Source organism: Gardnerella sp. DNF01195 (assembly GCF_049244175.1).
Taxonomy (GTDB): Bacteria; Actinomycetota; Actinomycetes; order Actinomycetales; family Bifidobacteriaceae; genus Bifidobacterium; species Bifidobacterium leopoldii.
Genome location: NZ_CP058383.1, coordinates 634,387 through 865,072, shown reverse-complemented (window position 1 = coordinate 865,072; position 230,686 = coordinate 634,387). Strand labels below are relative to the sequence as shown.

At 39.4% G+C, this 230,686-nt stretch carries 183 protein-coding genes, 7 tRNA genes, 1 other RNA gene, 1 CRISPR repeat array and 3 riboswitches (2 of these 195 running past the window's edge); of the genes, 108 read left to right on the top strand and 83 right to left on the bottom strand.

Annotation, left to right across the window (positions count from 1 at the left end; all coding sequences use genetic code 11):
• Together HXT43_RS03235 and HXT43_RS03230 are read left to right on the top strand one after the other, a co-directional pair.
• Positions 1 to 169, top strand: the final stretch of a protein-coding gene (locus tag HXT43_RS03235; RefSeq protein ID WP_004106942.1) for a PTS ascorbate transporter subunit IIC. The gene continues 1,220 nt to the left of window position 1, outside the view; 169 of the gene's 1,389 nt are visible here — the last part of the coding sequence; its start codon lies off the left edge, out of view; it ends in the stop codon at positions 167 to 169.
• A 210-nt stretch (positions 170 to 379) separates the two neighbouring features.
• Complete coding sequence (locus tag HXT43_RS03230) at positions 380 to 1,111, top strand: GntR family transcriptional regulator (protein ID WP_004106937.1); 732 nt, start codon at positions 380 to 382, stop codon at positions 1,109 to 1,111.
• A gap of 100 nt (positions 1,112 to 1,211) precedes the next feature.
• On the opposite strand, the gene HXT43_RS03225 is transcribed toward HXT43_RS03230, so the two are convergent.
• The 5 genes from HXT43_RS03225 to HXT43_RS03205 form a co-directional block, all read right to left on the bottom strand.
• Positions 1,212 to 1,299: transfer RNA gene (locus HXT43_RS03225), tRNA-Leu, on the bottom strand.
• Positions 1,300 to 1,413: 114 nt separating this feature from the next.
• A complete protein-coding gene (locus HXT43_RS03220; RefSeq protein WP_415707266.1) occupies positions 1,414 to 3,369 on the bottom strand; it encodes an FAD-binding protein in 1,956 nt (651 codons plus the stop codon).
• 40 nt (positions 3,370 to 3,409) lie between these two features.
• On the bottom strand, positions 3,410 to 4,954 hold the full coding sequence (dprA, locus tag HXT43_RS03215) for a DNA-processing protein DprA (RefSeq protein ID WP_415707267.1): 1,545 nt from the start codon (positions 4,952 to 4,954) through the stop codon (positions 3,410 to 3,412).
• Entirely contained in the window at positions 4,951 to 6,594 is a 1,644-nt protein-coding gene (locus HXT43_RS03210) for a YifB family Mg chelatase-like AAA ATPase (RefSeq protein ID WP_415707268.1), read from the bottom strand. Before HXT43_RS03210 ends, dprA begins: the two co-directional genes overlap by 4 nt.
• The gene (locus HXT43_RS03205) at positions 6,594 to 7,142 is read right to left on the bottom strand and encodes a YraN family protein (protein ID WP_101886002.1); all 549 of its coding nucleotides are present in this window, start codon (positions 7,140 to 7,142) and stop codon (positions 6,594 to 6,596) included. The genes HXT43_RS03210 and HXT43_RS03205 overlap by 1 nt, the downstream gene beginning before the upstream one ends.
• A 320-nt stretch (positions 7,143 to 7,462) precedes the next feature.
• Here HXT43_RS03205 and HXT43_RS03200 point away from each other — a divergent pair, with 320 nt between their 5' ends.
• From HXT43_RS03200 to HXT43_RS03185, 4 genes are all read left to right on the top strand, one after another.
• Complete coding sequence (locus tag HXT43_RS03200) at positions 7,463 to 8,785, top strand: O-acetylhomoserine aminocarboxypropyltransferase/cysteine synthase family protein (protein ID WP_101886003.1); 1,323 nt, start codon at positions 7,463 to 7,465, stop codon at positions 8,783 to 8,785.
• Between the two features lie 270 nt (positions 8,786 to 9,055).
• Positions 9,056 to 9,895 (top strand): ABC transporter ATP-binding protein, encoded by an 840-nt coding sequence (locus HXT43_RS03195; RefSeq protein WP_004106907.1) that lies wholly within the window; start codon positions 9,056 to 9,058, stop codon positions 9,893 to 9,895.
• 17 nt (positions 9,896 to 9,912) lie between these two features.
• Positions 9,913 to 12,606, top strand: coding sequence for an FtsX-like permease family protein (locus HXT43_RS03190; protein WP_116442686.1), 2,694 nt, complete (start codon positions 9,913 to 9,915; stop codon positions 12,604 to 12,606).
• Positions 12,607 to 12,989: 383 nt separating this feature from the next.
• Positions 12,990 to 15,035, top strand: coding sequence for a chromosome partitioning protein ParA (locus tag HXT43_RS03185; protein ID WP_410299617.1), 2,046 nt, complete (start codon positions 12,990 to 12,992; stop codon positions 15,033 to 15,035).
• Positions 15,036 to 15,115: 80 nt separating this feature from the next.
• Here the strand turns inward: HXT43_RS03185 and HXT43_RS03180 are convergent, their stop codons facing one another.
• Together HXT43_RS03180 and HXT43_RS03175 are read right to left on the bottom strand one after the other, a co-directional pair.
• Positions 15,116 to 15,898, bottom strand: a complete 783-nt coding sequence (locus tag HXT43_RS03180) for a response regulator (RefSeq protein ID WP_004106900.1) — start codon at positions 15,896 to 15,898, stop codon at positions 15,116 to 15,118.
• Positions 15,899 to 15,916: 18 nt separating this feature from the next.
• A complete protein-coding gene (locus HXT43_RS03175) occupies positions 15,917 to 18,445 on the bottom strand; it encodes a sensor histidine kinase (protein WP_410299618.1) in 2,529 nt (842 codons plus the stop codon).
• Positions 18,446 to 18,561: 116 nt separating this feature from the next.
• Here HXT43_RS03175 and HXT43_RS03170 point away from each other — a divergent pair, with 116 nt between their 5' ends.
• The 4 genes from HXT43_RS03170 to HXT43_RS03155 all read left to right on the top strand — a co-directional run bounded on the left by HXT43_RS03170 (position 18,562) and on the right by HXT43_RS03155 (position 22,940).
• A complete protein-coding gene (locus tag HXT43_RS03170) occupies positions 18,562 to 19,944 on the top strand; it encodes an alpha/beta fold hydrolase (protein WP_116442687.1) in 1,383 nt (460 codons plus the stop codon).
• Between the two features lie 126 nt (positions 19,945 to 20,070).
• Complete coding sequence (gene proC / locus HXT43_RS03165; RefSeq protein ID WP_004106891.1) at positions 20,071 to 20,874, top strand: pyrroline-5-carboxylate reductase; 804 nt, start codon at positions 20,071 to 20,073, stop codon at positions 20,872 to 20,874.
• 54 nt (positions 20,875 to 20,928) lie between these two features.
• Positions 20,929 to 22,017, top strand: coding sequence for a redox-regulated ATPase YchF (gene ychF / locus HXT43_RS03160; protein ID WP_004106888.1), 1,089 nt, complete (start codon positions 20,929 to 20,931; stop codon positions 22,015 to 22,017).
• A gap of 158 nt (positions 22,018 to 22,175) precedes the next feature.
• Positions 22,176 to 22,940, top strand: coding sequence for a L,D-transpeptidase (locus HXT43_RS03155; protein ID WP_004106885.1), 765 nt, complete (start codon positions 22,176 to 22,178; stop codon positions 22,938 to 22,940).
• Between the two features lie 102 nt (positions 22,941 to 23,042).
• Here HXT43_RS03155 and HXT43_RS03150 read toward each other — a convergent pair whose 3' ends face one another.
• A complete protein-coding gene (locus tag HXT43_RS03150; protein WP_032842515.1) occupies positions 23,043 to 24,104 on the bottom strand; it encodes a YeiH family protein in 1,062 nt (353 codons plus the stop codon).
• Between the two features lie 220 nt (positions 24,105 to 24,324).
• Between HXT43_RS03150 and HXT43_RS03145 the strand changes: the two genes are divergently transcribed.
• The 3 genes from HXT43_RS03145 (at position 24,325) to HXT43_RS03135 (ending at position 29,981) form a co-directional block, all read left to right on the top strand.
• The gene (locus tag HXT43_RS03145) at positions 24,325 to 24,690 is read left to right on the top strand and encodes a DUF488 domain-containing protein (RefSeq protein ID WP_101892149.1); all 366 of its coding nucleotides are present in this window, start codon (positions 24,325 to 24,327) and stop codon (positions 24,688 to 24,690) included.
• A 337-nt stretch (positions 24,691 to 25,027) separates the two neighbouring features.
• Positions 25,028 to 26,317 (top strand): uracil-xanthine permease family protein, encoded by a 1,290-nt coding sequence (locus HXT43_RS03140; protein WP_004119362.1) that lies wholly within the window; start codon positions 25,028 to 25,030, stop codon positions 26,315 to 26,317.
• Between the two features lie 133 nt (positions 26,318 to 26,450).
• Entirely contained in the window at positions 26,451 to 29,981 is a 3,531-nt protein-coding gene (locus tag HXT43_RS03135; RefSeq protein WP_116442688.1) for a UPF0182 family protein, read from the top strand.
• 100 nt (positions 29,982 to 30,081) lie between these two features.
• On the opposite strand, the gene HXT43_RS03130 is transcribed toward HXT43_RS03135, so the two are convergent.
• Positions 30,082 to 30,873 (bottom strand): ABC transporter permease, encoded by a 792-nt coding sequence (locus HXT43_RS03130; RefSeq protein ID WP_101886008.1) that lies wholly within the window; start codon positions 30,871 to 30,873, stop codon positions 30,082 to 30,084.
• Between the two features lie 309 nt (positions 30,874 to 31,182).
• On the opposite strand from HXT43_RS03130, the gene HXT43_RS03125 reads away from it, so the two are divergent.
• From HXT43_RS03125 to mfd, 3 genes are all read left to right on the top strand, one after another.
• Positions 31,183 to 32,235 carry an ABC transporter substrate-binding protein gene (locus tag HXT43_RS03125; RefSeq protein ID WP_004106862.1) on the top strand — a complete coding sequence of 351 codons (1,053 nt, stop codon included), beginning with the start codon at positions 31,183 to 31,185 and terminating at the stop codon, positions 32,233 to 32,235.
• A gap of 139 nt (positions 32,236 to 32,374) precedes the next feature.
• Positions 32,375 to 32,974, top strand: coding sequence for an aminoacyl-tRNA hydrolase (pth, locus tag HXT43_RS03120; RefSeq protein ID WP_064340215.1), 600 nt, complete (start codon positions 32,375 to 32,377; stop codon positions 32,972 to 32,974).
• A complete protein-coding gene (gene mfd / locus HXT43_RS03115) occupies positions 32,964 to 36,572 on the top strand; it encodes a transcription-repair coupling factor (protein WP_101886009.1) in 3,609 nt (1,202 codons plus the stop codon). Before pth ends, mfd begins: the two co-directional genes overlap by 11 nt.
• A gap of 80 nt (positions 36,573 to 36,652) precedes the next feature.
• On the opposite strand, the gene HXT43_RS03110 is transcribed toward mfd, so the two are convergent.
• The 3 genes from HXT43_RS03110 to HXT43_RS03100 form a co-directional block, all read right to left on the bottom strand.
• Complete coding sequence (locus tag HXT43_RS03110; RefSeq protein ID WP_064340217.1) at positions 36,653 to 37,390, bottom strand: ABC transporter ATP-binding protein; 738 nt, start codon at positions 37,388 to 37,390, stop codon at positions 36,653 to 36,655.
• 175 nt (positions 37,391 to 37,565) lie between these two features.
• The gene (locus HXT43_RS03105) at positions 37,566 to 38,564 is read right to left on the bottom strand and encodes an ABC transporter substrate-binding protein (RefSeq protein WP_101886010.1); all 999 of its coding nucleotides are present in this window, start codon (positions 38,562 to 38,564) and stop codon (positions 37,566 to 37,568) included.
• Positions 38,565 to 38,719: 155 nt separating this feature from the next.
• A complete protein-coding gene (locus HXT43_RS03100; RefSeq protein WP_064340336.1) occupies positions 38,720 to 39,535 on the bottom strand; it encodes an ABC transporter permease in 816 nt (271 codons plus the stop codon).
• A riboswitch (TPP riboswitch) is annotated at positions 39,525 to 39,649 on the bottom strand. (Overlaps the previous gene by 11 nt.)
• A 210-nt stretch (positions 39,650 to 39,859) precedes the next feature.
• Between HXT43_RS03100 and eno the strand changes: the two genes are divergently transcribed.
• The 10 genes from eno to cas2 all read left to right on the top strand — a co-directional run bounded on the left by eno (position 39,860) and on the right by cas2 (position 51,922).
• Positions 39,860 to 41,155, top strand: a complete 1,296-nt coding sequence (gene eno, locus HXT43_RS03095) for a phosphopyruvate hydratase (RefSeq protein WP_004106847.1) — start codon at positions 39,860 to 39,862, stop codon at positions 41,153 to 41,155.
• A 197-nt stretch (positions 41,156 to 41,352) separates the two neighbouring features.
• Positions 41,353 to 42,267, top strand: a complete 915-nt coding sequence (locus HXT43_RS03090; RefSeq protein WP_004106846.1) for an L-lactate dehydrogenase — start codon at positions 41,353 to 41,355, stop codon at positions 42,265 to 42,267.
• A 258-nt stretch (positions 42,268 to 42,525) separates the two neighbouring features.
• Positions 42,526 to 43,026: a 2-amino-4-hydroxy-6-hydroxymethyldihydropteridine diphosphokinase gene (folK, locus tag HXT43_RS03085; protein WP_101886011.1), complete on the top strand. Its 501-nt coding sequence runs from the start codon at positions 42,526 to 42,528 to the stop codon at positions 43,024 to 43,026.
• A 54-nt stretch (positions 43,027 to 43,080) separates the two neighbouring features.
• A complete protein-coding gene (gene folP / locus HXT43_RS03080; protein ID WP_101886012.1) occupies positions 43,081 to 44,220 on the top strand; it encodes a dihydropteroate synthase in 1,140 nt (379 codons plus the stop codon).
• A 175-nt stretch (positions 44,221 to 44,395) separates the two neighbouring features.
• Positions 44,396 to 44,872, top strand: coding sequence for an FtsB family cell division protein (locus HXT43_RS03075; RefSeq protein WP_004106839.1), 477 nt, complete (start codon positions 44,396 to 44,398; stop codon positions 44,870 to 44,872).
• A gap of 111 nt (positions 44,873 to 44,983) precedes the next feature.
• Entirely contained in the window at positions 44,984 to 46,651 is a 1,668-nt protein-coding gene (locus HXT43_RS03070; RefSeq protein WP_174191646.1) for a DUF501 domain-containing protein, read from the top strand.
• 140 nt (positions 46,652 to 46,791) lie between these two features.
• A tRNA-Leu gene (locus HXT43_RS03065) sits at positions 46,792 to 46,875 on the top strand.
• A gap of 279 nt (positions 46,876 to 47,154) precedes the next feature.
• Positions 47,155 to 50,670: a type II CRISPR RNA-guided endonuclease Cas9 gene (cas9, locus tag HXT43_RS03060; RefSeq protein WP_101886014.1), complete on the top strand. Its 3,516-nt coding sequence runs from the start codon at positions 47,155 to 47,157 to the stop codon at positions 50,668 to 50,670.
• Between the two features lie 17 nt (positions 50,671 to 50,687).
• Positions 50,688 to 51,593: a type II CRISPR-associated endonuclease Cas1 gene (gene cas1 / locus HXT43_RS03055; protein WP_101886015.1), complete on the top strand. Its 906-nt coding sequence runs from the start codon at positions 50,688 to 50,690 to the stop codon at positions 51,591 to 51,593.
• Positions 51,590 to 51,922, top strand: coding sequence for a CRISPR-associated endonuclease Cas2 (cas2, locus tag HXT43_RS03050; RefSeq protein WP_101886016.1), 333 nt, complete (start codon positions 51,590 to 51,592; stop codon positions 51,920 to 51,922). Before cas1 ends, cas2 begins: the two co-directional genes overlap by 4 nt.
• Before the next feature lie 50 nt (positions 51,923 to 51,972).
• Positions 51,973 to 52,389: a CRISPR direct-repeat array (repeat unit 32 nt; unit sequence CAAGTATATCAAGAGGGGTAAGAGCTAATTCT).
• A 28-nt stretch (positions 52,390 to 52,417) separates the two neighbouring features.
• On the opposite strand, the gene HXT43_RS03045 is transcribed toward cas2, so the two are convergent.
• The 3 genes from HXT43_RS03045 to HXT43_RS03035 all read right to left on the bottom strand — a co-directional run bounded on the left by HXT43_RS03045 (position 52,418) and on the right by HXT43_RS03035 (position 54,465).
• The gene (locus HXT43_RS03045; protein WP_257957786.1) at positions 52,418 to 52,552 is read right to left on the bottom strand and encodes a hypothetical protein; all 135 of its coding nucleotides are present in this window, start codon (positions 52,550 to 52,552) and stop codon (positions 52,418 to 52,420) included.
• Positions 52,533 to 52,706 carry a hypothetical protein gene (locus HXT43_RS03040; RefSeq protein ID WP_101886017.1) on the bottom strand — a complete coding sequence of 58 codons (174 nt, stop codon included), beginning with the start codon at positions 52,704 to 52,706 and terminating at the stop codon, positions 52,533 to 52,535. The genes HXT43_RS03045 and HXT43_RS03040 overlap by 20 nt, the downstream gene beginning before the upstream one ends.
• 1,531 nt (positions 52,707 to 54,237) lie before the next feature.
• Positions 54,238 to 54,465 carry a hypothetical protein gene (locus HXT43_RS03035; protein WP_101886018.1) on the bottom strand — a complete coding sequence of 76 codons (228 nt, stop codon included), beginning with the start codon at positions 54,463 to 54,465 and terminating at the stop codon, positions 54,238 to 54,240.
• A 368-nt stretch (positions 54,466 to 54,833) separates the two neighbouring features.
• Between HXT43_RS03035 and HXT43_RS03030 the strand changes: the two genes are divergently transcribed.
• The 15 genes from HXT43_RS03030 to HXT43_RS02960 all read left to right on the top strand — a co-directional run bounded on the left by HXT43_RS03030 (position 54,834) and on the right by HXT43_RS02960 (position 74,159).
• Positions 54,834 to 55,469 (top strand): zinc ribbon domain-containing protein, encoded by a 636-nt coding sequence (locus tag HXT43_RS03030; RefSeq protein WP_004119400.1) that lies wholly within the window; start codon positions 54,834 to 54,836, stop codon positions 55,467 to 55,469.
• Positions 55,470 to 55,658: 189 nt separating this feature from the next.
• Positions 55,659 to 56,690 (top strand): cation diffusion facilitator family transporter, encoded by a 1,032-nt coding sequence (locus HXT43_RS03025; RefSeq protein ID WP_101886019.1) that lies wholly within the window; start codon positions 55,659 to 55,661, stop codon positions 56,688 to 56,690.
• 112 nt (positions 56,691 to 56,802) lie between these two features.
• A complete protein-coding gene (locus HXT43_RS03020) occupies positions 56,803 to 57,711 on the top strand; it encodes a TrmH family RNA methyltransferase (RefSeq protein ID WP_101886020.1) in 909 nt (302 codons plus the stop codon).
• Between the two features lie 70 nt (positions 57,712 to 57,781).
• On the top strand, positions 57,782 to 58,849 hold the full coding sequence (pheS, locus tag HXT43_RS03015) for a phenylalanine--tRNA ligase subunit alpha (RefSeq protein WP_032842538.1): 1,068 nt from the start codon (positions 57,782 to 57,784) through the stop codon (positions 58,847 to 58,849).
• A 5-nt stretch (positions 58,850 to 58,854) separates the two neighbouring features.
• Positions 58,855 to 61,476 (top strand): phenylalanine--tRNA ligase subunit beta, encoded by a 2,622-nt coding sequence (gene pheT, locus HXT43_RS03010; protein WP_101886021.1) that lies wholly within the window; start codon positions 58,855 to 58,857, stop codon positions 61,474 to 61,476.
• 257 nt (positions 61,477 to 61,733) lie between these two features.
• Positions 61,734 to 62,273 carry an arginine repressor gene (locus HXT43_RS03005; RefSeq protein WP_032842537.1) on the top strand — a complete coding sequence of 180 codons (540 nt, stop codon included), beginning with the start codon at positions 61,734 to 61,736 and terminating at the stop codon, positions 62,271 to 62,273.
• A gap of 276 nt (positions 62,274 to 62,549) precedes the next feature.
• The gene (locus tag HXT43_RS03000) at positions 62,550 to 63,764 is read left to right on the top strand and encodes an argininosuccinate synthase (protein WP_004106825.1); all 1,215 of its coding nucleotides are present in this window, start codon (positions 62,550 to 62,552) and stop codon (positions 63,762 to 63,764) included.
• A gap of 37 nt (positions 63,765 to 63,801) precedes the next feature.
• Positions 63,802 to 65,319 carry an argininosuccinate lyase gene (argH, locus tag HXT43_RS02995; RefSeq protein WP_004119410.1) on the top strand — a complete coding sequence of 506 codons (1,518 nt, stop codon included), beginning with the start codon at positions 63,802 to 63,804 and terminating at the stop codon, positions 65,317 to 65,319.
• A gap of 165 nt (positions 65,320 to 65,484) precedes the next feature.
• Positions 65,485 to 66,804 (top strand): tyrosine--tRNA ligase, encoded by a 1,320-nt coding sequence (tyrS, locus tag HXT43_RS02990; RefSeq protein WP_004106818.1) that lies wholly within the window; start codon positions 65,485 to 65,487, stop codon positions 66,802 to 66,804.
• Between the two features lie 153 nt (positions 66,805 to 66,957).
• Positions 66,958 to 68,580 (top strand): hypothetical protein, encoded by a 1,623-nt coding sequence (locus HXT43_RS02985; RefSeq protein WP_101892146.1) that lies wholly within the window; start codon positions 66,958 to 66,960, stop codon positions 68,578 to 68,580.
• 145 nt (positions 68,581 to 68,725) lie between these two features.
• Positions 68,726 to 69,826, top strand: a complete 1,101-nt coding sequence (locus tag HXT43_RS02980) for an HAD-IIA family hydrolase (RefSeq protein WP_415707270.1) — start codon at positions 68,726 to 68,728, stop codon at positions 69,824 to 69,826.
• Positions 69,823 to 70,626, top strand: a complete 804-nt coding sequence (locus tag HXT43_RS02975) for a TlyA family RNA methyltransferase (protein WP_004106808.1) — start codon at positions 69,823 to 69,825, stop codon at positions 70,624 to 70,626. The genes HXT43_RS02980 and HXT43_RS02975 overlap by 4 nt, the downstream gene beginning before the upstream one ends.
• 97 nt (positions 70,627 to 70,723) lie before the next feature.
• Positions 70,724 to 71,647, top strand: a complete 924-nt coding sequence (locus tag HXT43_RS02970) for an NAD kinase (RefSeq protein ID WP_112928631.1) — start codon at positions 70,724 to 70,726, stop codon at positions 71,645 to 71,647.
• 54 nt (positions 71,648 to 71,701) lie between these two features.
• The gene (gene recN, locus HXT43_RS02965) at positions 71,702 to 73,495 is read left to right on the top strand and encodes a DNA repair protein RecN (protein WP_112928633.1); all 1,794 of its coding nucleotides are present in this window, start codon (positions 71,702 to 71,704) and stop codon (positions 73,493 to 73,495) included.
• A complete protein-coding gene (locus HXT43_RS02960; RefSeq protein WP_101886023.1) occupies positions 73,479 to 74,159 on the top strand; it encodes an HAD family hydrolase in 681 nt (226 codons plus the stop codon). The genes recN and HXT43_RS02960 overlap by 17 nt, the downstream gene beginning before the upstream one ends.
• A 20-nt stretch (positions 74,160 to 74,179) precedes the next feature.
• Here HXT43_RS02960 and rnpB read toward each other — a convergent pair.
• Positions 74,180 to 74,553, bottom strand: an RNA gene (rnpB, locus tag HXT43_RS02955) — RNase P RNA component class A.
• A gap of 211 nt (positions 74,554 to 74,764) precedes the next feature.
• Here rnpB and hpf point away from each other — a divergent pair.
• Both hpf and secA read left to right on the top strand, forming a co-directional pair.
• Positions 74,765 to 75,436: a ribosome hibernation-promoting factor, HPF/YfiA family gene (hpf, locus tag HXT43_RS02950; protein WP_004106803.1), complete on the top strand. Its 672-nt coding sequence runs from the start codon at positions 74,765 to 74,767 to the stop codon at positions 75,434 to 75,436.
• Between the two features lie 188 nt (positions 75,437 to 75,624).
• The gene (gene secA, locus HXT43_RS02945; protein ID WP_004106800.1) at positions 75,625 to 78,420 is read left to right on the top strand and encodes a preprotein translocase subunit SecA; all 2,796 of its coding nucleotides are present in this window, start codon (positions 75,625 to 75,627) and stop codon (positions 78,418 to 78,420) included.
• 86 nt (positions 78,421 to 78,506) lie between these two features.
• Here the strand turns inward: secA and HXT43_RS02940 are convergent, their stop codons facing one another.
• Positions 78,507 to 79,175 (bottom strand): hypothetical protein, encoded by a 669-nt coding sequence (locus tag HXT43_RS02940; RefSeq protein ID WP_101886024.1) that lies wholly within the window; start codon positions 79,173 to 79,175, stop codon positions 78,507 to 78,509.
• 75 nt (positions 79,176 to 79,250) lie between these two features.
• On the opposite strand from HXT43_RS02940, the gene HXT43_RS02935 reads away from it, so the two are divergent.
• A complete protein-coding gene (locus HXT43_RS02935; RefSeq protein ID WP_032842512.1) occupies positions 79,251 to 79,958 on the top strand; it encodes a lysophospholipid acyltransferase family protein in 708 nt (235 codons plus the stop codon).
• A gap of 125 nt (positions 79,959 to 80,083) precedes the next feature.
• On the opposite strand, the gene HXT43_RS02930 is transcribed toward HXT43_RS02935, so the two are convergent.
• Both HXT43_RS02930 and HXT43_RS02925 read right to left on the bottom strand, forming a co-directional pair.
• A complete protein-coding gene (locus tag HXT43_RS02930; RefSeq protein WP_101886025.1) occupies positions 80,084 to 82,474 on the bottom strand; it encodes a Stk1 family PASTA domain-containing Ser/Thr kinase in 2,391 nt (796 codons plus the stop codon).
• A gap of 97 nt (positions 82,475 to 82,571) precedes the next feature.
• Positions 82,572 to 83,678, bottom strand: coding sequence for a polyprenyl synthetase family protein (locus HXT43_RS02925; protein WP_064340567.1), 1,107 nt, complete (start codon positions 83,676 to 83,678; stop codon positions 82,572 to 82,574).
• Positions 83,679 to 83,873: 195 nt separating this feature from the next.
• On the opposite strand from HXT43_RS02925, the gene HXT43_RS02920 reads away from it, so the two are divergent.
• The 4 genes from HXT43_RS02920 (at position 83,874) to HXT43_RS02905 (ending at position 90,119) form a co-directional block, all read left to right on the top strand.
• Positions 83,874 to 84,740 (top strand): hypothetical protein, encoded by an 867-nt coding sequence (locus HXT43_RS02920; protein ID WP_064340566.1) that lies wholly within the window; start codon positions 83,874 to 83,876, stop codon positions 84,738 to 84,740.
• Positions 84,741 to 84,870: 130 nt separating this feature from the next.
• A complete protein-coding gene (locus HXT43_RS02915) occupies positions 84,871 to 86,340 on the top strand; it encodes an RNA polymerase sigma factor (RefSeq protein ID WP_004106787.1) in 1,470 nt (489 codons plus the stop codon).
• Between the two features lie 106 nt (positions 86,341 to 86,446).
• Positions 86,447 to 88,828, top strand: coding sequence for a DNA gyrase/topoisomerase IV subunit B (locus HXT43_RS02910; protein WP_421780875.1), 2,382 nt, complete (start codon positions 86,447 to 86,449; stop codon positions 88,826 to 88,828).
• Positions 88,829 to 88,943: 115 nt separating this feature from the next.
• Entirely contained in the window at positions 88,944 to 90,119 is a 1,176-nt protein-coding gene (locus tag HXT43_RS02905; protein ID WP_101886186.1) for an MFS transporter, read from the top strand.
• Positions 90,120 to 90,251: 132 nt separating this feature from the next.
• Here HXT43_RS02905 and HXT43_RS02900 read toward each other — a convergent pair whose 3' ends face one another.
• Both HXT43_RS02900 and HXT43_RS02895 read right to left on the bottom strand, forming a co-directional pair.
• A complete protein-coding gene (locus HXT43_RS02900) occupies positions 90,252 to 91,976 on the bottom strand; it encodes a PASTA domain-containing protein (RefSeq protein WP_234025948.1) in 1,725 nt (574 codons plus the stop codon).
• A gap of 144 nt (positions 91,977 to 92,120) precedes the next feature.
• A complete protein-coding gene (locus tag HXT43_RS02895; RefSeq protein WP_101886027.1) occupies positions 92,121 to 94,784 on the bottom strand; it encodes a DNA gyrase/topoisomerase IV subunit A in 2,664 nt (887 codons plus the stop codon).
• Between the two features lie 161 nt (positions 94,785 to 94,945).
• Here HXT43_RS02895 and HXT43_RS02890 point away from each other — a divergent pair, with 161 nt between their 5' ends.
• Positions 94,946 to 96,205: an alkaline phosphatase family protein gene (locus HXT43_RS02890; RefSeq protein WP_415707271.1), complete on the top strand. Its 1,260-nt coding sequence runs from the start codon at positions 94,946 to 94,948 to the stop codon at positions 96,203 to 96,205.
• 137 nt (positions 96,206 to 96,342) lie between these two features.
• On the opposite strand, the gene sepH is transcribed toward HXT43_RS02890, so the two are convergent.
• Positions 96,343 to 97,551: a septation protein SepH gene (gene sepH, locus HXT43_RS02885; RefSeq protein ID WP_415707273.1), complete on the bottom strand. Its 1,209-nt coding sequence runs from the start codon at positions 97,549 to 97,551 to the stop codon at positions 96,343 to 96,345.
• 158 nt (positions 97,552 to 97,709) lie between these two features.
• On the opposite strand from sepH, the gene HXT43_RS02880 reads away from it, so the two are divergent.
• The 3 genes from HXT43_RS02880 (at position 97,710) to HXT43_RS02870 (ending at position 100,956) form a co-directional block, all read left to right on the top strand.
• The gene (locus HXT43_RS02880; protein WP_004106775.1) at positions 97,710 to 98,003 is read left to right on the top strand and encodes a DUF4193 domain-containing protein; all 294 of its coding nucleotides are present in this window, start codon (positions 97,710 to 97,712) and stop codon (positions 98,001 to 98,003) included.
• Positions 98,004 to 98,483, top strand: coding sequence for a dUTP diphosphatase (gene dut / locus HXT43_RS02875; RefSeq protein WP_415707274.1), 480 nt, complete (start codon positions 98,004 to 98,006; stop codon positions 98,481 to 98,483).
• A 121-nt stretch (positions 98,484 to 98,604) separates the two neighbouring features.
• Positions 98,605 to 100,956: a RelA/SpoT family protein gene (locus HXT43_RS02870; protein ID WP_421780872.1), complete on the top strand. Its 2,352-nt coding sequence runs from the start codon at positions 98,605 to 98,607 to the stop codon at positions 100,954 to 100,956.
• 89 nt (positions 100,957 to 101,045) lie between these two features.
• Here the strand turns inward: HXT43_RS02870 and HXT43_RS02865 are convergent, their stop codons facing one another.
• From HXT43_RS02865 to HXT43_RS02815, 11 genes are all read right to left on the bottom strand, one after another.
• Entirely contained in the window at positions 101,046 to 101,327 is a 282-nt protein-coding gene (locus tag HXT43_RS02865) for an HU family DNA-binding protein (RefSeq protein WP_004119480.1), read from the bottom strand.
• Positions 101,328 to 101,532: 205 nt separating this feature from the next.
• Entirely contained in the window at positions 101,533 to 103,968 is a 2,436-nt protein-coding gene (locus tag HXT43_RS02860) for a lysylphosphatidylglycerol synthase transmembrane domain-containing protein (protein WP_004119483.1), read from the bottom strand.
• 15 nt (positions 103,969 to 103,983) lie between these two features.
• On the bottom strand, positions 103,984 to 105,426 hold the full coding sequence (gene purB, locus HXT43_RS02855; RefSeq protein ID WP_004106765.1) for an adenylosuccinate lyase: 1,443 nt from the start codon (positions 105,424 to 105,426) through the stop codon (positions 103,984 to 103,986).
• 61 nt (positions 105,427 to 105,487) lie between these two features.
• Positions 105,488 to 107,095, bottom strand: coding sequence for an esterase/lipase family protein (locus HXT43_RS02850; RefSeq protein ID WP_064340177.1), 1,608 nt, complete (start codon positions 107,093 to 107,095; stop codon positions 105,488 to 105,490).
• Between the two features lie 300 nt (positions 107,096 to 107,395).
• Complete coding sequence (locus tag HXT43_RS02845; RefSeq protein ID WP_101886030.1) at positions 107,396 to 107,986, bottom strand: DUF6466 family protein; 591 nt, start codon at positions 107,984 to 107,986, stop codon at positions 107,396 to 107,398.
• Positions 107,983 to 109,098, bottom strand: coding sequence for a vWA domain-containing protein (locus HXT43_RS02840; protein WP_174164382.1), 1,116 nt, complete (start codon positions 109,096 to 109,098; stop codon positions 107,983 to 107,985). Before HXT43_RS02840 ends, HXT43_RS02845 begins: the two co-directional genes overlap by 4 nt.
• On the bottom strand, positions 109,095 to 110,231 hold the full coding sequence (locus tag HXT43_RS02835; RefSeq protein ID WP_116971392.1) for a vWA domain-containing protein: 1,137 nt from the start codon (positions 110,229 to 110,231) through the stop codon (positions 109,095 to 109,097). Before HXT43_RS02835 ends, HXT43_RS02840 begins: the two co-directional genes overlap by 4 nt.
• On the bottom strand, positions 110,231 to 110,758 hold the full coding sequence (locus tag HXT43_RS02830) for a hypothetical protein (protein ID WP_004106752.1): 528 nt from the start codon (positions 110,756 to 110,758) through the stop codon (positions 110,231 to 110,233). Before HXT43_RS02830 ends, HXT43_RS02835 begins: the two co-directional genes overlap by 1 nt.
• A gap of 1 nt (position 110,759) precedes the next feature.
• Entirely contained in the window at positions 110,760 to 111,701 is a 942-nt protein-coding gene (locus tag HXT43_RS02825; protein ID WP_415707276.1) for a DUF58 domain-containing protein, read from the bottom strand.
• Positions 111,698 to 112,822, bottom strand: coding sequence for an AAA family ATPase (locus tag HXT43_RS02820; protein WP_004119505.1), 1,125 nt, complete (start codon positions 112,820 to 112,822; stop codon positions 111,698 to 111,700). The genes HXT43_RS02825 and HXT43_RS02820 overlap by 4 nt, the downstream gene beginning before the upstream one ends.
• 90 nt (positions 112,823 to 112,912) lie before the next feature.
• Positions 112,913 to 113,629: a uracil-DNA glycosylase gene (locus HXT43_RS02815; RefSeq protein ID WP_004106746.1), complete on the bottom strand. Its 717-nt coding sequence runs from the start codon at positions 113,627 to 113,629 to the stop codon at positions 112,913 to 112,915.
• Positions 113,630 to 113,758: 129 nt separating this feature from the next.
• Between HXT43_RS02815 and HXT43_RS02810 the strand changes: the two genes are divergently transcribed.
• Both HXT43_RS02810 and groL read left to right on the top strand, forming a co-directional pair.
• Positions 113,759 to 114,433, top strand: a complete 675-nt coding sequence (locus HXT43_RS02810; protein WP_004106743.1) for a LytR C-terminal domain-containing protein — start codon at positions 113,759 to 113,761, stop codon at positions 114,431 to 114,433.
• 199 nt (positions 114,434 to 114,632) lie between these two features.
• Positions 114,633 to 116,258 (top strand): chaperonin GroEL, encoded by a 1,626-nt coding sequence (gene groL, locus HXT43_RS02805; protein WP_004119509.1) that lies wholly within the window; start codon positions 114,633 to 114,635, stop codon positions 116,256 to 116,258.
• 105 nt (positions 116,259 to 116,363) lie between these two features.
• On the opposite strand, the gene HXT43_RS02800 is transcribed toward groL, so the two are convergent.
• Complete coding sequence (locus tag HXT43_RS02800; RefSeq protein WP_004106739.1) at positions 116,364 to 116,657, bottom strand: WXG100 family type VII secretion target; 294 nt, start codon at positions 116,655 to 116,657, stop codon at positions 116,364 to 116,366.
• 53 nt (positions 116,658 to 116,710) lie between these two features.
• Between HXT43_RS02800 and HXT43_RS02795 the strand changes: the two genes are divergently transcribed.
• The 12 genes from HXT43_RS02795 to HXT43_RS02740 all read left to right on the top strand — a co-directional run bounded on the left by HXT43_RS02795 (position 116,711) and on the right by HXT43_RS02740 (position 129,805).
• Entirely contained in the window at positions 116,711 to 117,616 is a 906-nt protein-coding gene (locus tag HXT43_RS02795) for a hypothetical protein (RefSeq protein WP_415707277.1), read from the top strand.
• A 79-nt stretch (positions 117,617 to 117,695) separates the two neighbouring features.
• Positions 117,696 to 118,436, top strand: a complete 741-nt coding sequence (locus tag HXT43_RS02790) for a response regulator transcription factor (protein ID WP_004106736.1) — start codon at positions 117,696 to 117,698, stop codon at positions 118,434 to 118,436.
• A gap of 2 nt (positions 118,437 to 118,438) precedes the next feature.
• A complete protein-coding gene (locus HXT43_RS02785; protein WP_415707278.1) occupies positions 118,439 to 120,388 on the top strand; it encodes a sensor histidine kinase in 1,950 nt (649 codons plus the stop codon).
• 191 nt (positions 120,389 to 120,579) lie between these two features.
• The gene (locus HXT43_RS02780) at positions 120,580 to 120,969 is read left to right on the top strand and encodes a cold-shock protein (RefSeq protein WP_004106732.1); all 390 of its coding nucleotides are present in this window, start codon (positions 120,580 to 120,582) and stop codon (positions 120,967 to 120,969) included.
• Between the two features lie 17 nt (positions 120,970 to 120,986).
• On the top strand, positions 120,987 to 122,405 hold the full coding sequence (locus HXT43_RS02775; protein ID WP_410297079.1) for a DUF3027 domain-containing protein: 1,419 nt from the start codon (positions 120,987 to 120,989) through the stop codon (positions 122,403 to 122,405).
• Positions 122,406 to 122,556: 151 nt separating this feature from the next.
• On the top strand, positions 122,557 to 125,166 hold the full coding sequence (locus HXT43_RS02770; RefSeq protein WP_116442716.1) for an ATP-dependent Clp protease ATP-binding subunit: 2,610 nt from the start codon (positions 122,557 to 122,559) through the stop codon (positions 125,164 to 125,166).
• A gap of 505 nt (positions 125,167 to 125,671) precedes the next feature.
• Positions 125,672 to 125,812 carry a hypothetical protein gene (locus HXT43_RS02765; protein ID WP_004104915.1) on the top strand — a complete coding sequence of 47 codons (141 nt, stop codon included), beginning with the start codon at positions 125,672 to 125,674 and terminating at the stop codon, positions 125,810 to 125,812.
• A 247-nt stretch (positions 125,813 to 126,059) separates the two neighbouring features.
• Positions 126,060 to 126,494 (top strand): hypothetical protein, encoded by a 435-nt coding sequence (locus tag HXT43_RS02760; protein ID WP_415707280.1) that lies wholly within the window; start codon positions 126,060 to 126,062, stop codon positions 126,492 to 126,494.
• A 130-nt stretch (positions 126,495 to 126,624) separates the two neighbouring features.
• Positions 126,625 to 126,921, top strand: a complete 297-nt coding sequence (locus HXT43_RS02755) for a type II toxin-antitoxin system RelB/DinJ family antitoxin (RefSeq protein ID WP_415707281.1) — start codon at positions 126,625 to 126,627, stop codon at positions 126,919 to 126,921.
• 479 nt (positions 126,922 to 127,400) lie between these two features.
• Complete coding sequence (locus HXT43_RS02750) at positions 127,401 to 127,976, top strand: hypothetical protein (RefSeq protein WP_415707282.1); 576 nt, start codon at positions 127,401 to 127,403, stop codon at positions 127,974 to 127,976.
• A gap of 89 nt (positions 127,977 to 128,065) precedes the next feature.
• Entirely contained in the window at positions 128,066 to 128,992 is a 927-nt protein-coding gene (locus HXT43_RS02745; RefSeq protein WP_421781090.1) for a hypothetical protein, read from the top strand.
• Between the two features lie 567 nt (positions 128,993 to 129,559).
• A complete protein-coding gene (locus HXT43_RS02740) occupies positions 129,560 to 129,805 on the top strand; it encodes a hypothetical protein (RefSeq protein WP_415707288.1) in 246 nt (81 codons plus the stop codon).
• Positions 129,806 to 129,913: 108 nt separating this feature from the next.
• Here the strand turns inward: HXT43_RS02740 and HXT43_RS02735 are convergent, their stop codons facing one another.
• Positions 129,914 to 130,066, bottom strand: coding sequence for an IS3 family transposase (locus tag HXT43_RS02735; RefSeq protein WP_116971428.1), 153 nt, complete (start codon positions 130,064 to 130,066; stop codon positions 129,914 to 129,916).
• Positions 130,067 to 130,986: 920 nt separating this feature from the next.
• Between HXT43_RS02735 and HXT43_RS02730 the strand changes: the two genes are divergently transcribed.
• The 7 genes from HXT43_RS02730 to HXT43_RS02700 all read left to right on the top strand — a co-directional run bounded on the left by HXT43_RS02730 (position 130,987) and on the right by HXT43_RS02700 (position 135,721).
• Entirely contained in the window at positions 130,987 to 132,681 is a 1,695-nt protein-coding gene (locus HXT43_RS02730) for an AIPR family protein (RefSeq protein ID WP_415707180.1), read from the top strand.
• A 110-nt stretch (positions 132,682 to 132,791) separates the two neighbouring features.
• On the top strand, positions 132,792 to 133,115 hold the full coding sequence (locus HXT43_RS02725; protein WP_415707179.1) for a restriction endonuclease: 324 nt from the start codon (positions 132,792 to 132,794) through the stop codon (positions 133,113 to 133,115).
• Between the two features lie 196 nt (positions 133,116 to 133,311).
• Positions 133,312 to 133,608, top strand: coding sequence for a type II toxin-antitoxin system RelB/DinJ family antitoxin (locus HXT43_RS02720; protein WP_004574886.1), 297 nt, complete (start codon positions 133,312 to 133,314; stop codon positions 133,606 to 133,608).
• 969 nt (positions 133,609 to 134,577) lie between these two features.
• Positions 134,578 to 134,700, top strand: coding sequence for a hypothetical protein (locus tag HXT43_RS02715; protein ID WP_415707177.1), 123 nt, complete (start codon positions 134,578 to 134,580; stop codon positions 134,698 to 134,700).
• Between the two features lie 30 nt (positions 134,701 to 134,730).
• Entirely contained in the window at positions 134,731 to 135,009 is a 279-nt protein-coding gene (locus HXT43_RS02710; RefSeq protein WP_421781100.1) for a recombinase family protein, read from the top strand.
• A 107-nt stretch (positions 135,010 to 135,116) separates the two neighbouring features.
• Positions 135,117 to 135,281 (top strand): hypothetical protein, encoded by a 165-nt coding sequence (locus tag HXT43_RS02705; protein ID WP_415707176.1) that lies wholly within the window; start codon positions 135,117 to 135,119, stop codon positions 135,279 to 135,281.
• Positions 135,282 to 135,529: 248 nt separating this feature from the next.
• The gene (locus HXT43_RS02700) at positions 135,530 to 135,721 is read left to right on the top strand and encodes a hypothetical protein (protein WP_421781086.1); all 192 of its coding nucleotides are present in this window, start codon (positions 135,530 to 135,532) and stop codon (positions 135,719 to 135,721) included.
• 727 nt (positions 135,722 to 136,448) lie between these two features.
• Here the strand turns inward: HXT43_RS02700 and HXT43_RS02695 are convergent.
• The 5 genes from HXT43_RS02695 to HXT43_RS02675 form a co-directional block, all read right to left on the bottom strand.
• Entirely contained in the window at positions 136,449 to 137,510 is a 1,062-nt protein-coding gene (locus HXT43_RS02695; protein WP_421781084.1) for a HaeII family restriction endonuclease, read from the bottom strand.
• Positions 137,503 to 138,459, bottom strand: coding sequence for a DNA cytosine methyltransferase (locus HXT43_RS02690; protein ID WP_415707173.1), 957 nt, complete (start codon positions 138,457 to 138,459; stop codon positions 137,503 to 137,505). The genes HXT43_RS02695 and HXT43_RS02690 overlap by 8 nt, the downstream gene beginning before the upstream one ends.
• Before the next feature lie 598 nt (positions 138,460 to 139,057).
• Positions 139,058 to 139,159 (bottom strand): helix-turn-helix domain-containing protein, encoded by a 102-nt coding sequence (locus tag HXT43_RS02685; RefSeq protein WP_421781081.1) that lies wholly within the window; start codon positions 139,157 to 139,159, stop codon positions 139,058 to 139,060.
• Entirely contained in the window at positions 139,144 to 139,254 is a 111-nt protein-coding gene (locus tag HXT43_RS02680; protein ID WP_421781079.1) for a hypothetical protein, read from the bottom strand. Before HXT43_RS02680 ends, HXT43_RS02685 begins: the two co-directional genes overlap by 16 nt.
• A gap of 51 nt (positions 139,255 to 139,305) precedes the next feature.
• The gene (locus tag HXT43_RS02675) at positions 139,306 to 139,554 is read right to left on the bottom strand and encodes a hypothetical protein (protein ID WP_415707171.1); all 249 of its coding nucleotides are present in this window, start codon (positions 139,552 to 139,554) and stop codon (positions 139,306 to 139,308) included.
• Between the two features lie 199 nt (positions 139,555 to 139,753).
• On the opposite strand from HXT43_RS02675, the gene HXT43_RS02670 reads away from it, so the two are divergent.
• The 17 genes from HXT43_RS02670 to HXT43_RS02590 all read left to right on the top strand — a co-directional run bounded on the left by HXT43_RS02670 (position 139,754) and on the right by HXT43_RS02590 (position 157,736).
• The gene (locus HXT43_RS02670) at positions 139,754 to 140,629 is read left to right on the top strand and encodes a DUF2971 domain-containing protein (protein ID WP_415707169.1); all 876 of its coding nucleotides are present in this window, start codon (positions 139,754 to 139,756) and stop codon (positions 140,627 to 140,629) included.
• 12 nt (positions 140,630 to 140,641) lie between these two features.
• Complete coding sequence (locus HXT43_RS02665; RefSeq protein ID WP_421781077.1) at positions 140,642 to 141,751, top strand: hypothetical protein; 1,110 nt, start codon at positions 140,642 to 140,644, stop codon at positions 141,749 to 141,751.
• Positions 141,752 to 142,445: 694 nt separating this feature from the next.
• Entirely contained in the window at positions 142,446 to 142,733 is a 288-nt protein-coding gene (locus tag HXT43_RS02660; RefSeq protein WP_415707167.1) for a hypothetical protein, read from the top strand.
• 411 nt (positions 142,734 to 143,144) lie between these two features.
• Positions 143,145 to 143,217 (top strand) — tRNA-Gly (locus HXT43_RS02655).
• 28 nt (positions 143,218 to 143,245) lie between these two features.
• Positions 143,246 to 143,316 (top strand) — tRNA-Cys (locus tag HXT43_RS02650).
• 30 nt (positions 143,317 to 143,346) lie between these two features.
• Positions 143,347 to 143,418: transfer RNA gene (locus HXT43_RS02645), tRNA-Val, on the top strand.
• 40 nt (positions 143,419 to 143,458) lie between these two features.
• Positions 143,459 to 143,531: transfer RNA gene (locus HXT43_RS02640), tRNA-Val, on the top strand.
• Between the two features lie 282 nt (positions 143,532 to 143,813).
• A riboswitch (TPP riboswitch) is annotated at positions 143,814 to 143,903 on the top strand.
• A 193-nt stretch (positions 143,904 to 144,096) separates the two neighbouring features.
• Complete coding sequence (locus tag HXT43_RS02635; protein WP_119522786.1) at positions 144,097 to 145,338, top strand: hydantoinase/carbamoylase family amidase; 1,242 nt, start codon at positions 144,097 to 144,099, stop codon at positions 145,336 to 145,338.
• 299 nt (positions 145,339 to 145,637) lie between these two features.
• Complete coding sequence (gene allW / locus HXT43_RS02630; RefSeq protein WP_004574240.1) at positions 145,638 to 147,122, top strand: allantoin permease; 1,485 nt, start codon at positions 145,638 to 145,640, stop codon at positions 147,120 to 147,122.
• 1 nt (position 147,123) lies between these two features.
• Positions 147,124 to 148,500: an allantoinase AllB gene (gene allB / locus HXT43_RS02625; RefSeq protein WP_415685196.1), complete on the top strand. Its 1,377-nt coding sequence runs from the start codon at positions 147,124 to 147,126 to the stop codon at positions 148,498 to 148,500.
• Between the two features lie 60 nt (positions 148,501 to 148,560).
• Positions 148,561 to 148,758 (top strand): sulfur carrier protein ThiS, encoded by a 198-nt coding sequence (gene thiS / locus HXT43_RS02620; RefSeq protein WP_004106666.1) that lies wholly within the window; start codon positions 148,561 to 148,563, stop codon positions 148,756 to 148,758.
• On the top strand, positions 148,759 to 149,382 hold the full coding sequence (thiF, locus tag HXT43_RS02615; protein WP_004106663.1) for a sulfur carrier protein ThiS adenylyltransferase ThiF: 624 nt from the start codon (positions 148,759 to 148,761) through the stop codon (positions 149,380 to 149,382).
• Positions 149,372 to 150,139: a thiazole synthase gene (locus HXT43_RS02610; protein ID WP_004108959.1), complete on the top strand. Its 768-nt coding sequence runs from the start codon at positions 149,372 to 149,374 to the stop codon at positions 150,137 to 150,139. Before thiF ends, HXT43_RS02610 begins: the two co-directional genes overlap by 11 nt.
• Before the next feature lie 143 nt (positions 150,140 to 150,282).
• Positions 150,283 to 150,358 (top strand) — tRNA-Gly (locus tag HXT43_RS02605).
• 174 nt (positions 150,359 to 150,532) lie between these two features.
• The gene (locus HXT43_RS02600) at positions 150,533 to 153,778 is read left to right on the top strand and encodes a tetratricopeptide repeat protein (RefSeq protein ID WP_415707165.1); all 3,246 of its coding nucleotides are present in this window, start codon (positions 150,533 to 150,535) and stop codon (positions 153,776 to 153,778) included.
• A 58-nt stretch (positions 153,779 to 153,836) separates the two neighbouring features.
• Positions 153,837 to 156,605: an NAD-dependent DNA ligase LigA gene (gene ligA / locus HXT43_RS02595; protein ID WP_421781098.1), complete on the top strand. Its 2,769-nt coding sequence runs from the start codon at positions 153,837 to 153,839 to the stop codon at positions 156,603 to 156,605.
• Positions 156,606 to 156,608: 3 nt separating this feature from the next.
• Positions 156,609 to 157,736 (top strand): Mrp/NBP35 family ATP-binding protein, encoded by a 1,128-nt coding sequence (locus HXT43_RS02590; RefSeq protein ID WP_064340392.1) that lies wholly within the window; start codon positions 156,609 to 156,611, stop codon positions 157,734 to 157,736.
• Between the two features lie 91 nt (positions 157,737 to 157,827).
• Here HXT43_RS02590 and HXT43_RS02585 read toward each other — a convergent pair whose 3' ends face one another.
• Positions 157,828 to 159,198: a DUF349 domain-containing protein gene (locus HXT43_RS02585; protein ID WP_004574246.1), complete on the bottom strand. Its 1,371-nt coding sequence runs from the start codon at positions 159,196 to 159,198 to the stop codon at positions 157,828 to 157,830.
• A gap of 96 nt (positions 159,199 to 159,294) precedes the next feature.
• Here HXT43_RS02585 and hisS point away from each other — a divergent pair, with 96 nt between their 5' ends.
• From hisS to HXT43_RS02525, 12 genes are all read left to right on the top strand, one after another.
• Positions 159,295 to 160,695, top strand: a complete 1,401-nt coding sequence (hisS, locus tag HXT43_RS02580) for a histidine--tRNA ligase (protein WP_064340395.1) — start codon at positions 159,295 to 159,297, stop codon at positions 160,693 to 160,695.
• Positions 160,696 to 160,786: 91 nt separating this feature from the next.
• The gene (gene aspS, locus HXT43_RS02575; RefSeq protein WP_064340391.1) at positions 160,787 to 162,583 is read left to right on the top strand and encodes an aspartate--tRNA ligase; all 1,797 of its coding nucleotides are present in this window, start codon (positions 160,787 to 160,789) and stop codon (positions 162,581 to 162,583) included.
• A 146-nt stretch (positions 162,584 to 162,729) separates the two neighbouring features.
• Entirely contained in the window at positions 162,730 to 163,542 is an 813-nt protein-coding gene (locus HXT43_RS02570) for an amino acid ABC transporter ATP-binding protein (RefSeq protein ID WP_004106646.1), read from the top strand.
• 68 nt (positions 163,543 to 163,610) lie between these two features.
• Positions 163,611 to 164,444, top strand: coding sequence for a glutamate ABC transporter substrate-binding protein (locus HXT43_RS02565; RefSeq protein ID WP_004574249.1), 834 nt, complete (start codon positions 163,611 to 163,613; stop codon positions 164,442 to 164,444).
• A 1-nt stretch (position 164,445) separates the two neighbouring features.
• Positions 164,446 to 165,123 carry an ABC transporter permease subunit gene (locus HXT43_RS02560; protein WP_004574250.1) on the top strand — a complete coding sequence of 226 codons (678 nt, stop codon included), beginning with the start codon at positions 164,446 to 164,448 and terminating at the stop codon, positions 165,121 to 165,123.
• Between the two features lie 5 nt (positions 165,124 to 165,128).
• The gene (locus HXT43_RS02555) at positions 165,129 to 166,214 is read left to right on the top strand and encodes an amino acid ABC transporter permease (protein WP_004106637.1); all 1,086 of its coding nucleotides are present in this window, start codon (positions 165,129 to 165,131) and stop codon (positions 166,212 to 166,214) included.
• Between the two features lie 208 nt (positions 166,215 to 166,422).
• A complete protein-coding gene (locus tag HXT43_RS02550; protein ID WP_004106635.1) occupies positions 166,423 to 167,862 on the top strand; it encodes a UTP--glucose-1-phosphate uridylyltransferase in 1,440 nt (479 codons plus the stop codon).
• A 292-nt stretch (positions 167,863 to 168,154) separates the two neighbouring features.
• Positions 168,155 to 170,074 carry a helix-turn-helix transcriptional regulator gene (locus HXT43_RS02545; protein WP_004106631.1) on the top strand — a complete coding sequence of 640 codons (1,920 nt, stop codon included), beginning with the start codon at positions 168,155 to 168,157 and terminating at the stop codon, positions 170,072 to 170,074.
• A 2-nt stretch (positions 170,075 to 170,076) separates the two neighbouring features.
• On the top strand, positions 170,077 to 170,418 hold the full coding sequence (locus tag HXT43_RS02540) for a hypothetical protein (RefSeq protein WP_032842489.1): 342 nt from the start codon (positions 170,077 to 170,079) through the stop codon (positions 170,416 to 170,418).
• A gap of 27 nt (positions 170,419 to 170,445) precedes the next feature.
• On the top strand, positions 170,446 to 173,079 hold the full coding sequence (locus HXT43_RS02535) for a DEAD/DEAH box helicase (RefSeq protein WP_004106627.1): 2,634 nt from the start codon (positions 170,446 to 170,448) through the stop codon (positions 173,077 to 173,079).
• Positions 173,080 to 173,188: 109 nt separating this feature from the next.
• Positions 173,189 to 173,536 carry an RNA polymerase-binding protein RbpA gene (locus HXT43_RS02530; RefSeq protein WP_004106625.1) on the top strand — a complete coding sequence of 116 codons (348 nt, stop codon included), beginning with the start codon at positions 173,189 to 173,191 and terminating at the stop codon, positions 173,534 to 173,536.
• The gene (locus tag HXT43_RS02525) at positions 173,529 to 174,263 is read left to right on the top strand and encodes an HAD hydrolase-like protein (protein WP_050397231.1); all 735 of its coding nucleotides are present in this window, start codon (positions 173,529 to 173,531) and stop codon (positions 174,261 to 174,263) included. Before HXT43_RS02530 ends, HXT43_RS02525 begins: the two co-directional genes overlap by 8 nt.
• A gap of 256 nt (positions 174,264 to 174,519) precedes the next feature.
• Here HXT43_RS02525 and HXT43_RS02520 read toward each other — a convergent pair whose 3' ends face one another.
• The 20 genes from HXT43_RS02520 to uvrA form a co-directional block, all read right to left on the bottom strand.
• The gene (locus HXT43_RS02520; protein ID WP_234025950.1) at positions 174,520 to 174,789 is read right to left on the bottom strand and encodes a hypothetical protein; all 270 of its coding nucleotides are present in this window, start codon (positions 174,787 to 174,789) and stop codon (positions 174,520 to 174,522) included.
• Positions 174,790 to 174,907: 118 nt separating this feature from the next.
• Positions 174,908 to 175,513: a MerR family transcriptional regulator gene (locus HXT43_RS02515; protein WP_004106620.1), complete on the bottom strand. Its 606-nt coding sequence runs from the start codon at positions 175,511 to 175,513 to the stop codon at positions 174,908 to 174,910.
• Positions 175,491 to 175,931, bottom strand: coding sequence for an FHA domain-containing protein (locus HXT43_RS02510; protein WP_004106618.1), 441 nt, complete (start codon positions 175,929 to 175,931; stop codon positions 175,491 to 175,493). The genes HXT43_RS02515 and HXT43_RS02510 overlap by 23 nt, the downstream gene beginning before the upstream one ends.
• A gap of 18 nt (positions 175,932 to 175,949) precedes the next feature.
• Entirely contained in the window at positions 175,950 to 176,786 is an 837-nt protein-coding gene (locus HXT43_RS02505; RefSeq protein ID WP_004106616.1) for a DUF881 domain-containing protein, read from the bottom strand.
• Between the two features lie 3 nt (positions 176,787 to 176,789).
• Positions 176,790 to 177,122 (bottom strand): small basic family protein, encoded by a 333-nt coding sequence (locus tag HXT43_RS02500; protein ID WP_004106615.1) that lies wholly within the window; start codon positions 177,120 to 177,122, stop codon positions 176,790 to 176,792.
• Positions 177,123 to 177,124: 2 nt separating this feature from the next.
• On the bottom strand, positions 177,125 to 178,174 hold the full coding sequence (locus HXT43_RS02495; RefSeq protein ID WP_004106613.1) for a DUF881 domain-containing protein: 1,050 nt from the start codon (positions 178,172 to 178,174) through the stop codon (positions 177,125 to 177,127).
• A 19-nt stretch (positions 178,175 to 178,193) separates the two neighbouring features.
• Complete coding sequence (locus HXT43_RS02490) at positions 178,194 to 178,799, bottom strand: CDP-alcohol phosphatidyltransferase family protein (RefSeq protein WP_004574267.1); 606 nt, start codon at positions 178,797 to 178,799, stop codon at positions 178,194 to 178,196.
• 123 nt (positions 178,800 to 178,922) lie between these two features.
• A complete protein-coding gene (gene rpe, locus HXT43_RS02485) occupies positions 178,923 to 179,588 on the bottom strand; it encodes a ribulose-phosphate 3-epimerase (protein WP_004106609.1) in 666 nt (221 codons plus the stop codon).
• Between the two features lie 79 nt (positions 179,589 to 179,667).
• The gene (lgt, locus tag HXT43_RS02480; protein WP_004106607.1) at positions 179,668 to 180,585 is read right to left on the bottom strand and encodes a prolipoprotein diacylglyceryl transferase; all 918 of its coding nucleotides are present in this window, start codon (positions 180,583 to 180,585) and stop codon (positions 179,668 to 179,670) included.
• Positions 180,586 to 180,627: 42 nt separating this feature from the next.
• Positions 180,628 to 181,659 (bottom strand): phosphatidate cytidylyltransferase, encoded by a 1,032-nt coding sequence (locus HXT43_RS02475; RefSeq protein ID WP_004106605.1) that lies wholly within the window; start codon positions 181,657 to 181,659, stop codon positions 180,628 to 180,630.
• A gap of 33 nt (positions 181,660 to 181,692) precedes the next feature.
• The gene (gene frr, locus HXT43_RS02470) at positions 181,693 to 182,247 is read right to left on the bottom strand and encodes a ribosome recycling factor (RefSeq protein ID WP_004106603.1); all 555 of its coding nucleotides are present in this window, start codon (positions 182,245 to 182,247) and stop codon (positions 181,693 to 181,695) included.
• A 19-nt stretch (positions 182,248 to 182,266) separates the two neighbouring features.
• The gene (gene pyrH, locus HXT43_RS02465; protein WP_004106602.1) at positions 182,267 to 183,016 is read right to left on the bottom strand and encodes a UMP kinase; all 750 of its coding nucleotides are present in this window, start codon (positions 183,014 to 183,016) and stop codon (positions 182,267 to 182,269) included.
• Between the two features lie 175 nt (positions 183,017 to 183,191).
• A complete protein-coding gene (gene tsf / locus HXT43_RS02460; protein WP_004106601.1) occupies positions 183,192 to 184,043 on the bottom strand; it encodes a translation elongation factor Ts in 852 nt (283 codons plus the stop codon).
• 100 nt (positions 184,044 to 184,143) lie between these two features.
• The gene (gene rpsB, locus HXT43_RS02455) at positions 184,144 to 184,962 is read right to left on the bottom strand and encodes a 30S ribosomal protein S2 (protein WP_004574276.1); all 819 of its coding nucleotides are present in this window, start codon (positions 184,960 to 184,962) and stop codon (positions 184,144 to 184,146) included.
• Positions 184,963 to 185,271: 309 nt separating this feature from the next.
• A complete protein-coding gene (locus HXT43_RS02450) occupies positions 185,272 to 185,760 on the bottom strand; it encodes a peptide deformylase (protein WP_004106598.1) in 489 nt (162 codons plus the stop codon).
• Positions 185,761 to 185,824: 64 nt separating this feature from the next.
• Positions 185,825 to 187,864, bottom strand: a complete 2,040-nt coding sequence (locus HXT43_RS02445) for an AMP-dependent synthetase/ligase (protein ID WP_421781072.1) — start codon at positions 187,862 to 187,864, stop codon at positions 185,825 to 185,827.
• Positions 187,865 to 188,151: 287 nt separating this feature from the next.
• The gene (locus tag HXT43_RS02440; protein ID WP_004106594.1) at positions 188,152 to 188,742 is read right to left on the bottom strand and encodes a hypothetical protein; all 591 of its coding nucleotides are present in this window, start codon (positions 188,740 to 188,742) and stop codon (positions 188,152 to 188,154) included.
• A gap of 365 nt (positions 188,743 to 189,107) precedes the next feature.
• Positions 189,108 to 190,238 (bottom strand): GuaB3 family IMP dehydrogenase-related protein, encoded by a 1,131-nt coding sequence (locus HXT43_RS02435; protein WP_004106592.1) that lies wholly within the window; start codon positions 190,236 to 190,238, stop codon positions 189,108 to 189,110.
• 67 nt (positions 190,239 to 190,305) lie between these two features.
• Complete coding sequence (gene uvrC, locus HXT43_RS02430; RefSeq protein ID WP_174191563.1) at positions 190,306 to 192,648, bottom strand: excinuclease ABC subunit UvrC; 2,343 nt, start codon at positions 192,646 to 192,648, stop codon at positions 190,306 to 190,308.
• A gap of 101 nt (positions 192,649 to 192,749) precedes the next feature.
• Positions 192,750 to 195,641 (bottom strand): excinuclease ABC subunit UvrA, encoded by a 2,892-nt coding sequence (gene uvrA / locus HXT43_RS02425; RefSeq protein ID WP_254597021.1) that lies wholly within the window; start codon positions 195,639 to 195,641, stop codon positions 192,750 to 192,752.
• Between the two features lie 284 nt (positions 195,642 to 195,925).
• Between uvrA and HXT43_RS02420 the strand changes: the two genes are divergently transcribed.
• Both HXT43_RS02420 and HXT43_RS02415 read left to right on the top strand, forming a co-directional pair.
• Positions 195,926 to 197,527: an ABC-F family ATP-binding cassette domain-containing protein gene (locus HXT43_RS02420; protein ID WP_012914200.1), complete on the top strand. Its 1,602-nt coding sequence runs from the start codon at positions 195,926 to 195,928 to the stop codon at positions 197,525 to 197,527.
• A gap of 46 nt (positions 197,528 to 197,573) precedes the next feature.
• Positions 197,574 to 199,790: a beta-carotene 15,15'-monooxygenase gene (locus HXT43_RS02415; protein WP_421781070.1), complete on the top strand. Its 2,217-nt coding sequence runs from the start codon at positions 197,574 to 197,576 to the stop codon at positions 199,788 to 199,790.
• A gap of 19 nt (positions 199,791 to 199,809) precedes the next feature.
• Here the strand turns inward: HXT43_RS02415 and HXT43_RS02410 are convergent, their stop codons facing one another.
• The 3 genes from HXT43_RS02410 to HXT43_RS02400 all read right to left on the bottom strand — a co-directional run bounded on the left by HXT43_RS02410 (position 199,810) and on the right by HXT43_RS02400 (position 202,992).
• Complete coding sequence (locus HXT43_RS02410) at positions 199,810 to 200,997, bottom strand: pyridoxal phosphate-dependent aminotransferase (protein ID WP_415688495.1); 1,188 nt, start codon at positions 200,995 to 200,997, stop codon at positions 199,810 to 199,812.
• 93 nt (positions 200,998 to 201,090) lie between these two features.
• Positions 201,091 to 201,864: a polyphosphate--glucose phosphotransferase gene (gene ppgK, locus HXT43_RS02405; RefSeq protein WP_004574289.1), complete on the bottom strand. Its 774-nt coding sequence runs from the start codon at positions 201,862 to 201,864 to the stop codon at positions 201,091 to 201,093.
• Positions 201,865 to 201,957: 93 nt separating this feature from the next.
• Complete coding sequence (locus HXT43_RS02400; RefSeq protein ID WP_004106577.1) at positions 201,958 to 202,992, bottom strand: glycosyltransferase family 2 protein; 1,035 nt, start codon at positions 202,990 to 202,992, stop codon at positions 201,958 to 201,960.
• 72 nt (positions 202,993 to 203,064) lie between these two features.
• Positions 203,065 to 203,211, top strand: a riboswitch (FMN riboswitch).
• Positions 203,212 to 203,217: 6 nt separating this feature from the next.
• Here HXT43_RS02400 and HXT43_RS02395 point away from each other — a divergent pair.
• The 3 genes from HXT43_RS02395 to HXT43_RS02385 all read left to right on the top strand — a co-directional run bounded on the left by HXT43_RS02395 (position 203,218) and on the right by HXT43_RS02385 (position 206,640).
• Complete coding sequence (locus HXT43_RS02395) at positions 203,218 to 203,787, top strand: ECF transporter S component (protein ID WP_004574293.1); 570 nt, start codon at positions 203,218 to 203,220, stop codon at positions 203,785 to 203,787.
• Positions 203,788 to 203,834: 47 nt separating this feature from the next.
• Complete coding sequence (locus HXT43_RS02390; protein ID WP_174143406.1) at positions 203,835 to 206,162, top strand: energy-coupling factor transporter ATPase; 2,328 nt, start codon at positions 203,835 to 203,837, stop codon at positions 206,160 to 206,162.
• A 172-nt stretch (positions 206,163 to 206,334) separates the two neighbouring features.
• Positions 206,335 to 206,640: a YhbY family RNA-binding protein gene (locus tag HXT43_RS02385; protein ID WP_004106568.1), complete on the top strand. Its 306-nt coding sequence runs from the start codon at positions 206,335 to 206,337 to the stop codon at positions 206,638 to 206,640.
• Positions 206,641 to 206,755: 115 nt separating this feature from the next.
• On the opposite strand, the gene HXT43_RS02380 is transcribed toward HXT43_RS02385, so the two are convergent.
• The 6 genes from HXT43_RS02380 to HXT43_RS02355 form a co-directional block, all read right to left on the bottom strand.
• The gene (locus tag HXT43_RS02380) at positions 206,756 to 207,934 is read right to left on the bottom strand and encodes a hypothetical protein (RefSeq protein WP_254596662.1); all 1,179 of its coding nucleotides are present in this window, start codon (positions 207,932 to 207,934) and stop codon (positions 206,756 to 206,758) included.
• 26 nt (positions 207,935 to 207,960) lie between these two features.
• Positions 207,961 to 209,673, bottom strand: coding sequence for a PASTA domain-containing protein (locus HXT43_RS02375; RefSeq protein WP_004574297.1), 1,713 nt, complete (start codon positions 209,671 to 209,673; stop codon positions 207,961 to 207,963).
• Between the two features lie 135 nt (positions 209,674 to 209,808).
• Positions 209,809 to 211,176, bottom strand: a complete 1,368-nt coding sequence (locus HXT43_RS02370; protein ID WP_004574299.1) for a replication-associated recombination protein A — start codon at positions 211,174 to 211,176, stop codon at positions 209,809 to 209,811.
• An 87-nt stretch (positions 211,177 to 211,263) separates the two neighbouring features.
• Positions 211,264 to 213,792, bottom strand: a complete 2,529-nt coding sequence (locus HXT43_RS02365) for a DUF3516 domain-containing protein (protein WP_174143341.1) — start codon at positions 213,790 to 213,792, stop codon at positions 211,264 to 211,266.
• 60 nt (positions 213,793 to 213,852) lie between these two features.
• Positions 213,853 to 216,057 carry a bifunctional cytidylate kinase/GTPase Der gene (der, locus tag HXT43_RS02360; RefSeq protein ID WP_421781066.1) on the bottom strand — a complete coding sequence of 735 codons (2,205 nt, stop codon included), beginning with the start codon at positions 216,055 to 216,057 and terminating at the stop codon, positions 213,853 to 213,855.
• Positions 216,054 to 216,827 (bottom strand): pseudouridine synthase, encoded by a 774-nt coding sequence (locus HXT43_RS02355; RefSeq protein ID WP_101886054.1) that lies wholly within the window; start codon positions 216,825 to 216,827, stop codon positions 216,054 to 216,056. The genes der and HXT43_RS02355 overlap by 4 nt, the downstream gene beginning before the upstream one ends.
• 245 nt (positions 216,828 to 217,072) lie before the next feature.
• Between HXT43_RS02355 and HXT43_RS02350 the strand changes: the two genes are divergently transcribed.
• On the top strand, positions 217,073 to 218,044 hold the full coding sequence (locus tag HXT43_RS02350; RefSeq protein ID WP_117008758.1) for an MIP/aquaporin family protein: 972 nt from the start codon (positions 217,073 to 217,075) through the stop codon (positions 218,042 to 218,044).
• Between the two features lie 8 nt (positions 218,045 to 218,052).
• On the opposite strand, the gene HXT43_RS02345 is transcribed toward HXT43_RS02350, so the two are convergent.
• From HXT43_RS02345 to HXT43_RS02285, 13 genes are all read right to left on the bottom strand, one after another.
• Entirely contained in the window at positions 218,053 to 218,370 is a 318-nt protein-coding gene (locus HXT43_RS02345; protein ID WP_004574306.1) for a hypothetical protein, read from the bottom strand.
• A 141-nt stretch (positions 218,371 to 218,511) separates the two neighbouring features.
• Positions 218,512 to 220,182 carry a bifunctional phosphoribosylaminoimidazolecarboxamide formyltransferase/IMP cyclohydrolase gene (gene purH, locus HXT43_RS02340; protein WP_174191565.1) on the bottom strand — a complete coding sequence of 557 codons (1,671 nt, stop codon included), beginning with the start codon at positions 220,180 to 220,182 and terminating at the stop codon, positions 218,512 to 218,514.
• 33 nt (positions 220,183 to 220,215) lie between these two features.
• Complete coding sequence (locus HXT43_RS02335; RefSeq protein WP_117008755.1) at positions 220,216 to 221,589, bottom strand: DUF6350 family protein; 1,374 nt, start codon at positions 221,587 to 221,589, stop codon at positions 220,216 to 220,218.
• Between the two features lie 89 nt (positions 221,590 to 221,678).
• Positions 221,679 to 222,260, bottom strand: a complete 582-nt coding sequence (locus tag HXT43_RS02330; protein ID WP_004574311.1) for an adenine phosphoribosyltransferase — start codon at positions 222,258 to 222,260, stop codon at positions 221,679 to 221,681.
• 140 nt (positions 222,261 to 222,400) lie between these two features.
• Positions 222,401 to 222,799, bottom strand: coding sequence for a preprotein translocase subunit YajC (gene yajC, locus HXT43_RS02325; protein WP_004574313.1), 399 nt, complete (start codon positions 222,797 to 222,799; stop codon positions 222,401 to 222,403).
• A 59-nt stretch (positions 222,800 to 222,858) separates the two neighbouring features.
• Positions 222,859 to 223,863, bottom strand: coding sequence for a Holliday junction branch migration DNA helicase RuvB (gene ruvB, locus HXT43_RS02320; protein WP_217428681.1), 1,005 nt, complete (start codon positions 223,861 to 223,863; stop codon positions 222,859 to 222,861).
• A 94-nt stretch (positions 223,864 to 223,957) separates the two neighbouring features.
• Positions 223,958 to 224,587 carry a Holliday junction branch migration protein RuvA gene (ruvA, locus tag HXT43_RS02315; RefSeq protein WP_004106548.1) on the bottom strand — a complete coding sequence of 210 codons (630 nt, stop codon included), beginning with the start codon at positions 224,585 to 224,587 and terminating at the stop codon, positions 223,958 to 223,960.
• 87 nt (positions 224,588 to 224,674) lie between these two features.
• The gene (gene ruvC / locus HXT43_RS02310) at positions 224,675 to 225,256 is read right to left on the bottom strand and encodes a crossover junction endodeoxyribonuclease RuvC (RefSeq protein ID WP_004106546.1); all 582 of its coding nucleotides are present in this window, start codon (positions 225,254 to 225,256) and stop codon (positions 224,675 to 224,677) included.
• A 6-nt stretch (positions 225,257 to 225,262) separates the two neighbouring features.
• Positions 225,263 to 226,021 (bottom strand): YebC/PmpR family DNA-binding transcriptional regulator, encoded by a 759-nt coding sequence (locus tag HXT43_RS02305; protein WP_004106544.1) that lies wholly within the window; start codon positions 226,019 to 226,021, stop codon positions 225,263 to 225,265.
• Positions 226,022 to 226,083: 62 nt separating this feature from the next.
• Entirely contained in the window at positions 226,084 to 226,740 is a 657-nt protein-coding gene (locus tag HXT43_RS02300; RefSeq protein WP_004574317.1) for a CDP-alcohol phosphatidyltransferase family protein, read from the bottom strand.
• Between the two features lie 215 nt (positions 226,741 to 226,955).
• Positions 226,956 to 228,986 carry a threonine--tRNA ligase gene (gene thrS, locus HXT43_RS02295; protein ID WP_004574318.1) on the bottom strand — a complete coding sequence of 677 codons (2,031 nt, stop codon included), beginning with the start codon at positions 228,984 to 228,986 and terminating at the stop codon, positions 226,956 to 226,958.
• Between the two features lie 183 nt (positions 228,987 to 229,169).
• A complete protein-coding gene (locus tag HXT43_RS02290; RefSeq protein WP_004574320.1) occupies positions 229,170 to 230,063 on the bottom strand; it encodes a metal ABC transporter permease in 894 nt (297 codons plus the stop codon).
• A protein-coding gene (locus tag HXT43_RS02285) for a metal ABC transporter permease (RefSeq protein WP_004574321.1) crosses the window boundary here: on the bottom strand, positions 230,064 to 230,686 show its 3' portion. Its footprint extends 334 nt past the window's final position; only the last 623 of its 957 coding nucleotides appear in the window; its start codon lies beyond the right edge, outside the window; its stop codon occupies positions 230,064 to 230,066.

Sequence of the window (230,686 nt, the reverse complement as noted above, 5' to 3'; positions counted from 1 at the left end):
TGCAGATTATGGCGTATTTGGTGTAATACTTGGTCACGTAAATATTGTCGGTGGTCGTACTGTTCTAATTTCTGTAATACTTATTGCACTAATATTGTTCTATTCTGTTTCGATATTGATGAATAAACGCGATTCTAATAATTTTGAAAAAGTTGAAGAAATAAAATAAGTAAAGAAAATAAAAATACAATTAAATAATTGTGTAGACATAGATTAAATTCTTTTTACTCATTTTCCTATTTGTTTGTACATTTTATGTTAGGGCTGATAGGATAACAGAGTTATTAGTTTTGCATGAGCCGTTGTTACTATGCTGTGTTTTACACAAACTAGTATCAGCGGCTTTTTCATGCTAGCGCTTAGTTAGGGGAGAGTGATAATGGTCGACGGTGTGCCTAAATATATTGCTGTGCGAGATAATCTACGCGCTCGTATTGATTCTATGGAAGCTAACGAACAATTACCTCCTGAAATTGAATTGTGCAAACAGTACAATGTGAGTCGTATCACTTTGAGGCATGCAGTTGATAATCTTATTACTGAAGGATTACTTGTTCGTGAGCAGGGTAGGGGAACATTTCGAGCTTCTTCAATTATTCATACTTATAATCAGGAAGTGATTTCTGATCGCGCGCAAGGATTTTATGAGCAGGCTTATTCTAATGATGCAAAAGTTAGAATAAAAGTTATTGAAAAAGATGTTATTCACGATGAAGATGCTGCTGCTCGTTTAGGTCTTGATCCAGAAGATGAGTTGATATGTTTGAAACGCTTGCGCTATGTTGACGATGTTTTATCGCGTTATAGTGTGATTTATTTGTCTGCTTCGCGTTTTCCTAAAATTTTGACGCATGATTTTTCAGATGATTCGTTAGCTGATTTTTTGTTCAAAGCGTACGCTGTTCAGCTTGTAGAAAATGAGGTGTCTGTGCATGTAGAAGAGCTGTGTGACCGGCTTGCGGCAGTACTGAATGTTGAAGTTGGAACTTCTGTAATTGCAGCTTATTCTACTGTAAAAGATAAGTTTGGCACGATTATTGCTTTTGGTGCAGCTGTTTATACGCCAAATTCTGGCGAGATTCGTTTCCATTTGCATTCAAATGCTGCTTAATTAAATTTTTTAGGGCTAGCTAAGATGATCTTCTTAGCTAACACCTTTTTTGCGTTAGAAAACAATAAAACCTTGCTGGCTTTCCAGCAAGGTTTTTTCGTGTCCGGAGCGGGAGTTGAACCCGCACGCCTGTAACAAATAGGCACTAGCACCTCAAGCTAGCGCGTCTACCATTCCGCCACCCGGACAGGTGTTTTAGACAACAGATAAGACTATAACATCTTTTTTTCTTCTTCGCTTCGGCGTGTTGAAAAAATTACGAATTTTCAAAATATTTATATATGAAAATAGTAATAATAGTTTTAAATTATGCTATTTTCAGTATAAAAATCTCCTTTACTATCTTGTTTAAAATCAATAACATTCACTGGCTTTTTTGCCAAGTTTCCATCAAAGTCAATGAACGAGTGTTGTGGCAATGAAGAAATATCATGTTTTGGATAGTCTCTTCTAAAGAAAGCACCTCTAGATTCATGTCTAGCAAGTGAAGATTGTAATACTGCTTTTGCAAGTAGTGACATGTTCTTTATTTCCCATATTGCAGTAATTTCTTGGTTAAAAACTAAATTATCGCTATGAATGTGTAATGACTGAATTTTAGGATCTATAAATTCTTGTATGTCATTGAGTGCTTTCTTAATTGATTGTTCGTCGCATGATATTGCAACAGCGTTTTCCATGATTTTTCCTAAATCTGCAAATAATTTATAAGGATTATCTTCTTCTATTTGTGAAGATTCGTCGTTATAACTGTTGTCTGTAAAATCTGTAACTTGCTTCGCACTCGTTTCCATAAGCTGATTAAGTTCATTATTTCTTTGTTTATATAAGACTTGTAGTGCAACATTACTTGAGATAGTTTTATTGGTTTCGTTCGTTTCGTTCGTTTCATTGATTTCGTTACTGTTAGTTTCATCATCCTTGTTTAAGTTTTTCAATTCTTTTGCTATTGTTGCTCCTGCGCGATTTCCAAAAAGGCATGCGTCAAGCAAGGAGTTTCCTCCTAATCGATTAGCTCCGTGCACTCCTACACATGAGCATTCTCCGGCAGCGTATAAACCATAAACAATATTTTGGTTGTTATTTTGCCATCTATATACTTTTCCATTCAAAGTTATCGGTATTCCGCCCATTGTGTAGTGAGCTGTAGGGCGAATTGGGACTAAATCGCAAGTTGGGTCAAGATGAGCATATTTTTCAATAGTTTCTGTAACTTGTGGCAAGTATTCTAACATATTTTCTCGGCTGATATGTGTCATATCTAGCCAAACACAATCGTTATGCGAATTGCTTTGTTGCGTAGTTGTTGAATCGTTTACACCTCTTCCTTCGCGAATTTCTTTGGCAATTGCACGAGAAACAACATCTCTTGGAGCTAAATCTGCATGTACTTCATCGTATTTTTTCATAAAAGCTTCGCCATTTGAGTTCCTAAGCACGCCGCCTTCAGCTCTTGCTGCTTCTGAAAGCAGAATGCCAGTATGAGCTAGTCCAGTAGGGTGGAATTGAATGAACTCGCAGTCTTCAAGTTGTAATCCTGCTTTTAGAGCTAAAGCCATGCCATCGCCTGTTAAATCCCACGAATTAGATGTTGTTGCAAATAATCTTCCCGATCCGCCTGTAGCTAAAAGTAAGAATCTAGACCTTATTGCTCGCAAGTTTCCTGCAGATAAATCAAATGCAACAATTCCTTCAACGCTCATAGTTTGATCGTTTATAGCAACATCTGTTACGTAACAATCTTCAGCAAATACAATATTCTCGGAAACACATTGTTGCCATAAGCTATGCAAAATTTGGTGACCAATACGATCTGCAGCAAAAGCCGCACGTTCAATTGGATTCTTTCCAAAATTAGCAGTATGCCCACCAAAACGGCGTTGATTAATATACCCATTTTGCGTTCGAGAAAATGCTACGCCATAATGTTCAAGCTGAATAACTGTTTTCGGCGCTTCTTTTGCAAGTAGCTTTGCTGCATCTTGATCGCTTAGCCAATCTCCGCCATGAACTGTGTCATAATAATGCCATTGCCATTTGTCTTGTTCAACATTTCCAAGGCTTGCTGCTATACCTCCTTCAGCAGAACCCGTGTGTGAACGCAATGCTGGCACTTTAGAAATCACTAAAATTGATGGTGTTTTTCCTCCTTTTCTCATACATGCGTATTCTTCGGATTTAATTAATCCTAGTGCTGCAGATAATCCTGCAGCTCCAGTGCCAACAATAATAACATCGTAGTATTCGCTTGATTGCATACTTTTATTTTCTCACATATCTTGTATTGGGCGCGTTATTTTACGCTACTTTTTGCTGTGATAATGTTAAATTTTCTTTATTTTGTACAATAATTCCTTCCAATTCTAGCAATGCAATTTTCCCAGAAATTTCAGCAATAGATGGTATGTAATCTAATTGTTTTTCTGTGTAAGAAGCTTTTATTATTTCGTATATTCTGTCAACATTTGCAAGTTCACGTTTGCGTTTGCATGTTGTAATTGCGTCGATAATTAGTTTTTGTGTATTGTCATAATTTTTATAGTCTATACTTAATTTTTCTGGTTTAGGTTGAGAATAAGCAAAGTAATGATGAGATTGAGGAAACAGAATATCTATATCTTGAGTTGAACACAATATTATAGCTTGTGAATCGTGTATTAGCTTGTTGCATCCTGCGTTATTAGGCTGATTGATATCTCCTGGTATAGCGTATAGTTCGCGATTTAAATCAGTTGCCCATGTTGCAGTATTTAGCGCTCCGGATTGTAATCTTGCTTGAGCAACTATAATTTTTGATGCTAGAGCTGCAATAATTCTATTTCGTAATAAAAATCTGTGGCCTACAGGTGTTGTATCTGGGCATAGTTCGCTAATACACGCTCCGCCTTTTGCAATAATTTGTTCAAAAAGCTGATAATTGCATCTGGGTCCCATATGATTTAATCCTCCAGCAAATACAGCAATGGTTTTTCCTGTAGGCTTATTTTCATCTACATCTTGTGCATCTAATGCGCCCCAATGTGCTGCTGCATCAATTCCGTACGCTCCACCAGAAATAACAGTATGGCCTTTCGAAGCGCAATCATAAGCAAATTGATATGCAAGTTCTCTTCCGTAGTCTGTGCAAGAGCGTGAGCCAACAATAGCAAGTGGATTATGACATTGTGTTAATGCTTGTGGATTCCCTACACCCCACAAGCATAAAGGTGGTGAGAAATGACTCTGAAAAGCCAAATCTTGTAATTGTTTCGGCCAATATTTGCTGTGTGGTGCAATAATCCATTGCTTTCCGCCAGAAGTGAACCATTGACATAGTGATTCATTATTCCATGTTGGTAAATGCAATAATCGAACGCACCATTTTGAAATAGAATTGTGTAACACTTCTAAAGACTTAGGCGCATTATTGTTGTGATAACCCCACGCTGTTAAGCCCTTCTTGAAATAATTTTCTAAGAGTGTAAGTTCTTTATGGTTTTTTATGAAACTTAACATTGTAGATACTAATTCTTGATTTTTGTTACGTTTTCTTGAACTAAAAGTTTTAGAATTGGCATCGTTTTCTTGATCTGCTACTTCACTAATAATTGGAAGTTGCATTTGTTGAGCTGAGCCTGTTGATTGTTGTTTCGTATAATTTTTCACAATTGTTTTTAATATTGAAACAATTTCTTTAGCGCTTTTAGATCCCAATAGTAGCGTGTACATAATTGCATCCGCTCCTTCAAGGCAGAATGTAAGTATTGCACGAGATATTGTTTCTTCGTCTGGTGAAGAAAAATCGCTAGGTGAACTAATGGTTTCTTCATTGTTATCCGTGTTGTTTATGTTCTTAGTATTCATATTCGTGTCCTTAAACTGATTGCTTGTGCAATGTCTGTCATGTCTGGTGAAGTGTGTCCAGAAAGATCAGCAAGCGTCCACGCGAGTCGCAATGCTCTATCTGCTCCTCGCAAACTCAATTGATGCTTTTCTAATGCACGGTTGATAAGTCCTACAGCTTGCTGTGAAGTGTATTTTCTAAGCCATGTTCCAGATGCTTGTGCGTTGCAATCCCAGCCTTGTTTTATAAAACGGTCGCGAGCAATTTTACGAGCTTCTATTACGTTATCTCGCATTGTTTTGCTATTCAGATACGTGTTTTTAACTGAGTTTTGTGCATTGTCTTGATGATGGTTTGAAATAATAATTCGTTCTACCGGAGGCACATCCATTTGAATATCAATACGGTCAAGAATTGGACCTGAAAGGCGTGAAAAATATCGTGCTCTTTCGCGCTCTTTGCAAGTACATCGTTCTCCATTTCCGTATGCGTATCCGCAAGGACAAGGATTTGCAGCAATAACAAGCTGGAATTTAGCTGGATAAAGAGTTGTCCCTTTTGAACGAGAAATAGCAATATGCCCTGATTCCAATGGTTCTCTTAGGATTTGCAATACTCTAGGAGAAAACTCTGGAGCTTCATCCATAAACAGCACTCCGCAATGTGCTCTAGTAATAATCCCAGGTTTTGCAACTCCTGTTCCTCCTCCGATAAGAGAAGCTGCTGAAGCAGTATGGTGAGGTGCTTCAAATGGTGGAATATTGCTAATTCCGTAATAGGGTAGTGTTCCACAAAGTGAACGAATTGAAGCAACCTCAAGCTGTTCTTGTTCGTTAAGTGGACACATAATGCTTGGTATTCGTGAAGCTAGCATGGTTTTCCCAGATCCTGGAGGCCCAATCATCATTACGTGATGCCCTCCAGCTGCAGCAACTTGTAGAGCCCATTTTGTATGTTCTTGCCCTATTACTTCAGACATATCTCCAATTTCATATTTTGGTTCAATTTGTAGTGGAGAAGTGCTTTCTTCGTGAATTGACGAATTATAATCTTCTTCTCCATTGTTATAATTTCCATTTCGTTCAAGGACTTGCATATGTTTATACGCAGGGTCTTCTTCAATAAGCTTGAGTGATTCTTCGCTCAAACTGCCATGCAATTGCGTCACTAAATCTAAAATATGGTGTATTCCAATAGATTCAATTCCATCTACAAGTTGCGCTTCGGCAAGATTTTCTTGCGGAATAAGCATTCGTTTAAAATGCATCTTTTTTGCGTAAAGTGCAATAGGAAGAATGCCTTGAATAGGTAATACTGTCCCGTCAAGATTTAGTTCTCCTAAAATAACTGTATTTTCTAATTCTGTAAGTGGAATATACTTTTCTGCGCTTAGTATGCTTGCCGCGATAGCTAAATCGTATGATGCTCCGCTTTTTGGCATTGAAGCAGGTGATAAGTTTACTGTTACCCTTCCTTCAGGCCATTTACAATGCAACGCAAAATGAGCTGATTTAACGCGCTCTCTTGCTTCGCTTAATGAAGTGTCAGGTAAGCCGATAATAGAAAAGTTTGGCATATTTCCAGATATAAAAGCTTGCAGATGAATAGTAAAAGCTTTAAGACCAATAAGTCCTATTGATGTTGCGTTTCCAATATGCATTAGAATGCTCCTTGAACATGCTTGAATTGGATTGATGAATTATCTTCAATTTCTTCCAAAGATTGCAATTCATATGCAGAATCTGGATAAGTGTATTTGTTAATAATAAGAATTGATACAGCGTCAAATTGAATACGGTAATGAGGTATGTCGCTTCCGAATTCTTCCAGCCATTTCATACCAGTTGTACGTAATTTGCTACATTTTTCTTGAGTAATTGCTTCAAGTGGAGTGCCACAACGTACGCTTCTTCGAGTTTTTACTTCAACGAATACCAATTTTTGTTCTGGAGTAATCATCACCAAATCTAGCTCTCCATTACGGCAATGCCAGTTTCGGTCAATAATGTGCCACCCTTTTTGTATGAGTCGCAAAGCTGCGTATGTTTCTCCCAGTTTTCCCAACTCTTTACTTTCAAGAGAATCATCTTGAAGCTCGTTGGACACTTGTTCAAGTTTTTCTTGCAAAAATACTTGAGCAGTCTCAGCGTCGTCAATCTCGTCAAGCGAGATAATTTCATCGTCAATAATGTGTTTTTGTGTAATCATGCTGCTATTTTCTGTGCTTATTGAGCAGTAATCCAGATTTTTTAAGCATTGTGGATAAAAGCTGCATACGGCGTGTTGTATTAGAAATTCAGTATATTTTCTGTATTTTTCTAAAACAGATTTCGCTATTTTTTGCAAACTGTTAATTCGTTATAGCTAATTTTGATAACCTCAGGTATGTACGAATGAACCATAGTGGCATATTGTCGTTATCACTTAAATAAATATGTAAACAGAAAACGGAAAAGTAAGCGGATGCGCAAAGTAAGCTGAAGCAAGCTAATCTACTGTTTAAAAAGTCGCAAAACTGGAGGGGTATTATGAGCGATATTGAAGAAACGCAAGGAAAGTATCATTTTGAAACCTTGCAGTTGCATGTTGGTCAAGAGCAGGCGGATCCGGCAACTGATTCTCGTGCAGTTCCTATTTATCAAACAACAAGCTACGTGTTCCACGATTTTGATCATGCCGCTGCTCGTTTTGATTTGCGTGACGCTGGAAATATTTATGGCCGTTTGACGAATTCTACTCAAGATGTTTTTGAGCGTAGAATTGCAGCTCTTGAAGGTGGAACTGCAGCTTTGGCTGTTGCTTCTGGTGCGGCAGCTGTAGACTATGCTATTCGTAACATCACTCAGCAGGGCGATCACATTGTGTCTTCAAAGAATGTGTATGGTGGAACTTATAACCTTCTTCGTCATACTCTTCCTCGAGATGGTGTAACAACTACTTTTGTGGATCCTAAGAATCCTCAGAACTTCGAGGATGCAATTCAGCCGAATACGAAGCTCGTGTACTTTGAAACTTTTGGTAATCCTAATGCTGATTTGCCTGATTTTGAGGCTATTTCCGAGATTGCGCATCGCCACAATCTTCCTGTTTTTGTTGACAACACTTTTGCAACTGCGTACCTGTTCCGCCCTCTTGAGCATGGTGCAGATATTGTAGTTGAGTCTGCTACGAAGTTTATTGGCGGCCATGGCACAACTCTTGGTGGCATTATTGTTGAAGGCGGCAATTTTGATTGGGCTAAAGTCCCTGGAAAATTCCCAACTCTTACTGAAGCTGACCCTAGCTATCATGGTTTGAACTTCTATGATGCTTTAGGATCTGTGGCTTTTGTGACTCGTATTCGTGCGATTATTTTGCGCGATACTGGCGCTTGCATTAGCCCGTTTGCAGCGTTCTTGCTTTTGCAAGGCACGGAAACTTTGAGTTTGCGTGTTGAGCGTCACGTTGAGAATGCGTTGAAGGTTGTTCAATATTTGCAAACTGTGCCAGAGGTTGAATCTGTAAGTCATCCTTCTATTGAAGGTCGTTCTGATCACGAGCTTTATAAGCGCTACTTCCCGAATGGTGGAGGCTCTATTTTTACGTTTGATATTAAAGGTGGAAGGGATGCAGCTCGCGTATTTATTGACAATTTACAGCTTTTCTCGCTTCTTGCAAACGTTGCTGACGTAAAGTCATTGGTTATTCACCCTGCATCTACTACGCACTCTCAGGAAACTCCTGAAGAATTGGAAGATCAGGGCATTCATGAAGGCACTATTCGTTTGTCTATTGGAACTGAACATATTGACGATATTCTTGCCGATTTGCAGCGCGGATTTGACGCTGTTCGTAAAGCAGGACTTGCTTAAATAGAAAAGAGAAAGCAAAGTAAAAAATTATTAATTAAAAATATTCCTGAAGATCCATTACCATTTTATTCGGAGCGCATTCGTATTTGTATGTGCTCCGATTTTTTATACATTATGTAAATTTACGCATCATACTTTAGGATGAGATGCTAATTTTTTCTCAATAATTTCCGCCTTACGCACGATAGTAACCAGCAGTCTTTTCACGTAAATTTAAGTATTAGCAGTAGATAACTATGCGATTACTACTTTTTAAGAAAAGGAGCAGTTATGAACAGTCCGTACGAAACAAGCTCATACGAGCAAGAAAATGCTTTAGATTTTAGAGCAGATTTTAACCAAAACTTGATTGGTGAGACGGCAGTTGCAGCTTTGCATGTTGTTAAAGATTTTGGCAAGGGTGCAGGCATTGTTCACGCTTTGCGAGACGTTAGTGTTAGCTTTGAGCGCGGCAAGTTCACTGCGATTATGGGCCCGTCTGGCTCTGGAAAGTCAACTTTAATGCATTCTTTGGCTGGTCTTGACAGCGTTAATTCTGGAAAAGTTTTGGTAGATGGCCTAGATATTACAGGAATGAGCGATAAACAGCTTACGCTTATGCGACGCGAAATGGTTGGGTTCATTTTCCAAAGTTTTAATCTTCTTCCAATGTTTAGTGCTGAGCAAAATATTCTTATGCCTCTTACTTTGGCAGGCAAAAAGCCAGATAAGCAATGGTTTAATACTTTGGTTTTAACTCTTGGCTTGCAAGATCGCTTAAAGCATAGGCCTGCTGAGCTTTCTGGCGGTCAGCGACAACGCGTTGCAATTGCTCGAGCTTTAATCTCTAAGCCTTCCGTAGTTTTTGCGGATGAGCCTACCGGTAATCTTGACTCTGCTTCCAGCTCAGAAGTTTTGCATTTTTTGAAGAAGTCTGTAACGGAACTTGGTCAAACTGTGATTATGGTTACTCACGACGCTGTTGCAGCGTCTTATGCGGATCGAGCAATCGTGTTTGCAGATGGTCAAATCGTTGAAGACGTGCAAAATCCTACTGCAGAAGGAATGAGCAAGATGCTTATGGAACGCAGCGAGGCTGGCGTTAATAATCAGCCTGCTCAATTGCAATAAAAGGTGGTGAAGTTAGAATGTGGAAAATCGCACTAAAACTTATGCGTAAAAGCGTGCGCATGCTAATCGCCTCTGGAATTGCAATTCTTATAGGCAGCATGTTTATGAGCGCTACTTTGCTTTTTGCAAACAGCGTTGATGACTTGATGGTTCGTAACGCAACAAATGAATTCGGTAGCGCAAATTATGCAATCTCATTTAAAAATCCTAACAGCTCTCCGAGTAGTGAAATTCATTACAAAGACCTTCATTTAGACAAAATATCGAAGATGCCTGGTATCAACGGTATTCGTAGTGACGATGCGACTGCGCTTGTAAGAGTGGAAAAAGGTGATAAATCAGTTACAAGTATTGCTTGGTCTAGTGGTTTGTATGGAAATCTTCCTGTTTATAAATCAACAGAAGGTAGAGATCCGCAAAAAATAGGCGAAATTACGCTTATTAAAAGTATTGCAAAATCAATACATGCAAACATTGGCGATACTATAACTTTGGTTAAAGTAGATGACACTGGCGGAGATAAAGAAAAATCGTACGATGTTCGTGTGGTTGGTCTTGTAGACGATGGAGAACATTCTCAAATACCAGTTTCAAATCGCGGCACGTATCTTGGTGGAGTAACGAATGATTTTTGTGCAAAACTCAACAATCTTAAGAATTTTGACAATGAAGTTGTGCAAAGCAAAGTGTACATGAGTATTGATGAATCTAAAATAAACGATTTATCTCCTAAGATTAACTCTTTGCTTCCTTCGAGATTCTCTCTTATGTCTAGGCATGAAGTTGGCGTAAGAGCTGTTCGAAATGTGTCTAACGGCACTAATTTTGTAACCATGTTCTTGCTATCTTTTGGTATCCTAGCGTTGCTTATTTCTTCGCTTGTTATAGCAAACACATTCCAAGTATTAGTTGCACAGCGTAGACGAACTCTTGCGCTTTTGCGCGTAATCGGCGCACAGTCACACCAGCTTTATGCGGCAGTTTTGCTTGAAGCTGCAATACTTGGAGTTATTTCTGCAGGTGTTGGTGTGCTTTGCGCAATCGGATTTATGGGCGCAATTAGTAATGTGAATATTAATTCTGGACCGTTATCTAAGATTCCTTTGATTGTTTCACTTCCGGCAATTGTGTGGCCAATAGCAATTGGCACGATTGTAACAGTTCTTGCATCTATGAGTGCTGCTCGATCTGCTACAAAAGTAACGCCTATGGAAGCGCTGCGACCAATGGATTTGATTAAAGATAAGCGTGCAAGCATTATTCGCGCTGTTTTTGGCGTTCTGTTTATTGTTGTAGGTATTTTAGCTACGGCTTTAAGTGCTACTTCTTTGGCAAGCATGATTGCGGGTAAGTCGCCTACTGCTGGTTCTGACTCTTGGATGACTTTGCTTGGAGCAATGTTTGGTTGTGCGCTTGTTTTTATTGGCATTATTATTACAGCAACATTCTGGATGCCGTTTGCTATGAAGGCAACTGGAGCAATTATGGCGCTTTGTGGGCCCGCGTCTAAAGTTGCTAATGCAAACGTGCAAAGAAATCCTAGAAGAGTTGCAGCAACTGGAACAGCTTTGCTTATTGGAGTAACGCTTGTTTCTACAGTAGTAACGGGCGCAATTTGTGGTAAAGCAACTCTTAAAGGTGTTGTTGATGACCATTACAGTGTTGACATTATTATTCAAGGCAAGAATGTTGATGAATCTTTAGCTGCCGACATTTCAAAGATTAGTGGAATAAAGCATACTGAGTTGCTTCCTGCAGTTCCTATGACTTTTAAGAACGCTAAGGGCAAAACTGAGTATGCTATGGCAGCTGGAGTTGATAATGTAAATCAACTTAAAAATGTAATGCACACTGATCTTGATGGCGTTAATATAAACAAAGATTCTGTGCTTTTGCCTAAGTTTAACGAAGAAGGGGGAGAACCCTTTGAACTTAAAAAAGGAAACCTTAATCTACAAGCTTATGTAGAAAAGTACAGTTCTGGTGAAACAGACAGTGATGATATTACGCCATTTACCGGAATGAATACAGACCCGAGTAATAACGATAAGAGCATTACTGTAAAGCAAGTTCAGTTTAAGAAGTATAGGAATGTCAATATATATTCAAGGAATACTGCTTTTGTGAGCAAATCTTACTTCAATAACTACCTTAAGCCTACAACGCATATTCTGCTTATTTCGGTAGACTCTAGCAAAGCTAATCTTGTAGATATTGTTAAGAATATTAGAAATATTACATCTAGCTATGCGGAGGTTATGGCTGGTGGAAGCGTGTTCCAGCGAGCGCAGTGGGAAAGTGCTATCGACGTAATGATGATGTTGCTTGTTGGCTTAATAGCAGTAGCTGTTGTGATTGCTTTAATAGGTGTTGCAAACACATTAAGCTTGTCTGTTATTGAGCGAACCAAAGAATCTGCAACTTTGCGAGCAATCGGCATGACAAGAGGACAGGTTAGAAGATCTCTTGCGTTGGAAGCAACGTTGATTTCCTTAACAAGCACCGTTTCTGGCTTGATTGTTGGAACAGCGTTTGGGTGGATTGGATCCTACATGGTGTTTAGCGCAATTGGCAAAGTTCCGTTTGTAATTGATTGGACTATTTACGCGGTTCTTGCTCTAATCGCTTTGCTTGCAGCGCTTCTTTCCAGCGTTCTTCCAGCTCGTAGAGCAGTAAAGTCTTCGCCAGTAGTTGCGCTCGCGGAGGACTAAATTTCGTAAGAACATATGTGAAAAGATAGTCTGTAGAAGTTAAGTTGCAGAAAAAATAGAGATAATGCCGGTATGTAAATTTTACTTATCGGCATTATCTTTTTCTTAGGCTTTTTCGACACTCTGAAAAAATTTGTAATATTGTTATTATTTTTTAAAAATTATTGTGTATAACTATTCGAATTATATAATATTATGTGCATAATTGGCATTTTTTATTAATGGTCTTCAAAAATAATACGATTATTATTCATTATGACAAGTTTTATCGGAAATATTCCGAATAAATAGCGTTGAAAATGTATTTATTCCTTTGTTATGCTCAAGGATGACTGCTGACATAAGTTAGACATGAAGGCCGCTACGAGCAAGGAGTAACAAATATGGTAACGGTCAAGAAAAAATCTGCCGCAGCAATCGCAGGATTTGTTTTGTTCCTGCAAGGCCCAATGCCAGCATGGGCGCAAGAAGCTGTTGAGGATGTACAAAATACGCAAGCTCAAACAGAGGTGACTGCAAAAGCATCTACTGAAGAAGCAATTGAAAAAGCTGAAGAGCAGGTTCAGCAATTAGAAGCTCAAATTGAAGAGTATAAGAAAAAAGTTGCAGAATTTGACGATCTTTTAAGTAAAATCTCTGAAACTGAAAAAGGATTTGAAAACGTTGAGAAAGATAAGGAAAAGGAACTTTTAGAAGCTGAAAATGCATTGAAAATGGATTCCGAAGCCGCAAAAGTAAAAATTGCAGAATTTGAAAAATCCAAAGAAGAAAAGGATAACGAGCTTATTGGATTAAAAGCCGCATATGAACTTTTAAAAGAGCAATATGATCATGCAAAATTAGCTCTTGATGCTTTGCAAAGTGACGAAGAAGAAAAAAGTCAAACAAAAGAAAGAGCTGCAGCTAATATAAAACAATATGAATCACAGATTTCAGATCTTCACAAAGAAGTAGATAATCTTAATGAATCTATTGCAAGTGATTCTGCTCAAATTAAAGAGTATGATACAAAAATCGGTGAATTGGAATCCGCATTAGAAAAAGTTGATCCAAACGATGGTGATAATATTTATTCTATAGCGGAGCAGTTTAGAAAAGTCTCTAATGATCAAACTTCACTTAGCAAAAAAGTTGAAGAAAATAAGAAACTTGTTGCTGCTAAAGAAAAAACTGTGAAAGAATTAGAAGTTCTTTTCCAGAATGCAAAGCAAGAATTTGAAAAAGTAAGTGAAGATCTTCAAAAAATTAAAGATCAAATTGATGAGTCTAAAAAAGATGTAGCTAGTAAGCTTGAAGCTTCCAACAGTAAAGATTCTGAAGTAAAGAAAGCAGAGTCTGAAACAAAGCTTCTTAATAATATTATTGAGAACTATAAGTTAGTTGACGACAAAAAGAAACTAGATGAAAAAATTAAGTCATTAAGAAATGGCTTTGAAGGCGCTAAAACATTTAAGAACAATCAGATTCAGGAGAGAACTGCGAAAAGTGATTTAAAGAAGCAAGCTGAGGATTCTTTAAAGGACGCAGAAAAGAATCTTGAGGAAGCTAAAGCTAAAGTTACTATTCTTAAAGCTCAATTGAAGAAGGAAAAAGATCAAAAAGATCAGCAAAGTGGTAACAGTTCTGCTGGTAATAATGAGGCAAAAGAATCAGGAGAACAGACTGGTCCTACTGCTCCAGCACCTTCTGATTCTAAAAAAGATAATGAATCTCAAGAGCATGCTGCTCCAGTCCCTGCACCTCCAGTAGCATCTGCTCCGAAAGTAGCTGCTCCTGCCGAATCCGATACACAATCAAATGCTGCTTCTGAGGTTCCTAAAGCTAAGGTTCCAGTGCCATCTGTTAATTCTCCGGTTGTGCCGCCAGCTTCTGCGGCTCCAACAGTACCAGTTCCTACTGTTCCTACTGTTCCGTCGGCACCTGCTGCTCCTGCAACCCCTGCGGTTCCAGCAGTTCAAGTTGAAAATAATTCAACTCATGTTGTTCCTGCAGCTTCTGCGGTTCCAGCAGTGCCAAGCTCCAAGCCTTCTGATGCAAATACTCAGAAAGTAGTAGTTCCGGTTGTTGAAATAGTTAAAAAGGTTTCTTCTGCAGCCGAATCTCATGCTCCAGCTGCTGCTAATACTTCTTCTTCGCCTGTGACTCCGACAGACAATACTTCAAAAACAAACAAGTCAACCGAATCACAGGTTTCAGAAGAAAACTCTACGAAGCCTGAAAATAACAAGGGTGATGTTGAGGAAGTTGAAGAAAAGACTCCTGTTGAAAGCAATAAGCCACAAGCTCAAGCTAAAGTTGCAGGCGAAAACAAGTCTTCTGGTAATATGCTTAGCACTATAATGCTAGGCGTTTTGGGTGCATTAACTATTTCTGGAGCTGCTGCTGCCGGCGTGACTGTTATGCGTCACCGTCGCCTTCCAAGAGCATAAATTAAAAGGCTACTAGGTACGTTGATAATCTAAATTGCGGCTATTTGTGTCTATGCATAAACAGCCGCAATTTTATATTTTTACGGCTTAACTAAGCCATTTTCGTAAGCGAAAACTACAGCTTGAACGCGGTCTCTAGCATCGATTTTTCCTAAAATATGCGCAACATGCGTTTTTACTGTGGGCAAGCTAATAAATAGTTTGTCAGCAATTTCCTGATTTGAAAGTCCGTGAGCAATTTCAACAAGAACTTCGCGTTCTCTATCAGTAAGTTCTGGAATAGCAGAATTTTCGTATGTGCAGCTTTGTGTTTCTTGTACATCCGGATTTGTTTGCGCAGTCGAACTTGCTTGTACATCGTAACTTGCTTGTGCGGTATAATTCGCAGCACTGTTTTCTGTAGTATTTGTTGCTACTTTGCTTTGCTGAATCATAGTTTCAATCAAACGCTTCGTAGCAGTCGGAGCAATAATTGCGTTTCCTTGATACACTGTTCGTATTGAATTAAGCAAAGTTTCAGGTTCAGTATCTTTCAAAAGGAACCCGGAAGCACCAGCATGAATTGCAGCCATAACATATTCGTCTAAATCAAAAGTTGTCAGAATAATAATTTTAGTATTTTCGTTAGTTTTTTGCTGCAGAATCTTGCGAGTTGCTTCCAATCCGTCCATTACAGGCATGCGAACGTCCATAAGAATAATGTCTGGATGATCTCTTTCTGTAATCTCTACTATTTGTTTTCCATTCGCTGCTTGAGCAACAACTTGCATATCTTGCTGCGAGTTAATTACCATAGCAAATCCTGCACGAACAAGCTCCTGATCGTCTGCTATTGTAACGCGAATTACTCCATTGTTTTCCATATTTTCTATAGTATCAACTTATTCTTGCTTATTTAATGCACTGTGTTGAATTTGCTCATCGAGCGAAGGAGCAGGGCGAACTGCAATTTCAGTTACATTCGCACCATTATTTGCTGAATTAACGCTTGATCCTGTTTCTCGCAAAATTCCAAGCAATTTTCGCATATATTTTAGTGCTGAGCGACCTTCATCTCCAATATTTTTGAAAGCTTTACTAATTTCTTCACTTTGTCCCTGTGATTGCTCTGGGTCTGATGACTTTCGATTTTCTGTATTGTTATTTGCTTTTTCGTATTTATTTAGCATATCAATTCCGTTATTTGCGGCATCGATTACTTTATGCAGTGTAACAGCAACTTTTTGCTGAATATTTGAGCTAAGTCGCTGCCTTTCTGCGTTTGCTGCAAGTACTTCTAGCTGTTTTTGTTCTTGCTCGAGTTCTGTTCTGCGTGTTTTTAGAAGCAATAAATTATTGTCATCGTTTCTTCGGTAATAAGCAAACGCAATAACTGTAAAACAAATTAACGCAACTGCGAAACCAAAAACTAATCCTACGGATGCCATTTGCGTAATGATATAAAAATTAGTCGTGTCTATATTCGATGTAAAGAATTGTATTGGAGTTGCATTTTTTGGAATATTTCTTGATGCGATGCCAATTTTTAGTGCAAAAATAGCAGATTCTAAAAGTACTATTGCGCTAATCCATTGCCATGCGCGCTTTTTGCCGTATAGAACCGCAGCATAAATAATGCTTGGAATGAATAAGTTAGCAAACAAAATATTAGGTAAGAATATTAGCTGTATTGCAGAAAATATTGCGGCAACAATTGCGCATGTTGTTGGAGATTTTCTACGGAACATAAACGGCACCATGGTTGCAAGAGTAAATACTCTATAAAATATTTCTAACGAAAGTGAGTTGAAATATTGTGAAGACATTCCATCTCCAAGAATAAAATCATAAGTTGGCACAAAAAGCATCAGAACAATCCAAGGCGCTGCATAAATAATGTCTCCAATAAGCCAATGTTGTTCAAACCATTGTGATACTTTCTCGATCTTATTTTGTGAAGCATTTACTTCTGGAAAAACTTTTGATGAGGTTGGAACATTTGCATTTGCCGGTTTTGTTTGCGCTACTGATTGATTATTAATTTTTGCATTCTTATAAGTAACGTTAGGAATACTATTTAATACAGAAGCAGTAGTATTTGACGGGTCTGTGCTGTAAGAATATGGAATAAAAGCAACAATACTAAACGTTCCATCGTTTAGTTTCCCGTAATTAAGCGTTCCGTGAAGATTTTCAATGCGTTCTTTCATGCCAATTAAGCCATAACCGTTTTTATGCTGCGCATTGCTATTTTGCGTTTGGTTAACTTCGATTTTGTGTATTTCATTTGTAATTTTTAGTTTTAAACCTTGGTTGTTCCATTCTTCATGAATGTTTACTTTAACGCATTCGCCTGCATGCTTGCGAATATTAGTAAGTGCTTCTTGAATAATTCTATATGCTACAGTTTGTGCAGCTTTGTTGAGTTTATGAGAAGAATTTATGCCATCAACAGTATGCCAAAAAATATTATTTGGTGAAGCAATTCGCGCTTGCTCAATAAGTGATGGCACGTGATTCAAATTTGTGTCGTTAGAAGGTGCATCAGTTAAAGCTTCTAGCAGCCTACGCATGTCGTGAACGGCGCGCTCAGCTTCATTTTTAATAATATGCATTGTTTTTTTAGCGAGCGAAATATTTTGTGTTGCGGCATAACGGCCGCCATCTGCTTGCACAATAATAATAGAAAGCGTATGAGCAACAATATCGTGCATATCTCTAGCGATTCTTGCTCGCTCTGCAGTAACAGCAATGTGTTGAGCTTTTCGGCGGTACGCGCGAATAGCGTTATTGTGTTCTTGCAAAAGTTGAATAGTATGCACATGAGTGCGCTGCCAGTAGCCAATAATAACCGTAATAGTGGTAATAATAATCGCAAAAATTATGGAAGGAATCGCAAAATTAAGTATATTTGAAACGCAATTTTTTATATTACTGCTATTTATATTTCGTACACTGCAGGTATAACTAGATTTCGAATGATTATTGCCATATATTGGTCCCATTACAACATTCCACGATATTAATGCGCAAGATAATATGGTTGTTATGTAAGCTGTAATAACAAAAACTTTCGTATGCGTTGGGTTTCCGCGCGCAATAGCGTTAACAAGCAGCACGAAACCAAAGAAATCAGCGAAAAGTTGAGCTGGACCAAATATTACTTGCACAATGCAAATAACAATAAAAATAATAGCCGCCTGTTCAGGCCATATCTTTCTTACTGAAAGTAGTAGTGCAACAACGATATTTGTAAGCGCTACTGTAACCAGCGAACCCTGAGTCAGTAAACCGTCAACATAGCTTATACTATATCTATTGTTTGAAAGTATAAAAAGAATAAGTGGAATAATACCCCATAATATGTCGTTTAATGTGAGCTCTTTTCGTAAGGACTGTATAACACTTTGAAACATATTAGGTACTTTCATAATTACTAGGCTAGTGCATAGCACTTTATAGAACAATCGAACTTGAGTATGATTTATATAAGAATGTGTAATTGACATTGCATGTAGCATGCAAGAGTACAGAAAGGGAGTGCGAAATGGCGTTACTTACAAGCTATTATGTTCCGGGATTGCATATCGAAGAACGTGCAATTGACGTGCCGCTTGATTGGGAAGGAAACACTCCTGGTGGAGCTATTAAAGGCGAAACAATCCGATTGTTCTGTAGAGTAGTTTGTGCTCCTGAGCATGTACATGATAATTTGCCTTTATTAGTATTTTTGCAAGGAGGTCCTGGTGGGCAGTGTCCACGACCACTTTCGCCTTCTAGTGATGGCTGGATTCAAGAAGCTATTAAACATTTTCGCGTAGTCTTGCCGGATCAGCGTGGTGTTGGGCGTTCTTCAAGAGTAGACGCTTCAACTATGAAGCGCATGGCAGATGACGGTGTAAGTGTTGAGCGACAAGCCTGGTATTTAAAGCGTTTCTTGGCTGACTCTATTATTCGCGATTTTGAACATCTGCGACTTACTGAATTCGATGCTAAGCCATGGGTTTCACTTGGTCAAAGCTATGGTGGCTTCTTGACTCTTACATATCTATCACTATTCCCTCAAGGGTTAATTGCAAGCTTTACAACAGGAGGTATTCCTCACGTTCCAGCAAATGCGCGTGAAGTCTATGAGCATACTTTTCCTCGTATGGCGCGTAAAACTGAGCAATTCTATGAGCGCTATCCGCAAGATGTTGCTCGTGCTGCAGCTATTGCAGATCGTATTGCACAGGGTGATGTTGTGCTTCCGAACGGTGAAAAACTTACGGTTGAGCGATTCCAAATGTTGGGTTCTTCATTTGGAATGAAACCAAGTTTTGAACGAGTGCATTGGTTAATTGACTCTGCGTTTGCAGATGGTGATGGTTCCTTGAAAGCATTTAAGCACGGCGGAGGAGCTTCTGCAGGTAGTTTAAGTGACGAATTTGTGTATGGTGTCATGGATTCTACAGCTTCTAGTCCACTTTATTGGCCATTACAAGAATTTATTTATGCTGATGGTGAATTGGAACACCCAATTTTGTGGGCTGCTCAGCAGGTTCGAGAAACTATGCCAGAGTTTTCTGGTTCTGCTCGCCCTATTATGTTTACAGGTGAAGCAATGTTTCCTTGGATGTACGATCAAGAGAAAGCTTTGCAACCATTCCTTCCAGCTGTTGACTGCTTGATGAAAGATAAGCAGTTTGGCAAAATTTACGATCAAGATCAACTTGCTAATAACGAAGTTCCATTGCAATCAGCAGTGTATTTTGATGACATGTATGTCGATTCTGGTCTTCAGCTTGACACTCTTTCTCGTATTGCCAACTCCCACTATTGGACAACGAACGAGTTTGAGCATGATGGTTTGCATGGAGACATTGTTTTCCGTCATTTGTTTGATGAGGCGCTGAATCGTGGTGATTTAGAGGGAATTTATAAGAGATAAGCCATATATAAAGGTAATAATTTTAATATGCGCAATGATTATAGTGCACTCTTTGCTATGCTATACATCTGTTTGCTTAGTAATGAGTGCGCTATTGTTTTATCAATGCGCTAAAGGGGGTCGTGTATGAGTACTTGTGTATCTGAAACTGTTGGTTTTATAGGTTATGGCAACATGGCACAAGCAATCGCTAAAGGTGCACTGAATGCTGGCGTATTACAAGGTGAAAATATTGTTGCGTGCGCGCATAATTTTGAAAAACTCGAGCGTAATACTTCGCTGATTGGCGCTCGCGCTATGCACACTGCTCAAGAAGTATGTGAAGCAAGTGATGCGATTATTATTGCTGTAAAGCCATATCAGGTTGCTGAAGTACTTAAGCCAATTTGTGAAATTATTAATGAACGAGGTATTGCTGTTATTTCCGTTGCAGCCGGTTGGACGCTTGAGCGTTACATGGAACTACTTGGCAAGGAAGCTCATGTTCAGTGCATTATTCCTAATACTCCTATTTCTGTAGGCCAAGGTGTGACTTTAGCTGAAACTACTCATACGCTTACTGATAGTCAACTTTCAATGTTTAATGCTTTATTTGAGCCAATTTCTTTGGTAGAGCGAGTGACTAGTGATCATATGAATATTGCAATGTGTATTTCTAGCTGCGCTCCAGCTTTTACAGCAATGTACATGGAAGCATTGAGTGATGCTGGTGTGAAGTATGGTTTGCAACGTGATTGTGCTTACCGTTTGGCTGCAAAAATGATTGAAGGAGTAGGTGCGTTATACATGGATTCGCGCACGCATCCTGGTGCTATGAAAGATGCAGTGTGCTCTCCTGGAGGAACCACTATTCGTGGCGTTGCTGAGCTAGAATCTCGCGGATTTAGGGGAGATGTGATTGCTGCAGTTGATGCTATTGAAAATAAATAGTAAATAAAATCAAGTTGTGTCGGCTTTCCCGGCGCTGGTCTAAACTAGGTAAATATGTCTTTAACTATTGGAATCGTTGGATTGCCAAACGTTGGTAAGTCCACTATGTTTAATGCTTTAACCCGCAACAACGTTTTGGCGGAGAATTATCCGTTTGCAACTATTGAGCCTAATACTGGTATTGTTCCGCTTCCGGATCATCGTCTTCCAGTTTTAGCTAAATTAGTTAATACTGAAAAGATTGTTCCAGCAACAGTTACTTTCGTTGATATTGCAGGCATTGTTAAGGGTGCTTCCGAGGGTGAAGGTTTGGGCAATAAGTTCCTTGCTAATATTCGCGAAGCAGACGCTATTTGCGAAGTTGTGCGCGCATTTAATGATGATGATATTGTGCATGTTAACGGCAGAGTAGATCCTGCTGACGATATTGACACGATTAATACTGAGCTAATTCTCGCCGATATGCAAACTATTGACAATGCTCTTCCAAAGTTGGAAAAGGATTTGCGCGGTAAGAAAGTTACGCAGGAATACGTAGACGCTGTAAATAAAGCTAAGGAAATTCTTGAATCTGGAAAGACTATTGACCAGGCTCATAACGAAAAGCTTATTGATAAAAACGATGTGTATGATTTACACTTGCTCACTGCTAAGCCATTTATTTACGTGTTTAACGTGGATGATTCGGAGTTGGCTGATGAAGATTTGAAGTCTAAACTTTCTGCATCTGTCGCTCCTGCAAAAGCAATATTCCTTAATGCTCAGTTTGAGTCCGAGCTTACTGAACTTGACGAAGCTGATGCTCGTGAAATGCTTGAAGATGCTGGTTTGAAGGAATCTGGTTTGGATCAACTTGCGCGTGTGGGATTCGATATTTTAGGTCTTCAAACCTATTTGACTGCTGGTGTTAAGGAAGTTCACGCTTGGCAGATTCATAAAGGTTGGACTGCTCCACAAGCTGCTGGTGTGATTCACACTGATTTTGAGCGTGGATTTATTAAGGCAGAAATCGTATCTTATGATGATTTCGTTGCTGCTGACGGTTCTATGGCAAAAATTAAGGAAGAAGGAAAGCTTCGTCTTGAAGGTCGCGACTATGTGATGCAAGACGGTGATATTGTCGAATTCAAATTTAATGTATGATTATTTTCATGTTCGTTCAAAAAAATTTATGATTTTTATGTTACGAGTGATTTTAATATCATAATAAATAAAAGATTTATTTTTTTTTAAGCGTTGCTCTCCTCGGTTTGCTGTTAAACTAGGGGGAGCGACGTTTTTGCTTTTACAATGGAGATGTTATGCAATTTATTCGTAACTTTGTGAGCGATATACGCAAGTGTGTTCGCATTGTTGCAAGATTTTGCAAATGGTGGAAGCGTAGTTCTAATTTTGCTCGTTGTGTTGCATCAGCTTTATTGGCTACATTATTGATTCCGTTCTTCTGCTTTGTTGGTTTTGAAACTTCTAATGTTGTTTCTGCTTCTTTAAGGCATAGTGCTCAGTTAAAAAAAATTAATTTGAGTGAGCGTGAAAAAATTGATTGCAAAATAAGCAAACTGAACGGTAATGATAAATCTTTTATTAAAAAATATTGCAAAAATTATCTAGAAAATAAGTCTTTACTTAAACCTAATTTTTGGAAATATCCTACTGGTGGAGCCTATCCTAATCTTACAGGAATAAAGGTTTCGGATTTGCATGTGAATGTAAATTTGAAAAAACAGCGTGTTTATATTATTGCTCATGGGAAAACTGTGTATTCAATGGTTATGAGTTCTGGAATAAAAGACTCGACTCCTCATGGTAATTATCAAATTAATGGTCGTGGTGATCATTTCTTTAATCAAGATGAAAAAGTTGGAGCGGATTACTGGGTTGCTTTTATTGGATCGCAATATTTATTCCATTCTGTGCCGACGAATTATAATTTTGGAGAATATATTCCGTCAGAAGGCATGAAGCTTGGAAAGCCTGCATCGCATGGTTGTGTGCGTTTAAGCGTTGCGGATGCCAAATGGTTTTATAAAAATATTCCTGATGGAACGGCTGTGCATATTGGATAGATTTTTCAAGAATACACGAAAATAAATTATCGAGAATATAAAATGAGGATCTTCAAACGAAGACCCTCATTTGTTAAGCAAAACTATTTTGTAATGTTTTATTTAGAAGAACAGTACTGCAGCTGCATAAGCCAAAGCAACTAAAACAATAGAAGCTAGGAAGCTTGCTGCAAATGCTGCGCGACCTTGCTTAAAAATAGCTCGGAAGTTTACGTTAATTCCAAGTGCAGCCATAGCCATGCCAAGGAAAACGTATCCTGCTTCTACAAGAGTTGATGCGTGAGCTGTTATGAAAGGAACATAAGTTCCAATAACGGATGCTGCAATAAAGCCAAGCATAAACCATGGGAAGCTAATCTTATGCTTTCCGCCATTTTCAACTTTGCTATGACGAGCATTCCACCAAATTGCAATAAAGATGGAGGCTGGAACGAGCATAAGAACTCGTGAAAGCTTCATGATTGTTGCAACATCGATACTATCGAATGCTCCGCCAGCTGCAACGGCATGTGCGATTTCGTGAAGTGATGCACCTGCTGTAATGCCAAGCTGCTGCTTAGTCATGCCAAAGTTAGGCAGGATGAAGATTTCAGCAAGAGCGTAAATAGTGCCCATAATTGCAACTGTTGCAACAGCCATAACTTCGTTCTGTTCTTTCTCATCTTCCTCTTCTGGAAGAACTGGCATTGAGCCAGAAAGACCCATAACTGCAGCAGCTCCACAAATACTTGTGCCTCCTGCTGTAAGCATTGCAAGCTGAGGATTTACCTTCAAGAGTTTAGCAATGTTATAAGTTACGCAAACCATTATTGCAACTAACACAGCTGCAATAGGCAAGCATTTAATGCCCTTGGTAAACAAATCATGCAAATTCAGCTTAAATCCGAGGAGAATAATACCTAGGCGAAGAAGTTTGTTTGCAATCAAACCAGCAGCGCTTTTAACGCCTGCTCGCCTTGAATCATTATTCATTTTGTACACGTGCAATGGCAGCTGCAGAGCCATGCCAACAAGCAACGCAATAATAAGAGCACCAAGTAATTGGAAACCTGGGTACTGCTTAAGCCAGCTACCAATGAAGGAAGCTAGAAGTGTCAATACAGCAATAAGAGCCATATCGATGGTGCAGATTTTCTTTTTCCATGTATCAAAGAAATTAACCATTTAGCCAAGTATTCTCCCATAATCGGACAAAAACGAACATAAATTAAAAAATTAAGCAAATTTTATATAATTTTGCTGCAAATAAACGCGACACGCCGACATAAAATCACATAATCGAACATAATAACTCAATTTATATCGCATATATCTTTTGCTAGTAAATAATTCCTTGAAAAAATAAATAAAGCTGCGATTATAGTAAACGTATAAAGGAGATTTTATGAACAAGTGCACTGTGAAGATTAAGCGTGTGTATGAAACGGTTAGTGAAGATGATGGTGTGAGAGTCTTGGTTGATAGACTTTGGCCGCGTGGTATAAGCAAAGAATATGCTCATATTGATAAATGGCTTAAAGATATTGCTCCTACTTCGCAGTTACGCAAGTGGTTTAATCATGACCCGGAGCATTTTGAAGAATTTTCGCATCGTTATGTTGAAGAACTTGATTCAAATCATGAAGCTGTTGGTGTGATTATGGATTTGTTTAATAAGTATCAAACTATAACTTTGTTGTATGCTGCAAAAAATCCAAAAGTAAATCACGCATTAGTTTTGCAAGAATATTTACAAAAATTACTTGCTTGAATATGTGTTCACTAATTTTGCGATTGTTTAACTTTGCCTAACTTTAATTATTTTATAAACATAAGTTAGTAAGTATCAACTTTAGTTGGTGTTCATTGCATTCTTTTCAACACGCCGACTTTGCTTGATATTCCAACAAAAATAAAAAACAAAACTGTAATTTTTTTCTTATGCTCGACACTTTCGTTTTGCAACATTAGAATGTCCCTTTGGCATATGGGTCGGTGGTGCAATGGACCTCCCAGAAGCTGCCATCCCAGCGCTCAATGAGTGCTTGTTTTTTAGCGACACTTGTTTACACAACATTCTGCATAGCTTGTTTTTGCAAGGAGAAGAAATGAATTCATTATTCACGTGGCAGCTTCACGGTAATGGTAAAACGTTAAAGCCTGGTGAAGTTGTAGAGCCAGACGAGCGTTTGACTTGGACTCGTACTGCTGGAATTGGTGCTCAGCATGTTATTGCAATGTTTGGTGCTACGTTCTTGGTGCCTATTCTTACAGGCTTTGATCCATCAACAACATTGATGTTCACTGCTATTTCTACAGCACTGTTCTTACTTATTAACGCAAATAAGCTTCCTAGTTATCTGGGAAGCTCTTTTGGTCTTATAGCACCTGTTATGGCTGTAACAACAGCTCATAAAGGTATTGCAGTTGCAAGCTTTGGCATTATGTGCACAGGTTTACTTCTTGCTCTTATAGGTGTGCTTGTACATTTTGCAGGAGCTAAGTGGATTGACATTATTATGCCGCCTGTTGTAAACGGTGCAATCGTTGCAATTATTGGTTTTAATTTAGGACCTGCAGTTTGGACTAATTTCCAGAAAGCTCCAGATACGGCTCTTGTGACATTAGTTGCTGTAATGCTTATTGCTGTAGTATTTCGCGGTCTTCTTGGTCGTTTAAATATTCTTTTAGGTGTTCTTGTTGGTTACGCTTATGCATGCTTCCAAGGTCAAGTCGATTTTAAAAAGATTGAAGAAGCTTCTTGGATTGGTTTTCCTAAATTCCACACTCCACAAGTTGATTTCTCTGTTCTACTTATGTTCTTGCCGGTAGTACTTGTTCTTATTGCAGAAAATGTTGGTCACGTAAAGTCTGTAGCTCAAATGACTGGTCGCGACTATGACTCTAAGATTGGAACTGCATTATTTGCAGATGGTTTTGGTACAGCTATTGCTGGTTTATTCGGTGGCTGTGGTACTACTACGTACGGCGAAAATATCGGTGTTATGGCCGCAACAAAGGTCTATTCTACTGCAGCTTATTGGTGTGCTGCAGCTTTTGCATTCATCCTGAGCCTTTGCCCAAAGTTTGGTGCTGTTGTAAACTCAATTCCAGCTGGTGTTCTCGGTGGCGTGACCACTTTGCTTTACGGCATGATTGGCATGATTGGCGTAAGAATCTGGGTAGAAAACAAAGTGAACTTCGATAAGCCAGTGAATATTATGATTGCTGCAATCGTTATGATTATTGGTATTGCTAACTTCCAGTTTGCTATTTCTGGCATTCAGTTCAACGGTATTGCAATCGGAACCGTTGTGGTGTTGGTTGTATATCACTTATTGAAGGCTATTGGAAAGCTTACTGGTACGATCGCTAAAGATGATCCTGATGTTGCCTAGCTTAAATGCTCCAATTTGATTTAATTTAATCGCTTTAAGCGCGCTTGCATTAATTTGCGGGCGCGCTTTTTGTAATTAGTTTTGATTACATAATATGTAGAGTGGGAATAATTAATATAGTACTATTAACTTTATGTTGAAACTCATCATAGAAATAATTATTGGCGTTGCATGGGCTGCTTTTGGCGTGTATATGGCTAAAAAACCTAAAAATACTAAGACGCATAAGCGTGCCGATTATACAAGCGACGGAAAGAAAAAGCGCCAACAAGATAACGATTCTACTGATTCTATTGAGCAAGATGTAATTGTAGAAAGCATTGATGAAGATAATAAAAGTGATGATGTTGTTGCTAAAGACGATTCTAAAGAGGATGCTAAAGACGATTCTAATAGTGAAAACAAAGGTAAGACTTTTTCAAAGTTTACAAAAAAAATAGAAGATTGGGCAGACTATTATAGTGATGATGGTGACCTTGGTGACCTCTTTAGTGATTTATTAGAAGCTAAGAAAAAACTAGAGAACAAAGGCGATTTTCCAAAAAATAGCGAAAGTAATAATATCAATAAAAGCGATTATAAGAGCACTGAAAATAAGGAGCATAAGCGTTCTATGAGATTAGAGTTTAATGTAGGTAAATTTATTGGCGGCTCAAGAAGATGGCGGTGGATTCTTGCGATAGTAGTGTTAATCGTTGTGCTTGCTATAGCTGCAATATTTGCTCTCGCAAGGTTCATAACTGATTGCATGTGGTATTCACAGCTAGGCTTTGAAAGCGTTATTTGGATTCAACTTGCAGCAAAAGTAGGCGTTTGGGTGCTTTATGCAATATTAATGTCTGCTTTTGGCTACTTGTCTGCAGCTTTGGCAATAAAAGCGCGTCCAAGCAATGCAGATGGAACTTATATTCGAATTAAAGGCAATGTTATTGATTTAAAGCAGGGAATTAGTTCAAAGCTTGCTTTGCATGTTGCAGGAATTTTTTCATTGATTGTAGGCGCGGTATTTGGATTTAAATTCTACAATCATTGGGCGCAAATTTTGTTAATGTTTAACGCCCAACCTTTTGGCATTAAGGATCCGCAATTTGGAATTGACAATGGGTTTTATGTATTCGTACTACCAGGATTAAGGTTATTTATAAGTGCATTTGTGCTCTTATTGGTAATATCCCTTGTTTTCTCTATTATTACGCATCTTCTTATGGGAGCAATTCGTTTTAGTATGCCTATCGACGGTAAAAGCATATTAAGTATTACAAAACGAGCACGTAGACAAATTTCTGTATGGTTTATGCTTGTGATTTTGTCTTGGGCAGCTCAGCAAATTTTAGACATGTTTGCTGTTGTAACTCTTGACGGTCCTCGTATTACTGGCGGTTCATACACGGATATGAATGCTGGAGTTCCTGGAAGCATAGTTATGGCAGTAATTACAGTGTTAGTTGGTTCTGTTATTGCATTTTGGTTTATGAAATCTCACGCTTTATCTGTAGAAGCACCAATTTCAGTTCGTTTTAAAACTGCTGTAAAAGCTTGGAAAACTCCGACTATTGCTTTAGCTTTTATGATTGTTTGCTCAATTGTTATATCTTTTGCCTGGCCGGCACTTGTGCAGCGATTTAAAGTTGCTCCTAATGCTCAGGAATTGGAAGCTACTTATATTCAGCGTAATATCGATGCTACAAAGTTTGCTTACGGTCTAAATAATGTAAAGAAAGAATCGTATAACGCTACTTCTAAAGGTAAATCAGGTGCATTATCAAAAGAAGCAGAGTCAACTGCGCAAATTCGTTTGTTAGATCCACAAGTTACGTCTCCAACTTTCCGCCAATTGCAGCAATCGAAGCAATACTACACTTTCGCAGATACGCTTTCAGTTGATAAATACGATATTGACGGTGTAAGTCAAGATACAGTTATCGCTGCACGTGAACTCGATTTAGCTGGAAACGATAATCGAAACTGGGTTAATGATCATACAGTTTATACGCATGGCTACGGAATTGTTGCAGCCTACGGAAATAAAGTAACTACAGATGGTCAGCCGCAATTCATGGAGTACGGTATTCCTGCTCAAGGCAAACTTACTAAGTCGCAAAAGTATGAACCACGTATTTACTTCTCTCCGAATGCTCCTGAGTATTCTATCGTTGGATCTCCAAAAGGGACAGCTCCATGGGAGTTTGATTATCCGACTGGTTCTCAAGGTGCATTAACTACTTTTAATGGCAATGGTGGTCCAAGTTTAGGCAATTTCTTCTCTAAACTTTTGCATGCAATTAGGTTTGGGTCTGATCAGATTCTTTTCTCTGATCGTGTGACTTCTGAATCTCAAATTTTGTATGATCGTGATCCTAAGACACGCGTGTCTAAGGTTGCTCCTTACTTAACTTTGGATGGTCGAGTTTATCCTGCAGTAGTAGATGGTCGCGTTAAGTGGATTGTTGATGGCTATACTACTTCTGATTCTTACCCTTATTCTCAGATGACTGATTTTGGTAAGGTAACTCAAGATTCCACAACAACAACTTCTCATTCTATTAAAGGATTGACTAATCAACGCGCAAACTACATCCGTAATTCTGTGAAAGCTACAGTTGATGCTTATGATGGTTCTGTTGATTTGTATGTGTGGGATACGAAAGACCCTGTAATCAAAGCTTGGAGATCAATTTTCCCAGGTCACTATCATGACATTTCTAAGATTTCTGGTGATTTGATGAAGCATTTGCGTTACCCAGAAAGCTTGTTTAAAGTTCAACGTCACTTATTAGCAAAGTATCACGTCGATACCGCAAGTCAATTCTTCTCTGGAGAAGACTTCTGGCAGATTCCTGTTGATCCAACTGAATCTCAAAAAGCACAAAAAGAAGATATTTTGCAACCTCCATACTATTTGACTTTGCAAACTGGAGACGCAAAGAAACCAGTATTTTCGCTTGTCTCTACTTATATTCCAGCTGGTAAAAGTACGCGTGAAATATTGACTGGTTTCTTGTCTGTTGATTCAGATGCGGGGGATACTCCTGGAAAGATTGGTTCAAATTACGGTAAGATTCGTTTGCAAGAATTACCCAAGATATCTAATGTTCCAGGACCTGGCCAAGCTCAGAATAATTTCAACGCTAATGCAAATGTTTCTAAAGAATTGAATTTGCTTGAATCCGGTTCTACTAAAGTTAAACGTGGCAATTTGATTACATTACCTCTTGGTGGAGGACTGGTTTATGTAGAGCCTGTTTATGTGCAATCTAGCGGTTCTACTAGCTATCCTTTGCTTAAGAAGGTGTTAGTTGCGTTTGGAGATCAAGTTGGATTTGCAGATACGTTAGATGAAGCACTTAATCAAGTATTTGGCGGAAACTCGGGTGCTTTGGCTGGTGATGCTTCTAATAATTCTTCTTCAAACAATGCTGCTGAAAGTAATGAATCTAAGGATGCTGATTCTAAAGAAGGTAGCTCTAAGGAAAGTGAGTCTAAGAATTCAGAAAAATCTCATTCTATGAGCCAAAAAGCTAAAGAAGCACTTAAACGTGCAGCTCAAGCGTTAAAAGATTCTGATTCTGCTATGCGATCCGGAAACTGGGAAGCTTACGGAAAGGCGCAAAAAGAGCTGAGCGATGCTATTAATGAAGCAATGAAAGAAGAATCAGGTAAGTAGTAAGTTTTCATTAATATCTCAGTTTGTGAGTTACAAAAGTAGCGAATGTTGCGTTATTTTCGTCACTTTTGTAACTCACATGTGCTGTTTTAATGCAATTTCACAATTGGCTATCTGGGTCATCATCTTCGTCTGCTGAACCAATCATAATTCTTTCACAAACGTTAACAATGCACATAAGAAGCGCAGTAAGAATTATTATTACTATTGTTGCAGAAAAAATAAGTGGTGTTCTAAATGAGTTATAAGCGAATTGAAGCCAAATTCCTAGCCCATCTTTGGCTCCCAAATATTCTGCAGTTGAAGCAGTTCCAAAAACATAAGCTGCACTAATGCGTATGCCACCAAAAATTTGGCGAGCTGCAACCCTTAATTTAACATGCCACAAAGTCCAAGTTCTATTTGCTCCACAAGTTAAAGCAACATCTGTATAAAAACTTGGAACGGCGTCAAGACCTCGTATAGTTTGCACAGCAATAGGGAACATGCTGAAAACCATTACTATTACAATTTTCCCCGATATTTCAAAACCAAACCAAATCAAAAAAATTGGCGCAATAGAAATTAATGGCATAGTTTGCGCTGCGCATAAAAGAGGGAATAAAGCAGATTTAACAAGCTTACAAACATGGAAAATAACACCTAAAAGAATTCCAACTACTATTGCAATAGAAAAACCGATAACTGTTTCTTGTGTTGTAATTAATGCTGCAGGTAATAGAGTTGGCAAAGCGTCAGCTGTTGATTGAACAATTGAAGATGGTGTTGGAATCAAATTTTCCGAAATTTTATAATATTCGCATGCATACTGCCAAAAAACAAGTAAAACTATTACAGAAAATACAGTTGGCAGATATTTAATTAGCATACGTTTAAAACGCGATTGCGTCATGAAAACTCGATTCCTTTCTTTAAATGACTTCGATTGCTGCCCCAATCGAATTATTTAAAACTACAAATAGCACGTACATTCTATTAGAAGCGCACAACTTCTGTGAGTTTAATAGTGTACGAGATTTTTTATTTGTCTATTTAATCATGCATAATCTAAATGTTTCGTGAGTCAATGTGTGGCAAACTGTAGCAGATTGAATCTGCTCAGGGGCATTGAACGGCGCGGGCTAGGCCCTTTGTTACCGTTTTCTGCCGAGTTCGTGTCACTTTCCCAGAAGAACGGTACAAGAAACAAAGTAGGGAACTCATGAATATGCGTATTGTAAAGCGTACTCTTGCGTTTATTCTTTCTGCGTGTTGCGTATTTTCTTTCTCGGCATGTGGATCTGCAAGTAGTAGTAAGAATGCAAATCTTCGTAAAGTGTCGTTTATGCTATTTTGGGCACCGGATACTAATCATATTGGTATTTATGTTGCTAAGCATAAAGGATGGTTTAAAGATGCCGGATTAGATGTCAATATACTTGCTGTTGCTCAGACTGGTTCGGAACATGCAGTTGATAGTGGTGTTGCTGATTTTGCTCTTAGTACTTTGACAAATGCTGCTGATTTTTCAACAAAGGGAGCAAATCTTGAGCAAGTTATGCAAGTTCAGCAAAAGCCAAGTGCTATTTGGTGTTCACTTGCTTCGAACAATAAGATTCATTCTCCAAAAGATTTTGATGGTCGTACTTTTGCAACTTTTGGTTCAGCTGAAGGTGATGCTGTAATTCGTAGGATGATTCAACACGATGGCGGTCAAGGTAAGTTCGACAAAGTGACTGTTGGAACTTCAACTTTTAGAACTCTTGAATCTGGTAAAGCTGATTTTGGTGGCTTCTACGGCACTTGGGAAGGTGTACAGTCTGAAATGTTTGGACCAAAGCTTCGCTGCTTCATGGAGGGCGACTACGGTGTGCCAGGTCAGCCAGATACTATTGGAATAATTGCAAATAAGCGTACTGTAGCTAAAGACCCTAAGCTTGTTCGAGCATTTGTTAAAGCTGCAAAGCGCGGATATGAATATGCTTATGAACATCCTGATGAGGCTTCTGAAATTCTTGTGAAAGAAGCAAAAGATGCTAATCTCGACATAAAGTTTGTTAAGCGTAGCATGAAGATGATTGTTGACGGTCAATATTGGGGCAATCGCGCGGATATTAAAAGCGGAAAATTTGTGTTCGGAACCACTGATGTTAAAGGCGCTCAAGCTTACTTTAACTTCTTAAGTAAGGAAGGTGCTTACACTGATTCTAAAGGCAAAGTAACTCATAAAACTCCGCAAGCAAAAGAATTGTCTACTGACGAATTTTTGAAATAAATAACATAATGACTTGAGTCTTGATAGAATAGGCTGAAGTATATAAGGGCGTATCGAGTAGTTGTGATTTTACGTTCATCTACAATCGATGCGCCCGTTTTGTTGTTTTGCTAAATATTTGAATGGGGAGTGGTCTGCCATGACATCGGATTTTTGGCTTATTGCTGGCTTGGGAAATCCTGGTACAAAATATGAGGGTACTCGACACAACATGGGTTTTATGGTTGCAGACGTTTTGGCACAACGTTGGTCAGTATCTCTTTCGGATCACAAAGGTTTAGCTAAACTTGGCAAAGGTGTTATGAATCTTGATGGTCGCGTAGCAAAGTTTTTCCTTGCCAAACCGTTGACTTTTATGAATGATTCTGGTGCTGCAGTATCTTCTATAAGCTCCTATTATCAAATAGAACCAGATCATATTGTGATAATTCACGATGATATGGATTTAGATTTTGGGCGCATTAAAGTAAAAGCAGGAGGCTCTGCGGGAGGACATAACGGTATTCGTTCTATCGATCGCTCTCTTGGTACTCCTCAATATTCTCGAGTGAGAATGGGTGTTGGTCATGCGCAGCGTGGTGCTCACGCGCACGATAATACCGTCAATTGGGTTCTTGGAGGTTTTGCTGCAGCTCAAAAATCTGATCTTCCAAACTTTTTAGCAGATGGTGCTGATGCTGCAGAGAGTATTATTTTCCATGGATTAGCAGCAACGCAGGAGAAGTTTAATGGCCGCTGATAGCAGGTCTAATATCAAAAACAACAAGAATGATAAGACTGATGATATTTCAGTAATAAGCTTGAGAGATATTCTTAATGATTTATCAACTAAGGATTCACTTTTTAAAGCTTTATCTGAATATGATCTTGATGCGATATCTGATTATTGTTGCGAAAGTGCAAATAAAAATCGTAAAGATTTAGATTCAATAAGTGAAGATTTAACAATTTCTTCTCCTATTGGAATTCGTTCTGCTATTGTTGCTGCATTAGCTAAGAAAAAGCCAGTTGTTGTTATTGTTCCATCGAGTAGAGATGCTGAAGATTTTATTGCGTCTGTGCGTGATTGGTACGATGGTGATGCTCAAGACGTTGCTAAATTAGAAGCTTGGGAAACGTTACCTCATGAAAGGCTTTCGCCTAGGGCAGATACTGTTGCTAGCAGGATTGCAGTGTTTCGTAGGCTTTGTCATCCTGAAAATAACACATCACTTTTTGGTCCGATTCGCGTGTTGGTTATGCCTGTGCGATCGCTTATTCAGCCTGTAGTTGAAGGCATTGGTGATATAGATCCTCTGTTATTTGAGTGCGGAAAAGAATTAACTCTTGAATATGCTGTGAAACGTTTGGTAGAAAACGCATATACTCGTGTTGATTTGGTGATGGAACGTGGAGAGTTTGCTGTTCGTGGTGGAATTATTGACGTTTTTGCGCCAACAATGACGCATCCTGTGAGAATTGAATTTTTTGGTGATGAAATTGATACTATAAAGCAATTTCATGCTTCTGATCAGCGTACTTATGGCAATAATATTGCAAGTATTTGGGCTACGCCTTGTCGTGAGCTTCAGATTACAGAAAAAATTTGCAAGCGCGCGCGTTCTCTTATTGGTGCAATTCCAAATGCTGACGATATGCTTGAATCAATCGCAAATTCTATACCAGTAGAAGGTATGGAGTCTTTGTTGCCTGCACTAGTGGATCGCATGGAATCAGTGCAAAATATGCTTCCGAAGGAATCTGTTATTATTCTATCTGATCCTGAAAAATGCCGTAGAGCTGCAGATGACGTAACTGCTACAGCTAACGAATTCTTAGCGGCTAGTTGGCATGTTGCTGCTTCTGGACACGGTTCTGGAGCTCCAATAACATTCGATCAAGCTAATTTCTTGGATTTTGATGAAACGATTTCATCGTTAGAATTGTCTAATCATGATATATGGAAATTAACATCTTTTGGTGTTGACAATCAAATTTATGGAAATATTGCTTTGCCAGCATCGGCGCCACAAGAGTTTCGAGGAGATGAATCGAAAGTTTCTGTTGGTATCACTTCTCTTGTCGACAATGGTTTTGCTGTAACTATTGCATCTGCGGCTTCTGGTACTCTTGCACGCTTGAGACGCGCTATATATGCGACTGGTGTACATGAATTTACTACAGTGCGCTCAAGTATTTCGGATGGCTTTATCGATAATGTTGCGCGTATCGCGATTCTTACAGAGCGTGATCTGACAGGTAAATCTTCTGCATCAGCTCAACTAAAAACTCCAAAACGCAGGCGCAAAGCAATCGACCTAATGGAACTAAAGCCTGGTGATTTCGTTGTGCACGAGCAGCATGGTATTGGACGTTTTGTTGGTATGAAACAACGTAATATTGCTGTTTCGGGTGGTAGTGCAACTCGCGAATATTTAGTAATTGAATATGCTCCTAGCAAACGTAATGCTCCTAACGATAAGCTGTTTATTCCAACAGATCAGCTTGATTTAGTTAGTAAATATATTGGTGCAGAAATACCAAAGCTTAACAAGCTCGGCGGTTCCGACTGGGCTCAAACTAAAGCAAAAGCTAAAAAGCATGTTCATGAAATTGCTGAAAATCTTATTAAACTTTATTCAGCAAGGCAGCAATCTCGCGGATTCGCATTTAGTAAAGATACACCTTGGCAAAAAGAGTTGGAAGACGCATTTCCTTATCAAGAAACTGCTGATCAGCTTACAACTATTGACGAAGTAAAAGCAGATATGGAAAAGCCAATACCAATGGATCGCTTAATTTGTGGAGATGTTGGTTTTGGTAAAACTGAAATTGCGTTACGTGCAGCTTTCAAAGCTGTGCAAGATTCTAAGCAAGTTGTTGTTTTAGTTCCAACGACTTTGCTTGTTCAACAGCATTACGAGACTTTTACAAATCGATTTGAAGGCTTTCCTGTAAAAGTTGCTGCAATGAGTAGATTCCAAACTTCTAAAGAGATTGAAGAAACTTTAGCTGGATTGCAAGATGGAAGCATTGACGTTGTTATTGGAACGCATAAGCTTTTGAATCCTAGTATAAAGTTCAAAGATTTAGGTTTGGTTATTATTGACGAAGAGCAGCGTTTTGGTGTGGAACATAAGGAAACGCTCAAAGCTTTGCGCACAAACGTTGACGTATTAAGTCTTTCGGCAACGCCAATTCCTAGAACTCTTGAAATGGCTGTAACTGGTATCCGTGAAATGTCTACTCTCGCAACTCCTCCAGAAGATAGGCTTCCAGTGCTTACATACGTTGGTGCGTATGATAATTCTCAAGTTGCTGCGTGTATTAAGCGCGAATTGTTGCGTGGGGGTCAAGTTTTTTACGTCCATAATCGTGTTGAAGATATTAGTTCTGTTGCAAGTAAGATTCAGGAGCTTGTGCCAGATGTCCGTGTTGCTATTGCTCATGGAAAAATGGGCGAGAAGCAGCTCGATGCTGTTATTCGTGATTTTTGGCATAGAGATATTGATGTGCTTGTTTGTACAACGATTATTGAAACAGGTCTTGATATTTCTAATGCGAATACACTTATTGTCGACCACGCAGATAGATTCGGTTTAAGCCAGTTGCATCAGTTGCGCGGTCGAGTAGGTAGAGGTCATGAGCGTGCTTACGCTTACTTCTTGTATGATCCTTCAAAGCCTATGACGCAACAATCTCACGATAGACTCTCAACAATTGCTCAGCATACTGCACTTGGTTCTGGTTTTGATGTTGCGATGAAAGATTTGGAATTGCGCGGAACTGGAAATTTGCTTGGAGATGAGCAAAGTGGCCACATTGAGGGTGTTGGATTTGATTTGTATGTTCGTATGGTTTCTGAAGCTGTTGAAAAATATAAGGAACCTGAAAGAGTTGAGCCTGTTTGTGTAACTATTGATCTTCCTGTTGAGGCTTCTCTTCCAGTTGATTATATTGCTTCTGACAAGCTTCGTTTGGAAGCGTACCGGAAGCTTGCTGCTGCTAAGGATAATAGTGATTTGCGAGAACTTCACGATGAGCTTCTTGATCGCTTTGGTAATCCGCCTGAAGAGTTTGAGTCTTTGTGTGATGTTGCTCGTTTGCGTTTTAAAGCACGCGAGATTGGTATTACGCAAATCAGCTCTCAAGGAAAATCAGTGCGAGTTGTTGGCGTCGATCCAAAAGAGTCTGTGATGATGCGTTTGAAGCGTATTTATAGAGGATTGCAGTATCGTCCTCTTACTCATATGCTTATTGTTCCAGCTCCTTTTGAATCTTCACTCGGGTCTGGTTCAATGAATGAGCATGAAATACTCTCCTGGGTGCGTCAGCTTCTTGATGACGTCGCTTGGTAAATTTTCTTGTGTTTATTTTATAAATAAAGGCGGCCGCTATTTTGCAGTCGCCTTTATCAATTATTTTTTTTTTCGCGTTCTTACTGTAACGCTTCTCTAAGCTCGTCTTCTATTTCAACGTGATTATTTGGACGCTTTTGTGCATCAAGTTGGCTTCGATCAATATTCCAGTTTTTCTCAATGATTCCGTCTTTAATCATAAGAATTCTGTCAGAAAGTCTTACTGCTTCAGAAATATCATGCGTGACCATTATTGTGGTCCAGCCATGTTTCTGTCTTAGATTATCAAGCAAATCTTGCATGTCTAAACGAGTTAAAGCATCTAATGCGCCGAAAGGCTCGTCTAAAAGTAGTAATTCAGGATTATGAACTAAAGCTCTAGCTAATGAGACTCGTTGTGCTTGACCACCTGAAAGTTCTGATGGCCATTTTGACCCGCAATTATTAAGTTGCATATCGTTAAGAGCTTTTTCTGCAATAGATTTTAGTTCTGATTTGTTTCCTTGCATGCCGAAAACTACGTTCTTACTTACTGTTATCCATGGTATTAATCTTGCGTCTTGGAAACCTATTGCTTGATGTTGTGTGACGTTTATTGTTCCAGAATCAGGTTTGATTAATCCTGAAATAACTTTAAGAAGAGTGGTTTTTCCGCATCCTGAGCGTCCTATTAGAGATACGAATTCGCCTTTTTTAATATTTAGATTTATATCTCGTAATATTTTAGCGTTATTTTTAAAAGTCACACCAATATGTTCTAGAGTAACGCAGTAAGAGTTATCTTTAGTCTCATAGTTTTCTTCTATTTGAGTGTTCATATTTACTCCTACTGCGTTGCTCTAAATCATGTTTATATAATATTTATATAACTTTGTTATACAAGCATGTTATATAACTTTGTTTTAATTTTGATTAATCAGTTATATATTATTTTATTTTGATATTTAATTTTTTGTTTTTACTGATATGTGTTTTATAGATATATGGATTAATTTACTTCGTGCAATCCATTACAGAATCTTTCAAATTCTTTGGAGCTTGCTTAATTAAACCATATTTCACGTATTCCTTAGCTTGAGTTTCCATCATTTTCAAACCTTTTTCATCGATTGGACGAATAGTTGGATTGTCAAACTTTTCAATTTGCTTAATAATAGTTTCGCTTGCTCCAAGCTGCTTGTAAGCGTTTCCAATAACATTGTTTTCTTTATGAGACTTTTCTGCTTCGCGAACAAGTGCCTTGTACATCTTCTTAACAAGATCTGGATGCTTTTGGGCAAAGCTCTTAGAAACAATGTGAATAGTAACATTCATATTGCCGTACTTTTTAGCATTTACAAGCAATTTTGCGCCTGGAGTTGTCATTGCTGCAGCAAGATTCTGATCGAATGAGGAAATTGCATCAATCTGTCCAGAAGTAAATGCTGCCTGGAAGTTCTTAGGGCTCATCTCAACTTTGTTAACTTTAGAAACGTCTAAACCGCTTTTATCAAATGCGCGGTGAAGCATGTAGTCGCCAGTGTCACCGTTATGAATAATAGCAACTTTCTTTCCGTATAAGTCTTTTAGTGTTTTTACGCCGCTTTTTGCGGATGCAACGATTCCTTGAGAATCACCATTGTAATATTCGAGCGCAAAAGCTACCCATGGTTGTCCTTCAGCAATCAAATCAATGAAGCGTCCAGTTCCGGTAGTTGTAGCATCTGCATTTCCGCTCATAACAGCAGTAAGACCGTCAACTGGAGTGTAAGGACCAGTGTAAACTACTTTAGATTTGCCAAATTCGTCTTGAAGGAATTTCTCATTTTTCAAAGTAGTTAAATAATTTGCTGTTGAAAGATAAGCAACTCTCATAGTTCCAGCGTCTTCTTTTGAAGAAGCGCTTAATGATTTTTGTGAGCTTCCGCAAGCTGCGAGAGATACAGTTGTGCAAACAGCGCAGATTAATGCAATAATGCTCTTTTTAGAAAATCGCATTTTTAAATTAGCCATGATATATAGTTCCTTTTGTTTGTTGTTTTATTTATCTGTTGTTTGTTTGGTTGTTATTATTTGGTTGTTGATTCTAAATATTGACTAATTCTTAAAAAGCAATTTAATGCATTTTAAAAAGTAGTTAACTTTAGAAAAATGTTGATATTACTAGATTATTGGCGTGATTTTCTATCTAATCTGCGCTCAGGTATAAGAAGATACTCTAATATGTTTGCAGTAAGCTCAGATCCAAGACCTGCAATTGCGTACATAATAACGCATGCCATCATTTGATCTGGCCTAAAGAATTCTTGCGCTCTTGAAAGAATGTATCCAATTCCAATAGAAGAATTAACTGTTTCGCAAGTCACTAATGCAACCCATGCTACAGATATTGCAAATCGCAAACCTGTCATAAAACTTGGAAGTGTACCGCGAAGCAAAATAGATATAAAAATAGTAGATTTTTTAACGTGATAAACCTGCGCTAATTCGAGAAGTTTCGGATCAATATTACGCACTCCGTCGCGAATATTAACGTACATAGGTCCAAAAACGCCAACAGCTATAAGCGCTATTTTCATCGTTTCATCTATTCCGAGGAAAATTATTAATATTGGAGCTAAAGCCGGGAATGGAATTGACCTCAACATGTGGCTTGGTTTATCAACTACAATATTGCCAAGCTTACTGCCTCCCGCAAGTATGCCTGCAGGAACAGCAAAAATAATTCCTAACAAAAGTCCTAAAAGAACTCGTAAAATACTTATTCCTAAGGATTTTAACAATATGCCTTCGTTGTTTAAATCAATAAAAGCTTGTATTACTTCATATGGGGACGGCAAAGAACGGTCTTCGATTGGAGAAAGAGTTGTAAAAAACCACAAAACCAAAATGAGGATAGTTGAAATCCACACTTTGAAAGAAGATACCGCTTTAAATGCAATCTTCAATATGTTTTTCGCTTTATTAGGCGAACTGTAAGTCATGCGACAATCCCTTCGATAGTTTTAGCTATATCAGGTTCAACGAGTGTATTCTCAGCGCAACACTGTATGTATTGTTGTTTGGCACGATGTAGTTGCGCACCCCGTGTCTGTGGTCATTATCTCCCAAGGGTATGGACATGTATATTTGAAATCGATATTTATAAACGATATTGCTTAAAAATATACAATTGGCTCATATGACTCGAATTAAATCAAAATATTGTGAACGTTCACGGCATAAATACGCTGGTACTCAATATAACGTCCATAAAACGCACTAATCTTGGAAGAGTCATCACAACCCATAGGTATAAAGGAGTAGTTGTGGCAGCTATTGAAAGCGTATATGCACGCGAAATTTTGGATTCTCGTGGAAATCCTACTGTTCAGGTTTATTTGGAGACCGAAGATGGCGCTCAGGGTATTGGTTTAGTGCCTTCTGGTGCTTCTACTGGTGAGGCTGAAGCTTGGGAACGTCGCGATGGCGACAAGTCCCGTTATCAAGGCAAGGGCACGTTGGAAGCTGTTAAGGCTGTCAACGAGGTAATCGCACCTAAGGTTATTGGCATGGATGCCACCGATCAGCGCGCTCTTGATGAGACGATGATTGAGCTTGATGGCACGCCAAACAAGGGCAAGCTTGGTGCTAACGCAATTCTCGGCGTTTCCCTCGCTGCTCTCTACGCTGCTGCCGAGTCTGCTCAGCTTCCGTTGTACCGCTACATTGGCGGCACCAATGGTCACATTCTTCCAGTTCCAAACATGAACATCATGAACGGTGGTGCTCACGCTGATTTCGCAACCGATATTCAGGAGTACATGATTTCTCCTTACGGTTTCGCGACCTACAGCGATGCTTTGCGCGCTGGTGTTGAGGTTTATCACACCTTGAAGAATGTTTTGAAGAAGGAAGGCTTGGCTACTGGTCTTGGTGACGAAGGTGGCTTCGCTCCAAAGATGAAGTCCAACGAGGATTCCTTGAAGTACATCATGGATGCAATCGAAGCCGCTGGCTACGAGCCAGGCAAGCAGATTGGTATTTCTCTTGACGTTGCTTCTTCTGAGTTCTACAACAAGGAAACTGGTAAGTATCGTTTCGATGGCGAAGAGCGCGAATCTGCTTACATGCTCGATTACTACGAGAAGCTCATTAACGAGTATCCAATCGTTTCCATCGAAGATCCATTCCAGGAAGAAGGCTGGGATGATTGGGCAGAAATCACCAAGCGTCTTGGTGATCGTTTGCAGTTCGTTGGCGATGACTTGCTCGTCACCAATCCAAAGCGTTTGGCTAAGGGTATTGAGCTTGGTGCAGCTAACTCCTTGCTCGTGAAGTTGAACCAGATTGGTTCCGTTACCGAAACCCTCGACGCTATTGAGCTTGCAACTAAGAACGGCTTCACTTCTATGGTTTCCCATCGTTCTGGTGAAACCCCAGATACCACCATTTCTGATCTTGCTGTTGCTAAGAACACCGGCCAAATCAAGACTGGTGCTCCTGCTCGTGGCGAGCGTATTGCTAAGTACAACCGCTTGCTTGAGATTGAGGAAGAGCTTGGTTCTACCGCTCAGTATGCTGGTTACAGCGCATTCAAGGCTTGCAAGAAGTATATGAAGTAACTTTTAGTTTTAAGTAACTTAGTGGCTTCTTGAGTCTTTGAGTTTTAACGGTCAGTCGTGTTTACGGCTGACCGTTTTTTATTAAATATTTTTGAAAAAATCACAACACGCAAAAAATTTTTCTTAAATTTACTTTCATTCTCCGCATAATGGTGATATTTTTGTGAGAAAATCGAAACAGAAGGAGATGTTTCATTATGCGAAAAGTAGCAGTTATTGGTATGGGAAATGTTGGCGCAGCTGTTGCTCATCAGCTTGTTGTTGGTGGTTACGCCGACGAGCTGTACTTATATGACAAGAATGAGGCTAAGGTTAAGGCTGATGCATTGGATTTTGAGGATTCAATGGACAATTTGCCTTTTAATGTAAACATTACTGTCAATGATTACGATGCTTTGAAAGATGTTGAAGTTATCGTAAGCGCTATGGGCAATATTAAGCTTTTAGACGTCCCAAATCCTGATCGTTTCGCAGAACTTAAACATAATCGTGTTCAAGTTGAAGAAGTTGGCGCAAAGATTAAAGCTTCTGGCTTCCATGGTGTTCTAATCGATATTACGAATCCTTGCGACGCTATTTGCCAGCTTTATAAAGAAACAACTGGTCTCCCTTATGAAAAAGTTATTGGCACTGGAACATTGCTTGATTCTGCACGTCTTCATCGCGCTGTTGGTAAATTCTTCGGAGTGCATCCAAAAGCCGTGAAGGGCTATAGCTTGGGTGAACATGGTGATTCACAGTTCGTCGCATGGTCCACAGTTAAGGTTCTTGAACAGCCGATTGTTGAGTTTGCAAAAGAAAAGAACATTGATTTAGATGCTGTCGATGAAGAAACTCGTCAAGGCGGCTTCACTGTGTTCTACGGAAAGAAGTATACAAATTACGGTATTGCTGCTGCTGCAGTTCGTTTGGTCCATGCTGTTCTTTCGGATTCGAAGGAGCAAATGCCTGTTTCGAACTATCGAGAGGAATACCATTCTTATCTTTCTTACCCAGCAATCGTTGGTCGCGAAGGTATTGTGAAGCAGTGCCAACTTGACTTGACTGAAGAAGAGTTGCAAAAGTTGCAGCATTCTGCAGATACAATTTTGAGTAAAGCTCAAGCAAAATAGACAAGTCAAAAATAAAATAACTAAAAATACTACTTTTGAATCTAAAATATTTTTACAGATTTTAGACAAAAGCGTATTGAAAAATGTCGTTGTAGGTTTAATTGCTCATAAAGAGTGTTGAATTTACAGCGACATTTTTGTTATAAGAATTTTTGATATTAGCTTATTTATTATTTGAATTTATAAAGTTGGCTAGTCTTAACTGTTCATGATATATACTTTTAACTATAAATTGAATTATTTTTTGGGGGTGGAAATATGATTTCTAGTGCATACATAAGTGTTGGAAGCAATATAGGTGATAGATTACTTAATTTGCGCCAAGCTGTTTCGCTATTGAAGCAAAATTCGCATATAAGCAATATTATCGTTTCTTCAGTGTATGAAACTGAACCAGTTGGTGACGTAGTGCAAGACAGTTTTTATAACATTGCTTTACGCTTGGACACTGATTTAACAGCTTTTGAATTGCTTGATTTTATTCATGATATTGAACAGCGTCTTCACAGAAAGCGCATAGTTCGTTGGGGTCCTCGAACAATCGATTTAGACATTATTGATTTTGGTGGTCAAACTATAAAAAGTGAAAATCTTACGATTCCGCACAAAGAAAGAGATAATCGCAGATTTGTATTAGTTCCTTTGCTTGAAATAAGCGAAGACGATGCAAATTATCATGAGCTCATCCAAGATAAGCTTAATAAAACTAGCGACACTAATTGGATTAATATTATTGAAAGTAGCGAAGTTTTTAATTAGTTTGGAATATAAATTTACTTTTTAAATATGAGGTTTTAGAAAGAAAGAATACAAATGCGAATTATTGAAAGCAATTTGGAGAATGCATCTTCTAAAAATATTGCAGATATAGCGTTACTGCAGGATCTTTGTGTAAATCAAAAAATTTTATGCACGTGGGAAAATATTAGCGAAAACGATTTAAGCAAAGTAGCTGATTTTCTCGATCATTTTGATACAGCTATCAAAGTTTCCGAGTCTTCTATTGACTTCATTTTGCCGCTTATTGCTCTTAAACCTTTTATGCAAGAATGCGAAAAAGCATGGTACGAAGATCAAGAATTACTTTCAAGTTTGCGCTCGCTATTAAAGCAAAAAGCAATTGTGTGGAATGCAGGTCGATTCTGCTTTGATACACTTGACAAGCCTATAGTTTACGCGATTTTGAATATTACTCCTGACTCATTCTATGATGGCGGCAAGTACCAAAGTGAGGACGAAGTAAATAGCCATATTAAAGAAATAGTTGAAGCTGGTGCTGATGTTATAGAAGTAGGCGGTCAAACTACAAAACCTGGTGGTTATTTAGAAATTACTCCAGAAGAGGAAATAAGGCGCGTTATACCTGCTATTAAGTATATTCACAAAAATTATCCTCAAATTGCTGTAGCAGTAGATACTTACAAGTTACCTGTAATGGAGGCTGCAATTGAAGCTGGCGTAGATATTGTAAATGATGTTCGTGCGTTTGATTCTCCAGAAAAAGTAAAGCTTATGGCAGATTCTAACGTTGGATTAGTAACAATGCATAGCAATAGAGATACAGAATATGACAATTTAACAAAGGTTATGTGTCAATTCTTTAGCGATAATTTAAAAATGCTTGTTGATGGAGGAGTTGACTTAAATAGGATTATTCTTGATCAAGGAATTGGCTATGCAAAGGTTGCTGATGGTGAACAAGATTATGCAATGATGCGCAATATTAATCAATTGCATCGTTTTGGTCGACCAATATTGGTTGCGATTTCTAGAAAAGGTTTTGGTAAGAAGCTTTTTAATTTAGATAAAGAAGATCGTTTGCCAGTTACTTTAGTTGCAGAAACAGCGATGTTTATGGCTGGTGGACGTGTAATACGTGCTCATGATATTGCAGAAACAAAGCAATTAGTTGAAATGATTGATGTTATTAATAGAAATTACTGGTTTAAGTAGAAAAATTTGAATATTTTTTTGCAGTTTTGTTCGTCAGTTTTTTTTTAATTTTAATAACGAATAAATGTAGAGTGACTGTAAATGTGGTACAACAGCATTTTGCATCTAAAGCACGTAAGATATTAGCGGAATACATGATGTTTTCACGTCGAATACATCGAGTAATTTAGAGAGTATGGTTATGAAAAAGCGTCGTAAAACGGCATTAGGTGAGGATGTAGTATCACCATTGCAACAGCGTCGACTACTTTCAGGACCGCTCGTGTTTTTATTTATGGTTTTTGTAGTTACCGTTGGTTCAATTGAATGCATTTCAACAGTTAGAAATTATGCGTTAAGCTTGTCGGAGCTTCATGCACTTCAGCGTGAAGAAAGTGATTTACGTGAACAAAAGCGTACGTTGGATAATAATATTGACCGATGGAAAGACAAAGCATACGTTACCGCTCAAGCTAGAGATCGCCTCGGCTTTATTTTTCCTGGTGAGCAGGCTGTTCGTGTAGAGCATCCTGAGGCAGTAACTGGAAAAGTTCCGAATGAATTTGCTCAAGAAAATAGCGAAACTAAGACTCATTCAGTCTTGCCTTGGTATAGTGACTTAATGTATGCAATACATAAAGCAGACAAACCAGATACTGTGCCATCCTTATAACACATAAACTGATAAAATATATAAACTGATAAAGTAAAGAATTATTTATTTGTAAAACAGCTTTAACAGGAGTAGAAACGCATGGCTAACAGCCAAGAAAGTTCAGATAAAATGCAGAACAGTAATAAGAATTATATTCCAAAAGAAGCTGTAAAACGTTTATTTACTACACCTGCGAGTGATGCTGAGCGTGCAATTGTTGAAAAGCAACTTGGAAGATTCCCTAGAGGAATGGTAGCTGTTGGTGCTCGTTGCGTTTGTGGTAGACCTCTTGCTGTTATTACTAGACCATGCTTAGAAGATGGCACTCCATTCCCAACTACATGCTACCTTACCAGTCCTGAAGCTGTAAAAGCGGTGTCTCGCGTAGAAGCAGACGGTATTATGCGAGAATATAACGAGCTATTACAATCGGACGAAGATTTAAAGAAACAATATGAGCGTGCACATAAGTATTATTTGGAATTCCGTCATGAATTAGCTGTGTCTTTGGGGGATAGTGAAGAGCATATTAGTCAGATGAGCGCTGGTGGAATGCCAGTTCGTGTTAAATGCTTGCATGCTTTGCTTGCGCAAACATTGGTAATGGGCAAAGGTGTAAATCCGATTGGTGACATGGTGTTAGAGCGCATTAAAGATGAGTTTGATCCTAACGTGTGCCGCTGTACTACTCCGTGGAGCGATGATGCATATGCTACTGAAACGGAAGTTGTTGTGGAAGACGAAACGGCTAAAACTGCAGAGGGTGAAGCTGTAAAAAGTGAAACGACTACTTGCGCAGAAAAAACAGTACAGGTTGCTGCAATTGACTGCGGTACAAATTCTATTCGACTAAAAATTGCGCAAGTTTCTGAGCATGGAATGAAAGATATTGTGCCTCGTATGCTTCGCGTCGTTAGACTCGGTCAGGGAATTGACGAAACTCATCGTTTCGCAGATGACGCTTTGAAGCGAGTGAGGGAGGCTGCGCACGAATTTGCGCAAGTTTTGAAAGAACATCCAGTTGATGCGATTCGTTTTGTGGCAACCTCAGCTACACGAGATGCTGAAAATCGTGAGATTTTTGAACAAATGATGATTGATGAGCTTGGTGTTCGCCCTGAAGTTATTAGTGGTAACGAAGAAGCGGCTCTTAGCTTCCTTGGAGCAACAAGCGTTGTGTCTCGCGATGAGTTGCAGCCACCGTATCTCGTAGTTGATTTAGGTGGAGGCTCTACTGAGTTAGTGCTTGGAGGGGATGGTGACTGCTTGCCAGCGCACAAGGTTTCTGCAGCATACTCCATGAATGTTGGTTCCGTTAGAATGACGGAAAGGCATTTGCATACCGATCCTCCTACTGAAGAGGAAATTCAAGCTGCGATTGAAGATATTGACAAGCATATTGATGATGCTTTCAAAGTCGTTCCTGCAGGACGAGCTCGCACTATTATTGGCGTTTCTGGAACTGTGACAACTATGGCTGCTTTGACTATGGGATTGCAGCATTATGATCATACTGCTGTCGATGGTGTGCGTATTGGATTAGAGCAGGCTTATGCTGTTAATAATCGATTTTTGCGTATGCCTAAGGACTGCAGGCGTACGTACGCGACGATTCACCCAGGGCGTGTGGATGTTGTTGGCGGTGGAGCAGTGATTTGGAGCCGAGTGTTGGAGAGATTAGCAAAAGCTGCGTATGAGGATCACGGTGGGGTTTTAGATACGTTTGTTGCAAGTGAGCATGGTTTGCTTGACGGAATCACGATTGATTTGGGAAGAAAGTTACTCGCCACACGCTGAGTGCGTGTGTTTGCGGTTTCTGACGGTTGATGAGTGTGCGTGTTTGCAGTTTCTGACGGATACTGAGAATATGTGTTTGTGATTTCGCCACACGCTGAGCTTGTTCTTTGCTTAAATGTATGGCATAATAAGTGATTGCTGCCTCTGTGGCGGAATTGGCATACGCATCAGACTTAAAATCTGACGCCCTTACGGGCTTGTGGGTCCGAGTCCCACCGGAGGCACAAACGAGGCGCTGCACAGTTTTTAGCTGTGTGGTGCCTTTTGCTTTTCTGAGTTTTTGGGTAGTCTATGACAGTTCAGTAAGACTGATGGGTTAGTGTCAGCAAATGTGCATGAGATTAAAACGTATTATTCGATGAATTGTGTTGTGTTTGTAAAGCGGCTATATTGAGACAACCGTAGCGCAATACATACATAAGATTCTGTTTTTATAAATTGGTTTTTCTTCTGAGATTATGTAATTTTTATACGAGTATAGGATTTTGATGTAAAATTATTTCATGAAGAATGTAACTTATGCTATAGGTATTGATGTCGGTCTTAATTCAACTGGTTTGGCTGCAATACAATTGGACGATAATGGTTGTCCTATAAGAATTCTAAAAGCTTTAAGTTTCATACATGATTCTGGAATTGATCCGACAGGTAGAAAAACTTCGGATACTCGCAAGAAAGTTTCTGGTGTTGCAAGGCGTGCAAGACGTTTGAATAGAACTAGACGCAAGAGATTAAGTAAATTGGATTCTTTGTTAGAATCATTAGGCTATCCAATTGTAGATAATTCTTGTTTAGAGTCTAAAGATTCATTCGAACCTTGGTATATTCGAGGTGAACTTGCTGATGCGTATATAAGTGACGATAAAAAACGAAAGATAATGTTGAGTGTAGCTATTCGTCATATTGCCAGGCATAGAGGATGGCGTAATCCGTATCAATCTGTTAGATCAATGATGCAGGCCAAAGAATACTCCAAGTTTTATGATCAGTTTATAGATACTGTAAACCGTTTAGCTCCTGGTGTTGCTAATTACGGTTGTACCATAGGGCAGATAGTTTGTGATTACATAATGTCTAAAAAAGGCATGCCTTCTCCTAGGATTCGTGTTCGTATCAAAAAAGATAATAAAATTTATAATCCAATTCTACCCGGTAAGTTTATCCAAAGTGATTGTATGCTTGAACTGCGCAAGATTTTTGAGATGCAATCCGTTGATGATACAGATGCTACAAAATTATTAAATTGTGTATTTGAGTCCAAATCTCCTAAAGGCTCTGCTACTAAATTAGTAGGCAAAGATGCTATTACTAATATTGGTCGTCGTGCGTCGAAAGCGTCTCTAGCATTTCAGCGTTATAGAATTATTTCTTCTATTTCAAATCTTCGCATTCGTGAAAATTCTATTGAGAGAAAATTAACTTGCGAAGAAAAACAGCAAGTGTATAAATTGTTGACAACAACTTTTATATCTACTACTGAAAAGGAAGCATTTATTTCTAATGAGTATAGTTGGAATGACGTTTCAGAATTGCTGCATATAAAACGTAGTGATTTGCGAGGCATTGGTAAGCAGACAGGTGATGGTGAATCTATTACTCTTCAGCCGCCTAGATTAGATAGCGAAATTGCAATCTTCTCAGAAACTGGCAATTCTTCTAGGGATAAGTTTGTTAAGGAAAAATTGAAGCCTTGGTGGAATGAGCACACAGATGATTCAGATGAGCATGAGGCTTTTATTGATTTAATCAGTAACTCGTGTGATTTTGAATCAAAAAGTGATACAGCTGCTTCTGCGTTTATAGAAGATCTAGCAGATAATGAATTTGAAATATTAGATAATATAAGTTTGCCTAGTGGACGTGCTGCTTACAGTATTGATACTTTAAATAAGTTATCTCAGCAAATGCTAAATACTGATGATGACTTGTTTGAAGCTCGTAAGCATCTTTTTAATCTCAATGATAATTGGAGGCCTTCAGCTGAACCTATTTCTTCTCCTATAGGTAATCCTTCTGTAGATCGTGTTTTAAAAATTGTAAATCGTTTCATTGTTAATGCAACAAATCGCTGGGGTTCGCCAATGCGGGTGAGTATTGAACATGTTCGTTCTGGTTTTAAATCGGCGAAAATGAGCAAAGATTACACGGATAATATTAATGGAAGAACCAAATTTAGGAACAACTTAAGAATGGAGCTTTCCAAAGAACTTGGAATTAATGCTTTAACTATTTCAGATGCAGATATTCGACGTTATGAAGCGGTGCAAAGACAAAATGGACAGTGCTTGTATTGTGGGAATCCTATAACGTTCAAAACTTGTGAAATGGATCATATAGTTCCTCGTAAGGGAGTTGGGTCTACCAATACTCGTGTGAATTTAGCTGCAGTTTGCGTACTTTGTAATCGCAATAAAAGCAATATTCCGTTCGCAATTTGGTGTAAGTCACAATATTGTGTTGAACATAATATTACCGTTAATAATGCAAATAAAAGAGTGAAGCATTTTATATTTCCTAGTAAATTGTATGGTAATAAAGCATCAAAGTTAAAATTTGAGAAATCTGTTATTGCTAGACTTTCTCAGACTGAAGAAGACGAACCATTTGATAATCGTTCAATAGAATCAGTTGCGTGGATGGCTAATGAGCTACATCATAGAATTGATTGGTATTACAATTCTGAATATTATATTGGCAATACCTATGCAACAGATGCAGTGATTTCCAATACAGATTCTAACCTTGGAACAAGTGTTGGCGTATACGCTGGTTCGATTACTGCTATGAGCCGTAAATTATCTGGAATTGATGGTAAGTTGCAGTTCTTTGATGCAAAGCATAAAACACGCTTCGATCGAAGACACCATGCTGTGGATGCGGCTGTTATTGCCATGATAACGTCCAATGTTTCACAAGCATTATATATAAAAAATAATCTTCGTGAAACACAAAGAATATTGGGGCATCCAGATTATGGTGATTTAGATTGGCGTGATTATCCATCTGAACACGATGCTATGTATTCTAGTTACGAATCGTGGCATAGAAATATGCAAAAGTTGCTTGAGTTGCTTAATGAATCTATGACAGAAAATCGTATTCCTGTGGTTCGGCAAGTTCGTATGAGATATGAAAATTCAGCTGTTCATGATGATAGTATTAACAAGTTACAGAGTTTGCATGTTTCAGACGCAATTAGTTCTGATGATATACTTCGTGCCTCTACTCCTGCACTGTATTGTGCTTTAGTTAATCAGCCTGACTATACCCTTAAAGATGGTATACCATCTTCGCAATCTAGAGTGTTACGAGTGAATAATAAAACGCTTACTGCAAATGATGAAATAACTTTCTTCAATGGTAAATCCGCTCAGATTGCAGTTAGAGGTGGATCTGCTGATATTGGTAATAGCATTCATCATGCTCGTCTTTATAGATATAGAAAATCAAAGAAAGAAATTGCCTATGGCATAATCCGTATCTTCCAAGCTGATTTAAATAAATTCCGCGATGAGGATTTATTTACTTGTGAATTGCCATATTATTCTGTATCAATGCGTTATGCAGATGGCACATTATTGAAGGCAATTCGTGATAATAAAGCTGAGTATATTGGATATTTGCTCGTTGGTGATGAACTTGTAATAGATCCTTCGTTTATAAAGAGCGATACTGTTGCTGGGAAGTTCATACAGTTTCTTAAGGAATTGGGCATTGATTCTGTTGCTTATTCGCATTGGGTTATAGATGGTATACCAGAACCAACCAAGATTAAGCTTCGACCATCCATGTTATCTAAAGAAGGATTTGATAAATTAATTACTAGCGGATATGTAAGCGATGGTAATTATTTAGAAGATGCAGCTAAAGTCTTAGGTGAAAAGGGTTGGATTGTTGCTGTTAATTCACTTGCATCATGTAAGCCTGTAACAATTCGCCGAAATGGTTTTGGTGAAATTCGTTGGAAATCGCTTTCCGGTATGCCGGTTTCTTGGAAATGGTGTAATGATTCAAAATAAATTATGGATGGTGCATCATGCAGAGTGCTTGGCGAGTTGTTGATTGTACGTCTTTAGACGGTAGTCTTACTTATGTTCGTGGAAGATTAGTGGTGAACAATCGTGTTACTGGCGAGATTGTAGAGATTCCTCTTGCTGAAACTGCGGTTTTACTAATTGGATTGCATTGTGGATGTTCACCTGGGTTATTGCATCAATGCGCTGTATATGGAACATGTGTGATGGTATGCAATTGGCAAGGAGTTCCTGTTTGTGCAATGCATTCTTGGAGTGATGTTCCTACTCGTATTGTTACTAGACAGTTGGCTCAAGCTTCGTTATCTATTCCTAGAAGAAAAGCTGCATGGGCTAATGTTGTTAGATCAAAGATTCGTGGACAGGCTGCATGTCTTGATGCGTTGAACATTGAAGGTGGCGGAATACTACGTGGCATTGCAAATGAGGTACATTCTGGCGATAGTACCAATAGAGAAGGTCAAGCTGCAAGAGAATATTGGAAACGTATATTTTCCTCTGAAGAAGATTTTCACAGAGTGCCAGGTTGTAATGTTGGACGTAATGCTGCTCTTAATTATGCTTATACGATACTGAGGGGTTTCTCTATAAAGGCTGTAATTTCTGCAGGGCTTAATCCTGTATTAGGTATGAATCATCATAATAGGTCTAACTATTTCTGTTTAGCTGACGATATTATAGAGCCATTTAGGCCTGCTGTAGATTTTGCTGTAGCTCAATTAGCTGTTGATGATACGCCAGATAGTAAGTCAGTTAAGAAGTATCTTATTGAAAGTGTGAATAAGCAATTTAACGGAGTTGGGCCAACTATACCTAGTGCTCTTAATGATATTGCACAGGCTTATGGAATGTATGTGGAAAAACAGTCAAAAGATTTCTTGGTTCCAGAATACAAGGGAGGATTATGAAAATTGATGAGGATAGTGGCGGAATGTGGTGTCTAGTAATGTTTGATTTACCTGTAGCTACAAAAATTCAAAGGAAAGCCGCTACTGATTTTAGAAATTTGTTGTTAGACATGGGATATGCAATGGTGCAGTTTTCTGTGTATGTTCGTTACACTCCAACTCAATCTGGTAATCGCTCAACCGTAAAAGCAATAAAAGAGAATTTACCACCATTTGGTCAAGTTAGAATACTGCATATTAGTGACCATCAATGGTCTTCTGCGCTGAGATATACTAATTTGCATCAGGATATTTCGTCTGAAACTCCTGAAATTGCCACACTTTTTTGAATGAAAAAATGCCTAAAAAGATTGAAATCTTGCCCCTCTTGAGCTTATAACAAGTATATCAAGAGGGGTAAGAGCTAATTCTCAACAAAACGAAAATATTACTATTCGCATGACCAAGTATATCAAGAGGGGTAAGAGCTAATTCTCAACGAATACTCGCAAAACCAATGAACAATGAGCAAGTATATCAAGAGGGGTAAGAGCTAATTCTCAACCGCGGTCTGATTGAGCGTATTTATTCCACAAGTATATCAAGAGGGGTAAGAGCTAATTCTCAACTTATTGCGCGCACTAGGTTGATGCTTGCCAAGTATATCAAGAGGGGTAAGAGCTAATTCTTAACTTAGGATACTGATCGCGATGCTGATTGTCAAGTATATCAAGAGGGGTAAGAGCTAATTCTCAACACGATGAGGCTTCCCGTACCGTCACCGGCAAGTATATCAAGAGGGGTAAGAGCTAATTCTAAAAACGTACCCCCGGTGAGACTCAAACTTATTCATCTGATGAATGAACTTTACGAGGTACACCTAAATCGTCTGCTATATCGTCGTAGTCATCACCACATTCATAAGGGTCTAGCAAATTATAAGCTTCGATTAGCAACTCTTTAGGTGCGCTCTTGTGCAATCCATGCTTCTACTAAATAATAATCAATTGCAATAGACGGTTCGCCTGCTCGAATGGCACTATTGGCTGCTTCTTTAGAGAGCTTATCCATGTTAGGTTCTGCATATGGACGGAGTTTCTCAACCATGTCATAACAAATTTTCATCATGTCCATTAGTCTTTGACTACTCTAGTATTATCTATCTTATTGTATGCAGTAAGATGCATCGTCTATGTTTTCCTTCTTATATGTATGTATTTTAATTATTGATATTTAGATTATCTGATATACTTTTTATGGAATCTAGGGCTCCTCTTACCCTTAATCTCTTTCTAATAGAGTTGGTTTGGGGGAATGACTGGTCTTCTTATTTTATGTGCAATGCATAAAATGCAATGTTACAAATGTGAGGCCCTCGGCAACCAGCTTTCAAGACTGGAATATTAGTCTGAGGAGTACTTCACATTTTATCATTGTGATTGCTGCATAAAATAAGTTATTATTAAAGCCGGGCGCGAGTCCCTCGCAGCTGTCGTTTACGGCAGAGTGTTAGTCGAGGATTGGCTTGCGCTCGGTTATTTGATGTTTTATCAGAAATTTTAACTGGTTCAATTCCACAGATAAGCACGAGACTGCGAGCATATCGGCTTATATGCCAAAAAGTGCGTGAAGCTAAGCTGATGAATATTATGTGCCTATAATCCATAATCTAAACAGCATTAAAAACTCAGCTAACAAACTGAGAAAACAACGTTCATATGTTACTCGCGCAGTACGTAATCTGCGCCAATAACGCGTTTGACGATTTATTGTTAAATACTCGGCTAATATGGAAAGTAATAATATGTTCAACTGTACTATTCATTGATTATATCGATATGTTAACTTTTTAAATCTTCTAACCAAACTTAAAAAATCACTTGTTTTCTATTTACTAAAGATGATATATTGTAAATGCTAATTCTCAATAAGACTGGACTTGTTATCCAGTTTGATTGCTCAGCAGATTTGATGATTATCACTGCAGGGGAAGCTTCCAGCTTCCCCGTTTTTATTTATTAGTTTTCAAATTAGGGGTTATAGGCCAAAAAGTGGGGTAATTGGCAAAAAGTGTGTAAAGCTAAGCTGATGAGTATTCTTAAAATAGAAGTAGCCCGCTTAGCTTTTTAATAACTACTTGCAGTATTCGCCGCTCTTATGGAACTCATTTCAATCAACTCCAGTACCCTATCTTGCTGGTATTCTAAATACTTCAGATAATCCCTACTTAAGGATTGCAAAGCTACATTACACGTTCAAAATAAAGTTGATAAAAAACGTAGGCGCAATGTATTGATAAGTGAAAAAATTGATTCAGAAAAATGTTTAACGGGATATGTACCAGATAAGGTTCATAGGATGCCTCCTAATGATAATAAGAAATTTGATGAAGCAAATTCACCATCATATATTCATTTCATGTTAACTTTTTTACTTGTTGCGCTGTGTCTTTTCTTTCTATTCAATTCGTGCAATGGTTATCACGATAACGACTATTATTCTGACGCTATATCAATTAGCAATAATGTTTTATGAACCGTTTTTGTTTACATGCAATTTTTGTGCTTGTGCAGAATATAGAAATTCATTTTATTTATTAATGTTTCGTGAGTTTACAATAAAAGTACGGTAGTATATTAAAAGAAATATAAATGTAATAGCTAATTTAAATATAGTTTAATTTGTGAGGAGAAGTAGTTATCAATGGGCTTAATGATAACGAGCTGTCTTCAAATGTTTCCAAGCATTTATCCAGCAAATAATGTGGAGCAGATTCGACAGGAGTCAATGAAAATGTCTCAAGAGCGTCTGCAGCGTCAAATGCGAGCAAGGATTCTTCAATCTCTGCTTTATCAAAAGGAGCAGGAAAAAATTTTTTTTGAACAGGACTCATTCTAAGTCTAGTTAAGCAAACAGCGATGACTATAAAGGTTTGTCTAATAACTAATATTTTTTTACGTTTGTTTTATATCTGATATATTCTTTACGGAAGTTGGATCCCCGTAATCATTGACCTTCAAGGGCTGGTTTTTGGTGTGGTGCAGCTTCCTCTTTAACTTAACTGCAGCATTTCTTTCGATATTTTAACGAGACTTAGGTTTTAAACATACTTTTTGGTCTATAACCCACATTTGCACTTTACTTAGCATATTTGCGATTGACAATCCCGTATTTGTCTTATAGTCAGTTCGATTGTTATAATTGTTGCGAATTTGCAATGCAATAGTTGTATTGCTTAACAACTGAAGTAGAAGGTGAATTATGCTTTGTAATTTTTGCGGTAAAGAGAACGACGCAAATAGTCAAGTATGTGCTAATTGCGGAAATCGCTTAGGAAACCCAAATGTGCAGCAGACTGTTCAAAATACTCAGCAGCCAGCAAACGATACTTTAAATTCTGTTAAAGATGGCTTTAAGAATTTTAATGAGACAATAGATTCAGTAATTGAAGATTCAGATCCTGAGCTTTTACATAAGTACTCTTTGATTGCTTATATGGCAGCTTCTGTTGTTGCAATTATTGCTCCATTCTTGCCACTTATCACTGTAAATTGCTTTGGTCTCTCCAAGTCGTTTAATTTTGTAAACAATAATAACACTCCTGGCGATGGAATTTTCTATATAATTATTGCTATTGTTGCTTTAGTTTTTGCTTTTATGAATAAGTCAAAAATAATGATGATTGTTGGCGGTGTTGCTGCCGTATTTATGATTTTTGAGTTTTTCCATATTAATGGCAAGATATCTTCCCTCAAATCGCAGTTTGGCGGATTCTCGATGCTTGGATCTGTAAGTTATGGCATTGGTTTCTACTTATTCATTCTCTCTGCACTTGCTTTGCTTGGATCCTCTGTATTGTACTACCTGTGTGAAAGAGTGCTAAAAGCAGAGAAATAGCATTACTTTGTAACATGTTTTGTACAATGTTTATGCATGTTGACAGCTTGTGATTACATAGTCATAGACAAAGTAATTGATAATAGTGAACCCCGGCTTAGGCTGGGGTTCATTGCGTATACGGCAAAATGCGAATGATATTGAGAAACGATATCGCCCAAATATTTTAATATTTTAGGAGGCTGGAAAGTGCATAATCATAACGATGTAATTCAAACTAACGGCACTGGTTCACGCTCAAGCAGTGTGAATGCAAATGTCAACTCTTTCGATACTCATTACAATAACGCCAATGCAGCTTCCCAAGCAGCCGCAATTCACGCAAGTCATGCGCATCAGCATCGTTTGCTTCTTACGCTTTCTCTTACTGCAACTGTGTTTTTTGCTGAGGTGATTGGTTCTTTCCTAACTAATTCTTTGTCGCTTCTTATAGACGCAGGTCATATGCTTACAGACATTTCAGTTCTTGCAGCTTCAACAGTTACTGCAATTCTTATGCGTCGTCGTCCAAATAGTAAGCGTACGTGGGGCTGGGCGCGTCTTGAGGTTATTACAGCTGCTGCGGGAGCTCTTATTTTACTGCTTGTAGGAGTGTATGCTCTTGTTGAAGCTGGAATGCGTCTTTTTGGTAGTGGTCATCAAGGCATTCACGATGTAAATCAGCTCCTATTCTTTGGTATTCTTGGTTTAGCTGCGAATTTAGGTTCTCTTGTAATTCTTATGTCTCAATCGCAAGACAACATGAATATGCGTGCTGCCTTTCTTGAGGTTATGAACGATGCTCTTGGATCTGTTGCAGTTGTAGTCTCAGCTATTGTAATGATGAGCACAGGTTGGGCAGGTTTTGATGCTGTAGCTGGTGGTATTATTGCGCTTCTTATGATTCCTCGTGCGTTAAAGCTTCTTAAGAATGCTGTTAAGGTTCTTCTTGAGCAGACTCCTGAAGGTCTTGATTTAAACAAAGTTCGTGAACATCTAGAGCATGTTCCTCATGTGATTGCAGTTCACGATTTACATGCTAGTACTGTCTCTACTGGTATGCCGATTTTTATGGCACATGTCGTTGTGGATCCTAATATGACAATGTCTCAATGCTCTCATGTGCTTTCTCAGCTTCAGGACTGTTTACGCGAGCATTTTCCTGTTTCTGTGTCTCACACTACTTTTCAACTTGAGCCTAAAGGTTATACAACTTCCAGTGCTTCAGAGCATCATGAATAGAGTTTATAAGGTTTTGCTTATAAGTTTTGTTGCAATGAATGTGGCAGGTTTGCATAAATGTGTGAATGTGTATTTCCTGTGTCGTAATCGTTTTTGAAGTAAAGTTATATTTATGCCGTTAAAAGAACTAATTGATAATACTCACAGTGAGCGCGTGCGCAGACTTGTTTCTTTAGGTCGCGCAAAGTCGCATGATTTGCAGCGTTTTTTAGTTGAAGGTCCGCAAAGTGTGCGTGAAGCTATACGTTATGCCACAGATTCGTTATGTGATATTTATGTTACTAAAGATGCTTGTGAAGGTAATGAAAAGGAAAGTTCACAATTTTCTTCTTTGCGGGAAATAGTTAAAGAAGCTTTATCTCGATCTTGTTATGTTCATCCTGTTGAACCGAGTATTATGCAAAAAATTAGTGCTGATTCACAGGGAATTGTTGCGGTTGCTAATTCGAAATCTTTAGATGATATCTATTTTAGTGAGTTTAAAAATTTGCAACAATCAGCACAAGTAAAATCAAAAAACGATTTTAAGCCTCTTCGTATTGCAGCTTGCTGGCAGGTAAGAGATCCTGGCAATGCTGGTGCTATTATTCGCGTTGCAGATGTTGCTGGATGCGATGCTGTTGTTTTTGTTGATGATTGCGTAAGTCGTTGGAATTCTAAGCTTGTGCGTTCGACTGCAGGTTCACTATTTCATCTTCCTGTAGTGCAATTAAGCGTTCAAGACTGGTTCGAATGCGCTGCAAAATCAAATATTCGAATTATTGCAGCTGATATTTACGGAACTGACAAGATTAAACCTGTGCCATTTCCAAAAATTTTAGTCAATTCCGAGGTTATTAGCAGTTCTTTGGCTATTTTATTTGGCAATGAAGCTAGAGGCTTACCTAAAGAAGTATTGCAACAGGTTGACGATATTTCAATAATTCCAATATATGGAAAAGCAGAATCAATGAACCTTGCAACAAGTGCAGCAGTAATGCTTATGGGCTTGGCTATGTCGAGTCATGAGCGAAAAATATAACTTTGGGCAATATTTTGCAATATCGTATATAAACAATGAATATACGTATAACACAGATAGGAAGGGTGCTGTGACCGATAATAAGCCATTCGATATTAAAGCTGTAACTAAAGCAGTAAAAGAAGGTATTGCTAGCGTTACAGCTGCTCAAACTATGGAAGAGCTGAAGGCTGTTAAAACTAAGTATGCTGGCGCGCAGTCAGTGATGACTGTTGCAAGCAAAGCAATTGGTTCTTTGCCTGCAGATCAAAAGAAGGAAGTTGGCAAGGTGATGTCAACTTTGCGAGCTGATTTTGGTCGAGCTTTTGCAGAAGCTACAGAGCGAATTAAAGCCGTTGAAGAAGCTAACATGCTTTCTGCAGAGACTGTAGATATGACTCTTCCAATTAATCGTAAGCCTTTAGGTGCTCGTCATCCTATTGCTCGTATTATTGAAGATTTTGAAGACTTCTTTGTGTCTATGGGTTGGCAGATTTCTGCGGGTCCAGAAGTTGAAACTGAATGGTTTGATTTCGATGCATTGAACTTTGGACCGGATCATCCTGCGCGTCAAATGCAAGATACTTTCTACGTTCAAGGAAATCAAGCTAAGGATGCCGCAGGCTTTGTTGGTTCAAATATGGTTTTGCGCACGCAAACTTCCTCTGACCAAGTACGTGCGTTAATTGAGCGTGGAGTTCCTCTGTATATTGCTTCTCCTGGTAGAGTGTTCCGCACTGATGAACTGGATGCAACGCATACTCCAGTTTTTCATCAATGTGAAGCTTTGGCTGTGGATAAGCATTTAACAATGGCTGATTTAAAGGGTGTTCTCGATCGTTTGGCTGTTGCTATGTTTGGTCCAGATGCAAAGAGCCGTTTGCGACCAAGCTACTTCCCATTTACTGAGCCTAGTGCTGAGCTGGATCTTTGGTTCCCAGATAAAAAGGGCGGCCCAGGCTGGATTGAATGGGGCGGATGTGGAATGGTGAATCCTAATGTCCTTAAATCTGCTGGTTTAGATCCAGAAGTTTATACTGGTTTTGCTTTCGGAGTAGGTTTGGAGCGAACTTTGCTACTTCGACATGACATTAACGATATGCATGATTTGGTTGAAGGCGATAAGCGCTTCAGTGAACAGTTTGTGATGGGGGAGTAAAACTCATGCCAATGGTAGATATTGACTGGCTTAAAGATCATGTTGAAGTGCCAGAAGGTTTAACATACGAACAGCTTGCTAAAGATTTAGTTCGTGTTGGTTTAGAGGAAGAAGAGATTCACACTTCTCAAGTTACCGGTCCAATTGTTGTCGGTTACGTAGTTGACGCAACTCCTGAACCGCAGAAAAATGGCAAAACTATTAATTGGTGCCATGTTGATGTCGGAGATAAATACAACGATGTTGACGAAAACGGTAAAAAAGTTCCTCGTGGCATTATTTGCGGTGCTCCTAATATGGCTGCTGGTGAAAAGGTTGTTGTAACTCTTCCTGGTGCTGTTCTGCCTGGAGATTTTAAGATTGAGCCGCGCAAGACTTACGGTCATATTTCTGACGGTATGTGTGCTTCAGAGCGTGAGCTTGGTTTGGGAGATAGCCACAATGGCATTATTTTGTTGCGTGAATATGGCTTTTCTAAGGCTGAATATGATGAGTTGAAGCCTGGCGATGATGTAATGGAGTTGTTGCATCTTAATAAGCCGATTTTGGAGATTAACATAACGCCTGATCGTGGTTATGCTTTCTCTTATCGTGGTGTTGCTCGCGAATATCATCATTCAACTGGTGCTGTTTATACGGATCCTGTTTCAAAGTTGAATGAGCAGGTATCGCAAATTAATGATGAAGGTCACAAGACTTCAGATATTGACGTGAGCATTGAAGATACTAATCCAATTCATGGTGTACCTGGTTGTGATCGATATTATGCGCGTGCTGTACATGGTTTTGACTCCACTTGTGCAAGCCCACGTTGGATGCAGCGTCGTTTAACGCGTGCAGGTATGCGCAGTATCTCTCTTGCCGTTGATATCACTAATTATGTCATGCTCGATTTGGGTCAACCTCTTCATGCTTATGATTTAGACAAAATTGAAGGTCCAATTGTAGTTCGTCGTGCACATGATGGCGAACATCTTACGACTTTGGATGGCAAAGATCATGAATTGCATGTTGAGGATTTAGTTATTTGCGATTCTCCTCATGGAAACCACGGTTCACGCGTGCTTGGCTTAGCAGGTGTTATGGGAGGCATGTACGGCGAAGTTACGAGTGAAACGAAAAATATTTTGATTGAGGCAGCTCACTTTGATCCCGTTTCAATTGCTCGCACTGCTAGACGACATAAGATTCCTTCTGAGGCTTCTCGTCGTTTTGAACGTGGCGTTGATACTCAATTGCAGCCAGCAGCTGCGCAAATGGCTGCGAATCTTTTGGAACAGTTTGGTGGAGCTAAGCCATCTACATCGCCGTGTGATGTTAATAATACTCAGTCGCGAAATGTGATTGTGTTTAAAGCTAATGAAGTGCAGCGAGTTGCTGGTTTGGAAGTTGATTTGAATCGCATTAGCGATATTCTTACCGATATTGGTTGCTCTGTTGCTGGTGGTGGCAATGGATCCTTCTCCGTTCTTCCTCCAACTTGGCGTCCTGATTTGAATGAGCCTTGCGATCTAGTAGAAGAAATCGCTCGACTTATTGGATATGATGAGATTCCTGTTAAGGTTCCTGCAGTTCCTGTTACTGGTCGAACCGGTTTAACCACGCAACAGCAAACTAGGCGAGCTATTGCTTATGAGTTAGCAGAAACTGGTTTTGTTGAATCTTTAAGTTATCCATTTGTTGGTGAAGAAGATATTAAGGCTTTCCGCCAAAATGTGGACGAAGTTGCTGAAGTAAGTGTTCGTATTGCTAATCCTTTGGCTGGAGACAGACCTTGGCTTCGTCGTTCTGTTTTGATGACTTTGGCTGGCACTGTTCGACGCAATCTTCATCGTGGTTTAACAGATATTTCCATGTATGAGCTTGGTCATGTGTACTTTAGCGATCCAAATGCTCCTGCAATTCCTGCATTACCTGGTTCTGTTAGACCTTCTAATGCTGAACTTGCTGCGCTGGATGCTGGATTACCGGAACAACCTTTGCATGTTGCTGCTTTGCTAACTGGTCATGCTGAAGAAACTGGTTGGCTTGGTACTCATAGAGATGTCGATTGGAGCGATGCTGTTGAAGCACTCCAGCGAGTTGGTAAGAGAATTGGTGTTAAGTTCATTCTCGAACAGTTTAAAGCTCAAGATGCTCCATCTTCTTGGCATCCTGGTCGTAGTGCTCAAGTTTGTGTTCTTGCTGAAGATGGTTCAAGCGTCAATCTCGGTATTGTTGGCGAATTGCATCCGCATGTTTGTGAAGCGCTAGATTTGCCTAAGCATTCTGCAGCATTCGAGCTTGATTTAACTGAATTGTTTAAGAATATGCTTATGAAGCCTGTTCAAGCTAAACCAATTTCGACTTTCCCTCCTGTAAAGCAAGATTTTGCTTTCACTGCACCAATTGAGTTGAAGGCGAATGAATTGCAGTCTGCTATTGAAAAGTCTGCTGGAGATTTGCTTGAATCTGTTGAGTTGTTCGATGTGTATGAGGGTGAGCAGCTTGGAGAAGGTTTGCGTTCTCTTGCTTATTCTGTAACGTTCCGAGCAAATGATAGAACACTTTCTGGCGAAGAGATGGAAGAAGTTCGTAAGAAGATTACGGATGCTGCTGAAGTCTTGCACGCAACTTTGCGAGTGTAAAATATAATATATTTTAATTAATGCGATTGTGCATACGTTCTAATAATAGTATGCATAATCGCATTTATTGCATTATTGACTCTTTTTTCTTTTTATGTAAAGTAACATTCATTTTTTAATGAGAATCTAGCGTTTTCATGCATAATAGATATGTGTGACGAAGAACACATAAATAATTTTTTATGCATGTAGATATGTATACACATATTCGTATATATTTAATTGAAAATATGTTTATGAAAGGTTTTGATAAAACTATGATGAATCCAGAAACGGATGCAGAATCAAATAACGAAGTGTCAATAAAACAGCAACGTCCTGCAACAAAAGCAGCGCGTTTAAACGCTATTGAACAAGCGTTACTGGCAGAAGTGATTACTTCTCAATCTCAACTCGCTAAAGTGTTGGCGCGTCATGGTTTTAATGTTACTCAAGCTACTTTGAGCCGAGATTTAGATGAGTTAAATGCCGTTAAAATTCGATTGACGGATGGCAGGATTGCGTATGTGCTTGGCGATGGTACTGGCAATCGTCATGCTATGGATACTGTGCGAATTGATCAGCAAGTTGCTCGCACTTTAGCAGGTCTTGTCACTGAAGTTGGGCATGCAAATAATATTGTTGTTATTCACACTCCATCCGGCGCTGCACAATACGTTGCAAGTGTTATAGATCGTCAGCCTTTGAAAGGTATTTTAGGATCAGTTGCTGGAGATGATACAGTTATTATGGTTTGCGTTTCAAATGAAGAAGCTGAAAATCGAGCAAATTGGATGCTTTCAGTAGCTTCTCGTTAAACAATTTATTAAGAAATATTGTGGCTATTTAAATAAATATTATATTAGAAAAATAAATTTGCAGTAACGAAAAGAATTTATACGCGTGCAGTGCATTGCTGAGCTGCGCGCGTTTTTATATGTATAACTATAATTGATATATTTTTTATATTTTATAATAACTCTTCAAAGATGATAAAAATATAATAATTTTTTAGCGCATCTGTTGATTTTATTTTATATGTATAATATGCTCTTTATTGTTTATTTATTCAATACATGACCTGGGAGGTCACTATGACTAATAAAAAACGTATTGTCTTGGCGTATTCAGGTGGCCTCGATACTTCTGTAGCAATTCCATACCTTAAAGAGCAAACAGGTCAAGACGTTGTAGCTGTGTCACTAAACGTTGGTCAGGGCGGTGAAGCGCTTGAAGTAATTAAAAATCGTGCTTTGGCTTGTGGTGCAGTTGAAGCATATGTTGTCGATGCTCGCGAAGAATTCGCAGATAACTATTGCATGCTTGCATTAAAAGCTAACGCAATGTATGAAGACGTGTATCCATTGGTTTCTGCTCTTTCTAGGCCTTTGATTACTCGACACTTAGTGAATGCAGCTCATCAATTTGATGCAGACACAATTGCGCACGGTTGCACAGGTAAAGGAAACGATCAGGTTCGTTTTGAAGTTGCAATCCAATCTTTGGATCCAGAATTAAAAGCTATTAGCCCAATTCGAGACTTGTCACTTACTCGTGATGTTGAAATAGAGTTCGCTAACGAGCATAAGCTTCCAATTGAACAGAGCAAGAAAAGCCCATATTCGATCGACCAAAACGTGTGGGGTCGTGCAATCGAAACTGGTTTCCTAGAAGATCCATGGAATGCTCCGACTGAAGAGTGCTACTCTTATACGCAAAATCCTCTTGAATCTCAAGAACCGGATGAAGTTACAATTACTTTTGAAAAAGGTATTCCAGTCGCAATTGACGGTCATAGCGTAACACCTTTGCAAGCAATTGAAGAAATGAATGCAAGAGCTGGAGCGCAAGGAATTGGACGAATCGATATTATTGAAGATCGTCTTGTAGGAATTAAATCTCGTGAATTGTACGAAGTTCCAGGTGCTCAAGCTTTAATTGTTGCACACCAAGAGCTTGAAAATTGCTGCCTGGAGCGTGAGCAGCACAGGCTAAAGCGTGCTCTTGATAAAAAGTGGGCTGAATTTGTCTATGATGGTCAGTGGTTCTCTCCAGTTGTGCGTTCTCTTAACGCATTTATTAATGAGACTCAAGAGCATGTTTCTGGAGAAATTCGAATGACTATGTATGCTGGCAAAGCTGTAGTTACAGGACGCCGTTCTGAGGAATCATTGTATGACTTTAATTTAGCAACATATGATTCTTCAGATACATTTGATCAGCGTGCTTCCAATGGATTCATTGAAATCTACGGATTGTCTAGCAAGGTTGCAGCAGCAAGAGATATGCGCGTTGCAAACAACAACTAATACGATATATATAAAAAAGATATAAAGGTAATAAACTATGCACGATGCAACAAAAGCAGCAGCCGCAGAACTAGAAAATAATGAAACTAATAATACTAATCACCCTATTGCATTGTGGGGTGGACGATTTAGTTCAGGTCCTTCAGCAGAGCTAGCGAAACTAAGCAAGTCCACACAATTTGATTGGCGATTAGCGGATGATGATATTGCTGGTTCTAGAGCTCATGCGCATGCGTTGCATCGTGCAGGTCTTCTTAACGAAAAAGAGTATGCTGATTTATCTTGTGCATTAGATGAATTGCAAAAGCATGTAGATGACGGAACTTTCGCACCCATTGAGGAAGATGAAGATGAAGCTACAGCGTTAGAGCGCGGTTTACTTGAAATTGCTGGAAATGAGCTTGGCGGAAAGCTTCGTGCAGGTCGCTCTAGAAATGATCAAATTGCAGCTTTAATACGTATGTTTTTGCGTAGGCATGCGCGCATTATTGCATCATTATTGTTGTCAGTTTGCCAAGCGTTGCTGAATCAATCAAAAAATGCAAAAGACGCGGTGATGCCGGGTCGCACTCATATGCAACATGCTCAACCAATTTTGCTTGCGCATCAGTTAATGGCACATGTTTGGCCGCTTTTACGAGATGTAAATCGCTTCATAGATTGGGATTTGCGTGCAGATGAAAGCCCTTATGGAGCAGGCGCTTTGGCAGGCAATACTCTTGGTCTTAATCCAGAAGAAGTAGCTAAAGAGCTTGGTTTTTCAAAAGTTTGCGCTAATTCTATAGACGCAACTGCAAGTAGAGACTTAGTTGCAGAATTTTCATTCATTGCAGCAATGGTTGGCGTTGATATATCACGATTAAGTGAAGAAATTATTATTTGGAATACTCAAGAATTTGCATTTGTTCGTTTAGATGATGCTTATTCAACTGGCTCATCGATTATGCCTCAAAAAAAGAATCCAGATATTGCGGAACTTGCTCGCGGTAAAGCTGGTAGATTAATAGGCGATTTAACTGGTTTAATGGCAACTCTTAAAGGTCTTCCTACTGCTTATGCTCGCGATTTGCAGGAAGATAAAGAAGCTGTTTTTGATCAAATTGACACTTTAGAAGTGCTGCTTCCAGCTTTTGCTGGAATGGTAGAAACTATGAAATTTGATCTAAATAGACTTTATGAACAGTCTTCTACTGGTTTCGCTCTTGCTACAGATATTGCAGAATGGCTTGTAAAAAAGGGTGTTCCATTCCGTAATGCTCATACTTTGTCTGGTTTGTGTGTAAAGCGAGCTGAGGAAATTGGGGGAGATCTTGCTGATTTAAGCGATGATGATTTTTCAAATATTCTAAGCGGTTTTGTTGATAGCGAAGAAATTGCGAATATTAGAACAATATTGACTAGTGCTGGATCTGTGTCTGCCAGATGCGGTCGTGGCGGTACAGCCTTCGTGCGAGTTAAAGAGCAAATTGTAGAGGCTGAAAACGCAATCGATAATTATTATAAATTTGCAAATTCGAAAAGCGATGGTTCTGCTTATATTTCGTCTATAAAATAATTTTAAAATTAGATTATTAGCTGTAACGTTATAGTGCCAAGTATCGTACGTTATGATATTTGGCACTTTTTATTATGCGTGTCGTCATGTGCTGCAAAAATTGAAAGGCTTGTGGACGCGCAAAGCGCCCGATATTTATCGGTATTCTGTATTAAGGAGATACGAATGGCTCAGGTCAGGAACTACAAGGAAGCAGGTTTTGCTTCTTTGTTTGAAGAGCTTAAGTGGCGTGGATTAATTTCACAATCTACTGATGAGCAGCAACTTGCTCAAGCGCTTGACGGAGAACCATTAACGTATTATTGCGGTTACGATCCTACTGCTGCTTCATTGCATATTGGTAATCTTGTGCAGCTTATTAATATGCGCCACTTGCAGGCTGCAGGTCATCATCCTATTGCTTTAGTTGGTGGTGCCACTGGTTTGATTGGTGACCCTCGTCAAAGCGGAGAACGCACTCTTAATTCTAAAGATATTGTGGCTGGCTGGGCTGAACGTTTGCGTAAGCAGATTGGCAGAATTTTGCCTCTTGATGGTGAAAATCCTGTTCGTTTTGTTAGCAATTACGACTGGGTTTCTAAGATGTCTGCTATCGACTTCCTGCGTGATGTTGGTAAGAATTTCCGTGTTGGCACAATGCTTTCTAAGGATATTGTTGCTCGTCGCTTAAATTCCGATGAAGGTATTTCTTTTGCTGAGTTTAGCTATCAAGTTTTGCAAGGCAACGACTTCTTGTACTTGTTTGATAATTACAACGTAACCTTGCAACTTGGCGGTTCGGATCAGTGGGGTAATCTCACTTCCGGCATGGATTTGATTCGTAAGGTTCGTGGCGCATCCGTAAACGTGTTTACTAGCCCAATTATTACAGATAATCAAGGTCGTAAGTTTGGTAAGTCAGAAGGTAACGCCATGTGGCTTGATCCTTCTATGCTTAGCCCTTATCGCTTCTATCAGTTCTGGTTCAATCAGCCTGATGATGAAGTTGTTAAGTTGCTTAAGGTGTTCACTTTCTTGCCAAAAGATGAAATTGAGCGTTTAGCTCAGCAAATTCAGGATGATCCTGGAAGTCGTGAAGCTCAGCGCGTGCTTGCGTGGGAAGTTACAAGTTTCGTTCACGGTGAAGATTTAACGAGCCAGGCTATTGAAGCTTCTTCCGCTTTGTTTGGACGTGGCAATCTTTGCAATATTGATGAGCAGACTCTTGAAGCTGCTTTAGATGGCGTTAAGGTTAAGGCTGAAGACGGTAGTTTAGATTTCGCTAAGGCTAAAGTTGCAGATCGTGTTGTTGAGGCTGCAGTTGCCGCAGGTCTGTTCCGCACTGTTTCCGAAGCTCGTCGCGCTATTGAAGCAGGCGGTTTGTATCTAAATAATGAACGTGTAAGTGGTGTCGACGATGTGTTAAGTGAGGACTCTTTCTTGCACGGTCGTTTCGCTTTGCTTCGCCGAGGCAAGAAAGCTATCGGTGCCGTAGAGCGCGCTTAATAAATGTTTGTATTTATTAAAAAATACATCTGTTGTAAGCTTGCTGCTTGATGTATGCTATAGCTTGCTTACAGCAGATGTTTAGTTGTTTTATGAATATAATTAAAATGTGATTTTGTAATAAAATTGCACATAGATGAGAGGTATGCCAGAATGGGCGAAGAACGCGAACACTCGCGGAGTGGTAAGAAATCTTTTGGTGAACGTGGTGGATTTGGTCATCGCAATGGTAGTAAAAGTAGCGAGCGTCGCGGCGGTTTCCATAAAGATGGTTTCCATAAAGGCGGTTTTAAGAAGGGTGGTTTCCGCCGTAATGATGATGACCGTGAAGAGAGCTTCCGCTCTGGCGTAAAGCGTGATGGTGATCGTCGTTTTAACCGTCATGACGATCGTAAAGATGACCGTCGCGGTGGTTTTAAGAAGAATGGTTTTAAGAAGGACGGATTCCGCTCAGAGAATCGCGATAATGATCGTCGCTTTGATCGTAACCGTCATTTTGATCGTATAGATGATCGTCGCGATGATCGTCGCTCTAGAGATTTTGAACATTCTGGTGAAGAAGGTGGCAACCCACGCTACAAGAAGTTTGATGGTGAACATCGTTTTAACCATCGTGACGATCGCAGGGATAATCGTCGTGAGAACCATCGCAATGGCGATTTCCATAAAGATTTTCATAAAGGCTCTAAGGGTGGCTTCCGTGATGACCGCAGAGATGATCGTCGCGATGAGCGCAGAGATAATGAGCGTCGTTTTGATCGTCGTGACAATCGCAGAGATGACCGCAGAGATGACCGTCGCGCAAATTCGCGTAGTAACTTCCGCTTTGAAGATGGTCCACGCCGCAATTCTGACGGAACTGTTTCTTATCCATCTCAAAATCCTTATACAGCACGCCGCCCTGGTGAGCCTAAGATGCCAAAAGGTTTGGAATGGGCAATGCTTTCTAAAGAAGATCGCGAGCGTTTGCGCGGTCTTTCAAAGGAGCATGCTGAAAATATTGGTCTTCATATTCTTGCGGCCTATACTTTGCAAGAAGAAAATCCTGAACTTGCATTAGAACATGCAAAGTGGGCTGCTAAGCAAGCATCTCGTATTGATTTTGCTCGCGAAACTTTAGCTTTTGTGGCCTATCGTCAGGGCGATTACAAGCTTGCTTCTAAGGAATTCCGCACTGCAATGCGAATGAATGGTTACCTTGATTATTTGCCATTTATTGCCGATTGCGAGCGCGGTATGGGAAATCTAGATAAGGCTTTAGAAATTTGCATGTCAGATGAAGCAAAAACCTTAAGAGGAGAAGTAAAAGCCGAAATGTTCCTCGTTTATGCAGGCGTTTTGGCTGATACTGGTCATGCTGATAAGGCTATTGAATTGGTTCATGCAATGGGTCGTTCAAAGGGTCTTCCTGGAGAGTATCGTATGCGTGCAGTTCAAGCAGAACAATACTTCTTGGAAGAAGCCGGTCGTAGTGACGAAGCAATTGAATTAGAGTCTTTGCTTGATAAGCTTGAGCAACAGTATGCTGATGTTGATGACGAAGATATAAATCCTGATGATATTGTTATCGACTATGATTTAGAGCATTTGAATGATGACATGATGGATGAAATTGGCATGAGTGAAGATGATGCTCAATTTGCTCCTGATGAAGAATCTGATGAAGAATCTGAAGTAACTGAAGATTTAGAAGACTCAGAAGAGACAAGTAACTCTGAGAATGCGGATAATACAGATACTATCGAGATGAGTGCTGTTCACGCTGACGAAGAGTAGTTCGTAACATTTGAATATTTGCGCCCGGCTGCTTTTAAGTAAGCCGGGCACTTGCTGCTTTAAGAGTTGATATTTATAAAATAGGCTTAATAAAATTTGAATCTAAATTAAGTGCAGTGTTTAGCAAACTTAAATGAGGTATAGTATGCAAGTTGAAACGAAAAAGAATTTTTCTTCATGTAATCGTCCGTTAAGCGATGCATTTCGTCTAGCACTGCTTGATTTAGATGGTGTTGTATATCGTGGTGGAAATGCTGTTGAATATGCGTCTGATTCCGTTTTGTTTGCGCAAAAAAATGGAATGGCAATTGAATACACAACTAATAATTCTTCGCGTTTCCAATCTGTTGTTGCAAAACAACTGGAAAGTTTTGGTTTAAAAGTAGAACCATGGCAGATTATAACGTCTTCTGTTGTTGCAGCAAGAATGGTAGCTCGCAATGTTGAGAAAGGATCTAAAGTTCTTGTTCTCGGCGCTGAACATTTGCGTCAAGAAGTGCAACGCGTAGGATTAGAGCTTGTAGATTCGTGCGAAGATAATCCTAAAGCTGTTATTCAAGGCTGGTATCCTCAAATGACTTGGCAAGAAATGGCGGAAGTTTCTTTCGCTGTTGAGCATGGTGCAAAATATTTCGTTACTAACCGCGACTTAACTATTCCAAGAGAGCATGGTATTGCTCCTGGATGCGGTTCCATGATTCAAGCTGTTATTAATGCTACGGGTGTGGAGCCTATTTCGTCTGCTGGAAAACCAGAATCTGCAATGTATGATGAAGCAAGGTTTTTGGTTGCTGCTAATGCTAAGCATGATGATTCTGAATGTGAAGAATACACTGAAAAAGACGAGTATGGGAATCCTGTAATTAGTATTGAGCATTCATTAGCAGTTGGAGATCGTTTAGATACTGATATTGAGGCTGGGACAAGAGGAGGCTATGCTTCTTTACTTGTTCTTACTGGAGTTACAGATCCTCGCATGCTTATGCTTGCACCAAAACATTTGCGTCCAAGTTTTGTTTCTAAAGACTTGCGAGGATTAAACGAATCTCATAATGCTCCTGAACGCGTTAACGGTACTACTTTTACTTGTGAAGATGCTATAGCAAGAGTTGTGAATAATAATATTATTGAAGTTAATAACACCAACGATTGCAATGCTTTGAGAGCTGCTTGTGCGCTGGCATGGAGTTTGCAAGATTGCGGTGAAAATATGGAAAATTATACTCTTCCGGAGTTTTCCTTATGACTGTAAATGAGGATTTAAGTAAACTTTCAAATAGCAATATTTCACAACGTTTAGATTGCGCTTTGGTTAAGCGTGGTTTAGCAGAAAGTAGGACAACTGCTCAGCGTTTAATTCGTGCTGGCGTAGTGAGTGTTGACAATCGAAATATTACAAAATCCTCATTTTTAGTAAACAATTCACATGCAATAACAATCAATGAATCAAAAAATACGCAATCTTGTATTAGATACGTTTCTCGCGGAGCGCTTAAGTTAGAAGGTGCCTTCGAAGCGTTTTCTAAAAATGGTTTAACTACTTCCAAATCAACTAAAGCTCTAGATATAGGTGCATCAACGGGCGGTTTTTGCGACGTTCTTTTGCAAAGAGGCGTTCATTCTGTAATAGCTTTAGATGTTGGTCATGGTCAATTACATCCAAAAATAGCTAACAATTCACATGTAATTGAAATGAGCGGTGTAAATATTCGAAATGTGTACGAAGAAAACTTGCCATATAAGCCAAATCTTATAGTTTCTGACGTTTCTTTTATTTCTCTAACGCTTGTTATTCCAGTAATTTCTAGAATAGCTCAATTGCATGCAGATATTGTGCTTTTAGTTAAGCCGCAATTTGAAGTAGGAAAAGGAAACCTTGGAAAAGGTGGAATAGTAACTGACGAAACTTTAAAAATTAAAGCTTTAGAAACAATAAAAAGTTGTGCAAATCAAAACGGTCTAAAGGTTATCTCCTCTTGTGAATCTCCTATTGAAGGAACACATGGCAATACGGAGTATCTTCTTTATGCGCGTTACGAGAAATAAGAAATAAGTTAATCATTGAATGTTTAACATTTTTCAATATGTATCCTAACAATTACAATAGTAGTAGTTGTGTTTAAACAGTACGAAGGGGCTGTATATGCAGGAACATTTCGATACTAATTCCGCTTCGGCGGCTCGTCGTGCTCTTGTAGTTACTCACGCTAGGATCGATGTTCACAGTAATGTGGTAAATCAAGTCAAGACTCAACTTATTAAAGCTGGATTCGTTGTTGACGTATTCAACAGTGCTTCTGTGTCTGATTTTGCTAAAAAAACTACTCGTATAGTTGACGAAAATACAGAAATAGTTGTGGTACTTGGGGGAGATGGCACCATGCTTCAGGCTGCTGAGTTAGTGCATTGTACTACTGTTCCAATTATCGGCATAAATCTTGGCCATGTTGGTTTTTTGGCAGAATTCGAAAGTTTTCAAATTAATGATGCTATTCGTAGAATTGCAAACAAGGATTACACTATTGACAGGAGAATGGAAGCTCATGTAGATGTGTGGCTTCCTGGCGAAAGCGAGCCTTTAAGTGATTGGGCGTTGAACGATATAACTCTTGATCGCGAAGACAGAGGTCGAATGGTAGAACTTTCAATACGAGTAGACGATGTTGAAATGTCATCTTTTGGTTGCGATGGTGTAATAGTTTCAACTCCTACTGGTTCCACAGCTTACGCATTTTCAGCAGGTGGATCAATTATGTGGCCAAATGTAGAAGCATTGCAATTAGTGCCATTAGCTGCTCATGCTCTTTTTGCGCGTCCTCTAATTATTGGTGCCGGTTCTACTTTTACTATTGACATTCTTAATGAATCGTCTTCTGGAGGTTGGATTTGTTGCGACGGTAGAAGACAGCGTGCGCTCCCTCAGGGATCAAGGATTCAAGTTCGTCAATCAAAAGATGAGCTATTATTAGCTAGACTTTCTGGCGCTCCTTTTACGAAGCGTTTAGTTACAAAATTTGATTTGCCAATAGTTGGATGGCGTGAGCACAATAATAATTCTTTAAAATGAATTATTTAAGTAGAAAATAATATTAAATATAGCATTTATAAAACGAGGTACAGCGTGCTTGAAGAGTTAGAAATACGTAATCTTGGGCCAATTTCACATGCGCTTATTACTCCTTCGTCTCACATGACAGCTATTACGGGCGAAACAGGTGCCGGAAAGTCAATGCTTTTAAGTGCTATCAAGCTTATTTCTGGATCCAAAGCAGAAGTTGCAAGGATTTCTCCAAATGCTAAAGAAGCGTGGGTCCAAGGCATATTTAGTATTCCTAAAACAAGTGAATTAGTAGATGCTGTTGGCAAATCCGGTATTGAATTAGAGCCTTCAGAAAATGACGAAAATAAATCAGATATGTATGTTTCTAGAACAGTACCACAAGAAGGTCGTTCAAGAGCAACAATTTCTGGTTTCGCAGTACCAAAAACAGTTCTTGAACAAGTATGTTCTCGATTGATAGTGATTCATGGACAAAGTGACCAATTACGCATAGCAACAAATTCAAAACAACGCGAATTGCTTGATACTGTATCTAAAAATAGTGAATTACTTAAGCAATACGCATGTGCGTATCAAGCGTGGAAAGATGCTAAAGAAACATGTAACCGACTAGAAAATCAAGCGTCTTCTTCACGGCAACGTGCAGATTACCTTAGAGAATCATTAGCGCGAATACGAGATGTGAATCCTCTCCCTAATGAAGATAAAGAATTGCGCGCAAAAAGAGAAAGAATTGAGAATTCTGCTCAAATTGTCAAAGCAGTGAGCATTGCGCTCGCATCCCTTGATTCCAGTCAAATAGATTGTGGTGCTTCAGAATCATCTGAAGATGCTTGTTTCCTTGTAGATAAAGCTTCTCAAGCATTACGAAATATTCGTGTAGATGATTCTTTCAATTCTATTGCAAATCAACTTGACGATATTCATGCTCAACTTGACGATATCGTAATGCAGCTTGCTCAACAGTTGGATATCGATGTAAGTGAAAAAGATTTAGATGATTTAAATTCTCGTATTCATGATCTTACTGATTTAACTCGTAGGTGGGGCCCAACATTAGATGATGTACTTGATTGGTCCGAAAAAGCTCAGTTTGAACTTGAAGATTTAGATGATTCTCCTGAAGCTATTGCCAAAGCGCGTGCTAAATGTGCTCAACGATATGATGATGCTCTTAAACTTGCTGAAGAATTATATAAAACTCGTTTAAATGCAGCTCATGATTTTGGCACTTTAGTTAGTGAAGAATTAAACTCTTTGGCCATGCCAGGTGCTCAATTAATTATCAGTGTAAATAAGCGTTGCGAAGATTTATCTGGTTCTATTCCGCTTGATGCTAACGGATGTGATGATGTAGAGTTTTTGTTCCGACCATTTCCTGCTTCTTCAGATTTGCCGATGAGCAAAAGTGCTTCTGGTGGTGAATTAAGTAGGCTTATGCTTGCAATTGAGCTTGTTATTGCGAAGTTGACAGATTGCGACGAAGAAAATATGACATTTATTTTCGACGAAGTAGATTCTGGTGTTGGTGGTGTTGCGGCAGTAGAGCTAGGTAAACGTTTGGCTCAACTTTCTAAACATGCTCAAGTTATTGTTGTTACTCATTTAGCTCAGGTTGCTTCTTTTGCAGATGTACAATTTGCAGTACAAAAAAATCTTGTTGAAAATGACGATAATAGCGAGAATAGCTCTTTTGCTAAAGTTGCAAATACTTCTGTTATTGAGCTTAATGATTTGATGCGTGAACAAGAGATTGCTAGGATGCTTGATGGAAGTGAATCAAAAACTTCACTAGAACATGCTCGTGAACTATTGAATGCAAGTAGGAAGATCATTGATGGATTTACAAAATAATTCGTCTATTGTTGCAGCGATTTTTGATTTTGACGGCACATTACTTGATTCTTTAAGCGTTTGGGATGATATTGATCGAGTAAGTTTTGCGAAACGTGGTATGAGCGTTCCCTCAATCTTTGCTAGTACAACTGCAACAATGAATCCTAGACAAATTGCAGAATATGTTATTAAAAATTACGGGTTCACTGATTCTCCTGAAGCTTTGATGAAGGAGTGGTCAGATATGGCTTTTGACGCTTATGCTAATCATCTTCCGCTAAGAAAAGGCGCGTATGAATATGTGCATTATTTGCATTCTAATGGTGTAAAGCTTTTTCTTGCCACAACTCTTTCTAAACGCTTGTGTATTCCAGCTTTAAAAAGAGTTGGTATTTTTGATTGTTTTGATTTTCTTCATTTTGGAGAAGATTTATCTGAAAAAGGTAAGCATAGTCCTAAAACTTATACCGATATTGCTAATCAGCTTAAAGCAGATCCAGCTGAATGCATAGTTTTTGAAGATTCTGCTACAGCTTTATGTTCAGCTCAGCAAGCTGGTATGCAAACATGCGGAGTAGTTGATAATTCAAACGTAAAAATTGATTTAGATTCGTCGTTTAATAAGTGTTTAGCAGTATTCTCTGATTTTTCTTTCGCTCCAAAAATCAGCGATATAAGTTGAAAATATGCTATTTGGTTGAGTTGATGAGGTTTCACATACCCCGGGTTTTGTCGCATACACAAGTGCATGCGGATGGCCATCCATCTCGATTTGACGTTACCGCCAAACTCTAGCAGTCTACCCGAAGACTTGAGCGAGCAGCTCTAAAGCGTCTTCTGCTTGACCTTGCTCCCAATGAGGCTTGCCATGCGGCTTACTGTTGCCAGAAGCCCGGTGGTCTCTTACGCCGCCGTTTCACCCTTACCCGAACGAAACGTTCAGGCGGTCTATTCTCTGTTGCGCTATCTCTCAGGTCGCCCTGGGCGGACGTTATCCGCCATTGTGCTCTGTGGAGCCCGGAAGTTCCTCAGTCACTCCGAATGAACATTGTGACCGCGGCCATCGTGAAACCTCAACCTTCCTAATTATAGCAGATAATATTAATATCGTAAAAAATTCGTTATTTTATAAGAAATTCCGTAATAAACGTTAATTTTTTTATTTTAATTTAATAAATTGCTAGGTTTGTATGGATTTAGCAGATATAATAGAAGAACCGACGGCATCGTGGCAGTCGGGTTGTACAAATCGAGCTTAAGGTTCGAGTCTATATGGGGAGGTTTCGCATGGAAATCGTCATTACTGGTCGTCATACGCAGATTAATCAAAGGTTCCGTGACGTTGTAGAAAGTAAGATGAATCGTGTGACCGCCATTGCGCCTGATGCGCAGCGCGTGCAAATCGTGTTGACTCATGAAGGCAATCCAAGGCAGGCTGACACAGCAAAGCGAGTTGAAATCACTGTTGTTGCAGGAAGCACTGTGATTCGCGCAGAAGCTTCTAGCACTGATCAATTTAGCGCATTAGATATGGCGCTTGATAAGTTGACGCTTCGTTTGCGTCGTACTCGCGATCGTCGTAAGGATCATCGCCGTGGATATACGGAAATGACTCCTGTAGATATGGGTGCTGTAGAACCTGAGATTGAAACTACCGTTGAAGAGCCAGAAGAAAATGAGGTTAATAGCGCAGATGCTGCTGTTGCTTCCGATTTAGGTCCTGGTGAATCTGTGGAAGTAAGTGTTGGCGACACTCCTATCGTGATTCGTCGTAAGCTACATATTGCAGAGCCTATGAGCATAGATGAGGCTTTGTATGAGATGGAGCTTATTGGACATGATTTCTTCCTGTTTGTAAACAAAGAAACTATGAGACCATCTGTAGTATATCGCAGACATGGTTGGAGCTATGGCGTGTTTGAAATTGATACACCTGAAAATGTTGCTAAGCAAAAGTAATGGTTAAAAACATGTCTAAAGTGCGCGAATAAGTGCGCGTGCCCGTCTAGCACAATGTTGGGCGGGCATTTTTATGTAGAAATCAGACTCGCTAACTTACAAAAATCGTAGCCGTCGCGTAATATAGGCACAGTTTACGTCTATGTTGGCTAGGCCGTCGTCATAGACATGACCTAAGGGAGCAAAACGTGGTAGATATCGTCGATAAAGCCTTGCGTATGGGTGAAGGCCGTCAATTGAAGCGCCTTGAGAACGTAGCCAAGGCTGTGAATGCGTTGGAAGATGAAATTTCCGCGCTTTCCGATGAAGAATTGAAGGGTCAAACTGCTAAATTCAAGCAGCGTTTAGACAATGGTGCAAAGCTTGATGATTTGATGCCTGAAGCCTTCGCTACTGTGCGAGAGGTTTCAAAGCGTACGCTTGGCCAGCGTCATTTCGATGTGCAGCTTATGGGTGGTGCTGCATTGCATTGGGGCAATATTGCAGAAATGAAAACTGGTGAAGGTAAAACGTTGGTCGCTACTTTGCCAAGCTATCTGAATGCTTTGGAAGGCAAAGGCGTGCACGTTGTCACAGTCAACGATTACCTTGCTAGCTATCAAAGCGAACTTATGGGTCGTATTTATAGATTCCTTGGCATGAGCGTTGGCTGCATTATTACCGACCAGCAGCCACCTGAGCGTCGTAAGCAATACAATGCTGATATTACTTACGGTACAAATAATGAGTTTGGCTTCGATTACTTGCGCGATAATATGGCGTGGGAAAAGAGCGAACTTGTGCAACGCGGTCATCACTATGCAATTGTCGATGAGGTCGATTCCATTCTTATCGATGAGGCTCGTACGCCACTTATTATTTCAGGTCCTGCTGAAGGTGATGTAACTCATTGGTATCGTGAATTTGCAAAGCTTGTTTTGAAGCTTACTCGCGATGTTGATTACGAGATTGACGAAAAGAAAAAAACCGCAGGTATTCTTGATCCTGGCATTGCAAAAATTGAGGATTACTTGGGCATCGATAACCTTTATGAGCCAAGCAATACAGCTCTTATTGGTTATTTGAATAACGCTTTGAAAGCTAAGGAGCTTTTCCTTCTAGATCGTGACTATGTTGTCACCAACGGCGAAGTTTTGATTGTCGATGAGCATACTGGTCGTGTTCTTCCAGGTCGTCGTTATAGCGAGGGCTTGCATCAAGCAATTGAAGCTAAAGAAAATGTGGAAGTTAAGGCAGAAAATCAGACTTTTGCTACTATTACTTTGCAAAACTATTTCCGCATGTACGACAAGCTTGCTGGTATGACTGGTACTGCTGAGACTGAAGCTGCAGAGTTCATGGGAACTTACAAGCTTGGTGTTCTTCCAATTCCTTCCAATCGTCCAGTAATTCGTAAAGATAAGGACGATTTGATCTTCCGCACAAAGAAAGAAAAGCTTACTGCTATCGTGCGCGATGTTGCTGAACGCCATGCTAAAGGACAGCCTGTGTTGCTTGGTACAGCTTCTGTTGAATCTTCTGAGATTCTTTCTTCACTCCTTGACGTTGCTCGCATTCCTCACCAGGTTTTGAATGCTAAGCAGAATGCTAAGGAAGCTGCTGTTGTTGCTGTTGCTGGTCGTAAGGGTGCTGTAACTGTTGCTACTAACATGGCAGGTCGTGGTACTGATATTATGCTTGGTGGCAATGTTGAATTCTTGGCTGATGCAAAGTTGAAGGCTGATGGTTATTCTCCAGACGATACTCCTGAAGAATATGAGAAGCGTTGGCCAGGCGTTTTAGCTGAAGTTAAAGAGCAAGTTAAAGACGAGCATGAAGAAGTTAAGAAGCTTGGTGGCTTGTATGTTCTTGGCACTGAGCGTCACGAATCTCGTCGTATTGATAACCAGCTTCGAGGTCGATCTGGTCGTCAGGGCGATCCTGGCGAATCTCGCTTCTACTTGAGCTTGGAAGATGATTTGATGCGCCTGTTCAACACTCAGCTTGTTGCTCGTGTTATGGCTAAGGGATTGCCAGAAGGCGAACCAATTGAGTCTAAGTACGTTTCTAACGGTGTGCGTACGGCACAGAAGACTGTTGAAGCTCGTAACTTTGAAATGCGTAAGAACGTTTTGAAGTATGACGATGTTATGAATAAGCAGCGTACTGTGATTTATGCAGAGCGTCAGATGGTTCTTAAGGGTGAAGATATTCACGAGGACATCTTGAAGTTCATCAGTGACACCGTAGAAAGCTATGTGCGTGGCGCAATGAACGGTTCTGATAAGCCAAAGAATTGGGATTTGGACGGCTTAAAAGATGCTCTTAACTCTGTAATGCCTGTACTTCTTGATTGGGATCAGGTACGTGAAACTATTATCAATCTCAAGGGCGAAAAAGCTGTTTCTGCTTTGCGTGATTTGATCGTCGACAGTGTAGTAAAGGTTTACTCTCTCGTCGAAGATCGTCTCGGTGCTGATCCACTTCGTCAAATTGAACGTCGCGTTGTTCTTTCTGTTCTCGATCGCAAGTGGCGTGAACATCTTTATGAGATGGATTATTTGAAGGATGGTATTGGTCTGCGTGGTATGGGTCAGCGTGATCCGCTCGTTGAATATCAGCGTGAAGGCTACCAGATGTACAATTCGATGATTGAGGCAATTAAGGAAGAAAGCATTCAGCTTCTATTCCACATTGATGTCAATCAGATTGCTTCTACTGAAGATATTTCTTCTGACGATGAGCTTGATGAAGATGTTGCGCAAGCTTCGTCTGAGGTAGATGCTGAAGATCAAGCTGCTGGTATTGTTGGTCCTGCACCTTTGAGCCATGCTGAAGGCGATGTTCCATTAACCATGCGACCAAAGAATGAAGAATGGAAGACTCCATGGTCTGATGGACGTACATTCCCAGGAACAAATAAGAATGACGAATGCCCATGTGGTTCTGGTCGTAAGTACAAGCTTTGCCATGGTCAAAACGAAGCTGAAAATGAAGCTGAGTGACTTGAAAGCTTACTAAAGTAAAATATAAATAAAAGGCGGTGTGATCAAAATCATGCCGCCTTTTATTATATTCGATTGATTATTAGCTATACTCGAGCACCATCTCCATAATCGCTGTAATCTTCTTTATACGGATCAGGTTTTTTGCGATTCATAAGTAATCCTGCTCCACTAAGTAGCATTAATAAGCCGCATATAATACCAACAATGTTCGCTATAGTAGGAATAAAAGCACTTACAATAACACCGAAGATACCTATAACAAATAGAATCCACAAAACTACATTAACTAGAGATACGTTATAAAATTGTGGATTTGGAGGCACAAAATCATCGCCATAGTCTTCCATAGTCTTATCTAAATCGAGCCAACTTGTGCGGGTATTATCACGAGGACCTTTAGCAGTTATAATCGTGTGAGAATCTTGCATTCTAGTAGGAATAATATAAGATTTATGGCTACTTAGATTTTTTAAGTTAAATTTATTTTTTATTACACTTTTTTGATTTTTAGAATTATTGTCGCTTGCTATAGTGTTGCGCTCTTTCTTTTTTTCTTCTTTCTGAGCGTGCTTTTCAAAACTTTTTGCGCTACGTGAATTAGCAATATCGTTCATGTCATCAGAATGTTCTGCAACAAAAGATGACCATTCGTCATCAAAATCTCCGTTGTTTTGTTTTCGATTATTTTTTAACGATTCTGACGTTAACTCGTCATCACGGCGAGGGTCGTTGGTATTCTTAGAAGAAGTCATGAACTATACTGTAGCAAGTCTTCCTGATTCTATGCTTAAAATGTTCGAAATTGGACTTGCAAGAAAGGATATGGTATGTTGTACTGGTTCTTCGTGAAGGGACTTGGGGGTATTGCCCGCATGAGGATTCATCCATCAGCGCAAGGTGTTAAAAATGTTCCTAAAAAGGGTGGAGCTATTATTGCTGCAAATCATCTTGCTGTTATTGATGACGCGCTTCTGCCATTGACTTGTCCTCGTATGATCCACTTTATGGGTAAAGCAGAATATTTTGAAGGCAAAGGTTTAAAGGGTCGTTTTAAGAAGTGGTGGTTTACTTCTGTGGGCGTTTTCCCCGTAGATCGTTCTGGAGGCGCAAAATCTCTTGGCGCTTTGAATCATGCTCGTGAAATATTAGAAAAAGGTCAGCTTTTTGGCATTCATATTGAAGGCACAAGAAGCCCAGACGGTCGTTTATATCGTGGTCATACTGGTGCTGCACGTCTTGCTCTTGAAACAGGTTGCCCGATTATACCTGTTGCAATTATTGGAACTAGAGAATTACAAGTGCATGGTCAAGTTATTCCAGCAAAAGGCAAGACTAAGGCGATTTATGGCGAGCCTATTCAAGTAGAGCGTGTTCGTGACGAAAGTGAGATCACTCACGAGCGTTTACGCGAAATTACAGATAAAGTAACTAAGTCTATTCAGCAAATGAGTGGTCAAGAATACGTTGATGAATATGCTCAAACCGTAAAAGAACGTATGCGTCAAAAACGTGAAGAAAGTAACGAAAATAAGTAAAATATAATGCTGATTCTCATGCTATTAGATTAACATTATTACATATTTAAATTTTATTTATGTTCAAATATGTAAGCGGCGAAAGTTATTGAGCTTCCGCCGCTTTTATAATACTTAAGACACGCTTATATTACTGTAAGAGTAATAATAGAAGGATTTCCATTAGAATCCTTCAATGGCACTTCGCTTCCAGCTCCAGGGGATTGGAAGCGCACTACGTGCATTAAATCACCAAGTGGAGCAGAAACACGAACTTTAAGCCCTAGACTTTCAATAATCCTTCTAGCTTCATCACTGCTCTTTCCGCAAACGTTTGGCAATGTAACAGTTTTTGGACCTTTTGAAACAACAACTTTAACGCTATCGCCCCAATGTAAGTCAGAACCAGCTTCAACAGAAGCGCGGATAATCTTACCCTTTGCTACAGTATCGCTATTTTCTTCTTCGTACTTTACATCCAGCTTAGCGTCAGTCAAAGCTAAGTCAGCTTCATTCTTTGTTTTCCCAACTATATCTGGCATTTGTACAGGCTTAGGTCCCTTAGAAAGTAAAATACTTACTTCTTCGTTATGGTTCATGCGTGTGCCAGGTTTAGGGTTAATATCAATTAAGCTGCCAGCTGGTATATCTATAGAATACGTATCTCCTGACTTATCGTGAATAATGTTAGTAAAGCCTGCTTTACGCAATGTTTTCAAAGGATTTTTGCCATTGTAAGTCTTTGGATCTGTAATATCGTCCGGGATTGTAGCCTTACGAATTCCACGCGAAATTACAACATTAAGAGCACTATTATTGTGCTTTTGAATATGGCTTCCGACAACATCAGGATTTGTTGAAACTACTTTTCCTTCTGGCACATCGTCACTATAATCTTTTGAAACTGTGTAAGGAATTCCAGCAACTTTAAGCGTGTGCTCATATCGTTGCCAATTGACATCAGTTATTTTGCAAGATGCATAATTGTTGCATTGAAGGTCGTCAGGCTTAGGTAGCGTCCAATAACTGCCAGGACCTAAGAAATACCAAAAACCACCAATAGCAGCAATTGCTAATACTCCAGCTGTACTTAAACCTGCAATAATGAAAACACGCTTTTTAGAAGAGCGGTTAGACTTGTTTCCTAAGTCCTTTTCTGTATATGACAGGCCCAATGGTTTTGTTGCATTTAATTTGTTGTTAAAATTGCGAGAGCTAATAGCAATTGTTGGCATATTGCTATCGTCAAATTCTTCTAAAGGATTATCTTGCGAATTGTATGACACATCTTCTGCATTAGTAGCATGCCATTGCATAGCTTGTGTTTTTTGAAGATTATTCGCATCGAAAGCACTGTTGGACTTCGCTAGTGAATTGTCTATTGCTACATTATTGACTTCAGGATTATGTAGATCATTATTTGTGCGTGAATCGAGTTCACCTACAGAATTATCTCTAGGTATTGCAACAGTTTCGTCTGTAGCATTTTGCAATAAAGAGTTGGAATTAGCAGAAAAATTAGAGCCTGAAGTATTTATCGCTCGTGTAGCATCTGAGTCATTATTAGGATTCAATTTGTCCGAATAATTTGCTTCAGGGGGAACACGCAAATTATTAATAGGAGAAAAGTCTGTTTCTTCTGAAAACTCTTGTGGTTCTTCTGCTTTGTATTGCCAATCTTCAGGGTTTAATTGTGTAGAAAGTGCACGTAATTTTGCTAATGCTTCACTTGCATCTTTAGGTCGTTCGTTCATGTCGCGAGCAGTGAGGTTTGCTATGAATTGTGCAACTTTTTCGCTAATTCCAGGGCAAGCTGTAGCAATTGAAGGAGTGTTTTCATGCACATGCTTGAAAACAAGCGTAACAGGATTATCTGCAGTAAAAGGCACTCTTCCTGCAAGCATTTCCCAAGCCATCATGCCCGCTGAATACAAATCACCTTGAGGAGTTGCAAGATTATGCTCAATAAGTTCAGGAGCAAGATAAGCTGCTGTGCCAAGAAGCAATCCTGTAGAAGATAATGTTGCTTGCGAAATTGCTCTAGCTAAACCGAAATCAGTAATCTGAACATGACCTCGATCGTTAATTAAAATATTTTCCGGCTTAATATCTCTATGCACAACTCCAGCATTATGTGCAGAAGCGAGACCATCCAAAGTTTCTGCAAGTAAACGCAGCGTATCTCGCACACTGAATGTGCCTTGCATATTCATTTCATAACGCAAATTAACGCCATGAACATATTCCATCACAAGATAATCAAGCCCATCATATTCGCCCGTATCATAAACTTGCACAATATGTGGATTGGCAATTGCTGCAGCAGAGGTTGCTTCTCTGCGGAATCTAGCAATAAATTGCTGGCGATGCACTCCTTGAGCAAGTTGAGTGTGCATGATTTTAATTGCTACAGGTCTATCAAGGCGTTCATCTTCTGCTTGATACACAGTAGCCATGCCACCCTGAGCTATTTTGCGCACAATGCGATAGCGATTTTCAATGCGCATACCTGGCTGCGCCTGCGTAGCTTCATCCATTGTCACAATCCTTATACGCGTAAAACCATTTTTGCTACTTACGAGTGTACAAGCAAGATAGTAAAGAAGGCTAATTTCGAGCGTTATTTACTAAATATTATTGTACATTACGCCATGCTTCTGGTATAAATCGTTTGCTAATTTCATGCAAAATAGTTTTTCCACTATCGCTCAATGTACTTGATTCGATTGCTTGTTGTGAATCATTCCATAGATTCTCAATTCGCTTTTTTGATTTTTCAATAGCACCAGAAGTATGGTAAATCTGTATTATTTTATTTACATCATCTTCACTCCTAGTACTACTCGTATAAGCTTTTAATAGTATTTCTCTTTCGTTATCGTTTCCGTATTGCAAAGCATCTGCAAGAAGAACTGCACGCTTACCTTCTCTAATATCACCGCCAATAGGCTTACCTGTAATCTTGCTATCTGAAACAATATCAAGCAAATCATCAGCAATCTGGAAAGCAACGCCTAACGAATTGCCAATAGAATTAGCAAGATTGTATGCTTCAGTTGGTTGCATATTTGCTGCAAGAAAGCCGAGAGTTAATGGAGCAACAGTAGTGTAACTGGCTGTTTTCCATCTAAAAACATTCAAAGATGATTCCGCAAGTTGTATTGGATTATCTAGTTGCATCATTTCTATAGACAAATCCAATACTTGACCAATACCAACATTTCTTTGCATAGACGCAAATGCTGCTAACAATTCCTCGCCATAAGTAAAATTCTTCGCACAATTTCTTGCAATATCGAAACTTTCTGTGGCAAGTAGATCTCCTAGCATTAAACCTAAGCCTGTGCCAATATGCTTATTATTGCAAGCTTTACTTAATGCACAATACGCACTAGGCTTTCCACGTCTCAAATAAGATTCGTCAATAATATCATCATGAATTAATGCAGCTGTTTGAAATACTTCTAGAGCACAAGCTATGTCAAATACAGACTGTTCATGGATTTTTTGAATATTGGTTTCTTTTGATGCAGCGTAAAATGCTGAAATCGTAAGAAGAGCTCTAAGACGTTTTCCGCCTTCGCTTGAAACAATAGCTTGCTTTATTACTTGCTGTAGTGTTTGCGCACATGTGGATGAAAGATTATCTTCTAGTCCCGTATTAAATTGCTGAGAAATTAAAAAAGTAATTCTAGATTCAATATCGTTAAGACTGTAATTGTTGCCTATAAATGTGCTCATATTATGAAAGTTATCCACAGGGCTGAACATTACAAAACGCAGTTATTATTATGGTTTAATAAGCTTTTCACCGCGGAAATAGTTTTTTATTGAATGCTGACTTATGTCTTGAGAAACTTCAATATATCAAAAAATGCTATTACATAGTTTGATTATCAAAATAAAAAATCATGTAAAAAATGAGGGGGAGTATGCATGGAAATTGTAGAGGATGATTTGAAAACAAAGATATCGCATAATTGTATGGATGACTTTGATATGCAAAGTCTTATGCAAATTTATGGTGAAAGCGCTAATTCTTTTAATGGTTGTTTAGATTTTGCAGGTTCAGAAGATTTTGAAAGTTTTGCTGGAAGAGAAATTTCAGATATTAATGGGAATATATATCCTTCCAAAGAGTGCAGCTTTTTTATGACTTTTTCTAAGGAATATATTTACAACAACTGTAGTGATAGTGTGCAATGGATTAAAGGATTAGAATATTGGGTTCCGGCAGTTTCGGAAGCTTTTATAGAAAATGTTGATCGAAATGGCAAGCAATACGCCATTAGAGATATTGCAAGCAGAGCGCTTATGCGATGGTACAATATGTTTGCTTACGATGAAAAAATGTTTGGATATGATCTAGTAAACCTGCCAATAGCAATGTTGCATAATATTAATGTTCGTGACGCAATGCTTATTTCTATTCTGGATGAAAATCAAGAATGGTATGACGAAAAAACTTTGTCGGAATTTGCTTGGTGTCCTCACACTTCTGAAGTATCTCGTAATTTGCGGCATTGTTTAGAAGCAAAATTCACTCAAACAAATAATAAGCCTGATATAAAGAGAGCTATTTTCGCGTGCAAAATTTTAAAATCTATGGCTATTATTACTAAAAGCATTCCAAAATTATCTGTGCAAGTTTACGCTTTATTAGCTTATATCAGCTGGTGGTTTAGGCTAGGAGAAGTAAAGTATTATTGTGATTGTGCATTGCGCATTGATCCTGATTGTTCTATGGCAAAAATAGTGTGTGGAGCATTCGAAAATGGTCTTGAGCCAGCATGGATTGAATAATTCGCCACGCCGCAAAAAATTAGTTGGGGAATAATCGTCTTGCTTAAATGGTTTACTACTTAAGGTAAAACTTGCCCTTGCATGAACTATGCCTATATGCGTTACAAGGGGATAATACAGGAGGAACAGTTTGACGAGTGAAGTTGGATCAACGGTCGACAGCGACGAAATGCAAGATGATACTAAGCCTGTAAAAACTCGCAAGGCTAGCGCTGCGCGTAAAACCAGTACTCGAACTTCGTCAGCTGATAGCAAGACACGCAGTTCTCGCTCAAAGAAAACTGAAGACAACAAGATTGATACTGAATCAGTATCGTCTGATGCTAAACATGACGAAACTGAGGATAGCGTAGATATTGAATCTCAAGATCAATTATCTATTGACGATCCTTTAGATGACGATCCACATCTTGATGTTGATGATGAACATTTGAATCTTGATGATTTAGACGATATCCAGCCAGAAGATATATCTGATGTTGACGATTTAAGCGATATTGACGTTGCAGATGATCTTGATGATGAAGAGTCTGAAGATCTTGATGAAATTGATGATCACGACGAAATTAAGCATGATGCTCCGCAAGTGCCACAAGCAAAAGGCGCATTTGTTGTACGAGACGATGACGATGATGATAATCTAACTCCGTCTGGTAATCCTAAGCGTCGTGTAATTGCTACAGGCGCTACTGCAGATCCTGTTAAGGATTATTTAAAGCAGATAGGTCGCGTGAGCTTGCTTAACGCTGAGCAAGAAGTTGATTTGTCAGAGCGTATTGAAGCTGGATTGTATGCTCAGCATTTGCTTGATACTCAAATTGATCAAATGGAGTTTAAGCGTAAGCGTGAGCTTAAGTGGGCTGCAGCAGATGGTAAGAAAGCTAAAGATCATCTTCTTGAAGCAAACTTGCGTCTTGTTGTTTCTCTTGCTAAGCGTTATACGGGTAGAGGCATGCTTTTCCTTGATTTGATTCAGGAAGGTAACCTTGGTTTGATTCGTGCAGTTGAAAAGTTTGACTGGAAGAAGGGCTTTAAGTTCTCAACTTACGCAACTTGGTGGATTCGCCAGGCTATTACTCGTGCTATGGCAGATCAGGCTCGTACTATTCGAGTTCCAGTGCATATGGTTGAAGTTATTAATAAGCTTTCTAGGGTTCAGCGTCAAATGCTTCAAGATTTAGGTCGTGAACCTACACCAGATGAGCTTGCTCGCGAACTAGATATGCCAGTAGAAAAGGTTCAGGAAGTACAAAAGTACGGTCGTGAACCGATTTCTTTGCACACTCCTTTGGGTGAGGATGGCGATTCTGAGTTTGGCGATTTGATTGAAGATACTGACGCAATCGCACCGTCTGATGCTGTTGCATTCTCGCTTCTTCAAGAACAGTTTAGGCAAGTTTTGGAAACTTTGGCCCCTAGAGAGGCTGGAGTTATTAAGATGCGCTATGGCTTGGAAGATGGTCAACCAAAGACTTTAGACGATATTGGTCGCGTTTATGGTGTTACTCGTGAACGTATTCGTCAAATTGAGTCTAAAACAATGTCTAAGCTGCGTCATCCTTCTAGATCGCAAACTTTGCGTGACTTCTTAGATCAGTGATTGTGTGAAGTTATATTACAAAGTGTCGTATTGTTGCTTTTGCGATAGTACGACACTTATTGCTTAAAATAATCGGTTGTACGTTTAATAAGTGCAAGGGGTAGAAGTGGTCTCTCATAAAGAGCAATATGATGCTGATAGCTTGACTGTGCTTGAAGGCTTAGACGCAGTTCGTAAGCGTCCAGGCATGTATATTGGCACTACAGACAGTCAAGGTTTAATGCATTGCCTTTGGGAGATTATTGACAACGCAGTTGACGAAGCTTTAGCTGGAGCTTGCGATCATATTATTGTTACTCTTCACGACGATGGATCTATTGAAGTTGCAGATAACGGTCGTGGTATTCCAGTAGACGTTGAGCCTAAAACAAAACTTACAGGCGTTGAAGTTGTTTTAACTAAGCTTCATGCTGGAGCAAAGTTTGGCAACGCTTCTTATAATGCTGCAGGCGGTTTACATGGCGTTGGCTCTTCTGTTGTAAACGCTTTGAGTTTGCGTTTGGATGTCGAAGTTGATAGAGACGGTAAAACGCATCATATGGCGTTCCATCAGGGACATCCTGGAGTTTATAGTGATGCAGATCCAGAGCATCCATCTCCTGCTTCTCCGTTTAAGCGCACGCGAAAAAATAAGCCTACTGAGCTTGAAATTATTGGCACTGTTTCGCCAAAAACTACCGGCACTCGTGTACGCTACTGGGCGGATCCAGAAATTTTTAACTCAACTGCGCATTTCAGCTATGAGCAGCTTATTGCTCGCGTGCGTCAAACAAGTTTCCTGGTTCCAGGCTTAAAAATTACTGTTATTGACGAGCATGTGCCTGAAGGTGAATCTGCAAATATTGAAGAAATTGATTCTCCAGAAGACAATGTTATAGAAGATAATGCTGCAGAAGATAATCTTCTTGAAAACCAGTCTGATAATAGCGATGACTCTGTGCCTGAATTTGAAGAATTAGAATCTGAAACAACATTAGAAGATGAAGATGATTCTGAAGATGAGACTGAAAATATCGCGAATGAAGATGCTGAATCTGAAGAATCAGTTGCACAATCTGTTGCAAATGCTGAGTCTGCTAACTCAATGCAAAATAAGCATCATCCTCGAGTAGTTGAATTTTTGCATAATGGTGGCGTCAAAGATTTCGTTGATTTTCTTTCAAAAGGTGAAGCAGTATCGGATATTTGGCGTATTTCTGGCGAAGATACATATGTAGAAGAAACGCAAGCTGTTGATTCTGCAGGAGATTTACATGCTCAACAAGTAACGCGTAAGTGCGGCGTTGACATTGCAATGCGTTGGGTAAACGGCTACGATTCAACGATTATTAGTTTCGTAAACGTTGTTGAAACTCCTGGCGGAGGTATGCACGTTGACGGATTCTTGCAAGGATTGACCAAGCAAATTCGTAAAGCTGTTGAAGACAACGCACGCAAATTAAAAGTAAATCTTAAAGATTCGAATACGAAAATTGAGCGAGACGACATTACAGCAGGATTGGTAGCAGTCGTAACTGTTCGCATTGCTGAGCCTCAATTCCAAGGTCAAACTAAGGATGTTCTTGGAACCGCACAAGTTAAGCCAATTGTTACTAAAATGACTGATGCTCAATTTGGTGAGATGATTACTGGATCTAAGCGAGGATTCAAAGAGCAGTCTGCTAGGGTTTTGGAAAAAATCGTTTCCGAAATGCATGCTCGTGTTCAGGCGCGTAAAACTAAGGAAGTTACGCGCAGAAAGAATGCGCTTGAGTCTGCTTCAATGCCACCAAAACTTTCTGATTGCCAGCCTGGAAACGACGATGTTGCAGAACTTTTCATCGTCGAGGGTGATTCTGCACTTGGCACTGCAAAAGCTGCTAGGAACTCTGCTTTCCAAGCGCTTCTTCCAATTCGCGGTAAGATTTTGAACGTGCAAAAGGCAAGTCTTGCACAAATGCTTTCAAACAAAGAGTGTGCTGCAATTATTCAGGTTGTTGGAGCGGGATCGGGCGCAAGTTTTGATATTTCGCAAGTGCGTTATAACAAGATTGTTATGATGACTGATGCTGATGTTGACGGCGCGCACATTCGTATTTTGCTGCTGACGCTGTTCTATCGTTATATGCGTCCGCTTATTGAGCACGGTCATGTTTATGCTGCAGTGCCGCCTCTTCACAGAATTGCGCTCGCTGGAAAGCGAAAGGGTGAGTATATTTATACTTACTCAGACGACGAATTGGCTGGAAAGCTTGATGATTTGCAAGCTAAGGGCATTGATTTTAACAGCGATATTCAGCGCTATAAGGGCTTGGGCGAGATGGATGCGGATCAGCTTGCAGACACTACTATGGACCCTAGAACCCGTATGCTTCGAAGGATTCGTATGGAAGATGCTCAGCAAGCGAGCGAAGTATTCGATTTGCTGATGGGTGATGATGTTCCTCCGCGCAAGCAGTTTATTGTTGATAACGCTGATGACTTTGATCGTTCCAAAATCGATACCTGATGTCGGCATGTTGTTTGCGTTGCTTTATGTCGCCTTGTATATTTATATTCCTTTATATTGCTTTATGAAGGCGTGTTTGCGTTAGAAATATGAAGTACTAATGTTTGGGAATTTTATGATTAACCTTCTTCTTGTTGTTATTTATCTTGCTTTTATTAGTTTGGGTTTGCCGGATGCTCTTTTAGGAGCTGCGTGGCCTACGATGAGTCACGATATTGGTGCGCAAATTTCTTGGGCTGGCGGAATATCAATGGTTATTTCTGCAGGAACAATTATCTCTGCATTACTTTCGAACAAACTTACGTGCAAATTTGGCCCTGGGAAAGTTACGCTTATTTCAGTTGCTCTAACAGCTTTAGCGCTACTAGGTTTTTCTTTTGCTCCGAATTATCTTGTGCTTATTTTTCTAGCTATACCCTACGGTTTAGGTGCTGGAGGAGTGGATGCGGCTCTTAATAACTACGTTGCAGTGCACTATGAGAGTTGGCATATGAGCTGGCTTCACTGCATGTGGGGAATTGGTGCTTCTACAGGTCCTTATATTATGGGTTTTGCGCTTTCGCATGGTCAAAGATGGACTGCTGGATACCAGTATATTGCCGTTATGCAGATTGCTTTAACACTTGTGCTGCTCATGAGTTTGCCGTTGTGGAAAAACAATAAAAAGAATGAATTGAATAAGATCGTTGAGTCAAAAACAAAATCTTTTGAAAAGGTATCTTATGCGGGAATTTTGCGCATTCCAGGAGCTAAAAATATACTTATTATGTTCTTTTGCTATTGTGCGTTGGAACAAACTGCAGGCTTGTGGGCTAGTAGTTACATGGTTTTGCATGGAGGAGTTAGCCGCATTGTTGCAGCTGGTTGGGCAAGCCTGTTCTATGTTGGTATTACGGTTGGTCGTTTTGTAAGCGGATTTCTTACTATGCGTTTTAACGATGCAACCATGATTCGTATTGGGCAGTGCGTAATGCTTATGGGCATTCTGGTGTTGCTGCTGCCTTTGCCGAATCATATTGAGCTTGTTACAGGATTCATTATTATTGGACTTGGTTGCGCTCCTGTTTATCCATGCATCATTCATTCAACTCCGCATTATTTTGGTGCTGATAAGTCTCAAGCAATTGTTGGCATGCAAATGGCAAGCGCATACATCGGCTCTATGGTAATACCTGCGATTTTTGGAATAGTTGCACAGAATGTTTCCATGATGCTGCTTCCAGCTTATTTGTTTATTCTTCTCGCTGTAATGACTTTTATGCATGTGCGTCTGATGCGCGTTTATGCATAATAATCTCTTATAATAAAATTAAACCCTTCAAAAGTTGAAATACTACAACTAGAAGGGCTTAATTTATTGATAAGCAAATGATTAAGCGTTTTTAAGTGCTAATATTATTTGCTTTACAACGTCAAATTTTAACTACAAGGTTTTTATAATATCGAACCTTAACCAATTTAAAGGTTCTTCAATCTTGTAATAAACATTGTCGCCGTCTGGAGCTGGCGCGAAAGGCACTGGCTTGTTCTTTTTTGTCGGCACAAACGGGCTAGTTGGATAATCGGGTCCAGTAACTCCATCAGGAATAGCTACTTGTGTTTTATCGTACAGCTTTGGATCTCTTCGCATAATGAATGGTCGGCTAAAATCAGGCTTATTTTTCCCTTTGCCTTTAAAGTATCCGCTCTTTTCAAGTTCATCAAATTTTGTATTTACAGGAACAAGCACAAAGAAATCATGCATTTTGTAGGTTAATCCTGTATTAGCATCTTTGTTAGAACCTTTATACATTCCTTGATCATCAAATTTTTCAGGGCTGTTTTCTGCGTTTATATCTTTACCATGTTCACAAACTCTTACACCTGGTGATGGGGAAAATATATTGTTTCCGCAAGATGGCAAATCTAATCCTTTGTAGAATTCTACTGCGCCAGTATCGCCGGAAAGTAAATGACTTTTCATCATATCATTCATAGGTAATTTTTTATCGTATAGAATAGATCCAGATATATCTTGCGAATAGTTATTCATGCTAAGATAATTTTCATCACTTATCATAATAGGCTTAGCTCCATCATTCATGAGATCGCCAACGCGTGTCCCTAACACAACTGTAGATTCACCTTCAACAAACGATGGCATTTCATTGAAGTATAAGCATTCGCCGCCTTTATTACACCAAACTCCTGCAATTGGAGAAAGGCCTTTTGTTACGCGGACATCAGCATTATTTATTCCGTCCAGATGCTCTTTTTTAGTTAGTACTTCTTTTGTTTCACTTGCATCAACACCGTAGTATAGAGTAACCTTTTTTACTTCTTTCAAATTTTCTTCACCCAATGCAGGGTAGGAGCCCACAATTTTATCAATATAATTACGAGAAGAAAATCGTGGTTTTAATTCGTATTTCGTTATTCCAACTTTTTCCAGTATTTGTTTTGCGCTGTCTATATCTTTTCCTAGCAAGTCTGCAGGTACTACTTTTTTGTTGCATTTACTAGCAATAGCAATATGCATATTGTCACCTTCGTAAGCTGCATTAAAAGCTTCTCCGGGCATAGGATAAGTTGAAATAATGGTTCCAGGCTTTACTGTTGCAGGAACTTTATGAACTTCTACTTTTAAGCCCATTGCTTTTACTTCGTCAGTAATTTCGTCTACAGTTTTCCCAATAACGTTTTTTGGCATACCTGGACCAAGAGATTCCACAACTGTTATTTTTGTGGAATGATTAACCTTACTACCTGGTTTAATGCCTTTTAATGAAATAAAAGAACCTTTTTTGCGTTTATTAAGTTCCCTAACAATTTCTACTTTAAAACCTTTTGAGCGTAAATTCGTTGCAGCAGCTTGAGCATTTGTATCTTTAATCACTGGCACTGTGACCATACCTGAATTTGGCTGTACTTGCGTTATGTAATAAATCGTTCCAGCGGTCGCAACTATAGCTAGAACTATTATTGCGCAAATAATTGATATGAATGCGCCTTTTTTCTTATGATTTTTATTACCTTTATTAGGTTCTTTTTGCAACTCTTGTGCATGTGTTTGTTGCTCTACTTGATTTATTTCTTGTTCTTTAGTTTTATCTTCGTAATTTTCGTTAGGCGTACCGCATTGTTCGCAAAACTTTGCATCGTCTACCATGCTACTGCCGCAATGAGTGCAAAATGACATATTTTCCCTTTCTCTTTAAAAAATTTACCTAATTTTTAATAGCTTTAGTTTTATATTATCTATTTTCTTATTGGTGACTAATCACTAATAATTTTCTAAAAATTGTTCGTAATGCTATCCAATATGTGCAATTGGGGAAACAAGCTCAGTTCCAGAAGCATCCCTACGCATATCTGGTTTAGGTAGCTCAACATTGCTTCCGCCTTCTGTAACGGCTTGCAATGGATAGTATCCAACGTACGCGTGTATCAACGTATCTTGACCTTTAAGGAATCTTTGCGAGCGCACGCCACCAGTTGCGCGACCTTTTGTTGGGTACATGTCAAATGGAGTAATCTTTGCAGAACCGTTTTCGGTTCCAGGAAGAGCTTCACTGTCTCCAGCAACGGTGAACACTACTGTTCCAGAAGCGGAGAATAAACCATTTTCGCCTTCTTCGTAATGCCACTCTATTGATTTTTCTGGCACTACTGCGAAGGTTGCAACTTTAGCGCCTTCTGCTAAACGAATACCTGCCATTCCGCCTGCTGTACGTCCTTGTGGCCTAACTTGTTTAGCGTCAAAAGTAAGTAATGAAGAATCACTACTAATGAACACAAGTCTGTCGTTGTCTTCCGCTGGGGCTGCAGCAATAACGGTGTCGTCGTCTTTTAAGTCAATTATGCTCCATGAATCCATGGTAGTTGGAGCTTCAAAATTCCATCTTTTAACTACACCGTTTCGTGTGCCGATTGCAAGTGGAGTAGCGTTTTGTGAGGCATCAAATGCTATTGCTGAAACTACGCGTTCTCCTCTTACTGGATCCGTGCTTTGTGTGGAAGTTAGCAATTCTTGTGCTTTTACTCCGTGGCTGAGCAGCGCAGGTTTTCCTTCTTCATAGTTAAGTTGTGGCAAATCTGCAACATGAGCTAGAACTAGTCGACCAGATGAAGTAACAAGAGCACAAGTTGAACGCGTTGTTGTTTCAAACATTGTTTTACAAGGAGTGTTAAATACGTTGTTGTTGTGCGAATTCCAATGTTCTAACACTGCAATGCTTGTTCTGGCAATTAACCCTGAAGTACTTAATGCTACTGCACAAGGCTCGTCACTTAATTGCATTGCAACAGAAGATGCGTCAGCTTCTCCAGTTTTACGAGCTGCATTAGCTGCTGCAGCCAAATCTGCTTGAGTTGAAGTAATTTTATTTGCTGATTGCACAGCTTTAATCGCAATATCCTCACTGTTTTTATTTATGCTGGAGGCTACTGGAGTAAAACTACCATCTTCATTTTCGTCAAGCAAAATTGTTCTGCGTGGAGTATCCCATTGTTTAACCGCAGAATCCATATCTGCTATTACGACGTTGTCGAGTTTCGCTTCAGAACTTAATATTTGATTTAGCTCTTCAATTTTCTTGAGCAAATCGTCGCGTTCAGCTTCGAGCTCTATTCGGCTCATTTTAGTAAGTCTGCGAAGACGTAAGTCAAGAATATACTGTGCTTGAATTTCATCAAGATCGAATACTTTAATTAACTTAGTTTTTGCACTATCTGCATCTTCAGATGAACGAATAACCTGAATTACTTCATCAATATCAAGAAGTGCAAGAAGCAAGCCATCAACCAAGTGTAAGCGTTCTTGAGCTTTTTTGCGCCTAAATTCGCTGCGTCTGCGTACTACTGTTCTGCGGTGAGAAATCCAAACGTCTAATAGCTCTCTCAAGCCCATTGTGTGAGGTCTGCCGTCAACAAGTGCAACATTGTTAATAGTAAAGCTCTCTTGCAAAGGAGTGTGCTTAAAAAGTTGAGCAAGCACAGCGTTAGGATCAAAGCCTGTCTTAATCTCAATAACAATACGAGTTCCGTTATGTCGATCTGTTAAATCAATAGCACCTGAAATACCATCTAATTTTCTTGATTTAACTCCTTGAGAAATTCTTTCCAAAACGCGTTCTGGTCCAACCATAAACGGAAGTTCTGTAACAATAATAGCTTTTTTGCGAGCAGTAATATTTTCTATATGTGTTGTAGATCTTGTAGTGAATGCTCCGCGACCTGTTGCGTAAGCTTCGCGAATGCCACTTCGACCAATGATAATTCCTCCGCTAGGCCAGTCAGGTCCTGGAACTAGTTTCATAAGATCATCTAGGGTTGCGTCAGGATGTTTCATAACATATTTTGCTGCAGCAACTACTTCTCCTAGATTATGTGTTGCCATATTAGTTGCCATGCCTACAGCAATTCCAGAAGCGCCATTTACTAAAAGATTTGGAATAGCTGCAGGAAGCACAGTAGGTTCTTTTAGTTTATTGTCGTAATTTGGTACGAAATCAACTGTATCTTCGTTGATATCCGCGTTCATACCTAGTGATGCAGGAGCTAAACGCGCTTCTGTGTATCGAGAAGCTGCTGGACCGTCGTCAAGAGAACCAAAATTACCGTGTCCGTCAACAAGTGGCAAGCGTAGGGAAAATGGTTGAGCTAAGCGAACCATTGCCTCATAGATTGCAGAATCACCGTGAGGATGAAGTTTACCCATTACTTCACCAACAACGCGCGCTGATTTCATATAAGCATGATCAGGACTCAAATTCATATTGCCCATTTGATACACAATGCGTCGCTGCACTGGTTTCATTCCGTCTCGTGCGTCCGGTAAAGCTCGAGCATAAATAACTGAATAAGCATATTCCAAGAAGGATTTGCTCATTTCTTCGTTCAATGGTGTTTCAACAATATGCTCTTTAACTTTTCTTGGGTCGAAAGCTTGCTGTGTTGAGTGATGGCGTGAGGGCATATTTAGAACTCCTTGGATGACATTACGGCTATCAATCTTACCAATTTATATGCACAAACAGCATGTTTTTGTTGAATTTTTCAGCAATTTGACTAGTTATTTATATAAATATTTGTTATTCGCGTTTTGTTCAATGCAATATAAGTGGTTCAATAGTAAGTATGAGTGCTGAAATACCGTCTGAAAATGATCTTTTACAATTCGTTGGTAATGTTAAGTACGGTGATTTTTCTAATTTCGTAGTTAATGAAGATTTTTCTTATGATTTTAATGAAAAAAATCTTGGTGGAGCGTTACATATATCTTCGGTTCTTCCAGCTTTAAGTGATGCAATAGATGCTCCTGTCAAAACAGCTATTCATAACGATCCACACGCTTTACGAGAAAGCCTTGGTTTCCCTAAATCTAATTCTGCAATTGTAGTGCTAATAGATGGTTTAGGATACTGGAATATTCTTATGCGCAAAGGTCACGCTCCTTATTTACGATCCTTACTTAACGAATCAATAAATCAAAGACCAATTAGCACGTGCGTCCCAAGCACAACTGTTGCTGCAATGGCTACTTTTGGAACAGGCACATGTCCGGGTCTTACTTGTATGACCGGTTACACGCAAAAGAATTCTCAAACTGGTAAACTTGCGCAGCTTATTCAATTTAATGATGCGCCTGATCCGCTAGTTTTGCAGCAAGAGCCAACTATATTTGAAAGTTTAGTTTCTAATGGAGTCCGTGCAGATAGCGTGGGATTACCAAAGTTTGAAAATACTCCTCTTACCAAAGCTGCTTTTCGTGGAGCAAATTATATTACTGCTGGAACTCCTAGAGCTCGCATTCTTAAGGCTGCTAATAGCAGTAAAACTCCAGGTTTAACTTATATGTATTTACGTGACGCTGATAAAACCGGTCATAATTATGGTTGGGATTCTCAGCAGTGGGTTTCTGTTTTTGAGCAAATTGACGAGCAGTTGCGTCTTTTGCGAGCAAATTGTGCTCCTGGAACATTAATTGTTATTACTGCAGATCATGGGATGATTAAATCTGATCCCAATAAGCGAGTTGATATTGCTAAGCATGATGAGTTGATAAAAGGCGTATCGATGGTTGGTGGTGAACCTCGTTCTGTAATGTTGTATGCTAACAGTGACGCAAATACTGAAGATATTATTTACCGTTGGCGTGAATATTTTGGAACTAATGCAATTGTACGCAGTAAAAAACAAGCCATTGACGATGGTCTTTTTGGTTTAGTAAACAACAGGGCAGAGGCTGTTATTGGCGATGTTATTGTGCAAGCTTGTGGAGCTTACACAATTGTTGATTCTCGCATTCAATCTGATAAAGCTATGAGTTTACCTAGCGTTCATGGATCAATGACTCACATGGAAATGGATATTCCGTGCCTCATAGATTTAGTGTAATTAGTGAGTTTTTGCTTCTAGTATTGAAAATGTTTTTATAAATCACAACTTAGCAAATAAAATGTGTGACACTCAAATTTTACTAAGAGTGTCACACATATTGTCAATAAGCGAAAAATTTATTTTAAACTTCTTATTTAGCTTTCACCAAATAATATTTCATCCCAGCTTGGTACTGCTGCTCTTCCAGCTTTACGTTTATTGTGCTCAGAAGATGATTTTTCTTGACCATTAGCATTAATTTCTTGATTATTTTTAGCAGAATTTTGATTACTTTCAGCAGCATTTTTTTGCAAATTCGTACTAACAATATCTGCTTTTTCAGCATTTTGAACTTTCGCAGCCAATGATTTTTGTGCTTCATTAGACTCATTGACGATTTTGCTATTCGTTTCGTTTCTATTAATAAATTCAGCATCCGGTTGTATTAGCGAAGGCTGCTGAGAATTATCTTCTTTAATAAATTGCGTATTTGTTTTAGTAGAACGCTTAGAATAGCCTTTTTCTAATATTTGCTGTATGTCAGAATTATTGTCCTGATTTTCGAAGGAAGATTGGGCTTGTGCATCTGCAAGTTTGTCACTGTTTCTAAGTTCCCATTGAGAAACAGCTCGTTCGATTCTGGCAGAACGAATAGAATTTCCTGGAAGCTCTTCAGTGTTGAATGGGAAATTAATGCTTACAGTGTCTCTATAAGCTCCACCATATGGAGACTGTTTAGACGTATCCGCTGCATTAACATCTTCACCAAGCAATAATCTAGACGAAGGGTTCGCGCATGTAACAGAGTTGTCATGCATGTTCCATGTCCACTCAGCTTTAATAGTGCGACTAGCAGTTTTGAAAGTAGCAGTAATTCGCCATGGCTCTAATCCTCTGCGCGTTGCTTTCCATTGCACTGTTTCCATGCCAATATGTGCTTTAGCTAACGTTCTTTCAATTAAATCTGCAATAGTGCGCATATTGCTTTGTTTAGGAGCAGGTACTAGAAGGAACTGCTCAATTGCATACTGCTTTTCGGTTTCAACGCCTGCAGAAAAACGCCTAACTTGTGCTTCACTAACGTTGTATCTTTGTGCTACATGTGAAGGTGCAACTCCTGCGCGAATCAATGCCTGAATTTGCGAAATAGGCAATGTTGCATTAGATTGCATAGAATTTGCGCCAGCGTTTGCTGAGTTCTGTTCATCGCTGTTTTTACTCGTAATTTTATGTGAACCAGCGATGGCGCGTTCCAGCGTGTCGTCCACTTGAATACGTAACGGCGTGTTTTCACAAATGAAAATCAAATTACCGTCTGCGTCAATATGGTCGAAACTCGCCTCTTTTGGCGGATTTTCAAGCATTATGCACCACTTTCTTCGCTTTTAACAATACTATTTATATACTTTAGTCCATACACTGCATTCTTTACCATTTTATTTAAAATAAAAAATGTGTAATATACGGGGTAGCATTCGTGTATGCTATGCGCGTAAGTAGCTTTAAAAACGAAAGGACCATAATGGCACAGGATTATGATTCTCCTCGTAGCAAAGATGAGGACGAAGAGTCGTTGGAAGCTTTGAGTAAAGGTTCTCAAAATTCAAGCAGCGATATTGACGATGATGAAAATGCTATTGCTGAAGACTACGAGTTGCCAGGTGCTGATTTAAGTAACGAAGATGCATCCGTAACTGTTATCCCTATGCAAGGCGATGAATTTATTTGTTCTGAATGCTTCTTAGTTAAGCATCGCAGCCAGTTAGCTGAAACTAATGCTGATGGTCAGCCTATTTGCAAGGAGTGCGCAGCTTAAATGGCATATGACGAGACCTATACTGGCCCCGAACAGGTTGAGGTATTAATTAAGTATCTCGATGATGAAACATCTACATTACAGCCGCTTTGCTACGCGCATGCAGGTGATGCAGGTGCCGATTTAAGAACTACCCAAGATTTTACCTTGCATCCTTTCCAGAGAGCGCTTGTTCCTACTGGAGTTGCTATAGCTTTACCTGCAGGTTATGTTGCTTTAGTGCATCCTCGTTCTGGTTTAGCAGCAAAACAGGGTGTGACTGTGCTAAATGCACCTGGAACAGTTGATGCCGGGTATCGTGGTGAAATTAAGGTTCCTCTTATTAATTTAGATCCTGAGAACACAGTGCAATTCCATAAAGGTGATCGTATCGCTCAAATGGTTATACAACGTTATGTAGAAGCACAATTTATTCCCGCATCTAAATTACCTGAATCTGATCGCTCTGATAAAGGTTTTGGCTCCACTGGCGTACAATAATCTTTTTATAAATATCCGACCGGTTTTTAAAACTGAGTCGGATTTATTGTATGTATTTTTTGTTTTTGTAGTGTATTGAGCGAATTGCAGGTAGGATAGTAAAAGTACCAGGAGGTGCCAAATGGGTGAACTTCAAGAGGATGTAAAAGGATCCAATAGGCTCGGATGTGAAATCAGCGAAGATTCTCGAAATCCATTATTGCCAATATTGAGCATGTGCCAATGGCATCATCCTAATGAGGATATGAGCATTCTTCATAGAGCTTATGATCGTGCTGTAAAGCAGCATACAGGTCAAAGACGCAAATCTGGTGAGCCATACATTATTCATCCTCTTGCTGTAGCTCAAATTCTTGCAGATCTTGGAATGGGACCAATTGTTGTTGCTTCAGGATTATTACACGACACTGTAGAAGATACAGATTACACGCTAGAAGAATGTCGAGCTGAATTTGGCGATACTGTAGCAGGTCTTGTAGATGGTGTTACAAAAATATCCAACATGGAATATGGCGAAAGTGCTCAAGCAGAAACTATTCGTAAGATGGTTGTTGCAATGAGCCGCGATGTGCGAGTGCTTGTAGTAAAACTTGCGGATCGTTTGCATAATGCTCGTACTTGGAGGTATGTTAAGCCATCAAGTTCACATAAAAAAGCAAGAGAAACTCTTGACGTATATGCACCTCTTGCTAACCGTTTAGGCATGAATGCAATTAAAACTGAACTCGAAGAGCTGAGTTTTAAAGTACTGTATCCAAAAATTTATAATGAAATTGTTGTTTTAGTTGCTCGTAGAGCAGGTCAGCGCGAAGTTTATTTACGACAAATTCTTGAAGAAATTAATGCAGATCTTGCAGAACAACACGTTAAAGCATCAGTAAAAGGTCGACCAAAAGATTATTTCTCTATTTACCAAAAGATGATCGTTCGAGGTCATGATTTTGCTAATATTTACGATTTAGTTGGCGTGAGAATAATAGTCGATTCTATTCGTGACTGTTATGCAGCATTAGGTGCAGTGCATGCTCGATGGAGCCCTGTTCCAGGACGTTTTAAGGATTACATTGCAACTCCAAAGTTGAATATGTATCAAAGCTTGCATACTACAGTTGTAGGCCCTGGTGGAAAGCCAGTAGAGATTCAAATACGCACATGGGATATGCATAGGCGTGCTGAATTTGGTATCGCAGCGCATTGGAAGTACAAAGCTAATGGTCAGGCTGGTCGCGCTTTAAGTAAGCCTGATAATGATGATTTAAAACGCGAAAATAATATTGATGACAAAAAAGAGCTTAGCGAAGCAGATAATCTTAAGTGGATTCAACAGCTTGCTGATTGGACTAGTGAGACTCCAGATTCAGATGAATTCTTAGGTTCATTAAAGCAAGATCTTGGTGCTTCTGAAGTTTATGTTTTTACTCCAAAGGGGAGTATTGTTGCGCTTCCGCAGGATGCAACTCCTGTTGATTTTGCATATTCTGTGCATACTGAAGTTGGTCATCGCATGATGGGTGCTCGTGTAAATGGACGTTTAGTTCCTCTTGATACGAAGCTTTCAAACGGTGACACTGTAGAGGTACTTACTTCAAAGTCGGATACAGCTGGACCATCACGCGATTGGCTGAGTTTTGTAAAATCTCCTCGTGCTCGAAATAAAATACGTCAATGGTTTAGCAAGGAACGCCGCTCTGAGGCGATTGAAGAGGGCAAGGATGAGCTAACTCGCGCTATGCGTAAACGTAACTTGCCTTTAACTACTTTGATGACGCAGCAGGCATTAATTGGCGTTGCTGATGAATTGAATTTGCCTACTAATGTTGAGTCTTTATATGCGGCTATTGGCGAAGGCCAAGTTTCTACACAGAATGTTATTTCGCGTTTAGTAAAAGATGCGGGCGCTGATGAAGTTGCAGAAGAAGTAGAACAAGAAGCATTGCCTTTACGTCATGTTGAGCGCAGCCATAAGTCTAACGGCGCTTTGGGAGTATCAGTTAAGGGTGTTGGAGACGTTTGGGTAAAGCTTGCAAAATGTTGCATGCCAGTTCCAGGAGATATGATTATTGGTTTTATAACACGAAACCAAGGTGTGTCTGTGCATAGGACTGACTGCCAGAACATGCTCGATTTGCAAAAAACTCAATCAGAGCGCGTTATTCCTGTTCAATGGACTAGCGATAAAGGCTTGTTCTTGGTTAAGGTCCAAGTTGAAGCATTGGATCGACAACATCTTCTTTCGGATGTTACTCGCGTTCTTTCAGATCATGGAGTAAATATTCTTTCCGGAACTATTGCTACAGGCGATGACCGTGTTGCAACAAGTCAATTTACCTTTGAAATGGCAGATCCTCAGCACTTAGCAACTCTACTTGCTGCTATCCGTAAAATTGAAGGCGTTTTTGACGTTTACCGCATTACGGGAGCAAAAGATAGCGCAGAGCCGCGTTTGCGAAAAATGGAACGAAGAGATTTATAAAAGATGGGCACCCCAGCTTTGGAGTGCCCATCTTCGTTTTTGCGCAAATAGTATTTGTTTAATGTAATAAATACGAAAAACGCTTAATTTCAGGCAGTGACAGCCTTCTTCAACAAGGAGCCAGCAGAAATACGTACACCGTAAGAAGCTGGAATCTTGATTGTTTCACCGGTACGCGGGTTGCGGCCAGTGCGCTCAGCACGCTTTACGCGTTCTGCGGAGAACAGACCAGTAAGCTTCAAACCTTCACCGGACTGTAAAGCCTCAACGAACACATCCTGGAATGCGTTGACGGCGGCTTCGGCCTGTGCCTTGGTCAGGTTGGACTTCTGTGCGATCTTAGAAACGAGATCAGACTTGTTGTATGCCATGCAGCATCCTTTGTGTCAGGGGACCTTCTCTTCAAAGGTCACGTTCATACTAGATACTAGTACATTTTCCCTACAAATGTAGCCATTTTTGCATTTTTTCTTAATATTTTTATTTATTTTTTGTTATTTTTTATTTAAAACATACTCGTATTAAATCAGATACGATATTTGCTAATAAAAATACACAAATGTTTGTAAATCTCACTTATATAAGCTCATTATTGCTAAGCCACTTCATTGCAAACGCGCCTAACGGAATTCTTAACCAGTAGAACATAAGTCTATACAGAAGGGTGGCAGACAAAGCAACTGTTGGAGGAACACCTACAGATGTAAAAGCGAAAGTAAGAGAAGCTTCGACAGCACCCAAGCCGCCTGGTGTAGGCACTGCCGATCCAGCAGCGTTAGCAAGTAAGAATAGTAAGATTGTTTCCCAAGGATTTGCGTAATATCCAAATGCAAGTAAAGAAATCCAATAACCCAATCCAATGCATGAAACAAGCACAATAGCACCGAAAGAGCCCGCAATAAGTTGCATAGGATGTGAAATAAGTTCCTTAATTTGACGACCGTAATCAGATAATATTGGCAAATAATGTTTGCGAATTGTTTTACGAGCGGACGGGATAACCATTAAAACACAAACTATAAGAGTGATTATTCCAATGAAAGTAATGAGCATATGAGTAGGAATCATTCCAGAAAGCACATTTTTACCGGTGAAAACGCCTATAGAAAGTAATACTAAAGTTGTCATTAATGCTTGAATAAGCCATACTGCACTAGTAATTGCTGTAGCTTGAGCCGGAGTGTACCCGTTTTTCTTTAATAATTGCATATTTACAAATGCAGGACCAACACCAGCAGGCATAGAAACTGCTGTGAAACCAGAAGCTGCTTGAGATGCAAACAAAACATGTGCAGAAGGTTTTTGATCATCCATGAATGAGCCGAGAGTAATTGCAGATCCAATCCAAGCAAACATGCTGCAAGCAAAGCACATAAATACCATTACATTATCTGCGTGACGCAAGGCAGCAAATATTTCCTGAGGATGCCACTGTGTAGCGATAACAGCAACAGCAACAATTGAAAGAACTAAGCTAACAAAGAAACGTATATTGAAACGAGCTAAACGCACAGTATCATAATCTTCTTCATCTGTGCTTAAAGCAACTGTTTCACTTAGCTTATTGCAAAGATTTTGGAAAACTTTTTTATTCCAAGATGGCAAAGATCTCGTAGAAGCAGGAATAGCGGCTTTTTGCATAAAAGGCAATAGCGCAGATAACTTTTCTACACCCCATGTGTTAATAGCAGCTTTAAGAGCAGTGTCAATATCTGTGCAAGATGCAATAAGCGTTAAAAGCTGAACTTTATCAAGTGCAATATTTGTATCATCGCTGGCAACATCGCCATTTTGCCAACCTGCAATAACTGGGGTTCCATCTTCAAGCCTAGCAATAGTTTCAGGAGTGATGCGTCTATGCGTAATACCGCGAGTATTAGCCGCATCGACATAACGCATTAATTTTGCTGCATCATCAATAGTTAAAGTGTTCAAATTACAAGGCAGCAGAGCGTTAGAAGCATGAAAAACCATTATTGAAGATTTATCACTGTCGCTTACTCCATAAACATTCGCTGTTGGTAAATGCATATTTCGTAAAACAAGAAGCATAGAAAGATGGTGATGAACAGAATGCCTAGCAGAACGATCTCTACGAGTCGGTATATCTACTAAACGCACCCACTGCCATAATTGATTTAAATAACCTGGTAAATGAACTTGATTATCTAATACTGAAATTACATAACGTATGCCGTGAATGTCTGTTGCATCATACAATCTTGAATTTTCAATTAAATCGTCATCAAGACTTGAACGAAGAACTCCAGTATGATCAGCTTGCTGAGTTCTACGAGTTAATTGAGTAAGATTATCTATGCCAATATTTTTTAAAGCAAGAACAATATCGTCACCCCAAGCACCCTTACTGCGTGTGCCTTTTGCGAAACGAATAAGCGTACCAATTGCTCTTCCTAAGCAGCATGATACAAGAACAGCGGAGTAGGAGTCCCAAGATGAAAATAGAAGTATTGCTGTAACAATGAATAAAGCATTCCAGCCCCACATTACATGCTTATATTCGCGTCTAGGACCACTAACTGTAAGAAAAGCAACTAGAACAGCGTACATGTCTGGAAGCAAATCAGCCCAAGCGTTATTGGACCGCATTTGTAAAGATTCAATCAAAGCTATATTGTGTGTAGAAAATATCGCAATAGATAACAGCCATACTGAACCATAACTTATAAACAGTGTAATAACAGAAATAGCGGTATCAATCCAACGCCTGTCAGAAACCATGTGTGCAATAACTTCTGCAACAACAATGAGAGTAAGACCTTGCTGTATCAGAACAAATGAAAGATTATTAAAAGATAACCCTATAATTTGAGTAGCACTTCGTGCATCAATCTTCATAGCATCAGCCGTTGCTGACAAACACATTGACGACAACAAAGTAAAAACGCCAATTACAACTGATGATATTGCATACAACAAATCAGCCCAACTACGTACTAAGCTAGGCTGAGTATCTTCAATAACAAGATTTGGATTTATGCTAGATTGCATCGCTTTACCGTCTACTTAATCAATAAAGTCCACCAATCGTGAAGCAAATCCAGTGTAAGATTCTGGTGTCATTGCTTGCAAACGAGCTGCAGTATTGGCATCAAAGCTACGAGATTTAATGAATTCTTCTACGTCACTTTGTGAAATATGGTGACCGCGCATTAATTCTTTTACTTGCTCATATGGTCGTTCCATACCAGGTACGCCAGCAATTTCTTCAGCACGCATTGCTGTTTGAATTGGCTCTCCAAGAACTTCCCAATTTTCGTCTAATTCTTTTGCCATAAATTCTTTATTAGGATGAATAGACTTCAAACCGCCTAAAAGATTATTCAAAGCAAGAAGAGCATAACCGAAAGCTGAGCCAACATTCCTTTGAGTAGTAGAGTCTGTAAGATCACGCTGCCAGCGGCTTTCAGTAAGAGTTGCACACAATGTGTCAAACAGTGAGCAAGAAATCTCAAGATTAGCTTCAGCGTTCTCAAAACGAATAGGGTTAACCTTATGAGGCATAGTAGAAGATCCTGTAGCTCCCTTTACAGGAACTTGCACAAAAATACCCCTAGAAATATACATCCATACATCAACTGCAAGATTATGCAAAATATGGTTTATGTGACTTACAGTGCTATAAAGTTCAGCTTGCCAATCGTGGCTTTCAATTTGAGTTGTTAATGGATTCCATTGAAGACCCATTCTATTTTCAACAAACTCTTGAGATACGCTAATCCAATCAACTTCTGGGAAAGCAGCTAAATGAGCTCCAAAAGTTCCTGTAGCACCATTCAACTTTCCTAAATACTCTTGATTATCAAGATGACGAAGTTGACGACGCAAACGATATGCAAACACTGCCAATTCCTTACCCAAAGTAGTTGGAGTAGCAGGCTGGCCATGAGTTAACGAAAGCATAGATAAATCTCTATATTCGTTAGCATTCTTAACTAAATAATCAACTATCGCTTCTAAATTCGGACGATAAACGTTTAAAACAGCTTGCTTTACGCAACGCGCAATAGAAAGATTATTAATATCTTCACTTGTGCATGAAAAATGCACTAAAGTTTTTAAATTTGAAAGCTCAGTAGCATGACCAAGCTTATTCTCTGCTTCGTCTAACGCATCGTCAATGTAGTATTCAACAGCTTTAACATCGTGATGAGTAATAGCCTCATGCGCAGCATGACGAGCAATTCCTTCAGCATCAAAATTTTCAGGAATAGAACGCAAATATGAGCATTCTTCATCAGTTAAAGGATTAACACCCTTAACAATTGGCTGGAATTGATTAGCTTCATAACCATTTGCGAGAAGAATCATCCACTCAACTTCTACACGCATGCGCTCGCGATTTAACGCAGGTTCGCTTAAATATTCAACGAGTGCGGATGTTTGATTATGATAACGTCCATCGAGAGGAGTCAGAGCTATTGCAGGAGAAATATCGGTAAGCTTCATAGTTTAAGGTTACATCATGCTGCGAATTAGCTTAATTTTACTCAATAAGAATTTAATTATTTTATTTTTTCATTATTCCTTGCCACAATGTAGTACTTTGCAATTTGCCATTAATAGTATTCTGAAAATGTCGATCTTGCTCGCGCACACTTTTAGATCCGAGTTGAAGAGCATCTTCATAAGCTGCAGTATGGTAATGCAAATCATGAGTTAAAGTTCCTTCTTCTGGAACATCATTAACGAATATTCCGTCATTATCGAATTTTTTAATCGAATATTGTTTGCCAGAAAAACGCGTGACTCCAGGAGGTAAAGAACGCTTAGATTCTTTAACATGAATTGCATGCCCATGAATAGTCACCCAATTATTTCTACGAGGATTCTCCTTGCCATCTAAAGATGGTACAATCTCATCGTCCATCTCAATACTAGTAACCCAAGTCTTCTTGGGAATTGGATGATTTGCAATAGGAGATCCAGCAGTAACAACATGCTGTATGTTGTACTGTTTAGAGTAATCGCTTGCAATGCTTGCTGCAACAATGCCTCCCTGAGAATGGCCTACTAAAGCAACAGGCTCGTTAGGTTTAATTCCAGAACGTTTCATAGCTTCTACAACCATTCGAGTGCTATCAGCTTGTTTTCTCATTAAAGAACTATGACTCATTACTTCTGCGTTTTGTGCCCAACCAAAAGGAGAGTGTGCTTTACCGTCAGTTCCTGGAATTATTACTAACCATGACGAACTGCCATCGCTGCGCTTAAAACGTTGAATTGCAATAGTAGCAGCATCTGGATTAACAAGTGGTGGCCTAACGCCCAAATTTCCGCTTCCAAGTTCCGTTAAATTTTCTAAAGTTTCAAGCAGATTACGTCCAGGTCTAGCAAGAACAGATCCAGGTTTTCTCCACGTCTCATTTACTTTAGTGAGAAGTAAATTATTACCTTGCTTTCGATCATTAATAGGCGCGCTTACGAAGCTAAGAGCACTAGAAATAAATGGAATAGCTTGTGATAAATATTTTTGAGCATTGGATAAAAAGTTTAGTGAGGTTTCACGCTCTTTTTTATTTATGGGGCCTTTCGCATTTCCGGCAATAAATATTGGCAAACTTGTAATAGGATTTAAAATAAGGTGCTGCGATAAACCTCGAATAATTCCTTGTTGCATACTCTTAGTTGCGTAGGACCATTTAGCAAGATATTGGAAACCTGAATGATTTTTATCATCTTGTTTGACAGCAAGACTTGCGGACAATAAAACGTGTAAAGCAAAAATAGGGTTTGCAAGAGCCAAGAAAGAAATTTTATTGTCTAACTCGTCTTTTGCACGAAATTCTGCATCTTCATATAAATTATTTGCTCTTACAATAAGAAAAGCAAGATTTTCTAAATTTTGAGACATTAAATAACATTTATGAGCATACTCATGACATATGCTTTCAGTTAAAAATGATTGCGAAGAATCATGAATATATGCTCCTGATTCTTTTTGTATACCATAATTTTGACCGGCAATAACCATCGCTGCATTAAGCCATAAATTTTTTAGCGTAAGCAATTCTTTAGCAATATTGTTGAGTTTTCTGGAAAAACTAATATACGCTTCTCTATCAGCAACGCTAATCGTCATTCCACCTACAACAGAGGACTTAACTTTCCAAGACATACTATATTCCTCCGCGAATGTTATATAACGCATACGCTTGTGCGGAAATATTTTTCATACTATGACGAAAATGTTCGGCTGCAAGCCCTTGCCAATCTTCTAATTCAGTCGCTGCGGATTCTGCTATAACGCAGCGAGCGCACTCTTGAGTGCGTTGTATAAGCCATTGCCATTCGTAATATGTGTGCATAATCGTTATTACACACGTTCATTAATAAAAAGTCACTAAAAAATATTCAATGTGGTTAAAAGGTTATTCAATGCTTATTGCTTCGCTTATAACCAATCTTGAAGATTTAATTACCAAGGCTTATTGCTGCTTTCATCAGTTTTAGTACGTTTTTCTGTCTTTTCTAAACCTTGCTGGTCTTCTTGATCCTGTGAATATTTAGAATCCACATGATCGTTCTGTTTTAGCAAGTTTTCAACTTTATTGCGCTGAGTATTGTCCAACTGAGGCTTAGACGAATCTGACTGCTTTTTATCTTTAGAAGGATTGTCAGAATTATCGTTTTTAAAATGATTGTTATGCTTTTTCGGTTTCTGTTGCTTATTAGTATTGTTTTGATTCTGCTTTAATTTTTCTGTTAACTTTCGTGATAATTCAGCATTTTTGTCAATACTACTTCGAAGTTGAGGAAGCAGCATCATTTCTTGAGATTTAGCATCATCAAATTGAGCATCAGTTTGCTGTTGCTGAGTTAAAAGCACATTCTTGTCGCTATCGATACTCTTGGCAGATTTTATGTTAGAAATAAGGCTATCAGTAGCAGCATTATATGCGTATTGTGCTCTCCAATTTACGATAGCAAAATACGCTATTAATATCGCAATAATCAAGAACAAGAATGTAACAATGCGAATAATTGTGCGACTAGACATGTGCTTCATACTAATTTCCTTGAAGTTATAAACCACGACATTAATTCCCAAATTAAAAGTATCGACGCAAATATTGCAAACGGCCAAATAATTGGTTCAGGTCTCAAACGAGGCTTTGCTGTCTCGTTCATTCTCCATTGGTGTGAAAGAATTGGTTTTGCTTCGTCTCCAAATGTTACATTTAAAGATGAGTGCATATACTTGCCGCTAAGCTCATCGGCAATATTTCGTAAGTTCTTTTCATCAAGCTTTGAAATGCCAGGATTGCCCGTAGCAGGATCAATAACCCATTGATTAGAGGTATTGTTTTCGCTGTAGTCGTCAAGTTGCAGCTGTGTTTTTTCCAAAGGTATTTTAGCTCCTTTAGATGAGCCTATTCCAATAACAAATGCGTTAGTAATATAAGCTCTGAGCGATGAAAATGTGCGGCGCTTCCGTTGAGTTGTTTCCTCACCGTCGCTTATAACATACAAAACTGTTGTGTCATCTGGATGAGCATCATGTATAGCTTTTGCAGTAAGCAAAGTTTGATCTATAGGAGCGTCAAGACTAGTTCCAGTAGCTACGCTAGTTGGCTCAGTTCGTAGAGTATTTATCCAATTGTCAACTGCTCTAGCATCAGGCGTCAATGGGACATCAACAGACGTAGAAGCACCAAAAGAAATAGCAGCAAAACTTGAGTTAGCATAGGATTTTGTTATTTGATGAATAATATTCCTTGCTGCTTCAATACGCTCAATCTTACTATTTTTTGCATAATCAGCGTCTTTTGCTCTCATTGAACCTGTTATATCTAGAGCAATAATCACGTTTGTTGCATTTACTGCTCTTTGTAAAGTTGAACGCATAATACTTGGAGATAGCACGCAAATTATTAACATTATACATATGCCAATACGTCTTAATCTCATGCAAAAAGTTTCATCACTTGATTCAGGTTTCCTGCGTATAGGCACAATTTCAAAAAACATTGCTGCCAACAAAACCAATATTGCAATAATCGCAATAATCCAACCATATGATGGAGAAAAAACCAACTGACCTGCTTGAGAAGTGTCAGAAGCTTCAGTTTTAGCATGTGCAAACAGTAGGGTAGTAGCAGAAAATAGTGTTGTTGTCATCGCTTCATCTTCTTTGCAATAGCTAGCCAAATCACAACGCTAAACACAGTAAACAAAACCCAAAGACCAGGATCGTCACTAAATGCAGACTGAGCAGCGCCTTGAGGAATTGCTGTATGTCTTTTTTCAATTTCTTTTACTAAATTAATAACGGAATCAGAATTGCGTTGAGACAGGAAAATTCCACCATGAGATTCAATAAGCTGTTTCATTTCTAATGTAGTGTCATCATTCTCATTCTGTTTTGCGCCAGAATATAACCCATCGACAGTAATTTTAGCCTGCTTTGTTAAATCTAAAGCTTGCTTTAATGAGTAAGTTTGTTTTCCAGAAACAACATTATCTGTAGCAAGAACAATAGAAGAACTTCTATTAAAACGGCTTTGTATTTTATGGTTATTATGAGCAGAACCATAAATAAAACCTGGAAGCATTGCTGCGCAACTAACTAAACCGTCTCCAATAAGCGATGTTGCGTTTTTGCGATTTTGAGTTCCTTCAAGCCAGTCAGAAATTTCTTGATATTGACGTTGTTGTAAACGATTAATGCGACTTTGCGATTGAACTCCGCCAAGCAAATTTGCAGCATATTGCAATTGTTTTTTAGCCAATCGATAGTCGTCAGTCAGTGGAAAAACTGTCCTAGATGTGGAGTTAAAAATGCTCAATCCAATGCGTTCACCCTGAAAATGCTCAATAAAATTAAGATACGCTTGAATCACTTCGCGATCATATGGTAGAGCAGAACCTGAAACGTCTAAGCATAAAACAATGTCTCTAGAACTAACTTGCTCGTTCGCATTAAACACTCGTGCTGGCCTGGAAGCAACAGCAAGCGCACTGCACAAAGATACTACCAATGCAGCCGTAGCAAACCTTCTAAACATTCGCCACATATACCATGAATGACTAGTAGTAGTTCCTTGTAGATCATTGTCAAAAGTAAAAGTATAGAATTTTCGCGTAATATTACTAGTTTGACTCTTATACTTCTTTTTTAAAATATTGCTACGAATGGAATCTAAAATTAGTAAGACAGCAAAAATTGCTACAGAAACAACAACACCTGCAACAAAAAGCAGCGGCCATTGCCATCTCCATGGCCATATGTATTCCCAAACATTATTACTCATCAACGTTTGTCCTTCGTTTGCCAGCCTTCAAGCAATACTAAAACCCATTCAGCAGCCTGCTCAACAGTAGTATTTCGCGCTTGCTCGTTTGCTTTGCGATCAGCAAATTCTGGAGGATACAAAGCAGATATTGTTTGGCGTAACATATCAGCACCTTTTTTATTGCGCCATTTCAAACGCAAAGAAGCCAATTCTCCCAAAGTGTGAGTTTGAATATCTTCACCGCTCATCTTCGAAATATAAGATCTAGCAATAGACGCCAATTTTGCACAAGCCTGATCTTTAGTAAGTTCATTGTTATGATACTTCTCAACAATCGCATCAATATCTTTACGCCAAGCTTGTTTGTTTACATTATGAACGTGAACTGCTTCTGTAGAATTGCTACTTTCAGCTAATTTCTTTGGCTTTTTAAAAGAAAAATATAAAACCGCAAAAGCAATAAAGATAACAACAAGCGATGCAGAAAGTAGTATTAAAAAAAGCGTTTCATCATGTAAAGGCTTTTGAATATCTTCCAGGCTCATTCTATTCAACCTCCTTGCTAAATGAGTCAGCAAGATAATTTGTACGGCTCACTTTTTGCGCAGAAATATGGAAAACTTCTTCACTTGAAGAACCATGAATTATTGAAGATTGAACACCAAGCAGCATATCGTATAAAGCGTTTATCCTAATATTTCTACGAGCTTCAACTTCATTTTTATTTGATTCTTTTTTCAAAAACGCCGGTACTTTACGTAAAGTAATTCCATCAAATATTTGCAAATCAATTGCAGAATCAAAAGGATTAATAGGAGAAATAACAATAACAACAAGCTTATGGTTTTGCGTAATTTTGCGCAAAGATTCAGCGTTATGAGCTTGTAATGCATACTCATCAGTTATTAAAACTACCAGACCATTATTGTCAATATTTTTTAGTAGCGAAGTAAGCAACGCATCAATATCTCTGGTATTTTTACGAGTATTAAGCAACGTATAATCTAGATTTCGCTCAAAATCAGAAAAGTTGCTAGCAGCATGAACATTGATAACATTTTTTCCATCTGCACACAACAACGAAACAGCATCATGACGTTTTAAACTCAAAGACGCAAAAAAGCATGCAGAATTAGACGCAACTTCATACAGAGATTCTTCAGAAACACAAGCTCCATTCATATTTATGCTTGTATCTAAAGCAATCCAAGTATGAGAAGACGAAGTACGCTCTCTAGAAGACACCATAGGCTGTCCAGTTCGAGCGCTCGCAGACCAGTTCATCATGCGAGCTTCATCTCCTGGCTGCCATGCGTGTACGTCAATAACATCACCTGTGCCAAAACGCCTGTGCGAAGGATGGTCTCCCTCTAATAAGCCTAAAGCTTTACGCGCAATAGGCAAATCAATTCGCTGATCCAAAAGCTCAATTTTGCGACGCACGGCTTTAGCAGGTTCAGATAATACTAACCGCTTCGTACGCATCATGGCACAGGAACCGTCTTAACTAATGCATCAATTACTTGATCTGTAGTAATAGAATCAGCTAAAGCTTCAAAAGTTAAAAGTATGCGATGCCTTAACACTTCATGCGCAAACAATTTAATATCTTCAGGTATCACATAATCGCGTCCAGAAAGTAAAGCGTGAGCTTGAGCAATACGAATAAGTGCAATTGATGCACGAGGGCTAGCTCCCATACGAACCAATGAATTAATCGTAGGAAGTGGATGCGTACCTTCACCGCGAGAAGTGGCAACAAGATCAACTACATACTTCATAACTGCTTCAGAAACGTGTATGTGACGCGCTGCAGTACGCATAAAAACAACATCTTGCAAACTTATGCGTTGAGTATTTAGCTTTGAAGGATCAACGACATCCGATCCTCGTTGAGTAAGTAATTGCAGCATACGAACTTCCTCGTCAGGATTAGGGTAAGTCATAACTGCTTTTACCATAAAACGATCCATCTGGGCTTCTGGAAGATTAAATGTTCCTTCTTCCTCAATTGGATTTTGCGTAGCAATAACCATAAATGGTTGAGGCAGAGGAATTCTTTCGCCTCCAATAGTTGTTGCTCCTTCTGCCATAGCTTCAAGCATTGCAGATTGAGTTTTTGCGTTTGAACGATTAATCTCATCCAACAAAATAACATTTGCATGGATAGGACCAATTTGCGTAGTAAAACGTTGGGAAGCAAAATCAAAAACTTGAGTACCAACTAAATCTGCTGGCATTAAATCCGGAGTACACTGCACACGACGGAAACTCCCTGACATAGCTGTTGCAAGAGTTTGAGCAGCAGTAGTTTTTGCGAGACCTGGTACTGATTCAATAAGAATGTGTCCGCCTGCAATAAGAGTAAGGATAAGAGACTCTCGTAAAGCGTCTTGACCGACTAAGGTTTGTGCAAAACGTGCGCGCAAAATATTTGCAATTTGCTGGCAACGACGTATGTCATCACTCGAAATAGTTGCAGTAACTTGCGCACTTGTATTAGAAACAGCAGACGGCTGAGGTACAGCTGATCCAATGCCAAGCTTAGAAGCAATTGAAGTTTTATCGGTTAACGGTTTCTTCTGTGGTTGCGGTGGAAATAATGCCATAAGAGACATTTTAACCGATATGCAGTACTGACATGTTCAAAAATGGCATTTTTATTGTCTTTATAAGATAATTTGCAATATTTAAGACAATTAGATTTCTTGAGAATCTAGGGACCAATTAATTGGCGAAACTCCCATATTAATTAAGGCCTGATTAGCTCTTGAAAATGGATGCGATCCAAAGAATCCTCGCATTGCAGAAAGAGGGCTTGGGTGCGCTGATGTAATAAGAGTTGCATTCGTCAGCAAAGGAGCCAAACTTTGCGCATTACGACCCCATAAAATAGCTACAAGCGGCAATGGATTACCATTGCAATCAGTTCTATTGTTTAATGCTCGAATAGCTGCATCGGTTACAGGCTCCCAACCTTTTCCTTGGTGGCTATTTGCCTTACCAGCCTCAACAGTTAAACATCTGTTAAGAAGCATCACACCCTGCCTGGTCCACGGTGTTAGATCTCCACTCTTTGGAGTTTCTACGCCTAAATCGTTTACTAATTCTTTATAAATGTTTATGAGACTTTTTGGCAGTGGGCGCACTTTTGCAGCTGTGCAAAAACTTAAGCCTACTGGATGGCCCGGCGTTGGATATGGATCCTGGCCAACAATTAAAACTTTAATGCTTTTTAGTGGAATAGAAAAAGCACGCAAAATATTGTGGCTAGCAGGAAGAATATGATGTCCGCTTTCTATCTGCTCTCGCAAAAATACTCCCATTGCGCGTATTTGTGGCTCAACTGGCTTTAATGCTTCAGCCCAATCAGGATCCATTAGCTCGTTTAAAGGTTTAATATTTTGAGGATTCATATTGCTACTGTATGTCAAGGCATACCATAAAAGGAAATTAATCAAATTTTCTAAATTTGTGCTTTGTGCTAAGCATTGGATAATATAGATTCATTGTTGTTTAAATGATCTTTTATAAGGAGTGCAATTATGGCGCGAAATAATCAGAACGTGTCGTATACGCCTGATGCTTTTGATGAGCCACCAGAGGGACCAGTTGGAGTTCATCGTGGAAATCCTGCGTGGTATGCCGTAATACTTCCTTATTTTGTTGCATTAATCATTGCGGCGGTTGTTGGCGTTTTGGTTTGGGCTATTGCTTCTGGTGAAATCTCACATCTTCCGTTGCCTTGGAACCATCAGCAACAATCATCTCAATCAGCATCTCCTACTAAGCCTTCTGAAAACAAAAAGTCTGCTAAAAGCGACGAAGATAAATCTTCTGAAGACGAAGATGATGACGACGATAATAATAAATCTGAAGAAAATAAATCAGATAAGAAAGATGCTGATGACTCTAAAGATAATTCAGCAAATGATTCTAAAGCACAAACTTCACTGGACAAATCAGTTGCTGTGAAAGTTCTTAACGCAACCAAGATAAGCGGTCATGCTGCTGCTGGCGCAGATAAGTTAAAGCAAGCAGGATACGCAAATGTGACAGCTGGAAATCCAACTGGTAAAGTCCCAAGCGAATCTGTTGTTTGGTATAAAGACGATTCCCAAAAAGCTGCAGCTGAAGATATTGCAAAGACTTTAGGTATTAGCGCTGTCGAAAACGAAAAAGAAATCGTTTCTCCGATTGTAGTTGTGCTTTGCAAGTAATATTTTTCGCATAAAAATAACCGGTTAGAATTATTTCCAACCGGTTTTTGTGTATAAACGCCAAAAAAGTTGGCACTCGGGTACATAGAGTGCTAATCTTCAAATTAGCACTCAAGCCTTGAGAGTGATAATAAGCAGCTGACGGCTTATTACTCAAGATTGCAGTGAAAAGTCCATAAATAACGTATGTGGAGGAATAATGGCAAAGATTATTGCCTATGAAGAGGACGCCCGTCAGGGTATGCTCGCAGGTCTTGATAAGCTTGCAGACACTGTTAAGGTTACACTTGGTCCAAAGGGTCGAAACGTTGTGCTTGACAAAGCCTACGGCGCTCCAACCATTACTAACGATGGTGTTTCTATTGCTAAGGAAATTGATCTTGAAGATCCATACGAGCGTATTGGCGCCGAACTTGTTAAAGAAGTAGCTAAGAAGACTGATGACGTTGCAGGCGACGGAACCACAACTGCTACTGTTTTGGCACAGTCTTTGGTGCATGAAGGTTTGAAGAACGTTGTTGCAGGAAGCAACCCAATTGCTCTTCGTCGCGGCATTGAAAAGGCTGCTGAAGCAATCGTTAAGGAATTGCTTGCTTCTGCAAAGGATGTTGAGACCAAGGAACAGATTGCTGCTACTGCTACGATTTCTGCAGCTGATCCTGAAGTTGGCGAAAAGATCGCTGAAGCTTTGGATAAAGTCGGTCAGGATGGTGTTGTCACAGTTGAAGACAACAACAAGTTTGGTCTTGACTTGGACTTCACTGAAGGTATGCGCTTTGATAAGGGTTATATTTCCCCTTACTTCGTCACTAACGCTGACGATCAAACTGCTGTTCTTGAAGATCCATACATTTTGCTCACTTCTGGCAAGGTTTCAAGCCAGCAGGATATCGTCCACATCGCTGAGCTTGTTATGAAGTCTGGTAAGCCATTGCTTATTATTGCTGAAGATGTTGATGGTGAAGCATTGCCAACGCTTGTTTTGAACAAGATTCGTGGAACTTTCAATACTGTTGCTGTTAAAGCTCCAGGATTCGGCGATCGTCGTAAGGCTATGCTCCAGGATATGGCTATTTTGACCGGTGCACAGGTTGTGTCCGACGATCTTGGTTTGAAGCTTGATTCAATCGATGCTTCTGTTTTCGGTCATGCAGCTAAGGTGATTGTTTCTAAGGATGAAACAACTATCGTTTCCGGTGCTGGCTCAAAGGAAGATGTTGATGCTCGCGTAGCTCAGATTCGCGCCGAAATTGAGAACACTGATTCTGATTACGATCGCGAAAAGTTGCAAGAGCGTCTTGCTAAGCTCGCTGGTGGCGTTGCTGTTATTAAGGTTGGCGCTGCTACTGAAGTCGAAGCTAAGGAACGCAAGCATCGCATTGAAGATGCAGTTCGTAATGCTAAGGCTGCCATTGAGGAAGGTTTGCTTCCAGGCGGTGGCGTAGCTTTGGTTCAGGCTGCTGCGAAGATTGAAAAGACACCAGCTATCACAGAGCTTAAGGGTGAAGAAGCTACAGGTGCTGCAATTGTGTTCCGTGCTGTAGAAGCTCCAATCAAGCAGATCGCTCAAAACTCTGGTGTTTCTGGAGACGTCGTTCTCAACAAGGTACGCGAACTTCCAGAAGGCGAAGGCTTCAATGCTGCAACTAACACTTACGAAGATTTGATGGCTGCCGGCGTTACTGACCCAGTTAAGGTAACTCGTTCTGCTCTACAGAATGCAGCTTCTATTGCTGGTTTGTTCTTAACTACTGAAGCTGTTGTTGCCAACAAGCCTGAGAAGGCAGCTGCTGCACCACAAGCTGGTGCCGACATGGGCTACTAAATAAAAAAAAATAAAAGTGGCTCAAAAGTCTAAAACTTAATAGTTTAAGTAAATGGCGGCATGCTCAATGTAAGCGTGTCGCCATTTACTTTTTCATCACATTAATCAGCTCATCCCAAATAACGAAGTAGCTTGCGTTTCAGCATCAAGATACACTCCTGATGCATGTTGCATAGCTTGCTGAATTGCTTCTAGCGATTGTTCCATTTGTTGTTGCGCTGCTCGCCATTGCTGAGCGGTCGACGCAAATCGTGTAGCCGCCGATCCAGTCCACACGCTTTGTAATTGCTGTAAATTGGCATACATCCCGTTGACTGCATCTCTAATTGCACTAACCGAGGTTCCAACGGCTGCCGCAGCCTGCTGAATTTGCTCTGAATCAACTCGAAATTGTGCCATATTTCCCCTCCATTTGTTTTGCATCTAAATAAACGCTTCTTTATAAATTATTTTTGCGAAACATTTCACATAAATTAAGCAAAGATTTTTATAATGCTACTTTTACTTGTGTGATGTCACGCTATTATGAATATATGCCATCAAAAAAGTACGAAAAAGATTTATGCGCCAATGTGGTTAAAAGCTTAGCTTGCACGCGCGTTGCAAATTTTAACTACCAGCATCTTCACTCAAAACTATTTTTAGCTAAACGCGTATTGCTTTTATTAATGGCATTTTTATTTAGTTTTTCTTTTATTCTTCCAACTCTTCCAATAAATTCGCTCATATTTTCACCTTTAAATAGAGTAAATACAATTAATGCATATGCTGAAAATAATGAGCAAAATTCTGGAATAGTTGCAACAGACTCAATAACAGACACAGAAAATTTGCTTGGGGATTCTGTCAGTAAAGTTGCTGACATGATTGAGACAACAAAAAAGCGTACAGGAGTAAATGTTAGGCTCTTATATTTGTCTACTTTTGGAAATACAAAAAATCCATCAAAATGGGCTAGTGATTTGTTGATTAGTACGCTTCCAGCTAAAAATACTGTGCTGCTTGCACTAGCAACTCATGATGGAAGATTAGTTGTAGCTGTTTCGCCTAATTCCGATGAATGGCTCAAAAATAAAAATACTGTAGACTCGTTATCCGATGCAGCTTATAAGCCATTAGTAAGCACAACTGGAACGCATTGGGATCAATCTGCAATAATGATGATGAAACAAATAATGCGTGCAAAACGTACGTCAACAACTTCTTCTGCAAGTCTTATTTCTACAATTATTATGCTATTAATATTGTTGGCATTATTCTCAATAGTCGCGATTATTCTGTTTAGAAAGAATCGCATACAACGTCAAGTACTTGCTGGTGTTAGAAAAGCTCGTAGAAGGCACGCTCGTCACAGGTAGACAAAAAATATTCGATAACTTGTTTTATTTTCAGCAATTATTCAGGAAACATTCAGCTTGATAAGTGATGCTAATCAGTATGAGTAAGAACGTTGAAGCATCTATTGTCGTGGTCGATGACGAGCCATCAATCCGTGAACTTTTGGTAGCATCTTTGCATTTTGCTGGGTTTGAAGTAGAAACTGCCGCATCCGGCTCAGAAGCTGTTGAAGTAATTGAACGAGTAAATCCGAATCTTATCGTTATGGATGTTATGCTCCCAGATATTGATGGTTTTACTGTTACGAGGCGTATTCGTCAAAATGGAATTAAAGTTCCCGTATTGTTCCTAACTGCAAGAGACGATACACAAGATAAAATTATGGGTCTAACTGTTGGTGGAGATGACTACGTTACAAAGCCATTCAGCTTGGAAGAAGTAGTGGCAAGAATACGAGCAATTCTTCGCAGAACACAAGAACCTGATGAAGAAACTCATATTATAAAAGTTGCGGATCTTGAGATTAATGAAGATTCTCATGATGTAACTCGATGCGGTATGCCAATCGAACTTAGCCCAACTGAATACAAACTACTTCATTATCTTATGGACAATGAAGGTCGAGTTCTGTCAAAAAGCCAGATTTTGAATCATGTATGGCAGTACGATTGGGGCGGAGACGCAGCGATAGTTGAATCTTATATTTCTTATTTAAGAAAGAAGATTGATGGCATTGAAATTACTGACGATTCAGGAAAGCCGCAAAAAGTAGTTCCTCTTATTGAAACTAAACGTGGCATCGGTTATATGATTCGAGAACCTAAGGCAGGTCAAGCCTGATCATGCAATCTAGTAATAATAACCACGATAATGCTGAATCAACTATTAGCAACAGTACGAATAATAACTCTAAAGATGATTCAGATGTTAGCACTGCTGGAAAAAGTGTTGCGATAGTGCTAAGCGAAAATGACAAAAAAGATAAAAAACCTCGTAAAACCTGTTGGCTACGTCGTCGCATAAATACAATACCACTGAGTACGCGCTTAGTTGCATGTACTCTCGCTATTTTAACTGTAGCTGCTTTTTGCATATCACTATCGATTCAGCAGCTCGTAGGAAATTATTTGCTAGAAAAAACTGATGCACAATTAGCCGGTCAAGCGCAATTTGTTTATGACAATGTTGATTCATTGCGCATGAAAAACTCAAATCAATCTTCAGTAGGTCCGAATAATTACTTTATGCAAGTTAGGGATACGCATAATAAGATTATTTCTACTCCATTAATACCCAAAATTAAAGGATCGATTGTTTCGGTTCCTAAACTTCCTGCAGACGGTTTTGATAGTAAAAAAATTGTTACTCACAAACCTTACACAGCACCTGCAATCGTCAGGGGAAATACCAATAAAGTCGATGCAATCACTAAAAAAGCTGCAAAATCACCATGGAGAGTTTTAGTATTAACGTGGGGTCAAAAGAATAACTATAACTCAGAGTTAAGCGTTAGCGGTTACGTCTATATTGCTTTATCTCTTAGCGATCAAATTGACACCGTTAGCACACTTACTCGTTACTGCATAATGGTAAGTATTGCAGTTATTTTGTTTGGAGCAGTATTTGCAGCAATTATTATTCAATCAGCTTTAAGACCGTTAAAACGAATTGAAAAAACAGCTTCAAAAATTGCTTCTGGAGATTTAAGCAAACGAGTTCCATCTGCTCCTGAAAATACTGAGGTTGGATCTTTAGCAGCTTCTCTTAACTCTATGCTCGCTCGTATTGAAAGAGGATTTAATGAGCAAGAAGATATGACAGAAAAAATGAAGCGATTCGTTTCAGATGCAAGTCATGAATTACGTACTCCATTGGCTGCAATTCATGGATACGCTGAATTGTATACAATGTGGCGCAACATGCCAGGAGAGCAGGAGAGAGCAGATGACTCTATTGCTCACATTAAAGCTTCTAGCGAAAGAATGACTGAGCTAGTAGAAGATTTGCTTTCTTTGGCGCGTTTTGATGAAGGTCGTGGAATTAATATTTCACAGCAAGTTAGCTTGTCTCCAATACTTTCTGACGCAGCTAATGATTTACATGCTCTTGATCCTGCTAGATCCGTTCAACAAGGCTATTTGACCATTTCGGATGAGTGGAAGCTTATGAGTTGCACAAATTGCGATTTTGAGCGTAAGCTCCAATTCCATGTTGGTACACTTCCAAGTGTTACGCTACTTGGTGATGGCGCTAGATTACGCCAAGTAATGACAAATATCGTAGGAAATATTCATAGATACACCCCCGTTGATTCTCCTGTAGAAATTGCAGTAGGAGTTATGAAGGCATCTATAACTCCAAATGAATTATCTAAATTACCTTCTGTAAAAGAATCACTGAAGGAGTTTTTGGAAGCAGCGGAAGTTAGCCAATCTACTGATACTGGTCATAAGTATGCTGTAATTCGAGTTGTTGACCATGGTCCTGGAGTTCCAGAAGAATCTTTATCTAGAATTTTCGAGCGTTTCTATATTGCTGACCCATCAAGAGCTAGAGAAAAAGGTGGAACTGGCTTGGGTATGGCAATTGCGCAATCTGTAGTAAAAGCACATCATGGTTTTATTTGCGCAACTATATCTTCTCCATCAGAAGCATCGACCGATTCTAAAACTAATCTTGATGACACTATGGATGGGTCTGAGCCGATAGATGTTAAACCTCATGGCTTAACTCTTACTGTAGTGCTGCCAGTTAATGAAATTGAAGATCCTTCTAAACTTGTTAGCGATTAAAATATTGGCATGAGTAACACTTGCGTAGGTTAAAAAAATTTTATTGCCCGCGTGTATGCGCTACAATGTAATAAGGAAACAAGTAATAATAATATTTGGTACACTATCTATAGACCTATCGCATATGCTGATGCTTTATGCCTTGTGCACTTCAGCGTGCGAAATGAGAATTATTTGGAGTGAGGTGTGTTATGCCCAATGGGCGCGTGCGTTGGTACGATACGCAGAAGGGGTACGGCTTTATTGTTGGAGATGATGGTAAGGATGTTTTCCTGCCAGCAGCAGCATTGCCAGTTACTGTAAAAACTTTACACAAGGGTACACGAGTTGAGTTTTCTGTAATTGAAGGTCGCAAAGGACCACAGGCGATGGGTTTGAATGTTATTGCAACAGCACCGTCGCTTGTCAAGGCTACTCGTCCTAAAGCCGAAGATATGGCGGCTATTGTAGAAGATCTTATTAAACTTCTTGATTCTGCTGGTAATGGTTTGCGTCGACGTCATTATCCATCAACTGCTGAAAGCAAAAAACTTGCTACATTGTTGCGTGCAGTGGCAGATAATTTTGACGTTCAGGAATAGTGTCTGGAATATTATTTATGACTGATGAAGTGATGGATCCACAAGAACTAGCTAGAAGTATAGCTGTGGAAACTTCAGAACGTACTGGTGCAGTAGGTGATTTTGTATCTTCTACAGAGCTTGGTGACGGAGTTACAGACTTTCGTTTCGTAAGCAATTTAGTTGGATATGAAGGCTGGCAGTGGTCAGTTACGTTGTATCATGATGAGGAAACGCAACGTTGGACTGTGAATGAATCAACGCTTGTTCCTACTGAAGATTCTTTGCTTCCACCACCATGGATTCCATGGAAAGACCGATTGAAACCAAGTGATCTTTCTGTAATGGATTCTATTGGCACATCTGAAGACGATTCTCGACTAGAAGATGGCTTCCGTCAAGTAAATAATATTGATGATAGTAATTCTGAAAAGAATATAGAATCAGCAAATTCAGATGATAATTCTGAGTCTAAAACTGAAGATGACGCTAAAGCTAATACTGAGGCTGAAGATAATACTGAAGCTAATACTAGCGAAGAAGATGCAGACACAAACGCAAACGCAAAAAAAGATATTAATCAAAATCAAGAATCTTGCGATGCAAATAATGATTTTGACGAAGATCTTGAAGAAGCTGTTTCAACGCTAAGACTGTCTCGCAGACGAGTAATGACTGCGGAAGCAATTTCGCAAACAGCTAAACGCTGGTACGCAGGTCAACATGGTCCAAAGTCGTTATCTACAAAAATTGCCGATGGCAAAGCATGTTCATCATGCGGATTCCTCATTCCTCTAGCTGGAAGTTTAGGCTCTATGTTTGGTGTATGCGCAAACATGTGGAGCCCAGACGATGGGCGAGTTGTCTCGCTTGATCATGCTTGTGGTGAGCATTCTGACATTGAACCACCTGAGCCATCGCAGCTTTGGATTCAATCTGAGCCCGCATACGACGATTATCATATTGACATTTTGCAACAAGCTCCACGAGATGAGCGAGCAGACGTTGAGCTTATTGAGGAAGCAATTGAAGACAGTAAGATGCATCGTCGTAAGCGCAGAAAATTAGATTCAAAATTGCGCAACAAAAAAGAAGCCTCAACAGACAAAGATGAACAAAATAATTTATCTGAACCTGATTTAATTGACAATTCAACTATTGACGAAAAATTATATGAAAATAATGATGACAAAAATCGTGAAATTGAAGTTAAAAATCAAACTGAAAAAATTGAAGAGACTGTAGCTAATGAATCTGAAAAATCTGAAAAATCCCAAAACGATGCAGATTATCCTGATTCTTCAGAAGTAAACTTGCTAGACGAAAATTCTGTTACAGAAGAAATACCGTTAACAGAAAAAGTTGAAGAGCCACAAGAATCTGAAGACACTTCAAAAACTACAACATCCGCATCAATGCGATTATATAAAAGAAAATCTCGCAGACAACATAAGTAATTATGCAAGAAACAAAAATATGAACATTTAGATTCATCATTCATGATTATTGTGATGCTATGGAATACTGTACGAATGAGTAAATATATACGACGCTTCGCGTCATGGCGACTCGTTACCATGGAATGAAAGAAAAGAACGGAAGGCAGTTATGTTTGAACGGTTCACTGATCGCGCACGACGCGTGATTGTGCTAGCTCAGGAAGAGGCTCGCTCACTTCAGCACAATTATATTGGTACTGAGCATATTTTGCTCGGGCTTATTCGCGAAGGTGAGGGCATTGCCGCGAAAGCGTTAAGCTCAAAAGGCGTAGACCTAGAAGGCACTCGCAAACAGGTTGAAGAGATGATCGGCAAAGGCACTGTTTCGCCTGCTGGTCATATTCCTTTTACGCCTCACGCTAAGCAAGTGCTTGAACTGAGTTTGCGCGAAGCTCTTCAGCTTGGTCACAGTTATATTGGTACTGAGCATATTTTGCTCGGTCTTATTCGCGAAGGCGAAGGAGTGGGCACGCAAGTACTTATAAAGATGGAAGTTGATCTTGGAGACTTGCGAAGCACTACTGTTGATTTAATTCGTGGAGATAATGCTCCTAACGGTAGCGAGAAGGGCGAGTTAGCTAATGCTGGAAGTGTACAAGATAAGCGAAATCAATCCGGCTCTGCTCTTCTTGATCAATTTGGACGCAATTTAACATTTGAAGCTCAAGAAGGAAAGCTCGATCCTGTTATAGGTCGTTCTGAAGAAATTGAACGCGTTATGGTTGTACTTAGCCGACGCACGAAGAATAATCCTGTGCTTATTGGCGAGCCTGGAGTTGGCAAGACTGCAGTTGTAGAAGGTCTCGCACAGAAAATCGTTGAAGGCGATGTACCTGAAACGTTAAAAAATAAGCAAGTTTATTCACTAGACTTAGGTTCAATGATTGCAGGATCTCGCTATCGTGGCGATTTCGAAGAGCGCTTGAAGAAAGTGCTTAAAGAAATTAAAACACGCGGCGATATTGTGCTTTTTATTGATGAAATTCACACTATTGTTGGAGCAGGTTCTGCTGATGGAGCTCTTGGCGCATCCGATATGCTTAAACCAATGCTTGCGCGTGGAGAGCTACAAACAATTGGTGCTACTACTACTGACGAGTATCGCAAGTATATTGAAAAAGATGCTGCTTTGGAGCGTCGTTTCCAGCCGATTCAAGTTCCAGAACCTACAATTGCTGAAACTATTGAGATTCTTAAGGGATTGCGTTCTCGCTACGAAAATCACCATCATGTAACTATTACCGATGGAGCTTTACAGTCTTCTGCTGAGCTTTCTGATCGTTACATTCAAGATCGTCACCTTCCAGATAAGGCTATTGATCTTATTGATGAAGCTGGTGCGCGCTTGCGTATTAAGCGCTTGACTCAGCCACCTGAGCTCAAAGAATTAAACCATAAGATTGCTAAGATTTCCGAAAAGAAAGATGAAGCAATCAAGCAGCAAGATTTTGAAGAAGCTGCCAATCTTCGCGACGATCAAGAAAAGCTTGAGAATGAAGCTGCAGAGAAGGAAAAGGCTTGGCGCGAAGGCGAGTCTAACGTCAAGATGGTTGTTGACGAAGACATGATCGCTTCCGTTGTTTCAAGCACTACAGGCATTCCTGTAGTAAAGCTTACTCAAGCGGAATCGCAGAAGCTTCTTCAAATGGAATCTGAACTTCACAAGCGTATTGTTGGTCAAGATGAAGCTGTGTCTGCTTTAGCTCGCTCGATTCGTCGTGCTCGAGTTGGTTTGAAGGATCCTAAACGTCCTTCTGGCTCGTTTATTTTTGCCGGTCCTACTGGAGTTGGTAAAACTGAGCTTGCCAAGGCACTCGCAAACTTCTTGTTTGATGACGATAATGCCTTAATTAGAGTTGACATGTCAGAGTTTGCAGAAAAGTACGCCGCGTCTAGGCTTTTCGGTGCTCCTCCTGGATATGTTGGATATGAAGAAGGCGGCGAGCTTACTGAAAAAGTTCGCAGAAAGCCATTCTCCGTGGTGCTTTTCGACGAGATTGAAAAAGCTCATCCAGATATTTTCAACACGCTTTTGCAAGTACTCGATGACGGTCACTTAACAGACGGTCAGGGTAGAAAAGTGGACTTTAAGAATACGATTATTATTCTTACCACCAATCTTGGTACTCGCGATATTGCGAAGGCTGCAAACACTGGCTTTACACTTGGAAATAACGCTGATTCCACGTATCAGCGCATGAAAGATCAGGTTAATTCTGAGCTTAAGCGTCATTTCCGTCCAGAGTTCTTAAACCGTTTGGACGACACTATTGTGTTCCGTCAGCTTACAGAGCCAGAAGTTCGTAAAATTGTTGACATGGACGTGAAGTTGCTTAACGACAGGCTGTTTGACCGTCACATGTCTCTAGAAATTACGGATGCCGCTAAGAATTTGCTTGCACAGAAAGGCTTCGATCCTTTGCTCGGTGCGCGTCCGTTGCGTCGCGTAATTCAGCGAGATATTGAGGATACTATTTCTGAAAAGATTTTGCTTGGTGAACTTTCTGACGGCGAACACATTAAGGTGGATGCTGAAGGCGAAGGATTGCTGGGGGAGTTCACAATTAAAGGCGAAAAGTTTGAGACAATAGACACAACTGCTGTTGTTGCTACTGAAGAGAACAAATCTGAAGAAAATAAGTCTGAAGATAGTGAAAAAGAAGATAGCGCAGCTAAAGAAGATATTACTGCTAAAGAAGATAGCAATAAGAATAAGTAAAGTTACACAATAACTAACTGAATACACTAAAAGCCCGGCGCGTAAATCTCGTCGGGCTTTTCTATTGGTTTTTCTACTGTGTTTTCTACTGTGTTTTATATCTCAATTTTAGTCATATCTAACTCGTCGCGAGCTCCTCGTGAGCTTTTCGCAAATCTTGAGGCATGTATGTTCGGTCTAGTTTCTTAACTCTTGGATACAATGAAACTTTTCCTTCTGAACTCTGAAACTGTTTGCTTTCTGTGTTATATATACCAACACTCATCACGCGAGAGTGTTGTCTTGATGTCAAAGGCTGATTAGCTGGGTGCAAGTTTGCCCTTGTGTAGCAGGGCTTAGCGAGGGCTATCGTTAAAAGGTTTAATGCGTGGCGGCTTTAAGCTGGGTTCTCGTGATTTTTGAGCGTGATTTTTGTTACCTTTCAGCCGACTAGTTGTGTGCTCTAGTTGTTTATGTTTTGGGGAACAAAATGGTGGAATAATCATAAAAAAGTTCCCTACATTATTTGATTTCTCATGGTAACGGCTTGCTGGTTATTCCAAAAAATAAGGTTTCTGAGTTTAAGAAGTTGCTTTTTGAGTATTATGAAGATGAAGATTTGCAGGTGATTGCTTCGTTTATGAGGGAATATTGTTGGAAGCATTAAACGTGCATGATGATATTGATTCTTCTGGTTCTTCTGTTTCGTGAACCTTGCTGTTTATGAAAAGTATAGTTTGCTAGTAAATGAAGAGATTAGCGTTGATAATCTAGACAAATTAGTACGAAAAAGTAATATATTTATTAAGATTATTACAGTAATCAGAGTGAATGGTAGATCTTGTTTACTTAATAGTCTGTTTTATGATCATTTGATACAGAGTCGTGTTAACGAAAAGGAGGCTAGTAGTGTTATGAGAAGTAAAACTATTTTTTGTAAAAACATTTTTCAAAGTTGTCTTGTTATGCTTCTACTGCTAGGCTCTCTCTTTTCTCTTGCTGGATGTGCTGATGATGAGGAGAAGGCGGAGCTTGCGTCATATCATTGGGAAACGGTAGCAGTGTCTCAAGAAGAGTTTCGTATACCAGAAAACTATATGAATAAGGATGAGTTGTATCTCTTTGTGTCGCGGGATATTCTTGATTCTCATTATGATTTGTCTAAAGTCACTCTTGGAGATAAGCCCATCAAATTAGTTGACTCACAGTTTAATTTGCCTAGTTCAGGGTATAAAGCTCTATTTTTAGTTGGTAAATTTGATTTAAAAGACAAGCCAGCCTCTGATGTTCTTAAAGTACCAGGTATTGATAAAGCAGGTAATGTTGCTATAGGTTATAAGAGGAAATAGTAATATTTTGCGCTAAATGCTTAGTGTGAATGTTGAAAGCGTTTATATCAGTCGAGGAATCCTATTCATGTAAATTGTGTTGCAATATGCGATACAGTATTTTATGATGTGTGTATGGAGGTTGATTGATATGGCAGTTACTAAAAGTGCGAATGTGAATGTGAGAATACAAGAAAATATTAAGCAGCAGGCGGAGCAGATTTTGGAAACGATTGGAGTTCCTAGGGCTACTGCTATTGACATGTTTTATCGTCAAATCATTCTTAATAAGGGTATTCCGTTTTCGCTTACTATTCCAAAGTCTCTTCCAGCACAAGATGATATGGATGAGAAAACGTTTAACGCGTTGATGGCTAAAGGTTATGATCAGGCGGTTCGTGGTGATAGTTATCCGATAGATGATGTTTTTGAAGAGCTTGAACGCTGATTAGCAACCGTGGTGTGAGCTTGGTTTTAGAAGAATACGCGTAAAAAATTATTACGTTTATTTTTGTGTTGATGAGAGTAGAAAAGAAGTTCAAATACTCGCGGTTATTTACGTGAGAAGAGATCAGGCTAAGCAACTGGAACAATTGTAATGTAAACGTGTTATCAAGCCAAGCTTAAACCTTTTTGCGATATTTTCCTATCGTTAAAAGGTGCACTTATTTTGCCTATACATCTGTTTATGTATGGAAATAAGATCCTGTGGATTATCGGATGATTTTTAGCTACAATTATTTTGTAGATTGCATATATGCATTCTTTGTCCATAATTTACATCCCGTCAGTTTTATTAAACTCAAAGATGATTTGTACTCCGAGATGAATAAATATTTGGCAGATGATAGTGAATAACAGAGTGAAAATTGAACATGATAATCGTAGCTGCAATTAGGTAAAGATTAAGTTGTAGAGGAGACATAAATGAAGCATATCAAGCATTATGCTTTTTTGACTGTGGTAGTTTGCATTATGTCACTTATTTCAGGTTGTAAGAATCAAAATAGTTTTAGCGATAATAATAGAGAAGTAAAAACAGAAAATAAAAAGTCTGCAAGGAATGAAAAACACTCAGAAAATAATGAAGATGTTGACTGGAAAGAGGTAAGTAAAAATGGTGTTGATGAAACTTTGCTCATAAAAAACATAGATGAAAAGGTTCTCACATATGTGGCTAAACAGTTACAAAATCTATGCGACGAGATTGGTGAAAAGGGGATCAAAGATAAATACTATTGGCTGACAGGACAATGGTATAACGATGTAGTATATTCTAAACAATACAAGAGTGTTGTGTCGTTGGGTAAAAAAGCAATGAAACCATTGTTCCTAATAATATATAAAAGCAAAGAGGCTGGAATGTATGAATGGGTTTGTAGTAAAGCGTTAGATGAAATATCTGGTTTTGATTTCTCGGGATTAAACAATGGCGTAGGCTGGAGTAATTCTAAAGAATTTTTAAAGGCATTTACCGATAAAATTATTGAACAAAAGAATTAGCAACTCTCTGTTTGGACTTAGGACAATTTTTAGACATTTTGTATAATCAAAGCACTATATTCCGTGATTGCATTTTCTGGAGAAAGATGATGAGTGAGACGAATGTAAGGCCAGTGCTTTTCAAGCATGCTTTTTGGGGTCATGTGATTACAGAAACTGTTGCTAGCGTTTGCACGCTTATTATTGCGCTGCTTGTACAGCAGTTCGTAGGGCACCGCGTACTAGGTTGGGAAACTGTGGTCATACTCGCGTTGAGTGTTGTGGTGTTTTCCCTGCTAAGCACAGCGTATCTGCAGTGGGATAGGCATCGCAGACCAGATGACGGATCTGGCGATTTGCTTATCGGAATCATCGATTTTGTTCTCAGGCTGCTGGTGACCTCTGGTATTGCTTTATTGCTTGTTTCCAATACTACGCTGCTAAGCATTATTATTGGCGCAGCGATTACTAGTGTGTTGCTGTTTGTTTTTGAAAAGCCTTGGCAGCCAGGTATGACGGATGCGCAATTACAGGAAGCTTCAAAGAAATCGGTTGAACTTGGCGTTCAAATGCTTGAAGAAGAACGCGTAAAGCGCGCCGAGGTGAGAAACAAGATTGCATTACAGCATGCGAGCGCAGGTAAAACAGACACTCCTAGAGGTACGTCTCTAACATTCTCATCGTTAATCGTTGCGAATATGCTGATGGAAGCAGTATGCGATGTCGTCACATTTTTGCTTGCATTGATGCTGCAATGGTGGATGCTTTGTACTATCGCTGGCTGGAGCACGCTACTCGTCATATTCTTTGGCAATATACTATTTTCTTGCGCGGCAGCTGCGATTATGGTTCTGATGGGCGCATTGAAGGCTGATCAACAGAAATGCCTAACAAAAAGTTGGCCTTTCTTAGTTATTGTTGTACTGCTTAGACTACTGATCTTTGGTGTTCTCGCTTGGCTTCTTACACCGAGCTTGGTATGGGTAAGCGTAGTCGTTGGCATTGTTCTTACAGATATTGTTCTCGTTATCAAGTAGCACCCATGGAGAAGAACCGCAGTAGCCGCATAAGATTTTGTAAGACTGTTTTCTTCTCTTTTGAGCAAAGGGTTCTACGTAACCTGTTATATCTTTCCTTTTTCCTTGCTATTAGTATTTATAGTTTTTGTTTAAAAAACTTAACAGCCATTTCATAAACAAATGTAACAGTTTTTTACGTGTTATATCTTGGCAATGTTGTATTAAAAAGAGCAGCATGTTTCGCATATCTCCATCGTGTTTTCTTTGCACTGGTTTTACCATTCTTAACCATCTTGTTGCTACATACACTACCAATGGGATTATTGCAAGAGTTCATCATTTAATTACAACAGTAGATTAGGTTAGTTTCATTAGAGTATTCTAATTGTAGTCTATTTGCATAATTTAGTATTTGGGGGAATAACCCTATTTCTATTTGTTACAAGTAAAACTTAGAGCACCTTATACATTTTATGTGTTATCAAAAATAACAACAACAATTGTATGGCAAAAAATTATTGGATAGAATGAGTATTAAACCTATTTGGTGTGCGACTCCGTGGAGTAAGTGAGGAGAATATTCTTATGTACAAGGTTCTTATGTTCGTGCTGAAGTTGGTTCTGTTTACAGCTGTGAATTTTATGTTCCTTTACTTGTCGATGGTGGTATTCGGCCATGATTTTGGTGTGATGTTCAAAACGTATGGGAATGCGCTCGGTCCGTTTACGTTCATGCTTGCTTTGATGACAACGATGTCGTTGCCTAATGAAGGAACCATTTTTGAGGATAAGCGGCAAAAAAGTGTGTCTAAAAACCCGAGTTATCGTTGAAATACCACGGAAAACTCGCTGTTATTAAGCTAAAAAAGCTTAACATTCAGCATTACTTGACATTGAAAACAAAAGGGGCTTAGGACAATTTTTAGACATTTTGCGCAATCATAGCACGATGTTCCATAATTGTCTTTTAAGCCCCATTTTAATTCTGTGATTGTTGTAAAAATCAATATAAGTATGAATAGCTTGACGTAATTCTTCTGTACTATCCCAGCTACTGCGACTTAGATAACAAATTGCGAAAAAGTTATGCAATGAGAACGTTATTTGCAATTTTTATATTGCGAGCATGCTGTTAGCGATTAAGCCCTCACTTTGGTGTAAATTCATTTCCTTCCCTTTATCTGCTATTTTTATGTTCAAACTCAAACGAGAAAATAAGCGGGGCTTCCTACCATCACGGCGCTTTATTGTGCTATCTGATGCAGGAGGCTGATTAGGTGGGTGCATTTTTGCCCTTGTGTAGCAGGTGTTTGCGAGGACTATCGTTAAAAGGTTTAGTATACGGCGGCTGTAAGCTGGGGTCTCGTGATTTTTGAGCGTGTTTTGGCTGTTTGATGGAAGATATCAACGCTCTAGGGTCGAGTGCACAGGATGTTAACGTTAAAAGGTGCACCCACTTTGCACCCACCCTGTGAAGTGGGAAATTTATGCATAAGGGAATGTACTGTATCATATGGGGGGAGAGATAACTTTACTCAAAATAATACAAAAATCTACACTTCACTCTCTTCAAAGAACTTAAAATAAAGAATTTAAGAAAAATCAAATAAAAATAATTGTTGTTCTAGCTAATAGAAAGGCCAGTTTTTTATTTTAAAGGTGCCTTTTCAATGATAAGGGTGTTAAGAAACTCGTAAGGGGTGTTTGCACAGGAAGAATCTAATATTGATATTGTTCATACTTTGGAATTTCATTATTAATGAAAAGCAAAAAATACATGCAAGTAAAATACAATGGGATGTGAGTTTTAAAAATGAGATATATGTCAATAAGGCAGGTATCAGAAAAATGAGGGATATCAGTTAGACAAATCCAAGTGTTATGTAGCGAAGGTAGAATTGCTGGTGCAATAAAAATTGGTTCATATTGGGCAATTCCGGAAGATACGAATAAGCCTACTGATAAGAGAATCAAAATAGGAAATATATGAAAAATAGAGTGGAGGATTGAAAATGACAACTCAGCTGACAAATAATCAAATCTTATTAAGAGAGTGCTTTAAACAAGAATTTGAAGAGAGTAGTGGGTATAACGATATAAACACTTATTTTGAACATTTTGCAGCATCACAAGTATTAAAAGATTTTAATCTTAGTGATGAAGAAATTGACAGTGGAAATTCTGGTGGTAGTAATGATGGAGGCTGTGATAACTTATATATTTTTTTAAATGGTGAATTAGTTACTGCTGATCAAATAGAAGGGTTGAATGCTACAAAAGGGTCTTATTTGGATTTTTTCATTTTACAGTCTAAAAACACTACTTCATTTGAAGAAAATGCTTTAATGAAGTGGAAAACCGTCTCTGACAATCTTTTAAATATGTCAAATATATTAGATAATTTCTCAGATAGATATAATGAAACTACGATTGAATCTTTTGGAATTTTTAGAGACGCTATAGCTAAGTTAGTTAGAAGTCAAGTCAAGGTGAGATTTTTCTATTATTATATTACTTTAGGTACTGAGGCTCATCCTAATGTTGCTATGCAAGCAAAGGAATTAAAAACACTTGTTAAAAAGTATTATCCCTCATCAGAGGTTAATGTGAATTTTATTACCGCTGATAAATTAATAGATATGTACAATGCGGATAGCGAGACAAGAGTTAATTTGGAATTGGCAGATCAGCCGATTTCATTAAGTGAAAATGAGTATATTAGTTTAGTTAAATTGGGTACATATTTTAGATTCATTACAGACGATAATCTATTTTTAAGAAAAACATTTTTTGAAGCAAATGTTAGAGACTATCAGGGTCATAATAGTGTTAATTCCTCTATTGCTAATACGCTAGAGGGTGAAGAGAATGAGGACTTTTGGTGGCTAAATAATGGGGTGACAATTCTTTCGACAGATATTAAATTAATAACAAATAAATCTTTGCAAGTTGTAAATCCTGAAATAGTTAATGGATTGCAGACTTCAAGAGAAATATATAATTATTTCTCAGAACGAAGTGGAAGAATTGATGAAGATAATAGGACAATTTTAGTTAGAGTTATAAGACCTAAAAGTGAGGAGTCTAGAGATAATATTATTTTTTCTACTAACAATCAAACAAGCATTCCAAAATCGTCTTTAAGGGTAACTGATACAATTCATTTGCAGATTGAAATGTATTTCAAAAACAGGGGATTGTATTATGACAGAAGAAAGAATTATTATAAAAATCAAAAGAAAAAAGCTGTCGATATAATTAGTGTTTCCTTTCTTGCTCAATGTTTAATTTCGATTGTACTAAGAAAACCTGATTTTGCGAGAGCAAGGCCATCAACATTGTTAACAGATGAGGAAACATACAAATACTTATATGAAGATAATCAAGATCTAGAAGCATACTATAAGGCTGCTAGCATAGGAAGAAGGGTTCAAAATACTTTAAAAACTTATAGGAGTATGACTAACACTGAAGTAAATGACATACTTTTTTATGTTATATATGCAGTTGTTGCTGACGCACTAAAGAAGAAAGAATTAAGCTTTATTGATTTAAAAAACTTTGATTTGAATAATATAACAGAAGCTTCTATAGCTAAGATTTCTAATAAAATATACCTAAAGTATAAAGAACTTGGTGGAAATAGTAGAATTGCAAAAAGCAAAACTTTTATAGATAATGTATATATATTGTTTGATTTAAATTAAAAATATTTACTGACTACTCTAATAGTTATAGAAGCCTACGGACTAGATATCTGCAGGCTTCTATAGATTTATGTGAACTTTTCTTCATATATTTTTATGGCTGTTTTTTTTTGAGTCTTTTCTATGAATGTATAGCTCTGAGTTTTTTCCTTATTCAAATCAATCTTTTTTATAATTTCTCCTTTAGTATAGCCAGCGTATATAGTAGTATAGTTGGTGCAATTGCTGGTAAGCAAGGACATGGTCTTTTTGTTACAACTTCTAGGTTTTCGCAGAAAGCTAAAGATTACGCTGACAATCATCATATTATTTTGGTTGATGGTGTGAAACTTGCAAATCTTATGATTAAGCATAATTTTTGTGTTTCAACAAGAAAAACGTTTGAGATTAAAACGATTGATACTGATGCTTTGCTTGAATATCAAGATGAATAGTTTTTGCATCTAAGTTTTGTGCTTTGATTTTGTTGATTTTGAGTTTGTTAGCTGGATTCATCGCGATTTTTGAGTGTGATTTTTGCATTTTTAATATTACATATAAGTGTAATTTTCTAATGCTAATGTTAATGCAGTGACATTGCAATGCCAATGCAATGTTGTATAATCGTCGTAAGAAATAAGGGGTGATTATATGGCGAAAACAGCTAACTTGTATACTCGTATTGATCCAGAGTTAAAAGAGCAGGCAGAGTATATATTGAATTCTTTGGGTCTTCCTCCTTCGAGTGCTATTACTATGTTTTATAAGCAGGTTGTTTTACAGCAGGGGCTTCCTTTTGATGTGAAATTGGGTTATAGAGAGCCGCGTGATGTGAGTTCTATGACTCAAGGTGAGTTGAATGATGAGTTGGAAAAGGGTTATAAGTCAGTTTTATCTGGTGATGTGAAGCCTGCTAGTAAGGTTTTTGAATCTTTGCATAAAGCATAAGGTTCATGACGTGTGATAATTTTCTTATTTTTTATTTTGTTTTTGAAGAAAAGCATGAAGTTGTGGTTTCTCGTGTGCTTTATGGGAAAAGAGATATTGAGAAAGTTATAAATTGCAATTAAACCCTTTTTTGCGATGTTTTCCTATCGTTAAAAAGTGAATCCAATATCTAGTTTCTTAACTCTTGTATGCAATGAAACTTTTCCTTCTGAACTCTGAAACTGTTGCTTTCTGTGTTATATGTTTCGCAAGCATCACGCTACTTGAGCCTTTTGTTAACACGTTAAAAATTGCAGCGTGTTAGTACAATTGTCGTATGGGTTTGCATTCTATTCATCCAGAGTTTCAGAATATTCAGTACTTGGGTATTTATAATCCTCACATGAATAAGGTCTATCGTATTGCTGTTGAAAACATATCCGAGGACGTTATACGCGAACTTGAGAAAGATGTGATTGGATATTAGGATTAGGCGGTTTTATGTACTTTAGGCTGTTTTTCGTACTTGTGAAGACTATCGCTAAAAAGTTTAGCACGCTGCGGCTTTACTAAGTTGCTCGTACAAGTAGAGATGTATTTACACAGGAAACGATACAGAGTTTGGTGGTTGTTGCTTAGAAGAACACTGCAAATAAGGGTTTATTGTAGGCTTGTGAATCAGAAGAACGTGAATGAAAATCCGGCTTGAATTGACGCTGGATTTTTTCTTTTTAGGAGTGTCTTTTTAGTACTTAGAAGGTATCAATACTTGACTTATTCCGGAGTCTGAGTGATGTATAGGTTACAAGGAGGATAAGCCAATGCGAGAAATAAAGATAATACTGCAAAACGAGATGGATTACAGTCTTTGTAAATTGCTTTTAAGCTATCTGCATTTCAAAGGCATGGTTGATGACAAATCATGGCAGTTATCAGTTACTCAGATAAAAGATCAATATAATCCTCCAACTCTTATGCTGGAGGGAATTTATGGTAAAAGAAGTAGTAAAACTGACACCAAGAATTTTTAAACTGCCGAAAATCAAAAAGATAAGAGCTGCAGCTTATGCCCGAGTTTCAACTGAAAAAGATGAGAACAGTATAATAGCTTAGAAGCACAAAAAAGCTTACTTTACAAAGTATATTAAGGAAAGAAATGATTGGCAGTTTGCCGGTCTATATTACGATGATGGTATTTCAGGTCTAAGTCGTAAAAATAGAGATGGTTTTAATCACTTGATAGAAGATGCTTTGCAAGGAAAAGTCGATTTAATTGTTACCAAGTCAATCAGCCGTTTTGCCAGAAATGCGTTAGATACAATCAGCACGATTAGAAAGCTTAAAGGAAGAGGAATCGGCGTATTTTTCAAAAAGAAAATATCCATACGCTTGATACTAAAAGCGAGTTCGTTCTTACTTTAATGTCTAGTTTTGCTCAAGAAGAGTCAAGGTCAATTTCAGAAAACTGTACCTGGGATCAGCGTAAAAGATTTGCTGATTGAAATGTAACAGTTCCGTTTACGAGATTTATGATTTATGACAGAGGTAAACACGGGGAACTTATCATCAACAAGGAAGAAGCTAAAATAGTTGAGTTTATGTATTCGCTGGCAATTCTTGGGTTTAATGCGAGTGAGATTAAACGAGAATTGGAAGCAAATCATGTTAAAACTCCTAGCTGCCTGTGTGATTAGAGTTATCAAGCTGTTCATGCCATTTTAACTAATGAAAAATATAAGGGTGATGCACTACTGCAAAAATCATTCACGGTTAATTTCTTAACCAAAGAAAAGAAAAAGAATGAGGGCGAACTATCGAAGTATTACGTAGAAAATGTCGTGAGGCGATTATTCCACGAACTGTGCATGACTACGTGCAAAGCATACCTGTAAGCGAGAGCGTTAATAAGGTTAGCGGGATTAGTGGGAAAATCTTCTGTTCTATGTGCGGAGCATATTTTGGACGATTTCGTATTCATCCTGAACATTGTGGTGGACGTGTAGCTTGGCGGTGTAAAAATAAATGGAACAAAGCGCATAAATGTTATATGAGACATCTTTACGATATTAAGGTTCATAAATCAATCACGAGAGCCGCTTTTGATGTTTTGAAAAAGAGAAAAGACTTAATTTAGAATATAGCTAATTTAACAGGGATACCTACTGTCAACATCACAAAAATAATTAACAAGATATCTACTAGTGAGTTTGTTGTTGATTACAAACTATTAGAGACCATCATCAAGCGCATTACTGTCAGGGAAAATCATGATGCGGGATTTACTTTTATTGATGGAAGTAAGGCTAAGGAGCATATTGAAGGTACTGAGAAAGTAGGGCTCAAAGAAAAGAGATATTAGAGCAGACTTTACAGATGCTTAAGCTATAGAAGTAAATATAGAAATAAGAATCGAAATCAATGCTTACCTATTCTTTGTGGACAGAATTGATATCTTTCAAAGGTTATGGAGAAATGATGTATGAAGAATCAAGCATCAGGACAAACTTGGTTGTCCTGATGCTTGATTCATTTCGAGGTAGAGTGTTTTTGTTGAATGGGTATCTCCTCACAGAAATCTGTATATCTTCTTACCGCAGAGCGCAAGTTACACATACGATATCTTATATTTACACCACTCTTAAAGTGGAATTTTATAGGACATTGTTTGTTTTCACGCTCATCTTTGATTGTATATTGCATTTGTTTAAGCAATGATTTGCATTTGTCAGAATTAAATTCTGTGTCCAAGTCTGTGTCATATGATTCCTCTACAGATTTACATCTGCTAAGACAATCACTGCATGGCTTTTTCTGAATACGTGAAGAGAGCCAGGTCCTAAATTCTTCTTTTCTCATGTAAATTACCTCCAGAATGAATCTGAAATTTTGTCATAATGTCTATTTTTGAGGATATCAGGTATGCTATCAACGGATGGAAATTCTTCTGCAATTTCCTCACACAGGCACAAAAGAAGCTTATCTCCAATTAAATCGGAGTATTTTCCTCGCAAAGCTTTTTCATACCAATCAATCAAATTGTTTTCAGTTACAACACTTTGTATGTGGCTTTTCCATCCAATTTGAGTAAGAAGAGAAATTATGACGTTTTTTTCAGCGTCTTTGCAAACGATTACGATACGATCGCTAGAAACACTGTTAACTATATTTTGAGCCAACTCAACATTAAGACTAAGGTGCTTGATTTGTATAGCTGGTCCCCAATTTGAGTACATGTCTAACCCACGGTCTGCTGCATTCGTAACGCCTACACGATACACACGAGCACCTTGCATATAACTTGGATGCGAAAAATCAATGCACATAACCATTTTTGCAAAGTCCTCAAATTCTGATAGTAAAGCAGATTTATCGGAGTCAACAGAAATTTCAACCTTTAAATTTAAAGCATCTACAAGAGTTGAAAATAATGAATACACAACAATTTCGTATATCTTATCGAGACTTCGTTTTAGACCAGGTTCATCCCAAAATGAATTGATGAAATGTTTAACATCAAAATCATTTTTGGATGCTTCCATACAATAATCTAAAGCATCTGATAATTGAATGTGTTTGTTTATGAAGCGGTTGTAAATATAGGCCTCAACAGCACCGTTTGTACGTTTGTCTTCTTTGCCTAACTCATTTATCAAGACGGGCGGAATCGCTGTCTCGTTAAAGAGGTCATCTTGAAACTTAGCACTGCTAGTGCACACCCTGCCGAGTAAAACGCAGCATATGTCATCTCTCCATTTTTTACTCCTGGTTCGATAATCCTCCAAATTCAGTAGATTAATATCACCAATTGTACGGTCTCTATAGAGAATTTCTGCTATTTGAATTGGCTTGTATAGATGAACCCTAGATTTTTGTATAATTGCATCAAGAGCAGCTTTAGCTGTGGATCTATTAGCTTTAATCATTCTTTTTATTCCTCCGTTTTTCTTCAAATTTTTTAAGCGCATAAACCATTTTCTTGGCTACAGCTTCAATCACAGGAACAGCTACAGAATTTCCACATTGCTTTTTCATTTTGGTATAACTCACCACTATTTTATAAGTATCTGGAAACCCTTGAATTCGTAGCATTTCACGTTCGGTTGGCCTACGCTCGTCATTTATCAAAATATAATTAGCGGATGCACCAGCTCTAAGTGCAGAAGAGTAAGGGTGAGGAGTTATACAACCTGCCATGTTTTCATGTGAAATATATGGTTTTGGATAACTTTTATCTTTTAAACGTCTAATACGTGATTCTCTAATGGCGTCTCTAACGTAATATTTCTGATCGACATTTTGCTCTAAAATATCTGATAACGATTTCTTTTTATCGTCGGATACTGGTTCCGGAAAAGAAAAATCAATATCATCAAGAAAACCGACGATTATTATTCTTTCTCTCTTTTGTGGAACTCCATAATCTAAGGCGTTTAACACTTTAGCATAAACATGATAGCCTAGGTTCTCTAAATGTTCTTTTATGATTTTAAATGTCTTACCACCATCATGGGCTGTTAAGTTTCTAACATTTTCAAGCATAAATGAAGGTGGGCGTTTTTCCCTCAAAATCCTCTCAATATCAAAGAACAGTGTTCCACATGTTTCATTTGAAAAACCCTCTTTTTTCCCAATAATTGAGAAGGCTTGACAAGGAAATCCCCCCAATAAAATATCAAAATCAGGAATTGTTTTTGCATCGATTTTAGTTATATCACCAGCTGGGTGTTCTCCAAAGTTGGCAGTATATGTTTTACAGGCATCTTCATCAAATTCGGATGAAAAAACACAATGGCCACCAACTGATTCAAAGCCCAATCTGATACCTCCTATTCCAGCAAATAAATCAATAAAACGGAAATTACTCCAATCCATATATAAAAGCTCCTTTAAGACGCCATCTCTGACATTATAGCGCTTTTATAGCGCTTTTCAACGTCTATTCGCCCATGAATTATTTGAATCAATGAAATTATTTTTACGATTTCGATGTCAGATGCCCGGCTTTTATGACATTCGCCTGCTTGCAGAAAGACTGCATTTTCAAAAATAGTATCTTGCGCATATAGTACAAAGACTAAATACATTCTTGCAGTCAGGTGCCGGTGATCCTTATGTCATTCGATAATTATGTGGCATTCTCATAACTCAACTCAGTCAGATAAAAGAAGTCTAACTGCCTGGAGGGATAAACTTGATTAAGTGCTGAATGTAAGAAACATATTTGGTAGGACTCTAATATTTATTATCTATTTTATTTCCACGGAATATAAGTTTTTTACAGTTTATTAGTATTTTTCTTCTATAAACACATTTTTATCTATTATATAATGTTTCGTAAATTTTTGATGAGAACTTCAGTAGTGCTATTTTCACCTTTGTCAAGTTTGACATTAGTTAATAAGCTGATTCTTACTAGATCTTTTATATTGAATCTATTTGAATATTTGTCTATGCACATTTCTAATAATTGTCAGCAGTCTTTATTGATGTTTTCTTTAGAATTGATCACAGTTTCAAATAAATCTTCAACTTTGCAGTCAAGCGCAGTGGCTATTTTCATGAGTACGTCCATACGAACTGCTTCGTTTTTACCTGTTTTACTTCGCAAATGTATTTGATGTCGCATTCCAAGTATTGACAGATGCGTAGTAGTGTCTCTGTATTCACATTTTCACCTTTGCTAATTCTAGCTATGGAAGCTGATGATATTTCAGCATCTTAATCATATAAGCAAAACACTATACGAACAGTTAACAATGCTAAAGAATGATGTTCTTCTTCACTATCTGGATTAGAATACTGCTTCGCTAGCTCATTGTGCAAGTTAGCTACTAACACATCCGGAACATCTAAAACATTTTGCATAAGGTCAAGCCAAAACTTCTGTGTTTCCTGCTTTTCGTCGCCGCGACCTTGCCAGCGCTCAATAAACTCGGCTGCCTTCTTGTGTTGATCCGCAATATTCATGCGTCTATTATCCAACCTGCTAGGGATTATGTGCTTATTGTTTAGTTTGACAGTCAAATACCGCATGTCCTGCTAGAATTGAAGTGATTGAAAATGTTGAAATATATCTAAAATGGACTCTTCTTGATAATAAATTAAATGGTAAAAAAGAGATTTTGCTGTGCTGAGAGAAATATAGGAAAAGATAAGGAAGTTGATTATGCAAATAGTTGAAGGGATACCAGAATATTTATATCATTACACTAGTTTGAAATCAGCAAAGTTAATTTTAATGAATAAGACTTTGCGACTAACTTCACTTGAATGTATGGATGATAAAACTGAAGCAATTACTGGTGAAGGTCGTAATTTGGGGAAATTTATTTTTTCAAGCTGCTGGAGCGAGAATAGAGACAGCATACCACAATGGTCTATGTATGGAGATTCCAGCAGAGGCGTTTGTATAAAATTAAGAAGTTTTCCTTTTAAAAATAATTATGATGATTACGTTGAGCATTGCATTAATAAAGAAGATCAACCATCAGAAAAGTCAACGGATGAAACTTTTATAGTACCTGCGCAATATTGTTTTGGATGTAGATTTAAGCTAATGCCGCAATTTATTATAAGTGACAAAGATAGAGACATTCTTACCCAACGTTTAAATGCAAAAGTAACATATACAGATGATGAATCACTTATATATCCTAAATGTTTGAGACAGGATGGTGAATTTTTTTGTTTTGATACGAATGTGTTAGGGAAATATAAAAGTACTGAGTGGAAATTCCAAAAAGAATGGAGATACTCAGTAACATATATTCCATTTGACCAAATAAAATTTTTTAGTGATAAGAAATATAGTGCTAATGTTGGTCAAGAAGTCTTTAATAACTTATTATCAAATAATCAACCTATTGTTCATTGTCTGGACTTTAACATTGATGATAAATATTTTGACGACATGGAATTGATATGCGGCCCAATGATGGAAGAGTTTGATTATCAGGAATTAACTTATTTTGCAAAAGGTGTTAATCCAAATATACGTGTTGTTAGAAGTAAATTGTATAACAAATGGAAAAGCAAAATTTGAATCGAAGTACTTATGTTTATTGACCTTGTATTTATGTTAAGAAATAATGATAGCGAAAATGATATTGATTCATTTAAGGAAAATTTCACAAACCTGATTTCTTTTAAAGAAAAAACATTATGCTTACACAACGATAATCAAGAATTTAATTATCGTATTCAGAAAACAGGCGAAGGAATTAGACTAAAAATTTTAACTATTAATAATAAAACTACGAGAAAAGAAGCAACTTCAATCGAGTCTTTGAAGCGCGCTTTTATAAAAAATAATCTAAGATGCAAATATAACGTTGTTGTCATTTTTGATGGAGCTTCAGAATATTACTGCAATAACCTGTCTAAGTATATATTCACATTTGAAAGAAAATTAAGACAATTTGTATATCTTACTGTGTTAAGCGCATATGGTACAGAATGGACTAAAAAAACTTTAGTCGACGAAGAAATTAAGAAGGATGTTGCAGAGAATATAAGGAATAAAAATCGTTATATTGAGATTGCTTTAGATTGTTTTACTTTTCAAAATTATATTGATTATTTATTTAAGGAACAATCTATTGAAGATGCAAATGAGGTAATTAAAGATGCAAAATTAGCTTTGAAAAATCGGGAAAATTTAAATAATATTATCAATATATTAAATAAGGGTGAAAAGATATCATTATGGGAAAGACTTTTTAGTAAAAGGAATATAGATTTAACTAGAAATAATCTTGATGAAATTAGAAAAATAAGAAACGATGTAATGCACAGCAAAGAAATTTCTGATACTGAATTCTGCAAATATAGAAATCTACTTAAGAAATATATAAAGAAGTTAGATATTGCCATTGCTGATTTTGAGAACAGAAAACATTTGAGCGTTACAGATTTAGAAAATGTTTTATCTTCGTTTGCTAGAATCATTCAAACGAGTAGAATCAATGAGCATTTTATCAAAGCTGTTTCGCCCGCTTTGAGTGAAATTTCAAATTCATTATCTAAAGAAGCTTTAAAAAATATTTCCGCTTCAATAAGCGATATGATTCATTTGGATAATAAATCATTTAGTGCAATAACTGAAGCATTTGCTAAATTTTATAGACAAAATCTTGAAATAAAAAATGCCAAAAATTTTTCCTAATAACATTCCTACGCCAAAATTAAATATAAAGAACCCTTTGTTTTGAAAGATATATAAAAATGCCAAATCTATCTTATTTTCTGAAAATAAACAATGAAATTAATCCAATTTTGTTAGTTCTGAAGATTGAATATTGTATTTGTTGTGTGAATAATCAATGTGTTCTAAATATTTGATATATTTAGCTGAAAGTCGTCTTCATGCCGTTGACTGCTTTAACACTTTAGGCGTTGTGTGGGCTCCTTTATTTTGTCTTATAACACATGGATTGTTAAAGACTGTAAAAACAGTTGGAATATACGAAAGCTAGTCATACCCTCAAACCAACTCATTACGAGATTAAAGGGTAAGAGGAGCCCTAGCCTTCATTTCGATTCTATCATATGAGTCTTTCCCTAATACGCTGGGGTAATCCTTGAAGCGCACTAAGTAAATAAAAAGTCCCGAACAGACCAAGTGTCCAGGACTCACTATCCACTATACTGCAGGCTCATTATGAAATTAGATGCGATATTATCAGCCATACTCTCACTCGTTATTATCGCTGGAATATGGTGTCATTTTTCGCCTTGGCTCATAGTCTTTCCCGCATACGCTGATGCTATCCTGGAAATGCGTTTATCAAAAAAGAAAAAGCTTAGCGTATTGTTACTGCATATAATGACGTAGAAGATAAGAGAGGAATCAAAAGCTAATGGATATAATGAAACTTTGCTATGACATGGCTGAGAAGCTCCGTCCCTATGCCGAACCTACTATGGACGAACATTTTAAAGAAGCAGCCAATAGCGCTATTAGAGCAGGCGAACCGTCTATTGCAATTGATTATTATTTAGTAGAAGCATGGATACACAAGAGCGCATCTAAAGAGCTGCTAATAGAAGCCTATAACCTTCTAGATCCTTATGAATGCGGAGATGTCTATGACGATATAGCAGACGATTTAGGTGTACCACGTAAAGTACATTCCCCAGATGAATAAAGAATAAATTTTTACCTATAACTACACTTTTTGGCATATAACCCAAAGAGCTGGTGATTCCCCCAAACCTACCCCGTGAAGGGTCAAGGGTAAGGGGGAGCCCCAGCTCTCAATTCGATTCTATCATATGAGCACCTTCCTTATGTGCAAAGGTTACTCATATTGTTGTTATTGTTTGGCTAGATTTATCATAAGCAATAATCGCATGTATCAAAACTGTTTCCTTAACGCAACAATTTTGATACACCTTCGCCGAATAGAATATATGACACACCAACAGACACGCTGAAAAACACGCCAAATAGCACACCAAACGACACGCCAAAATAGGCGAGGGCTTGCATTTGAGAATATTTCGGGTATAGTAGTTACTCGTGCTTCGGCGCTGACATTGTTCAGTAAAGTTGCATTGCGGACATAGCTTAGTTGGTAAAGCGCAACCTTGCCAAGGTTGAGACCGCGGGTTCGAGTCCCGTTGTCCGCTCTAGGTCCGATGAGTTATTCGACCTTACGGTGGGTTAGCCAAGCGGTTAGGCAGCGGCCTGCAAAGCCGTATAGATGAGTTCGACTCTCGTACCCACCTCGATTAAGCTTCAAGCTTAATAAACAACCTGGGCGGTTGGCGCAGTGGTAGCGCACTTCCCTGACACGGAAGGGGTCACAAGTTCGAACCTTGTATCGCCCACTCGAAAGGATTGCCTTTCACGCATAATTAAAAAAATTTTGGGTGATTGGCGCAGCGGCTAGCGCACTTCCTTCACACGGAAGGGGTCATAGGTTCGATTCCTATATCACCCACAATATGTTCGCAGTGTAGAATCACTGCGTTTTTTGTTATCTGGCTATTTTTTATTTCCTAACTTACATATGAAAATTTTTTGCAGCCGAACATACATGTAACCACAAATGGAAGCAATATCTCATAGCAGTCAATCAACCAATCAACCAATCAACCAATCAACCAATCAACCAATCAACCAATCAACCAATCAACCAACCAATCATTTCTTCACAGAAACACACATGCAAATGTTCATTTTGAGTTCATTTAATATCGTGCTATACTCATCCGAGTACAAGTGAAAATTGCAGGGGTACTGGAAACAGTTGAGAAACACCCTTTGAACCTGTTTTGTTAAGACATGCGTAGGGAGCAATTACAATAAGTGATTTCTTTCTGTCACGATTTTCGTGACATCTTGCGTTGCCACAAAGTAGTAGCAATTACACGAGTATCAACTAAACAATTAAAAAAAGATTTAAAAAACAACTAAAAAACTAAAAACCAAACACCAAAACCAAAAAATATCCGCCTGAATGTCACTTTTGGGAAAACTTGCACAAGTGAGGAGGAATACTGCACATGATTGATAGCAGCATAAGTGCTGAAACTATAGAATCGGCCATAAGCTGGCTTGCAGGATTCACAGAAAAACCAGGAGAACAAGGAGTTACTCGACCTCTTTACACAAAATCTTGGAAACAGGCTCTTTTTGCTCTTCGTCAACGATTTGAAAAACTCGGTATGACTGTGGAATTCGACCAAGTTGGAAACCTAATTGCAACTGTTGAAGGATGCGAAAAACCAGAAAGCATAATAGCTTGCGGATCGCATATTGACACAGTTTCAAGAGGAGGTCGTTTTGACGGCCAACTTGGAATAGTTGCAGCCTATTTAGCAATTAAGAATTTACTTACTAGATATGGAAAGCCAAAGAAAAGTCTTCGCATTATCTGCTTAGCAGAAGAGGAAGGCTCACGTTTCCCATACGTATTCTGGGGTTCAAAGAATTTCTTCGGGCTAGCCAAAAAAGAGGACGTAGAAAATATTTGCGACAGTGAAGGTGTTCCTTTCGAAACAGCAATGCGTGAAGCTGGGTTCAATTATCAAACAACTCAACCTAAGTTCGCAAATCTTGAAGCCTGGATTGAGCTACACATTGAGCAGGGACCAACGCTTTACAGCAATCACGAAGATTTAGGTATTATCACTAGCATTGCCGGTCAGCACCGTTGGGATATTCATCTTAAAGGCGTACAAAATCACGCTGGCACAACAATGATGTCCTACAGGCACGATGCAGTAGATTGCATGTCTCATATAATCGCCAAAAATCTTGACAAAGCTAAGCAAGCAGGCGACCCACTGGTGCTTACTTTCGGTAGAATCAGCGTAGTTCCAAATCAAGTAAATATTGTTCCTGGAGAAGTTACTTTTTCAATGAACTGCCGTCATACAGATAAAGCTTTTCTTGATAAATTCTTGCAGGAACTCGACGAGGATATTCACGAAACTGCCAAGTCTTATGGCATTACAGCGCAGATCGATAAGTGGATGTCTGACGATCCTACACCACTTAGCGACGATATTATTAATCTTTTGAAAGATCAAGCTAATAAGCAAGGTTATGCGTACAGAGTCATGCATTCAGGTGCTGGTCAAGATACGCAAATTTTTGCTCCGTTTGTAAAATCCGGAATGATTTTCGTTCCTTCAAAAGATGGTATTAGTCACGCTCCAGAAGAGTACACAGATCCACAAGACGCTGTTCACGGAGTAAAGCTTTTACGAGATGCTCTGCATAGTTTGGCTTATGAGGACTAACTAAAAACCAACTAAAAAGATAACGAAAACCAAATAAATAGAAATCTAGGAAGGACGCAAAAGGCATATACGATGCAAACTTCACTGCTTAATTAATCGCAGCGAAGAAAAGTGAATATCGAATGAGAGTACAACGCTTATTCACGAATAAGAGGCTGATACGAAGGGGCGCACCACCACGGGTACGAAATCCTTTCGTATCTTTTTTTATTTTTGAGCAAAGTTGCGATTATTACTTTCAAAAAACTCAAAACACAAAAAAGAATCAAATTACAAACAAGAAAAGTAAGGAGGTGCGCATGCAAATTAGTAAACTGCTACAAGACGAGCCAGTAGCTAGTAAAAACTTGGAATGTTACCGCGAGCGCGGCTACACCAACGAAGATTTACTGCCAAAGCCGCAAGAAAAACGCACAATGAGCGCTCTTAATTTCTGCACTTTGTGGATGCAGTCTGTACACAATATTCCTAATTATGCTGCAGTTGGCGCATTCCTTTTAATGGGATACTCTCCAATTTACGTAATGATTGGTATCATGCTTGGCGCAATTCTTACAGCAATTGTCATGGTTGCTAACGGTGTTGTAGGTTCCAAATACGGCATACCGTTTTCTATGCATTTGCGCGCAACATACGGAAAAGCAGGCGCTCAACTACCAGGATTCCTCAGGGGAGTAGTTGCTGCAATATGCTGGTATGGAATTCAAACATATATAGGTGCGAAAGCTTTAGAGATTCTAGTTGGCAAAATTTGCCCTGAGTTTCTTACTTTTGGAAACAAAATACCATTTGTTGGTTCGCACATACCTATTATTATTTCCTTCGCAATATTTTGGTTGCTTAATTTGGCGATTGGTTTAGGCGGAGGAAAGACTCTTAATAAGCTAACTGTAGTATTAAGCCCACTTATTTACGTTGTTTTTGGTTGCATGAGCGTATGGGCTATTAGCTGTGCTGGTGGATTATCTGCAATCATGCAATATCATGCTACTGTTCAAGCGCCAACTAATTACGGTCTTGGGCTTTTCATGATGATGGTTGTAAATTCTGTGCTGGGCGTTTGGGCTGCTCCTGCCGTTTCTATTGCTGATTTTACGCAAAACGCAAAGTCAACTATGGCTCAACTAAAAGGTCAAATTGCTAGCTTCTTGCTAAGTTACGCGCTTTTTGCTTTTACAAGCGTAGTTATTTTAGTGGGCGGATCGCTTTTTTACCATGAAACCATTACAGATGTTCTTGTCATCATAAACAAGTGGGATAATCTTCCTGCAATTGCAATAGCTACTGGGTTGCTTCTACTTACTACAGTTTGTACAAATGCCACTGGCAATATTGTTCCTGCAGCATACCAGCTAACTGCTTTAGCTCCGCGATTTGTAAATTATAAGCGTGGCGTAGTTATTGCAGCTCTTGTAAGCACTGTGCTAATGCCGTGGAAGTTTATGGCTAATATTACCGGCTTCTTGAATCTTATTGGTATGCTTTTAGGCCCTATTGCAGGTGTTCTACTTGCGGACTATTACGTAGTAAAGCGCACGCATATTGATCTTGATCAAATTTATTACGATACAAATAGCTCGTCAAAATCTGCTTATTCTGGAACTAACTGGATATCTTATACTTCTACGATACTTGGGCTTTTATTTGCTCTTTCCGGGCAGATAATTCCTCTACTTTCACCGCTTACTCAAATCTCATGGATTGTGGGATGCGCTGTAGGCTTCGTGTGTCAAATATTACTATCAAAAGTTTTTCAGCCAACAATGGCTAAAGAAAGGAAATAATATGAACTACGATGTAGTAATCACAAACGGTTTGGTTGTATTCGATAATGAAGCAACTAAAGCCGATATAGCAATTAAAGACGGCAAGTTTGCCGCTTTTGGAAGCAACTTTACAGCCGATAAAACTATTGACGCAACTGATTTAATAGTTGTTCCTGGAAAAGTTGATTCTCATGTTCATATTAACGCTCCAGGCGGCGGCGTTCGCGACGATTGGGAAGGTTTTGTAACAGCAACTTCTGCCGGCGCAAAAGGCGGTATTACTACAATGCTGCAAATGCCTTGCAATCAGATTCCTGCTACTACTGATGGAAAGTCATTTGAAGCAGTGCTTAAAGAAGCCGACGGAAAGCTCAAGGTTGATGTTGGTCAAACTGGTGGCTTGGAACCACAAAACCTCAATGGCGGAATATGCGAGCAAGATAAGCAGGGTGTCGTTAATTACAAGGCATTCCTTGGAACTACTGGCGACAAGGATTTGCAAGTTGATTTGTATAATTGCGACGATTATTCCCTCTACACCGGTATGCAGCAGATTGCAAAAACCGGCAAAATTTTGATTATGCATTGCGAAAACGCTCCTATTACAGACCAGCTTGGAAAGAAAGCTCATCAAATGGGAGCTAGAAAGCTTTCTGAGTTCGTAGCAACCAGACCTGTTTTCACCGAAGTTGAAGCGATTGAACGCGCTTGTCTTTTTGCTAAAGAAACTGGATGCAGAATTCATATTGTTCATGTTTCTTCACCGGAAGGCGCTCAAGCTGTTGCTGACGCTCGTAAGAATGGCGTAGACGTAAGCTGCGAAACTTGCAACCATTACCTGTATTTCGACACTTCTGAGCTTGACGAAATTGGAAATATCGCTAAGTGCACTCCGCCAATTCGTGACAAGGAAAACCAGAATGGCTTGTGGGAAAAGGTTTTTGACGGTTCTATTAACTTCATTGTTTCCGACCATTCGCCAGCTCCTTTGAGTTTGAAGCAAACTGATGATGCTTTCACAGCTTGGGGTGGTATTGGTAGCGTTCAAAACGATGTTGATGTGTTCTTTGATGAAGCTGTGCAAAAGCGCGGAATGTCGTTGACTCAATTTGTGGCATTGAATTCTAGCAATTCTGCAAAACGCTTCGATTTGAAAGGAAAAGGCAGCATACGTTTGGGTTATGACGCAGATCTTGCATTCATTAAGCCAAATGCTCCTTATGTTCTTAAAGCTGAGGATCTTGAGTATCGAAACAAGTTCAGCCCATACGTTGGTCGCACTATTGGCTGCCAGGTGGTAAGAACTTTGCTTCGCGGCGAAGAAATTTACAGCAAAGAAAACGGAGTTTGCGAAGACTTTAAGGGCAAGTTTATTCTTCATCCTGCTAAGGCTTAGATAGAATATTTAAACGTAATATTCAAAACTTAAAGCATATTCTACAGAAAGGAGGTAAGTGTGCTGAAACTTAATCACGATACTGTGGATTATGTTGAGAACGAGAATTTACTTGAACTACTTAAGCGCGAAGGTTACGACAGTACTTTTGTTGCAATAGAAGTTGATGGTGAATTAGTAAAACGCAAAGATTTTGAAACTTTCATAGTTAAAGATAACGCAAAAATTGAAGTATTTAGCATTATGGGAGGAGGATGAATGGAAAGTGACGATATTCGCGCAAAAGTTCTTAAACGTCAGCTAAAGGAAGATAATGATTTGTTTGCTCAACAATCAGTTTCAATACTTGGCTGCGGCGGTTTGGGATCAAATATTGCGTTAATGCTTGCGCGAGCCGGCGTAAAAAAGTTGTACATTTACGATTTTGACAGTATCGAGTATTCGAATTTAAACCGTCAAAATTATACGATTAACGAAATTGGACAACACAAAGTATCTGCTACTAAAGCGCGGCTTAATGAAACTTTGCCGTACGTTGAAGTAGAAGCTTTCGTGCAAAAAGTTACGCCGGAATCGTTAGATGAGATTGCTGAGCGCTCCGACTTGTTTATTGAAGCATTCGACAATCGCGAATCGAAAGCAATGGTTCTTGACTATTTCATGAATCATCCTAACAAATATGTTATTACCGCTTCTGGCTTATCTGGACTAGGAGATATTAAGAACGTAAAAATTAAGCATCTTTCAAACGTGTGCTTAGTAGGTGATTTTAAGTCTTCTCCTGAAGAAGGCTTGTATTTGCCTTATGTTTCGATTATCGCAAGTTTAGAAGCGTTAGAAGCGTTGAAATGGATAAAAAATGGAGGAAATTATGGAGAATGAAGATTATTTAGAATTAGGTGGTAAGAAGTTTACTTCTCGATACATTTTGGGTTCTGGAAAGTATTCTGAGGAGCTTATTGATGCCGCAGTAAATAGTGCTAAAGCTGAAATGATTACTGTAGCAATTCGCTATAGCGAGAAAGCTGCAGGAATTTTAAAGCATATTCCAGAAGGCGTTACCATTTTGCCTAATACTAGCGGATGCGTAACTGTAGAGGAAGCAGTTAACACTGCACATATTGCTCGCGAAATGGGTTGCGGAAACTTCATCAAGCTTGAGATTATTCCTGATCGCAAGTATTTGTTGCCAAACAATGAAGCTACTTTGCAAGCAACAAAGATTTTGGCTGACGAAGGTTTTACTGTTCTTCCTTACATGTATCCAGATTTGTACTTTGCTAAGGCAATGCGCGACGCTGGAGCTGCCGCAATTATGCCTCTCGGCTCTTTGATTGGCTCTAACAAGGGTCTTGAAACTAAGAAGTTTATTCAGCTTATTATCGACGAAATCGATCTTCCTGTTATTGTCGATGCCGGCATTGGCGTTCCAAGCCAGGCTGCTGAAGCAATGGAAATGGGTGCTGCAGCTGTAATGGCAAATACTGGAGTTGCTACTGCAAACGATATTGTGCTTATGGCTAAAGCATTCAAGCTTGGTATTGAAGCAGGCCGCGCAGCTTATCTTGCAGGCCCTGGTCGAGTGCTTGAAAAGGGTGCAACACCATCTTCTCCAAAGCGCGATGACGAAAGCAAGTAAGCAAACAAATAAAATAAGTCTTCAACTTAAAACACTGAAAATCTGAAACAAGTAAGCCTTACAAGTGCAGCCAGTACTTGTAAGGCTTGCGACATACCTAATTTGCACTTTTTATGAAAATGATATAAGGTATTCACTTGTTTGCGGACATAGCTTAGTTGGTAAAGCGCAACCTTGCCAAGGTTGAGACCGCGGGTTCGAGTCCCGTTGTCCGCTCCATTTGAAAATAAAATATCCACAATTCTGCAACATTCACACATCGAACATGCGTTTCCTATATACTACTTATATACTGAACTATGATGTGACGAGTGCAGTCAGCGCATAAGATTAAATGCTGAATGCTTACGAACGCAACTTGCATTATGTCAACGACTTGAAAGAATGGGGATTATGGCTGAAGACGTGCAATCTACCGAGCAGACACACTCTAAAGAAGATCGTATGTCAATCATGTCAGACGCTATTGATTCCTTATGGCAACAAGGCGAAATTACTTCCATTCCTACTTTTTCTAAACACCGTATTTTTCGTGATTTTCCAGGACTTCCACCAAATACCCAACTAGCTTGGTTTAAAATCCCTGGGAAACTATTTGGAATTGCGCTAGGTTTATGCAAAGATGATGGAAAACATTTTCGTCAACTTGCAATCGCAGACAAAGATGGGAGAGTTTACACAGGAGATAAAGTAACTCCTGTAGAAGCAATTGAGCGCATACCACAATTGTCATTTATTGAGCAAGGGTCTTTTAATCTATATAACAAAACTAGATTCTATGGATCTAAGCAAATACAAGCATCACATAACTTTACAAAACAACTACAAAACGTATTTAAAAATTTACGAAAAAAGAAAGTAAATAAGAATACTTCAAGCTCATACGCAAAACAAAACATTAACGATAAGCCTTTTGTCTATGGCGATGTTGTTATGCAAGTTTCTTTAGATGATGGCTTGCATCAAGTTGCTTCATGGATTTGCTTAAACAATGGAAAGCATAAAAAATATACTATCGAAGGCACACGCGTATCGTTGAGTGACGATTTTAGATGCAATCTTTCATATGAAGACGCTATTGCTACAGTATTTTTTGCGACTTTTTTTGTGCCAGATTTACACCAATCATTAGTTGGTTTTGGATATTTTCACGTATTACACCGCTTGCATACAGAAGCTCCTCTTGGCGCAATAAGAAGAAGCGTTTCCGATATTAAAACTGCGCGCAAAGAAGGTTTTAGAGTTTCCGGTTTGGAAGAATACTACGAACGCGTCATGCGCGACGTTGGAGCATTAGAGCAAACTCACAGTCTAGAAGCAGTCCATGCAGCGGAAAGATTACACTTACAACCTGCACAGAAAACTTCAGCACATTACTTGATTTGGGATGATTCATTAGAGCCTTCTGCAGCTTTGAAAGTGTTGCGCATTGAAGGTGCATTAAACAGACTACAAGCAATTTATCAATGCATTCAAGCAAACGCATCGCAAGGTGGTAAAAGTTTAGAAGATAATATTACTTGCGAGCGCATTTGTGCTATCGATAACTCATTTATTGAAGATCCAGCTTTTATTCCTAGCGAAGATTTAGGAATGCAAAGTTTCGGAGATCCTACGCAAGATGACTGTATTCGACCATTAATGCATTTATGGCGCAAAGCTCGCAAGTGCCAACAGTCTGCATCGTATTTAAAACAAACTGAAGCAGGAGAGTGGTTGTATCGCCAATCTTTAGCTGAACTTATTCGTAGCTTGTATTTACCGTTCCGTTTTGATGCAGATTTTCGCTCTAATTTAGGAGATGGGAAAGTTGCATTAGCTTTTACAGCAACAGGATCATCACTAATGCCAAGAAGTATCTACGATACTCATAAAAATAAGTGGCATGAGTATAGTGATAGCGAAAAGTCCAATATTTCAGTAAATTACAATTTGAGAATTGGAATTATGCTTGCAACTCTCGCTTTTGGTATTAGCGATAAAATACAGCAAGTTTCTATTAGACTTGACTCTGTAGGTTTAGAAGAAATGGTTGCTGCACAAGATAGCGCTATTAGCAATCTACTAAATCGTACTCTAAGAGCACTAAATAGAATTGATAACAATAGTACGACGCACGAAAAAGGTGAGCCAAAAGATGGAGACATTCATGGCGACCCTTCTAAGTTGCAAGATTTGCAACACCTACCGTTTGCTGATGTTGTAGAAGCTGCGCAATCATTAGTAGATGAGCATAGCGATGATTTAACAAGCGCGATGGCAGCCGGAAACAATGAAAACAACGCAAATAACACAAATCCTTTAGCAGCATTTAGCGAACCGCCAGAAGTGCGAACTTTAATGACCGTCACTTTCGAACGTGACAATTTCGTAAAACATATTCGCTCGCACGGATTACAAAATCCTATAGAATTCTACAAAAAATCTAACGCGCGTATAAGCTTAAACGAAAATTGCAAGCTTAACACTGTAGAACCATCATTCGATTTGCATGACACTTGCTTCTCACCTAACGGCGCACAGGAAGAGCCAGAGTTTTCAGACACACTATTTAACGAAGAACAAGAAGAAATACTCGGAACAGAACATGCTAAAGGTCTTTCTATACAACGAGAAGACTTGCTACAGCAAGCAGTCGCCGATTTTCATCATATTGCTTCACAACCATTGCTAACAACAGCTGAAAAAGCTCGTGAAGCAATGAATATCATCGAACAAATTGGCGACCCAGAGCTTAACAACCAAGCAGATATAGTAACTCGTTCACTTATTGACGAAACTACAATACCGGAACTTCATTTCAAAGCATCTCAAAATATAAGAGATATGCGCATACACGCCCAAGAACAACTCATAGAGGGCGACATTAAACAAGCATTAGAATCTTATGAGAACAATATTGCAAAATTTGACACCATGTTCACAATAGATAATGCTGTGCCACGTTACTTTAATTCATATGCAGAACGAGTAGTGTACAACCGCTTATTCGCAACACCAGACGAGCAAACACTACTTATTCCAGACGGATTATTCTACGCCCACATGGAATTAGCAGATTTGCTCTCACAACTACATCAATATGATGCGGCGTTAAAACATTTAAACACAATGGTTTCATACGCTCCAACATACGCATTATCGCATTTGCGACTTGCAGCAGCATTATCGCAACAAGAAGATTGGACGTCAACAGTAGCAGCATGTCTAAACGCACTTCGAGTCGCATTAGACAAAGACGACGCAGCATTCGCATACTATAGATTAGCTTATGCAGCTTGGATGCAAGACAAGTTCACTCTGGCAGCAAGCGCTTACCGAATGGCAGACTATTTAGCTCCAGGAAGAATAGAACCGCTACAAATGGAACTAGAAGAATTATTATCACGAATGCGCTCGCAGTGTTATAAAGCTCCTACTAGTATGGATGATGTTAGACATTGCTTTATGAGTGACGATATTCCTGTCTGGCCTAATATTGAAGCAAATCATATTATTGGAAAAGCTGCAAAGCTAACTGTTGACGATGGAATGTTTGTAATTGCAAGAACTTTGTGTGTAGCGCATATTCGAATGTCACTGAATGACGATTGTGAAGGTGCAGTACAATCACAGTTCTTACGTTCATTAAATGCGTAAATGGTAAGTGACATAATCTATATAAAGCAACAGCTGATTTGAAGGGGGTTTCATGAGTATGGCTCACGATGATATCGAGTCAAAAAACGCACAATGGACTCTTTTTGACGATTTTGACGAGCAAAATAAGACTCATGAAAATACGCAAAAAACAGATACATGGATTGCTCAACTTCAACCAACAGACACTGATGCGTTGACTCTTGGAAACTTGCAGCCAGCGACGCTTACTATAGAGCAAGCTGCGAAACTTTGGGCAAAATTGGCAGCTTGGGCACAATCTGATCAAATTGCTTATTACGTAGAAGATTCTCCGACTAGTTCAGACGCAGCATATGATGCAAGAATGCGAGCGCTAAGTGCTTTAGAAGCTGCCTTCCCAACTTTAGATACTCCTCAATCCCCAACACATCGCGTAGGTGGAACTTTTTCTAACGATTTTACTTCTGTAAAGCATCCGTCTCGAATGATGAGTTTGGATGATGTATTTTCAATTGAAGAATTACACGATTGGTATAACAGCGTAATTCGCGATTTACAATGGGATGAGTCTAAACCTCTTCCTATGACTTGCGAAGTAAAAATTGATGGTCTTGCTTTAAATCTTATTTATCGCAACGGTACTCTTGAACAAGGTCTTACTAGAGGCGACGGCGTAACTGGCGAAGATATTACATTAAACGTAAGAACGATTGAAGCAATACCAACACAGCTTCATTCTGATAATCCTGACGATATTCCTGAGTTCGTGGAAATTCGTGGCGAAGTTTTTATGAAATGGGAAGACTTTAGAAAATTAAATGATGAACAAGAAAATGCTGGACGAGTTGCTTTTGCAAACCCTCGTAACGCTGCAGCTGGCTCTTTGCGCCAAAAAGACCCACGAATTACAGCCACGCGTCGATTAAGCTTTTTTGCACACGGACTAGGTGAGCTTCGTTGGAAAGAAAATACAAGCCATAACAATAGTGAAACAAAATTTAATCAGTCTGACGCATATAAGCTCTATCAACAGTGGGGAATACCTGTTTCTCCGTACACAAGAAAAGTCACAAATTTTTCTGAAATAGAAGAAATGATTGACTATTACGGAGAGCATAGGGCAAATATTTTGCACGCTTTAGACGGCATAGTTGTAAAAGTTGATGACAGAGCATTACAGCATCAACTAGGAGCTACTTCTAGAGCTCCACGATGGGCTATTGCATACAAGTATCCTCCTGAAGAAGTTAATACTTACTTGAAGGATATTATTGTCCAGGTTGGAAGAACTGGAAGAGTAACTCCTGTAGCTGTTCTTGAACCTGTTACTGTAGCAGGATCGACAATTTCTCGCACAACTCTTCATAATGCTTACGAAGTTGAACATAAAGGTGTGCTAATTGGCGATACTGTCGTAGTTCGTAAAGCTGGGGATGTTATTCCAGAATTAGTCGGACCGGTACTTAAAGCTAGGGAAGGGCGAGAAAATGAACTTAGAAAGTTTGTTATGCCAGAATACTGCCCATCTTGTGGAACTAAGCTAGCTCCTGCAAAAGAGGGAGATAAAGACATTCGTTGCCCAAATGTAGAAAACTGCCCAGCTCAACTTACAGAACGAATAATTCACTTGGCTTCCAGACAAGCTTTTGATATTGAAAATTTGGGCGATAACGCTGCGCTAGCTCTTACAAATCCTGAGGATTGCAGACCTACAACTGCAGAAGTTTACTGCCCAGATATGGATAAAATTATAATTCAGCGAGGAGCAACTCAACAATCATATATACCGGCACCAGATTTAACGCTACCTGAACCACAAACTCCAGTACTTAGAAATGAAGCTGGATTATTTAGTATTACTGCCGACGATTTGCAAAATGTAATGGTTTGGAAAGAAATTCCTCTTGTTGAAGAGTGGAAAGAAGTTAGTAAAGACGGTAGCTTTAAAAAGCGTACACGCAAAATAGGCGGATCTGGTCTTTGGCACCAAGTTAGAGCATTTTGGACTCGCACAATCGAAGCAAAGTTATCTACAAATTACGAAGCAGAAGGAACTTCCGAAAAAACTACTTCACTAAACGAACAATGGGATCCTCAATATCCTAAATTCCAAGTTCCAATTGACGCTAAAGTGATACTTTGGAAAAATAAGCGCATTACTAGAAATGCTAAAACTAGCGACAACGCTAAAGAAACAATAAATGTGCCATGGTATACAAGACCTTCTGAAACTACTCGTAGTATGCTTGAAGAAATAGCTCAAAAAGGCAAGAATGCAGCACTGTGGCGAGTTTTGGTTGCTTTATCTATTCGTAGACTAGGTCCACCAACTGCACGTCTTATAGCGGCAAATTTTGGATCTTTAGACAATATTTCCAAAGCATCTATTGAAGAACTTACACAAATTGATGGAGTTGGTCCTGAAATTGCGCAAGCAGTATACAACTGGTTCCAACAAGCTAAAGACCCTGCTAATTGGCAATTTGAAGTATTAAAATCGTGGCAAGAAGCAGGTGTAGTAGGGAAAGTTGAAGCATCATCTTTCGCTCAAACATTAGTAGGTAAAACAATAGTTGTTACAGGATCTTTGCAAGGATTTACAAGAGACAGCGCAAAAGAAGCTATAGTCTCAAGAGGCGGCAAAGCATCAGGATCAGTAAGCAAGAACACATATTGCGTTATTCTAGGCGAAAATGCAGGATCCAAGGCAACTAAAGCGCAAGAACTTGGCATCCCTATGCTTAACGAACAACAGTTTAATACTCTTTTAAAAACTGGGAACTTAGAAGAAATACTACAAATTGCAAATAATACTGTTCCAAATCTCATTGCTGAGGAATCATAACGGATGAATACAAGTGAACTCGAAAAACAAGTTTACGATTTGCTGGGTAGCGTTATTGATCCAGAATTAGGTCGCTCTGTTACCGAATTAAATATGGTAACCGGAGTGCATGTGATAAAGAAAGCTGAAACCATTGATACAACAAAGTTTGCTTATGATGTAGAGATAAATCTTGAACTTACTGTGCCAAATTGCCCTCTTGCGGAAGTAATTACAGGACGAGTTCAAGAAGCTATATCTAAATATCCTCAAGCAATACTCATACCGCACGTTAACGCTACTGCAATGAGTAAAACTAAATTAGAAAAGTTGGTTGCAGATTTAAAAGCTGAACGCAAAGAAAATCCATTTAATAAAGCTGGCACTCGCACGAGAATTTTTGCTATAGCTTCTGGGAAAGGCGGAGTTGGAAAATCTTCTATAACTGCTAATTTAGCTGCAACTTTTGCAGCATTAGGTTACGATACTGCAGCTATTGACGCCGATATTTACGGCTTTTCTTTACCGCGAATGTTTGGAGTTAATTCTCAACCAACAAATTTAAACGGAATGCTTATGCCTGTAGTTGCTTGGGGAGTAAAGCTTATTTCTATTGGAATGTTTGCTGGAACTGATCGTGCTATTTTGTGGAGAGGACCACGATTACAACGTTCTTTAGAGCAGTTTCTTTCAGATGTTTGGTGGGGCAACCCTGATGTTTTACTTCTTGATTTAGCTCCAGGCACAGGAGATATGGCATTAGCTGTAGCGCAATCCTTACCAAACGTAGAGCTTGTTGTAGTAACAACTCCACAGCCTAGCGCATCAGATGTAGCAGTTAGGTCAGGTCTTATGGCTTTGCAAATTCCTGTAAAAGTTCGCGGAGTTGTTGAGAACATGAGCTGGTTTGAAAATAACGGCGAGCGCTTAGAATTATTTGGTTCAGGAGGAGGAAGGAGAGTAAGCGAACAACTTTGTAACGCTCTTGACACTAATGTGCCTCTTTTAGCTCAACTTCCTTTAGATCCTGCGCTTAGAGAAACTGGTGAAGCAGGGAGACCTGCTGTTCTAACCGAAGATGGAAAATTGGCAGATTCTAATTTAGCTAATACTTTTATTCATTTAGCTAAATCTTTAATAAAAAACTCTTAAAGCAAATAAAGCTTAAAATACAGCCGAAAAAATAAGTATGGGGTTGCTTAAAATCAAGCGACCCCATACTTTTAGTTAGTTATAAAACTAATTATTTAACAGCGTTCAACCACTGCTCTTTAGTAGCCTTTTCAGCTTCCAACTTAGCTTTACGCTTATTATCGGTTTCCTTAGCAATAGCAGCGTTAAGCTCTTCTAGTTGTGCTTCCAACTGTAAAGCAAAACTGGACTTACGAGCGTTAGCTTCAGGATCAGCCTCACGCCAAGCAGCTTCTTCAACAGCCTTAATCTTTTTATCAACGTCGTTTAAGCGAGACTCAATACGACGCATATCTTCACGAGGAACGAAACCAATAGCATCCCATTCTTCCTGAATCTGAGACAAAGCCTTACGAGCTTTCTTAGCAGCTTCTTCATTTTCTACTGGCAACAAAGCCTCTGCTTTTACGAGCAAAGCTTCCTTCTTAGCAAGATTTTCGTGTTCTCCAGCATTAACCTTTTCACGGTCATTTTGACGAGCATGATAGAAAGCATCAGCAGCTTCGCGGAACTTAGCCCACAAAGCATCATCGTGCTGGCGGCCAGCATTGCCAGCTTTCTTCCAACGATCCATCAAAGCATTGAACTTCATAGAAGTTTCACGCCAATCTTTTGAATCTTTTAAGCTTTCAGCTTCTGCAATAATAGCTTCCTTAAGCTGCTTAGCAGTATTACGCACGTGCTCACGTTCTTTAACCCAAGAATTGCGAGCCTGAGAGAATGCAGAACGAGCCTTTGAAAAACGCTGCCACAAAGCATCGGCATCAGACTTATTCAAGTGAATAGTAGTACGCTGATGCTCCTGCCATTCGTCAAATAAAGCACGTAGCTTATCGTTTAATTCACGCCAATTAGTAGATTCATTCATTTGCGCTACTAACAATTCTGCACGTTCTACAATATTTGTACGCTCTTTCAAAGCTTTTTCCAGAGCTTCTTTTCGAGCTTTAGCGATTGCTTCCTTCTTTTCATTACCTTTTGCAGTCAATTCGGCGTGTCGCGCACGTAAAGCAGCAATATCGCCTACGGCAGCAGGATTTTCCAATTCAGCTTTCAAAGTATTAAGCGTTTCGTCAATTTCTTTTGCTTTTACATTGGAAGCTTCTAAGCGCTTAGCAAAAAGATCAAGCTTAATCTTCAAATCAAGATAACGGTGAATATAGAAAGTCAACGCTTCTTCAGGAGTGCCAGTGGAGTATTGACCAACCTCACGCTCAGCACCGTTTTCAGTAACGTAAACAGTGCCATTTTCATCAACACGGCCAAAAGTTTTTGCGGCTTTAATATCCTCTTCACTATAAGAAATGGTTGGTGCTTGAGCAACAACACGAGTCTTATGCGCGAAGCTTGCTGGAGATGGAGCAACTGGCTTTGGCGCGGTAGTAGTTTTAGTAGTTTCTTCAGGTTTAGTCTGTTCGGTCACGGGACGACTCCTTACAGCAGATGCACGGTAACATTGTTACGAATAAGTATGACGGTAAGCCATGATTTTTCCGCAACACCACCTATTATAGTGGACATGGTACAAGGCTCATCAATATCGGGTTTCCCTGAATGGCTTCCTAGTGAACGCGCTGTTGAACAGCAAGTAATTGACACACTAAGAGAAGTGTTTGAACTCAACGGTTTTATTGGAATTGAAACGCGTGCAGTAGAACAGGGTTCAAGCTTATTAAAAAAAGGCGAAACCAGTAAAGAAATTTATTTATTATCGCGTTTACAAGAAGTTGGTCACGAATCCGACACTCCTGTAGAAGAACGCATTGGTTTACATTTCGATTTAACAGTTCCACTCAGCCGTTACGTCGTTGAGCATACTGGTGATTTGACGTTCCCATTTAAGCGCTGGCAAATGCAAAAAGTTTGGCGAGGGGAGCGTCCACAAGAAGGTCGTTTCCGTGAGTTTGTTCAAGCAGATATCGATGTCGTAGGAAATGGCGAATTACCTTCACACTACGAAGTTGAACTTCCACTTGTCATGGTTGAAGCTCTTGAGCGTTTACGTAAGTTCGGTCTTCCTAAGGCAACTGTTCATGCTAACAATCGAAAGCTTTCTGAAGGTTTTTATCGCGGTATTGGATTAAGCGATATCGAGGGAGTTCTTCGAGAAATCGATAAGCTAGACAAAATTGGCGCTGAAGAAGTATCCAAGCTTTTGGTAAAAGAATGCGGAGCTACGGCTTCTCAAGCTGATGCATGCTTAGAATTAGCTGAACTTACTGCCGAAACAGGAGATGAGTTGAAGTCTCGTTTCGACGAATTATGCGATAAGCATAATATTTCTCGAAATGATGATAACGAGTCTTATGTTTTAGCTTCTCAAGGTGTTGAAACTCTTGCAATGATTGTAGACGAGGCAGCACGTATTCGCCCAGGCGCTGTTGTTGCTGATTTGAAGATTGCTCGTGGACTTGACTACTATACTGGTTCTGTTTACGAAACTTTCCTTGATAATGCAGCATCTCTTGGTTCAATTTGCTCTGGTGGACGTTACGATAATTTAGTTTCACAGGGCAAGAAGAAGTATCCAGGCGTAGGACTTTCAATTGGCATGTCTCGACTGCTTTCTTATATGCTTCACACTGCAGGAGCTACTGTTTCTCGAGTTTCTCCTGCTGCAGTACTTGTTGCAGTGTGGAATGAAGAAGATCGTCCTGCATGCAATGCTATTGCTAAAACTTTACGAGATCGAGGCATTGCAGCAGATGTTGCTCCTAGCGCAGCAAAGCTTGGTAAGCAAATAAAATATGCTGACAAGCTCGGCATTCCTTATGTGTGGTTCCCTGCTGATAGCACTGAATCAGAGTCATCTCACGATGAAGTAAAAAATATTATTACTGGCGAACAGGAAACCGCGGATGCCACGTCTTGGCAACCGGATACTGTTTATGCCCGGCAGACAGTTTCTTGCGCTAAATAATGTTCTTGCAAATTTGCTTGAATATTGTGCGCAAAATCATGTCAATAGAAACAAATGAATATATCAATTAGATTGTAGAGGAAGTGGACTTATGAGCCAGACGGCGTATCGCACACATCATGCCGTTGAAGTGACTGAAGAATTAGTCGGGCAAAAAGTAACCATCGCTGGTTGGGTTGATCGTCGCCGTGATCATGGTGGAGTCGCCTTTGTTGATGTCCGTGATAACACAGGCTTAGTGCAAGTTGTTATTTACGATGAAGAAACTGCACGACCATTGCGTAGTGAATTCGTTGTACAAGTGACCGGCGAAGTTCGCTTGCGTCCAGATGGCAACGAAAACGATCATTTAGCAACCGGTAAAATTGAGATTGTTGCTCAAACTGTTACTATTCTCGCAAAGTCAGACGCTTTGCCATTCCAGGTTTCAACAGCTTTGGAAAACGAGTCCGAGAACAAGCTTCCAAGCGAAGATGTTCGTTTGAAGTATCGCTACCTTGATTTGCGTCGCCCATCTATGCAACGCAATTTGAAGCTTCGCTCTGATATGGCTAAGGCTGCCCGCCATGCTTTGGAAGACATGAACTTTACTGAAGTTGAAACACCAACTTTCATTAAGTCAACTCCTGAAGGTGCTCGCGACTTCGTTGTTCCAGCACGATTGGTTCCAGGCTCTTGGTACGCACTTCCACAGTCTCCTCAGCTTCTAAAGCAGTTGCTCATGGTTTCTGGCGTCGAGCGCTACTATCAGCTTGCTCGTTGCTATCGCGACGAAGACTTCCGTGCGGATCGTCAGCCTGAGTTCACTCAGCTTGATATGGAAATGAGCTTTGCAAGCCAGGAAGATGTTATGGCTATGGCAGAGCGCGTTATTGCTGCTATTTGGAAGGAAGCTGGTCACGAGATTGCTCTTCCTTTGCCTCGTATTACTTGGCAGGAAGCAATGGATAAGTATGGTTCCGATAAGCCTGATTTGCGTTTTGGAAACCCACTTATTGAGTTGACTGACTACTTTAAGAACACTCCATTCCGCGTGTTCCAAGCTTCATACGTTGGCGCTGTGCTCTTTAAGGGCGGTGCTGCAACTCCTCGCCGTCAGTTTGACGCTTGGCAGGATTGGGCTAAGCAGCGTGGAGCTAAGGGATTGGCTTACGTTGTGTTTGGTGAAGATGGCGAGTTAAAGGGTCCTGTTGCTAAGAATCTTAGTGAAGAAGAGCGCGCAGGTCTTAAGGAAGCTGTTGGAGCAGAAGATGGCGATGCAGTGTTCTTCGCAGCAGGCTCCCGCGAGTCTTCGCAGCTTTTGCTCGGTGCTGTTCGTGTAGAGCTTGCTAGCCGCGCAGGATTGCTTCACCCAGATGAGTTTGCTTTCACTTGGGTTGTTGACTTCCCACTGTTCAAGCGCACTGATGATCCAGATGATGACGACGTTGCTGTTGGTCACTCAAAGTGGACTTCTATGCACCATCCATTCACAATGCCATCTGCTGATTGGATCGATAAGTTTGATAAAGATCCAGAGCACGCTATGAGCGATTCTTACGATATCGTGTGCAACGGTAACGAAATGGGCGGCGGATCCGTTCGTATTCACCGCGACGATATTCAAGATCGTGTGCTTAACGTTCTTGGAATCGATAAGGCTGAAGCTGACGAAAAGTTCGGCTTCTTGCTTGAAGCTTTCAAGTATGGTGCTCCACCTCACGCTGGTATTGCTTTGGGTTGGGATCGTACTGCTGCAATTTTGGCAGGCGCAAGCTCAATCCGCGACGTAATTGCATTCCCTAAGGCTGGCGGCGGTAGGGATCCTCTAACCGGCGCTCCTGCTCCGATTTCTGACGAGCAGCGTGCTGAAACTGGCGTTGATTACGATCCAGAAGAAAACGAGTAAATAGAAATACTTGTAAAAAGTGTTATTGATAAGCCGTTGATTGTTGATTTTATGATTACAATTAACGGCTTTTTTGTAACGTAAGAGTTACAAAACGTAACGATAGTGATAAATAGCCGTAACACAGGTTAGCTAAACTTCTTGTTATGGATAAGCAAGTATCAAAGTCAAATCCAAACGCCGAGGATATGACTAATCGCACTATTTCAGTGCAAAAAGCGGCAAATCCCCTCGTAGAACTAAGTCATGTCGAAAAGCATTACGGAAAACTTCATGTGCTTAAAGACATCAATCTGACTGTTAACAAAGGCGAAGTACTAGTTATTATCGGTCCATCTGGTTCTGGTAAATCGACAATGTGTCGCACAATTAACCGTCTCGAAACTATTGATTCAGGTGACATACGTATTGACGGTGAGCCACTTCCTCAAGAAGGAAAAGAACTTGCAGCTTTGCGAGCAGAAGTTGGTATGGTATTCCAGTCCTTTAATCTTTTCGCTAACAAGACTATTTTGGAAAATGTTATTCTTGCTCCAATGAAAGTGCGGCATATGGATCAGCAAAGTGCTGAATCTCTTGCTATGGAATTGCTTACTCGAGTCGGAGTTGATAATCAAGCAAATAAAATGCCTTCACAACTTTCCGGCGGTCAGCAGCAGCGTGTTGCAATTGCTCGAGCTCTTGCTATGCAGCCAAAAGTTATGCTTTTTGATGAACCTACATCTGCACTAGATCCGGAAATGGTTAATGAAGTTCTTGATGTCATGGTTGAACTTGCAAAAGAAGGCATGACTATGATTTGTGTTACCCACGAAATGGGATTTGCACGCAAGGCAGCTGACAGAATTGTATTTATGGCAGATGGTCAAATTCTTGAACAAGGCACTCCTGAAGAATTCTTTGAACATCCAAAAACTGATCGTGCAAAAGATTTCCTTTCCAAGATTCTTACGCATTAATCTGCTTTTTGTTTTATCTTTCAGTAAAATTCTGAAACTTTAAAACAGTTCTTATGAAGGGAAAAGATATGAAAATATTACAAAATCGCATTTTTCGTGCGATACTAGCGATGCTTTGTACCATATGTTGCGTTATGCCACTTACAGCGTGCGATCGTAGCGATGGTAAAAAAGTCATACGCATCGGTATTAAATTCGATCAGCCTGGTTTGGGTTTCAAAAAATCAGGAACTTACGTTGGATTCGACGTTGATGTTGCTAAGTATGTTGCCAAAAAGCTCGGCTATTCAGAAGATCAGATTGTGTGGAAAGAATCACCATCTAAACAACGCGAAACGATGCTCCAAAATGGCGATGTTGATATGATTGTAGCCTCATACTCTATTACGGATGCTCGTAAAAAAATGGTGACATTTGCAGGACCATATTTTATTGCTGGCCAGGATTTACTAGTTCGAAAAGATGAGCATAAAGTAAGCGGTCCAAATGATTTGGACGGAAAGCGTTTATGCTCAGTTTCAGGCTCAACATCTGCAATTGCTATTAAGGAGCGTTACTCTTCAAAGGTACAGCTTATGCAACAGCCTGGTTATGCAGAATGTGCAACTGCATTATTCTCAGGAATTGTAGATGCTGTAACTACCGACGACATTATTCTTGCTGGTTTAGCAACCGCTTCTCGAGGTCGTTTAAAGCTTGTAAACAAGCCATTTACCGCAGAATATTACGGAATTGGCATTAAAAAAGGAAATACAGGCTTAGCTAAGAAAATTAACACAGCCTTAAAAGACATGATTCGTAACGGATCATGGAAAAGAGCTCTAGACGACAATTTACGAGGCACTGGCTTTAAGCCAAACGCAAAGTATAATCCGCCAATTCCTCAAGAAGGAGAGAAGTAATATGCAAGATTTTATGCAGCTATTTACCTCCTACAATATTCCAGGAGCATTCTTGGTTAATATTGAAATAACTTTATGGAGTGTACTTTTTTCATCAATTATTGGCGTAATTCTTGTTACTATGCGCATTTGCCCTGTTTCATCATTACGCATGATTGCTACAGTTTATGTTGAATTGTTTAAAAACATGCCACTTACCATCATTATGGTTTTTATGGTTTTAGGCGTTTACGCTCAGCTTAAGATAGGATTCTCCTCAATTTTTGAAGTGAATTTCTTCTGGCTGGCAATTGCTGGATTGTCGCTTTATACTGCAGCATTTGTTTGCGAATCTTTGAGATCTGGTCTTAATACCGTGCCTGTTGGCCAAGCAGAAGCTTGCCGCGCTCTTGGATTAAATTTCTTCCAATCTGCAACACAAGTAATTCTTCCACAAACTTTCTGCGGTTCAGTAGCACCATTAGGTAATACATTTATTGCTTTGCTTAAGAATTCTACAGTTGCTGCTGCAGCATCAGTTGCCACAGAGACTTCAACAATGATGAGCGAAATGATTGAGAAACATGCAGATTTGATTGTGCCAATCTTCTTAATTTTCGCTTGCGGATACATTATGCTCATCATTCCTATCGGCATTTTGACTACTTATTTGTCAAATAAACTTGCTGTGAGAAGGTGATAACAATGGCTAAACAACGTGAACAATCATTATTATTTGATGCTCCAGGTCCAAAAGCTCTTAAGAAAATTCGCATAGCTAATATTATTGCCGGTTGCATTTTTGTTATTTGCATTATTGCTATTCTCGTTCGTTTGAGCAATCCTCCAGAGGGAGAAAACCAACTTTCTTGGACACTTTGGAATCCTGCACTCGAATCTGAAGCCTGGGTTGATTTTTATCTTCCTGGATTATGGATGACACTAAAGGCATCGTTACTTGCAGTAGTTGGTTCTATTGTATTTGGCTTATTCTTCGGACTTTGCCGTTTACTACCTAATTTTATTATTCGTAGTATTTCCGCAATAGTAGTAGAATTTTGCCGTGCAGTACCAGTATTGATGCTTATGATTTTCTTGTGGAGAGCATTCGCACTTTCTGGTATGAAAGAATCATCATACTGGGCTGTTGTTTTGGCACTGATTATGTATAACGGTTCTGTTGTTGCAGAACTTGTTAGATCTGGTGTTGGCAACTTGCCAAACGGTCAAAGAGAAGCTTCGCTTGCATTAGGATTGAGCGAATACCAATCATTGACACAAATTGAAATGCCTCAAGCAATTATTGCTATGATGCCTGCAGCAGTAACTCAGCTTGTAGTTGTTTTGAAGGATACTGCACTTGGTTCAATTATTATGTACACTGATTTGCTTCAGGAATCGCGTCGGCTCGGATCAATGTACTTTAATATTTTGCAAACATTAAGCGTTGCAGCAGTAATATATTTCCTTATTTGCTTGGCATTGTCTTGGTTTGCACAATGGTTGCCATCGCACTTGAAGAATCGAACTGCCGCTCCAACAGAACCAGAGCCTGTTGCTCCAATTGCTATTATGGATCCTTCTAATGTGAACCAAATAGCAGTTGCTAGCGAAGTTAAAGAGCTTCCTTATGGTGGTACTCCACGTAAGTATCACGTACATCATCGCGGTACAAACGCTTCTATTCACCATTGGCGTCACACTCGTTACTTGCAAGGCTATGACGAGCATCATCTAAAAACTGGAGATGAACCGGAAGAAAATGATGACAACAATGCAGAAAATAACTAAATTTCATATTTAGTGGTGTTTAGTAGCAAATTTCTCATAAGCGCAGTCAGTATTTATTATTGGCTGCGCTTATTATTTTCTATCTTGCAATTTCTAACTTTGGTAGAATCATAATAGTATTTCAAAATAACCGTTAAAAGCAATATTTGCGCAGCGACGCACAAATCGCTAAACTATTAAGGTCACATGCATACGAGGAGGCTTTTACATGGATGACGCGTTTGAGTTGTCCGCTGCAAAGATGCGCGAACAAGGCATGAGCGAAATTGCTATTGAACAATTTAAACACTTATATAATGCTTGGAATTTAGATAAATCAGGGGATAAGCCTGCGGAGTTTATTCGCGAGAGCACGGTTGAGCCTATTAAAAGCGTTCCAACTTTCCACGAAATTTACGAAACTATTGATCACGACAAAGCTGTTAACGCATTCGCAAAAACTGCTTTTATTAAATTAAATGGCGGTTTGGGAACATCTATGGGCTTGTCTTGCGCAAAATCTTTACTACCAGTTCGTAGGCATAAAGCTCGCCAAATGCGCTTTATTGATATTATTATTGGACAAGTTCTTACAGCTCGTCAACGATTAGGAGTTAATCTTCCGCTTATTTTCATGAATTCTTTCCGCACGTCTCATGATACTTTGCAAGTACTAAAACGCAATCGCAAGTTTGTGCAAGACAATATTCCTGTAGAAATTATTCAACATCAAGAACCAAAATTAGTAGAGGAAACTGGAGAACCGGTTTCTCACAAGGAAGATCGATCTCTTGAATGGTGCCCTCCAGGTCACGGCGATATTTTTTCAACTCTGTGGGAATCTGATTTATTGCATACTCTTAAAGAAAATGGAATTGAGTATTTGTTTATTTCAAATTCTGACAATTTAGGTGCTAGACCGTCGCGCACTCTTGCTCAACATTTTGAAAATACTGGCGCACCTATCATGATTGAGGTTGCGAAGCGAACGCAAGCAGATCGTAAGGGCGGTCACATTGTTAGGGACGCGCAAACAGGAAGACTAATACTACGAGAAATGACACAGGTTCATCCTGAGGATCGTAGAAGCGCACAAAGCATTAAAAAACATCCATACTTCAACACAAATAATATTTGGGTTCGTGTAGATGCTCTAGAAAAAAAGTTAAAAGAGCACAAAGGAATTTTGCCTTTGCCTGTTATTTTTAATCACAAAACTGTTGACCCAACTGACGAAAGCAGCACACCAGTAGTGCAATTAGAAACAGCAATGGGCGCAATAGCTTCACTTTTTGATGACGCAATTTGCGTAGAAGTTGATCGCATGCGTTTCTTGCCTGTTAAAACAACCAATGACTTATTTATTATGCGATCAGATAGATTCCATCTTACTGATTCATATGAAATGGAAGATGGTAACTATATATTTCCTGATATTGATTTGGATCCACGTTATTACAAAAACATCAATGATTTCAACGAAAGATTCCCATATTCTGTTCCAGCTTTAGCTGCTGCAAAATCAGTAACTATTAGAGGGGATTGGACATTTGGAAATCAAGTTTCAATGTTTGCTGACGCTGTTTTAGAAGATACAGGAGAACCAAGTTATGTGCCGAACGGAGAATTCGTGGGACCGCAAGGAATTGAACCAGACTCTTGGGTTTAAAGCAGATTTCTTGCAAATATGCGATTTTTATTGATAGTAAATAAAATTATCTATAAAAAAGTTATATGGCGTGTCGCGAAAAAATGGCGTATTTTCAACGTTGTTGATGTTCGTGTGAATAAAAAATACATAATTATTAGAAGTTTTTTAAAAAATGTCCACACGTACCGCAAAACACCATTAAAATAGAAAAGGTGTGCGCAGTATTGCAACACAAGTTTTGCTGCATTTCGTAGTCGCTTGTATGCAAGGCGCATAAGTAAATTGATACAAACATGATACGTGAGGACTAATGGTAGAAGGAAGCAACGGAAGGCGACGTTTTTCCGACAAATGGGGCAAACACGAGTTAGATGTACTCGCTGTATTGTCTTCCGCATTCCCGCAATGGCTGACTTCGCGTCAAATTGCACAGCGCGTAAAGGCATATGCAGATTCGTACGGTGAGCTTGCAGATCAAGCAGCTAAAGCAGCATTCGCAAAACAATTCCAGCGAGATCGCGCAAAGCTTGCTGCTATGGGTATTGCAATCGAATCTAGGCAGCCAGAATATTCTTCAAAGTCCGAAGGTCAAGACTTTGCGTCTTATCGTTTGCAATTAGGCGATGAACCTCGCGTACGTTTACGCTTCGACCAATCTGAATTACCAGTTTTAGCTGCAGCAAATTATCTTGCTCGTTCAATGTCTATTTCTTCTCTTGATTCAGGTCAACACGAGCAACAGCGCACTTCTCGCACTGCTCCTAGAGTTCCACAAACTCCTATTCCTGGCTTAGGCTTAGATTCAATCGCACCTGGTCTTGGAACACAAATGCTACCTGATTCATTGGTAAAAGTTATTGATTCTCGCAGATTTGCCGCAACTGTGGATGTCGATGGTGAACATTTAAACGTTGCTTATACTGATGCTGACGACTTAGCGATGTTTGTGCTAGAACATCCTGGATCTAGCGTAGTAAGCCCTCAAGAAGCAGTTGATGCTTTCCATCGCCGTTTGCACGCAGCAGTTAATTTTGCTCAATGTGACGAAAATGAGCAAAAAGATGAAGAAGATGCTATACAAGAAGCGCAAAATATTGAAGAACAAAATAGCGACACTGATAAATCGCATACCAAAAAAGGCTCTTCATTCCAAACTGGAAGTGAAGTAGATCGTAGGCTTCGATTGATGCTTTTCTTGTCTGCTCATCTTGGAGAGGAATTCCCATTAGACGAGCTTGCTGAGCGTTTTATTGGTAGACCAAAAAGCGATGATGAACTTCGTCGATTTGTTACAATTCTTCACAAGGATATAAATACTCTTACTACTGTTTCTGACGATGGGGAAATGGCCGGAAGCCAATTCTTTGATATAGATTGGACTCTTCTTGAGAACGAGGGAATTGTTTCTGCTACTAACTCTTTAGGATTGGAAAGACTTGCTGGAATTTCGCAGCAATATTTGAGCATGCTTACTGCGTCTGCTAATTATTTGGCACATTCCTTGCTTTTGCCTATTGAGCAGCGCACACAAGCTGAATCCTTGTATAAACGTCTTCGCCGTCATGTTCTTCCTGGTCAAACTCCATGGCTGAGTTTAACAGGTTACGAAATTGAGCCTCGAAATTGTTCTATTGTTCGCAGTGCTATTAACTCTGGATCTTTGCTAGATATGGAATACACTGACGGGGCAGGACGTATTCGCCGCAAGATTGTTGCACCGTCGAAGATTTACGTTGATGAAGGCGTTTACTATGTTGCAGTGTGGACTGATGTAGAGCAGCAAACACCAGAAGATAAACGTGAATTTGTTGCTAAAGATACGACAATTAATAAAGCGAATGGATTGCCTCGCATTTGGCAAGTTCTTCGCGTAGCACGTATTGAACGTGCAGAAGTTGTAGAGCCTGTATCTCAAGTTGAAATTCCAGATGTGCCAGTTAGTGAACTTCGTAAATGGTGCTTTGATAACGGAACTGAAACTTGCTTTATTACCGATGAAACAGAATTGAACTTTTTGAAGAATCTTTCTGGAGCCACTATGGAAACTTGTGGCAGCGGAGTAAAAGTCCATCTTACTGTTTCTTCTGATTCATGGTTCGTTGCTTTTTGCATTGCTCACGCACGTCATATTACAGCTGTTGCTCCTGAAACATTGCGCAGTATGATTATTGCTCGCGCTCAACGTGAATTAAGCGTTAATCACGCTGATAATGCGAATACAGAGGAATAACAATGCCTTGGTGGATTTGGCTACTCATAACAGTTTTTATGCTGCTCATGGTAGCGCTAGGAGTTGCTATTGTCGTTTTAAGCGCAATAAAAATAGCTAGGGTCTGCTTTGGCATTTCCGAAGACGTTTCTTCTAGATTTGAACGTTTGCATGAACCAAATAAAGAAGATAATGAAAATCCTCGAGATCCATTATTTACACTTCCTATTAAAGATGCAACGAATCGATATGAGCGAACGCACGCAAAAGTTATTGAGCGTCATCAAAAAATTCGCGAAAATCACCGTAAAATATGGCAGCATTGGGATAAAAAATCTCTTCGCGAAGAAGACATTCAGCTATAGCATATAAGAAAGCGACTAATACTTTTTATGTCTCATTTATCACATAAAAAAGACTGCAAAAATAAATCAAGCAATCCAACTGACTGCAATGAGAATGATGTAGTATTATCTCCTTCACAACGTTTCGCAGCTTTTAAAAATACAATGAAGCACGAGCGTTCAATGGCATCTAAATTTGAGCGTTCTTTGTCTTTTGAACTTGATGATTTTCAACTTGAAGCTATTGATGCACTAGAAAATGGCAATAATGTTTTAGTTGCTGCTCCTACTGGAGCTGGTAAAACTGTTGTTGCGGATTTTGCTGTATTTCTTGCGCAAAATCGTAATGTAAAAGCTTTTTACACAACGCCTATTAAAGCTTTAAGTAATCAAAAATATCACGATTTCTGCGAACAGTACGGCTCAGACAGAGTAGGGTTATTAACTGGCGATACTTCTGTAAATCCTGAAGCAGACATTGTTGTAATGACTACTGAAGTTTTAAGAAATATGCTTTACGAGCATTCGATTACGTTGCAATCTTTAGGGTTTGTCGTTCTTGACGAAATTCATTATCTTGCAGATAAATTCCGCGGAGCTGTGTGGGAAGAAGTTATTATTCACCTTCCAAAATCGGTGAAAATTATTGGGTTGTCTGCAACTGTTTCAAATGTTGAAGATTTTTCTGCATGGCTAGAATCAGTGCGTGGAGAAACTCATTTGGTTGTCGACGAACACAGACCTGTGCCTTTAGAAAGACATGTTGTTATTCAAGAGGATTCTGCAACTGAGCCTGAGTTACTCGATTTGTACGACCATGACAATAATGGAAACGTAACTAAGCGCGTTAACCCTGCATTGACTAGGAAACTTAATGAATTTGAGTACCGCGCTCGTCGCCGTAAAGAATCTTACAGCGATAGCAAATACCGTTACAGAAAAGGTAAGAAGCACAGTGCTAACGGGGGAGTTGCACAGTTAGATAAATGCGCGAAACGACATACTCCTCGTCGCTGGGCTGTTATTGACGAATTAGATTACCTAGGAATGCTGCCAGGAATTTATTTTATATTCTCTCGTTCCGGTTGCGATCAAGCTGTTCAACAATGTTTAAACGCAGGATTAATACTTACATCTGATGAAGAAATGTACGAAATCCGTAAAATTGTTGACAGTATGGTTGCAAATCAACTTTCTAAAGAAGATTTACACGCTTTAAGCTTTGAGCGTTTTCGTTTTGCTCTCGAACAAGGATTTGCAGCACATCATGCAGGTATGATTGCGTTATTCCGTCACATTGTTGAAACGCTATTTGAACGCGGACTTATTAAAGTTGTTTTTGCAACAGAAACACTTGCTTTAGGCTTAAATATGCCAGCTCGAAGCGTTGTTGTAGAAAAGCTAGTAAAATTTGACGGTACTGGGCATGTACCTCTTACACCTGGAGAATTTACGCAACTTACAGGTCGTGCTGGAAGACGTGGAATTGACGATATTGGTTACGCAATTCTTGTAGATCATGCTGATTTTGTTCCTCAACAGGCTGCAGCGCTTTCTAGTAAACGCGTATACCCACTACATTCCAGCTTCGTTCCTACGTTTAATATGGCAGTTAATTTGCTGAACTCAAGCGATGCAGATACTGCTCGAACAACACTAGATCGTTCTTTTGCTCAATGGGAAGCTAATGCTTCTGCTGAACGTTTACATAATCGCATGAACGAACTTGAAACAGCTCTTAAAGGCTATGAAGAAGCATTCCACTGCGAACATGGGGATTTTGCTGAATTCTTACAATTACGTATGAAGCTTAAAGAAGCTCAACACGATCAACGCCGTAAACTGAAACATACTTTATTCCACACAGATGCAGAACGCACAGCAGCGTTTAAAGCGCTGGATGATGTTATTGCAAATCTTAGAGAAGCTGAGCGAACGCATCCGTGTGCAGGTTGTGCAGATATTCAACAACATTTGCGTTGGGGCTACCATTGGATTAGAGAACATAAGGAACTTGATCAAGTACGTGAACGCTACGAATCTCGTACTGGTTCTGTTGCTAGAACTTTTGACCATATTTGTGACGTATTGTACAGTTTGGATTATTTACAATCTGAAGATTCTTCACAAAACCAAATTTTGCACCTTACTGAGCGCGGTCAATTGTTAAGAAGGTTGTATAACGAACTAGACATTGTATTTGCTGAAGCTATTTGCGAAGGAATTTTTAATAATCTTTCACCGCTTGAATTATTATCGTGCTTGTCTGCATTAGTTTATGAATCTAGAGGACCTGCAGGGGGAGAACCTAGACGATATCCAGGCGGCAAGGATGGCGCGATATTTAATACAGTATTGCGAATGAAAGAATTATTTATGCGTACTAGCGCATTATGCGCAGACGCTCATTTGCCAGCGTTAAGACCGCTTGAATTTGGTGCTGTAGATATTATGTATGATTGGGCTAATGGTGCTGATCTAGCTGAAATTTTGCGCAATACCGACAGCACTGGAGGAGATTTCGTGCGTCAAGCTAAACGTCTTATTGATTTACTTACTCAACTTTTCGCAGCAGGAGAATATTTACAATCTATAGATGGCGTAGATAAAAATCTTTCTTCGTGCGCTTATGAAGCTGCAAAACTATTAAACCGTGGAGTTGTTGCATACTCAGATGTATAAGTATGAGCATATACAAATAAAACGCATGTATTTTGTATATATAAATCGTTTTTATATATATAGTCCGTGCAATTCGGTAATTTTATAAAGTACTACACAAGGAGATACTATGGCAGAACGCAGTTTACGCGGTATGAGCATTGGTGCGAAATCATTAGAATCTGACGATAATGTAGATTTCGCGGCACGAAATGATGTTGTGTATGTGTGCCCAAAGGGACATCGCACGATTCTTCCTTTTGCTCAAGGCGCAGAAATTCCTGAAGAGTGGGAATGCCGCTGCGGCACGATTGCACATCGCGAAGGCGACGATGATCGTCCAGATGATGATTTCAACAAGCCTTCTAGAACGCATTGGGATATGCTGCTTGAACGTCGTAGTGAAGAAGAATTAAAAACTTTACTAGACAAACGTCTAAAAATGCATCATGAGGGCTGGATTCCTGACTATGAGTGAATTCTCGGTGACTTCAGGATGCACTAGTCGTCGCATTATTCTGCTTGATCTTGATGGCACATTAACAAAGTCAGATGCTGGTATTATTACTTGCGCAAAGCTTGCATTGAAAGAATTGAAACAGTCTATTCCGGACGATGCTGAAATGCATCGTTTTATAGGTCCTTCAATTTTAGAATCTCTTCAACGCAATAATGTGCCTGAATCGCTGCTAGCAAAGGGACTTGCTACGTATCGCAAGTATTATTCTGAAGTAGCAACTTTTGATGATCCAAATAATCCTGGTAAAAAGATTCCAGGATGCCTACTTAACAAAGTATACGATGGAATACTTGAGCAACTCACAAAACTTCGTGAAGCTGGATATTATTTAGCAACCGCATCTTGCAAGCCAGAATATCAAGTAAAGCCTATTTGCGATTATTTTGGTTTAACGAAGTATCTTGACGGAATTTATGGCGCTAGCAAAGATATGTCGCGCATTAGCAAAACTCAAGTTATTCGTTATGTTTTTGATGAGATTGATTACAATCCAGAAAAAGGCGACAGAGCTTTGATGGTTGGAGACCGCTGGACTGATGCCGACGGAGCAAAAGATTGCGGCTTGGATTGCTTGGGATGCGCTTGGGGCTATGCTGAGCCTGGCGAGCTTGAAGCACACGGATCTTACAGAATTATTGGTAGCGTAAGCGAATTAAGCACTGCAATTTGCGAATATTTCGCTTAATCTAATCAGAATTTTTGTCGTAACGGCTTTTTCTTTACACCCTCGTAAAGTTTCGGTCGTTTTTTGGCGGGAAAACGGCTTTTTCTTTACATACATGCACAGTTTCTGTCGGTTGAGCTTATTATTTGACTAGATTTACTTGATATTTATCCGATAATGTACGTTATGTCAAATTAGAGATAAACAATCAAACACAACCAACAAAATCTCAACTACTATCAAATAATATCCCTATTGATACTTCTTACTAAATAATCTAAGACTTGCAGCTTCGGTACGCACAAAATAGCATTGCAAAAATATTGACAAAAATAAGCGCGATAATAATCACATATGACGCAATCAGCGTTGATCTCATTAATAACCAATAATCATCGCGAACAAATCCAAAATCGCGAACAATATGCAAAAGCATGTACGCAAGCATTGCGCAAGGAAGCCCACAACAATGCGTAATAACAATACTCCAAGGCATTAAACCAATAGAATTTCTCTTATTACTATTGCTAATACTATTTGCCTTCAAATAAGCATTTTTTCGAAATTTTACTAAAAAACGCACGCAAGCAAATAAACTATAGAAAAACAATGATACTGAAGCAAACCAGCAAATAACAGCGATAATAACAACTACAAACATGCCATTATCCCCACGTTTCCTGAACAAGACTCCATGAGTTTGAAGATGTATGAGAAGTAGGTTTTGAATAAGATTTGCGAGTAGACTTACTACTTTTTTCTTCAACTTGCGTAGCATCAACAGAATTTTCAGAAGATAAGTCCTCTTCAACTCTAGAAACAATGCGGCCAACAGCAATAGCAAATACTGCTAAACCAGAAGCAAGCATACTACGCATATTATCTTGATTCTCATCGCACTCTTGAACAGATTGACCATCACAAATAATAGTCATATTTCTCAAACGCTCTTCTGAGTATCGATTAAGAAAAATAATAGCCGTAGTAACATTAACTAAATTAACGCCAGCATCAAGCAGCCTTTTAGCTACAGCCATAATCGCAATATCCTTAAAAGAATACAAACGACGAGAACCAGAACCACTAGATGCATGAATTGAAGGCTCTATAATGCTTTTACGAGCCCAATAATCGAGTTGCCGGTAAGTAATACCGGCAACCTTCATAGCGACACTACCACGGTATCCTGAAGCGTGATCAGCAGACAGAGAAAAATTAAAAAGCTCCCCCTGTACTGCGTTAATCACATTATCGGACTGTGACTGCGTCATGTGCGAAAAATACCAGTCTGAATTTGCCAATCATAATTTCATCGCCATTATGCAGCACTGATTCATCAACACGTTCACGATTTACATACGTACCATTTAGACTTCCAGAATCTGAAATGCTAAACACGCCATTATGGCGCTTAAACACTGCATGAGCACGCGAAACAGTAGAATCATCTAACAAAATATCAGCATGCGAATCGCGCCCAACTGTTACTAAGTCTTCATCGAGAAGATAGCGAGAACCAGACACTGCTCCCCTAGTTGAAATCAACAACGCAGTACCAGGACGTAGTTTCGCTATAGTATCAAAATCATCCTGCTGCATAGGACGATCTGAAGTTGTATTCATTGGAATATGAATAGCTGGCATACCAATAATAGTGGTTTCGCCAGCTGTAGGAATCGGTTCAGTCATACTTGCTATTCTACCTTGTTACTCGACTGGTTTTGCATATTCGTACTGTTTTGGTTCGCGTGTCGAAGTAATTTCTACCTCATCAGGCACTGAAACCATTACAGAAGAACCAAATTTAATTTTTAAACGCGACCCAACACCGCCTGCAATATTAACAGCATTTTGCAAATTCTGAGGGTCACCAATTGCTTTCACAATATAAGGAGGATCAATCATAATATTGTCACATATAAGACCATGCTTAGTTTGTGAAATATAGCTTGAAGTAACTATTCTCACATCGTTAATAGACATAACTTCTACGCCAGCATTTCGCAATTCCTCTATTAGCTGAAACATCGTAGCAGCATCAATATTCTCTTTTTCACCTGCAGTAATGTGAACTACAATACCTTTACCTACTGCCGGCAGACGTCCAGAAATAAGACCATTTGCTTGAGCATTCTGCTGAGCAATACGACGAGCTTCATCTTGTTTATCTACTGCTTCGCGCAACGAATTAAGCTGACCTGTTAATTCACTTTTTCGGCTTTCCAAACTCTGAATTTGAGAATGAGTTTCTGTAATAAGACGTGTCAACTCCTCTTCGCTCATTGTTTCATACAAAAGTGAGTTACTACGATTAACTTGAATCATGTACGCAAAACCTAATAAAGCGCAGAGCAACATCATTAAAAAGCCCGTAAATATACGCGCCCGCGTCACATGACCACTTAGTGAAGATTTTACTTTACGATGAACTGCTGGGAAAGATCCAGTTTGAGTTTCATCACTTTCACGATCATGCGCTTTTTGACGACGCATTTTATGAAGAATATCATCACCTTGTGGAGAATGAGAAAACATTGAAACCATATGCTAACTCCTGAAGATGAAACGACGAATTGCAGAAACGTTAGAGAAAATACGAATTCCTAAAACAACGATAACTGCAGTTTGTAATTGTGCACCTACACCAAGCTGATTTCCAAGTAAAACAAGCAACGTAGCTGCTATAACGTTTGAGAAGAATGAAATAACAAAAACTTTATCCGAAAAGTTTCTCTCAAAATATGCACGTGCGGCACCAAGCAACGCATCTAGTGCTGCAACGACCATAATAGGTAAATAAGGCTGAATGACAATAGGAATATCTGGATGAACAACAACTCCAATTAATACTCCCAAAATTAATCCAAAAATCGCTGCCATGCTTATCTCCTAATTCTCTCGTTGGCAAAACTGATATCGCCTGTGTTTGCTGCGCTGAGTCGTATAACTCTCGAAGGTGAAACCTGTGGATTAATGCCTGCATTAGCTAAAGATGCGTACCATTTCATGCGTTTCATATCATTACACTGTTTAATTAAATCATCAGAATCGCCAATAACTTCAATAACATATGGACTTTGAGTTTGATTAACTCCAATAAGAATAGTTTGACCAGCAACACGAATAGAAGTTTGTGCTCCAAGTCTATGCCCATTAACAGAAATAGCTTCAGCGCCTGCTTTCCACAATAATGATACAAATTGTTGAATATCGCGATCTGTAACTAATCGCATTCTTGCGCCATTACTCTCGCGAGGCAAAGAACCGCTATTCACATCGCTCGAAGCAGAAATAGGATTAGCAATAGTTACAGTAATCCCAGAACCTTCTACAGCATGAGTGCCATTAACCATATCATCTGATTTACTAACTTCATCCTCTTCAGGCGTAGTAATTTTTTGCGACTCATGATCTACGTTATTTCTCAATAACGTTACTTCTTCTACAAGCTTATCGAAACGAGACGTATAACCTGACAACTCATTAGCTAATGAAGAACGTATTGCTTTTCTAGGATCAGTGTGTAACTTACGAACAAACTGACTCCCAACAGTACCGATAGAAACACACAATAAAAATACTATAGCTCTAGTGAACCACAGATTAAACGGTTTAACAGGTTGTTTACTTAATCTTGCATCCATAAACATTGGATCAACCGGACGATTAGTTAAATCATCAATAAGACGCAAAGCATAATCGTCAATATAACGTCTACGATCATGATTGTGAGCAAAACCACTGGGAGACATTACAACATGATGCGTTGAAATACCAGTAAATGAGTGCGAGAATAATGCTCTACGTCTAGTTAACAACATTCCATCAGGAGCAGCAAAAGACATTGGCATAGTGCTTTTATGAGACGTATGTTTTACATCTAAATCTTTGATACTATCTTTTAAACTAACAAATTCATCTTGCTTAGTCATATGTGCGTACACGCCTTATTTAGTTTTTTCTTGACTTAGCAAGTAACAAATAAGCTTGCATATAGTAAAGCAAGCCAGCATACCAATATAGAGCAATACCCCACACTCCACATGCAAGTGCAGCAGCATAAAGCAGGAACATAGACTCAGTAGCTACAGCATAAACAATCATTAAAGAAACGATTGAAAGCATAAGAAGCGCTGTACCAGCTTTACCTACGAAGTTAACAGGCAAAGGACCATAATCTCTTTGCGCAAGTACTATTACAAGTACAGCCATAATAGCATCACGCAATACTACTAATAAAAGTGCCCACCAAGGGATAATCATTGCAACAGCTAAAGCTAACGTACTGCAAAAAATCAATAGACGATCAGCTATAGGATCAAGGATTTGACCCAACTTACTAACTTGATTCAAAGTACGAGCAATATAACCATCAAGACAATCAGAAAACGCAGATATTGCTAAAACAATAAGAGCAAAAGTCATCTGATGCTGTGTAATAAGCCAAGCAATATAAGGAATTGAACATATGCGCAAAAAACTGATTAGATTAGGTATTGTCAAAACTCGATTCATTGCTTCAGGACTATATTCCTGATTAATAACGAACTTAGTCATAATATCTTCCTCATACGAAATCACTCAATTAATCAGCATATATTCGCATCAAAAAAACTCGCTTGTTGTGCAATACTTAACATGTTGGGGACATATTTCATGTCCCCAACATACATCTAATATTTATTCGCGCCAAGCAGCCTTTGCAGTATTACGAATAGCTTCAATCGCTTCTCTAGGACTTTCTGCTCCATAAACTGCAGAACCTGCAACAAGCACATCAGCACCAGCTTCAGCAACTATTGCTGCAGTCGAAGGGCTAACTCCTCCATCAACCTGAATATGAGTATTAAGACCACGACGAGTAATTTCGTCGCGTAAACGGCGAACCTTATTCATTTGATTAGCTAAGAACTTCTGTCCACCGAAACCAGGCTCAACAGTCATAATAAGAACCATATCGAATTCATCAAGAATATCGAAAATAGGTTCAACTGGTTCCGCAGGGCGCACAGCAAAGCAAGCTTTACAACCCATATCGCGAAGCTGACGAGCTAATCTCACTGGAGCATGAGTAGCACCCATATGGAAACTCACAGAAGCAGCTCCAAGCTTAGCGTATTCTGGAGCCCAACGATCTGGATCCTCAATCATCAAATGTACGTCAACTGGAAGTTTAGTAACCTCACAAATTCGCTTAACAATTGGTTCACCTAAAGTCAAGTTAGGTACAAAGTGATGATCCATTACATCGACATGAACAAGATCCGCATTAGATATTGCATCAAGGTCACGCTCAAGATTGCAAAAATCTGCGGAAAGAATGCTAGGTGCTATTTGTATATTCATGTGTACTATTCTAGAAAATGCAAGCGACTAGTTTTATAAAAACAAAATTTTTAAAATTGCTTTTTCAAATACTTGAATCTTATTTACTAGAAGTATTCTGAGACTCACGTTCTCTTTCGTCTGAAGTTATATCTATAAGTCGTTCAACAAGAGAATCACGAGTACTAGCACTCTTTTGCAGCAAAGCAAAAACAATAGTTGCACAAATAAATACGATAATAGAAACCCAAACATTAATGCGAACACCTAAGAAAACATGTGAAAAATCAATTCGCAATGCCTCAATCCATACTCGTCCGATTGTGTACCACATAACATAAAGTGCGAATACGGAACCGGCTTTTAACTTCTTAGCTATAACTTTGCCAAAATAAATAAGCAATGCAGCACCGATGAAATTCCAAATCATCTCGTACAAAAATGTTGGATGAAATAATGTGCCTTCTGGGCACGTTAACCCATCATAACATCTTTCACTATGACCTATTGCTTGTGTGGTATCATAATTTAACTTCAAACCCCATGGCAAGTTAGTAGGAGCTCCGTAAAGTTCTTGATTAAACCAATTCCCCAATCTTCCTATACCTTGAGCAATAAGCACTGCAGGAGCTGCACAATCAGCTAGTAATCCAATAGGATATTTACGATACTTGCATAACACACAAGCAGCCAATGCGCCTAAGAATATGCCGCCCCAAATTCCTAGACCACCATTCCAAATTCTAAAAATTTCTAAAAAATCACCATTAGAGCCAAAAAACTTTTCTGGAGTTGTAATAACGTGATACAAACGCGCGCCAATTATTCCAGCAGGAAGACTGACTAAAACAAGATCAAGTATCTGGTTAAAATCTCCTCCAAGACGCTTCCATCGACGCGTAGTAATCCACATTGCAACCAAAATACCGGCAAGAATACTAAGAGCGTAAAACTTTATGTTTACAAAGCCAAGAGAAAATTGCGAAATACTTGGCGACGGGATAAAACAGACTGTCATGGCGTCGATATTAGTCTAAGCCCACGATTGCGACAGATAAATTCAGAAATGAGCAAGTTGCAAAAGCACAAGCAGCACAGGACCGCACAGCAAAATAGAATCTACTCGGTCAAGAACACCACCATGACCTTTTAGCAAATGCCCCATGTCTTTAATACCAATATCTCTTTTAAGCATAGAAGCACACAAGTCACCGAATGTGCCAATGATTCCAGAAGAAATACCCATGACTAATGGCATCCACCAGAAATTGAACCAAGAGGAACCATAAAAACCTGCAATAATTGCATATGCTCCTATAATTGCAAAAAGCATTGAGCCTATTAAGCCTTCTACAGACTTCTTAGGAGAGATTCGCGGAGAAAGCTTATGTTTGCCCAACCATGCACCAGCAAATAATCCGCCAGTGTCACTTAATGCAGGTAAAAATACCAAAAGCATAGCGTGAGCAACTGCGTATTTTGTATTTGTAAGAGCTAATACAATGCAAGAAGCTAAAAGTGGAATGTACAACACCACGAATAGCGAAACAGACGTATTCGTAAATAAAGTATGTTCGTATGATGAGCGGTTAGAACCATCGAGCTTTTTTTCTACAGCTTGCATCGTTCTATCTGAAATAGTACTGCTAAGAGTCGCACAAATTACTGTAAGAAGCAAAGATGCAGTAATTCCACTAGCCATAGCAACAGCATGCCATTTTGCATAGTATGTTGAAAAAATAGTTACAAGCGAACATATTGATAACGTTACGAAAGGAATACGCAAACCGAGAGTTGCAAAATCAACATGTAATTCCCACAATGCCAGAACCATAAAAATGGCCATAAGCACTATAAAGACATCAATGCTAATAATTAAGCAAGAAACAATTGCTACAACTAGTATTGCGGCAGTAGCAATTGCTTGAGGCATATTCCTGCCCGTGCGACGATTAATATCACTTAAAGTTTCATGGGTGCCATGTGTAGCAGTATCTGCTTTGTCAGAAGACAATCCTACTTCTAATGCAGCTTTTTCAGCATTTGCTTTACTGACTTCATTGGCAAAATTATGCTGTTTTATTTGACTCATACGGCACCCATTCAGTTTGAAACTACAAAAATCTCAGACTTCCATAATTTCTTTTTGCTTACCTTCAAGCAAAACGTCTAAAGAATCAGTAACTTGCTTAGTTACTTTATCAAGCTCTTTTTGTAAACGATCGCCTTCATCTTCGCCAAGTTCACCATCTTTAACAGACTTGTCAATAGATTCCTTAGCTTTGCGACGAATATTGCGAACTGCAACTTTGCCTTCTTCTGCTTTATTCTTAGCAAGCTTGACGTATTCCTTGCGACGCTCTTCCGTGAGCTCTGGCATAGTAACACGAATAACATTGCCATCACGATTAGGGCTTACACCTAAATCAGAATCGCGAATAGCCTTTTCAACAGCATTCGCTTGAGAAGCGTCAAAAGGCGTAACTGAAAGAGTTCTAGGCTCTGGAACACCAATAGATGCAACAGCTTTAATTGGAGTTGGAGCACCATAATAATCAACCATAATTCCGTTTAGCAAAGCAGGATTAGCACGACCGGTGCGAATACCCATAAAATTCTCTTTAGTAGCTTCAACAGACTTATTCATCTGTTCACGGGCTTGATCAATTATTGCTGACATGTGTTCTCCTTTATAATATTTAAGCAAATGTTGGCTCTGCATTAGACACTAATGTGCCAATAGATTCTCCAACAAGAGCACTAGTTACGTTACCTTCGCCCTCAAGACCAAACACACGAATTTTTTGATTATTATCGCGAGCCATAGAAAGCGCAGACGCATCCATAACAGCTAAACCATCAACGATAGCGCGATTGTAGTTTAATGTTAGGAACTTACGAGCAGTAGAATCTTTACGAGGATCAGCACTATATACGCCATCCACACCATTCTTGCCCATAAGAACTTCATCGCAATGAATTTCCAATGAACGTTGAATAGAAACAGTATCAGTAGAAAAATATGGCATTCCGGCACCAGCACCAAAAATAACCACACGACCCTTTTCAAGGTGACGAATTGCTTTCAACGGAATATAAGGTTCTGCAACCTGACCCATTGTAATAGCAGTTTGTACGCGAGTTGCTTGCCCCGCTTGCTCAAGAAAATCCTGAAGAGCCAAGCAGTTCATTACAGTGCCCAACATACCCATATAATCGCCACGGCTACGATCAATACCTGCTTGCTGCAGTTCTGCTCCCCTAAAGAAGTTACCGCCGCCGACAACAATAGCAACCTGAACGCCTTGATTCACTGCAGCTACTATTTCGCCAGCAATCCTACGAATAACATTAGTATCAATACCAACAGCGCCACCACCGAATGCTTCTCCAGAAAGCTTTAATAAAACCCTACGGGACTTTCCTTCATCCGTTTGTGCAATAGCCATACAGATTCCTCCAGTCATAACGGCGAATGAGGTATATCTTTGTCAGTTTATCTATCAATAACGACACTCAAAACGCACGTTAAGCTGGAAAATGAATATAAAAAATGGGTTGCGCACAACTTGTGCACGCAACCCTATATACAAGAACAAAAATAAATTCTTATATAATTAGTGCTTATTCAGCAGCACCTTTGCCAACCTCAACGCGAGCAAAGGCAAGAGCGGTGCCGCCAACTTCCTTGAACAAGTCACCAACGCTCTTGGATGGATCCTTAACGTATGCCTGCTCGAGAAGTACAGTTTCCTTGAAGAAAGCGTTCATACGTCCTTCAACAATCTTTGGAACAATCTTCTCTGGCTTGCCTTCAGCCAAGGACTTCTCGGTTGCAACGCGACGCTCAGATTCCAAAACTTCTTCTGGAACATCTTCGCGGCGAAGCCACTGCGCACCCATAGCGGAAATCTGCAAAGCAGCTTCGTGAGCAACCTTTGCACCAGCCTCGTCAGTAGCAATCATGGAAACGATGCTTGGAGGCAATTCCACAGACTTCTTGTGAGCATAAATCTCAACGTGTGGACCGCTTACCTTAGCAACCTGACCAACCTTGACGTGCTCGCCAAACAAAGCTGCTGCTTCTTCAACAGATTCCTTAACAGTTGCGCCATCAGCTGGTGCTGCAAGTACTTCTTCAGCAGTAGAAGCATTAGCTTCAACAGCATGGTCAAGAACAGTGTTTGAGAATTCCACAAACTTTGGTGTCTTTGCCACAAAGTCAGTTTCAGAATTCAACTCAACTGCGTAACCAGTTTCGCCTTCAGCAGACTTAACAACCTTAGAAGCGATGGTACCTTCCTGAGCCTTACGACCTTCACGCTTACCAGCTGCCTGAATACCCTTAGCGCGGATGATTTCCTTAGCGCGGGCAACGTCGCCTTCAGCTTCAGTAAGAGCCTTTTTAACGTCCATCATGCCGGCGCCGGTTTCTTCACGCACCTGCTTAATCAACGCTGCAGTAATTGCTGCCATTTTGTTCTCCTCGTATCAATATGATTCTTAAAAGCTGCAAAAAGCAAAATCAATTGGATTTTGCAGCTTCTAGATAAGAATCTGGTTGCAAATTAGCTTATCAGGCGTTTGCCTCAGTATTTTCTTCCTTGGCAGGCTTAGCTTCAGCTTCGCCTTCCTTGGTGAGCAATTCCTTCTCCCAAGCTGCCATTGGCTGAGCATCATTACCTTCAGACTTAGCGCCCTTACCGGCATGCTCAAGCAAGCCTTCAGCTACAGCATCAGCCATCAAGCTGGTCAATAACTCAATGCCACGAATAGCATCGTCGTTAGCAGGAATTGGATACTCAACAGACTCAGGATCAGTGTTGGTATCAACAATTGCCACAACTGGAATACCAAGCTTATGGGCTTCTTCAACAGCCAAAGCTTCCTTGTTAATATCAACAACGAACATGGCGGATGGAGTGCGGTTCATGTTGCGAATACCACCGAGCTGCTTGGAAAGCTTGTCCTTCTCGCGCTCGAGAAGCAAAAGTTCCTTCTTAGTCAAGCCGGATCCACGAACATCGCTGAAGTCCATTTCCTCAAGTTCCTTCAAGCGCTTTACGCGAGTAGAAACAGTCTGGAAATTGGTCAACATACCGCCAAGCCAACGCTCGCAAACATAAGGCATGTTTACGCGAGTTGCCTGATTCTGTACAGCTTCCTGAGCCTGCTTCTTAGTGCCCACGAAGAGAACAGTGCCGTTGTGAGCAACAGTCTGCTTGATGAAGTCATAAGCCTTGTCGATCATGTCGAGAGACTTGAACAAATTGATGATATGAATACCATTGCGCTGGGTAAGAATGAACTGCTTCATCTTTGGGTTCCAGCGACGAGTCTGATGACCGAAGTGCAAACCAGCCTTCAGCATTTCGCTCATGGTAATCTGTGCCATATCTATATACCTTTCTTGTCGGTTATTTCCTGGCCATGTCTGTTCGCATGCAACTTGGCTGACACATGCCTAAATCCAAGCCGACCGACACGAACGGACGCGTACATGGCGCGTATTTGCGAATCCGTGTAGACAATAAAAAGCGAGCAATCATATAACGCGGCAATACTCATGCTCAAAATGGACACGCAGAGAGTGATTATATCAGATACTCAATACCAAAAATCGGCATCCTTGTAGCAATAAAAGCAACAAAAATGCCGATAACTTTTAAAAAATTATTTACACATAACGCATAAAAACTAAAACTTAGCTACGCATATTATTGCGCAACTCACGCAACGCTTGACGGCGCACATCCTTTTCAAGCCTATCTAAATAAATATGACCATCTAAATGATCACACTCATGCTGAATCATTCTAGCCATAAGACCTTCACCTTCAAGCACTACAGTCTTACCATCTAAATCAATTCCACGAGCTCTAGCATAATTTGCACGCCTAGTTTTGTACCATAATCCCGGAACAGAAAGGCAACCCTCGTCGTCGTACTGTTCACCTTTTAGCTCTTCAATTACTGGATTTAGAATATAGCCAATTCGACCATTTATATTGTAAGAAAAAGCTCTAAAACTTACACCAATCTGATTAGCAGACAATCCAGCTCTACCTGGATCATTTACCGTTTCCAATAAATCATCAACTAAATGTTTCACAGCTGGCGTAATTTCACGAATCTCATCACAAGGAGTTCGCAATACGGGATCCGGAACAATACGAATTTTTCTAATAGACACTCGATTACTCTTTCTTTTATGTAAGTAGGAATAACGAAAAAACAACTACAAATATGTAAGCTTTTTACTCGACATGTTCATTATGATCACTATGCGATGTCGAAGAGGAATCTGATGAAGATTCTTCACCAAAACGCTTCAAATGATTCGCAGCTTGATCGATAGCTTGACGTACTCGAGGAGTTACAGCTTCCTGTGCTTGCTTAACAGTCTCCTGTGCTTGCTTAACAGTCTCAGTAGTTTTATCGAGAATCTTTACAGTTGCTGGCAAAGGACGAGTATTAGGCTTTGGAGCATACAATTGCGTTTCGATAATATCAGCATAGCGAGCAAGAATCTTCGGACGAACAATCTTCATACTTGGAGTCAAGGTTCCAGCATCTTGAGTAAATTCATCTTGCAAAATAACAAACTTACGAACAGACTCAGCGCGAGAAACAGTACTATTAGCTTGGTCAATAAATTGCTGAATTACTGAACGCACTGCTTCGTTAGTAGCAATCTCACTCATAGTAAGGTTAACATCCATACCCTTATTCTTTAGCCAAGAACGAACCATATCTGGATCAAGCTCAATTAAAGCAGAAACAAATGGCTTACCATCGCCCACTACTACAGCATGAGAAACTAATGGGCATTGAGCAATAATACCTTCCATAGGAGCAGGACTTATATTCTTGCCACCGGCAGTAATAATAATATCTTTTTTGCGACCAGTAATAGACAAGAATCCTTCATCATCTATTGAGCCAAGATCGCCTGAATGCAACCATCCATCTTCGTCAATAACTTCTGCAGTAAGCTCAGGCTTATTGAAATATCCCATAAATACGTTAGGACCTTTAATAAGCACTTCATCGTCGTCAGCAAGACGGATAGCTATACCAGGACCAGGTCGACCTACAGATCCAACTTGATTTGCATGCTCAAAATTAACTACACAAGGAGCGGCAGTTTCAGTCATTCCATACCCTTGAATAAAAGTAATACCATCAAGACCATTAAAGAAATGAGCCAAATCAGCATCCATTGGAGCTCCACCGCAAGCTAACCATGAAAGATTAGGACCTAAAGCTGAACGAATAGAAGAACCAACTGTTTTCATGTACATCGCATGATTCATGCGTGCAGCAAGAGAATGAGTTTTACCTTCAACATTGTCGCGAGACCATTGAATGAAATGCTTTACAGCTTTAGCAAAGATACGACCCTTTATGCCAGCACCAGCTTTTTGTGACGCAGCATTATAAACTTTTTCAAAAACTCTAGGCACGCCAAGTAAATACGTAGGCTTAAAACTACGCAAATCAGCCAAAAGATGCTTAGCATTAGGCACATATCCAATAACACCGTGAGCACCAATAGCAACATATTGAATGTACCGAGCAAAACAATGCGCCAATGGAAGGAATAAAAGCAAACGATTTGGTTTGCATAACATATCGTTAAGAACATCGTAACCAGCAAAAACAATATGCGTAAAATTACGATTTGAAAGCATTGCGCCTTTAGGTCTACCAGTCGAGCCAGAGGTGTAAACAATAGTAGCTAAATCATCTGCCTTAACAACATCAACAGCTTTATTAAGCTCATCCTCAGTAATAGATCTACCAAAATCAACAACTGCTTCCAAGCCACCAGCTTTGAAATTAAATACGGTTTTCAAAGTTATATGTTTATGATCCTGACGAACACGCTCTAAGCATTGAGCATGCGCATCGTCTCCAGCAAAAGCAATAACTGGCTTAACTTCATCGATAATGTCAGCTGCCTGCAATGCTGAATCTGTTTCATAAATAGGAACGCTTACAGCACCAATACACGCACAAGCAAAATCGACAATACCCCACTCATAACATGTAGCAGAGTAAATAACAACTTTGGAGCCATGCTGAACTCCGAGTGCTATTAAGCCTCGAGCTACTGCACGAACTTTCGCGAGCATTTCAGATGAAGCAACATCATGCCAACGACGAGTTTCATCGTCTTGCCATTGAGCAACCAAGTCTTGTGGGCTACGCATAGCACGATTGGCGAGTAAGGAATAAATGGTATCACCGTCTTGAGTTGGGTGAATGGCTTCTACAGCAAATTCTCGGAGCATATTATTTATTGTACTTGATAACAGAATCGACACGACTGCACGAAGTACAAAAAATAATACTTAATATTGTCATTTACAAACAAACACTGGGAAAAAACTTAGATTCTACAAGTCGTGCAAGGTAGAATGTTTAATCTTACAAAAGTGAACCCCTTTATTGCTAAAATTGTTGAAAAATCAGCAAATCAAGCAATAAGGGGCTTATATTTATTTGAATATATGTACATAAGTCTTCAAACGCATTATCATAGATGTCTTATTTCAGCTACCTACTATAAGCGACGATTTTATCCTAGATCTGCATACGTGCAAATCCAACGATTATTTTTCAATTCCAAAGATAACGACGCCCAGTATTTCACAGGTCCTGCACAAATGCGCACAACACCTTCAAAATGATTCGGGCTGACTAACATTCCATTAAACAAACTCGGAACTGCAGGAAAACTACGCACAGCAGAGCGAGTTTCCGAATCGTTATTATCAGTGAAATACTCATCCATCAGTTTCCACATGTTAGTTAATTTAGTAATACAACTTTTTGTTAAAAGCTGCGACATTGCTGGAGAAATAGGCCTACCTCTCGAAATATCTGCAGCTATGCAAGCAATTTGACAAGTTTTTAAAGCTAAATTAACAAAAGCCTGCTCATCTCTACTGTCGAAATAACACATTCCAACATGGTATTTCAAGCATTCACGCGAAAAACCAACACTAACTTCACCCTCATATACAGGCAAGCTAATACGAGGTCTACAGAAAACATGTGGAGGATCCTCGTCATTGTTTTTCTTAGTCTTTGAGGACTTATCTTTCAGCTCATCATCACTGTAATCGTTATCTTCCATGCCATAGGCATCAGCAAAATCTATCTTCATGTTTCTCTCCTGTTTTAACAATTATTTAAAACTGTTGTTATTTAAAACTTGTTAAGCTTATATTTCTACAAACTAAACGAGTTTAGATAAAAGCTTACAACGTAATTTTTCTCTAACTGCGTAATTAATAAAAATGTGGATAAATTACAAAATATTCGTCGTTTTTATTGAAAATAAACGATTTTATGCGTGTTGAATTATACACATTACGGTTTAAAAGAATAGCAAATATAGCTAAAAATCATATTTATGCATAAATCAATAGAATGTTCATATAGATATAACAATTTTGAAAACAAAAATGGCGGCTCAGAGCAAATTACTGAACCGCCATATTTTATGCAATAAGCATCATACTTATAACACTAACGAATATCCTGATGGAATGGGTTAAATACTACGTTGCAACGCTGGAAGCTCTTAACATCAACATAACCTGTAGAAGCCATTGTTCTGCGCAATGCACCAACAAAGTTTGTAGTACCATCTGCTTCATGACTTGGACCGAAAAGAATATTTTCTAACGGAGCCACAGTGCCAACATTTGAGCGCATGCCACGAGGAAGTGATGAATGGCGAGCCTCAGCACCCCAATGAGTGCCATGACCAGGAGCCTCAGTTGCGCGAGCTAATGGAGTACCAAGCATAACTGCGTCAGCTCCAACTGCAAGAGCCTTAATAAAGCTGCCGGAATTACCCATTCCTCCATCAGCAATAATTTGCACGTAACGACCGCCGGATTCATCCATATAATCCCTACGAGCTTCAGCAACATCCGCAATGGCAGTAGCCATAGGTGCTTGCACACCTAAAGTATTCATTGTTGCGGATACTGCTCCGCCGCCAAATCCGACTAAAATACCTGCAGCTCCAGTTCTCATCAAATGAAGAGCAGAAGTATAATCCGCGCAACCTCCAACAATAACAGGGACATCGAGATCGTAAATAAACTTCTTTAAATCAAGAGGTTCATGATCTTTAGAAACATGTTCCGCAGATACTGCTGTTCCGCGAATCACAAATAAATCAACACCAGCTTCTAGCACAGTGTTATATAATTCTTGCGTGCGTTGTGGAGAAAGAGCTCCTGCTACTGTCACTCCAGCATCTCTGATTGTATGCAAACGCTTTGCAATCAATTCTGGTTTGATTGGCTCAGTATAAATCTCCTGAATGCGGCGGGTTGCAATATTTGACGGCATCTCAGCTATTTCTTTTAACAAAGGTTCTGGATTCTCATATCGAGTCCATAAACCTTCTAGATCAAGAACTCCAAGACCACCCATTTGACCAATTGCAATCGCAGTATCCGGGCTAGTAACAGAATCCATCGGAGCAGCAATAATTGGGATATCAAACGTGTAAGCATCTACTTGCCATGAAGTAGATACAGCTTGAGGATCACGCGAGCGGCGCGAAGGAACAATAGCAATATCGTCAAGCGAATATGCAACTCGGGCTTTTTTGCCCAAACCAATTTCAATTTCCTGAGACATACTTCTTAGGCTAGTGCCTTATGCTGACGAGTTACGACTCATAGTAAGACTCATAGTAATTCAAAAGCTATTTATCATTATTTTTACGCAAAGCACTGTATATAGCTTTTGCTTTATTCTCGCCAATTCCAGGTACTTTTTGCAAATCTTCTAATGAAGCATTTTTCAAAGATTTTATTGAACCAAAAGATGCAAGCAAACGCTTGCGATACACTGCTCCAATTCCAGGAATTGCATCAAAAGTAGAATGCAATGAACCTTTTCTTCGCAATTTACGATGATACGAAATAGCAAAACGATGAGACTCGTCTCTAGCACGCTGCAATAAATACAATCCTTCTGAGCTTCTCTTAAAAATGATTGGATAATCTTCGTCAGGAAGCCACACTTCTTCAAGCTTCTTAGCTAAACCACAAACAGTAATATCACTTACGCCAGCATCTCTCATAGCTCTTTTAGCAGCTTTTGCTTGTTCTTTTCCTCCATCGACAATAATTAATTGAGGTTTATAAGCAAAATGCCGCGCACTAGTCAATGAATTACCTGAAAAATGCTTATTAGAAATACTGTTAGCATCGCAAATATTAATATCAGATGAGTCAGATGTATCTGATGTATCTGATGAATCTGATGCATCAAGCCTATTTTCTGCATAAACATCTTTATGCTTAAACCTTCGCAATAATGTTTCATAAACAGCACTTAAATCATCTATTTTACCATCACCATGTTCACCTCGAACCGCAAAATGACGGTACTCACTAGGACGAGCAACACCATCTTCAAAAACAACCATAGAAGCAACTTGATAACTGCCATCAACTGTATTTGAGATATCATAACATTCAATTCGCAAAGGAGATTTACTCATTCCAAGCGCTTTTGCTATTTCGTTCATAGCTTCTGTTCTCATATCTATGCTGTTAATACGGCTAGATTTTATTCGTTTCAATTCCTGACTAGCATTATCGTTTGCACGATCCATAAGAGCACGTTTTTCTCCGCGCTCTGCAACTCTAATACTTACTTGAGAACCACGAATATTGCTAAGCCACAATTCAAGCTCTTGCTTACGTTCATCAGAAATTTTAATTGGAACTATAATCTCACGAGGAACAGGCGAAATAGGAGCAAGTAAATCCTCACGGCCTGTTCTCTCTTGACGTTCACGACGAGTTTTAGTAGCTTGCGCTCGCAATATTACATCAGTTGCAGTAGCTTGTTGCGTAGAACTAACAGCGTCGCGAACTTTCTTAATGCTAATAGTATCTTCATGGTTTTGTGTGTAATTTTGCTCATATTCTGCGTATACGCGAGTTAATAAATCAGCTATAAGATCACTGTCACTGATATGCTCATTTCGTTCTACTGACCAATTTTTCTCTCCACGAATCATTCCAGCTCTGACAAAAAATACATGAATTGACGCTTCAAGCTCATCTCCGCAGAATCCAAAAACATCTGCTTCTACATCATTGTCAAACACAACTGCATTTTGTTGCAAAATAGTGTTCAAAACAGCAATTTCGTCACGCAATTTAGCTGCACGCTCAAATTCTAGCTCTTCACTTGCTTCTTTCATCTCATTCTTAATTTGTGAAATATAAGACTCTCCAACACTGCCTGTAAGTATGCCAACTACATGTTCTACCATCTTGCGATGTTCGCTAGGATCTATGTTTCCTATACAAGGAGCTGAACATTTACCAATCGAAGCAAATAAGCAAGGTCTACCAGTCCTATGAGCTTTGTTAAAAACAGAGGATGAGCATGTGCGAATAGGAAAAGTTTTAAGTAAAGAATCTAAACTATGACGAAGAGGCCACACTTTTGCATACGGACCAAAATATCTAGCATGCCGCGCACTACGATTTCTAGTAATCCATACTCTTGGAAAAGTTTCCTCTAGCGAAACTGCAACATAAGGATATGTTTTATCGTCACGAAAAACTACATTAAACCTAGGATTAAAAGCTTTAATCCAAGTATATTCAAGTGTAAGAGCCTCAAATTCAGTGCTTACAACAGTCCATTCCAAACTGCGAGCTGTAAGAACCATAGATTGAGTTCTAGGATGAAGTTGGTAAAGAGGTTGAAAATAATTCGCTAAACGATTGCGTAAATTTTTTGCTTTTCCAACGTAAATAACTCGCCCCTCGCCATCACGCCACTTGTATACTCCAGGTTGCGCTGGAATATCACGAGAAGCTGGACGGAATAAATCACGGGTATCACCAAGCAATGGAGCTCCTAATGCATTTACTCTTTCATCATCAAATGATGAATCTTTCGAAAACTGTTCATCTATTATTGCTTGCGTTTTACGCCATTTTTCACTATCTCTCATCCTATTTTCTTCTTGCAAATCATATGCTTTATAAGAATTTTTATTAAGATCATTATCTTTCATTTTCACCTCCTTTCCTAAACAAGATTTATGCAACTATTCATAAGATTTGTCGAGTAAATTTCTCAGTTCAGCAAATTACAGATCGGTAACTTTTTGAACGCTTAATGTAACATTTGCTTAAGGAATTTACCTGTCCAACTCTCGCCATTACGCACTACGCTCTCAGGACTACCTTCTGCAACTAAGGTTCCGCCTTTATCTCCTCCTTCTGGACCTAAATCAATAATCCAATCTGCAGATTTCACAACATCAAGATTATGTTCAATTACAATAACACTGTTGCCTTTATCTACAAGAGATTGCAAAACCGCTAGAAGTTTCCTAACATCTTCAAAATGTAATCCAGTAGTAGGTTCATCAAGAATATAAACTGTTTTACCAGTAGATCTTCTCTGCAGCTCTGTAGCAAGCTTTACTCGTTGAGACTCACCGCCAGAAAGCGTTGTTGCGCTTTGACCAAGACGAATATAGCCCAAGCCAACTTTTACTAAAGTATCTAAATATCGAGAAATAGAAGGATATGCTTTGAAAAATATTGCAGCTTCACAAATAGGCATATTAAGAACATCTGCAACAGACTTTCCGTTATATGTAACTTCCAAAGTTTCACGGTTATAACGTTTACCATGACAAACTTCACACTCTACGTATACGTCAGGCAAAAAGTTCATTTCTATTTTTAAAGTACCGTCGCCATGGCATGCTTCACATCTGCCTCCTTTAACATTAAACGAGAAGCGACCAGGACCATAGCCACGAACTTTTGCTTCTGGAGTCTGAGCAAACAATGAACGTATTTTATCCCAAACACCAGTGTAAGTTGCTGGATTAGAACGAGGAGTTCTTCCTATAGGATTCTGATCGACATGCACTACTTTGTCACAAAGCTCAATACCATCAATACGTTTGTGCTTTCCTGGAACAATTCGAGCACCATTTAGTTTGTCTGCAAGAACAGGATACAAAATTGAGTTTATAAGTGTTGATTTACCAGATCCAGATACACCCGTTATGCATGTGAATACTCCCAAAGGTATGCTTACATCAATATTTTTTAAATTATGCTCATGGGCATTAATTATATGGAGCATACGATTTTCGTCTACACTACGACGTTGTTTTGGCACATCTATTGAGCGTCTGTGAGCAATATAATCTCCAGTAATTGAACGCTGAGCTTTAATAATTCCATCAGACGGACCTGAATATACTACTTCTCCTCCATGCTCGCCAGCGTCTGGACCAATATCAACAAGCCAATCGGACTGACGAATAGTATCTTCATCATGCTCGACAACAATAAGCGTATTACCAAGATTTCGCAGATGATGCAATGTTGCAATCAAACGCTCATTATCTCTTTGATGCAATCCAATAGACGGCTCATCAAGCACGTACATAACACCAACTAAACCTGATCCAATTTGAGTAGCTAAACGAATACGTTGAGCCTCTCCACCAGACAAAGTTTTTGCAGCTCTTGAAAGAGTGAGATAGCTTAAACCCACATCGTTCAAAAAACCAAGTCGAGCACGAATCTCTTTTAATATTTCTGTTGCAATTACTGCTTGAGAACCATCCAAATGCAAAGCATTTACCCATGCTAGACTTCGCTCTACTGGCATATCGCAAACTTCAGCTATGGAAGTATTAGATACTGTAACTGCAAGAACTTCTGGACGTAAACGCTTTCCATTACATTTTTGGCATGGAACTTCACGCATATACGACTCATAATATTGACGCATTTGATCAGAATCAGTTTCGTCATGTTTGCGCATAAGCGTACGAACTACACCTTCAAAGCCAGTAGAATATTCACGCTGACGCCCCCACCTATTTGTGTAGGAAACTTGAACTGTGAAATCATGACCATACATGATGTCATGTTTAACGTCTTCCGCTAGATCCTTCCACGGAGTATTCATATCAAAATGCAAATCTTTAGCAAGTCCTGAAAGTATGTGCTGATAATACATTCCAGCTGACTTATTCATTGCCCACGGCTCAATAGCTCCCTGCGCAAGAGATTTGTCTGGGTCTGGGATAACAAGTTCAGGATCAATTTCGAGATTGTATCCAATGCCAGAACATTCAGAGCAAGCACCATAAGGAGCATTGAATGAAAATGTTCTAGGCTCAATCTCATCAAGCTCTAATTGATGATTATTTGGGCATGCGCGATGCTCCGAAAATGATTTACGACGCGTTTGTGAGTCTTCTGGTTCGTCAACAAAATCAGCAATTACTACTCCCTTAGATAGTTTTAATGCTGTTTCAATCGAATCAGTTAATCGAACACGAATGCCATCTTTAATAACTAAACGATCTACTACTACTTCAATTGTATGTTTCTTCTGTTTAGTAAGAGTAATATCTTCAGAAAGCTCATGCATTTGTCCGTCAATAATCGCACGAGCATAACCATCTGAGCGCAAAAGCTCAAGCGTGTCTTTAAATTCTCCCTTACGACCACGAACTACTGGAGCAAGAATTTGTAACCTCGTACGTTCTGGCATAGCAAGCAACGAATCAGTCATTTGCTGAGGAGTTTGAGAGCTTACTATTTGACCACATTCAGGACAGTGAGGCACACCAATCCTAGCAAACAATAATCGCAAATAATCATATATTTCTGTAATAGTTCCAACAGTAGAACGAGGATTACGATTCGTAGTTTTTTGATCAATAGAAACAGCAGGACTTAGGCCCTCAATAAAATCAACATCAGGCTTATCCATACGTCCTAAAAATTGGCGAGCATAAGCACTAAGCGACTCAACATAGCGTCGCTGACCTTCTGCAAAAAGCGTATCAAACGCAAGCGAGGACTTACCAGATCCAGAAAGACCAGTAAAAACAACCATACGATTCCTAGGAATCGATAAACTTACATTTTTTAGATTATGCTCTCTAGCACCCTGGATAGTTATTTTCCATTCAGAAGGAATACTAGATAAATCAGCTATAAAAGTACCGTTGTTAGCGCTCATAGGAGCATTATCAAGCAATTCTTGCAACGAGTCATTTTGTTCATTCGCCTGTTTTGACACAATTACCTCCACACTTCCCCATAATCACTTGAATATTCCCAACCAATACCCAATTTTATTACTAACAAGAAAATTATAGAACAAGTGTTCGAAAAAGTAAAGTATTTGACTATCAACCACATGCTGTATTCGTTACCAGTAAGCAGTATAATGGTGAGTTTGGTTATGACTTTTATAAGTAATAAATACTAACAGCCTAAATTTTGGGGAACGGAACAGACATTATGCCTATTGACGCACAAGCTTTAACCATTCAGATTGGTGCGCGAACGCTGTTAAATCCTACCGATTTTCACGTCACAAAGGGAGATAAGATCGGTTTAGTCGGCAGAAACGGCGCAGGCAAAACTACGCTTACTCGCGTTATTACAGGAGACATGCTGCCAGCAGGAGGCTCGGTTAGAGTTAGTGGAGGTTTAGGCTACTTACCTCAAGACACGCACGCAGCAGACCCAGAGCAAAGTGTTATAGATCGCATTATGAGTGCTCGAGATATTGCTTCTATCGTTTCGCGTATTCGCAAAGCGGAAAAAGAAATGACAGATCCAGATCCAGACATAATGACTAAAGCTATGAACCGCTACGACAAAGCAATGCAAGATTTTGAAAAAGCAGGCGGTTATTCAGTGCAATCTGAAGCAATATCGATGGCAACAAGCTTGGGACTTCCACAAGAAGTTATGCAACAAGCTTTAGGAACACTTTCAGGTGGTCAACGTCGCCGCATAGAACTTGCTAGAATTCTGTTTTCTGACGCAGATACATTAATTCTCGATGAGCCTACAAACCACTTAGACGCAGACTCAATAATATGGTTGCGCAATTATCTTAAACGATTTGAAGGCGGATTCCTAGTAATTTCTCACTCCACAGAATTACTAGACGAAGTAGTCAACAAAGTATGGCATTTAGATGCGCAACTTGCAAAAATAGACATGTACTCAATGGGTTGGAAAGCATACTTGCATCAGCGCGTAGTAGACGAAGAAAGACGTCGTCGCGAACGAGAAGTTGCAGAAAAGAAAGCTGAACGCCTTATGAAACAAGGCATTCGCTTGCATGCTAAAGCTACAAAAGCAGTTGCTGCTCAAAACATGATGCGAAGAGCTGAACGCCTATTAAGCGAAACAAGTGAAGCTCAAAAACAAGAAAAAGTTGCAGATATTCGTTTTCCAGAACCAGCTGCATGCGGAAAAACTCCAATTATGGCAAAAGATATTTCCAAAGCGTATGGTTCTAATATTGTTTTCGCTGGAATTAATCTTGCTATAGACAAAGGTTCACGCGTTGTCATTCTAGGCTATAACGGTGCTGGAAAAACAACAACATTACGCATTTTGGCAGGAGAAGAAACAGCAGATACTGGTGAAGTTCAATACGGACACGGATGCAAAATCGGTTATTTTGCACAGGAACACGATACATTAGACTTGGATTCTACAGTTTTGGAAAACCTTCAGCATGTTGCACCAAACCTGGATGACACGCAAGCACGTTCTATGCTTGGCAGCTTCCTGTTTTCCGGCGACGACGCAATGAAGCCTGCAAGAGTGCTTTCAGGTGGCGAAAAAACGCGTCTAGCACTTGCAACACTAGTCACTTCCAAGGCCAATGTGCTACTACTAGACGAACCTACTAACAACTTAGACCCAGCATCTCGAGATGAAATACTTAAAGCTATTGCAAAGTATGAGGGAGCAATTGTTCTTGTTACACACGATGAGGGTGCAGTTCAAGCCTTACAACCTGAGCGAGTGCTACTCATGCCTGATGGCGACGAAGACTTGTGGAATGACGAATATCTCGATTTAGTTGCCGAAGAGTAAAATGTTGAACTGAATTACTTGAATTGTGCAATAGAATGGTTAAGCAGTGATTTCAACGTACGCGTCTAAGACTTTGCCAAATACGGTAAATAGTGACAACAGTCGTATAAGCAATCAAATTGACAAACATTGCATAAAACGTACGCTACATTTTTTGCGAATACCATTCATCGTAATAATTCTTATAACCTTATTTGAATGTTCTATTGGAAATCTGCCATTTTGGAGTAGTGTTACAGGAAGCACAGATAGCATTTCTGCACACAACGATATAGGTTCTGGAATTAGACGCTTAGCTTCCGGCGGCATTCTTATAACGGATCCTTCAGAAGCATATTTAGAAGTAACATCCGATGGAAGTTCGCCTTATATTCGCTTAGAGCCTGCGATTATTAAAAAGAAAAGCAAAAATAATAATCTTATTTCAAACATCAATGTTTTAGTTGAAGCAAACAAATACTTAAGCAAACCTCAAAGCACAAACACTGCTTCTCTAAACCCATCTTTGCTTAAACTTCCAAAACAAGCAGTAGGAAAATCTTGCATTGTTAGAGTGTGGCTGCAACATCCAATAGGATCAATATTGAATATTGAAGACTCAAGAGCAAACGTTCGAGTGCCTTTTAGGTGGTCATGGGGTCGCGTATTAATACTTGCTATTTTTGCATTTCTTGTTACGCTTTGGAATCCTTGGTCCAAGCTTTGGAAAATTAAACTCAACACTCATAGTCTTATTCAACGTTGCTGCTTTGCTGCTTCTCTTCTTCCATTTATTGCTGTTGGGTTAATAACTATTTTTTGGAATTTACGAAACGCAACTCCTATGCATTTTTACACAAACGGTAATTATGCATATGATTTTGATCAATATGCCCACACTGCAGACGCATTGTTAAAAGGTCAGGTGCATTTAAATCTTCCTGTTCCTAATGAGTTAGAACACTTGCAAAATCCTTACGACCCTACGGCTAGAAATAATTTGTTAAACCACTCAGTACAACATATGTATTGGGATTACGCATACTACAAAGGTCACTGGTATTCCTACTTCGGAGTTCTTCCAGCAATATTGCTATTTTTGCCTTATCGCATTATTTCAAGACTATGGACTCCTGAAGGCTCTATGCTTCCAACAACAGTAGCTACGATAATATTCTTAATTGGTTTTCTTATCGCAGGCTCCCTATTGGTTATTCGAATTATTGAGCAGACTTCAAAAAAAGTATCTTTAGGAACGACATCCATTGTTCTTGCTTTATTCTTCATTACTTCAAATACAGTGTATTTGTGGTTTAGAACGTCATTTTATTCCGTACCTATGGCAGCCTCACTTTTCTTCACATCTCTTGGATTGTGGTGCTACCTAGGTTTTAATAAAACACACTCTTTGCTAAATATTGTTTTAGGTTCTTTCTTTATTGCATTAAATTTAGGATGTAGACCTACTTTTTCTATAGCCGTTCTTTTTGCACTTCCTGCAATTTATTCGCATATAGAAAAAGATTTACCAAATATTTTGCGCAACTGGAAAAAAGTTTCTTCATGGCATAAGCCTTTTAAATATTTTGCAGCTTGGATACTGCCATGCGTAATTACTGCAATTCCATTTGGCGTTTATAATCTTTTGCGCTTTGGCTCACCGTTAAATTTTGGCAATGAGTATCAAATAACTATTACTGACATGACGACTATGCGTTTGCCGTCACAAAATATTTTGCCGTCTATTTTCAGCTATATTGCGCTACCTTTGCGTTTTATTCCAACTTTTCCTTGGATTGGTATTCAGCCTATTGCATTTGACCGTTGGCAATATGCAGAGCCTATGATTGGCGGAATGTTTACACTTTCACCATTGGCATTAGTTGGCATAATATGCGTATTTATTATGAAAAAACGCTGCCGCACGCATATTGCTTGGCAAACAAGCGTAATAGCTATAATAGTTGGGCTTGTTCTTATTGTTTTTGACAGCTTAAAAGCTGGTATCGGATGGAGATATATTGCTGATTTTGCGTGGTCTTTTGCTATAGCTGCCGCAATTGGAATTAGCTTGCTTTTAGAATATGCATCCACTTTGCAATCAGAAAATTCTTTACATAAAAAAACTATTGCTTACACAATACGCTTACTTGTAGCAGTATTGCTATTTGCTTCTATTGCTATCGCTGTACTCAGTTGGTTTGTTACAGGACGTGAAGACAGCACGCTTCGTTTTAACCCAAACTTATGGTTCGCGTTTAGAAGTTGGATGACATTGTTTTAAATAATTATTTATATAATTACTATTCTTCTAACAATGCATCTACAGTTCGAAGAAGCGCATGCAATCCGCTAATAAACTGTTGCGGCTCTGGCAATAATGACAATGCTAAATACCCATTAACTGGCATATCGAAATAATATCCAGGTTGAGAAACTAAATTATAATCTTTCATCAATCTCAAAGCTAATACATCATCGTCAATGCAAGATGGTACACGCAATAAAATATTCCATCCGCCCTCCGCACGCAACGCGCTAACACAGCATTTAGGCGTGGATGCCAACGTTTCTCGAAGCGTATGCAGATTATTAATAATACGATTTCGTACAATAACGTTTTGAGAAGATGCATATTGCAATAATTCTGGTATTCGCTCAGAAACAGTATTACCAATAGGCAAAAAATCATCCGCTATAACGTCAAGCCTTTTTTGTGCTTCATAAACATCATCTTTAGGACCTGAAACTTCAATCCAACCAACTTTTGCGTGAGGAGCAGCAAGCATTTTGGAGAATCCATCAAGCGCAAAAACTAAAGTAGAAGATTCTCCAGCAAGACGAGCATTTCCAGCAAAAGGTTCAAGCGAATATTCATAAAATACTTCGTCTGCAATAATCGCAACACCATTATCACGACATAATTGCAATAGTATTCCACGTTCTTCAGGCTTGACATATGAGCCTGTAGGATTATTTGGATTAATAAGCACAAGAGCTTTAATACGCAAAGACACATCTTCTAAAAGTTCTCTAACACGCGCAATATCAATAGTCCAAGAACCATCATAGTGCAAAGGATACGGTATTGCATTCACGCATTGCAAGCGCGCAATAGACTCTATAAGAGGATATCCAGGAGTCGGTCCCATAACGGCATCCCCTGCATCACATAAAAGCATCATAAGCCATGCGTAAGCTTGAGAAGTTGAAGAAAGCACATAAAGCTGATCTGGATTAAGCTTTGATGGAACAGACTTTTCAGTGCGGTTATCTCGCTTATTGATAAAGTTTGAAAGAATATCGCGAATTTCCTTAGGACCCCTAGGGTCTGCCGTGTAACGTCCACTTAAACATTTAGGCGCTAAGCCGTGAGACGTTGGATTGGAATCGTTTAATTTAGTAAGCTTTACACCATTAAAAATAGCTTTTCGCTGAGCTAAAATAATAGGATTTGGCTCACTCACATCTATTCTAGAAGAAAATCGCACGAAACTACCCTAACACTTGGCATAACAAAAGCTGGGCTGCAGCATAAACTGCTCACCCAGCTCAATAGATAACAAATAATATTTAGTTATTTTTTAGTTTTGCTGCATCTTTTGCATTGCATAGTAAGCTGCACCAATAATTCCAGCCTCATTATGCAATGTTGCAACAACAATAGGAGTTTTAATATCGATATGCGGCAAGAACTTTTCGCTTACGCGGCTAACACCGCCACCGACAACAAACAAATCTGGGTTGAAATACTTTTCCATCAGGCCGTAGTACTTAGTCAAACGCTTAGCCCACTTCTTATAGCCCATATCCAACTTTTCACGAACAGAAGAAGCAGCGTACTTTTCAGCATCGCCCTTACCTTTTTCAAGCTGAATATGACCAAGCTCAGTGTTTGGAATAAGCACACCGTTGTAAATCAAAGCCGTGCCGATACCAGTGCCAAGAGTAGTAGCAATAACCAAGCCATCCTTGTCTTTCGCCGCACCAAAACGCTGCTCAGCTAAACCAGCAGCATCGGCATCGTTAACTACTGTTACAGGACGACCACAAGCCTCGCTAAAGACTTCAGTAACATCAACACCAATCCAAGACTGGTCAAGATTTGCCATAAAATCGAGCTTCTTACCAGGCTTAATTGGAGCAGGGAATGCAATTCCAACAGGAACATCTGCAGGTACTTCAAAATGTTCAAGCTGCTGACGAACAATATCTGCAACTGCTTGAGGCGTAGAAACCGTAGGAGTGAGAATTTTGTATCGAGGTTCTGCGAACTCTCCCTTTTCCAAATTTACTGGAGCAGCCTTAATACCGGATCCACCAATATCGACGCCAAATGCTTGTGCAGTGTCAATCATTTCACTAACACTCCCCTCTGAATGTGTGCTGTATGGACAATTACCAGTATTCTATCGTATATTTGATACGACACGCTTACTGTTTACTAACTTCTACTTCAACGAAGGCATAGGTTTCCAGTCTTGATCGTGCAAAATTTTTCGAGAATCAATCCAACCGGTAAACAATTTACCAATACCCGAAATAATATGCTCACGATCGACAGCTATCAAACGAATAAGCTCTTTAGCAGCTGTTAAAGCAGTTCCAAGCGCAAACATAAACGGACGAAAATCGCCATGAACCATAAAGTAGCGAGCCATAAAGCCTCTATTTCGCATAATATGATAACGATTCATGTCCGATGTTGAATTTAGCTGACGCACTCCTGCAATATCCCAATTAGGAATATCACGAGTGCGACGAAGAATAATATCCGGAACAACAATAGGATTCGTAACCTTACTCGCAAGATACCCGTAAGTAGTATCATCCCAGTAAATAAAGTAGCGCGAATCCGGGAAGCCGATTTTTTCAACTATATCTCGACGAATCAAACCGCCCTCAAAACACATCGTATTCATAACTTTGTATCCAGCTCTGCCGAAAGCAGCAGGTGCAATAGGATTTGGAATACCAAGCGGAACCAAAAAATCGTACTGCCAGTAGAATTTACCACCGTCATAATCTAAACGACTTCCTTGAACAACAGCATGACGCTTAGTCCAAGGAGCAAGACGCTCAATAGATTCAGGCACTGTTTCAACATCGTCATCCATAACCCAGAACCACTTAGCTCCAAGTTCATAAGCTTTTTTAACACCAGCACTAAAACCGCCAGCACCACCAAGATTTTCATCTTGAGGAGCATACACAACATGAAGTTCATTGCCTTCACAATCTTTTTGAGCTTTACCCCAACGATTAGTTAAAGAAGCTTCAAGACGAGCAACCATTTCGCCGGTTTTGTCACTGCACTCATTGTCAACAACGACAATACGCCAAGGGCATTCTTTTAAACATTCAAACGAATGGAATAAATTCTCCAAAAGCTCTTGACGCTTATAAGTGACAACAACAATAGCTAATTTATCAATGCTAGTTGCGTTATTAGTAGTAATTTTTTTTGATGCACTCGTATTGCTCATACTTGTATTCTCGCACCTACCCTCGCCACACAATTATTACAACAATGTTCTTAGCATGAGATACAAAAGAATAGTTAGTTTCAGGGAAGGTGAAAATCCTTACTGGCGGTAACAAAATACGTATTTCATGCGTTTTTGAAGCCCGCGAGCGGCTTACAAGCTGCTGATTCGGTTAAATTCCGAAGCCAACGGTTACAGTCCGGATGAAAGAAACGGAGACCCATCATGGGCATTTCTAATACAAATAATCACCAAACTTATGCAAAGAACTCTAACTGGTCTAGCGAAAAAATAGCAAAATACGCTCTATTCGTGGCACTTTCAATGGCTGTAAGTTTCATAGAATTTCCACTTATTCCAGACTTGTCGTATTTAAAATATGATCCTTCAGGAATAGTATGCCTAGTTGCAGGATTCGCATATGGTCCTGCAGCTGCAGCAATAGTAAGCATACTAGGTTTCGCACCGCACTTATTTACCAATCCACTAGGCACAGTTATGGCAGTGCTAGTATCTTTAGGAGCTAGCGTCACAGCGGCATTGATTTACAAAAAAATGCATACCAGAAAAGGCGCAATAATCGGACTTTTGGCAGGATCAATTATTGCTATTGCTCTTGCAATAGCTGGAAATCTTGTTATTACGCCACTTTATGCTCACATGACTGTTTCACAGGTTGTGGCTCTTATTATTCCAGCACTGCTACCGTTTAATATTATTAAACTTGCACTTCACGTTGTAGTAACTATGCTTATTTACAAACCAATTTCCAACCTACTACACGAAAATAAATAATAATTCTAAGCGGCATAATTATGCATAATATCAGCACAAGTAGTAGCATGAACGAAGCTAAAAAGCACATGATTGAAAACAATGCGCAAGTAGTGTTGCGAAATGTTTGCTTTAGCTACGATGATGGAAAAACTTGGACGCTTAATAATTTAAGTCTTACAATTAATGCTGGCGAGCGCGTGGCAATTGTGGGATTAAACGGTTCTGGTAAGTCAACCTTGGCAAAAATTATTGCAGGTTTAACGGCACCAGATAGCGGTTACGTTACATTATGCGGTGAAAAAGTTTTTGAAAATACTACTGCTTGTGCTGAATCATATAAAAAAGCACGAAAATATATTGGTGCACTTTTCCAAAGTCCTGAAGACCAGATTATTACAACAATTACTGAAGAAGATGTTGCTTTCGGACTAGAAAATTTGCAATTCCCTCGAAAAACAATGTATAAGCGTATCAGTGAAGCTTTAAAAACTGTTCACATGGAAGATAAGCGTTACGCTGACCCTAGCACTATGAGCGGCGGACAGCAGCAACGAGTAGCTTTAGCAAGCGCTATTGCTATGAATTCTAAACTGCTTGTTCTTGACGAACCTACTTCTATGCTCGACTCGTTCGCACGCAAAGACGTTGATGCTTTATTCGATAATTTGCATAAAAATGGCACTACTATTGTTCAAATTACACACAATTTTGAGGAATGCAAACGAGCAAATCGCATACTTCTACTAGAAAATGGCATTCTGAAAGAAGTAAGCTTTAATGGTTTAAAAACTTACTTTTCTAATATTGAGTTGGCTAATAATCATTTAACTAAAATCAGCAAGAACAAAAACTTAACAGATAGCAGATTCAAAGAAAATGAGTCAGATATCGCTGTAGAAATTTCCGGATTAACTGTTAAATATGATAAAACTTCTCCAGCTGTTATTGACGATTATTCACTCACTGTTAAAAGTGGCGAAACAGTTGCAATAATGGGCGAAAACGGCTGCGGTAAATCAACTCTTGTTAAAACAATGTGTGGATTGTTAAAAGCCAATTCAGGAAACATAACAGTGCATGGTATATCTGTTAGAGGTAAAACATCTAAAATAATACGACAAAAGCTACATCAAACAATTGGCTACGTTATGCAACTGCCAGAACAACAGCTTTTTGCTGATACAGTACGGAACGATGTTTCGTATGGGCCAAAAAATTTTGGGCTGAAAGGCAATGCTCTTAAAGAACGTGTGGATGAAACCCTACGCTTATTGAGCCTTGAGAATTTGGCTGAAAAATCACCTTTTGCGCTTTCTGGAGGTCAGCAGCGTCTTGTTGCAATAGCTGGCGTTTTAGCTTGCAAGCCACGCGTGCTCGTACTGGATGAGCCAACAGCTGGATTAGATTTTGAAGCTGCGTTACGTATTCGAGAAATTCTTGGAATGCTACACAATCAAGGCGTAACCATAATACTTATTACGCATAATCTTCAAGAAGTAGAAGATTTAGGCGCAAGATTAGTAACATTGAAAACAAGGAATAAAGCAAGCAATAAAGAATGCAGCACAGCAAAAAATATTGAAAATACCAAAAACAAAGAAAGTTCCGCAAAAGCAAAAACAACTTCGCTACTTCAATCTTTTGACCCACGCGCGACGCTGCTATCATGCTTTATTCTTATGCTAAGTGCTTTTAGTATTACTAACTACATACAGTTAGCTATTCTTGCTTTTGTAACATTTACTCTAACTGTTGCTGCAAAAATACCATTTGTTAAGCTTATTGCTTCACTGCACATGATTATTGCAATATTTGTTTTCTCTGGATTACTTAACATTCTGGCAGTGCGAACTGGTACAGTGCTAGCAAATATTGCAACTATTCCTATTACAACTGATGGAATTAATTATGCAATACTTTTTGCAACACGATTCTCGCTTGTTATTATCATTGGAGCAGTTCTAGTGCTAACAATGAGTCAGACAACGCTTAACGAATCTTGCACACGATTACTATCACCACTTCGACATATTGGAATACCAACGCAAGAAATAGCACTTATTATGAGCCTAGCGCTACGGTTCTTACCAACACTCAGTGCAGAAGCGCACTCTGTGGCACTAGCGCAAATCGCTCGAGGAAGTAGCATTCGAGATGGTTCTTTTAAGCAACGAGTACACGCTATAACAGCTTTAATAGTGCCAGGTTTTGCAGGAGTAATTCGCCATGCTGACACTCTTACGCTCGCATTAGATGCACGCTGCTACACGCCTGGAGCTGAAAGAACTCACTTACACTCATGGAAAATGCGTATAAAAGATGTGCTGCTACTAGTAGTTACTCTTTGTGTTGTAAGCGCGATTATTGTGTGCAAAATGTTACCTTTGCAATAAAAAATTTTGAAAATATTTCACCTTTTGCAGCGCGCGTAATAAATACACAATGCACAGTAAATAAATTTGTATTATCACATGCAACAATTCGCAATATACTGTATAATCCGTTAAGCACTATGTAATTTATGTAATATTTGCGTTATAAAACTTGCATTTGAAAGGACGCCTTATGGCATTGACAAAAAAGCAGATTAAGCAGCTCCGCGCGCTCGCTAATACGCTTAGCCCACTTTTATACGTTGGCAAGAACGATATTACTGATGCAGCTGTGAAGCAAGCAGACGAAACCATGCAGTACCACGAGCTCATGAAGTGCTCTGTGCAAGATGGTTCCGGATTAAGCGCTAAAGAAGCTGCTGATGCACTTGCTCAAAAGCTCGGCGCCGAAGTCGTGCAAGTAATTGGCAATCGTTTTGTGTTGTTCCGCGTCTCTCCGCTAGACAGCGTTGAACACATTATGCTTGTGCGCGAATAAAACTCTCTCTTAATATTTTTATATTTTTGCGATAATTCGTAAATAAAAATGCTCCATGATTGCAAAACTGCTGAGGCAATTCAACATTCATGGAGCTTAATTTTATAGTAGCTTGCTATTCGTCAATGATTTGTACGCCACTAACTGTTGACTGACCTGCTGGAAGTTCCAGCCAATTTGATCCATCATCCCCATATTGAGCAGCAATAGTAATTTTTTTGTTATTATATTTTTCAAACCTATTGCTTTCATTTGATTTAGAGATCTTCATCGTAACCAAAATATTATTAAGATCATTGCGCGTTTGCATTACTCCACAATCTGTACCATTACAAAATCCTCCAACAGACATCTTTCTATCGAATACTAATATCGTATAAATATTATCTTTATTTTCTTCCAGAACATTGTCTTTATTACCAGTATTATTTGGTGTAGTTCCAGGAAAATCATATGCTTCATCAACATTTAATATTTTTACAGTTCCAGTAAATACTTGATAACCTTTCTCGCGCCAAAGTTGAACAAGCTTATTATGCTTACGCTGAGCTTGAGTCAAGTTTTTAGCATTAATCATCATATTAATATCAGTAAAATCATCAACTGACACAAAAGTTGGATGTAATAATTTACTTATCTCACCAGTTCCAGGAACTGGATCGTATGTATTATCTTTATCTAATGGGTGATAAACAATAGACCTAGTATTGGTAAAGTTGCCTTCATTCAGCTTATAGATTGTTTTAATCCACGGGAAAACATTAGGCGAATTTTTTTCAATAGCACGCAGAATTACAATTCCTTTATGGTGCGGATCAAAATATATTGTACCTGAATTCTCATTTTCATCATGCGCATTATCTATAATTTCTGGATATTTAACTAACTTGCCATTCTTAAATGAAAATACATGAATACACTTGTTAGAGTTATTATTATATTTATTTGTAGCAATAACAATCATTTCTGGAATATTATCGTTATCAATATCCCACAAATCATAATAATATTCGAAATCCTGCGGGAATTTATTTGAAACATACGATGAAGTTTCAAGCACCTTTTTGTATTCTTTACCAGCTTGAGAAAGAATATCGTCAGTACTGCGAGTATGCGGTTTTGTGATTGTGCTTATTATGCTATTGCTGGTAATACTTTTCAACGAAAAGCCGCTGTTTTGTAAGGTATCTGCAGCAAAAAGAGTATACACAACGCAAGCAGTAAGCCAGCATATAAGCACAACAGTCGATACGCAATAATACAGAAAATCACTATTCTTTTTCATAGACAACATATCTACTTTCGATTTATTTAAAACCTTTAGTCACGTTCAGGAAGCTTACTCCAGTCGAAAGGCTTTTCAACCAAGTAGTATGCAACACTATCGTCTGGAGCAGGCTTAAATGGAACAGCCTTGTGCTTAACTGTTGGCACGAACGGGTTATCTTCTATTGCACCTTTGTAAGGTTCAGCATCAACAGTCGTTTTAGAATACAATTTCGGATTTCTGCGTAAAATAAACGGTCTTGTAGTATCTGGCTTTTTATTGCCTTTTCCTTCAAAATAGCCAGAAGATTCAATCTTATTAAGATTTGCATGAACTGGAACTACAAGGAAGAAGTCGCGCATTCTAAACGAAGAGTCTTTCCAATAGCCAGGAATTTTATCAGGGCTTCCATATTGTTTAATGTCTTCAGGAGGTTCAAACGCGTCAACCCACTTACCATTAACACACATATTGCCAATATTGTCATTAGCTGTTTCACCACAATACGGCAATCCCATTCCACGATAAAGTTCAAAAGCACCAGTATCTCCAACAATCAAATGATTCTTCATCTGACTGTCTTTATTCTTATCATTATCCTTATAAAATATCATTCCGCCCATCTGATGAGCACCATTACCAAAAGTTAAATACTCATAGAAATGAGAATCATCAGGATACTTAGGATCGGTAGGAAGCTGCAAAAACATATAGTCCGGATCATCTTTAGGATAATCATGTTTCTGAAGCTCAATACAGTCGCCATCATTAGTACACCAAGTGCCAATAACAGGAGACGCATTAGTCACATACATTATAGTCTTGTCACTAGGATCATTTTCTGTAAGCACATTTTTGGTTTCAGAAGCGTCAACACCGTAGTACAAGTCAACATGCCCACCAGAAAACTTTGTGCCTAAAGCAGGTTTAGAAGAAATAATCTTACCAAGATTCTTTTCTGACGAGAAATGCGGGTGCAATGAAACATCTTTCAATCCTAAATCTCGCAACTTATTTACTGCTTCGTCTTTATCCATGCCGAACAAGTCTGCAGGAATACCTTTGTCTTTAACTCCAACAGCAATACGAATCACTCCATCATCACTACTTCCGCTCGAAACTGAGAAGCCTGGCATCGGGTCAGTTGCAATAACTTTTCCAGTATTAGTAGAAATAATATTGTATGTTTCAACAGGAACACCCATAGATTCAGCTATTTTCTTAGCTTTTTCGAGAGGCTGACCTACTACTCCCTTTTTAGGAATTCCAGGACCTTTAGATTCTATAACAGTAACATGCGATGAACTTTGCACACGTTGACCAGGACGAACATTAGTAAAACGAACAAAACCACCACGTTTAACAGAAGAAAACTCTTTAACAATAATAACTTTCACACCCTGCTTACGTAGATCGTCTACAGTTTTTTGCAATGGCGCACTTTTTAATGCACTAGCTTTAGGAATAAGAACAGTATGACTAGTTTGTGAAGGTAAATAAAATACCATAAACGCAACCGCAGCAGCAATAACAAGTACTACAGCAACAATTGAAGCAATCAGTAGTTTAAATTGCTTTGATTTAGTAAAAGATTTCTCGCTACTACTTTTTGCAATATACCCAGGCTGAGTATAAGTTTCTTTTACAGGTGACACATTATAATTTTCATTCGCAACATCCGAATAATTTGCAACAACATTGCCACATGAATCACAAAACTTACTATTCTGCTCTAGTTTATTTCCACAATTTTCACAAAATGCCATAATTCCCTCTCTTAACTGTGCTCGCACTTACCGAGTTTTTAACACAGCAAATCCCTCTTAAGTGAAATATCTACACACGATTCTAGTTACACTGTCTGATAAACACAAAGATGCAATAACAAACACAGCACTTATTTATTTGTTAGATTCATGAAGAATGGCACGGATTTGAGATAAACGTTGCGAAATCTCGTGCTCGTAGCCGCGATTCGACGGCTGATAGTATTCGCGACCAACTAGCTCATCTGGCATGTACTGTTGGGATGCTACAGCACCCGGATAATCGTGAGCATACTTGTACCCGTCATGGTTTCCCCAACTTTTCATCAAAGCAGTTGGAGCGTTGCGCAAATGAAGAGGCACTTGACCAATATTTCCAGCATCAACGTCTTGCAAAGCCTGATTAATAGCATTGTAGCTTGCGTTTGATTTAGGAGCGGTTGCTACAGCAATCACAGCTTCAGAAAGAATAATGCGCGCTTCCGGCATGCCTATTAAAGCAACTGCTTGAGCTGCTGCAACAGTTACTTGCAAAATTTGTGGAGCTGCCATACCAACTTCTTCTGCAGCAGCAATCATAATTCGCCTTGCAATAAAACGCGGATCTTCCCCAGCTCTAAGCATTCGCGCTAAATAATGCAAAGAAGCGTCAACATCACTTCCGCGCATCGACTTAATAAAAGCAGAAATCACATCGTAATGATCGTCGCCGTCTTTGTCGTAACGAACTGTAGTAGTATCCATTACGTTAGAAACAATATCAGCAGTAATTACAGGCTTCTTTTTGCCATGCTGTAACGCAACATCTCCTGTTACTGCTCCTGCAGCCGCCTCTAAAATAGTGAGAGTTTTGCGAGCGTCTCCCCCGCTTAAGCGAATAATAGAATCTATTGCGTCATCGTCGATTTTAAGCTGATTATTAAGACCATTTTCGCTAGTTAGCGCACGTTCTATAAGAGTATGCAAATCTTCAACGCTAAGTGACTCAAGTTTAACAACTACTGATCTACTAAGTAGCGGCTTAATAATTGAAAAGCTTGGGTTTTCGGTAGTAGCTCCAATAAAAGTTACGTCGCGATTTTCAACGCTTGGAAGCAAAGCATCCTGCTGAGATTTAGAAAAACGGTGAACTTCGTCAATAAATAAAACTGTTTCTTGACCATTACTAACTAAACGCTCATGCGCGCGATCTAACACAGCTCGAACGTCTTTAACTCCAGAAGTTACAGCAGAAAGTTCTTCAAACACGCGACCAGACTGACGAGCAACAATATAAGCGAGCGTAGTTTTGCCAACTCCCGGAGGACCAAACAACACAACAGAACTTGGAGCAGTAAGAGAACCTTTAGATTGCGGATTTGCAAGCCTACGCAAAGGAGAACCTTCTTTTAGAGCATGCAACTGCCCTAGCACGTCTTCAATACTGCTCGGGCGCATACGCACTGCCAACGGACGAGTTACATCACTCGGCGCGCTACTTGCTGCAAATAAATCCTGCTCCATAAATACCAGCTTACACTACATATAGAACAAACGTTCGATTGCATTTTGCGTCTTGCATTTCGTATTCTGTTAACACATTTTTAAAAATCACACGTGCGAAACTTGGTAATCGAAGAACACAACTTCGCCTTCATCTTGAGTTGTATCTAAATCGACAACGCCAGTAATAGCCCAATTATGATCCCCGTCTGAATCGTCAATAATCTGCCGAACTTTCCACGAATGTTCACTTTTCTCAAGCGAATCATCCAAAATAAACAAGTCGCCACTTCGAGCCTTAGCATCTATTCCAACATACTCGTGCTCATCGTAATAGTCGTCAAGCACATCATTCCACTCGTGAACGCCATAACCCCAAGCTTTGTCAAGCTCTCCTAAAGTATCCGCATCTTCCAAATCCATAAGCTGCACGCGACGAAACATTGCGTTTCTAATCAACACAATAAGTCCACGACGATCCTCAACTACAGACTCAGAAGTTGAAGGCGCAGCCGTAGTTACAGCGCTAGCTTCAGCATCCGATCCTCCAGCACTCTCCCACTCGTCAACAAGACTTGAATCAATAGAGCGCACAACAAGACGAAGCCACGAAATAATATCACGCAATTCTTCGTTAAGCATATCTTCAGGCACAGTGCGCGCAAGAGAACGGTAAGCGTCCGAAAGGTAACGAAGAAGCGTTCCCTCACTTCTAGCAATGCCATAACGAGAAATGTATCCAGTAAAATCAGATGCTGTTTCAACCATGTCTCGAAGCACAGATTTAGGCTTAATCCAGTAGTCGTTCGCCCACGGCACATCCTTGCGATATTGCGCAAAAGCAGGAGCTAGTAAGTCTTCAAGAGGCTTAGGATAGCTAACTTCAGCTAAGCGTTCCATGCGCTCCTCATAGTCAATGCCATCGTCCTTCATACCAGCCATTGCAGCATCGCGTGCTTTGCGCTCTTGAGCACGAAGAACAGGCTTAGGATCATCCAGAGTTGCTTCAACCATGGAAATTACGTCAAGCGCATAGCTTGGAGATTCTGGGTCTAGAAGTTCCAAAGCTGCGAGTAAGAATGGAGAAAGCGGCTGATCTAGCGCAAAACCGTCTGGCATAGCAACATCAAGATCATAATCACAAGAACCGTCAACGCGCTCTCTGCATTCAATAACTTGAGTATCGAGCAAAGTTTGGAAAATATCGTCGCAACGCTCAAGTAATTTTTCTTTATCTTGTGGCCTTTGTGCACTATCTTCAATAAGTTTTTCAACGCGCGCTCTAGCATCCCCACCTTGCGTAACTTCGTTCAAAATCATTGAATGCGTTACAACCATGTGAGGATTCAAAGTTTCGGGAGCGCTTTCAATAAGCTTAGTAAACGTTGGCTCGCCCCAAACAACAAAGCCTTCTGGAGCTTTCTTACGCTTAACTTTTTTAAGCTTTTTAGGATCATTTCCAGCTTTTGCAACAGCGCGCGCATTCTCAATCTCGAACTCTGGAGCCTCTGCAACTACTAAGCCCTCAGTATCGAATCCCATTCTGCCTGCACGTCCTGCAATTTGGTGAAACTCGCGAGCGCGAAGCTTTCTACTACGATTCCCATCAAATTTTGTAAGAGCTGTAAGCACAACAGAGTGAATTGGCACGTTAATGCCAACTCCAAGAGTGTCTGTACCGCAAATAACCGGCAGCAATCCTTGCTGAGCTAGCTGTTCGACAAGCCTACGGTAACGCGGAAGCATACCAGCATGATGTACGCCTACACCAGTGCGCAGTAACCTTTGCAAAATTTTGCCGAAACCTGTAGTAAATTTAGTACCTTTAATGGCTTGAGCAATTTTGTCTCGCTGCTCTTTGCTTGAAACTCCAGTACTTGCGAGCGCTTGCGCTGTTTCAAGAGCTGCGTCTTGCGAAAAATGAACTACGTAAATTGGCGTTAAACCCTTGTTAAATAAGAGTTCTACAGTTGTTGCAAGCGGCTTATCTGTGTACTCGTATTCGAGCGGGATTGGTCTTGGAGCGTCTGCAATAATATTGACGTTTCTTTTTGTTGATTTTTCTAAGCGTTCCGCAATATCCGTTACGTCTCCAAGAGTTGCGCTCATAAGTAAGAATTGCGTATTTGGAAGTGTAAGTAGCGGAACTTGCCAAGCCCATCCGCGCTCTGGATCACCATAGTAGTGGAATTCGTCCATTGCGACGCAATCGACTTCAGCGTTTGCGCCTTCACGCAGAGCTTGATTTGCTAAGATTTCCGCCGTGCAGCAGATTATTGGAGCATCCGCATTAATATGCGAGTCGCCTGTAATCATACCAACGTTGTCACGCCCAAAAATAGCTACTAAATCGAAGAATTTTTCGGATACAAGAGCTTTAATTGGCGCAGTATAGTAGGAGCGTCTGCCGGTGGCGAGCGCCGCGAAATGCATACCGAGCGCGACAAGCGACTTTCCAGAACCTGTTGGAGTGTTTAAAATGACGTGGTCTCCTGCAAGCAAATCCATAACGGATTCTTCTTGATGCGGCCACAAATCTACATGTTTGTTATCTTTAACCCAATCAACAAATGCTTGAAAAATCTCATCTTCGCTAGCATGATGCAAATCGAAAGCTAACTCGCCCAAACCAGCCATATACGCTCCTACTTTACTTAACCCTAACTTACTTTGACTTAATCACGCTTTATTTGCGCTTTACTTGCGCTTCTTCTTATCTCGTACTTTTACAGAGATTTGAATAGGAGTTCCCTCGAATCCAAACTCTTCTCGAAGAGAACGCTCAATAAAGCGACGGTATCCGTGCTCTAAGAAGCCAGTTGTGAATATTACAAAACGCGGTGGGCGCGTAGAAGCTTGCGTAGCAAACAAGATTCTCGCTTGTTTTCCGCCTCGCAAAGGATGCGGATGAGCAGACTGAATACGACCTAAGAAAGCGTTGAGCTTGCCTGTAGGAATGCGCTTATCCCAGCTGTCTAAAGCTGTTCGCATAGCGCGCGCAAGACGATTCGTATGCCATCCTGTTTTTGCGGAAAGATTTACACGCTCAGCCCAAGTTACGCGCTCAAACTCAGTTTTCCATAAGCGTTCCATGCGCTGTCTGGAAAATTCGTCCATCAAGTCCCATTTGTTAAACACAAGTACGATTGCGCGACCAGCGTCTACAGCCTGGCTCATAACTTTCAAATCCTGCTCTGCAATCGGCTGGGAAGAATCGAAAAGAATCAAAGCAAGTTCCGAGCGTTCAATCGCAGCTTGCGTACGAAGTGAAGAATAGTATTCAGCACCCGTAAGCTTGTGCTGCCTGCGCTTAATACCAGCAGTGTCAATAAACAGCCAATCCTCGCCGTCAACTCGCACAACCTCATCAACAGGGTCACGAGTAGTTCCAGCCAAATCGTTTACAACAGATCGCTCTTCATGAGCTAAATGATTCAAAAGCGAAGACTTACCAACGTTTGGACGACCTACTAAAGCAACTCTGCGAAGTCCTTCTGGAGTTAAGAATCCTGAAGCTTTATTCGCTTTCTTCAAAGAATTGAGCGCTGCATCAAGCAAATCTCCAACGCCTCTGCCGTGCATTGCAGAAATTCCGTAAGGCTCACCCATTCCGAGCTTCCAAAACTCTGCAGTCAAATACTCGCTTCTAGCGTCGTCAACTTTGTTAACTGCCAGAGTAATAGGCTTACCTGCAGCGCGAAGCATTGAAACAATACGCTCGTCTGTAGCTGTTAAACCAACTTGACCATCTACTAGGAAAATCACAGCATCGCTTAAACGCACTGCTACTTGCGCTTGTTGAGCAATAGAAGAATCAATACCTTCAACATCTGCTTCCCAGCCGCCAGTGTCAACAAGCTTGAAGTTGGTCCCAGCCCACTCAGCGTCGTAGCTTACGCGATCTCTCGTAACACCTGGAGTATCTTCTACAACAGCTACACGATGACCCAAAATACGATTTACAAGCGTTGATTTTCCAACGTTTGGTCGACCTATAATGGCGATTACTCCAACAGCTTTAGAGTCTTTTGCATCGTCTTGACTTACTTCGTCGCCTCGAAGAAGCGCACGATCTTCATCGTCAAGATCGTAGCCTTCAAGATTAGCCGCATAACGGTCATACTCATCCTGCTCAATTGCAGCGTCAACCATTTCAACAAGAGCATCGAGAGTCTGCTCAAAAGTCAAATCAGAATTATCGAGCGTTGTAACACCGTCTGCCGCTTGAAGAAAATGCGTAACTTTAGCATCTTTAGCGTCACGAGCGCGAATATCGTCTTCTTCAGATTCATTATTTTTAGATTCATTATTTTGCAAATTTTCTTGCGCAATATTCTGCTTGTTTCTGCGAGCTTGACGCACTTCTTCGCGTGCAGTAAGAAGCACTCGAACTTGAGCATTAGGAGCAACAACAGTAGTAATATCGCGTCCTTCTGCAACTATTCCCTCACCTTTAGAGAAAGAATCTTCATCTGACTCTGAAGCAATATACGCACGCTGAGCAGCAATAAGCATACGGCGAACTGCAGGAATCGAAGATACAGTAGACACATGCGAAGAAACTTCGCTGGAACGCAATTCTTCGCTAATATCCTCACCTTCAACAGTCACTACAGGATTCTTAGGATCAACACTAAAGTCAGCGTCACTTTCAGTAAATAAGGCTCCAACAGCTTCAATAATTTGATTAAAACGTTCAGCATCCGCTGGATTTACAGGATTTCCTTCTTCATCCAATTCAAGTTGCGTGCTTAAATCAATACCTTGTTTCAAGCACCACCAAGCAGCAGCTCTATACATTGCACCCGTATCTAAATACGCAAAACCATAGTATTGCGCTAAAGCACGAGAAGTAGAAGACTTACCTACTCCTGCTGGTCCATCAATTGCTACACAAATCACAGGCCAACCTCCTTAGAAAGCGAGCGCACTTCTGTTTGAGAAAGCACGCGATACGATCCAGCTTTTAAGTCACCCAATTTAATAGGGCCAATTTGCGTACGAACAAGACGCTTTACAGGGTATCCTACGGCTCCAAAAATCCTGCGAACAATACGATTTCTGCCAGAATGCAACACAACTTTTACCATGGTTGTGTCGTGATTCTGATCGATTATTGCGCAACGGTCGAGCTTAATCCAACCATCTTCAAGATTTACACCTTGTGAAACCAAGCGGCGGCAAACCATACCGTTGATTTTGCCTTCAACAGTTGCAATATAAGTTTTCTCAACCTCATACTTTGGGTGCATTACGTGCTGGCTTAGCTCGCCATCGTTGGTCATTAAAATAAGACCTTCAGAATCGTAATCCAAGCGTCCCATGTGGAAAATTCGCTCGTACTTGTCTCCAACAATATCTCTTAAAGTAAAGCGACCTTTTGGATCGTCCATTGCGCTAAGAACTCGCTTAGGCTTATGCAATGCGAGCGTTACTAGCTTTGTGTTGAACTTTACGCGAGATCCATCAACGCGCACTTTTTGACGTTTTGGATCTACTCGAGTACCAAGTGTTGTAACCAATTCGTCGTCTACTTCAACACGCCCGTCAAGAATAATCTCTTCACACTTGCGTCTTGAACCAAATCCCGCTTCAGCAAGCAGCTTCTGCAGTCGAATGGCGTTGTTGTCATCTGAATGCGCCTGATTGGCGCGGGAATATGCGTTTGGCATCGTTCTCCCAACGTGACCTAAAGAATTACATACATATTTGCGCCAGAATTTACTTAAGAATACGCAATATAAGCAATTCATTACTCATTAATTTACTAATTTATGTGGTAATTTATTAAATTTGCAATAAATCAAAAACACCACGTCTTCCTATGTTACCGTATGGCATAGCCGTGATAGTATAGCCTAGGTTTCATTGTGTTGCAATCATTAACAAAGCGGCACAACTAAAATTAAGGAAAATTATGATTAAAACTACAGATACACCGTGCAGCACAACTAAAACTGCTGCGCCACTTATTGTTCGTATTGGTACTGAATTTATTGCTACAGCTTTAGCGATGTTCGTTGTTTACACTTTTTATTCTCTTACTACCGTAATGTACGGAATCAACGTTTTAATGATTGCCGCCGGCACTGGTATCGCTTATGCTGCAGCGACATATATTGCATCTAAAGTTTCTGGGGGCCACCTTAACCCTGCAGTAACAGTTGCTTCGATGCTTACTGGACGCACTTCATACACTGCAGGATTATGCTACATTGTTGCCCAAGTTCTTGGTGCTATTGCAGCTGCAGGATTGTTTATTCTTATTATTCCTCAGCAGGATTCAAGCATTGATCCGTCACAAGTTGGTCAAGGCTCAGGTTTTGACAAAAAGTATTGGTTTGTTTCAATAGTAAACGGATTCGAAAAGGCATCTCTTTCTGCACGTCAACTAAAAGAAATAAACTTGTCTTTCGGAATAGTATCTGCGTTATTAGTTGAAGTTATTGCTGTTATTTTGATTGTTGCCACTGCATTGCGCAGCACAGACCATGAAGGTAATACTAAATGCGGTTATGCAACACACATCGGTATTGCATACGCAGCTGGCGCTTTCATTACGTATCAAATTACAGGAGCTGGTTTGAATCCTGCGCGTTCTACCGGCATCGCATTATTCGCAAACTCTCATGATTTGGAAGTTAAACCACTAAGTCAATTGTGGGTATTCTGGATTGCTCCAATTTTTGCTGCAGCGCTTGTTAGCCTAGTTTTGCTATTAACAAAGCTTCTTTCAAACTCAGCACAAAAACTTGCTGTATCAAATGAAACAAATCCTGCACCAATACAAAATTTTGCAGACACAAAAGCAGATGCTCCTGCAGCGCCAGATATGAGCTATGAGTACGTTCAAAACGCATCTGACAATAACGTTGCGAACAATCTTTAAAAATAAAATTATAGCAAAAATATAATTGAAGCGTATGTTATAAGCAAACCTATGCCGAGCGTAATACTTATGAAAGAATCAAAGCCAACTGAGCGAACTTTCCAAGGACTACGCTGACGCATAATTAAGCGCATAACTCCTAGAAGTACAGCCGTCACAGAAATAACAACTGTGGCGGCTTTTACATATCCTATAAATGCCAATAATGCGCAAAGTGCAATAATAATTGCTACAATCCATTCAGCATAAGGCTTACCCTCACGTTTTTCCGACACGTACGGATGCTCCGTTTTAGCACTTCTAGTCTGATGCTCACTATCTGTCATACTTGTATCATACCTGCTCCGCGATAAGAAAACATGAGTTGTTTTAGGCACTAACACAAAGATGCAGCGCTTGAAGTACACAAACGCTGCATCCATAATATTGATTAATTTATTTGTCTATGAATCTTAGCTAAAGCAATTTTAGTGGAAGAAGTGACGAGTACCGGTAGTGTACATCGTTACACCAGCTTTGCGCGCAGCTTCGAACACTTCTTCGTCGCGAATAGAGCCACCAGGCTGCACGATTGCGCGAACGCCCGCTTCAATCAAAATTTGCGGACCGTCAGCAAATGGGAAGAAAGCATCCGAAGCCGCAACAGCTCCGCGAGCACGTTCAGCACCATCAGCCAAAGTATTCGCACGCTCAACAGCCAAATGGCATGAATCCACGCGATTAACCTGCCCCATTCCAATGCCAACAGTAGCATTGTCGTGCGCAAGTAGAATTGCGTTAGACTTTACACAACGAAGCGAACGCCACGCGAATTGCAAGTCGCGCAAAGTGTCAGCATCAGCAGGATCTCCAGAAACAAGCGTCCAGTTTTCAGGATTATCACCAACTGCATCAATCTTATCTGCAGACTGAACTAAAGCACCACCGTCAATAGGATGAACTTGCAAATCTAAGACTGGCGGAGTTGCAACCTTCAAAATGCGAAGATTCTTTTTCTTAGTGCGAAGCAATTCCAAAGCTTCAGGCTCATAGTCTGGAGCCACAATAACCTCTGTGAAAATTGGGCGCACACTTTCTGCCATTTCCAAAGTCACAGTAGTGTTTGCAGCAATCACGCCACCGTAAGCACTTACAGGATCGCAAGCATGAGCTTTTTCGTGCGCTTCTACTGCAGTCGTGCCTATTGCCAAGCCGCAAGGATTATTATGCTTGCAAACAGCAACCGCAATTTGTGGAGCAAAATCCCAAACTGCACGCCAAGCAGCATCCGCATCCACATAATTGTTGTAGCTCATAGGTTTTCCGCCAAGAAGCTCAGCCTGAGCCAAACCACCCTTATGCAAAGGATCTAAATACAATCCTGCTTGCTGATGGGGATTCTCACCATATCGAAGCGTATGCTCTAAATTCCAAGTGCGCGTGTAGTTTGCAGGAAGCTTCACAGCTTCAGCATTTTGATTATCTTCTTCATCATTTGTGTTCAAACTTTCAGGCTTCTGCCATGCTTTACTTGTCCACTCAGATATAGAAGCATCGTAAGCTGCTGTATGAGCAAATGCTTTACCAGCCAAATATTCGCGCTCTTGCAAATTAAAGCCTTCACCTGAAACGATTCTATTAGCTAAAAGCTGGTAATCTGCAGGATCTGTAATAACAGCAACAGACTTATGATTCTTTGCTGCAGCACGAATCATAGAAGGTCCACCAATATCAATTTTCTCAATAATTGCGTCACTATCAGCACCGCTCATTACAGTGTCTACGAATGGATACAAATTAACTACTACGGCATCAAACGGCTTTATGTTTAACTTTTCAAGTTGCTTTACATGATCAGCATTACTCATATCTGCAAGAATTCCAGCGTGAATATGCGGATCTAAAGTCTTCACTCTTCCATCAAGACTTTCTGGGAAACCAGTAACGTCAGAAACTTCAGTAACACAAACACCAAGTTCCGCCAATTTAGCAGCAGTAGAGCCGGTTGAAACTACTTCAGTATCAGCCTTTCTAAATGCTTCAGCTAATATTTCAAGTCCCTCTTTATGAAAAACTGAAACAAGAACTCTACGAATTTGCTTTTCACCTGTGGTTATCAGCACATTTGCGTTTGATTCTTTGCTCTGTGTCTGTTGCACGGCGGCCTTCCTTCCCAAAATAGTAGTGAGGAATTATTTTCTTTTAGCCTTCGATGAAACCGTCCTAGGAGCAGCTTTTTTCAAAGGCAAAGGTTGATTCTTTTTATTACTAGTCTTATTTTCGATTAATTCTGCAGATTTTACAGGTTTATTCGACTTACTAGCAGCAATAAGATTAAAGCAATATCGCGCGCCACAAATAAGTAGGATACTAAAAATCGAAATAACCCATGCTACAGCAGAAGCGTATAGAGTAAGATGACCAACAGCCCTAGTACTTTCAATAATGTCAACTCCAATATAAGAAAGTCGACATTCACCCAATGAACCATTTGCTATTGAGAAAACAACAGTCCACATAATTGTAATTAAAGCGGATACACCTACACTATCAGTTGCAGCTTCTACAGCATTCAACATAAAAGACTCACGCTCGGTTTTGTCAATAATATTTTTTAAACGCAAGCCACAGCCGCTTTTATGCAATAAAGTTATAAGCATTACAATAAAGCAGAAAATTGGAACTATGGAGTAAAAAACAGTGCGATGCATAACATCAACAACAGCATCAGGAAATATTCCAAAAACCGGAATAGGGGGCAAAGATTTACGCTGAGAAACTGTTAAAGTAAATTGTGCAACAGATCCAATATTAAATCCAGATCCACAAATCCAAGATAATGCCCAAATAGCAATATTCGGCAGCCAAACTAAGCAAGCAATAGTTGTAAGAATACGAGAACCATTTTGCATGCCTAATTTATTGAAATATGAATTAACATAGCCAAAATTTATGCAAGCCCAAACTACAACAGTTATTAACGCAACGAAAGCGTATAAACCAAATAAAATTACTGCTGTACGCTTAGTAATACGAATATTTTTTTGAATATACTCAGGGCACATTTGCTTGTAGCGCTGCTTTAACGACATAAACAATGAGCTGCTTGGAAAAACCGCTATAAGCAAAGAAATTAAATAAATACAAGAAGATTTACAAGCAACAATAAAAGTAGAATCCAGTAAAGTAACATGCGTATTTTGAGAAAGTATCGCATTAATAACAGCCCAGACTACAAGCCCAGTAAAATATGCTATATCTCCACCTCGAATACGGCGAATTAAACATACAAGTGTTGCAATAAGTAGAAAAGTAAGACCTAAAGGAATAATCGTAAGAATGCAATTGCCAAAAGTAAGACCTACGCCTTGAGCAAACATAAACACAGCCCAAGTCATAGACATTGCAGATTCAGAAAGATTGCCTGCTCCCTCTTCGATAGAAACCACAAGAAGTGTGAGAGATAGGAAAAGACCTATTGTAAGAGAAAAAATAAAAATAACAATAATAGGAGTTATTACACCTTTAGACATGTTTATTAAGAATGACTTAAGTTTCTCAACCATGCCTTTTCCTTTCAATTCTTTTAGGTGCAAAACCAATATATTGCTTTAAATAGGATATTACTTTAATAATAAGCGATAATAATAAACTTTTAAGCTGGCATAGTAATTAAACTACTGCAAGGATAATCGCATAACTCACTCATTCCACTAATACCTGTAAGTTCAATAACAAAACTAAAACCTGCAACTATTCCTTGAGCGCGCTTGACAATATTTGCAGCAGCTTTTGCAGTGCCTCCAGTTGCAATAAGATCGTCAACAATAAGCACACGTTGACCTGGCTTAATAGCGTCGTTTTCAATTTCAATACTTGCCTGACCATACTCAAGCATGTACGACTCAGTAATAACTGGAGGAGGTAGCTTACCAGCTTTACGAATAGCAAGAAAACCTTTGCCTAACCGAGATGCCAACAATGGTCCAAAAAGAAAACCTCGAGCTTCAAGCCCAGCAATCAAATCAATTGAATCAGCCGGTACAGGCAATGCATCAATCAAAGAATCAATAAGAATTCGCGAAGAGCGAGCATTTGAAAATATAGGAAGAAAATCACGAAATATAATACTAGGATTTGGGAATCCTGGAACGGTACGAATCAAAGAAGCAAGATAAGCGGCGTCATCGTTACTTACTGTTTTCAACGTTTTCACTGTAATATCCGTTGCTGTCATAATTCTAACGTTCTTTTCTTCACAAGACTTGTTATTGGAATATGGAAAGAATGTCACATATTCGCATGATGTGTGAGACATGCGCTGACTCACACATCACGACTTAAGTATTAAATTATAAATTTATGAAATAAAAGTTATTACTTTTCAGATTCTGCAGATTCTGATACTGGCTTGTTATCTTCGTTTACAGACTTATTTGCATCATCCTGCTTAGCTTCTTCTGCTTGTGCAGCTTCTGCCTCTTCATCGCTAATAAACGCTGGACGCACATACAATCTGTTTACAGCGCGGAAAGATACTCGCATCAAGCTACCTTCTGAATCGATAACAATCTCTTCATACTGCGTATCTACGCTTACAATCTTGCCGATAATGCCGCCAATTGTAATAATTTCAGTGCCTGGCTCCAAAGATTCATGGAAGGAACGCATTTCAGCTTGACGCTTCTTAGCATTGCGAGTCTGGAACATCATCATGCAAACCATTGCTACAACGAGAATAATAAGCATGCCATACTGCTGGAAAAATTGAGGCAAAGTAAACTCCTTAAGTATCCAACCCTAAGACGGTCGAAATGCCGTCCAAGTCAATTATTTTAAGCTAGCTCACTGACATTACTAGGCTCTTTAAAGCCCAAATGTTTCCAAGCTTTACTAGTTGCAACACGACCTTTAGGAGTGCGAATTAAGAATCCTTCACGCACTAAATATGGTTCACATACTGTTTCAACAGTTTCAGCTTCTTCACCAACCATTGCAGCTAAATTATTAAGACCAACCGGTCCACCGTTAAACTGACAAACCATAGCCTTCAAAACTGCAATATCAAGTCGATCAAGACCTTGCGTATCAATCTGGTATAAAGCTAACGCTTCAACAACAGCTTCATGATTTACTTCTGACAAATCATGCACAATAGCCCAATCTCTGACACGCCTCAACAAACGATTCGCTATACGAGGAGTGCCACGAGAGCGCAATGATAGCTCTTTAGCAGCTTGATCAACAAGACGAATCCCTAAGACTTTAGCAGATCGTTCAATAAGTTTTTCAAGCTCTTCGTGAGGATAAAAATCAAGATGAGCAGTAAAACCAAAACGAGCACGCAATGGAGAAGGCAACATTCCTTCCCTAGTGGTAGCTCCCACTACGGTAAAACGAGGAAGAGTTAACGGTATTGATGAGGCGCCAGGACCTTTACCCACCATAACGTCAACGCGAAAATCTTCCATAGCAATATAAAGCAACTCTTCTGCAGCACGAGGCAAACGATGAATTTCGTCAATAAACAACACTTCACCTGCATCAAGCGCGCTTAGTATAGAAGCTAAATCTCCAGCATGCTGGATAGCAGGACCTGAAGTAATTCGAATAGGAACTTGCAATTCATTAGCAACAATCATTGCTAATGTAGTTTTTCCCAATCCAGGAGGGCCTGCCAATAACATATGGTCAGGCGCAACATCACGCTTTTTAGCAGCATCTAAAAACAGTTGCAATTGCGCTTTTAAAACTGGTTGACCAATAAAACCTTCTAATGCGTGAGGACGAAGCTCCTCATCACTGAGTTGCTCATTTCCTAAAGGAGTTGAAGAAACCATGCGTAAGGATTCTTCAGCAACACCAGTATTTAGCGCAGAAGCATACTTTTCACTCACTTCAACTCCCCCAATACTAGATTCTTTACAAACATGATTACCTACCTCTATCAAGTGAAGCTAATGCCATTCGTAAGACATTAGGCAAATCTGCATCAGATATAGGAGTTGAAATATTATTCTCTGCACAGACTTGCTCAACTGCTCTTTGAGCGTCAACTTGTCTCCAACCCAATGAAATAAGACCCTCTATGACGCATTGCACGCTAGAATCAACAATCTGCTTATTAGATTGAGTAGAATCATTAGAACTATCTGCCAGTATTGAAGGATCAAGAGAACCCTTCAATTCCAAAATAATCTTCTGCGCACCCTTTTTCCCTAAACCAGGCGCAGAAGAAAGAGAAGTTACATCTCCCTCAGAAATAGCTTGTAAAAGACGATCAACATTCAAAGTTGAAAGCATAGAAAGAGCAACTTTAGGACCAATTCCACTAACTTTTTGCACTTGCAAAAACATTCGTTTAGCAGCTTGAGTTGTAAAACCATAAAGAGTTAAAGCATCTTGCGAAACTTGAAGCGACGTATAAACGCGAACTTCCTGCCCTTCATGCAAAGAAGACAAATCTTGAGAAGGCATATAAGTCTCGTAGCCAACTCCAGAAACAACAATAAGAGCAGAACGAGCATCAATTGACGCAACTTGCCCAACAAGCATTCCAATCATAAGCTCACTCCTACTTAACAAAAACTCATAACTTAAAGCACATAAAGTCAAATACAATTATAATAGAACATCTGTTCTATTAATATCCTACATGTCTCGAACGACAGAAGAAGATTTACGCGCCTGAGCTTGAGCTAAAGCCCATTGTTTCTGTGCAGCAGTTAGATGCTGCTCGCGCTCGCCACCTTGCAAAGCACCAGAAGGACGAAGAGCATGACAAATAGCTTGAGCTAAAGCGTCGGCAGCATCAGCAGGAGTAGGCAAAACATTAAGACCAAGTAATCGCGCTACCATGCGCTCTACTTGAGGTTTTTGAGCTTTTCCGTTTCCAGCTACAGCAAGTTTAACTTCAGTAGGAGTGTGTAAAGCAACAGGAATATTGCGCTGAGCTGCAGCAAGCATTGCGATACCAGCAACCTGTGCAGTGCCAAGAACAGTATTTCGATTTTCTTGCGCAAAAACACGTTCAATAGACACAGTATCAGGCGAAAAACGCTCAATTTTTTCAACTAATCCGTTATAAATCTTTAAAAGTCGCAAATCTTGCGAAAGATCAGGCTCAGACCTCAACACATCGACGTGAATAAAAGAAAGCCGACGCGAGACGCCGGCTTCAATCACGCCGACCCCGCAGCGAGTAAGCCCGGGGTCAACGCCCAAAATCATCATAGGAGACTATTCATCTTCCTCAAGCTGAGCCATAACCTCATCTGAAGCGGTCCAGTTGCTGTAAATATTCTGAACATCGTCCAAGTCATCGAGATTATCGATTAAGCGAGAAACCTTTTGAGCATCTTCGAAGCTTAATTCAACCTCATTGTTTGGATGCATAATGATATCTGCAGAATCATAGTCGAAACCAGCTTCCTGCAAAGCCTTACGCACAGTTACCAAATCACTGGAATTGGTGTAAACAGAATAAACATCGCCATCATCAGCAACATCTTCAGCTCCAGCTTCAGCTGCAACTTCGAAAAGCTTATCGTAGTCAACGCCTTCGGATGGAACCTCAATCAAACCTTTACGTTCGAAGTTGAAGCTCACGGAACCGCTTGTTGCCAAAGAACCGTTGCCCTTAGTAAGAGTTGAACGCACATCAGCAGCAGCACGATTACGGTTATCAGTAAGGCATTCAATAATCAATCCAACACCTGCAGGAGCGTAACCTTCGTAAACGATCTCTTCATAGTTTGCGCCGCCAGCTTCTTCACCAGAACCACGCTTTACAGCGCGCTTGATGTTGTCAGCAGGCATGGAAGCCTTCTTGGCTTTAACGATGGCATCGTACAGCGTAGGGTTACCATCAGGATCGCCACCACCCAAACGTGCAGCAATTTCAATGTTCTTAATAAGCTTGGCAAAAAGCTTGCCACGCTTTGCGTCGATAGCGGCCTTCTTGTGCTTTGTAGTCGCCCACTTGGAATGACCTGACATGATACTCCTAAAACGTACAGTTAATCAAACGAAACGATTTTATTGCGCTTTCGCGACAAATTTTATTTATCTTTTATATCAAGCCCATGCTTTACTTCAAAAATACGCTGGAAAACTGTAATAATACCGCCAACAGCAAGCAGAATCATAGCAAAACTCAACCAAAAAAGTTGATTTGTAAAACCAACAAGCCCCATAGCAACAAGAATCACGGCAACTCTATCTGCACGAGTTATTAAACCTTTTTTAGGATCTACATTTATTGACTGACCGCGAGCGCGAGTGTATGAAGTTACGAAAGCTGCCATAAGAGCAACCAAACAGCTTAATAATCCTACATACTTTATTGCATTGCCATTCAAAGTTGAAATCCAAGTGCACATATTTTTTTCGTGAGCTTCATACAAACAAATGCATACAGAGGAAAATAATGACCAGTCTGCAATGCGATCGAGAGTTGAGTCAAGAAATGCACCAAATTTTGTGCCGCCTGTTGTCAAAGCAGCAACAGAACCATCTAAACTGTCTGCAAGCACAAAAATAGTTAAAAATATAGTGCCAACAACAAACTGTTTAGTAAAAGCAGTAACAAAAGCAATAATAACTACAGCTATTGTGCCGACAATTGTTACACAGTTAGCACTTATGCCTAATCGGACTAGCAATTTTGCAATTGGAGAAATAGTGCGCTTAAACCCACTGCGTAATGATTCCAACATTGAATGCAACCTTCCTAGCGTAATCAAGCAAATAAAACTTGGGTTCAATAAACAATCCCATATTAGTCAATCGGCTGTAATACACACAAAAGCCCACACAACTTTAAGAAGTGTGGGCTTTTGCTTATTTCGTTTATTTATTGCAATTTAATTTTCAAGCGAAACTGTGCTGCTTAAGTAACGTTATTTAAGTTACATAACTTAAATAGCTTATGCTACTTAGTGTAGCGCTCAAAATCTTCTGCAGTATTGACCTGAACGCGCTGCTTAATGATGGACAAAATCCACTCTTTAGCTTGCGAAACAGGAACGCCATTCAATTGGCTGCCATCGCGGAAGCGGAAGCTCACAGCATTGTTGTTCACATCCTCTTCGCCAGCAATCAAAGTGAAAGGCACTTTAGACTTAGAAGCGTTACGAATCTTCTTGCCGAAGCGATCGTCAGAGTTGTCCATTTCGCAACGAACCATATTCTCTTCCAAATCGCTAATCAACTTTTGCAAGTGTGGAGCGAACTCATCTGCAACAGGAACGCCAGTCACCTGGACTGGAGCCAACCATGCTGGGAATGCGCCTGCATAGTGCTCAAGCAAAATAGCGAAGAAACGCTCAATAGAGCCAAAGAGTGCGCGGTGAATCATCACAGGACGCTGGTGGCTACCGTCAGCCGCAATGTATTCCAACTTAAAGCGCTCAGGCAAGTTGAAGTCGAGCTGAATAGTAGAAACCTGCCAAGTGCGGCCGATTGCATCGCGAGCTTGCACGGAAATCTTCGGGCCGTAGAATGCAGCTCCACCTGGATCGTCCACGAGTTCCAAACCAGACTCTTTAGCAACCTCTGCCAAAGTATTAGTTGCTTCTTCCCAAATCTCGTCGGAACCAACGAACTTGTGCTCATCCTTAGTGGAAAGCTCCAAGTAGAAATCGTTCAAACCGAAGTCTTTAAGAAGACCAAGCACAAAGTTAAGCAAGCTCTTCAACTCATCGCGCATTTGCTCGCGAGTGCAGTAAATATGCGAATCATCCTGAGTCAAGCCACGAACACGAGTTAACCCATGCACAACGCCAGACTTTTCGTAGCGATACACAGTACCAAACTCAAACAAGCGCAAAGGAAGCTCGCGATAAGAACGCTGGCGAGACTTGAAGATCAAGTTATGCATTGGGCAGTTCATTGGCTTCAAGTAGTAGTCAGCACCTTGGCGAGTTACGTTACCGTTTTCGTCGCGCTCTTCGTCAAGCTTCATTGGAGGATACATGCCATCCTTGTACCACTGCAAGTGGCCGGAAGTCTCATACAAGCCGCCCTTAGTAATGTGCGGAGTTTGTACGAAGCTGTAGTGATGCTTGCGATGCTGTTCGCGGGAATAATCTTCCATTGCGTTAATAATTGCAGCACCTTTTGGATGGAACACTGCTAAGCCTGGACCAATCTCATCTGGGAATGAGAACAAATCCATCTCTTGACCGAGCTTACGATGATCGCGCTTAGCAGCTTCTTCCATGCGAGTTGTATAAGCTTTAAGCTCTTCCTTGCTAGGCCAAGCAGTTCCGTAAATGCGCTGAAGCATAGGATTATGCTCCGAGCCACGCCAGTAAGCTGCAGCAACACGCTCAAGCTTAAAAGCCTTAATATAGCGAGTGTTTGGCAAATGAGGTCCACGGCACAAATCGCTCCAAACTTTATTGCCTTCGCGATCCAAATTGTCGTACATGCTAAGCTCATGCTTGCTAATTTCGCCAGCAGCAGCCGGATCAAGAGCAGCTTCCTTATCCCCAATCAACTCCAACTTATAAGGTTGATTTGCTTCTTCAGCGCGCGCTTCATCTTCAGTTACAACGCGACGACGGAAGCTTTGAGACTCTTTAATAATGCGCTGCATATGCTTTTCGATTTGCTTCAAATCGTCTGGCGTAAATGGAGTATCAACATCGAAATCATAGTAGAAGCCGTCTTTAATTACAGGACCTACGCCCAACTTTGCGTCTGGTCGAATTTCTTGAACAGCTTGAGCCATCACGTGAGTAGCGGAATGACGCATGATTGCGATGCCATCTTCACTATCAAGGGCTACTGATTCCACGGTATCGCCGTCATGAAGAGGCGTGTACAAATCACGCAACTCGCCATTTAAACGCACGGCAATAATATTCTTATCTTCCGCGAAAAGTTGGGCGCCAGTGAAGCTTGCATCCACCTCCTTGCGTTCCTCGTTTACGGTGATGGAGATGGTATTTTCAGCCATAATTGTCCTTTTCTATCGGGGTCTTGCGTTACTAATGTGCAGACCTGGACTTGTGTGGCGTCGATAAACTTACGCGATTAAAACATAAATAAAACGCGCAAAAAACGACGTCAATCGCGCGCATTTTTCACGCGCAATTCGTTGATATTCTAGGACAACAGAGCGACTTTTAAGGAACTTTTGCTAAATAGCGTTTTCGGCTACTTTTTCTCGCCTTGCATGCAATCTTGATGAAAAATCATTAATTTTTATAAAAATGCTTTCACTAATCTTGACTATTAAGAAGAAAGCTCCAGCTACGATAGCAATAGTGCCGCCGGCAGAAAGTTTCAGTATTACAGCCAAAGCTAGTCCAATTAAAGCAATCGAAACAGCAGTAATTACGCATGCAAGCACGAATTTATTTATAGAAGCAATTCTTCCCTTTAATGCTGCAGCAGGAGCAGCAATAAGAGATACTGAAACAACTGTACCAACTGCTGGAATAATAACGGAAACAGTAATAATAATCAAAGCAAGAACCATGCCCTGTATAAAACCTGATCTTCCGCCTGCAGCACGGTAATTAATAGGGTCAAACGAGCAATGCACAAGATTAGCAGAATTAAAAACCCATAATCCCAAAACAAGTAAGAAAGCAACAGAGGCTGAAATCACGTCTGCAGGAGTGCAATTAAGCAATGATCCAGTTAAAAATCCCTCAATACGCAATGGCAATGGAGCAAACCACTTATTTAAAAAGTATCCACTAGCAAAGCCGACAGTTAAAGTAATGCCAGCTGCAGCTTGCGAAGAAATGCCTTTAAGATGCGAAAGTGCATACATTACTAAGGAAAGTACAACGCACGCAACAGCAGCACCAACAAAAAGCCCAAGCGACAAAATATTTTGATCTATTGTATAAGCAGAAGTTAAAACTACACCTAATACTGCTCCAGGAAATGCAGCATGAGTAATAGATTCAGTAAAGAATATTCGCTGATTAAGAAGAGCAAGAGAGCCAACAAAACCGCATAGAGCACCTACAACAATTGCTTCAACTATAGGTAGAGCGATAATTTGCCAAATACTTACCATCTATGCCCTACCTTTATAAGATTTTGCTAAAACTTGCATATCGCTATCGCTTGTATGAGTTTTATGCGCAAAAACTATAGATGAAATAACTTGGAACAGCCAGCGCACAACAAGCACAACTACGAACATTGCACACATGCTTAATGCAATTGCTGCTTGAGGAGAAATAGGATGATCAAGCTCCAAATTCATAACGTACATACCAAGAACAACTCCAGCAATACCAACAAAAATACCAACTGCAACCATGCGCCCAACTGTTCTAGACACTAAACGAGCACTAGCTCCTGGAATAATAAGGTATCCGATCACAAGAAGAACGCCAACAGCTGAAGATGCAGAAACAACAACCGCAGCAATACCAACGTTAAGAACAATATCTACAAAAAGAGTATGCACTCCCATTAATGGAGCACTTGCTCGATCGAAAGCAACAATAATCTGCTGTTTCCAAGTTGCCAAAAGCACAATAATTGCAAACAAGCAAATCCACATTGCTTGAGTCATTCGCTCATCAGTGACATCAAGCAGCCTACCAAACATCAACGCTTCGAGCTGACCTGACATATCACCTTTTTTTAGTGAAATTACTACACCAAGAGCAAAGAAAGTAGTTAAAACAG

Excerpts from the sequence above, each read along its gene's own strand:
- HXT43_RS03230 (WP_004106937.1), top strand. The coding sequence starts at position 380 with ATGGTCGACGGTGTGCCTAAATATATTGCTGTGCGAGATAATCTACGC.
- HXT43_RS03220 (WP_415707266.1), bottom strand. The coding sequence starts at position 3,369 with ATGCAATCAAGCGAATACTACGATGTTATTATTGTTGGCACTGGAGCT.
- dprA (WP_415707267.1), bottom strand. The coding sequence starts at position 4,954 with ATGAATACTAAGAACATAAACAACACGGATAACAATGAAGAAACCATT.
- HXT43_RS03210 (WP_415707268.1), bottom strand. The coding sequence starts at position 6,594 with ATGCATATTGGAAACGCAACATCAATAGGACTTATTGGTCTTAAAGCT.
- HXT43_RS03205 (WP_101886002.1), bottom strand. The coding sequence starts at position 7,142 with ATGATTACACAAAAACACATTATTGACGATGAAATTATCTCGCTTGAC.
- HXT43_RS03200 (WP_101886003.1), top strand. The coding sequence starts at position 7,463 with ATGAGCGATATTGAAGAAACGCAAGGAAAGTATCATTTTGAAACCTTG.
- HXT43_RS03195 (WP_004106907.1), top strand. The coding sequence starts at position 9,056 with ATGAACAGTCCGTACGAAACAAGCTCATACGAGCAAGAAAATGCTTTA.
- HXT43_RS03190 (WP_116442686.1), top strand. The coding sequence starts at position 9,913 with ATGTGGAAAATCGCACTAAAACTTATGCGTAAAAGCGTGCGCATGCTA.
- HXT43_RS03185 (WP_410299617.1), top strand. The coding sequence starts at position 12,990 with ATGGTAACGGTCAAGAAAAAATCTGCCGCAGCAATCGCAGGATTTGTT.
- HXT43_RS03180 (WP_004106900.1), bottom strand. The coding sequence starts at position 15,898 with ATGGAAAACAATGGAGTAATTCGCGTTACAATAGCAGACGATCAGGAG.
- HXT43_RS03175 (WP_410299618.1), bottom strand. The coding sequence starts at position 18,445 with ATGAAAGTACCTAATATGTTTCAAAGTGTTATACAGTCCTTACGAAAA.
- HXT43_RS03170 (WP_116442687.1), top strand. The coding sequence starts at position 18,562 with ATGGCGTTACTTACAAGCTATTATGTTCCGGGATTGCATATCGAAGAA.
- proC (WP_004106891.1), top strand. The coding sequence starts at position 20,071 with ATGAGTACTTGTGTATCTGAAACTGTTGGTTTTATAGGTTATGGCAAC.
- ychF (WP_004106888.1), top strand. The coding sequence starts at position 20,929 with ATGTCTTTAACTATTGGAATCGTTGGATTGCCAAACGTTGGTAAGTCC.
- HXT43_RS03155 (WP_004106885.1), top strand. The coding sequence starts at position 22,176 with ATGCAATTTATTCGTAACTTTGTGAGCGATATACGCAAGTGTGTTCGC.
- HXT43_RS03150 (WP_032842515.1), bottom strand. The coding sequence starts at position 24,104 with ATGGTTAATTTCTTTGATACATGGAAAAAGAAAATCTGCACCATCGAT.
- HXT43_RS03145 (WP_101892149.1), top strand. The coding sequence starts at position 24,325 with ATGAACAAGTGCACTGTGAAGATTAAGCGTGTGTATGAAACGGTTAGT.
- HXT43_RS03140 (WP_004119362.1), top strand. The coding sequence starts at position 25,028 with ATGAATTCATTATTCACGTGGCAGCTTCACGGTAATGGTAAAACGTTA.
- HXT43_RS03135 (WP_116442688.1), top strand. The coding sequence starts at position 26,451 with ATGTTGAAACTCATCATAGAAATAATTATTGGCGTTGCATGGGCTGCT.
- HXT43_RS03130 (WP_101886008.1), bottom strand. The coding sequence starts at position 30,873 with ATGACGCAATCGCGTTTTAAACGTATGCTAATTAAATATCTGCCAACT.
- HXT43_RS03125 (WP_004106862.1), top strand. The coding sequence starts at position 31,183 with ATGAATATGCGTATTGTAAAGCGTACTCTTGCGTTTATTCTTTCTGCG.
- pth (WP_064340215.1), top strand. The coding sequence starts at position 32,375 with ATGACATCGGATTTTTGGCTTATTGCTGGCTTGGGAAATCCTGGTACA.
- mfd (WP_101886009.1), top strand. The coding sequence starts at position 32,964 with ATGGCCGCTGATAGCAGGTCTAATATCAAAAACAACAAGAATGATAAG.
- HXT43_RS03110 (WP_064340217.1), bottom strand. The coding sequence starts at position 37,390 with ATGAACACTCAAATAGAAGAAAACTATGAGACTAAAGATAACTCTTAC.
- HXT43_RS03105 (WP_101886010.1), bottom strand. The coding sequence starts at position 38,564 with ATGGCTAATTTAAAAATGCGATTTTCTAAAAAGAGCATTATTGCATTA.
- HXT43_RS03100 (WP_064340336.1), bottom strand. The coding sequence starts at position 39,535 with ATGACTTACAGTTCGCCTAATAAAGCGAAAAACATATTGAAGATTGCA.
- HXT43_RS03090 (WP_004106846.1), top strand. The coding sequence starts at position 41,353 with ATGCGAAAAGTAGCAGTTATTGGTATGGGAAATGTTGGCGCAGCTGTT.
- folK (WP_101886011.1), top strand. The coding sequence starts at position 42,526 with ATGATTTCTAGTGCATACATAAGTGTTGGAAGCAATATAGGTGATAGA.
- folP (WP_101886012.1), top strand. The coding sequence starts at position 43,081 with ATGCGAATTATTGAAAGCAATTTGGAGAATGCATCTTCTAAAAATATT.
- HXT43_RS03075 (WP_004106839.1), top strand. The coding sequence starts at position 44,396 with ATGGTTATGAAAAAGCGTCGTAAAACGGCATTAGGTGAGGATGTAGTA.
- HXT43_RS03070 (WP_174191646.1), top strand. The coding sequence starts at position 44,984 with ATGCAGAACAGTAATAAGAATTATATTCCAAAAGAAGCTGTAAAACGT.
- cas9 (WP_101886014.1), top strand. The coding sequence starts at position 47,155 with ATGAAGAATGTAACTTATGCTATAGGTATTGATGTCGGTCTTAATTCA.
- cas1 (WP_101886015.1), top strand. The coding sequence starts at position 50,688 with ATGCAGAGTGCTTGGCGAGTTGTTGATTGTACGTCTTTAGACGGTAGT.
- cas2 (WP_101886016.1), top strand. The coding sequence starts at position 51,590 with ATGAAAATTGATGAGGATAGTGGCGGAATGTGGTGTCTAGTAATGTTT.
- HXT43_RS03040 (WP_101886017.1), bottom strand. The coding sequence starts at position 52,706 with ATGGACATGATGAAAATTTGTTATGACATGGTTGAGAAACTCCGTCCA.
- HXT43_RS03035 (WP_101886018.1), bottom strand. The coding sequence starts at position 54,465 with ATGAGTCCTGTTCAAAAAAAATTTTTTCCTGCTCCTTTTGATAAAGCA.
- HXT43_RS03030 (WP_004119400.1), top strand. The coding sequence starts at position 54,834 with ATGCTTTGTAATTTTTGCGGTAAAGAGAACGACGCAAATAGTCAAGTA.
- HXT43_RS03020 (WP_101886020.1), top strand. The coding sequence starts at position 56,803 with ATGCCGTTAAAAGAACTAATTGATAATACTCACAGTGAGCGCGTGCGC.
- pheT (WP_101886021.1), top strand. The coding sequence starts at position 58,855 with ATGCCAATGGTAGATATTGACTGGCTTAAAGATCATGTTGAAGTGCCA.
- HXT43_RS03005 (WP_032842537.1), top strand. The coding sequence starts at position 61,734 with ATGATGAATCCAGAAACGGATGCAGAATCAAATAACGAAGTGTCAATA.
- HXT43_RS03000 (WP_004106825.1), top strand. The coding sequence starts at position 62,550 with ATGACTAATAAAAAACGTATTGTCTTGGCGTATTCAGGTGGCCTCGAT.
- argH (WP_004119410.1), top strand. The coding sequence starts at position 63,802 with ATGCACGATGCAACAAAAGCAGCAGCCGCAGAACTAGAAAATAATGAA.
- tyrS (WP_004106818.1), top strand. The coding sequence starts at position 65,485 with ATGGCTCAGGTCAGGAACTACAAGGAAGCAGGTTTTGCTTCTTTGTTT.
- HXT43_RS02985 (WP_101892146.1), top strand. The coding sequence starts at position 66,958 with ATGGGCGAAGAACGCGAACACTCGCGGAGTGGTAAGAAATCTTTTGGT.
- HXT43_RS02980 (WP_415707270.1), top strand. The coding sequence starts at position 68,726 with ATGCAAGTTGAAACGAAAAAGAATTTTTCTTCATGTAATCGTCCGTTA.
- HXT43_RS02975 (WP_004106808.1), top strand. The coding sequence starts at position 69,823 with ATGACTGTAAATGAGGATTTAAGTAAACTTTCAAATAGCAATATTTCA.
- HXT43_RS02970 (WP_112928631.1), top strand. The coding sequence starts at position 70,724 with ATGCAGGAACATTTCGATACTAATTCCGCTTCGGCGGCTCGTCGTGCT.
- HXT43_RS02960 (WP_101886023.1), top strand. The coding sequence starts at position 73,479 with ATGGATTTACAAAATAATTCGTCTATTGTTGCAGCGATTTTTGATTTT.
- hpf (WP_004106803.1), top strand. The coding sequence starts at position 74,765 with ATGGAAATCGTCATTACTGGTCGTCATACGCAGATTAATCAAAGGTTC.
- HXT43_RS02940 (WP_101886024.1), bottom strand. The coding sequence starts at position 79,175 with ATGACTTCTTCTAAGAATACCAACGACCCTCGCCGTGATGACGAGTTA.
- HXT43_RS02935 (WP_032842512.1), top strand. The coding sequence starts at position 79,251 with ATGTTGTACTGGTTCTTCGTGAAGGGACTTGGGGGTATTGCCCGCATG.
- HXT43_RS02930 (WP_101886025.1), bottom strand. The coding sequence starts at position 82,474 with ATGGATGAAGCTACGCAGGCGCAGCCAGGTATGCGCATTGAAAATCGC.
- HXT43_RS02925 (WP_064340567.1), bottom strand. The coding sequence starts at position 83,678 with ATGAGCACATTTATAGGCAACAATTACAGTCTTAACGATATTGAATCT.
- HXT43_RS02920 (WP_064340566.1), top strand. The coding sequence starts at position 83,874 with ATGGAAATTGTAGAGGATGATTTGAAAACAAAGATATCGCATAATTGT.
- HXT43_RS02905 (WP_101886186.1), top strand. The coding sequence starts at position 88,944 with ATGATTAACCTTCTTCTTGTTGTTATTTATCTTGCTTTTATTAGTTTG.
- HXT43_RS02900 (WP_234025948.1), bottom strand. The coding sequence starts at position 91,976 with ATGGTAGACGATGCAAAGTTTTGCGAACAATGCGGTACGCCTAACGAA.
- HXT43_RS02895 (WP_101886027.1), bottom strand. The coding sequence starts at position 94,784 with ATGCCCTCACGCCATCACTCAACACAGCAAGCTTTCGACCCAAGAAAA.
- HXT43_RS02890 (WP_415707271.1), top strand. The coding sequence starts at position 94,946 with ATGAGTGCTGAAATACCGTCTGAAAATGATCTTTTACAATTCGTTGGT.
- sepH (WP_415707273.1), bottom strand. The coding sequence starts at position 97,551 with ATGCTTGAAAATCCGCCAAAAGAGGCGAGTTTCGACCATATTGACGCA.
- HXT43_RS02880 (WP_004106775.1), top strand. The coding sequence starts at position 97,710 with ATGGCACAGGATTATGATTCTCCTCGTAGCAAAGATGAGGACGAAGAG.
- dut (WP_415707274.1), top strand. The coding sequence starts at position 98,004 with ATGGCATATGACGAGACCTATACTGGCCCCGAACAGGTTGAGGTATTA.
- HXT43_RS02870 (WP_421780872.1), top strand. The coding sequence starts at position 98,605 with ATGGGTGAACTTCAAGAGGATGTAAAAGGATCCAATAGGCTCGGATGT.
- HXT43_RS02865 (WP_004119480.1), bottom strand. The coding sequence starts at position 101,327 with ATGGCATACAACAAGTCTGATCTCGTTTCTAAGATCGCACAGAAGTCC.
- HXT43_RS02860 (WP_004119483.1), bottom strand. The coding sequence starts at position 103,968 with ATGCAATCTAGCATAAATCCAAATCTTGTTATTGAAGATACTCAGCCT.
- purB (WP_004106765.1), bottom strand. The coding sequence starts at position 105,426 with ATGAAGCTTACCGATATTTCTCCTGCAATAGCTCTGACTCCTCTCGAT.
- HXT43_RS02850 (WP_064340177.1), bottom strand. The coding sequence starts at position 107,095 with ATGTCTTGGAAAGTTAAGTCCTCTGTTGTAGGTGGAATGACGATTAGC.
- HXT43_RS02845 (WP_101886030.1), bottom strand. The coding sequence starts at position 107,986 with ATGAAGCACATGTCTAGTCGCACAATTATTCGCATTGTTACATTCTTG.
- HXT43_RS02840 (WP_174164382.1), bottom strand. The coding sequence starts at position 109,098 with ATGACAACAACACTATTTTCTGCTACTACCCTACTGTTTGCACATGCT.
- HXT43_RS02835 (WP_116971392.1), bottom strand. The coding sequence starts at position 110,231 with ATGAGTAATAATGTTTGGGAATACATATGGCCATGGAGATGGCAATGG.
- HXT43_RS02830 (WP_004106752.1), bottom strand. The coding sequence starts at position 110,758 with ATGAGCCTGGAAGATATTCAAAAGCCTTTACATGATGAAACGCTTTTT.
- HXT43_RS02825 (WP_415707276.1), bottom strand. The coding sequence starts at position 111,701 with ATGATGCGTACGAAGCGGTTAGTATTATCTGAACCTGCTAAAGCCGTG.
- HXT43_RS02820 (WP_004119505.1), bottom strand. The coding sequence starts at position 112,822 with ATGGCATTATTTCCACCGCAACCACAGAAGAAACCGTTAACCGATAAA.
- HXT43_RS02815 (WP_004106746.1), bottom strand. The coding sequence starts at position 113,629 with ATGAATCCTCAAAATATTAAACCTTTAAACGAGCTAATGGATCCTGAT.
- HXT43_RS02810 (WP_004106743.1), top strand. The coding sequence starts at position 113,759 with ATGGCGCGAAATAATCAGAACGTGTCGTATACGCCTGATGCTTTTGAT.
- groL (WP_004119509.1), top strand. The coding sequence starts at position 114,633 with ATGGCAAAGATTATTGCCTATGAAGAGGACGCCCGTCAGGGTATGCTC.
- HXT43_RS02800 (WP_004106739.1), bottom strand. The coding sequence starts at position 116,657 with ATGGCACAATTTCGAGTTGATTCAGAGCAAATTCAGCAGGCTGCGGCA.
- HXT43_RS02790 (WP_004106736.1), top strand. The coding sequence starts at position 117,696 with ATGAGTAAGAACGTTGAAGCATCTATTGTCGTGGTCGATGACGAGCCA.
- HXT43_RS02785 (WP_415707278.1), top strand. The coding sequence starts at position 118,439 with ATGCAATCTAGTAATAATAACCACGATAATGCTGAATCAACTATTAGC.
- HXT43_RS02780 (WP_004106732.1), top strand. The coding sequence starts at position 120,580 with ATGCCCAATGGGCGCGTGCGTTGGTACGATACGCAGAAGGGGTACGGC.
- HXT43_RS02775 (WP_410297079.1), top strand. The coding sequence starts at position 120,987 with ATGACTGATGAAGTGATGGATCCACAAGAACTAGCTAGAAGTATAGCT.
- HXT43_RS02770 (WP_116442716.1), top strand. The coding sequence starts at position 122,557 with ATGTTTGAACGGTTCACTGATCGCGCACGACGCGTGATTGTGCTAGCT.
- HXT43_RS02760 (WP_415707280.1), top strand. The coding sequence starts at position 126,060 with ATGAGAAGTAAAACTATTTTTTGTAAAAACATTTTTCAAAGTTGTCTT.
- HXT43_RS02755 (WP_415707281.1), top strand. The coding sequence starts at position 126,625 with ATGGCAGTTACTAAAAGTGCGAATGTGAATGTGAGAATACAAGAAAAT.
- HXT43_RS02750 (WP_415707282.1), top strand. The coding sequence starts at position 127,401 with ATGAAGCATATCAAGCATTATGCTTTTTTGACTGTGGTAGTTTGCATT.
- HXT43_RS02745 (WP_421781090.1), top strand. The coding sequence starts at position 128,066 with ATGAGTGAGACGAATGTAAGGCCAGTGCTTTTCAAGCATGCTTTTTGG.
- HXT43_RS02740 (WP_415707288.1), top strand. The coding sequence starts at position 129,560 with ATGTACAAGGTTCTTATGTTCGTGCTGAAGTTGGTTCTGTTTACAGCT.
- HXT43_RS02730 (WP_415707180.1), top strand. The coding sequence starts at position 130,987 with ATGACAACTCAGCTGACAAATAATCAAATCTTATTAAGAGAGTGCTTT.
- HXT43_RS02720 (WP_004574886.1), top strand. The coding sequence starts at position 133,312 with ATGGCGAAAACAGCTAACTTGTATACTCGTATTGATCCAGAGTTAAAA.
- HXT43_RS02715 (WP_415707177.1), top strand. The coding sequence starts at position 134,578 with ATGGTAAAAGAAGTAGTAAAACTGACACCAAGAATTTTTAAACTGCCG.
- HXT43_RS02705 (WP_415707176.1), top strand. The coding sequence starts at position 135,117 with ATGATTTATGACAGAGGTAAACACGGGGAACTTATCATCAACAAGGAA.
- HXT43_RS02700 (WP_421781086.1), top strand. The coding sequence starts at position 135,530 with ATGTGCGGAGCATATTTTGGACGATTTCGTATTCATCCTGAACATTGT.
- HXT43_RS02695 (WP_421781084.1), bottom strand. The coding sequence starts at position 137,510 with ATGATTAAAGCTAATAGATCCACAGCTAAAGCTGCTCTTGATGCAATT.
- HXT43_RS02690 (WP_415707173.1), bottom strand. The coding sequence starts at position 138,459 with ATGGATTGGAGTAATTTCCGTTTTATTGATTTATTTGCTGGAATAGGA.
- HXT43_RS02685 (WP_421781081.1), bottom strand. The coding sequence starts at position 139,159 with ATGGACGTACTCATGAAAATAGCCACTGCGCTTGACTGCAAAGTTGAA.
- HXT43_RS02675 (WP_415707171.1), bottom strand. The coding sequence starts at position 139,554 with ATGAATATTGCGGATCAACACAAGAAGGCAGCCGAGTTTATTGAGCGC.
- HXT43_RS02670 (WP_415707169.1), top strand. The coding sequence starts at position 139,754 with ATGCAAATAGTTGAAGGGATACCAGAATATTTATATCATTACACTAGT.
- HXT43_RS02665 (WP_421781077.1), top strand. The coding sequence starts at position 140,642 with ATGTTTATTGACCTTGTATTTATGTTAAGAAATAATGATAGCGAAAAT.
- HXT43_RS02660 (WP_415707167.1), top strand. The coding sequence starts at position 142,446 with ATGGATATAATGAAACTTTGCTATGACATGGCTGAGAAGCTCCGTCCC.
- HXT43_RS02635 (WP_119522786.1), top strand. The coding sequence starts at position 144,097 with ATGATTGATAGCAGCATAAGTGCTGAAACTATAGAATCGGCCATAAGC.
- allW (WP_004574240.1), top strand. The coding sequence starts at position 145,638 with ATGCAAATTAGTAAACTGCTACAAGACGAGCCAGTAGCTAGTAAAAAC.
- allB (WP_415685196.1), top strand. The coding sequence starts at position 147,124 with ATGAACTACGATGTAGTAATCACAAACGGTTTGGTTGTATTCGATAAT.
- thiF (WP_004106663.1), top strand. The coding sequence starts at position 148,759 with ATGGAAAGTGACGATATTCGCGCAAAAGTTCTTAAACGTCAGCTAAAG.
- HXT43_RS02610 (WP_004108959.1), top strand. The coding sequence starts at position 149,372 with ATGGAGAATGAAGATTATTTAGAATTAGGTGGTAAGAAGTTTACTTCT.
- HXT43_RS02600 (WP_415707165.1), top strand. The coding sequence starts at position 150,533 with ATGGCTGAAGACGTGCAATCTACCGAGCAGACACACTCTAAAGAAGAT.
- ligA (WP_421781098.1), top strand. The coding sequence starts at position 153,837 with ATGGCTCACGATGATATCGAGTCAAAAAACGCACAATGGACTCTTTTT.
- HXT43_RS02590 (WP_064340392.1), top strand. The coding sequence starts at position 156,609 with ATGAATACAAGTGAACTCGAAAAACAAGTTTACGATTTGCTGGGTAGC.
- hisS (WP_064340395.1), top strand. The coding sequence starts at position 159,295 with ATGGTACAAGGCTCATCAATATCGGGTTTCCCTGAATGGCTTCCTAGT.
- aspS (WP_064340391.1), top strand. The coding sequence starts at position 160,787 with ATGAGCCAGACGGCGTATCGCACACATCATGCCGTTGAAGTGACTGAA.
- HXT43_RS02570 (WP_004106646.1), top strand. The coding sequence starts at position 162,730 with ATGGATAAGCAAGTATCAAAGTCAAATCCAAACGCCGAGGATATGACT.
- HXT43_RS02565 (WP_004574249.1), top strand. The coding sequence starts at position 163,611 with ATGAAAATATTACAAAATCGCATTTTTCGTGCGATACTAGCGATGCTT.
- HXT43_RS02560 (WP_004574250.1), top strand. The coding sequence starts at position 164,446 with ATGCAAGATTTTATGCAGCTATTTACCTCCTACAATATTCCAGGAGCA.
- HXT43_RS02555 (WP_004106637.1), top strand. The coding sequence starts at position 165,129 with ATGGCTAAACAACGTGAACAATCATTATTATTTGATGCTCCAGGTCCA.
- HXT43_RS02550 (WP_004106635.1), top strand. The coding sequence starts at position 166,423 with ATGGATGACGCGTTTGAGTTGTCCGCTGCAAAGATGCGCGAACAAGGC.
- HXT43_RS02545 (WP_004106631.1), top strand. The coding sequence starts at position 168,155 with ATGGTAGAAGGAAGCAACGGAAGGCGACGTTTTTCCGACAAATGGGGC.
- HXT43_RS02540 (WP_032842489.1), top strand. The coding sequence starts at position 170,077 with ATGCCTTGGTGGATTTGGCTACTCATAACAGTTTTTATGCTGCTCATG.
- HXT43_RS02535 (WP_004106627.1), top strand. The coding sequence starts at position 170,446 with ATGTCTCATTTATCACATAAAAAAGACTGCAAAAATAAATCAAGCAAT.
- HXT43_RS02530 (WP_004106625.1), top strand. The coding sequence starts at position 173,189 with ATGGCAGAACGCAGTTTACGCGGTATGAGCATTGGTGCGAAATCATTA.
- HXT43_RS02525 (WP_050397231.1), top strand. The coding sequence starts at position 173,529 with ATGAGTGAATTCTCGGTGACTTCAGGATGCACTAGTCGTCGCATTATT.
- HXT43_RS02515 (WP_004106620.1), bottom strand. The coding sequence starts at position 175,513 with ATGACGCAGTCACAGTCCGATAATGTGATTAACGCAGTACAGGGGGAG.
- HXT43_RS02510 (WP_004106618.1), bottom strand. The coding sequence starts at position 175,931 with ATGACTGAACCGATTCCTACAGCTGGCGAAACCACTATTATTGGTATG.
- HXT43_RS02505 (WP_004106616.1), bottom strand. The coding sequence starts at position 176,786 with ATGGTTTCAATGTTTTCTCATTCTCCACAAGGTGATGATATTCTTCAT.
- HXT43_RS02500 (WP_004106615.1), bottom strand. The coding sequence starts at position 177,122 with ATGGCAGCGATTTTTGGATTAATTTTGGGAGTATTAATTGGAGTTGTT.
- HXT43_RS02495 (WP_004106613.1), bottom strand. The coding sequence starts at position 178,174 with ATGACTAAGCAAGATGAATTTGTTAGTTTAAAAGATAGTATCAAAGAT.
- HXT43_RS02490 (WP_004574267.1), bottom strand. The coding sequence starts at position 178,799 with ATGACTAAGTTCGTTATTAATCAGGAATATAGTCCTGAAGCAATGAAT.
- rpe (WP_004106609.1), bottom strand. The coding sequence starts at position 179,588 with ATGAATATACAAATAGCACCTAGCATTCTTTCCGCAGATTTTTGCAAT.
- lgt (WP_004106607.1), bottom strand. The coding sequence starts at position 180,585 with ATGACAGTCTGTTTTATCCCGTCGCCAAGTATTTCGCAATTTTCTCTT.
- HXT43_RS02475 (WP_004106605.1), bottom strand. The coding sequence starts at position 181,659 with ATGAGTCAAATAAAACAGCATAATTTTGCCAATGAAGTCAGTAAAGCA.
- frr (WP_004106603.1), bottom strand. The coding sequence starts at position 182,247 with ATGTCAGCAATAATTGATCAAGCCCGTGAACAGATGAATAAGTCTGTT.
- pyrH (WP_004106602.1), bottom strand. The coding sequence starts at position 183,016 with ATGGCTATTGCACAAACGGATGAAGGAAAGTCCCGTAGGGTTTTATTA.
- tsf (WP_004106601.1), bottom strand. The coding sequence starts at position 184,043 with ATGGCAGCAATTACTGCAGCGTTGATTAAGCAGGTGCGTGAAGAAACC.
- rpsB (WP_004574276.1), bottom strand. The coding sequence starts at position 184,962 with ATGGCACAGATTACCATGAGCGAAATGCTGAAGGCTGGTTTGCACTTC.
- HXT43_RS02445 (WP_421781072.1), bottom strand. The coding sequence starts at position 187,864 with ATGCTCCGAGAATTTGCTGTAGAAGCCATTCACCCAACTCAAGACGGT.
- HXT43_RS02440 (WP_004106594.1), bottom strand. The coding sequence starts at position 188,742 with ATGAAGATAGATTTTGCTGATGCCTATGGCATGGAAGATAACGATTAC.
- HXT43_RS02435 (WP_004106592.1), bottom strand. The coding sequence starts at position 190,238 with ATGTCTCAGGAAATTGAAATTGGTTTGGGCAAAAAAGCCCGAGTTGCA.
- uvrC (WP_174191563.1), bottom strand. The coding sequence starts at position 192,648 with ATGAAAGATAATGATCTTAATAAAAATTCTTATAAAGCATATGATTTG.
- uvrA (WP_254597021.1), bottom strand. The coding sequence starts at position 195,641 with ATGAGCGCTAACAACGGTACTTTTATAGCTGATTTATCTAGTATTCCT.
- HXT43_RS02420 (WP_012914200.1), top strand. The coding sequence starts at position 195,926 with ATGCCTATTGACGCACAAGCTTTAACCATTCAGATTGGTGCGCGAACG.
- ppgK (WP_004574289.1), bottom strand. The coding sequence starts at position 201,864 with ATGATTGACACTGCACAAGCATTTGGCGTCGATATTGGTGGATCCGGT.
- HXT43_RS02400 (WP_004106577.1), bottom strand. The coding sequence starts at position 202,992 with ATGAGCAATACGAGTGCATCAAAAAAAATTACTACTAATAACGCAACT.
- HXT43_RS02395 (WP_004574293.1), top strand. The coding sequence starts at position 203,218 with ATGGGCATTTCTAATACAAATAATCACCAAACTTATGCAAAGAACTCT.
- HXT43_RS02390 (WP_174143406.1), top strand. The coding sequence starts at position 203,835 with ATGAACGAAGCTAAAAAGCACATGATTGAAAACAATGCGCAAGTAGTG.
- HXT43_RS02385 (WP_004106568.1), top strand. The coding sequence starts at position 206,335 with ATGGCATTGACAAAAAAGCAGATTAAGCAGCTCCGCGCGCTCGCTAAT.
- HXT43_RS02380 (WP_254596662.1), bottom strand. The coding sequence starts at position 207,934 with ATGTTGTCTATGAAAAAGAATAGTGATTTTCTGTATTATTGCGTATCG.
- HXT43_RS02375 (WP_004574297.1), bottom strand. The coding sequence starts at position 209,673 with ATGGCATTTTGTGAAAATTGTGGAAATAAACTAGAGCAGAATAGTAAG.
- HXT43_RS02370 (WP_004574299.1), bottom strand. The coding sequence starts at position 211,176 with ATGGAGCAGGATTTATTTGCAGCAAGTAGCGCGCCGAGTGATGTAACT.
- HXT43_RS02365 (WP_174143341.1), bottom strand. The coding sequence starts at position 213,792 with ATGGCTGGTTTGGGCGAGTTAGCTTTCGATTTGCATCATGCTAGCGAA.
- HXT43_RS02355 (WP_101886054.1), bottom strand. The coding sequence starts at position 216,827 with ATGCCAAACGCATATTCCCGCGCCAATCAGGCGCATTCAGATGACAAC.
- HXT43_RS02350 (WP_117008758.1), top strand. The coding sequence starts at position 217,073 with ATGATTAAAACTACAGATACACCGTGCAGCACAACTAAAACTGCTGCG.
- HXT43_RS02345 (WP_004574306.1), bottom strand. The coding sequence starts at position 218,370 with ATGACAGATAGTGAGCATCAGACTAGAAGTGCTAAAACGGAGCATCCG.
- HXT43_RS02335 (WP_117008755.1), bottom strand. The coding sequence starts at position 221,589 with ATGGTTGAGAAACTTAAGTCATTCTTAATAAACATGTCTAAAGGTGTA.
- HXT43_RS02330 (WP_004574311.1), bottom strand. The coding sequence starts at position 222,260 with ATGACAGCAACGGATATTACAGTGAAAACGTTGAAAACAGTAAGTAAC.
- ruvB (WP_217428681.1), bottom strand. The coding sequence starts at position 223,863 with ATGGTTTCTTCAACTCCTTTAGGAAATGAGCAACTCAGTGATGAGGAG.
- ruvA (WP_004106548.1), bottom strand. The coding sequence starts at position 224,587 with ATGATTGGAATGCTTGTTGGGCAAGTTGCGTCAATTGATGCTCGTTCT.
- ruvC (WP_004106546.1), bottom strand. The coding sequence starts at position 225,256 with ATGATGATTTTGGGCGTTGACCCCGGGCTTACTCGCTGCGGGGTCGGC.
- HXT43_RS02305 (WP_004106544.1), bottom strand. The coding sequence starts at position 226,021 with ATGTCAGGTCATTCCAAGTGGGCGACTACAAAGCACAAGAAGGCCGCT.
- HXT43_RS02300 (WP_004574317.1), bottom strand. The coding sequence starts at position 226,740 with ATGTTGGAATCATTACGCAGTGGGTTTAAGCGCACTATTTCTCCAATT.
- thrS (WP_004574318.1), bottom strand. The coding sequence starts at position 228,986 with ATGGCTGAAAATACCATCTCCATCACCGTAAACGAGGAACGCAAGGAG.
- HXT43_RS02290 (WP_004574320.1), bottom strand. The coding sequence starts at position 230,063 with ATGGTAAGTATTTGGCAAATTATCGCTCTACCTATAGTTGAAGCAATT.